This is a genomic window from Streptococcus mitis (assembly GCF_946190275.1).
GTDB lineage: Bacteria > Bacillota > Bacilli > Lactobacillales > Streptococcaceae > Streptococcus > Streptococcus mitis_DC.
Window position 1 is genome coordinate 1 of the sequence record NZ_CAMHZQ010000003.1, and the last position, 170,680, is coordinate 170,680.

Annotated in this window: 152 protein-coding genes, 19 tRNA genes, 11 pseudogenes, 1 riboswitch and 3 other annotated features; of the genes and pseudogenes, 44 read left to right on the forward strand and 138 right to left on the reverse strand. The window is 40.3% G+C overall.

The genetic code is table 11. The features are described 5' to 3' along the window. Positions 1-163: 163 nt before the first annotated feature. The 8 genes and pseudogenes from N8M20_RS02390 to N8M20_RS02425 form a co-directional block, all read right to left on the reverse strand. Entirely contained in the window at positions 164-1,213 is a 1,050-nt protein-coding gene (locus N8M20_RS02390) for a DUF389 domain-containing protein (RefSeq protein ID WP_000126416.1), read from the reverse strand. Next, positions 1,210-1,533, reverse strand: coding sequence for a potassium channel family protein (locus N8M20_RS02395; RefSeq protein WP_001253404.1), 324 nt, complete (start codon positions 1,531-1,533; stop codon positions 1,210-1,212). The genes N8M20_RS02390 and N8M20_RS02395 overlap by 4 nt, the downstream gene beginning before the upstream one ends. Positions 1,534-1,546: 13 nt before the next feature. Then, on the reverse strand, positions 1,547-1,888 hold the full coding sequence (locus tag N8M20_RS02400) for a hypothetical protein (RefSeq protein ID WP_000397556.1): 342 nt from the start codon (positions 1,886-1,888) through the stop codon (positions 1,547-1,549). After that, a pseudogene (locus N8M20_RS02405) lies at positions 1,813-2,046 on the reverse strand (TMEM175 family protein); the annotation flags it as partial. The gene N8M20_RS02400 and the pseudogene N8M20_RS02405, both read right to left, overlap by 76 nt. Continuing rightward, positions 2,045-2,455 (reverse strand): annotated as a pseudogene (locus tag N8M20_RS02410) (DUF389 domain-containing protein); the annotation flags it as partial. The pseudogenes N8M20_RS02410 and N8M20_RS02405, both read right to left, overlap by 2 nt. Positions 2,456-2,745: 290 nt before the next feature. Then, entirely contained in the window at positions 2,746-4,257 is a 1,512-nt protein-coding gene (locus tag N8M20_RS02415) for an ATP-binding cassette domain-containing protein (protein WP_033682171.1), read from the reverse strand. Between the two features lie 797 nt (positions 4,258-5,054). After that, positions 5,055-6,029: a HAMP domain-containing histidine kinase gene (locus N8M20_RS02420; protein WP_261078950.1), complete on the reverse strand. Its 975-nt coding sequence runs from the start codon at positions 6,027-6,029 to the stop codon at positions 5,055-5,057. Continuing rightward, positions 6,022-6,699 carry a response regulator transcription factor gene (locus N8M20_RS02425; RefSeq protein WP_061439697.1) on the reverse strand — a complete coding sequence of 226 codons (678 nt, stop codon included), beginning with the start codon at positions 6,697-6,699 and terminating at the stop codon, positions 6,022-6,024. Before N8M20_RS02425 ends, N8M20_RS02420 begins: the two co-directional genes overlap by 8 nt. 155 nt (positions 6,700-6,854) lie before the next feature. Here N8M20_RS02425 and N8M20_RS02430 point away from each other — a divergent pair, with 155 nt between their 5' ends. Beyond that, on the forward strand, positions 6,855-7,928 hold the full coding sequence (locus N8M20_RS02430) for a DUF2974 domain-containing protein (protein WP_261078952.1): 1,074 nt from the start codon (positions 6,855-6,857) through the stop codon (positions 7,926-7,928). Positions 7,929-7,984: 56 nt separating this feature from the next. On the opposite strand, the gene N8M20_RS02435 is transcribed toward N8M20_RS02430, so the two are convergent. Both N8M20_RS02435 and N8M20_RS02440 read right to left on the reverse strand, forming a co-directional pair. Next, complete coding sequence (locus N8M20_RS02435) at positions 7,985-8,422, reverse strand: Rrf2 family transcriptional regulator (RefSeq protein ID WP_261078953.1); 438 nt, start codon at positions 8,420-8,422, stop codon at positions 7,985-7,987. 75 nt (positions 8,423-8,497) lie between these two features. Then, positions 8,498-9,340, reverse strand: a complete 843-nt coding sequence (locus tag N8M20_RS02440; protein WP_261078954.1) for a metallophosphoesterase family protein — start codon at positions 9,338-9,340, stop codon at positions 8,498-8,500. A 111-nt stretch (positions 9,341-9,451) separates the two neighbouring features. Here N8M20_RS02440 and N8M20_RS02445 point away from each other — a divergent pair, with 111 nt between their 5' ends. The 4 genes and pseudogenes from N8M20_RS02445 (at position 9,452) to N8M20_RS02460 (ending at position 11,896) form a co-directional block, all read left to right on the forward strand. Further along, positions 9,452-10,102 (forward strand): metal-dependent transcriptional regulator, encoded by a 651-nt coding sequence (locus tag N8M20_RS02445; protein WP_261044923.1) that lies wholly within the window; start codon positions 9,452-9,454, stop codon positions 10,100-10,102. Positions 10,103-10,221: 119 nt separating this feature from the next. Further along, on the forward strand, positions 10,222-10,932 hold the full coding sequence (locus N8M20_RS02450) for a nicotinamide mononucleotide transporter family protein (protein WP_261078955.1): 711 nt from the start codon (positions 10,222-10,224) through the stop codon (positions 10,930-10,932). Positions 10,933-11,051: 119 nt separating this feature from the next. After that, positions 11,052-11,464 (forward strand): annotated as a pseudogene (locus N8M20_RS02455) (hypothetical protein). An 18-nt stretch (positions 11,465-11,482) separates the two neighbouring features. Next, on the forward strand, positions 11,483-11,896 hold the full coding sequence (locus tag N8M20_RS02460) for a hypothetical protein (protein WP_261078956.1): 414 nt from the start codon (positions 11,483-11,485) through the stop codon (positions 11,894-11,896). Between the two features lie 38 nt (positions 11,897-11,934). Here the strand turns inward: N8M20_RS02460 and dtd are convergent, their stop codons facing one another. Both dtd and N8M20_RS02470 read right to left on the reverse strand, forming a co-directional pair. Next, positions 11,935-12,378 carry a D-aminoacyl-tRNA deacylase gene (dtd, locus tag N8M20_RS02465; protein WP_000691419.1) on the reverse strand — a complete coding sequence of 148 codons (444 nt, stop codon included), beginning with the start codon at positions 12,376-12,378 and terminating at the stop codon, positions 11,935-11,937. A 29-nt stretch (positions 12,379-12,407) separates the two neighbouring features. Further along, entirely contained in the window at positions 12,408-14,630 is a 2,223-nt protein-coding gene (locus tag N8M20_RS02470; RefSeq protein WP_023945522.1) for a RelA/SpoT family protein, read from the reverse strand. A gap of 531 nt (positions 14,631-15,161) precedes the next feature. Here N8M20_RS02470 and N8M20_RS02475 point away from each other — a divergent pair. Further along, positions 15,162-15,389 carry a hypothetical protein gene (locus tag N8M20_RS02475; protein ID WP_314726171.1) on the forward strand — a complete coding sequence of 76 codons (228 nt, stop codon included), beginning with the start codon at positions 15,162-15,164 and terminating at the stop codon, positions 15,387-15,389. A 122-nt stretch (positions 15,390-15,511) separates the two neighbouring features. Then, positions 15,512-16,141, forward strand: a complete 630-nt coding sequence (locus N8M20_RS02480) for an MBL fold metallo-hydrolase (RefSeq protein WP_261078958.1) — start codon at positions 15,512-15,514, stop codon at positions 16,139-16,141. A 290-nt stretch (positions 16,142-16,431) separates the two neighbouring features. Here the strand turns inward: N8M20_RS02480 and N8M20_RS02485 are convergent, their stop codons facing one another. The 5 genes from N8M20_RS02485 to N8M20_RS02505 form a co-directional block, all read right to left on the reverse strand. After that, the gene (locus N8M20_RS02485; protein ID WP_261078960.1) at positions 16,432-19,362 is read right to left on the reverse strand and encodes an LPXTG cell wall anchor domain-containing protein; all 2,931 of its coding nucleotides are present in this window, start codon (positions 19,360-19,362) and stop codon (positions 16,432-16,434) included. A 409-nt stretch (positions 19,363-19,771) separates the two neighbouring features. Further along, the gene (locus tag N8M20_RS02490; protein WP_261078961.1) at positions 19,772-20,413 is read right to left on the reverse strand and encodes a recombinase family protein; all 642 of its coding nucleotides are present in this window, start codon (positions 20,411-20,413) and stop codon (positions 19,772-19,774) included. Between the two features lie 182 nt (positions 20,414-20,595). Beyond that, positions 20,596-22,488, reverse strand: a complete 1,893-nt coding sequence (gene pepO, locus N8M20_RS02495) for an endopeptidase PepO (RefSeq protein ID WP_261078962.1) — start codon at positions 22,486-22,488, stop codon at positions 20,596-20,598. A gap of 252 nt (positions 22,489-22,740) precedes the next feature. Next, a complete protein-coding gene (locus N8M20_RS02500; RefSeq protein ID WP_261078963.1) occupies positions 22,741-23,043 on the reverse strand; it encodes a bacteriocin immunity protein in 303 nt (100 codons plus the stop codon). After that, positions 23,040-23,261 carry a bacteriocin gene (locus tag N8M20_RS02505; RefSeq protein ID WP_119920040.1) on the reverse strand — a complete coding sequence of 74 codons (222 nt, stop codon included), beginning with the start codon at positions 23,259-23,261 and terminating at the stop codon, positions 23,040-23,042. The genes N8M20_RS02500 and N8M20_RS02505 overlap by 4 nt, the downstream gene beginning before the upstream one ends. Positions 23,262-23,860: 599 nt before the next feature. Here N8M20_RS02505 and N8M20_RS02510 point away from each other — a divergent pair. The 4 genes from N8M20_RS02510 to tpx all read left to right on the forward strand — a co-directional run bounded on the left by N8M20_RS02510 (position 23,861) and on the right by tpx (position 27,029). After that, complete coding sequence (locus N8M20_RS02510) at positions 23,861-24,583, forward strand: metal ABC transporter ATP-binding protein (protein ID WP_101782551.1); 723 nt, start codon at positions 23,861-23,863, stop codon at positions 24,581-24,583. Next, on the forward strand, positions 24,580-25,428 hold the full coding sequence (locus N8M20_RS02515; protein WP_049500957.1) for a metal ABC transporter permease: 849 nt from the start codon (positions 24,580-24,582) through the stop codon (positions 25,426-25,428). The genes N8M20_RS02510 and N8M20_RS02515 overlap by 4 nt, the downstream gene beginning before the upstream one ends. Before the next feature lie 31 nt (positions 25,429-25,459). Next, entirely contained in the window at positions 25,460-26,389 is a 930-nt protein-coding gene (psaA, locus tag N8M20_RS02520; RefSeq protein WP_000733076.1) for a metal ABC transporter substrate-binding lipoprotein/adhesin PsaA, read from the forward strand. Positions 26,390-26,537: 148 nt separating this feature from the next. Continuing rightward, positions 26,538-27,029, forward strand: coding sequence for a thiol peroxidase (tpx, locus tag N8M20_RS02525; RefSeq protein ID WP_261078964.1), 492 nt, complete (start codon positions 26,538-26,540; stop codon positions 27,027-27,029). A 95-nt stretch (positions 27,030-27,124) separates the two neighbouring features. On the opposite strand, the gene N8M20_RS02530 is transcribed toward tpx, so the two are convergent. The 19 genes from N8M20_RS02530 to pbp2b form a co-directional block, all read right to left on the reverse strand. Further along, entirely contained in the window at positions 27,125-29,833 is a 2,709-nt protein-coding gene (locus tag N8M20_RS02530; RefSeq protein ID WP_261078965.1) for an ABC transporter permease, read from the reverse strand. Between the two features lies 1 nt (position 29,834). Continuing rightward, on the reverse strand, positions 29,835-30,536 hold the full coding sequence (locus N8M20_RS02535) for an ABC transporter ATP-binding protein (RefSeq protein ID WP_049524524.1): 702 nt from the start codon (positions 30,534-30,536) through the stop codon (positions 29,835-29,837). Between the two features lie 281 nt (positions 30,537-30,817). Then, positions 30,818-33,229 (reverse strand): glycoside hydrolase family 95 protein, encoded by a 2,412-nt coding sequence (locus N8M20_RS02540; protein ID WP_261078966.1) that lies wholly within the window; start codon positions 33,227-33,229, stop codon positions 30,818-30,820. A gap of 52 nt (positions 33,230-33,281) precedes the next feature. Further along, positions 33,282-33,974 carry a phosphoglycerate mutase gene (locus N8M20_RS02545; RefSeq protein ID WP_000240129.1) on the reverse strand — a complete coding sequence of 231 codons (693 nt, stop codon included), beginning with the start codon at positions 33,972-33,974 and terminating at the stop codon, positions 33,282-33,284. A 130-nt stretch (positions 33,975-34,104) separates the two neighbouring features. Further along, the gene (locus tag N8M20_RS02550; protein WP_000836729.1) at positions 34,105-34,503 is read right to left on the reverse strand and encodes a hypothetical protein; all 399 of its coding nucleotides are present in this window, start codon (positions 34,501-34,503) and stop codon (positions 34,105-34,107) included. A gap of 89 nt (positions 34,504-34,592) precedes the next feature. Next, entirely contained in the window at positions 34,593-37,385 is a 2,793-nt protein-coding gene (gene ileS, locus N8M20_RS02555; RefSeq protein WP_261078967.1) for an isoleucine--tRNA ligase, read from the reverse strand. 45 nt (positions 37,386-37,430) lie between these two features. Next, positions 37,431-37,643: a binding site (T-box leader), on the reverse strand. Continuing rightward, on the reverse strand, positions 37,638-38,522 hold the full coding sequence (locus N8M20_RS02560) for a DivIVA domain-containing protein (RefSeq protein ID WP_314726169.1): 885 nt from the start codon (positions 38,520-38,522) through the stop codon (positions 37,638-37,640). Its footprint overlaps the feature before it by 6 nt. 8 nt (positions 38,523-38,530) lie before the next feature. Beyond that, positions 38,531-39,316 carry a YlmH family RNA-binding protein gene (locus N8M20_RS02565; protein ID WP_261078968.1) on the reverse strand — a complete coding sequence of 262 codons (786 nt, stop codon included), beginning with the start codon at positions 39,314-39,316 and terminating at the stop codon, positions 38,531-38,533. Beyond that, complete coding sequence (locus tag N8M20_RS02570; RefSeq protein WP_049540006.1) at positions 39,313-39,576, reverse strand: YggT family protein; 264 nt, start codon at positions 39,574-39,576, stop codon at positions 39,313-39,315. The genes N8M20_RS02565 and N8M20_RS02570 overlap by 4 nt, the downstream gene beginning before the upstream one ends. Next, on the reverse strand, positions 39,576-40,115 hold the full coding sequence (locus N8M20_RS02575; protein WP_049521885.1) for a cell division protein SepF: 540 nt from the start codon (positions 40,113-40,115) through the stop codon (positions 39,576-39,578). The genes N8M20_RS02570 and N8M20_RS02575 overlap by 1 nt, the downstream gene beginning before the upstream one ends. A gap of 9 nt (positions 40,116-40,124) precedes the next feature. After that, the gene (locus tag N8M20_RS02580; RefSeq protein WP_261078969.1) at positions 40,125-40,796 is read right to left on the reverse strand and encodes a YggS family pyridoxal phosphate-dependent enzyme; all 672 of its coding nucleotides are present in this window, start codon (positions 40,794-40,796) and stop codon (positions 40,125-40,127) included. A gap of 4 nt (positions 40,797-40,800) precedes the next feature. Beyond that, a complete protein-coding gene (gene ftsZ / locus N8M20_RS02585; protein WP_261078970.1) occupies positions 40,801-42,060 on the reverse strand; it encodes a cell division protein FtsZ in 1,260 nt (419 codons plus the stop codon). 16 nt (positions 42,061-42,076) lie between these two features. Then, positions 42,077-43,450, reverse strand: a complete 1,374-nt coding sequence (gene ftsA, locus N8M20_RS02590) for a cell division protein FtsA (protein ID WP_261078971.1) — start codon at positions 43,448-43,450, stop codon at positions 42,077-42,079. Positions 43,451-43,668: 218 nt separating this feature from the next. After that, positions 43,669-44,373 carry a YwaF family protein gene (locus N8M20_RS02595; protein WP_223340194.1) on the reverse strand — a complete coding sequence of 235 codons (705 nt, stop codon included), beginning with the start codon at positions 44,371-44,373 and terminating at the stop codon, positions 43,669-43,671. Between the two features lie 90 nt (positions 44,374-44,463). Then, positions 44,464-45,075, reverse strand: a complete 612-nt coding sequence (locus N8M20_RS02600; RefSeq protein ID WP_261078972.1) for an NUDIX hydrolase N-terminal domain-containing protein — start codon at positions 45,073-45,075, stop codon at positions 44,464-44,466. After that, positions 45,062-46,435 carry a UDP-N-acetylmuramoyl-tripeptide--D-alanyl-D-alanine ligase gene (locus N8M20_RS02605; protein WP_261078973.1) on the reverse strand — a complete coding sequence of 458 codons (1,374 nt, stop codon included), beginning with the start codon at positions 46,433-46,435 and terminating at the stop codon, positions 45,062-45,064. Before N8M20_RS02605 ends, N8M20_RS02600 begins: the two co-directional genes overlap by 14 nt. A gap of 84 nt (positions 46,436-46,519) precedes the next feature. Beyond that, complete coding sequence (locus N8M20_RS02610; protein ID WP_261078974.1) at positions 46,520-47,563, reverse strand: D-alanine--D-alanine ligase; 1,044 nt, start codon at positions 47,561-47,563, stop codon at positions 46,520-46,522. A 176-nt stretch (positions 47,564-47,739) separates the two neighbouring features. Then, on the reverse strand, positions 47,740-48,336 hold the full coding sequence (gene recR / locus N8M20_RS02615) for a recombination mediator RecR (RefSeq protein WP_000966754.1): 597 nt from the start codon (positions 48,334-48,336) through the stop codon (positions 47,740-47,742). A 10-nt stretch (positions 48,337-48,346) separates the two neighbouring features. Next, positions 48,347-50,404 (reverse strand): penicillin-binding protein 2B, encoded by a 2,058-nt coding sequence (pbp2b, locus tag N8M20_RS02620; protein ID WP_261078976.1) that lies wholly within the window; start codon positions 50,402-50,404, stop codon positions 48,347-48,349. Positions 50,405-50,597: 193 nt separating this feature from the next. Between pbp2b and N8M20_RS02625 the strand changes: the two genes are divergently transcribed. After that, positions 50,598-51,449 (forward strand): MurR/RpiR family transcriptional regulator, encoded by an 852-nt coding sequence (locus N8M20_RS02625; RefSeq protein WP_261078977.1) that lies wholly within the window; start codon positions 50,598-50,600, stop codon positions 51,447-51,449. Between the two features lie 61 nt (positions 51,450-51,510). Here the strand turns inward: N8M20_RS02625 and N8M20_RS02630 are convergent, their stop codons facing one another. The 11 genes and pseudogenes from N8M20_RS02630 to tnpA form a co-directional block, all read right to left on the reverse strand. Beyond that, positions 51,511-51,861 carry a type II toxin-antitoxin system RelE/ParE family toxin gene (locus N8M20_RS02630; RefSeq protein ID WP_000384863.1) on the reverse strand — a complete coding sequence of 117 codons (351 nt, stop codon included), beginning with the start codon at positions 51,859-51,861 and terminating at the stop codon, positions 51,511-51,513. Then, entirely contained in the window at positions 51,851-52,138 is a 288-nt protein-coding gene (relB, locus tag N8M20_RS02635) for a type II toxin-antitoxin system RelB/ParD family antitoxin (protein WP_261078978.1), read from the reverse strand. The genes N8M20_RS02630 and relB overlap by 11 nt, the downstream gene beginning before the upstream one ends. A gap of 190 nt (positions 52,139-52,328) precedes the next feature. Continuing rightward, on the reverse strand, positions 52,329-53,225 hold the full coding sequence (locus N8M20_RS02640) for an ROK family protein (RefSeq protein WP_261078979.1): 897 nt from the start codon (positions 53,223-53,225) through the stop codon (positions 52,329-52,331). Positions 53,226-53,242: 17 nt separating this feature from the next. Continuing rightward, a complete protein-coding gene (locus N8M20_RS02645; protein ID WP_261078980.1) occupies positions 53,243-54,160 on the reverse strand; it encodes a dihydrodipicolinate synthase family protein in 918 nt (305 codons plus the stop codon). A 170-nt stretch (positions 54,161-54,330) separates the two neighbouring features. Next, positions 54,331-54,975, reverse strand: coding sequence for a YesL family protein (locus N8M20_RS02650; protein WP_261078981.1), 645 nt, complete (start codon positions 54,973-54,975; stop codon positions 54,331-54,333). 19 nt (positions 54,976-54,994) lie between these two features. Beyond that, positions 54,995-55,447, reverse strand: a complete 453-nt coding sequence (locus N8M20_RS02655; protein ID WP_261078982.1) for a NanQ anomerase/TabA/YiaL family protein — start codon at positions 55,445-55,447, stop codon at positions 54,995-54,997. Positions 55,448-55,718: 271 nt separating this feature from the next. Beyond that, a complete protein-coding gene (locus tag N8M20_RS02660; protein WP_001192010.1) occupies positions 55,719-56,558 on the reverse strand; it encodes a carbohydrate ABC transporter permease in 840 nt (279 codons plus the stop codon). Between the two features lie 15 nt (positions 56,559-56,573). Continuing rightward, entirely contained in the window at positions 56,574-57,440 is an 867-nt protein-coding gene (locus tag N8M20_RS02665) for a carbohydrate ABC transporter permease (RefSeq protein ID WP_162489574.1), read from the reverse strand. Between the two features lie 221 nt (positions 57,441-57,661). Next, a complete protein-coding gene (locus tag N8M20_RS02670) occupies positions 57,662-58,990 on the reverse strand; it encodes an ABC transporter substrate-binding protein (RefSeq protein ID WP_261078983.1) in 1,329 nt (442 codons plus the stop codon). A 112-nt stretch (positions 58,991-59,102) separates the two neighbouring features. After that, complete coding sequence (locus N8M20_RS02675; RefSeq protein WP_001135679.1) at positions 59,103-59,801, reverse strand: N-acetylmannosamine-6-phosphate 2-epimerase; 699 nt, start codon at positions 59,799-59,801, stop codon at positions 59,103-59,105. 433 nt (positions 59,802-60,234) lie between these two features. Continuing rightward, positions 60,235-60,536 (reverse strand): annotated as a pseudogene (gene tnpA / locus N8M20_RS10630) (IS200/IS605 family transposase). 234 nt (positions 60,537-60,770) lie between these two features. On the opposite strand from tnpA, the pseudogene N8M20_RS02685 reads away from it, so the two are divergent. Next, positions 60,771-60,951: pseudogene (locus tag N8M20_RS02685) on the forward strand (IS30 family transposase); the annotation flags it as partial. Positions 60,952-61,001: 50 nt separating this feature from the next. On the opposite strand, the pseudogene N8M20_RS02690 reads toward N8M20_RS02685, so the two are convergent. The 3 genes and pseudogenes from N8M20_RS02690 to N8M20_RS02700 all read right to left on the reverse strand — a co-directional run. Continuing rightward, positions 61,002-63,452: pseudogene (locus tag N8M20_RS02690) on the reverse strand (sialidase domain-containing protein); the annotation flags it as partial. Between the two features lie 661 nt (positions 63,453-64,113). After that, positions 64,114-67,302 (reverse strand): SIALI-17 repeat-containing surface protein, encoded by a 3,189-nt coding sequence (locus N8M20_RS02695; protein ID WP_261078985.1) that lies wholly within the window; start codon positions 67,300-67,302, stop codon positions 64,114-64,116. A gap of 562 nt (positions 67,303-67,864) precedes the next feature. Next, positions 67,865-68,845, reverse strand: a complete 981-nt coding sequence (locus N8M20_RS02700; RefSeq protein ID WP_261078986.1) for an acetylxylan esterase — start codon at positions 68,843-68,845, stop codon at positions 67,865-67,867. 389 nt (positions 68,846-69,234) lie between these two features. On the opposite strand from N8M20_RS02700, the pseudogene N8M20_RS02705 reads away from it, so the two are divergent. After that, positions 69,235-69,786, forward strand: a pseudogene (locus N8M20_RS02705) (GNAT family N-acetyltransferase). Between the two features lie 141 nt (positions 69,787-69,927). Continuing rightward, the gene (locus tag N8M20_RS02710) at positions 69,928-70,842 is read left to right on the forward strand and encodes an Rpn family recombination-promoting nuclease/putative transposase (RefSeq protein ID WP_261078987.1); all 915 of its coding nucleotides are present in this window, start codon (positions 69,928-69,930) and stop codon (positions 70,840-70,842) included. A 667-nt stretch (positions 70,843-71,509) separates the two neighbouring features. Here the strand turns inward: N8M20_RS02710 and recG are convergent. From recG to nrdR, 14 genes and pseudogenes are all read right to left on the reverse strand, one after another. Further along, positions 71,510-73,525: an ATP-dependent DNA helicase RecG gene (recG, locus tag N8M20_RS02715; RefSeq protein WP_261078989.1), complete on the reverse strand. Its 2,016-nt coding sequence runs from the start codon at positions 73,523-73,525 to the stop codon at positions 71,510-71,512. A gap of 18 nt (positions 73,526-73,543) precedes the next feature. Further along, positions 73,544-74,647 carry an alanine racemase gene (gene alr / locus N8M20_RS02720; protein WP_261078990.1) on the reverse strand — a complete coding sequence of 368 codons (1,104 nt, stop codon included), beginning with the start codon at positions 74,645-74,647 and terminating at the stop codon, positions 73,544-73,546. Further along, positions 74,637-74,999 carry a holo-ACP synthase gene (acpS, locus tag N8M20_RS02725; RefSeq protein ID WP_261079046.1) on the reverse strand — a complete coding sequence of 121 codons (363 nt, stop codon included), beginning with the start codon at positions 74,997-74,999 and terminating at the stop codon, positions 74,637-74,639. The genes alr and acpS overlap by 11 nt, the downstream gene beginning before the upstream one ends. 45 nt (positions 75,000-75,044) lie before the next feature. Next, positions 75,045-76,076, reverse strand: a complete 1,032-nt coding sequence (locus N8M20_RS02730) for a 3-deoxy-7-phosphoheptulonate synthase (RefSeq protein ID WP_000864041.1) — start codon at positions 76,074-76,076, stop codon at positions 75,045-75,047. Between the two features lies 1 nt (position 76,077). Further along, positions 76,078-77,109 carry a 3-deoxy-7-phosphoheptulonate synthase gene (locus N8M20_RS02735; protein ID WP_084927199.1) on the reverse strand — a complete coding sequence of 344 codons (1,032 nt, stop codon included), beginning with the start codon at positions 77,107-77,109 and terminating at the stop codon, positions 76,078-76,080. Positions 77,110-77,189: 80 nt separating this feature from the next. Further along, a complete protein-coding gene (secA, locus tag N8M20_RS02740) occupies positions 77,190-79,703 on the reverse strand; it encodes a preprotein translocase subunit SecA (protein ID WP_261074172.1) in 2,514 nt (837 codons plus the stop codon). Between the two features lie 145 nt (positions 79,704-79,848). Further along, positions 79,849-80,139, reverse strand: a complete 291-nt coding sequence (locus N8M20_RS02745) for a SpeK protein (protein ID WP_020903246.1) — start codon at positions 80,137-80,139, stop codon at positions 79,849-79,851. A gap of 138 nt (positions 80,140-80,277) precedes the next feature. Beyond that, positions 80,278-80,625 (reverse strand): hypothetical protein, encoded by a 348-nt coding sequence (locus N8M20_RS02750; RefSeq protein WP_261078991.1) that lies wholly within the window; start codon positions 80,623-80,625, stop codon positions 80,278-80,280. A gap of 65 nt (positions 80,626-80,690) precedes the next feature. Continuing rightward, positions 80,691-81,026, reverse strand: a complete 336-nt coding sequence (locus N8M20_RS02755; protein ID WP_261078992.1) for a hypothetical protein — start codon at positions 81,024-81,026, stop codon at positions 80,691-80,693. Positions 81,027-81,110: 84 nt separating this feature from the next. Next, on the reverse strand, positions 81,111-82,421 hold the full coding sequence (gene der, locus N8M20_RS02760; RefSeq protein WP_001207696.1) for a ribosome biogenesis GTPase Der: 1,311 nt from the start codon (positions 82,419-82,421) through the stop codon (positions 81,111-81,113). 13 nt (positions 82,422-82,434) lie between these two features. Then, positions 82,435-83,148: pseudogene (locus tag N8M20_RS02765) on the reverse strand (NADPH-dependent oxidoreductase). Further along, complete coding sequence (gene dnaI / locus N8M20_RS02770) at positions 83,145-84,041, reverse strand: primosomal protein DnaI (RefSeq protein WP_261078993.1); 897 nt, start codon at positions 84,039-84,041, stop codon at positions 83,145-83,147. Before dnaI ends, N8M20_RS02765 begins: the two are co-directional and overlap by 4 nt. Then, the gene (locus N8M20_RS02775) at positions 84,042-85,211 is read right to left on the reverse strand and encodes a DnaD domain protein (RefSeq protein WP_261078994.1); all 1,170 of its coding nucleotides are present in this window, start codon (positions 85,209-85,211) and stop codon (positions 84,042-84,044) included. After that, positions 85,212-85,685, reverse strand: coding sequence for a transcriptional regulator NrdR (gene nrdR / locus N8M20_RS02780; protein ID WP_001203672.1), 474 nt, complete (start codon positions 85,683-85,685; stop codon positions 85,212-85,214). Between the two features lie 139 nt (positions 85,686-85,824). Between nrdR and N8M20_RS02785 the strand changes: the two genes are divergently transcribed. The 3 genes from N8M20_RS02785 to N8M20_RS02795 are packed head-to-tail and all read left to right on the forward strand — an operon-like array spanning position 85,825 to position 87,673. Next, entirely contained in the window at positions 85,825-86,190 is a 366-nt protein-coding gene (locus N8M20_RS02785) for a GntR family transcriptional regulator (protein ID WP_261078995.1), read from the forward strand. Positions 86,191-86,194: 4 nt separating this feature from the next. Then, positions 86,195-86,890 carry an ABC transporter ATP-binding protein gene (locus N8M20_RS02790; protein WP_000054197.1) on the forward strand — a complete coding sequence of 232 codons (696 nt, stop codon included), beginning with the start codon at positions 86,195-86,197 and terminating at the stop codon, positions 86,888-86,890. Positions 86,891-86,905: 15 nt separating this feature from the next. Then, entirely contained in the window at positions 86,906-87,673 is a 768-nt protein-coding gene (locus N8M20_RS02795) for a hypothetical protein (RefSeq protein ID WP_261044987.1), read from the forward strand. A gap of 80 nt (positions 87,674-87,753) precedes the next feature. Here N8M20_RS02795 and N8M20_RS02800 read toward each other — a convergent pair whose 3' ends face one another. Next, positions 87,754-88,617 carry a helix-turn-helix domain-containing protein gene (locus tag N8M20_RS02800; RefSeq protein WP_261078996.1) on the reverse strand — a complete coding sequence of 288 codons (864 nt, stop codon included), beginning with the start codon at positions 88,615-88,617 and terminating at the stop codon, positions 87,754-87,756. 437 nt (positions 88,618-89,054) lie between these two features. Between N8M20_RS02800 and N8M20_RS02805 the strand changes: the two genes are divergently transcribed. From N8M20_RS02805 to gggC, 3 genes are all read left to right on the forward strand, one after another. Beyond that, on the forward strand, positions 89,055-89,297 hold the full coding sequence (locus N8M20_RS02805; protein ID WP_261078997.1) for a hypothetical protein: 243 nt from the start codon (positions 89,055-89,057) through the stop codon (positions 89,295-89,297). A 12-nt stretch (positions 89,298-89,309) separates the two neighbouring features. Next, positions 89,310-90,392: an N-acetylmuramoyl-L-alanine amidase family protein gene (locus N8M20_RS02810; RefSeq protein WP_261078999.1), complete on the forward strand. Its 1,083-nt coding sequence runs from the start codon at positions 89,310-89,312 to the stop codon at positions 90,390-90,392. A 282-nt stretch (positions 90,393-90,674) separates the two neighbouring features. Continuing rightward, on the forward strand, positions 90,675-92,222 hold the full coding sequence (gggC, locus tag N8M20_RS02815) for a streptosactin export ABC transporter GggC (RefSeq protein WP_261079001.1): 1,548 nt from the start codon (positions 90,675-90,677) through the stop codon (positions 92,220-92,222). A 204-nt stretch (positions 92,223-92,426) separates the two neighbouring features. Here gggC and N8M20_RS02820 read toward each other — a convergent pair whose 3' ends face one another. Both N8M20_RS02820 and N8M20_RS02825 read right to left on the reverse strand, forming a co-directional pair. Continuing rightward, positions 92,427-93,122 carry an LrgB family protein gene (locus tag N8M20_RS02820; protein WP_001288952.1) on the reverse strand — a complete coding sequence of 232 codons (696 nt, stop codon included), beginning with the start codon at positions 93,120-93,122 and terminating at the stop codon, positions 92,427-92,429. Continuing rightward, positions 93,119-93,493 carry a CidA/LrgA family protein gene (locus N8M20_RS02825; protein ID WP_261079002.1) on the reverse strand — a complete coding sequence of 125 codons (375 nt, stop codon included), beginning with the start codon at positions 93,491-93,493 and terminating at the stop codon, positions 93,119-93,121. The genes N8M20_RS02820 and N8M20_RS02825 overlap by 4 nt, the downstream gene beginning before the upstream one ends. Positions 93,494-93,775: 282 nt before the next feature. Between N8M20_RS02825 and N8M20_RS02830 the strand changes: the two genes are divergently transcribed. The 7 genes from N8M20_RS02830 (at position 93,776) to queF (ending at position 97,324) form a co-directional block, all read left to right on the forward strand. Next, entirely contained in the window at positions 93,776-94,156 is a 381-nt protein-coding gene (locus tag N8M20_RS02830) for a MarR family winged helix-turn-helix transcriptional regulator (protein ID WP_261079003.1), read from the forward strand. A 99-nt stretch (positions 94,157-94,255) separates the two neighbouring features. Then, the gene (locus N8M20_RS02835) at positions 94,256-94,477 is read left to right on the forward strand and encodes a DUF4649 family protein (RefSeq protein WP_261079004.1); all 222 of its coding nucleotides are present in this window, start codon (positions 94,256-94,258) and stop codon (positions 94,475-94,477) included. 15 nt (positions 94,478-94,492) lie between these two features. After that, a complete protein-coding gene (trxA, locus tag N8M20_RS02840) occupies positions 94,493-94,807 on the forward strand; it encodes a thioredoxin (RefSeq protein WP_001029581.1) in 315 nt (104 codons plus the stop codon). Positions 94,808-95,008: 201 nt separating this feature from the next. Next, positions 95,009-95,662: a 7-cyano-7-deazaguanine synthase QueC gene (gene queC / locus N8M20_RS02845; protein WP_247952679.1), complete on the forward strand. Its 654-nt coding sequence runs from the start codon at positions 95,009-95,011 to the stop codon at positions 95,660-95,662. Beyond that, positions 95,662-96,105: a 6-carboxytetrahydropterin synthase QueD gene (queD, locus tag N8M20_RS02850; RefSeq protein WP_000464575.1), complete on the forward strand. Its 444-nt coding sequence runs from the start codon at positions 95,662-95,664 to the stop codon at positions 96,103-96,105. The genes queC and queD overlap by 1 nt, the downstream gene beginning before the upstream one ends. Next, positions 96,098-96,814, forward strand: a complete 717-nt coding sequence (gene queE, locus N8M20_RS02855; protein WP_261079005.1) for a 7-carboxy-7-deazaguanine synthase QueE — start codon at positions 96,098-96,100, stop codon at positions 96,812-96,814. Before queD ends, queE begins: the two co-directional genes overlap by 8 nt. An 18-nt stretch (positions 96,815-96,832) precedes the next feature. Beyond that, entirely contained in the window at positions 96,833-97,324 is a 492-nt protein-coding gene (gene queF / locus N8M20_RS02860) for a preQ(1) synthase (protein ID WP_261079006.1), read from the forward strand. A gap of 216 nt (positions 97,325-97,540) precedes the next feature. Here queF and N8M20_RS02865 read toward each other — a convergent pair whose 3' ends face one another. Beyond that, entirely contained in the window at positions 97,541-98,209 is a 669-nt protein-coding gene (locus tag N8M20_RS02865) for an MIP/aquaporin family protein (protein WP_261079007.1), read from the reverse strand. A 256-nt stretch (positions 98,210-98,465) separates the two neighbouring features. On the opposite strand from N8M20_RS02865, the gene N8M20_RS02870 reads away from it, so the two are divergent. Beyond that, entirely contained in the window at positions 98,466-99,230 is a 765-nt protein-coding gene (locus N8M20_RS02870) for a (S)-acetoin forming diacetyl reductase (protein WP_000048147.1), read from the forward strand. A gap of 107 nt (positions 99,231-99,337) precedes the next feature. On the opposite strand, the gene N8M20_RS02875 is transcribed toward N8M20_RS02870, so the two are convergent. Together N8M20_RS02875 and N8M20_RS02880 are read right to left on the reverse strand one after the other, a co-directional pair. Beyond that, the gene (locus N8M20_RS02875; protein ID WP_261079047.1) at positions 99,338-100,129 is read right to left on the reverse strand and encodes a DUF2785 domain-containing protein; all 792 of its coding nucleotides are present in this window, start codon (positions 100,127-100,129) and stop codon (positions 99,338-99,340) included. 11 nt (positions 100,130-100,140) lie between these two features. Beyond that, positions 100,141-100,473, reverse strand: coding sequence for a winged helix-turn-helix transcriptional regulator (locus N8M20_RS02880; protein ID WP_001133064.1), 333 nt, complete (start codon positions 100,471-100,473; stop codon positions 100,141-100,143). A 150-nt stretch (positions 100,474-100,623) separates the two neighbouring features. On the opposite strand from N8M20_RS02880, the gene N8M20_RS02885 reads away from it, so the two are divergent. Then, positions 100,624-101,013, forward strand: coding sequence for a nuclear transport factor 2 family protein (locus N8M20_RS02885; protein WP_049530023.1), 390 nt, complete (start codon positions 100,624-100,626; stop codon positions 101,011-101,013). Between the two features lie 168 nt (positions 101,014-101,181). On the opposite strand, the gene pepF is transcribed toward N8M20_RS02885, so the two are convergent. The 9 genes and pseudogenes from pepF to N8M20_RS02925 form a co-directional block, all read right to left on the reverse strand. After that, positions 101,182-102,978 carry an oligoendopeptidase F gene (gene pepF / locus N8M20_RS02890; RefSeq protein WP_261079008.1) on the reverse strand — a complete coding sequence of 599 codons (1,797 nt, stop codon included), beginning with the start codon at positions 102,976-102,978 and terminating at the stop codon, positions 101,182-101,184. A gap of 10 nt (positions 102,979-102,988) precedes the next feature. Beyond that, complete coding sequence (locus N8M20_RS02895; protein WP_261079009.1) at positions 102,989-103,732, reverse strand: 16S rRNA (uracil(1498)-N(3))-methyltransferase; 744 nt, start codon at positions 103,730-103,732, stop codon at positions 102,989-102,991. A 1-nt stretch (position 103,733) separates the two neighbouring features. Beyond that, complete coding sequence (gene prmA / locus N8M20_RS02900; protein WP_120718574.1) at positions 103,734-104,684, reverse strand: 50S ribosomal protein L11 methyltransferase; 951 nt, start codon at positions 104,682-104,684, stop codon at positions 103,734-103,736. A gap of 14 nt (positions 104,685-104,698) precedes the next feature. Further along, a complete protein-coding gene (locus tag N8M20_RS02905; RefSeq protein WP_261079010.1) occupies positions 104,699-105,718 on the reverse strand; it encodes a bacteriophage abortive infection AbiH family protein in 1,020 nt (339 codons plus the stop codon). A 50-nt stretch (positions 105,719-105,768) separates the two neighbouring features. Continuing rightward, positions 105,769-107,952: a S8 family peptidase gene (locus N8M20_RS02910; protein ID WP_261067931.1), complete on the reverse strand. Its 2,184-nt coding sequence runs from the start codon at positions 107,950-107,952 to the stop codon at positions 105,769-105,771. A 61-nt stretch (positions 107,953-108,013) separates the two neighbouring features. Continuing rightward, entirely contained in the window at positions 108,014-109,048 is a 1,035-nt protein-coding gene (locus tag N8M20_RS02915) for an ATP-binding protein (protein ID WP_261067916.1), read from the reverse strand. A 116-nt stretch (positions 109,049-109,164) separates the two neighbouring features. Next, positions 109,165-109,314, reverse strand: a pseudogene (locus tag N8M20_RS10545) (NUDIX hydrolase); the annotation flags it as partial. Between the two features lie 114 nt (positions 109,315-109,428). Next, entirely contained in the window at positions 109,429-111,744 is a 2,316-nt protein-coding gene (locus N8M20_RS02920; RefSeq protein ID WP_261079011.1) for a P-loop NTPase fold protein, read from the reverse strand. A 45-nt stretch (positions 111,745-111,789) separates the two neighbouring features. Then, a complete protein-coding gene (locus tag N8M20_RS02925) occupies positions 111,790-112,260 on the reverse strand; it encodes a DUF3013 family protein (RefSeq protein WP_049531867.1) in 471 nt (156 codons plus the stop codon). Positions 112,261-112,375: 115 nt separating this feature from the next. On the opposite strand from N8M20_RS02925, the gene N8M20_RS02930 reads away from it, so the two are divergent. From N8M20_RS02930 to N8M20_RS02945, 4 genes are all read left to right on the forward strand, one after another. Next, entirely contained in the window at positions 112,376-113,647 is a 1,272-nt protein-coding gene (locus tag N8M20_RS02930; protein WP_261079012.1) for a replication-associated recombination protein A, read from the forward strand. Positions 113,648-113,911: 264 nt separating this feature from the next. Then, positions 113,912-113,984: transfer RNA gene (locus tag N8M20_RS02935), tRNA-Lys, on the forward strand. A gap of 354 nt (positions 113,985-114,338) precedes the next feature. Then, a complete protein-coding gene (locus N8M20_RS02940; protein ID WP_261079013.1) occupies positions 114,339-114,854 on the forward strand; it encodes a DUF308 domain-containing protein in 516 nt (171 codons plus the stop codon). A 62-nt stretch (positions 114,855-114,916) separates the two neighbouring features. Further along, positions 114,917-114,989: transfer RNA gene (locus N8M20_RS02945), tRNA-Lys, on the forward strand. Between the two features lie 140 nt (positions 114,990-115,129). Here N8M20_RS02945 and N8M20_RS02950 read toward each other — a convergent pair. Both N8M20_RS02950 and N8M20_RS02955 read right to left on the reverse strand, forming a co-directional pair. Further along, a complete protein-coding gene (locus N8M20_RS02950) occupies positions 115,130-116,218 on the reverse strand; it encodes an AI-2E family transporter (RefSeq protein ID WP_004256071.1) in 1,089 nt (362 codons plus the stop codon). 9 nt (positions 116,219-116,227) lie between these two features. Beyond that, a complete protein-coding gene (locus N8M20_RS02955; protein WP_261079014.1) occupies positions 116,228-117,517 on the reverse strand; it encodes a DUF308 domain-containing protein in 1,290 nt (429 codons plus the stop codon). 817 nt (positions 117,518-118,334) lie between these two features. On the opposite strand from N8M20_RS02955, the gene N8M20_RS02960 reads away from it, so the two are divergent. Next, entirely contained in the window at positions 118,335-119,480 is a 1,146-nt protein-coding gene (locus N8M20_RS02960; protein ID WP_261079015.1) for a low temperature requirement protein A, read from the forward strand. A 48-nt stretch (positions 119,481-119,528) separates the two neighbouring features. Here the strand turns inward: N8M20_RS02960 and N8M20_RS02965 are convergent, their stop codons facing one another. Beyond that, a complete protein-coding gene (locus tag N8M20_RS02965) occupies positions 119,529-119,984 on the reverse strand; it encodes a GNAT family N-acetyltransferase (RefSeq protein WP_261079016.1) in 456 nt (151 codons plus the stop codon). Positions 119,985-120,053: 69 nt separating this feature from the next. On the opposite strand from N8M20_RS02965, the gene N8M20_RS02970 reads away from it, so the two are divergent. Further along, positions 120,054-120,713: a prepilin peptidase gene (locus tag N8M20_RS02970; protein WP_261079017.1), complete on the forward strand. Its 660-nt coding sequence runs from the start codon at positions 120,054-120,056 to the stop codon at positions 120,711-120,713. On the opposite strand, the gene trpA is transcribed toward N8M20_RS02970, so the two are convergent. The 17 genes from trpA to N8M20_RS03055 form a co-directional block, all read right to left on the reverse strand. Further along, complete coding sequence (trpA, locus tag N8M20_RS02975; RefSeq protein ID WP_261079018.1) at positions 120,685-121,461, reverse strand: tryptophan synthase subunit alpha; 777 nt, start codon at positions 121,459-121,461, stop codon at positions 120,685-120,687. The two genes, N8M20_RS02970 and trpA, sit on opposite strands and share 29 nt — an antisense overlap. After that, positions 121,454-122,677: a tryptophan synthase subunit beta gene (gene trpB / locus N8M20_RS02980; RefSeq protein ID WP_261079019.1), complete on the reverse strand. Its 1,224-nt coding sequence runs from the start codon at positions 122,675-122,677 to the stop codon at positions 121,454-121,456. Before trpB (N8M20_RS02980) ends, trpA begins: the two co-directional genes overlap by 8 nt. After that, on the reverse strand, positions 122,655-123,254 hold the full coding sequence (locus N8M20_RS02985) for a phosphoribosylanthranilate isomerase (RefSeq protein WP_261079020.1): 600 nt from the start codon (positions 123,252-123,254) through the stop codon (positions 122,655-122,657). Before N8M20_RS02985 ends, trpB (N8M20_RS02980) begins: the two co-directional genes overlap by 23 nt. Continuing rightward, positions 123,241-124,008, reverse strand: coding sequence for an indole-3-glycerol phosphate synthase TrpC (gene trpC / locus N8M20_RS02990; RefSeq protein WP_261079021.1), 768 nt, complete (start codon positions 124,006-124,008; stop codon positions 123,241-123,243). Before trpC ends, N8M20_RS02985 begins: the two co-directional genes overlap by 14 nt. Then, a complete protein-coding gene (gene trpD / locus N8M20_RS02995) occupies positions 124,005-125,009 on the reverse strand; it encodes an anthranilate phosphoribosyltransferase (RefSeq protein WP_261079022.1) in 1,005 nt (334 codons plus the stop codon). The genes trpC and trpD overlap by 4 nt, the downstream gene beginning before the upstream one ends. A gap of 10 nt (positions 125,010-125,019) precedes the next feature. Further along, positions 125,020-125,586: an aminodeoxychorismate/anthranilate synthase component II gene (locus N8M20_RS03000; RefSeq protein ID WP_000601909.1), complete on the reverse strand. Its 567-nt coding sequence runs from the start codon at positions 125,584-125,586 to the stop codon at positions 125,020-125,022. Beyond that, complete coding sequence (gene trpE, locus N8M20_RS03005; protein WP_261079023.1) at positions 125,583-126,944, reverse strand: anthranilate synthase component I; 1,362 nt, start codon at positions 126,942-126,944, stop codon at positions 125,583-125,585. Before trpE ends, N8M20_RS03000 begins: the two co-directional genes overlap by 4 nt. Before the next feature lie 342 nt (positions 126,945-127,286). Beyond that, positions 127,287-127,512, reverse strand: a binding site (T-box leader). Further along, on the reverse strand, positions 127,509-128,687 hold the full coding sequence (gene trpB / locus N8M20_RS03010) for a tryptophan synthase subunit beta (RefSeq protein WP_261079024.1): 1,179 nt from the start codon (positions 128,685-128,687) through the stop codon (positions 127,509-127,511). Its footprint overlaps the feature before it by 4 nt. Before the next feature lie 161 nt (positions 128,688-128,848). Then, positions 128,849-129,073: a binding site (T-box leader), on the reverse strand. A 40-nt stretch (positions 129,074-129,113) separates the two neighbouring features. Then, positions 129,114-130,343, reverse strand: a complete 1,230-nt coding sequence (locus N8M20_RS03015; RefSeq protein WP_261079025.1) for a DegT/DnrJ/EryC1/StrS family aminotransferase — start codon at positions 130,341-130,343, stop codon at positions 129,114-129,116. A 148-nt stretch (positions 130,344-130,491) separates the two neighbouring features. After that, complete coding sequence (locus N8M20_RS03020; protein WP_261068466.1) at positions 130,492-131,184, reverse strand: sugar transferase; 693 nt, start codon at positions 131,182-131,184, stop codon at positions 130,492-130,494. A 130-nt stretch (positions 131,185-131,314) separates the two neighbouring features. Then, entirely contained in the window at positions 131,315-133,057 is a 1,743-nt protein-coding gene (locus N8M20_RS03025) for an ABC transporter ATP-binding protein (RefSeq protein ID WP_261079026.1), read from the reverse strand. After that, positions 133,047-134,792, reverse strand: a complete 1,746-nt coding sequence (locus N8M20_RS03030; RefSeq protein ID WP_261079027.1) for an ABC transporter ATP-binding protein — start codon at positions 134,790-134,792, stop codon at positions 133,047-133,049. Before N8M20_RS03030 ends, N8M20_RS03025 begins: the two co-directional genes overlap by 11 nt. A gap of 54 nt (positions 134,793-134,846) precedes the next feature. Beyond that, positions 134,847-135,482, reverse strand: coding sequence for a DUF421 domain-containing protein (locus N8M20_RS03035; protein ID WP_000174458.1), 636 nt, complete (start codon positions 135,480-135,482; stop codon positions 134,847-134,849). Further along, positions 135,479-135,934, reverse strand: coding sequence for a DUF3290 family protein (locus N8M20_RS03040; protein ID WP_000675343.1), 456 nt, complete (start codon positions 135,932-135,934; stop codon positions 135,479-135,481). The genes N8M20_RS03035 and N8M20_RS03040 overlap by 4 nt, the downstream gene beginning before the upstream one ends. A gap of 126 nt (positions 135,935-136,060) precedes the next feature. Further along, positions 136,061-136,702, reverse strand: a complete 642-nt coding sequence (locus tag N8M20_RS03045; protein ID WP_261079028.1) for an SdpI family protein — start codon at positions 136,700-136,702, stop codon at positions 136,061-136,063. Then, positions 136,683-136,970 carry an autorepressor SdpR family transcription factor gene (locus tag N8M20_RS03050; RefSeq protein WP_000006509.1) on the reverse strand — a complete coding sequence of 96 codons (288 nt, stop codon included), beginning with the start codon at positions 136,968-136,970 and terminating at the stop codon, positions 136,683-136,685. Before N8M20_RS03050 ends, N8M20_RS03045 begins: the two co-directional genes overlap by 20 nt. Then, entirely contained in the window at positions 136,954-137,853 is a 900-nt protein-coding gene (locus N8M20_RS03055; RefSeq protein ID WP_261079029.1) for a CPBP family intramembrane glutamic endopeptidase, read from the reverse strand. Before N8M20_RS03055 ends, N8M20_RS03050 begins: the two co-directional genes overlap by 17 nt. 220 nt (positions 137,854-138,073) lie before the next feature. Here N8M20_RS03055 and N8M20_RS03060 point away from each other — a divergent pair, with 220 nt between their 5' ends. The 4 genes from N8M20_RS03060 (at position 138,074) to N8M20_RS03075 (ending at position 141,700) form a co-directional block, all read left to right on the forward strand. Continuing rightward, positions 138,074-138,901, forward strand: a complete 828-nt coding sequence (locus tag N8M20_RS03060) for an exodeoxyribonuclease III (protein ID WP_261079030.1) — start codon at positions 138,074-138,076, stop codon at positions 138,899-138,901. 11 nt (positions 138,902-138,912) lie between these two features. Then, a complete protein-coding gene (locus tag N8M20_RS03065) occupies positions 138,913-139,299 on the forward strand; it encodes a bleomycin resistance protein (RefSeq protein WP_000386226.1) in 387 nt (128 codons plus the stop codon). Between the two features lie 339 nt (positions 139,300-139,638). Further along, positions 139,639-139,734: riboswitch (purine riboswitch) on the forward strand. Positions 139,735-139,856: 122 nt separating this feature from the next. Continuing rightward, positions 139,857-140,438, forward strand: coding sequence for a xanthine phosphoribosyltransferase (locus tag N8M20_RS03070; RefSeq protein WP_000770411.1), 582 nt, complete (start codon positions 139,857-139,859; stop codon positions 140,436-140,438). Continuing rightward, complete coding sequence (locus tag N8M20_RS03075) at positions 140,438-141,700, forward strand: nucleobase:cation symporter-2 family protein (RefSeq protein ID WP_261079031.1); 1,263 nt, start codon at positions 140,438-140,440, stop codon at positions 141,698-141,700. The genes N8M20_RS03070 and N8M20_RS03075 overlap by 1 nt, the downstream gene beginning before the upstream one ends. A gap of 359 nt (positions 141,701-142,059) precedes the next feature. Here N8M20_RS03075 and N8M20_RS03080 read toward each other — a convergent pair whose 3' ends face one another. The 6 genes from N8M20_RS03080 to N8M20_RS03105 all read right to left on the reverse strand — a co-directional run bounded on the left by N8M20_RS03080 (position 142,060) and on the right by N8M20_RS03105 (position 148,885). After that, a complete protein-coding gene (locus N8M20_RS03080; protein WP_261030516.1) occupies positions 142,060-142,719 on the reverse strand; it encodes an ABC transporter ATP-binding protein in 660 nt (219 codons plus the stop codon). 4 nt (positions 142,720-142,723) lie between these two features. Further along, positions 142,724-144,922 carry an ABC transporter permease gene (locus N8M20_RS03085; RefSeq protein ID WP_261030517.1) on the reverse strand — a complete coding sequence of 733 codons (2,199 nt, stop codon included), beginning with the start codon at positions 144,920-144,922 and terminating at the stop codon, positions 142,724-142,726. Positions 144,923-144,928: 6 nt separating this feature from the next. Continuing rightward, positions 144,929-145,225: a hypothetical protein gene (locus tag N8M20_RS03090; RefSeq protein ID WP_261079032.1), complete on the reverse strand. Its 297-nt coding sequence runs from the start codon at positions 145,223-145,225 to the stop codon at positions 144,929-144,931. Between the two features lie 507 nt (positions 145,226-145,732). Then, positions 145,733-146,137 carry a PaaI family thioesterase gene (locus N8M20_RS03095; protein WP_000651223.1) on the reverse strand — a complete coding sequence of 135 codons (405 nt, stop codon included), beginning with the start codon at positions 146,135-146,137 and terminating at the stop codon, positions 145,733-145,735. A 69-nt stretch (positions 146,138-146,206) separates the two neighbouring features. Beyond that, positions 146,207-147,688, reverse strand: a complete 1,482-nt coding sequence (locus tag N8M20_RS03100; RefSeq protein WP_261079033.1) for a UDP-glucose--hexose-1-phosphate uridylyltransferase — start codon at positions 147,686-147,688, stop codon at positions 146,207-146,209. An 18-nt stretch (positions 147,689-147,706) separates the two neighbouring features. Then, a complete protein-coding gene (locus N8M20_RS03105; protein WP_261079034.1) occupies positions 147,707-148,885 on the reverse strand; it encodes a galactokinase in 1,179 nt (392 codons plus the stop codon). A 163-nt stretch (positions 148,886-149,048) separates the two neighbouring features. Between N8M20_RS03105 and galR the strand changes: the two genes are divergently transcribed. Beyond that, a complete protein-coding gene (gene galR, locus N8M20_RS03110; protein WP_261079035.1) occupies positions 149,049-150,053 on the forward strand; it encodes a DNA-binding transcriptional regulator GalR in 1,005 nt (334 codons plus the stop codon). 140 nt (positions 150,054-150,193) lie between these two features. Here the strand turns inward: galR and N8M20_RS03115 are convergent, their stop codons facing one another. Continuing rightward, complete coding sequence (locus tag N8M20_RS03115; RefSeq protein WP_261079036.1) at positions 150,194-151,084, reverse strand: cation diffusion facilitator family transporter; 891 nt, start codon at positions 151,082-151,084, stop codon at positions 150,194-150,196. Between the two features lie 132 nt (positions 151,085-151,216). Between N8M20_RS03115 and N8M20_RS03120 the strand changes: the two genes are divergently transcribed. Then, positions 151,217-151,753: a TetR/AcrR family transcriptional regulator gene (locus N8M20_RS03120; RefSeq protein WP_261010404.1), complete on the forward strand. Its 537-nt coding sequence runs from the start codon at positions 151,217-151,219 to the stop codon at positions 151,751-151,753. An 18-nt stretch (positions 151,754-151,771) separates the two neighbouring features. Here the strand turns inward: N8M20_RS03120 and pnuC are convergent. The 15 genes and pseudogenes from pnuC to N8M20_RS03195 form a co-directional block, all read right to left on the reverse strand. Beyond that, a pseudogene (gene pnuC, locus N8M20_RS03125) lies at positions 151,772-152,008 on the reverse strand (nicotinamide riboside transporter PnuC); the annotation flags it as partial. A 320-nt stretch (positions 152,009-152,328) separates the two neighbouring features. Continuing rightward, positions 152,329-153,129: an energy-coupling factor ABC transporter ATP-binding protein gene (locus N8M20_RS03130; RefSeq protein ID WP_000103848.1), complete on the reverse strand. Its 801-nt coding sequence runs from the start codon at positions 153,127-153,129 to the stop codon at positions 152,329-152,331. Then, positions 153,116-153,952, reverse strand: a complete 837-nt coding sequence (locus N8M20_RS03135) for an ABC transporter ATP-binding protein (protein WP_000343048.1) — start codon at positions 153,950-153,952, stop codon at positions 153,116-153,118. Before N8M20_RS03135 ends, N8M20_RS03130 begins: the two co-directional genes overlap by 14 nt. Beyond that, entirely contained in the window at positions 153,928-154,719 is a 792-nt protein-coding gene (locus N8M20_RS03140) for an energy-coupling factor transporter transmembrane component T (RefSeq protein ID WP_261079049.1), read from the reverse strand. Before N8M20_RS03140 ends, N8M20_RS03135 begins: the two co-directional genes overlap by 25 nt. After that, a complete protein-coding gene (locus N8M20_RS03145; protein WP_044020306.1) occupies positions 154,719-155,321 on the reverse strand; it encodes a hypothetical protein in 603 nt (200 codons plus the stop codon). Before N8M20_RS03145 ends, N8M20_RS03140 begins: the two co-directional genes overlap by 1 nt. Positions 155,322-155,659: 338 nt before the next feature. Continuing rightward, the gene (locus N8M20_RS03150; protein WP_261079037.1) at positions 155,660-157,180 is read right to left on the reverse strand and encodes an ABC transporter permease/substrate-binding protein; all 1,521 of its coding nucleotides are present in this window, start codon (positions 157,178-157,180) and stop codon (positions 155,660-155,662) included. Then, the gene (locus N8M20_RS03155) at positions 157,173-157,901 is read right to left on the reverse strand and encodes an ATP-binding cassette domain-containing protein (RefSeq protein ID WP_061087643.1); all 729 of its coding nucleotides are present in this window, start codon (positions 157,899-157,901) and stop codon (positions 157,173-157,175) included. Before N8M20_RS03155 ends, N8M20_RS03150 begins: the two co-directional genes overlap by 8 nt. 14 nt (positions 157,902-157,915) lie before the next feature. After that, positions 157,916-158,107, reverse strand: a pseudogene (locus N8M20_RS03160) (nuclear transport factor 2 family protein); the annotation flags it as partial. A gap of 34 nt (positions 158,108-158,141) precedes the next feature. Then, positions 158,142-158,585: a MarR family winged helix-turn-helix transcriptional regulator gene (locus tag N8M20_RS03165; protein ID WP_261079038.1), complete on the reverse strand. Its 444-nt coding sequence runs from the start codon at positions 158,583-158,585 to the stop codon at positions 158,142-158,144. 145 nt (positions 158,586-158,730) lie between these two features. Further along, the gene (locus N8M20_RS03170) at positions 158,731-159,924 is read right to left on the reverse strand and encodes an O-antigen ligase family protein (RefSeq protein ID WP_261079039.1); all 1,194 of its coding nucleotides are present in this window, start codon (positions 159,922-159,924) and stop codon (positions 158,731-158,733) included. A 137-nt stretch (positions 159,925-160,061) separates the two neighbouring features. Further along, the gene (gene gtfA / locus N8M20_RS03175) at positions 160,062-161,504 is read right to left on the reverse strand and encodes a sucrose phosphorylase (RefSeq protein ID WP_261079040.1); all 1,443 of its coding nucleotides are present in this window, start codon (positions 161,502-161,504) and stop codon (positions 160,062-160,064) included. Positions 161,505-161,824: 320 nt separating this feature from the next. Then, entirely contained in the window at positions 161,825-162,658 is an 834-nt protein-coding gene (locus tag N8M20_RS03180) for a carbohydrate ABC transporter permease (protein WP_000711264.1), read from the reverse strand. A gap of 16 nt (positions 162,659-162,674) precedes the next feature. Continuing rightward, on the reverse strand, positions 162,675-163,547 hold the full coding sequence (locus tag N8M20_RS03185; protein WP_261063372.1) for a carbohydrate ABC transporter permease: 873 nt from the start codon (positions 163,545-163,547) through the stop codon (positions 162,675-162,677). An 18-nt stretch (positions 163,548-163,565) separates the two neighbouring features. Next, entirely contained in the window at positions 163,566-164,816 is a 1,251-nt protein-coding gene (locus tag N8M20_RS03190) for an extracellular solute-binding protein (RefSeq protein WP_261079041.1), read from the reverse strand. A gap of 34 nt (positions 164,817-164,850) precedes the next feature. Next, positions 164,851-167,013 (reverse strand): alpha-galactosidase, encoded by a 2,163-nt coding sequence (locus N8M20_RS03195; protein ID WP_261079042.1) that lies wholly within the window; start codon positions 167,011-167,013, stop codon positions 164,851-164,853. Positions 167,014-167,120: 107 nt separating this feature from the next. Here N8M20_RS03195 and N8M20_RS03200 point away from each other — a divergent pair, with 107 nt between their 5' ends. Together N8M20_RS03200 and birA are read left to right on the forward strand one after the other, a co-directional pair. Then, a complete protein-coding gene (locus tag N8M20_RS03200; protein ID WP_261079043.1) occupies positions 167,121-167,981 on the forward strand; it encodes an AraC family transcriptional regulator in 861 nt (286 codons plus the stop codon). Next, positions 167,978-168,913 (forward strand): bifunctional biotin--[acetyl-CoA-carboxylase] ligase/biotin operon repressor BirA, encoded by a 936-nt coding sequence (gene birA / locus N8M20_RS03205; protein ID WP_261079044.1) that lies wholly within the window; start codon positions 167,978-167,980, stop codon positions 168,911-168,913. Before N8M20_RS03200 ends, birA begins: the two co-directional genes overlap by 4 nt. Positions 168,914-169,098: 185 nt before the next feature. Here the strand turns inward: birA and N8M20_RS03210 are convergent. From N8M20_RS03210 to N8M20_RS03290, 17 genes are all read right to left on the reverse strand, one after another. Beyond that, positions 169,099-169,186: transfer RNA gene (locus tag N8M20_RS03210), tRNA-Ser, on the reverse strand. Positions 169,187-169,192: 6 nt separating this feature from the next. Next, positions 169,193-169,266: transfer RNA gene (locus N8M20_RS03215), tRNA-Ile, on the reverse strand. 34 nt (positions 169,267-169,300) lie between these two features. Next, a tRNA-Gly gene (locus N8M20_RS03220) sits at positions 169,301-169,371 on the reverse strand. Positions 169,372-169,391: 20 nt separating this feature from the next. Further along, a tRNA-Phe gene (locus N8M20_RS03225) sits at positions 169,392-169,464 on the reverse strand. Between the two features lie 3 nt (positions 169,465-169,467). Continuing rightward, positions 169,468-169,541: transfer RNA gene (locus N8M20_RS03230), tRNA-Met, on the reverse strand. Between the two features lie 9 nt (positions 169,542-169,550). After that, positions 169,551-169,640 (reverse strand) — tRNA-Ser (locus N8M20_RS03235). A gap of 12 nt (positions 169,641-169,652) precedes the next feature. After that, a tRNA-Ile gene (locus tag N8M20_RS03240) sits at positions 169,653-169,726 on the reverse strand. A 13-nt stretch (positions 169,727-169,739) separates the two neighbouring features. After that, a tRNA-Met gene (locus N8M20_RS03245) sits at positions 169,740-169,813 on the reverse strand. 5 nt (positions 169,814-169,818) lie between these two features. After that, positions 169,819-169,892, reverse strand: a tRNA-Pro gene (locus N8M20_RS03250). Between the two features lie 15 nt (positions 169,893-169,907). Further along, positions 169,908-169,981 (reverse strand) — tRNA-Arg (locus N8M20_RS03255). Between the two features lie 9 nt (positions 169,982-169,990). After that, positions 169,991-170,076, reverse strand: a tRNA-Leu gene (locus N8M20_RS03260). A gap of 7 nt (positions 170,077-170,083) precedes the next feature. Then, positions 170,084-170,155, reverse strand: a tRNA-Gly gene (locus N8M20_RS03265). Between the two features lie 22 nt (positions 170,156-170,177). Further along, positions 170,178-170,250, reverse strand: a tRNA-Thr gene (locus N8M20_RS03270). An 18-nt stretch (positions 170,251-170,268) separates the two neighbouring features. After that, positions 170,269-170,350 (reverse strand) — tRNA-Leu (locus N8M20_RS03275). Positions 170,351-170,355: 5 nt separating this feature from the next. Then, positions 170,356-170,428, reverse strand: a tRNA-Lys gene (locus N8M20_RS03280). Positions 170,429-170,452: 24 nt separating this feature from the next. After that, positions 170,453-170,525, reverse strand: a tRNA-Asp gene (locus N8M20_RS03285). Between the two features lie 2 nt (positions 170,526-170,527). Next, positions 170,528-170,600, reverse strand: a tRNA-Val gene (locus N8M20_RS03290). Positions 170,601-170,680 lie beyond the last annotated feature (80 nt).

Sequence of the window (170,680 nt, forward strand, 5' to 3'; positions counted from 1 at the left end):
ATCAAAAAAGAAAGGACGAAATTTGTCCTTTCTAGATATTAGCTTTTCTTCAACCCACTACAGTTGACAAAGAGCCTTTATATTTTATTTAATCTGAGCTAGTAGTGATTGGTCAAAGCACCACACAAGATTTACTTTCATAAGTTAGATAAAGTCAGTATCCTCAATCCTTGTCTGCTTCATTTTCTTTTACGAGATCGTTTTGTGAATCTTTTTCAGAGAGTTTTTGATCAATATACTTGTCAATGTTTTCATAAAATTCCTTGGTCGCTTCACTATCTAATGTTGGCGAGTTCTGAACTTGATTCACTTTCAATTGAACAGATTGAATACCGTAAGAGGCTTGTTTTTGGTGGAGTGTTTCTAATTCTTCTTCTGAAATCGGATCTCCAACAACCGTCAAGACCAATTCATTGTTACTTGACTTGTAGACTTGATTAATAACCGTATAATTGGCGAACTCTTTTCCTACAAACTGTTTGATCCCTTCTTTGCGCGCTTGTTCTATTGTCAGAGTAACTGCCGAATAGCTAGCTGGAAGAATCAACAATACAATCAAAGAAATCAAGCCAATTCTCATTTTAATGCTCAGCTCTTTAAATGAAGTTAAAGGAGATTTTCTCATCAAAATTCTTGTTCCAACAATGTTGGCTAGCATGATAAAGACACAGTTGATCAAGAAAAGATAGAGAGCCCCCAATAAAAATCGTACATTCCCATTAGCTAAACCATAGCCAGCAGTACAGATAGGCGGCATCAAAGCTGTAGCAATGGCTACTCCTGGCACGATATTGTTTGCTTCTTTTTTCCTTGAACCGATCACACCAGCAATCCCACCAGCAATAGCAATGAGAACATCCCAAATGGTTGGAGAGGTTCGTGCGATCAACTCGCTACTTGCATAAGACAAGGGAGAAATCCAGAAATACAGAGTCGAGACAAGCAAACTGACCAACACTTGAGTCAATAAAACCTCTAGAGATTGCTTGATTAAACGCGTATCAAAAATAGCTAAACCGAATCCCAGTCCAACAATCGGTGTCATGAGAGGTGAAATTAACATGGCTCCAATAATAACAGCTGTTGAATTCATATTTAGACCGATAGAGGCAATAAAAATTGCACACATCAAAATCGCTGTATCTCTCAATCGAACATGAAGGTCATCGTATAATTTCTCACGGTATTCCCGTGTTGAATAATTGGCAGTCATTTGTCCTCTCCTCTTTCCTTATTTAAATCGGTATAATAATTAATAATAACAGCTGATAAACAGCCAAAAAATATGAGCCCATAAATCGTCAAGAAGACACTGGTAATCCTTCCAATCAAGGTCACAGCTAGGAGATCCCCGTAGCCGACAGTCGTCGAAGTCACAAAAGCATACCAAAGACCGTCTCCGTAATTTGTGATAGCAGGTTCAACTAGGAAAAGCACGCCTCCTGACCCAAAAACAAAGGTCACAAAACTCAGAGCAAACCGAGTAAAACCCGTAACCTGTATAATATGCCATAACATTTTTAAACGTCTCATTTGTTCTCCTTATTCATACTAGCTCCTGACCGAGCCGTTTTTTCCAATAATCAAAGTGAAGATAGGACATGATCTCCATCAGAGAAAGATAGACAAACTGATAGATCTGATTTAAGCTGATTATCAACTGATATTGTTTGAAAAATGACTGGAAGAAAGACCAGATATGACTGTCTTGAATCAGTCCCTTCTTAACATCAGACAGGATATTAGCTAAAGCTCCCAAGGACTGAAACGGTAAATCCTTGACATTTATATAGATCCGGTCCACCACATCATTCAGACTGGTATCTTGGATGGCATGAAATTCTCCAAAGAGAACTCCTGCCGCTCCAAGAGTAGAAACAAATTCCACCAAATAATTTCTGAGGAAATTTTCTCAACCTTTTCCCATAATGTGTTTAGTGCCATCCATAACGATCCCAACCAGAAAAAGGAAAGAAAACAAGCAAAGAAATTTTGCCGTAAATCCCAAAAAGCTTCAAGACTTGGTGTTGTTGGTTTTTCTAACTCTTTTCCTTGAACCGATCACACCAGCAATCCCACCAGCAATAGCAATGAGAACATCCCAAATGGTTGGAGAGGTTCGTGCGATCAACTCGCTACTTGCATAAGACAAGGGAGAAATCCAGAAATACAGAGTCGAGACAAGCAAACTGACCAACACTTGAGTCAATAAAACCTCTAGAGATTGCTTGATTAAACGCGTATCAAAAATAGCTAAACCGAATCCCAGTCCAACAATCGGTGTCATGAGAGGTGAAATTAACATGGCTCCAATAATAACAGCTGTTGAATTCATATTTAGACCGATAGAGGCAATAAAAATTGCACACATCAAAATCGCTGTATCTCTCAATCGAACATGAAGGTCATCGTATAATTTCTCACGGTATTCCCGTGTTGAATAATTTCCGTTCATTGGTTACTCCTTTTATTTTATATAATCTTGTTTCTGCATGGATGATGGTAGAGAGACTTCTGTCCAATCTTACATATTTTTCTTCTCACCTGTTATTCTTTTGAAAATTATCTTTTAAGTATCCGTCAGTCCATCCTTTATATTATATCAAAAATTTTACAGTTTTTCTCTGACGAAATCTATCAATTGAATAGATAGATGAAGCAAGAAATTTTTGTTTCCTTATCCGAAGAAGGAAAAACGGTATCTCCTGAACCTTGATACTATGCGTTTTATTCTTTATAATTTAGCTATTTCAAAATTACAAGTTCTCCATTCTTAATTTCCCAAACTTGGTCAAACTTACTTAATAATTCGTTTTGGCGATGTAAAGTAACAATGACGGCACTTGGTAGTTCCAGAACTCTTTCCAATTCCATTTTAAACTGATTAGTATCCAAGGCAGAGAAAGGTTCGTCTAGGATAAGCAATGGATTTTTACGATTTTTCTCACGATTTAAATACATTCGTTGTTGCTGACCACCTGACAGGGATTGTGGTGGAATTTTTTCAAAATCTTCTTCTCTGAATTTTTCATTGAAACTATTGAATAGTGTTACATTATTTTCATAACTCGAAATAAATGTATGTTCTTGTTGCAGAATCATACCGAATCTTCCCCAAAGATGGTCCAAAACAAGCCCATCTAGCACAATTTGTCCTTCAAAATCTTCATCTGTTCCATTTAAAATGTTGAGAAGACTACTTTTTCCAGAACCATTCTTACCAATAAGCGCAATTTTATCCCCTTTTTGAATCGTAGCGGAAGTAATTATCAATTTTGATTCTCCCAGTTGTTTGGAAATGTTTTTCAAAGTAATCGTATCAAAAGAATGTTGAGGTGCTTGAACTGAAACGGGTCTCCCAACAATGTTTTGAAAACTCTTGATTACAGGCTTTACGGACTCTAACATTTGTAAATCATAAAGGATTTCCTGTATTGGTTCAGAAAAAGCATTAATATATCCGAAACTCGCCACCACCTCAGGAATACCGAGTTGCTGGTGAGATAGAGAGTAGGCTAAATAAATAAACAGAACAAGACTAATGAATTCAAAAGAAACACCTGTCAATAAGATGCCTGTAATTTTTGTCAAACCATACTTAAAATACTTATCCTGCAAATTCTTTAGAGATCTCTTTTGTTGATTCAAAAAATGCGACATAGTTAGTTTATTTACCAAATGATGTCCCATGAGCAAATCCTCCAAAGTTCGATAGTAATCTCCTTGTTTTTTCAAGTAAACCTGTCTACGATTAGCGGTCAACTTCCCAACGATTTTAGGAATTTGAATACTAATTCCAGTGGAAAAGATTAAAATCAGTGATACAATAGGATTAATTGTTCTGCTAATAATGAAAGCGTAAATGATGATACGTAAAATTTGTTTGATAAAACTCATCAATGGAGGAAGGTAATCCTTTTCCAACGAATCTAGGTCATTAGATTGAAAGGAAATATACTCTGCTACTGTTTTCTGCTTGAAATCGTGGTGACTGAGTCCCAGAAGTGAACGAAACCACTCATTTTTCAAAGTAGTCGAAAAGATAATCCCCTGCTTCCAATCAAGTATCATTTGGATATAGTTACAACTCAAATAGCCTGCCACTGACATAGAGTAACCATATAGAGCTACTTGATAATCCCCTTTGATTAATGCCTGCGTGAAATACGGTAACAAAGCTGTGCAGATATTCGATACTACACCAAAAAGAAAATTAAAGAAGAGATACCATCTAATAGTTTTAAGATATGGTAGCATATACGATACTCCTTGCTAATGCGTTTTTTTACATATCTCAGAACAATCTCTACTATTCCTTATTTCAGATAGTGCGATACTCAGACATTGAGTGCAATAATTGTAAATCACACAAGTTCTGCAGTTTTTACTATCATTCAAAATATAATTTGCTATTTTGTAAAATATAGGTCTATCCCATGTTTCTTTGATAGATGTAAAATGAATATTTCCAACACTTCTATTGAAAGTAAGCTTTTCAGTTTTTCTAACGATTTAGGCTATTTCGTGACACACCCACAATCCGTGAAAATTCTGGTTATATCAGATTATGTGATTTTCGTAAGAATTTTATATTGTCTCCAATCATGGTAGTCTCCTTTTACTTGATAAAACTATTATAACATTTAGAAATTAAAAACTGGTTCAAAATCAATAGGATGTGTGTATTCGATACATTCAATAAATTCTTGGAAACAGTTCTACACCAGTTACACAAATCTATATACACCTATCTCATTCAAAATAAAAAGAAAGCTGCAGTTCTTTTAATCCTGTATCAACGATTCATTCTGAAATCGAATAGGAGACATTTCCCAAGTCTACAATTCACTTCATCTCAAATTAATTTTTGTAATTCACCCTTAGTTTATAGATTTTATACTCAACAAAAGTATAAAGCATACAAAACTTCACTTTGAACCAGTATTTATACTATATTCCGTATTAAAAATTCTATTATTGGTTTTGTAAAAAACAGTCTTCAAATATCCTGAAATATAGCAAAAAGAGATTGGGTAAAAACTCATTCTCTCTTCTCACTCAAGGACTAAGTTCACTTGAGCAAACTGAATCCGCACTGTCGTTCCTTTTCCGACCTCAGACTCGATGCGAATCTGGTGACCCAGTTCTTCAGAAATTTTCTTAGATAGGTAAAGTCCAAGTCCAGATGACTGCTGGGTTAGGCGTCCATTATATCCTGAAAAGCCACGTTCAAAGACTCGGAGGACATCACTGTTTTTTATCCCGATTCCTGTATCCTTGATACAGAGTTCCTGGCCTTCCATATAAATCTCCAGACCACCTTCCTTGGTATACTTGAGACTATTTGAGATAATTTGTTCAATGACCACTAGTAGCCACTTCTTATCCGTCACGATTTCTTTATCAAGGTCATGTAGATTGACATTTAGGCCTTTTTGAATAAAGAAAAGAGCATATTTACGAATTATTTCCTTGACCAAGTCCTCAATTTGAACCTGCTTTAAGACCAAATCATCATGGAAACTTTCTAAACGCAGGTACTGTAAAACTAGATTGGTATAGGAATCAATCTTGAAAATTTCCTGTTCTAATTGCTGCTTTAATTGGCGGTCAGCTACTTCTGCAACTAAGAGTTGACTGGCTGCAATGGGGGTCTTTATCTGATGGACCCACAAGGTATAGTAATCCAACAAATCCGTCAGTTTTCTTTCTGAATCTGACCTCTGCTGATAGAGTTCCATCTCACGAGCTTCTAATTTTTCTGCTAAAGCTATTTCCAAAGGAGATTTGGCTTCCCTCTCCCCATAGAGAATTTCCTGACGATATACCTGCATTTCTACCAATATGTCCCAAGCAAAAAATAAAATGGTTACAAAGCAACACAAGAGGAAAAAATAGAGAAAGTAAATTCCTAAACTGGCAAATAAAAACTGAAAGAGTAATACCAGAAACGTCAAAGAAAGTAGATAGACAAACAGACGACTACGGGAACGCAGATAGGCTAGAAAAAATTGTTTCCAATCAAGCATGCTTCAATCCGTACCCTATTCCTTTCTTGGTTTCGATAAATCCTACCAAGCCATGGTCTTCCAATTTTTTACGCAAACGAGCTACATTGACAGAGAGGGTATTATCATCAATGAAAAAGTCACTGTTCCAAAGTTCCCGCATCAGGTCATCACGCGCTACGATGTTGCCTGCATGCTCAAATAAAACACGTAAAATCTGGAATTCGTTCTTGGTCAAATTCAAGACTTGCCCTTGATAATGTAAATCCATGGATTTGGTATTGAGGATCACACCGGCATATTCTAATAAACTCTCGTCTCGCCCAAACTCATAGGAACGACGCAGCAAGCCCTGAACCTTGGCTAGAAGAACCTGCTGATCAAAAGGCTTGGTCACAAAGTCATCCGCCCCCATATTGATTGCCATGACGATATCCATAGCCTGGTCTCTGGAAGACAGAAACATGATAGGTACCTTGGAAATCTTGCGAATCTCCTGGCACCAGTGATAGCCATTAAACAAGGGCAAGCCAATATCCATAAGGACCAAATGAGGTTCCGACTGGACAAAAAGACTCAAAACTTCCATAAAGTCTTCTACCAGGACCACTTCAAATCCCCATTCAGAGAGCATTTTCCCGACTTGTTGACGAATGACCTGATCATCTTCTACTAATAAAATCTTATGCATGCACTCCTCCTTTTCTATTATTATAACAGATTTTTCCATGCTGGAAGGTCCGAAACTGAATTTGAAGCAGCTTGTTTTTAGCCAGTACAAACAGGCAACCCTACTAGCTAATTTGAGGGAAATTTGATAAGATAAATAAAAAGAAAGGAGCTCTTATGGCCAATATTTTTGATTATCTGAAAGATGTCGCACACGATTCCTTTTACGACCTTCCTTTGAATGAGTTAGACATTCTAGCCTTAACAGAAATCACCTACCTCTCCTTTGATAATTTGGTCTCCGCAAGTCCTCAGCGACTTTTAGACCTGGCACCTCAGGTCCCAAGAGAATCTAACATGTTGACCAGCAAAAATCGCCTCCAGCTATTAGATGAACTAGCTCAACACAAGCGCTTCAAAAATTGCAAACTCTCCCATTTTATCAACGACATTGATCCTGAACTGCAAAAGCAATTTGCGGCTATGACCTACCGCCTCACTCTCGATACCTATCTGATTGTCTTTCGTGGGACAGATGACAGTATCATTGGCTGGAAGGAAGATTTCCACCTGACCTATATGAAGGAAATTCCTGCTCAAAAGCATGCCCTTCGCTATTTAAAGAACTTTTTTGCCCAACATCCTAAGCAAAAGGTCATTCTGGCTGGGCATTCCAAGGGAGGAAATCTAGCCATCTATGCTGCTAGTCAAATTGAGCAAAGCTTACAAAATCAAATCACAGCAGTTTATACCTTTGATGCGCCTGGCCTCCACAAAGAACTGACACAAACTGAGGGCTATCAAGGGATAATGGATAGAACCAAGGTCTTCATCCCTCAAGGCTCCATTATCGGTATGATGATGGAAATCCCTAACCAGCAAATCATCGTGCACAGTACTGCCTTGGGTGGTATCGCCCAGCACGATACCTTTAGTTGGCAGATTGAGGACAAGCACTTCGTCCAACTGGATAAAATCAACAGTGATAGTCAACAAGTAGACAAAACCTTCAAGGAGTGGGTGGCTACAGTCCCTGACGAGGAACTTCAGCTCTACTTCGACCTCTTCTTTGGCACTATTCTTGATGCTGGTATTAGCTCCATTAATGACCTGTCGTCCTTAAAGGCTATCGAACACATTCATCATCTCTTTGTCCAAGCGCAATCCCTCACTCCAGAAGAAAGGGAAACTATGGGTCGCCTTACCCAGTTATTGATTGATACCCGTTACCAAGCCTGGAAGAATAGATAAAAAGCTTATGATAAGGTTTTTGCCTTTTCATAAGCTTTTTTGTTTTAAAGAAGAATTCAATCCTTCATCTGACTCTCTGCATCAGCCACGACCTGTTCTAAACTGGTCTGACCAAGCTCAGCCTCCATAGCCAGCTGGATTCTCTCCAATTTTTGATCCAAAACATCATGAATATGAGCTCCGACTGGACAGTTTGGATTTGGATTGTCATGGAAGCTGAAGAGTTGACCTGTCTTACCAAGACATTCGACCGCCTGATAAACATCTAAAAGACTAATATCCTTGAGATCCTTAACAATCTCTGTCCCACCTGTTCCACGCGCTACTGAAATCATCTCTGCCTTCTTCAACTGAGACAAGGTCTTTCTGATAATGACAGGATTGACCCCGACACTAGCAGCCAGAAAATCACTGGTCACCTTGCTTTCCTTCCCCTTGAGGGCAATGATTATCAGCATATGAGTCGCAATGGTAAATCTACTTGGAATTTGCATCCTCTTCTCCTTTTTACGAGGCTACCCCGCCTCTACTCTTCTTTTTCTTTTATTATACCCTTTTTAGTTGTAATGTCAATCGTTACCACTTTTCAACCAAGCATCTAATTCCCTATCATAGCCCTCTTTCTGGGCCAATTCTCTCAGAAATTCCTGATGATGAGTATGGTGAATACCATTGACCAGACTTTCATAGTAAACCTCAAAATAAGGAAGTTTGAGGTCTTTAGCCAGTTGCAATTCAGCTGCCACATCGTAATCCACTCGTCGGAAGTCCATATCTACCAAGCCCTTATCATCAAACTCCAAAATCATATACTGGGCGCGCAAGTCCTTCCGTAACTGAGCATCTAGAAAGAAAGGCTGGCCAATCGAACCCGGATTGACAATCAATTGCCCACCAGTCCCGTAACGAAGCAACTGCTGGTGAATATGACCATAAACAGCAATATCACAAGGCGGATTGGTCACCAAGCGGTCAAAATCCTCTTGCGCTCCAGTATGAATCAACTCTCTCCCCCAGTTCTTATCAGGAAGATGGTGGCTAATTCCTACCGTCAAATCCCCAAACTGACGATGAAGCTGGAGTGGTTGATTGTGGAGCAGTTCAATTTCTTCTAGGGAAATTTCCTCTAAAACATACTGGCACTGGCGCAAGAGATAGCGTTGGCTGGGGCGAGTACTATCCAATTCCTTACGGACACCATGCCAAAGACTGTCTTCCCAGTTCCCCAGAACTCTATCTGTAATCGGTAGTTGGTCCAACAAGTCCAGGATCCTTCTACGCCCTGTCCCTGGCATGAGAATGTCTCCCAAAAGCCAGTATTCGTCCACTCCTCGCTGCCGAGCATCTGCCAAAACAGCCTCCAAGGCGGTGGTATTTCCATGAATATCTGAAAGAAGAGCTATTTTCGTCATATCCATCTCCTCGTTTTTTCTCTTGCAATAAGTATAACATAAAAAGTCACAGCTAGAGAAATCTAGCTTTTTTTGATATACTAGATAAAGATATTATACAAGAGGAAACGAATGACCCCGAATAAAGAAGATTATCTAAAGTGTATTTATGAAATTGGCATAGACCTACATAAAATTACCAACAAGGAAATTGCGGCCCGCATGCAAGTCTCTCCCCCTGCCGTAACTGAAATGATTAAACGGATGAAAAGTGAAAATCTCATCCTCAAGGACAAGGAATGTGGCTATCTACTGACTGATCTCGGACTCAAACTGGTCTCTGAGCTCTACCGTAAACATCGCTTGATTGAAGTTTTTCTAGTTCATCATTTAGACTATACGAGTGACCAGATTCACGAGGAAGCTGAGGTCCTGGAGCATACTGTCTCTGACCTGTTCGTGGAAAGACTGGATAAATTGCTAGGTTCCCCTAAAACCTGTCCCCACGGAGGAACCATTCCTGCCAAGGGAGAGCTCCTAGTTGAAATCAATAACCTACCACTAGCTGACATCAAGGAAGCTGGCTCCTATCGCCTGACTCGGGTGCACGATAGTTTTGACATTCTCAGTTATCTGGACAAGCACTCACTTCACATCGGTGATTCGCTCCAAGTCAAGCAGTTTGATGGCTTCAGCAACACCTTCACTATCCTTAGTAAAGACGAGGACTTACAAGTAAGTATGGACATTGCAAAACAACTCTATGTCGAGAAAATCAACTAATTTCTCAAGTCCCCCACTAACCCTGAAAGTTTAATTTTCAGGGTTTTATTTCTATCATTTGATTTTGCTTTCATTTTATTATAAAATCGATGTAAAAAACAAGAAAGATACCTTAACCTATGAAAAAATCACTAAAAATTTTTGCGACATCTAAATGGTTTGACCTCTTCGGAGTTGCTTTGGTCGTTGGAATTGCGATCGCATCTGGCTATCTTAACTCCCGTCTCGACAAATTCGTAGACTGGGGACCATGGACAGCTCTTGTTCCCTTTGGATTCATTTCCGTAACCAACGTTGGGATTTCCATGTTGTCCACTCGTTTCACGGGAAAATTAAGCAAATGGGGAAATTACTTTGGTATTATTAATACCATTTTGTCCGGTGCTATTGATTATATCCTTGGAAATAAGGCGGCCATCATTACCTATCCCGTCACCTTCCTCATTTATACCTTTGCGATTAAGAAATGGGAAGCTTCGCAAGAAGGCAGACCCAACCAAATGAGCCAAAAACAACTAAAATTGGCGGCCATCATCATTTCAATCATCGCCTTCCTCTTTGCCTTTGCGACCAACTATATCGGCTATGGAGGAAAGATGAATCTCCTCGCCTACGTAACAACTATTGCCTTCGCACTGTCCCTCATTGCCAATGCTTTGAACGCATTGAAACTGACAACTCAGTGGGGCTTTTGGTTGATTTACAATTTCGTCCAGCTGACAAAGGCTGGCATTCAAGGAAACTTTGCCAATATCGGTAAATACATCTTTTATATCCTCAATGCAATCGGAGCTTTATTTGTCTGGAATGATGAAGAAGTAAAACAATAAGAGGCAAATCAAATAAAGAAATCTAACAGAATCTCCTTACTAAAATTTTTTATCATTTTACTTGTAACTCCCATTCTTTTGGAGTAGAATGAAGCTAGATAAAAGAGGGAGGTCTTGTCATGAAAAAACTCTATAGAATCCATTTTACAGCAATTGCAGTTATCGATTTGCTACTATTCGCATTTTTCAGCAAAAGACCCGATACATCTTGGGGTGGCTCTTGCTATCTGGTTTTATTTTCCTCCTTACTCAAGGACTCCTGTTATTTCGCTTGGTTGTCCGACTCAAACATCAATTCGCTGAAATTTATCCTCAAATCAATAAAAAGATTCGCTTCTACTATTTAGGGGTTTTCTCCATTGATTTTCTATTTTTTGTGCTCTTAGCCTTCGTTAGTTCTCAGCGATTTTCCGCTCTTATGCCATTCATCACTGCTTGTCATTCTACTTTATATTATATGACGGCTGACTACCTAAGAGAAAACTATCCAGACTTTTACGACAAACATATCCCTTTATGGGAGTGCCTCTAAGGAAAAGGAGGTTTTATCATGAAAAAAATCATCTACATCAAAACCATTCAACTTCTTGTCATTGATGGAATCATGCTGGCATTCTTGACATTTAAAGAGGGGCTTACTTGGGATTGGATTTTGATTTACAGTGGTTGGCTCATTTTCTTTCATCCTGTGCTATTGACCTATCTGTCCAACCAGCTTTGTGACTACTTTAGTCAACTCTATTCCCAGATTAGACCTAGATTCTGGCGTTTTTCCTTGCAGATTCTCCTATGGGATAGCCTGATCATTCTCTCCTTGATATGTTTGAGTGGTGTGCCACTTTTCCTTCAGGGAACTCTCCTCATCCTAGGACACATCATCCCTTCCTATCGCATAAGCCAAAGCCTGAAAAGAGACTTCCCCAAGGCCTATCAGGAACCGATTTCATTTTGGAGTATTTTATAATAGATAAGAAAAACCAAGCCGGCTGGGCTTGGTCTTTCTTATCTATTTTTAGTATCTAGGATTATGGTAACAGGTCCGTCATTGACCAGCTCAACCTGCATATCTGCTCCAAAAATACCTGTCTGAACGGGCACTTCTTGCGCTAATTTTTGATTGAAAGCATCATAGAAGTCTGATGCCATATCTGGTTTGGCTGCGCCTGTGAAGGCTGGACGATTGCCTTTCTTAGTATCCGCAAAGAGGGTAAACTGAGAAATAGAGAGAATTTCCCCCTCAATATCTTTGACAGACAGGTTCATCTTGCCTTCTGCGTCTGAAAAAATCCGCATATTGACAAGCTTTCTCACGGCATAGTCCAAATCTTCCTCTTGGTCCTCTGGTCCAACACCAACCAGCAATAAGAGTCCCTGATTGATTTTTCCCTGAACCTGACCTTCGATACTCACTTGGGCTTTTTTAACCCGTTGGATAATGATTTTCATAATAGCCTTTCTAGTAAGAGCTAGGACAATTAGCCATTGGTCCGTTTAACAGAGTAAACTTCTGGCACACTCTTAATCTTGTCCACAACCGTGGTTAGCGTCGAGAGGTTGGCAATTCCAAAGGATACATGGATATTGGCAAATTTCATATCCTTGGTTGGTTGGGCGTTGACTGTTGAGATATTCTTGGTTGTGTTTGAAAGAACTTGCAGTACATCGTTCAATAGTCCTGTACGGTTGAGACCATAGATATCGATATGAGCCATATACTCCTTATTTGAGTTTGAGTACTGGTCTTCCCATTCCACATCAAGGAGACGTTGCTCGTAGTTTTCTTGGGCACGCAGGTTCATACAGTCCACACGGTGAATAGCCACACCACGTCCCTTGGTAATGTAGCCAACAATATCGTCACCCGGAACAGGATTACAACACTTGGCAATCCGCACTAGGAGGCCTGAGGCTCCTTCAATGACCACACCACCCTCATGCTTAACCTTGAGGGTTTCTTTGTTCTCAACCTTGATCTCGCCACCTTTGACAAGTTCTTCTGCCTCCGCCTTGGCCTTGGCACGTTCTTCTTCACGGCGTTCCTTTTCAGTCAGACGGTTAAAGACGGTAATCGCACCGATTTCGCCAAAACCAATGGCCGCAAAGAGGGATTCTTCTGTCTTGTAGCTGGTCTTTTGCAGGACTTGGTCCATATGACGCTTGTCCATGAATTTATTGGCCACATAGCCATTTTCTTGGAACTGAGCCATCAACATTTCACGACCCTTGTTAACGGATAATTCCTTGTCTTGGTTTTTAAAGAACTGGCGAATCTTGTTGCGCGCCTTGCTGGTCTTGACCATGTTGAGCCAGTCACGACTTGGCCCAAAGGAGTTCGGGTTGGTAACAATTTCAACCTGATCTCCTGTCTTGAGCTTGGTTGTCAAAGGAACCATACGGCCATTGACCTTGGCACCAGTCGCTTTTTCCCCAACTTTGGTATGGATTTCATAGGCAAAGTCAATCGGTCCTGAATCTTTTGGAAGGGAACGGACAGCTCCATCTGGGGTAAAGACGTAAATCTCCTCAGCCAGATAGTTTTCCTTAACTGAATCTACAAATTCCTTGGCATCATCAGCCTGGTCTTGGAGCTCCATCATCTCCTTGATCCAGTTCATCCCAATAGCTGATTCCTTGCTGTTAACCTGCCCCTTAACGCCTTTCTTATAAGCCCAGTGAGCCGCAACCCCGTACTCAGCCACCTCGTGCATGGCTTTAGTTCGAATCTGGAACTCAATAGGTCCTTTTGGCCCATAAACAGTCGTATGGATAGACTGGTAACCATTAGCCTTGCGGTTGGCAATATAGTCTTTGAAACGACCAGGCATCGGTTTCCAAAGTTCATGCACATAACCCAACATGGCGTAAACATCACTTTGGGTGTCTAAAATACAACGAATAGCAATCAGGTCATAGATTTCCTCAAACCGTTTTCTCTTATCCTGCATTTTGCGGAAAATAGAGTAAATATGCTTGGGACGACCATAAATCTTCCCTCTCAAGTGATGATCCGTCGTATATTCCTCTAATTTTGTGACCACCTCATCCACCAAGGCTTCACGCTCTCTGCGTTTTTCCTTCATCATATGGGTAATCTTGTAAAACTCCGTTGGGTTGAGATAACGGAAAGATAGGTCTTCCAATTCCCATTTAACGCTAGAAATCCCCAAACGGTGGGCAAGTGGGGCATAAATTTCCATGGTTTCTTTAGAAATACGCTCCTGCTTGTCTTTTCGAAGGTGTTTCAGGGTCCGCATATTGTGCAAGCGATCAGACAGTTTGACCAAGATAACACGGATGTCCTCAGACATGGCCATGAGCATCTTGCGGTGGTTTTCAGCCAACTGCTCTTCGTGAGACTTATACTTGACCTTACCGAGCTTGGTAACTCCATCGACAATCACGCGCACATCAGGACCAAACTCTCTTTCTAAATCGTCCAAGGTCGCATCTGTATCCTCCACCACATCATGCAAGAAACCACAGGCAACCGTTACGGCATCCAGCTTGAGCTTGGCTAAAATACCTGCCACTTGGATAGGGTGAATAATGTAAGGTTCGCCAGATTTTCGATACTGGCCACTGTGGCATTCAACGGCGTAAACCAAGGCCTTATGGACAAAATGAACATCCTCTTCCGTTAAATATTCTTTGGTTAAGGCGACAACTTCTTCGCCTGTTAAATTCACTTCTTTTGGCATCTCTACTCTCCAATTCTTCCTACCATTTTATCACTTTTTTAAGAATATGAAAACTAGATTGGAACAGAATAAGAAAAAAATAATCCAGAATTGCTTGATAATTCTGAATTATTAGTCTATAATATATTACGAAGTTAGATTTTAAACTTAGGTGATAGAAGGAGAGATAGAAGAACGGAAACCATATTGTAACCGAAAGACTTTCTGACTTCCCCAATTCCATTGAAGATACGAAAGATAAACGGTGGAACTCGTGTCACATACACTGGTACCTTGACTGGATTTTGGAATTAATACTCAATAAAAATCAAAGAGCAAACTAGGAAACTAGTCGCAGGTTGCTCAAAGCACCGCTTTGAGGTTGTAGATAAGACTGACAAAGTCAGTCACATATATACGGCAAGGCGACGTTGACGCGGTTTGAAGAGATTTTCGAAGAGTATAAAAATCCTCAAGATACTTTCTTTTATCCTTTAGTTTATAAGGAGAACACCTATGAAAAAAACTGCTATTTCTATCTTTGCTCTCCTAGTGTTAGGAGTTTGCTGCCTGTTCCTATTCAGCCAACAAAGCTATAAAAAAACAGTCGTTCAATACTATGCTAACGACCAGAACCTGCCCAATAGGATAACTTATAGTGAATATAGCGATAAACGAGAAGCCAACTACGGTGGCACTCTAAACATCACATCTATCAAACAAGCTAATGACGGAGTTTATGCAACCTATGAAGGGCAATTGACACCTCTCCAATATTGATAAATTGATAACCAGCCTGTCTTCATCCAGTCATGCTGGTTTTTAAGTTCATTCTAAATCCTTACTATTCTCCCTAACTGTGCTATACTTAATTTAGTACATTCTTTGAGATTGGAGCTAATATGAAAATCCATAAAACCGTGAATCCTGTTGCCTATGAAAACACCTATTACCTAGAAGGCGAAAATCACCTCATCGTTGTCGATCCTGGTAGCCATTGGGAAGCCATTCGTCAGACAATAGAGAAAATCAACAAACCAATCTACGCTATTCTATTGACCCACGCCCATTATGACCATATCATGAGTCTGGACTTGGTGCGCGAGACTTTTGGCAATCCTCCTGTCTATATCGCAGAGAGCGAAGCATCTTGGCTCTACACTCCTGTCGATAATCTCTCTGGCCTCCCTCGTCACGATGATATGGCAGATGTGGTCGCAAAACCTGCAGAACACACCTTTGTCTTTCATGAAGAATACCAATTAGAGGAATTTCGTTTTACCGTTCTACCGACCCCAGGCCACTCTATCGGTGGCGTTTCTATCGTCTTCCCACAAGCTCACCTAGTCTTGACAGGTGATGCTCTGTTCCGAGAAACCATCGGACGGACCGACCTTCCAACTGGTAGTATGGAGCAACTCCTTCACAGTATCCAGACCCAACTTTTCACCCTACCAAACTACGATGTCTACCCAGGACATGGTCCAGCTACTACTATTGCTCACGAAAAGACCTTCAATCCTTTTTTCTAACAAGAAGATGATAATCGAAATTTAAGTAAACTATAGCAGTTTGACGTTAGAATACTACAACACAGATTCTAATTCATTTTTATAAATTACTTTCAATTTTCCAATTGATTTGTTCAGATTTTATTTCATCTCACTATATTTATACTATTTTAAAATTATAAAAAACGCATAATATCAAGTGTAGAAAGTTTGATATTATGCGTTTTATCATGAAAAGATTTTCTAAATCATCTCCTCAAATTGATTTTTTCACAGTCTAAAATAATTGATATATAAACTATGAATTGGAGTTATTCTGACTCCTTACGAAAGCTAAATAATCCAGCAGTTAGAGTTAACATTCCAAATAGGGTAGCGAGAATTGAGTGATTTTCTCCAGTATTTGGCAAAGTCTTAGCTACTTGTTTCGAAATAGTTTCAGTCTTAGTTGCTAACGGCTCAGCTTGAGTTTTTGTACTACTTGCGTCATTTCCTTTTTGTTCTGTAGTTGTTGGAGTATTATTACTATTTACAACTGGAACAGGAGTTGTAGTACCTCCGTTATCACGGCTTGCGGCAACTTTGAAAGTCATAGCATAGATACTAAAGTGATTGGTTTCAAAAGTAACCTTATCTGTATCTTGTTTGAACTTCAATGCCTGTAAAGTACCATCTGGAGCAACATAGTAAACATTTTCAACTGGCTTATCAGCAGAAAGACTTACTAGAACCATGCCATTTGGCTGGATAGCTTTACCATTCGCGTCATATAGATGAATGTCAAATGCCTTGTAGTCTTTTGATTCAAGTGAAGTCGGCTTGGTTTCTTCTACCTTGATATAGCTGACATTTTTGAGTGTTGCTTCTGAACCATGCACTTGAACGCTTCCAGCTTTGTTCGAAAGAACACGAGTATTGTTTGGGGTGGCTGGATTAAGCGTAGGCGTTACGGGAGTTGTCGGTGTTATTGGAGCAACTGGTGTAACTGGATTTACAGGTTTCTCGCTTGGCTTCTCTGCTGGTTTCGCTGGCTTAGCAGGTTGTGATTGATCAGCTGGAACAGGAGGAACACTTGGTTGCTTGTCTGGCTTAGGTTGTTCACTTGGCTTTTCTGCTGGTTTCGCTGGTTTAGTAGGCTGTGGTTGATCAGCTGGAACAGGAGGAACACTTGGTTGCTTGTCTGGTTTAGGCTGTTCACTTGGCTTCTCAGCTGGTTGCACTGGTTTAGTAGGCTGTGGTTGATCAGCTGGAATAGTAGGAACACTTGGTTGCTTGTCTGGCTTAGGCTGTTCACTTGGCTTAACTTCTGGTTTTACTTGCTCAGCTGGTTTTTCAGCAGGGTTCTTAAATAAGAAAACGTAAGTATCGTAGGTTTCACCATATAGATTGTATGAGTGAGTTTTAGTTTTCTCATCATAGCGATTTGTTTCTTCACTTGGGAATCCTAGATAATAGAGTTCTTCCAGTTTTCTATCCTTAGTTAATGTGTAAACCTGAATATCTTCTTTCTTCTCTTTTGATTTGATAGTTAAAGAGATGCCACCACCTTGGAGAGTTCGATTTGTTCCGTAAGTTGGTTTTCCATTTTTATTAGGAACTTCATAGAAGATTGTATAAGCTTCGTAGTTCATTCCTTCCAACTCTGGAACTTTTACTCGAACAAGAGCAGGTTTAAACCTACTGTCCATATCTCCAAATCCGCTACCTTTAAATTTTATCTCTTTACCGTTTTCGAACATCGGATTATTGAAATTCGAATTAAAAGTATTTACTTTTATATGAGATCCTGCATGAAGCAAGTCTGGTTCAGCTGTCCACCAACCGTAAGATGTTTTTTCTACATTTTCAGCAGGAAGTGGAGCAGCAAGGTCGTTTGTTGTTAGAGTAGGGCGACCTGTTCCGTTATTGAACCAACGTTTTGGCTGGTCAGTTCGATAAGGAATCTTTGGTAATCCAGCATTTTCAGCTGGTTCCACTGGTTTAGTAGGTTGTGGTTGCTCTGCTGGTTTAACTTCTGGTTTTGCTGGGTTAGTTGGTTTTTCAGAAGCACTTGGATTCTCTGCTGGTTTCTCTGGCTTAGCAGGTTGTGGTTGCTCTACTGGTTTAAGCTCTGGTTGAGGGTTTTCTGCTGGTTTTGGAGTTGGAACGGGTGTTTCAGCTGGTTTATTTTCAACCGGCTTCTTCTCAACTGGTTTCGAAATTTCAGCAGGTTTTTCCGTTTCCGCTGGTTGTGGAGCTTTCGGTGTTGGTTTTTCTTCTACTGGTTTATTTTTAGTGTAAATAAAATAGTATCGAAAAAGATTATCTCCTTTACCATTTTTGTAGCCAGAACCACGCAAAGCATAGGCTGCATCATAGCTAACTCTGACAACTTTTGGATCTGGATCGATATCTGGATGATCTGTGGTTGCTTTTACGACGTGGCTAAAAGTGTAGTCGGAAAATTTTTTTGCTGTTAGTATTCCATCTGCATCATCTTTATCGGTATCGAACCGTAATGATCTAACTGTTGCGTGTTCTGGACTATCAATCCTGGATTCAGTAGTGTATCCATATTTTTGGACACGATCAGCATCCAAGAAATCTGCTTGGACTTCGTATTCTCGATAAGTCCAGTCTGCTAAAGTAGGAAAGCCTTGCCCATTTGTTCCGGGAATTGGCGTGTTTAGAAGTTTATCAGCATCTATTCCAGAAAGAGCGTAAAGCTTTTGATTTGCTTCAGATACAATCTTGTCGTTCTCTTCCTTAGTCATAGACATGACTGCGCCAGCTTTGTATGCCAAATCTTCCGCCACCATCTTCTTCATCTCTTCAGAATCTGTTATAGGTTGTTCTGGTTCAGGCGTTATGATTGGCAGTCCTGGCTCGGGTAGCTGATTGGTTGGATCGACGTTGTATTTTTTCTCGATCTCAGCATTTTTCTTGTCCTCTGCGATGGCTTCATCTGTTCCGTTTGCAAGAATGTTGCCCTCGGTCGAAGGTTTTTCAACAGGCACGGGCTCTTCTACCGGCTTTTCAGCAGGTTTCGAAACTTCTTTGTCTAGCTTTGGTTTTGGTTTAGCGATTGGGTCAAGCATACTGAAATCAACCCAGCTACCATTGGGTTTTGGTGCAGGTGTTGGTCTCGCGGCAGCATTTGGCTGTGGCGCAACGTTTTCCTCGGCATGCACCAAAGTTGGCACTACAGCACTAAGAGTGACAGTAGAGAAGGTAACAATACCTAGTTTAGTGAGTTTATTCATAATTTTTCCTCCTCAGGAATATAAAATTGCCTTTTTAGGCTTATAAAATGACAAAATCAACTTCCTTTCAAGACCACAAAAGCAAAATTTTGAGCCAACTCATTCTCTAAACATTTAATGTTCTTGATAGAAGCCTTAAATGAACCTTCATCCATTAACTGAACAATACAGCTATCATACTATTACATATCTTAATAATTTTTAAATTTTTTGTTGCCAAAAATTAGCTACCTCCTTTAGAGATAGGGAACTAAGTGTATCGCGTAACGACCGTTAAACGATACACAAAAAATACCAGTCTAATACAGGTTAAAAACACTGTTAAACTCGCATTTTTTAAAATATTCATACTATTGTTTTGACTGTTTTATCAAACGGTCGTTAATCGAAACAAATTTACGGCTTCATTCTACCATTTTTCCCTGTTTTTAGCAATGATTTTCCGTTTTTTTTGACGATTGTTCGCCACTTTATTACGTTCTAACACTTTATATAGGGTTGATGTAGAAATTTGTTCAGTTTTTGCAATATTACGTATGCTTATATTTGAATGTAGATATTTGTTAAGTATTCGCTCCTCCTTTTCTTTTGAAATCCGTTTTGCTCCTAATCTAACACCATTTTCCTTAGCTTTTCGAAGTCCCTCTTTTGTGCGAAACCTCAGATTTTCCAGCTCATTTTCTGCCACAAAGCCTAAAATAATGCAAAGTAACCTGCCAATAAGAGAACCTGTTTCTAGTTTTTCATGCAAACTGACTAGGTGGATATTAGATTCATTAAATAGTTCAATAAGTTCTAGTAGCTTAAACATAGATCGAGTCAATCTATCTAACTTATAGATAGTGAAAGTGACCTGCTTGCCATCTTTCGAAAAGTCAGAGGCCAGTTTTAAGGCTTTTGTGAGTTCAGGACGAGTGTTATTTGCACCAGATTCCTTTTCTATAAAAAGTTTATCGCAATGTTTGAGAGCTTCGATTTGCACTTTCAATCCTAGGTCTTGCTTATGAGTAGATACACGGGCGTAGCCTATGTTGATAGTCTTTTGAGACATAAAAATCCTCCTGTTATCTTGATACAGAGGGATATTTTACTATGAATTTTAGAATAAGAAAAGATCTCAATTTGATAATCCCTATGAACTACACCCCAAAAGCTAGATTGTTCTATCTAACTTTTTAGGGTGTACATAGATAGGGAAGGTATAATTATAGGAATTTTACTTGCTTCTTTACCTTACCAAATAATCACGCGCTCTTCTGGTGAACGCCACATACCGTCTCCTTCTTTGACATCATAGGTTGTAAAGAAATCATCGAAGTTTGGTACTTGTACATTGACACGGAGTTTGGCTGGTGCGTGTACATCGACACTAGCCAAAAGTTTCATAAATTCTGGACGACCTTTCATACGCCAGATGCGACCGAAGTTGTAGAAGAATTCTTCTGCTGAGAAGTCTGGTTCTCTCTTGGCTGCTTCAAGCGCTGCAGCGATTCCTCCCAAGTCAGCAACGTTTTCTGATACAGTCAATTTACCGTTAATAGTTGCACCATAAGAATCCTGTCCATCAAACTGGTCAATAACTTTTTGTGTTTTCTCCTTGAAGGCAGCATAGTCACTCTCTGTCCACCAATCCTTGAGGCTACCATTTTCATCAAAGGAAGCTCCGTTGGTATCAAAGGCGTGAGAAATTTCATGGGCAATAACTGCCCCAATCCCACCGTAGTTAGCAGAAGATGACTGATGCAAATCATAGAAAGGTGCCTGTAAAATGGCCGCTGGAAAGACAATCAGGTTCTTCTGTGGATTATAGTAAGCATTGACCATATGAGCAGGCATGCCCCATTCCTTATAGTCTACAGGCTGGTTCCACTTGCTCCAACTGTGTTTGATTTCCACACGCGCAAAGGCTAAAGCATTGTCAAAAAGACTAACCGTTTCATCCACTACCTTGTCCTTATAGCGTTCAGGCAATTCTTCTGGATAACCGATATAAGGCTTGATGACATTGAGTTTGACAATGGCCTTGTCACGAGTTTCAGGAGTCAACCAGTCATTTTTAGCCAAGCGTTCCTTATAAACATCAATCATGGTTGCCACTTTTTTCTCCACGTCCGCCTTGGCTTCTGGAGAGAATTTTTCATGGGCATACCAGAGACCCAAGGCTTGTTTGAAAGGACCCTGTGCTAGCTGGTAGGCTGCCTTGACCTTGTCTTTGGCCTCTGGAACTCCAGAAAGCGAACGACTGTAAGCACCTGACAAGACACGGATTTCTTCTGTTAAATAGCTGGTTGAAAGATTAACAACACTTAAAATTAAGGTTGCCTTGAGGAGAGGCCAGGCCTCTTCACTATAGAATTGGTCTGCTGCTTGCCAGAAGCGTTCCTCGTCTACGATAACCTTGTCTGGTACTTGTCCAAGAACGACTTGGAAGAAGTCATCAAAAGGTAGGGAAGGTGCGAATTTCTTGAAATCTTCATAAGAATATGGATGGTAGAGTTTAGCATATTCTGAACTTTCTTCATTAGAAAGCACCACTGCCGCAATTCGGCGGTCCAATTCTAGTCTTTTCTCTAGCAAGTCTTCAATTTCTTCATCAGAGAAATCATAAGCCTTGAGAAGATTTACGCTGCTTTCTTTCCAAAGAGTCAAAAGCTCTTCACGCTGAGGATGGTCTTCAGCATAGTAGGTCGTATCTGGAAGGATCGTGCTTGGAGCGCTAGCCCATAGAACATTGATTCTAGCATCCATAAAGTCTGGCGATACACCAAAAGGAAGGAAGTTTGGTTTTCCTGCAAGCTCAAACTCTGCTAGTCTAGCTGTAAAATCCGCAAAAGTCTCCAATTCTTGGAATTCTTTAAGGAGTGGTAAGACAGGTGTGATACCGTCAGCTTCTCTTTTGTCAAAATCACGAACTAGGCGGTGGTATTTGACAAAGTTTGCCAAGATAGCATCCTCAGGCACCTCTTCACCTGCCAACCACTTGTCTGTTGTCGCCAGCATCAGGTCTTCAATTTCCTGATCTAAATCAACAAAACCTCCCGTTTGAGACTTATCTGCTGGGATTTCAGCTGTTTTCTGCCATTCTCCATTGATTGCATCATAAAAATCATCTTGATAACGTGTCATCTTGTTCTCGCTTTCATTTGTACTTGTTTTTAGCTTAACAAAAATTAACTGGGAATGCAATTAAAAATGAACTGATATAGTAAGTTGAAACTAGAATAGTACCCGGGGATGCTAAAACATTTCTAGACATTAATTTGATTTCCCTAATCAAGTTGTCCATAGCTTATTTCAATCTACTGTATCATATTTTTAGGAAAATTTATAGTCTTATCAGCAAAAACACCAGAGTATCCCCTCTGATGTTCGATAGTTTTAACGAAAGCCTTGTAGGGTTTGAGCAAGCATCTGCAAGAAAGCCAGCTTCCCTCTCTCTTTGCTAGGTGCTTTGGCAATCTGTAAACCAAAATCAATCACGGACTTAGGGGCTTGATAATGATGTGTCATGAGGTAAAAGGACAACCCTTGACTCAATTTGGCCATGACTGATTGATATTTTTCATTCTTGTTTAAATCTTGTATAGAAAGACGAAATAGGTCACTCAACTCCCTATTTTCATTTATTTCTTTTTGATGAAGAAGATGCTCTACCCTTTCTCGAAATTCAATTTGCATCATGGAATTATTACACCAAATCCTGGTCTAGGTGCCCATGGACCATAATTAATCCATCCATTGACTATTACACTTCCTGTGTACCCCCAAAATTCTCCAGGATTGATACTACATTTTGCTCTACCGTTAACGTCTACACAATACACTCCTGGGGCTAAATCTCCACCAGAACCTGTAATGGACTCTAAATATTTATCTGAAAGAATTTCAAATTGCTTCATTATAATAATACCTCTAAATTTCTATATAGATTATTCGAGTATCGACAACTCGTAACAGTTGGAATCGATCTCTTAGAATTATTTTACTATCAATTCTTGGTTTTTGTCAAGAAATTAATGCATATCATCCTGGTTTTTTGATTTGAATGCGGTAAAACCCTCTAAAATCCGAACATAGATTTTCAAAAAATTAAAATAATAACTGAAAAACAATAGAAAGTATAGTGGATTGAAATAAAATGTGAACAAATCGATTGGCTGCTTTCAATGAATTTCTAAAAATGAATTAGAAGTCATATTATACTATTCTAACTTCAATCCACTATAGTTTGTAAATGATTCTGAGAATCTTATGAGTCCAAGCAATAATAGGCTTCATCTTGCTTCATCTTTGAGAAATTCAATTGTAAAAAGAAGAAAAAACTGGATCCGTAGAATGTGCTGCGATTAATCCCGACATAGTCACAGCCTGTTTGATATATCGATTCCCTTGCGTGATGTGTAAAGATTTTTTAATTCCTTATTTTAATTTTTTTAAAAATTAACTTGACTTAATTTTTTTTTTAATGTATATTAAGAGGCAGGAGGAATACAAGTTTATGATACGTATCGAAAACCTCAGTGTCTCCTACAAAGAAACGTTGGCACTTAAGGATATTTCACTAGTGCTCCACGGACCAACAATTACCGGTATCATTGGCCCAAACGGCGCTGGGAAATCAACACTAGTAAAAGGGATGCTGGGAATTATCCCACATCAAGGTCAGGCATTTCTCGATGACAAGGAAGTTAAAAAATCCTTACACCGAATCGCCTATGTCGAACAAAAAATCAATATCGACTACAACTTTCCCATCAAGGTCAAGGAATGTGTCTCGTTAGGACTCTTTCCCTCTATCCCTCTCTTTCGAAGTTTAAAGGCTAAACATTGGAAGAAAGTGCAAGAAGCCCTTGAAATCGTCGGTCTAGCTGACTATGCTGAACGGCAAATCAGTCAACTGTCTGGAGGTCAATTCCAGCGGGTCTTGATTGCCAGATGTTTGGTACAGGAAGCCGACTATATCCTCTTGGATGAACCCTTTGTTGGGATTGACTCTGTCAGTGAGGAAATCATCATGAATACGCTGAGAGATCTGAAAAAAGCTGGGAAGACGGTTCTCATCGTCCACCACGACCTCAGCAAGGTTCCCCACTACTTCGATCAAGTCTTGCTTGTCAATCGAGAAGTGATTGCCTTTGGTCCAACCAAAGAAACCTTTACCGAAGCCAATCTCAAAGAAGCTTACGGTAATCGACTCTTTTTCAATGGAGGTGACCTATGATTGCAGAATTTATCGATGGATTACAAAAATTCCATTTCTTACAAAATGCCTTGATAACAGCCATTGTCGTCGGGGTCGTAGCTGGAGCTGTAGGATGTTTCATCATTCTACGCGGGATGTCACTCATGGGAGATGCCATTTCACATGCTGTCTTGCCAGGTGTAGCCCTCTCCTTCATCTTGGGCGTTGACTTCTTTATCGGAGCCATTGTCTTTGGATTGCTAGCTGCCATCATCATTACCTACATCAAGGGGAACTCGATTATCAAAAGCGATACCGCCATCGGCATTACCTTTTCTTCTTTCTTAGCCCTCGGTATCATCTTGATTAGTGTCGCTAAAAGTTCAACTGACCTTTTCCATATCCTTTTTGGTAATATCCTAGCCGTCCAAGATACGGATATGTTTATTACTATGGGTGTTGGGGCAGTCATTCTCTTGTTAATCTGGATTTTCTTCAAGCAACTCTTGATAACTTCCTTTGATGAACTCTTGGCTAAAGCCATGGGAATGCCTGTCAATTTCTATCACTACCTTCTCATGGTACTCTTGACTCTCGTGTCTGTGACAGCCATGCAAAGTGTCGGAACTATCCTGATTGTAGCCATGCTGATTACCCCAGCTGCAACTGCTTATCTTTATGCTAATAGCCTGAAAAGCATGATTTTCCTTTCCTCAACCTTTGGAGCGATAGCTTCAGTTTTGGGGCTCTTTATCGGCTATAGCTTTAACGTTGCGGCAGGTTCTAGTATCGTGCTCACAGCTGCTAGTTTCTTTCTCATTAGCTTCTTTATCGCTCCAAAACAACGATATTTGAAACTGAAAAATAAACATTTGTTAAAATAAGGGGCAAAACCCCAATAAATTGGAGGATCTAATGAAAAAATTAGGTACATTACTCGTTCTCTTTCTTTCCGTCATTGCTCTTGTAGCATGTGCTAGTGGAAAAAAAGATGCAGCTTCTGGTCAAAAACTAAAAGTTGTTGCTACAAACTCAATCATCGCTGATATTACTAAAAATATTGCTGGTGACAAGATTGATCTTCACAGTATCGTTCCTGTTGGCCAAGACCCACACGAATACGAACCACTCCCTGAAGACGTTAAGAAAACTTCTCAAGCTGATTTGATTTTCTATAACGGGATCAACCTTGAAACAGGTGGCAATGCTTGGTTTACAAAATTGGTAGAAAATGCCAAGAAAACTGAAAACAAAGATTACTTTGCAGTCAGCGAAGGCGTTGATGTTATCTACCTTGAAGGTCAAAACGAAAAAGGCAAAGAAGACCCACACGCTTGGCTTAACCTTGAAAATGGTATGATCTTTGCTAAAAATATCGCAAAACAATTGAGCGCTAAAGACCCTAGCAACAAGGAATTCTACGAAAAAAATCTTAAAGAATATACTGATAAGCTAGACAAACTTGACAAGGAAGCTAAGGAGAAATTTAACAACATCCCTGCTGAGAAAAAACTCATTGTAACCAGCGAAGGATGCTTCAAATACTTCTCTAAAGCCTACGGTGTCCCAAGTGCCTACATCTGGGAAATCAACACTGAAGAAGAAGGAACACCTGACCAAATCAAGACCTTGGTTGAAAAACTTCGCCAAACAAAAACTCCTTCACTCTTTGTAGAATCAAGTGTGGATGACCGTCCAATGAAGACTGTTTCACAAGACACAAACATCCCAATCTACGCACAAATCTTTACTGACTCTATCGCAGAACAAGGTAAAGAAGGCGATAGCTACTACAACATGATGAAATACAACCTTGACAAGATTGCTGAAGGATTGGCAAAATAATACTCTTTGATTTTCGAAGAGTATAAGCCTCTGAAAAACGTCATTCTCACACGAGCTGGCGTTTTTTCTATGCCCACATTTTCAGTCAAATCATTGGAAAATTCTAACTGTTTCAGCTAAAATGGAAGAAAAAAGATTGGAGTATCTTATGGTAACTTTTCTCGGAAATCCTGTGAGCTTTACAGGTAAACAACTACAAGTCGGCGACAAGGCACTTGATTTTTCACTCACTGCAACAGATCTTTCTAAAAAAACTCTAGCAGATTTTGATGGGAAGAAAAAAGTCTTGAGTGTCGTTCCTTCAATCGATACAGGCATCTGCTCAACTCAAACGCGTCGTTTTAATGAAGAACTGGCTGGACTGGATAATACAGTTGTCTTGACTGTTTCCATGGACCTCCCTTTTGCCCAAAAACGTTGGTGTGGTGCTGAAGGTATTGAAAATGCCATTATGCTCTCAGACTATTTCGACCATTCCTTTGGACGTGATTACGCCCTCTTAATCAATGAGTGGCACCTATTGGCACGCGCAGTCTTTGTCCTCGACACTGACAATACGATTCGCTACGTTGAATACGTGGACAATATCAATTCTGAACCAAACTTCGAAGCCGCAATTGAAGCTGCTAAAGCCCTATAGAAAAAATCCTCTGTCACAAAGAGTTCCCTACTCTTTGAAACGGAGGATTTTTGTTTACAAGTAAATATAAATTAAATCAGATAAAAACAACTGCCTTACTCTACAGATTTCAAGGCTTCAAGCATATCAACCTTTCTCAGATGATGATTGACAAAGAAACCAAGCAAGGTCAAAATGATGCTTACTGCTGCCACTGGAATTACATAGACTTCCCAGCCTACCTGCGGATAAAAGAGAATGGTCGCAGGCGAAATCATTTGAATCAAAAATTGGTGTAAATAGAAACCAGATACCAAACCAAGTACGATTCCCACAAGGGACAGCACAATCGTCTCACGGTAAATGTAGAGAGTGACTTCATTGTTATGAAAACCGAGAACCTTGATAGTGGAGAGTTCACGGATTCTCTCAGCTACGTTGATATTGGTCAGATTGTAAAGGATAACAATAGCCAACAGAACCGATACGATGACCAAGATGGTCATGGTCTGATTGAGTGAACTTGCGACCGAGTCAAAGAGTCGAATGGCTGAAGCATTTTGGACAACGCTGGACACCGCAGATTGATTCATGAGTAAACCTGCCTGTCTTTCGATACTAGTAGCACTGGTATCCCTTAACGAGACCAAATAAGTGTTGGCTTGGGGTAGCTGTCCGTAAATTTGCTCATAGCTAACCTGACTCATATAAATAAAGTGACCAACGTAGTTCTCAGCAATAGCAGCGACCTTTAGCTTCTTACCTTCAATTTCTAGAGTCTGTCCAACCTTGACACCTGCCAGCTGGGCAAGTTTAGCTGTAATAACGACGCCATCTTTTAATGTCAGCTCCTGCTGATGATGTTGCAGATGAATAAAGGGAGTCAAATCTTCCTTCTCTGTCATCATAAGGGTAATGGTCTGAAGACCATCCTTACCTTTGAAATCCTTGTCTAGCATCTTAGAATAAATTTTCTGGTAGGCTTGAATATCCTGCCCTTTCAACACTTTTTCCAACTCTGCCTTGTCTTGATTGGTCGCACTAGGATTTTCAGAAACAATCATCTGATACTGTTGGATTTGTTGAAACTGTCTAGACGGAACTCCTGCTACAGAGGATTGGATTCCCAAACCTGCAAAAAGCAGAGCGACTGAACCTGCCACACCAAAGATTGTCATCAACATCCGCTGCTTATAACGGAAGATATTGCGGGCTGTTACTTTATGAGTAAAACTGAGACGGCGCCAGATAAAAATGATGCGCTCTAGTAAGATTTTAGCTCCTTTAACAGGAGGTTTAGGCAGTAAAAGCTGGGCTGCTTCATCATGAAGTTCTCTACGAGCTACCAAGTAGGCTGGTAACACACTCGCCAACCAACTCAAGACAAGAGCCAGTAAGCTATAGGTCCAATAGAACTGAATCTGGGTTTCTCCCACCACCATGCCTTTTGTAATGACACTTGAAATCACACTGGCTAGTAAATAATGGCCAAGTATACTACCTAGAGCCGTTCCGACAGTTCCAGCTACTAGACCGTAAAGGAGAAACTTGGCGATAATATCCTTACTGCGATAGCCCAAGGCCTTAAAAATCCCTGCATGAGTTCGCTCTTCATCCACAAAACGAGTCATAGTTGTAAAGGTCACCATAGCTGCTACGGCATAAAGAACCACAGGAAAGATATTGCCCACTGCTCGAATACTGGCTGAAGCATTGCTATACATGAGATAGCCCTGACCACCTGACATGTTCTGACGATTATAGACTTGATACTTGGGCTCAGCTAAATCATCCAAGACTTGCTGATGTTTTTCTAATTTTTCCTTTTCTTGGGCTAGATTTTGTTCGGCCTGCTTTAGTTTATCTTCTTCCTTGTCCAATTCCTGTTTGGCTTGGGTAAGTTGAGCACTGGCCTGCTCTCTCTGGGCTTGAGGGAGCAAGGCTAGTTGACTTTCTTGAATCTGTATACGAGCTTGAGCAGCTACTAAACGACGCTTGCCTTCCTGCAAATTAGTCTCAGCCTTGTCAAGGGTTTCTTGGCCTTTGTCTAGAGACTCTTGTCCTTCTTTTTTCAAGAGTTGCAGACGTGCCTTGCCATTATCTGACAAAGCTTGTTCAAGGTCTTCCTGATGTTGCTTGGATTTTTCTTCATAAGCTTCTGAAAAAGCATTTAAGTCTGCTAAATCTTGATATTTCAAACGAGCTATATTGTAGACTTTCTGATCAAACTGACTAGGTAAAATCACCCCATAGGCTGTCAGAGTCCCACTTCCACTTCCTGCGTAGCCCATATCTCGCTGGGAGAGGATTTCAGCTGAATCCACAAAACCAGTAATGGTATAAGTATGGTCTTTTAAAGAGGAATGACCCTCCTTTTTTTCTTTAAAACTAATCTCCTGTCCCACGCTGTATTGGCCTTGCAAATGGGTGGCCAAAGCGATTTCCATGTCTGACTGAGGAAGTCGTCCCTCTCTTAGCTGAAAGGTTGAAATTCGCTCTGGTTTGGAATATAGTCGAATAGCATCCTGCCCATTATCCATGGTCACATCTGTCAAATAGCCAAACTCGACCTCTGCGCCCTCTATCTGTTCTAGTTCTTCTTGATCTGTTTGATCCAAACCATAGTTAGACATAACTGCCAAATCCAAGGTTTGAGCAGTTGTTAAATAAGCATTAGCTGTCGCCTCCATGTTGGGGCTAGTCACTTTGAGGCCTACTAGGGCTAGAGACCCCAACATCATCAAGGTTAAGATGGATAAAAAACGCCCCTTGGAGCCTGTGAAGGACTGAATTAAGTCCTTCCAATAGGTTTTTCGCTTGATCATGCTAGTACTCCAAACTGTCGATATCCTGAGGATGCTGGTTGATCACCACATCCTTGACACTGGCATCGTGCATATGAATCACGCGATCAGCAATGGGCGCCAAAGCTCCATTGTGAGTCACGATAATCACCGTCGCTCCCTTTTGACGAGACATATCTTGGAGGATTTTCAAAACCTGCTTGCCCGTCTGATAATCCAAGGCTCCAGTCGGTTCATCACAAAGGAGGATCTTAGGATTTTTGGCTACTGCGCGTGCAATGGAGACTCGCTGTTGCTCCCCTCCAGAAAGCTGGGCTGGAAAGTTATTGAGACGATGAGCCAGACCTACATCTGTCAAGACCTGCTCAGGATTCAAGGCATCTGTCACGATTTCTGAAGCCAACTCCACATTTTCCTTAGCGGTTAGATTGGAAACTAGGTTATAAAACTGAAAAACAAAGCCTACATCATTGCGGCGGTAATTGGTCCTCTGGTGGGAACTATAGTCTGCAATATTAACACCATCTATCCAGATTTCCCCCTCATCATTGGTATCCATTCCCCCAAGAAGGTTAAGAACCGTTGACTTGCCTGCACCAGATGCACCTAGAATAATAACCAATTCACCCTTTTCAATCTCAAAATTCACATCGCGATTGGCCACAATCTCCGTGTCCCCAACCTGATAACGCTTGTAACAGTGTTTCATCTCAATATAAGCCATCAGACCCACCCTCTCTTAAACAAATTACTTCATATTACCATTATAACGCTTTTTCAACTAGTTGGAAACTGCTTACATTCTCAAATCCTTATTAAAAGGCAGTTTCAAATTACTGCCTTCTAATACTCAATGAAAATCAAAGAGCAAACTAGGAAGCTAGCCGCAGGTTGCTCAAAGCACCGCTTTGAGGTTGTAGATAAGACTGACAAAGTCAGTCACATATATACGGTAAGGCGACGCTGACGTGGTTTGAAGAGATTTTAGAAGAGTATAACATCTTCTTAAAAATAAAATTGAACAAGATCGCCTTCTGCTGTTGCCACCGAAATACAATCTTTCCCCATGCATTTCGCTTTTATTTTTTCTTGATTCATTTTAATCACACTCTTCTCAATATCTGGATAAGAAACTCGCAAATCTCCTCCACTCCTTGATAAAATGGTCAACTGTAAAAGTTTTTTATCCTCCCACCTCATGCTCACTTCAAAATGTCCACGTGCCATTAAGCCTGAAACAGAACCTGTTGACCAAGCATCAGGTAGGGCAGCTAGAGGCTCCAGATGGGCTGTGTGAGACTGGAGCAACATTTCCGCCATACCACTAGTAGCACCAAAATTACCATCTATCTGAAAAGGAGGATGGGTGCACCAAAGATTGGGCAAAGTGGATGTCTTTAACTGCTCTGCTAATAATTTATGGGCTCGATTGCCATCTCCCAAACGCGCCCAGAGATTGATCTTATTAGCCTTGGACCAACCTGTGCCCCCATCTCCACGATCATTGAGACTAGCACGCGCGGCTTCAAGATACTCCTGCCCCTTATAGCTAAAGAGATTGCCAGGATAAAGTCCCACTAGATGGGAAGCGTGCCGATGCTGGGCCTCCACTTTTTCATTTTGAAAATGTTGCTCTTCCTCCTCATACCACTCCCTGATTCGACCAGATTGAGTGATTTGAAGAGGATTTAGTAAATCAAATTTTTCCTTGACTTCAGTCAACAAGTCCTCATCCAGACCCAATTCCTGAGCAGCCTGAATAAAATCATGGAATAATTGCCAAACCAGAGATTGGTCATAGGTATTGCCAATCGAAATCGGACCATGTTCTGGCGAGTAAGACGGAGAAGATACCCAACGCTGCGTCTGCTGATCCTTATGTAAAAAATCATTCCAAAAACGCACCGTTTCCCTCAACATGGGATAAATTTTCTCCCTGAGATAGTCTTGATCCCTATAAAATGAATAGGCTTCATAAACAGTTTGCATCATCCACGCATTGGCAGCTGGTGACCAACCCCAATAGTAATCCCAACCAGGTGCCGTCCAGCCAAAAGGAGTCGCTTGAGTATGAACCAACCAACCATTCTCCTCCCCTTCCTGAGAGACGATTCCTGCATACCTTACAGCCGCTAGGCGACCATAGACACGCAAATCATCGATATAGTTGATGACCGGAAAGGCTGTCTCTAATAGGTTAGTCACATAGGCTGGCCAATAATTCATCTGCAAGTTGATATTCAGGTGATAGTCCGAATTCCAAGGAGGATTGTCGACCGCATTCCAGACCCCTTGCAAGTTAGCTGGTAGAGCATCTGGACAATCTCTGGAAGAACTAATCAATAAATACCGTCCATACTGGAAGAACAACTCCTCCAAAGCCTGCCCTTCTTGCGGCTTATAATTTTTTAGCAAATCATCCGTAGGGGATGATTCAAAATCAGCTCCCAAATCCAATTGAACACGCTGGAATAAGGCTTGGTAGTCCTCAATATGCCTTGATTTCAATTGGGCATAGCCCTTTTCTTTAGCTGTGTCCACCAAGTCTATCACCTGTTGCTCTAAATCTAGTTTCTTGCGATAATTACTAGCAGGATTTTGGGCAAAATCTGTCTTAGCTGCCAAGAAGAGATTGGCATAACTGGCTCCTAATATCTGAATCTTATCTGACCAGACTCTAATGTCTCCATCCGTTTGCCAAGCTAGACAGGCAGCAAACTGGAGGTCATTGTCCTTAACTCTTCCCCTCATCAAGATATAAGTATCAGTGACATCCAGCTGGCATTCCTTGTAATCAGATTTTTCCTGCTCATACTTTCCATCAGAAGCCAAATCATTTGTCAAGGTCAGTTCTATAGTAAAATCTAGAGTTTCCGCCCCTTCCTTAGTGAAATGCTGAACCAAGAGATCATCTGGAAAACTCGCAAAGGCTTCACGTTCAAATCTCGTTCCCTTATAGGCATAAGAAGTCGTCGCAAGCGCCTTACTGATATTAAGCTGTCTCTGGTAATCCGTCACCTGAGACAAAGTCTTGCCTTGCTGGCTGAACTCAATGAAAATATCTCCAAAGGACAGATAGGTCCCATATTGACTCGTTTGGGGCCCGACCAGGTGCTCTTCAGCCAGTTCCTTAGCCCGATTGTAATCTCTCTTCTCCAAAGCCTGGCGAATCTCAGCTAAAAAACCATACTGATCCTGAAGATTTCCACCCTGATAATCTGAACTATCAGGAAGTGGACCACCAGACCAGAGACTTTTTTCATTGAATTGAATCCGTTCAGCCCCTATAAGGCCAAATACTTTAGCCCCTAAAGAACCATTGCCTATCGGTAAGGCCTCTTCTTCCCAACCCTTGTAAGTGGTTGAAGCTGGTTGCTTGTAGGTCAGTACATAATCTTGTTTTTTATTCCTTATCATACTTCCATACTAACATAAAAAGCCTAGAAATCAATCCTAGGCTTACAATTTTTTATTTTCCAAGGTAGTATTCAGAAACTACGTTCAATTTTTCGTCGAATTCGAATACCAATGGTGGGAAGTTAGGGATTTCCACGTCCATGATTTCGTCATCTGACAAACCTTTGATGTGTTTTACAAGGGCACGGATTGAGTTACCGTGAGCTCCTACGAATACGTTTTTGCCATCTTTAAGAGCTGGAGCGATTTTATCTTCCCAGAATGGAAGGGCACGTTCCAAAGTCACTTTCAAGTTTTCAGCATCTGGGATAACTGAGTCGTCAAGTGAAGCATAACGACGGTCTGTGTGAGCTGAGTGCTCATCATCACGGTCCATGTTTGGAGGCAATACATCGTATGAACGACGCCAGATGTGAACTTGCTCATCACCAAATTGTTCAGCAGCTTCAGCTTTGTTTTTACCAGTCAAACCACCGTAGTGACGTTCGTTCAAGCGCCATGATTTTTCAACTGGAACCCACAATTGGTCAGAAGCTTCAAGAGCCAAGTTCGTTGTTTTGATAGCACGTTTCAATACTGAAGTGTAAGCTTGGTCAAATTCGATACCAGCTTCTTTGATCAATTTACCAGCGTCAATCGCTTGTTGTGTACCTTTTTCAGACAAATCAACATCAGCCCAACCAGTGAAAAGGTTAGCTTTGTTCCATTCAGACTCACCGTGGCGAGCAAAAACCAATTTTACCATTAGATGGATTCTCCTTTAAATTTTCCGAGGTTTCCCCTCGTTTATCTATTCTATTTTACACAATTTTTCACAAAAAAGCTAGTCAAAACCAAAAAGGAAAGGACTGTTTGACAATCCTTTTCCTTATTTTTTATCCTTCAACTTTAAATTTTTTGAGACTTCCTAAAAATAGTGAACCACCGATAATTGCTAGGATTCCTCCTACCCAACCAAGGGCTGGAATCAAGCCAACTGCTCCACCTACGATTAATAGGACAGAAGGAGCCGAACCAACACGACTTTCTCCCTTATAGTATACAATCGCAACAATTCCTAAAACTAAAATAGCAATTTTTAAAACAGTTGGAAGTAAAACTCCTGCAACTCCTGCAACTGTTGTAGATGCAGTTAATTCAGGACTCTGTGTAGCTGTTGCTGTAGCAGCTGTACTCACAACTGCTGCTAGTAAAAGAAATGGGGCAATAAGCAAGTATATTCCACCTACTAAACCAACAATACCACTATAAAGTGCTAAAGCTTTTGACTTCATAATAAATCTCCTTTAATATTTTATACTAAATATTATACCATAACTAGTTAAAATACTCAATTCATGAATATTCTCCAGACTACTCGAAACTATTTCTCTTCAAATCCTTCTGCGACTGCGTCTGCAAAGTTTTCTTCTACGATGCTTGCACAGTGGTCACAGATAACTGCGTGGTAGCTACGTTCTGCTGTTGTTGGGTCGATACGACGGCAACGGTCACATACTTCACCTGCAGCACGTTCAACTGTAAAGGCTACGTCTTCAAAGCTTACAGCAGCTTCTGGAGCTGGTCCTTCTGCGATGGTCAATTCAGACACGATTAAAAGTTGAGCTACATTGCTGTTTACTGCTTCGAGTAGAGTTTTCACAACTTCGTTTGGATAAACTGTCAAGTGTGCTTCAAGTGATTTACCGATTACTTTGGCATTACGAGCTTCTTCCAAGGCTTTTTGAGCTTGTCCACGGAAGTCCATGAAGGCTGCCCATGTATCCAAGATTTCTTCTTGATTAGCAAAAGTTTCCGCTTCTGGTAATTCTGACAATTGAACAAAGTCTTCGGCTTCAAACTCTAGATATGACCAGATTTCCTCTGCTGTGTGAGGAAGGATTGGTGTCAAGAGTTTGGTGATTTTAACAAGAATGTCATAGAAGACAGTCTGCATTTGACGGCGTTCCAATGATTTGGCACCTTCAATGTAAACAACGTCTTTGGCAAAATCAAGGTAGAAGGCTGACAAGTCAACGTTGATAAAGTTCACCAAGGCCTTGTAGATTGTCAAGAATTCAAAGTTTGCATAAGCATCACGAATGGTCTTGACAAGCTGGTTAAAGCGAATAGTCATGTACTTATCAACTGAACGAAGCTCATCGTAAGCTACTGTATCTTGAGCTGGGTTAAAGTCAGATGTGTTAGCAATCAAGAAACGAAGAGTGTTACGAATCTTACGGTAAGTTTCAGAGACTTGGCTCAAGATATCCATAGAGATACGCACGTCGTTGCTTGAGTCAACACTTGTTACCCAAAGACGCAAGATTTCAGCACCGAATTGTTTTTCAACATCGCTTGGCGCAATGGTATTTCCAAGAGATTTAGACATCTTCTCACCTTTACCATCAAGGGTAAAACCTTGTGACAAGATTTGTTTGTAAGGTGCTACGCCATGGTTGGCAACAGATGTAATGAGTGATGAGTTGAACCAACCACGGTATTGGTCAGAACCTTCTAGGTAAAGGTCAGCTGGATAAGTCAGATTTGGACGATTTACCAAAACACCATTCCATGATGAACCTGAGTCAAACCAAACGTCCATGATATCTGTTTCTTTTTTGAACTCACCATTTGGTGAACCTGGATGAGTAAATCCTTCTGGCAAGAGGTCCTTAGCATCACGTTCCCACCAAATACTTGAACCATGGCCTTCAAAGAGTTGAGCCACGTGTTCAATAGTTTCAGCTGTCATGATCGCTGTACCATCTTCAGCGTAGAAGATAGGAAGTGGAACACCCCAAGCACGTTGACGAGAGATAACCCAGTCGCCACGGTCACGAATCATATTGTAAAGACGGACTTTACCCCATTCTGAGTGGAATTTCACTTTTTCAATTTCGTCCAAGATTTCTTGGCGGAATTTAGAAACTGAGGCAAACCATTGTGGTACTGCACGCCAGATGATTGGTTTCTTAGTACGCCAGTCAAATGGATATGAGTGAGAGATTTCTTCTTGGGCAAGAAGGAGGTTACCAAGTTTTTCAATAACAGTTGGAACTACCTTTTCATAGAATTGACCTTCAAACTCAGCACCAGCATTCTTCATCATGATACCACGTTCGTCAACAGTGACTGCGACTTCAAGACCATTAGCAATACCGACATTGTAGTCATCCTCACCAAAACCAGGGGCTGTATGGACAATACCTGTACCAGAGTCAGTTGTAACGTGGTCACCAAGAATAACCAATTCATCTACAGCTGTATCCCATGGGTGTTCTGTTACGATATGATTCAATTCTTGACCACGGTAAGTTGCCAACACTTGAACGTCAGCCCAACCAAATTTCTCAGACAAGCTAGTCAATAATTCTGCAGCAACCACAAACTTACGAGCTTCACCAGCAGGTTGAACCAAAACGTAATCAATATCTGCACCAACAGTCAAACCACGAGAAGCTGTGATGGTGAATGGAGTAGTTGTCCAGACAACGATATAAGTATCTGTATCTAGAACACCTTTGCCATCTTTTACCTTATTGGCATAGTAAAGGGAAGTTGAAAGCAAGTCATGGTATTCAATCTCTGCTTCAGCAAGGGCTGACTCAGATGACCAAGACCAGTAAACTGGCTTGGCACCACGGTAGATATAACCTTTATTAGCCATCTCACCGAAGACACGGATTTGAGCTGCTTCATAGTCAGGAGTCAAAGTCACATATGGATTTTCCCAGTCACCAGAAACACCCAAACGTTTAAAGTCTTCACGTTGTTTATCTACTTGAGAAAGAGCGTATTCACGGCAAAGTTTCAAGTACTCAACCAAGTCCATTTCTTTACGTTTGACACCTTGTTTTGCCAAAACTTGCTCGATTGGCAGACCATGAGTGTCCCAACCCGGGATAAATGGTGCGTAAAAACCTGACATTGATTTTGAACGAACAATGATATCTTTTGAAATCTTGTTCATAGCGTGTCCAACGTGAATATTTCCGTTCGCGTATGGAGGGCCATCATGCAAGGTGAAATGAGGTTTTCCTTGGTTCAATTCTTGACGACGTTGATAAAGTTTTGCATCCTCCCATTCCTTTTGCCAAACTGGCTCTTTGGTCGGAAGGCCTGCACGCATTGGGAAAGCTGTTTTCCCAAGATTAAGGGTATCTTTGAGTTTCATGGTATCTCCTTTATAAATAATAACAAATTAAAAACCACGACTGCCAAAAAGGACGAAAATCGTGGTACCACCTTTATTCGGAAAAAGATTTAGTCTTTCTCCCTCTTATCCCGTAACGTGGGGAACGTCAAATCTTACTCCATTCAGACTTGAGTTTTTGAGAGGATAATCTTATCGTTAGGGATTACAGGACTCACACCATCTCCTGCTCGCTGGAAATATAAGGATAAGATATTGTTCTCATATCATTTCTTATAAAATTGTAACGGATTCTTGCGGTGCTTCAAATCCTGGTGCTGAATCAAACGTTTCTGTAGCTGGTGTTGGAGCCGAAGGATGTACTGGAGCTACTTCTGGTTCTTCGTACATTGGACCAACTGGATGAGCAGGCTCTTCTTCAATTTGAGGACTCACTACAGGAATTGGAGCTTCCACTTCCTGTTTAGTCTGAGCTTCAAATTCAGCCAATTCTTTATTGGCTGCTTCAATACGAGCCTGTAACTCTGCCATTTCTGCTTGAGAGAACTGACGTGTCATATCAATTGGTTCTTCTTCTGGATGTTGCTGCAATACAGACTCACCCAAGACCTCGCTAACCACTTCTTTAAAGGCTTCATCACTGGTTTGAAGATAAGTAGCTGTTGGACGGAGAATATCTTCCCAATCTGAAGATTCAACAATAGCCAACTGACTCTCAATTGTAGATTTGAGACGTTGGTGGAAGACACGACTCTTATTCTTCAATTCTTCTGTTTCAACAGCGACTTTCTTAGCATTATCAGTTGCTTGACGAAGAATCTCGTTTGCCTTATATTTAGCTTCTTCCAACAAGCGTTGGGCATCCTGCTCTGCTTGGTGAATGATATTGTTTGAACGTTCATGTGCCGCCTGTTTCACTCGCTCAGCTGTATCCTGGGCAATCAATACAGACTGGCTCAATGAATCTTTCATTTCGTCAAAGTAAGACAAACGCTCTTCTAAACTCTTAATACGCAAATCTTTATCATGATTCGCACGAACAAGATCTTCGTAATCACGAACCACAATATCTAAAAATTCATCGACTTCTTCTGGATCAAAACCTCTAAAACGTGTGCTAAAGGTTTTATCTTTGATTTCTAATGATGTAATTGGCATTCTATTCCTCACTTACTTAATAATAACTGGACGGTTATTTTTTTCTTCTCTTTTTTTGTTTGTCCCTTATCTTGAAGCAATCTCAAGCGCCCAAATTTTCTTACACTAATCAAGTCTCCAACTTGAACAATATAATCTGATTTGTCTACCACATGATAATTTACTTGGACAAGTTTCTTTTCAATCAACTGGTTTGCTTGATTCCTAGATAGTTTTAAAACATTTGATAAAAGAACATCTAATCTAAAACTAGACACACATAAATCCAGCTCTCGATACTGTTCTAGCTTATCTATTTTCTCGGTGAAAGGACGTTCCTCCAGCGAAACGGGTATACGGCCAATTTTCTTTAATCCATCTTGAAAGAGAAGAAGAAATTGCTGATTAATCATAATCTGCGCCCGTTCTTCATCTACTAGGATATCTCCAAAAAGTTTCCGTTCAATCCCTAATTGATTGATGACTGTCCCTAAAATCTTAGCATGCGTTAAGTGTTCAAATTTATTGGAATACACAATTTCTTGGAGAGATATTTCAAAATCTGAAAACTCTGGCTGGAAATAATCTGGGTATAATAAAACTCGAACATACTCACTCGAGACGAATTCCCCACTACTGCTACAAGCAAGACCATAGGTTTTGGCCAAAATCTTTAATAGCTTCTCCTGATGATGATTGATAAAAGGAGTTAAAAAAGGAGCATAGCTATCTTCTACCTTCTTTATCCATTCCATTCCCTTGTCAAGAAATGGACGATCTTCTATGGAGAAATGCTGGTAAATCCCTTTATTCATCCTATCATCGCCAGAAAACGGACTAGGTTTTCTCCTAAAAATCGAATCAAAACAATCGCAACCCAAACAGATAAATCAAGACCTGCTATCTGTAAAGGCAGGCGTTGCAAAGGAGCAAGCACTGGTTTTACCAATGCTACAATCCAACGACCCAAACTTGATTCGTAGGCGCCTGGAAGCCAAGACATGACAGCAAAGGCTACCAAAATCAGGGAGTAAATATCCACTGCATTATAAATCAGACGAATTAAAAAAATCATTATCGTACTCTATTTCGCTTCATATCAAAGCCAAACTCACCATTTTGTTCTTCATCTGGTAAACGAATATCTTCTACATTCACAATAACATTCACTGGTGTTAACAGATACATAGTAGATGCTACCTTTTTCAGATTTCCAGCTAAAACATGACAAGCTCCATCCAAATAGTCCAAACAACGACGGGCCTGTACCTCTGTCATATACTGAAAATCAATTAAAATACTTTCGTTTCCTGCCAATAAATCAACAATTTCTGTTGCATCTTCATATTTTCTAGGATAACGAACATCTATAATTACCTTATCAGTTGAACGCTGGCTCTGATTTGCCAATTCCTGTTGTCGTGCATGCAGTCTGGTAATATTGCTATCTTTTGCACCAGCAGACTGTGAAGGTTGATTCATTGGGAGAGCCGGTTCCTGTGAAGAATTTACTGGAGTAAACACGGGTTCATTTCCTTTTTCATAAGGAACCGTTGAATCCTCATCCTCCGTAAAATAATCTATAAATCTATCGAATCTATCTTTTAAAGACATGGTTCTCTCCTACTTAAAAAATGCTGTACCTATACGAACAAAGGTGGAACCGAATTGAATCGCTTCTTTATAATCACGACTCATTCCCATACTTAACTCGGTCATAGGCATATTTGGAATTTGTTTTTCTTGAATTTCTCTTTGCAAATCTTGGGTCGCCTTGAAAATTTCTTTCAACTGCTCACTGCTAGCCTCAAAAGGTGCCATCGTCATTAAACCAACATATTCAATCTTATCTAGTTTGGCTAACTCTGGCAAGACTTCCAATAATTCTTCTCTCGAAAAGCCGTGTTTACTTTCTTCTTTAGAAATATTTACTTGAAGGAAACACTTGATGACTCGGTCACTTCTTTTTTGGATTTCCTCTGCTAGCTTTACTGAATCCAATGCATGGAAATAATCAACGTATTGAATGACATCTTTCACCTTACGTCTTTGTAAGGTACCAATCAAATGCCAAGTCACATCTCGATCTTTTAAAGCTTCATATTTCTCCAGAAACTTATCGACACGATTTTCACCAATATGATGAACACCTAGCGGAAGCAAGGCTTCCGCTGTCGGTACATCTACATACTTGGTAACTGCAATAACAGAGACTGAACCACTCTCCCGATGAGCACTCAGACTCGCCTCTGCGACTTCTCGAAAAACAAGTTCTGTATTTTCTTTTACATTCATTTACTTAACGATTTTTGAAAAATGGAGGTGTATCCAATTCATCTTCATCTTGTGATGTTGGGGCTTCAAAGCGTTCAACTGGAGAAACGACTGAATCTGTTGTACGAACAATCGATTCACGGCGAAGATCCCAATCACCAAAAGCAGATGCTTGAGTTGGTTCCAAACGACGTGGATTTTGTTTTGGCAATTCAGCTGTTTCTGCCATATCAAAATGACGATCAAAGCCATGTGAATGAGCTGGTTTCACTGTCTCACGGTAGTTAGTAGCAGGTCTAGCTTGCGGAGCCACAACCTTTTCTACGCGGTCTTGACGAACACCCGTTGCGACAACTGTTACACGAATTTCATCACGCATACTTTCATCAATTGAAGTACCGAGCCAGATGTTCACTCCTTGTCCTGCTGCTTGATTCACAATTTGTGAAGCCTCTTCTGCCTCAATCAAGGTTAAGTCGGGACCACCAGTTACGTTGACAATCACATCTTCTGCTCCATCAATTGTTGTTTCAAGAAGTGGAGAGTAAATTGCCTTACGCGCTGCTTCAACAACACGTTCTTCTCCACTACCGATACCAATCCCCATAAGAGCATTCCCTTTATTTGCCATTACTGTTTTCACATCGGCAAAGTCAAGGTTAATCAATCCTGGATTGGTAATCAAATCAGTAATCCCCTGAACACCTTGACGAAGAACGTTATCCGCTTCGCTAAGAGCCTCCAAAAGCGGTGTCTTCTTATCAACAATTTCAAGCAAGTTGTTGTTTGAAATAATCAATAGAGTATCTACATGCTCACGTAGTTGATTGATTCCTTCTACAGCAAATTGTCCACGTTTGCTTCCTTCAAAACCAAACGGACGTGTTACAACACCAACTGTAAGAGCACCTAAATCTTTAGCGATACGAGCAATAACAGGAGCAGCTCCAGTTCCAGAGCCTCCTCCCATACCAGCAGTGATGAAGACCATATCTGCGCCACTGATAGCTTCAGTCAGTGTTTCTTCGCTTTCTTCAGCAGCTTTACGACCAACCTCAGGTTGACCTCCTGCACCCAAACCACGAGTCAATTTAGGTCCCAACTGAATAACAGTCTCAGCTTTTGTACTACTCAATGCTTGTACATCTGTGTTTGCTGCGATAAATTCTACGCCTGTAACACCTTCGTCGACCATACGGTTGATGGCATTGCCACCGCCTCCACCGACACCAATTACTTTAATCACTGCACCTTGAGCAGCAGCTGTATCAAATGAAAATGTCATAATTTATTTTTCCTCTTTATTCGTCAAACATGCTTCCGATCAAGCCACGGAAACGATCTGCTAATTTCGGTTTATTTTGTGAAGCTTGTTGGAAATCCGCCATTGGTTCTGTAGGCTCCACCGGCTCTACTTCTGGAGTAGGAGCTGGTTGAACAGGCGTTGATTGTACAAACTGAGCTGTTTTCTGAATCATTCCCCCAAAACTAATTGGTTGATGAATCAGAGCAACTTCACCCTTGACTGCTCTTTGAGCCAAAAGATTGACTTCTGTCAATTGTCCAGCGAATTCCGATAGACTAATCACATGCGCAAAGGCTGGATTGCGAATACCAACTTGGTTTGGAACATAGAGTTTGACACGAACGCCAAAGACTTCTTGAGCCAATTCTACCATACCCGGTAAAATTGCATTCCCACCGATCAAAACAATTCCACCAGGAAGATCCAATAAATGTCTTCTCTCCAAGTCTTGTTTGATTTGTTCAAAAATATGCTTGATTCGTGCAGAAATAATCTCTGACAAGTAATTTTCTGTTACTTCAACAGGTTCTACTTCCCCAATAACCTCTACTTGGAAGGTTTCTTTACTTGCGAGAGGAGGGTAAGCCTCTCCATAGTTTAATTTCAATCCTTCAGCCAACTTCTGAGAAGTTTTCAAGACTTTAGAGATATCCTTAGTTACATAATCTCCGCCTTCTTGGAGAATATTGGTGAACTGAAGTTCTTGGTTACGGATTGTAGCAACAGTCGTCTGTCCTGCCCCCATATCAATCACTGTAGCACCAAATTCACGTTCACCTTCGTTCAAAACTGATTGAACCATTGCTAGTGGTGAAATGATAACATTTTCAACCTGGACACCTGCACGTTCAACTGTCTTACGCAAATTGTGCAAGATAGTACGAGGTCCTGTATAAAGCAAGCCACGCATTTCAAGGCGAACCCCCATCATGCCACGTGGGTCACGAATCCCTTGGAAACCATCCACAATAAATTCTTCAGGAATAAAGGTAATGACTTCACGGTCAGGTGTCATACTCTTTGTCAAAGCTGATTTGACAACATTTTCAACATCTTGATCCGTAATTTCCTTGGTATCAGATGTTACTGGAATCATCCCTTGGGTTGGTTCTACCTGCAGAAGATTGCCAGGCAAGCCGACATTCACTGATTTAATCGAAATGCCTGCCTTTTCTTCTGCTTGGGAAATAGCTGATTTGATAGCAGTTGCTGCTGCATCAATATCAACAATAATTCCATCTTTTACACCTTTACTTTTGGCATTACTCACGCCAATTACATTTAATTCACCATTTCTCTGCTCGGCTACAAGCACCTTAACAGAGCTTGTTCCAATATCTAGACCTGTAAAAAAGCCTTCTCTAGCCATCACATCGCATCCTCTCTATCTTCCAAGTTTCTCACTTCGTAATATTCCATAGCTAGACATGGGCATAGCTATTCACAGAATATTATAACACAAAAAATCTGATTGTGCTTAGTTTTTTCCTAAATTTACTAGCCAATTTTTTTGTTTTTCTGTTCAGAAATTCATTCACTGTAAACTTTATCAACAATTTATCTATTGACAAAAAAGAAAGCTCATTTCTAAGCTTTCTTTGCAATCATTTTTTCTGCTTCTTGTTCTAAAAATAGTTCCAAAATTTTCTTTGTCAACGTAATCGCTGCTGATAAGGCCAGGGAAACGATTAAATAATTGGCTACTAAGCCGTGATCTCCAACCAATGGCGGTTTTGTCAAAAATCCATAATCACCACCTGTTACCAAATTGACCACAAAAATCAAGGCATTTAGTGCAAAGGTCATGAGAAAAATTCCCTTCACATCCAGCAATCGCGCATTATACTGTCTCAATAGATAAACTAGAGAGTTCCCCAAGAGTGCTAAGTGCCCAAAGATAAAGGACAAAATGGCAATATGTGGGAAAGGATAGGGATCTGGCACTGGATAAACAAAGGCAGCTAATGTCCCAAATGTTCCTAGTAATGCAAAATACTGCCTATATTTAGACTGACCAGGAAGCAAGAGCACCACAAACATAGCCATACGGCAATGGTAAAAGGGTAAACTTTCTGACAGTGGCATATGATTGACCCCATACCAACCATAAAGAAGGATTAACTGAACTGCCTGTAAAATCTGGAAAAATCGTTGGTAAACCTTCTTTTCACGATAACGATAGGCTGTATAGAAGGTCAAGGCCAAGAGTGTAAATATACTGACATACCAAAAAAGATCAAACTTAGGTGGTTCTGTTGCTTGGGTCGTAAAGAAAATATCCCATAAATTCATCTAGTCTTCCTCATGATTCAAAATTTTCCTGCATTTTATTATACCATGCTATTTGTCAAAAATGAATTTAGAAATACGATAATCATCTTCTTAATCAAGATATTGCTCCCTCTGACCTTGATAAACCTGCCAAAGAATCTCTATTTGCTCCTTGGTAATGCGTTTTTCAGATAAGTTCGGCAGTTGGTCAATGGCAAAAAATTGAAGGTCTGCAATTTCTTGATTTTCTTGGAATTGTCCATCGAGAAACTTACATTCAAAAACAAACTTTGCATATTGTTTACTCTGTAGTTGGAAACGATTGGTATCAAAAACAGCTAGTAGTCGTTCAACTTTGGCTTTAAAACCGGTTTCTTCTTCAATTTCCTTGAGAATATTTTCTGTTGAAGAATAACCAACCTCACCAAAGCCACCTGGCAAAGCCCAATCATTCTCTCCTTGTCCCCTAACCAGACAAATCTTTTCGTCCTCAACAATCCAAGCACGGACGTCCATTAACGGAGTTGCATAAGCGGAAGTTGGCTTCAAAACTTCTGCCACTTCTTCGGCATCAAGGTCTGATGCCTGATTCAACATTTCAGATAACAGACTTCGCAAGTCTTCATAGCGCTCACGGTCAAAAGGATCCTTTGTAAAGGTTAGTCCAGTATCTGTAAGAGCAATCATTCTTTGCAGATACTTAACAAAATCACTTGTCTTCATTTTCTAAACTTTCTACCAACTTGGCTAGGTTCATAGAGTTAGAGCCCTTGAGCAAGATTTGATCATTAGCTCCTAGACTTTCCTTGACCTGCTTAACTAGGTCTTCAAATTGATCTTGGTTTTCTGTTTTCTTGAAGTAGTAAACGTGGCCGATTGGGAACATTTGACTGGCAAGTTGGGCCAATTCAGCAATGTCTTCTCCATAGAAAATAACGGTATCCAGCACATCTGGCGAAAGACTCAAAATCATCTGGTTATGAAGTTGAACTGACTGGTCACCAAGTTCCTTCATGTCTGCCAAGACAGCGATTTTCTTGCCACCTTTGTTGGCTGGAATGGCAGAGAAAGTCTCTAAAATCAGCTTCATAGCAGTTGGATTGGCATTGTAAACATCTGATAGGATATCTGCTCCATTGGCTGCTCTCTTCCATTCGGTACGGTTACGCGTCAATTCAAGATTTTGGAAGGCCTTATGAATTTGTTCCTCAGTCACTCCTTCTTGCAAGGCAACATAGGATGCAATCATAGCATTAGTGGCATTGTACTTACCAGTCACTGGCAAATCAAGGACTTGTTCCAAGAAATTAGCCTTAAATGTCAGACTATCCTTGCGCTCAACCAAGTCTGTGATTTCCAACTCTGCCCCTTGCCCAAAACGAACCACCTTTTTATCAGTTGGCAAGTAGTCCTCTACAATCGAGTCAGCTGGCGCTAAAAGCAAGGAACCAGGTGCCATCCCGTCTGCAATTTGCATTTTTCCTTTAGCAATCTCAGAACGGTCTTTGAAAAAGGCCAAATGGGCTTCTCCAACCAAGGTTACGATGGCTGTCTTTGGATGAGCCAATTCAGACAAGAGATGAATATCGCCCAAGTGATCCTGCCCCATCTCCAAGACCAACTTTTCTGTTCCTTCAGGCATATGGAGAACTGTGTAAGGAAGACCAATCTCATTATTGTAGTTGCCTTGTGTTTTGTAAGTTTTGTAGGTTGTTGATAGCAAGTGCGCCAACATATCCTTGGTCGTCGTCTTACCATTTGAACCTGTGACAGCAAAGACATCAACAGCTGTTTTCTCAAGATAGTAGGCTGCTAGGGTTTGAAAGGCAGTCAAGACATCATCTACTAGAATGTAAGGGTGATTTGCGACCTCTTTCTCAGACAGGGTTGCTGCTGCACCATTTTCAAAGGCTGTTTCGATAAAGCCATGACCATCACGCGCACCTTTAAGTGGCACAAATAAATCTCCAGTCCCAATCAAACGACTATCAAACTCAGCCTTTTCTAAGTGGGTGTCCTCAAAGATGCTAATATCATTTTTAGCTCCAACAGCTTGGGCAACTTCGTGAATTGTAAGTTTCATTTCTACTCCTTTAAAAAGGGTTGAAGTCCGAGAACTCTGATCACCTGGCAGTGATGGTTCTGACTTCTACCCTCTCTTTCATTTTTATAGCAAATGCGCTTCGCGCTTGTCAAAACTTTGCTTAGCAAGGTCAACCAAATGCTCGATTAGGTCTGGGTAGCTGATTCCCATATTATCCCAAAGTAGTGGATACATAGACCACTGGGTGAAACCTGGCATGGTATTAAGCTCGTTTAGGAAAATCTCGCCCTTATCTGTATAGAAGAAATCGCAACGAGAAAGACCGAGACCACCAATCGCACGGAAGGCTGTTTCTGCATTTTGACGCATGACAGATATCACATCATCACTGATCTTTGCTGGAATATCCATGGTAATCTTGTTATCGATATACTTGGCATCGTAGTCATAAAAGGCAACATCTTTGACAACTTCTCCTGGCAGCGTGCTTTTGACATCGTAGTTACCCAAGAGGCCAACCTCGATTTCACGTGCATTCACCCCTTGTTCAACCAAGACACGGCTGTCATATTGGAAGGCAAGTTTCAAGGCTTGACGGAGTTCTTCTTGATTTTCAGACTTAGAAATACCGACACTTGAACCCATGTTTGATGGTTTTGTGAAGACTGGATAAGTCAATTTTTCTTCCACTTCAGCGATTTTAGCCGTCACATCATCACCTTCAACGATGGCCACATAAGGAACTTGGGCAATACCAGCAGATTCCAAAACACGTTTAGTCGTGATTTTATCCATGGCAAGACTGGATGACAAGATGTTGCAGCCGACATAAGGCATTTTCAAAACTTCAAGAAATCCTTGAACAGAGCCATCTTCTCCCATTGGACCATGAAGAACTGGAAAGACCACTGCACCTTCTTCATAGATGGCACTTGGCGCTATTTTCTTGTCCCAGTCAATAGTCGCATTGGTCATGAGACGATCTTCTTGACCTGGAGTCTGGCTAAATTCTTGCGTTTTGATAAAGTCACCTGACTGGCTGATGAAGAAAGTCTTGACTGTGAAACGGTCATAATTGACCGCACGCATAACACTTTCCGCTGAAAGGACAGAGACTTCGCGTTCTGCACTCCGTCCACCATATAAAAGAATAATCGTTTGTTTCATATTATTTGTCCTAATTCTACTAGAATACTCGCTCTTTAGTATATCATATTTGCTTGTTTTTTTAAAACTTGAACCTGACACTACTCAGCACACTATACAAAAAGAGGCCGATATGAACGATTTTCAGCCTCTTTAACTTTTTTATAAATGAATGGAGTTCGTAAATTTGTCTACACTTACAACTCTGTCCGATTTTCAATAGCCCGTAAGAGGGTGACTTCGTCCGCATACTCGATATCTGCTCCCACAGCGAGCCCTCGTGCCAAGCGCGTAACCTTGATCCCAGCTGGCTTGAGTAAGCGGGAAAGATACATGGAAGTCGCTTCCCCATCTGCTGTAGCATTTGTTGCTACGATTACCTCTGAAACTTCACTATCCATAAGACGAGTCATAAGGCTCTTGAGATTGATATCATCTGGACTAATGCCATTCATAGGAGAAATGAGGCCATGCAGGACATGATAGAGTCCATGGTATTCTTGGATATTTTCCATGGCTGCCACATCCCGACTATCCTCTAGCACCAAAATCGTTGTCTGGTCACGAGTTGGATCGGTACAGATAGAACAAGGATCGTCGTCTGTCAAACGTCCACAAATAGAACAGTAGGTCAATTCTCTCTTAGCAGAAAGGAGATTTTTTGCAAATTCATTGACATCATCATCAGACATCCCAATCGTATAAAAGGCCAGACGCGTGGCCGTCTTAATCCCGATACCTGGTAACTTAGAATAACTGTCAATCAGCTTAGCAATAGGTGTTGGATAAAGCATAATTTCCTTTCTAGTTCATCGGATGGTATTTTTGATACAGATTGATAATGTCACGCGCAATGGAAGGTCCTACACCATTTGTTAGATTGGTATTATGAGGAAAGACCACTGCAACAGCGATTTGAGGATTATCAGATGGGGCATAGGCCACCGCATTGGTATTGGTTGCTTGCTGACCATCTGCCACATAGCTTTCGGCTGTACCCGTTTTTCCGCTAATGGATACCAAGGCACCATTTGAAAAGGCACGTCCAGTTGTCAATCCACTAGTCCCATGAGCAACCTGATAAAAACCTTGATGCAAGACACTCATATCGGAGTCGGATATATTGACCTTATTCATCTCTGTCGGTTGCAGTTGCTGAATCAAGTCGCCTAGTCCTCCCTTATCATTATTACCATAAATGCCTTCAACAATACGAGGAGCCACACGAACACCATCATTTGCAATAGTTGCTACATACTGAGCCAACTGCATCGGCGTATAGTTATCAAACTGCCCAAAGGCATTGGTAATGAAATTGGCAAAGTTATAGTCTTTGGGAATAAATCCAGTAGATTCATCTGGTAGGTCAATCCCAGTCGCAGACCCCAAGCCATATTCACCAAAGGTTGAACGCAATTTACCCATAGCAGACTCTAGATTGCTGGTGCCGACAAACATATTGGGTTGATAGGTTTGCCCCATAAGACCTAAGGCTGTTTGGACCATATAAGGATTGGATGAATACTCCAGAGCTTGAACCGCCGTAATCGGCATTGGCCCAGAAAAGGCAGTATACCAAGAATTAATTGGAGCTGAACCTTGGAAGACAATGGACTGGTCTGTCAAGGTCTGATTTCCCGACAAGACTCCATTTTCCCAACCTGAGCTGATGGTCGCCGCCTTGACAACCGAACCTGGAACAAAGACATTGGTTACCGTTCCCAAGGAATCAGGCGTCAACTCTCCCGTTTTCAAGTCATGTTTGATCCCTGACATGGACAAAACAGCACCTGTTTTTGGGTTAAGGGCGACTGCATAGACACCTTCAGAATACTTGGCTCCACCATTCCCCAACTCTGAATTAAAATAACTTTTCAGCAAAGCATCCACGCTATCTTGGAAGGCCAAATCAATGGTCAGTTTAATATTATTCCCTTTGGTACCATCTTCGATATTTTCGACACTTTCCATATTACCGTACTTATCTAGATGAATTTCCTTCACCGAGCGTTTGCCTTGCAAGGTTTCCTCGTATTGCTTTTCTAGATAAGAAGTCCCCACACGGTCATTTAGAGAATAACCTTTTTTAAGATAGGCATCTGCTTCTTCCGCTGGGAGACCAGCTTTTTCACTGGATACACTACCTACTATAGAAGACAGGGAAGTCTCTAGAACTTTTCGATCCCAAGAAGTTGAAATACTGACACCAGGTAATTGTTTCGAAGCAGAGGCAATCAGAGCAATCTGGGTATCTGTAAGAGCATCTGTCACAATGGTTCCCGTCGCAAAGTTTCCAACAGCATTTAACTGACTAAAAAGATAGATTTCTTTCTTTTTATCCTCTGTATAGTTTAGTTGACTCGTTTGGACACTATCAACCGCATTGTTATACAGTTCTGATTCGGATAGGCGATTGCCATCTGAATCCAAGCGTTTCTCACTTGGGAGAGCCTCCACTGTTTTTTTATAGATTTCAGGATCAGCCAAATAGTAATCTGCCAACTGGCGTTCTGTCAAATTTGGCGAACTGATGCTCACATATCCCAGCAACTGACTAGCGATTTCTTTCAGATCTTTAGCCGTCATTTTATTACTACGCGTAAAGGAAACAACCTGCTTTAACGTATTTTCTACCAAAGGTTTTCCACTAGCATCATAGATTTCCCCACGGGCAGAACTGGTTGTGACCTTGGTCTGACTAGCTGAGGCTAGCTTTTTTTCGTAAAAATCCTTGTTCAAAACCTGCATATACAACAAACGACCAATAATGGTCATAAAGAGTAAAATGACGATTGAAAACAATAAATTAAGCCGAATCGGAATCGAATGGCTGTTAAATTTTCTCATACAAATCAGTCTCATTTCTAACTTAAAATCTTACTCTTAATTGTACCACAATTTGAGCAGAAAATTATGGAAAAGAAAGAAGCTTTTTTTCGTTTTTACAGTAAGATACGTTTTTATTTATTCATCCCTATATTATATGTTATAATGAATGTAAAAGTTCAAAAATCTAGCCTTTTTCCAATACGACTCATTTAAAGGAGCCTTCCCTATGGACAAACCAGATATCGCAACTGTCATTGATTCACATTTTGAAGAAATGACAGACCTAGAGCAAGAAATCGCTCGCTATTTTTTGCAAGCTGAAACGATTACAGATGATTTATCTTCTCAACAAGTCACCCAAAAATTACATATTTCTCAAGCTGCTTTGACCCGCTTTGCTAAAAAGTGTGGCTTTACTGGCTACCGAGAATTTATTTTCCAATACCAACATCAGACAGAAAATCAGGCCAACCAAGTCTCCAAGCACAGTCCACTGACCAAACGAGTCCTCAGAAGCTATAGCAATATGAGGGAACAAACACAAGACTTGATTGACGAAGTCCAACTAGAACGAATTGCCCAACTAATCGAAGATGCTGAGCGTGTCTACTTCTTCGGAACAGGCAGTTCTGGCCTTGTCGCCCGTGAAATGAAATTGCGCTTCATGCGTCTGGGTGTGGTCTGCGAGGCTTTGACCGATCAAGACGGCTTTGCTTGGACAACCAGCATTATGGACGAAAATTGTCTCGTACTTGGTTTCTCACTTTCTGGTACAACTCCCTCTATTTTAGACAGTTTATTAGACGCTAAGGAGATGGGGGCAAAGACTGTACTCTTTTCAAGTGTTCCCAATAAAGATAGCCAGGCCTACACAGAGACCGTTCTTGTAGCCACCCACAGCCAACCTTCCTATATCCAACGAATATCCGCTCAACTTCCTATGCTCTTCTTTATCGATTTGATTTATGCCTATTTTTTGGAAATCAATCGTGAAAACAAGGAAAAAATCTTTAATAGCTACTGGGAAAATAAGAAACTCAACGGCTATCGTAGACAAAAACGCGTCAGAAAATCCTAGTTTGGCTGAGTCAAACTAGGATTTTTATTCATCACCAAACATACCTCTTCAAGATTATGAATTAGTCATATCTTGACTTAGTCTTGAATAATTTCATGTAATCACTTTTTGAAGGGAGTAAATAAGCAAGCCTTACGGTATCCTCAACAATTGTATATAATACGATGTAATCCTTACTCAAGGTCAATCCTCGCGTTTGGTAGTGAGGATCTAATTTTTTACCAAATTTTTCATCAGCATCAAATCCAGCTTGAGGGAAAATTTCTAGACGATTAATATCTTTTCTGATACTCGCCACTTTTCGTCTCGCAGCCTCTACAGAACCGATTTCCTCTGCTATATACTGATATATTTTATCCAGACTATCAATCACTCTAGGAGAATACAAAATCCTATATTTTTTATAATCCATAGCGTGTCACAACATCCTCATCTGTCAAGTAATTTCCAGCCTCAATCTTGGCATAACTTTCTTGAACTTCTGCTTGTAATTGTCTAAACAAATACTCCTTCTCTAATTCCTCTTCACTCAGTAAATCTACTTCATTTGTTACGGCAACATTCTTTAAAAATAATCTGAGTGCCGATGAAAGAGAGAGATTTTGTTCTTTTAACACTTCCATGGCATCATTTACTAATTCTCTATTAGCTTGGAAGGTCACAACTTTACTTGAATTCGCTATAGACATTTTATATAACTCCTTTATATATTTTCTTTATTATCTCACAATTATAAAGAAAGTCAAGGGAACTTGATTAGAAAATCCTAGTTTGGTTGGGCCAAACTAGGATTGTTTTGTATTGATACTCTTCGAAAATCAAATTCAAACCACGTCAGCTTCGCCTTGCCGTACTCAAGTACTGCCTACGGCTAGCTTCCTAGTTTGCTCTTTGATTTTCATTGAGTATAAAATGATAATAAGCACCCAACATACCTGCTGTATTTTGATGATGGGCGAATTCTAATCGTGTTTTCTCAGCTAGGCTTGGCACCAAGGCATCTTTCAAGGCTTTACGGATCTTGGGTTTGAGGATTGCCTCTTGCCCCATGATACCGCCACCGAGAATGACTACTTCTGGATTGGCAACATAGCAAATATTAGCCAGACCTTTCCCAAGGTAATCTACCATCCGATCAATACCAGCCATACAAATCTTGTTGCCTTCAGTGGCTTCCTTAAAGATACGTCGGCCGTTCCACTGGTCAACTGGATCGCCATGAGCTGCTGCTACATACTCCACCAAGGCTGTCGTAGAGGCAAGATCTTGGAACGCTCCATCCTGCATATGCATATAACCTACTTCACAGGCTGAATTGCTAAAGCCATGGAAGACTTTTCCATCCATAATCAAGCAACCTCCGATACCTGTTCCAATAGTCAAGCAAAGAGTGACACTCGCTCCCTTGCCTGAACCAGATACCGCCTCAGCCAGACCTGCACAATTGACGTCATTTTCAATCTCGCAAGGGATTTCAAAGCTAGTCTCGATTTCCTTTTTGAACTGGGTGCCTGCATAGTTAGGGATTTGAGGACCAGCATAGAAAATCTCACCCTTATCCGGATCCACCATTCCTGCAGAAGAAATGGCAACACCTGCTACTGGGCCTTTTTCTAGATAGCTGGCAACGATATCTTTTGTTTTTTGTAAGATATGAGGCCCACCCTTATGCGCCTCAGTTGGCATTTCATGGGATTCAACAAGTTGGCCTTCTTGGTCGATCAAACCATATTTGATGTTGGTTCCACCGATATCAATTGCAACGTAGTGTGTCATAAATACCTCCTTATGGATTAGAGGAAGCGCTCCTTGGTTTCACGAATCAATTGAGCAGCTGCTTCTACAACTGGACGATCTTCTTCAGTCACTGGTGTCAATGGTGAACGAACAGAACCAATATTTAAGCCTTCATTGATCTTCAAGACTTCTTTAATGACACCATACATATTTCCATGTGCAGAAGTGAGTTTGCCAATGATTGCATTTATAGCATATTGTAATTCACGCGCTGTTTCCAAGTCCTTGTCCGCAATCAACTGATTGAGTTTCAAGAAGAGTTCTGGCATAGCTCCATAAGTACCACCGATACCAGCTTTAGCACCCATGAGGCGTCCACCTAGGAATTGTTCATCTGGACCGTTAAAGACGATATGGTCTTCGCCACCAAGGCTCACAAAGGTTTGGATATCTTGAACTGGCATAGAAGAGTTCTTAACACCGATAACACATGGATTCTTCAACATTTCTGTGTAAAGGCTTGGAGTCAAAGCAACCCCTGCTAATTGAGGAATGTTGTAGATCACGTAGTCTGTATTTGGAGCTGCAGAACTGATATCATTCCAGTATTTAGCAACGGAGTATTCTGGCAAGCGGAAGTAAATTGGTGGAATCGTTGCAATGGCATCTACACCCAAACTTTCTGCATGGCGAGCAAGTTCCATACTATCTTTAGTATTGTTGCAAGCAACATGGGCAATAATGGTCAGTTTACCTTTGGCAACTGCCATGACTTCTTCCAAGATTAACTTGCGGTCTTCAACACTTTGGTAGATACATTCACCAGAAGAACCATTGACATAAAGACCTTGAACACCTTTATCAATGAAGTATTTAACCAAGGCACGTGTACGCTCTGGACTTACTTCTCCTTGATCATCATAACATGCGTAGAAGGCTGGAATGACACCTTCGTATTTTTTTAAATCTGACATAGATTTTCTCCTAAGATTTCTTTTTCTGCTAACAGCAGGATTTATTCTTTACGTGTTTAGTATACACCTTGTGAAAAACGCTTTCAACACCTTGTGTACACTTAGATTTTAGTTTCGATATGAATTTTGAAATGTTTATGGCTTGAAAGTAGTTTCAGAAACAAGCTAAACTATTGATATTTTGCGAAAATTTTCTCCATCAATCCAGTCTGGATAAAAACTAATAAGCCAAACCCAAAGAGTAGGAAGGCTGAGCCACCTAAAAGTAAACTGAAAGCGGACAGATAAAGAACCATCACAATGAGAAAGAGAATAGCTAACATGAGGAAGAACCAAGGAAAGTTAAAACTTGCCAAGATAAGTCCTTTTTGCAGCACTTCTTTCCAAGTTAAATCATAGCGTGCAGCTATGGGATAGCTAGCCAACATCACGATAGTGAGGAAGATAAGAACGCCTAGACAAATAGCTTTCACCATTTGGAAAGGCATAGCTGTCTGACCCCAGAAGAGATAGAGATCTAGAAGGCTTAATGAAACAATGCCTAACTCCAGCAAACCTAACTGAAGACCTAGCTTCAGATTTTGCTTGAAAGCTCTTAGATAGATTTTAAAGACAGGCACACGTCTGCTCTTCTTAATCTCAAACATAGTCTCGTAGAGGCTAATTTTAGCCACTCCAATCGTCACGATGGGCAAACAAGAGACGACAAAAAGAAGATTGGCTGTCACGATATCCAAGACCTTCTCACTAAAACGCATGAGAAAGTTATCTGTATTAAATGCTGCCTTGATAAGGCTTACTCCTTTTTGTGCCATGTTTGCTCCTCCTGATTTTTTAATCAATCAAAATTTTAAAGAGATATTTGCGAACCTTCTCTTCCATACCTGCATAGCCATTTGGCTGGTGAGGTTCTCCTGGGAAGAAAATCGCAAAATTGTGATAACCCAACAAGAGTGGGTAATGTTCATGACAATGAACAAAGCCAATGTCACTCGCTTCTTCGAATGCTACTGCTTCATCTTTGATACGTGAACCGTAGCTCGAATATTCATGTCCTTCTACCAGCAAATGCAAATCTGCATAGTTCTTATGATGCTCAAATTTATCATTTTCAGCTTGATTGAGGACATTTTCCTGAACAACTAGAAAGACTTTATCTCCGTCAATCTCATACTTACCTAGTTCAAATGAATCTTTTCGATGCTGGTAGAGATAATCGATAGCCTTGTCTAGATTGGGATGAATCCCTTTGTAAAAGGTGATGTTTTTCAAATCGTCAAAAATCATACTCTTTCCTTCGTTTCTGATAGTTAACTAAAATCATTCTTAAGTTTATAAGTGTCTAACAAAATCTCCAAGGTAAGAAAATACCCAACATTTTGTAGACACTTATAATCTCTATATTCTCTAAATCTATAAAATATATTTCTGTATCTTGATAGATTGATTTTCCTATACTCAATGAAAATTGAAGAACAAACTAGGAAGCTAACCGCAGACAATACTTAAGTATGGCAAGGTGACGCTGACGTAGTTTGAATTCGATTTTCGCAGAGTATTAACCTTTGACAGCTCCCATAGTAATCCCCTGTGTGAAGGATTTTTGGAAGACAAGGAAGACTGTTACGATTGGCACAGCTGCAAGAGCAGCACCCGCCATAATCAAACCATAGTTGGTTGCCATTTCAGCCTGCATGGTCGCAACCCCGAGTGAGATAGTCAAGTTTTGACGTGAAGTCAACATAACCAACTGCATGAAGTAGTCGTTCCAGGTATTGATGAAGGTAAAGATTGCAAGGGCTGCAAATCCTGGTTTCACAATCGGGAAGGCTACGCTCCAGAAAGTACGAATCTCACCACAACCGTCAATTTTAGCTGATTCAAGCAACTCTGTAGGGATATTTTCACTGAATTGTTTCATGAGGAAGACACCAAACGGCCATCCAATCAAAGGCAAGATAACTGCCCAAAGAGTGTCATGGATTCCCATGAAGTTAACGATACGTACCAATGGTACAAGGACAACTTGTTTTGGAAGTGCCATGGCAGCTATAAAGATGGCAAAGAGAATACGCTGACCATAGAAACGTTTTTTAGCCAATACATAACCTGCTAGAGAAGATGTTGCACAGACTAGGAACATGGTTACCAATGAAATAAATACTGAGTTCCACATCCATTGCATAGCAGGGTTTTGCACCATGAGTTGTTGGAAGTTTTCCATGGTTGGCATTTTAGGGAACCACTGAGGAGGAATAACGATTGTATCAGGTTGTGATTTGAATGCCCCTGTCAAAATCCAGTAGAATGGAAAGATGAACAGCACAGTCAACAAGAGCAAAATGATTGTTGAAATAACAGTAAAAGCTGTTAATGGTTTTTTTTCTGTAGATTGCATAGCTGTCTCCTTTCTTTAGTATTCTACGTCGTTTCCAAGTACTTTAAATTGAACAAAGCTTACGATTGCAATCATGACTGCCAAGAAGACACCAATTGTGTTGGCATAGCCATATTCTGTCAATTGGAAGGCTTTTTCGTAAAGGTAGTACATAAGTGTACTTGTTGAGTAGTTTGGACCACCAGATGTCAAAAGCTGAATCAAGGCGAAACATTGGAATGAGTTGATTGTTGTGATGATTGCGATGTAAAGGGTTGTTGGAAGAAGGCTTGGCCATTTAATCTTCCAGAAAACTTGAAATTCAGTTGCACCGTCGACACGCGCCGCTTCAACCAGTGAATTGTCAATATTCCCCATAGCAGCGATATAAAGGATAATCGGCTGACCAACTGAAGTTGTCAAAAGGATAATCATAATCGCCATCAAAGCCCAGTGTTTGTCTCCCAGCCAAGAAATGTTCTGGCTGATGATATGACTTGACTTGAGGACAAAGTTTAGAATCCCTGATAGTGGGTCATAGATCCATTTCCATACAACTGTTACGGCAACACTACCTGTTACAACAGGAAGGAAGAAGACGAAACGGTAGAATGATCTAGCGATAGCATTTTGGTGATAGGTTTGCGACGCCACAAAGAGCGAGAATAGAACAACAACTGGCACAGATCCAATAACCAGGATAACCGTGTTGATCAAAGACTTCATAAAGACAGGGTCTTTAAACATGCGGATATAGTTGTTTAAGCCTACAAACTCAAAGTTTGTCATAGAGTAATTAAAGAAACTTGTAATGAATCCCATCACCATAGGAGCCAATACAAAGATGACAAAGAAGAACAACACTGGTGCTAGGAAAGCATAGGAAATCACTGTTTCCCGCATACGAATTTTATTGACTTTCACAGTCGGCACCTCTCTTTCAAATAGAATAATTTTTTGACTTTCTTGAACTGTTTTAAAATCAAAATGAAATTTTTTAAGATTCGCTTATGTAAGAACTTCATTTTAATTTCGTGACAGTTCCTTACATTTCAAACAAAATCCTCCCTTTTCTTACATAGACTATGCACAGGGAAAAGGGAGGGATCAATCTGATTTAGTGCTTATTGTTTTGTAGCTTTTTTAATTGTTTCGTTAGCTTTTTCAGTGAAGGCTTTCAAAGCGTCCGCTGGTTTTTCGTCACCATTTGATACAGATTGCAACATTGGGAACCAAAGTGTTCTCATTTCAGCAAAACCATTGATAGTGTTGTAGTATGGTGAGTAGTATTTAGTCCAACCACTGATTGTTTCCATACGTTTGTCCTCATAAAGTTTGCCAAATGATGTACGAACTGGGAAGGCACCTGTACGAACAACGTCTTTTGGCCCCCATTCTTTGTCATCCGCAATAAATTGGATGAATTTCTTAGATGCTGCAACTTTCTTGTCGTCTTTGTTGTTGAATACTGCAAATCCGTTTACAAGGTATTCAAGAGCAGGTTTGCCTGAATCTGATGGGAATGGCACTTCTACCACTTCTACTTTACTTGCTTCCAAGAGTTTAGCTTGGATACCGTTTTGAGCTGGTGCCCAAAGGATTGTGTAAGATGTTTGACCGTTGGCAAAGTTTTGGATATCTGCTCCACCGTCAAATTGTGAACCGTTGTTCAACAAACCGTCTTTGATCCAGCTAGCTGCTTTTTCAAGACCTTTGACGAATTTAGGATCATCAGTTGTATATTTTGTTACATCTTTATCTGTTACAGAAGCTCCATAAAGGTTTGCAATGAAGGCACGTGTTCCTTGGTCTCCCCCTTGACCAGAACTGAACAATGAACCTGGTGTGTAGCCTTTGTCTTTAAGCGCTTTCAAAACTTTTTCAAAGTCATCAGTTGTCCAACCTTCTTTTACAAGGTTTGCAACTCCAGCCTCTTCCAACATTTTCTTGTTCATAGCCATATAGAATGGGGCTGAACTAATTGGATACATATAGGCTTTATCTCCAGCCTTACTTGCTTGTACGATATTTTCATTGTTGACATCTTTGACAAATTCATCTGTGAAAATATCATTTAATTCAGCTAATTTACCATTTTTACCATATTGGATGATCCGTCCTGGTGCGTCAAAGAGTACGTCTGGAGCTGTCCCTGCTTCGATAGCTGTTGTGATTTTTTCAGGACCAGACTTGAAGTCGATGGTTTCCAATTTCACTTTTACATCTGGATTTGCTTTTTCAAAAGCTTCGATGATTGATTTTTCATATGTTCCAACACCGTCACCAGTTTTTTCTTGAGTGAAGACTGGGAATGCCCACCAAGTGATTTCTGTTTTTCCGCTATCGCTACCAGATTTTCCAGCATCTTTACTTCCACCAGAATTACCACATGCAGCAAGGCCAAGAATCGCAGCACCCGCAAGTACTGTACAAGCTAGTTTTCTAAATTTCATTTGTATTCTCCTAATTGATAAGCGTATCCATATTGGATAATGAGTTCTTGCATTTGTATACGTTTTCATTTCATCCTACGCATCCACCACTCTCCTCTGTTTTAAGATTGTGTTATTTAAGACCAGCAACGAAGCGTTCTGTAATCTCTTTTGGTCTAGTAATAGCGCCACCTACAACGATGCCTCGCACTCCGTATCCCAGGATTTGTTTGGCTTGTTCTGGTGTATGAATTTTCCCTTCTGCAATGACATCTACACCGGCATCACAGAGTTTTTTGATTAATTCAAAATCAGGACCATCCACTTTTGGACTGTAAGATGTGTATCCTGATAAGGTTGTTCCGACAAAGTCAATTCCCGCTTCAACAGCGGCTAGTCCTTCTTCAAAAGTACTAGTATCAGCCATCAAGAGCTGGTTAGGATATTTCTCTTTAACCTGACGAATGAACTCTTGAATTTCCAAACCATCATAGCGTTCGCGTTTAGTACAGTCTAGAGCAATCACTTCAATATCTAGTTCTGCTAGTTCATCAACTTCTTTCATAGTAGCCGTGATGAAGGGTTCTTGTGGTGGATAATCTCGTTTAATTATCCCAATGATTGGAAGGTTGGTAACCTCCTTGATTTCCTTAATATCGCGAACACTGTTTGCTCGGATACCGACTGCTCCACCTTGCTCAGCCGCTTTGACCAGCAAGGGAATGACTCCTCCCGCTTCTGTATAAAGCGGTTCGTGAGGAAGGGCCTGACAAGAAACGATGATTCCATCTTTGATTTGTGCAATCAAGGCTTCTTTAGTAATCTGTGGCATCCTCTTTCCTCCTTTTCTTTGTTCTTATGAGTTGATTATATATCATTTATGAAGCGCTTTCAATACTTTGTAGTAGGATAGATTACAGTTTCAAAAGTATTTTATAGAACAGCTGTTTCTGAAAGTAGTTTCAGGTAATATAAATATCCGTATATACAACCAAATGAACTAAAACTAATCCTGACCACCCGTTTGTCCCAGGGCTATAAGCCCAAATTACCAGCCAGCGCCTAAAGACGCTGGCTTTCACGTTGTTCAAGCCTCATTGCTCTTGACTCGTCACTTGCCTCTTAAAGAGGCTTTAGTATTACTTACCACTATCCCTAAAGGGATCCTCATATTCTTTTACACTCAATTTATCTAGTGCTATATCATGCTTTACTCGTTTTCGAATTTTCATACTCGTGAAGAAATCATCCACTGGATAATTTCTTTAATCTTGGATATATTTCCTAATTGTGGCTTCATTAAGCCCTACTGTACTTACATAATAACCTTCCGCCCAGAAATGCCGATTCCCAAACTTGTACTTGAGATTGGCGTGTTTGTCAAACATCATGAGTGCACTTTTTCCTTTTAAATAACCCATGAAACTCGAAACACTTATCCTTGGTGGAATACTTACTAACATGTGTACATGGTCTGGCATTAAGTGACCCTCGATAATTTCAACTCCTTTATAACTACACAAGCGATGAAATATTTCGCTAAACTACTTCGATATTGATTATAGATGACTTTTCGTCTATACTTAGAGGTGAACACAATGTGATACTTACAGTGCCACTTTGTGTGCGATAAACTATGAGCCTTTTGTGCCATATTTTTCTCCTTTCGCGTTACAATTGGCTTGAACACCTTTATTGTATCGCGTTTGGAGTTTTTTGGGTATAACCTTCGACGCGCACCCCCATAGCGGGTGTTTTTTTGTCTCGCACCTAACGGAGCGAGACGGACTAATAGTCACATAATAAGAATCACAATAAGCTCATTCATAAATGGTTACCTAAAGAAACTAAGAAAACGACTCCTAAAGAAGTCGCATTCATCAAAAATTGGATTAACAACTATCATAAAAAATGCTTGAACTACAAATCTCCCAGAGAATTTTTTGTTGCTAACTAACTTGAAATTTAGCGTTTGTATTTGAACGACAAGCCTAACACAGAGATGTTTTCTTATGTCTATAATTAGCTTTTATTTACTCAAGAAGTTCCAATTAAATTTCTTATAAAAAATTGTATAGCGATTTTGACTATTCTCGCTATGTTCATATAAAATTCCGTATTCTCCGTCACCTAAGTCTTGTAATGAATTATATGCAAATTCCCCACCTTGAATTAGATTATGCTTCAGCCAAGTTAACTCGCCATTTTTCTCAACACGTGCCAAGTGAACTAGACCATCTTTTCGTTCGCGTCCTGGTCCAGCAGCATTGCTAAGAATAATATACTCTTTCCCATCATGCATAGTATGAATAGCTGACATTTGCACATAGGCATCTTTTACTTCTGGATAACGTTTTATTGTTTTCTCCCAAGTCACTCCACCATCTTTACTAGTAGCAACCTGAAGATCTCCAGTCAAGCCACGCATGAAGAGTTTGACATCACCATTATTTAATTGAAGAACAGTTGATTCTGTATTTTGAGCGCCACTATTATTCATATTAGACGAGTGGATAACACTATTTCCAACAGGTCGATTATCATTTGGGGCTTCTCCAGCATGCCAAGTTACCCCATGATCATCTGAATAAATTAGACGCGAAGACTGCGAACCACCTAAATGCGAAATACTGTTTGTTGTATAAGCTGGTACCAATATCCGTCCCTTATGCTTACCTGTACGTAATACAATACCTGTTCCAGGACCTGTTCCAAGGAATTTCATCCAATCTTGTCGAATCCCTGGTGTGATATCTTTCGGTGCAGACCATGTTTTACCATCATCATCACTATAAGACATCCATAAATAGCTAGTATTTGCAACTCTAAAAGGATTTTTCGTACTTTGTGCAAAGTAAACATTACCAATTAAATCCTTCCCTTTATACAAATCACCTTTGTCGCTATATCCTAGTTTTTTGGGATTTACTACAACATGATAATCTGTTTTTTGATTTTTAGAATTATAAACTTCACCATTTTCACGAATTGTATAATATCCTTTTTCGCCTGTTTTATATAAAATTTGATAAGTTTTATCCCCTATACGCTCGTATGCTTTTTCAGGTTTAGCAGGCATACCGAATACTGCTTTTCCTTCTGGGAACATATCATAAACCGAAAAAATTCGTTTGGTTGTTGGATCTTGAACTAATACCATATCAATATTTAATGGCGACGGAGCAGTTTTGTCTTTGGCATCTGGATTATCACGAAGATTAGAAATTGTTATTCTATCTCCCCACGTCTCTCCTCCGTCCTGACTTCGACGAACTACCATACCAATATCTCCCCAATCTGCGAATTGTAAACGTCTTTCATCCGCTCCGGCAATTAATGTGCCTTTATCTGTTTTTAGCAGTGCTGGAATTCGGTAAGTATTAATTCCATCCTTATTCAATCCACCATTTACACCACTTACAAAAACTTCCTTCTTCTCTGTAATTTTTGCACTTTCCGATGATTTCACTTCTAAATCCGCTACTTTAAATAACTGACTACGTGTTTTAACTTCTTCAGGCGTCAAGGCACGATCATATACAGTCAGATTACGAACCTGAAGATTGGATCCCCACATTGTTTGGTTCGCTCTCTTAGTAGCTCCAATCTGAACCTTATTGACATCTGGCATATCTTTAATAAAACGACCAGATTTCGTATTCGTTCTAGATAATACACCATTTACATATAGACGAACTTGTCCATTTGGTTGATCTACTTTCGGTCTTTCCACCGTGAAAGTAACTGAATTCCATTGTCCAGGTTTTACTTTAAGCGGTGCATCTGAATAACTTCCGTAGAAATGATTTCCATCAGCTCCTCGTGCTTCGACCATTGCAGTACCTTTATTAACAGACATACTGAAATATTCGTCTCTTTTCTTATCACTTGATACAGAAAAGAGATTATAGAATTGCGGAGCATTAGCATCTGGTTTAAACTCCATATGAATAGTCGCATTTTGAAGATGTTTCAACTTATCTAATGCTTCTGCCAAGTCAACTCTTTGCCCATTTCCAGCATTCGTAGCAAGGTCTTCTTTTTCAAATACAGTTTTAACATTCTTCAAATCTCTGGCAAAGTAATCACGTGGAGGAAGCACAACGTCATCTGCACTTCTAGTTTTTCCTGGAAGATTCTCTGTTTTTTCTCCTCTTCCTGCATTTGATTCTACTGGAAAATTTCTAGAATTTCCCCCTTGATTAATTGGCACTTCTTCTTTCAGACTTTCCTTTTTAATTTCACCTCCATTAACAATTGCTGAAGCTAATTTACTAGAATCTACTTCTATTATAGGTCCTGATACAGATGTTCTACTTTCTAAAGTAGTTTCAACCTTATTTGCATCAATATTAGTAGTGGTTTCTTGTGCTAATACTGGTGAAATACCAGACAAGACCGAGCCGATAACTATAGAAGCAACTCCGATAGTAAATTTTCTAATACCATATCGGTTTTTACGATTAATAAAACTCTGATTCATATAACTCCTCCGATGCTTTTGCTAAGCGATTTTTTAAAATTTTTGAATTAGTTAAAAAGTTAGCACTGGAAAGCAATTCAACTAATACGATTGCTTATTCTTGATTAATCTATGACTCTCTAAAAGTAATTATTTTATTTCCTAAAAATCTAGATTTTTCTTTATTATACAATAAAACAATATATTTTTCTATATTAATCTACAATAGATTCTATTTTCAGAAATATTTTTATACTTCTATATTCTTTAAAAGTACTTTCGACTTCTATAACAAAAAGAAAAATAATATATTCTCCAATGTCATTAAGTTAGGACTAAACTTTCTCCTTCAATAAAGGGTGTAAACGATAACCCCTGAGCCTTTTATTTCATATTTTTCTCTTTTCGCTTTACAATTAGCTTGAACACCTTTACTGTATCGCGCTTGGAATTTTTGAGTATAATCTTCGATGCGCGAGTCTGGTATAAAAAGATTTTGATTTTAGGAATTCTTTATTATGAATTTTAAAAATCGATAGATTAGACAAAAAAGCGAACAATACAGAATTCTGAGTATCAGATAACTCGTTTTGTTCGCTTTTTATATTTAAGGCTAGACTTTTGTCCCAGACTCGGTTTATTTTATATGAACATAAAAGTTCAAAGAACAACTGAAGACAAATTAACTGTCTTTTCGCTTATAAGAAATCATTACTCCAAGGATCGTTCCCACAAAACCAAATAAGATTGTTAGTAATGAAGAAGTCTCACCTGTATTTGGTAACATAGTTTGTTCATCGTTACCTACTGTCTTATCTAATTGATTAAATCCTGAGCTCTCATTTGTAGATAACAGTTTAGGGGATAGAGAAAGTTCCTCGTTCTTTTTAGCTTCTATAGGTTTTTTAAATGGTGGATTGTCGATAGAGAATCGGAAAGTCATCGCATAAATACTAGAATTGCTAATCTCAAAAATAATCTTTCCATCTTTTTGTTCGAATTCAATAGTGTGTAGTTTTCCTTCTGGATCTACAGCATAAACATTCTCAACAGACTGATCCATAGCAAAAGTAACTAGGACTTTTCCGTTAGGCTGAACAGTTCTAGCAGCTGTATCCTTTAATTGAATATCAAATGCTTTATAGTTTAATGAACTTAGATCACTAACTTGAACTTCTTGAATTTGAACACCTATCACATTTTCCAATACTTCTTCTGAAGCTTGAATTTGCACACTTCCTGCTTCATTTTTGAAAATACGTTGTGAACTAGCAATTCTTGTGATAACTTGTTTCATTGTTGCTTCATTCTTACTATCTCTATTGTTATCATGCATAGGACTTGCTACCACACTCACTTCGCCTGTTGAGTTCTGTTTTTCAACTATTGGGGCCGATTCTTCTGATATTGCTAATGAACCCTTATATTCTGGCATTTCTAGTATAGGAGATTCAGTGAAAGGAACTCCACCTGTATAGTCTGAAAGATGATGGACCTCAGCATCCGCACCATTAACCCCGCCTCTAAACTCTGGCTTAGCTACGGTAGGAACTGGAAAATCACCTAATGTGGATAGAATACCGCTATACTCTGGAACTTCTGTAGCAATAGATTCGCTTCCATTCACTCCACCTTTAAACTCTGGCTTAGCTACGGTAGGAGCTGCAAAGTCACCAGATGTACCTAAAATACCAGAATCTTCTTTTCCACTATCTTTTTTTGGATCTAATTTCCCAGCTAAATCCTTATCCGAATCCTTCTTAGAAGGTTCCACTTCTTTATCTTCCACATAGACAGGATCTTTTGGTTGACCCTCAATATAAGAACGAACCCATTCCAGCTGCTCTTTTGATAAAACCAAACCACCACTGCGACTTCCTACAACACCATTTTGGTGAACTCCAATTAAAGCACCTTTATCGTTATAAAGACCACCACCAGATGCTCCAGGTTTCGTACCTCCATAGCTAATTCCCTCTATTCCAGAACCGAAGTCTGTAGTTCCTACTACTTTGCTATCTAAAACTGGACTTAGCTTGTTATCTGGAAAACCATAGACCGAAACTGAATCTCCCTCTGCAACTTTCGAAGATTGTTTTACAACCTCTACAGGAGTTACTCCTTTTACTGCTTCTTTTAACCGAACCAAAGCTAAGTCATTTTTAAAGCCAAATACAGAGTCTTTCTTATTCCAATAAACAATATCATCATCTGAAAAATTCACAGACAACCCATTCGGTAAAGTTGCTTTATACACTGTATTGGTACGACCAGATTTAGTAACTACCTCAGAACCTTTAACTGTTAAGAAATTATGAGCGACTGTTAACACCAAATTGGGTGCAATTAAAGTACCTGACCCCGACCCATCTGGCGTTTGAATATGCGTTGTAGCATAGAAATTTTCTGAACCATTCGGAGCTTGTAACACCTCTTTACTAGGCACAGGTAAGTCCGATTTACCACTTAAATCAACTTTACCAACTTCCGTTCTTGCAAAATCCGAAGAAGAGGTAGATGGAGGAGTTACTGAATCTACTACCGCTCTTATAATTGTATTACCTAAAGCTAACTTACTGACATAGTCATCAGACCAACTTGTATCACTTGCTAGTTTGTTAATTGGCACTCCGTTATAGGATACCACTTTAGCTGTTGGGGAAGTTGCTATTAACTGTTTGAAATCTGGATTTTGTCTTAAATGAAAATTCAAACCACTTCCAACAGGACCTTCCTGAACAACCTTATCTGAAATCAAGCGAGTTCCTTTAGTATCTTCCACTCGAAGTAGAACACGACCTTTTTCTTCACCTTTTACTAAAGTAGCTCGACCTTTTTCATCAAAACTATACCAAGCACCGTCAATCTCAGACTCTACATCTTTTAAAGCTATATGATTTTCATCATAGTAGTAACGGTTTGCACCATCTATATACCAACCCTTTATACCATATTTATCAATCATAGAACGAATCCAAGCTCTGTGCTTGTCCGTAAAAATCGTACCACCCCCAATACGCTCACTCTCAGGGGCGCTTGAAGTATTGGTTCCGTGCTGGTGGATACCAACTACCTCTCCCTTATCATTAAACAAAGGAGCACCTGAAAAACCTCCTAAAGCTGAGGAATGATAAGTGACTGCACCACTCTCTTTATTGATACTGCTCACAGTTGTTGAGACTGAATAAGCCTTACCGTCTTTCAAGCGAGCTTTATTTTCTTTACTTAAATTTGGAGTAGAAAAATCATTGGGATATCCGACCATAGTGATTTTATCACCAGTAGAAACCTCTTTATGACTCAACTCTCTTGGAGAGTCCTCACCACCTGTCATAGCTTCTACAGGCTTTTTAGTTACCACTACTGCTAAGTCGTTGCTATAGTCTTTCCCAAAATCTTTTCCGTTATACAAGTGAATAGAGTCTTTTTCAAGAGCTTCTGATACCCCTGAAGTAGGTACTTTATTGCTTTTCTCCTTTTCCGAGTTCATTACAACATAACTACGAGCAGACTCCCCACCACGCAAGACCGCAGACTTATCCTCTTGGTTTTTATCATAGTAGTTATGAGCTACTGTTACCATCACATTCGGCGCTACAAAGACACCGCTACCTGATGCGGTTTGTTTTCCACTTGTTCCGCTATCATAAGTGGTATAAGTCATAGCAACACCTTCTGCAGATTTACTATGAACGTCCACATCGTGAATATCACTACCGCCTTGAATGACATCAGCAGAAACACCCCCGCCACCAATAATTGGTAACTCTGGTGCAGCTAAGCCAATCACTGCGGATAGTGTCAAACAACCAACCAAACCATAAGCTTTGGATTTACGAAATTTTCCTAAACCTTTTAAACACACAAACATACATTACCTCACTTTAACTTTCAAAATTAATTTATCCAAGTATATTCTAAAAAATAAAATATTACAGTTTCCATTAGCATAACATTCTCTACTTTGATTCTTACAATAAAAATAGCTATAGATTATTTTGTTCCTTTACAAATGCTAGTTAAGTACTGTATCTACAGGAATATCGTTTTTACAAGATATTATCCTAATGAGAAAACTATCTTATACATAAACTTATATATAAATGTTCATTTGTAGCGAAACTGTATATTTTCTTATAAATTATAACACATTTCACAGACGCTTTCCAATATCTTGAAAAAACTTATACCAAACTAGATAGCAAATGAATTGTTTTACACCAATGTCAAGAAAAAACTCATACTCAATGAAAATCAAAAAGCAAACTAGGAAGCTAGCCGCAGGTTGCTCAAGACACTGTTTTGAGCTTGCAGATAAAGCTGACGTAGTTTGAAGAGATTTTGGAAGAGTATGAATTTTAAAGTATATATGAACTAGAATATTTGCTGACTAGACTCTATACAAAAAGAGAGCTACTAGGCTCTCTCATTCATCACTTCACATACTTAAAAGGAATCTCACTGCCACAGAGCCAGTTGAAGACTTGGTCATTGACAAAAACATTCATGGCTTCATGGGCATACTCAGGCATGATACGATAGGCCTTATCGCAGGTCAGACGATTGTAAATCGCAAACTGGGTAATAGGGTAGCAAACATCGTCGTCCAAGCCCGTAATCATCTTGACCTCACCTTGAATGCGATGGGCAAGATTTTTCACATCGATATAGGCAAGGGTCGCCATGATTTCCTCCTCAGTTTCGTGGAAGGGATCGTGGAACTTGAAATATCGGAAAAGTTCGTCGTAGGCCTCGCTGGTATTGCCAATCTCAAGCACCCGTCTAAAATCTGACAAGAAGGGATAGATGGAAACTATTTTCTGAATCCGTGGATTGAGCGCTGCTGCAACCAAGGCTAGAGCACCACCTTGTGAGGCACCATAACTTGAAAGTCGATTCTCATCTACCTGAGGTAGGCTAGCAATAATTTCAACCAACTGGTAAATATCCAGATAAACATCCTTATAAAAGAGGTGATCCCGACCTTCCACAGCACCACGGATAATATGCCCTTTCACCGTATTTCCAAGAGGAGAACGCAAACCGTCCTGTGAATAACCTGACTGTCCCCGCACATCCATGGAAACAACACCGTAACCAGCTACGGTGAATGCCAGCATGTCAGCCCAGTCCCATCCACGTCCCATATAACCATGGAAATGGAAGATTATAGGAACTTTATCCTCACTTTTTGGAAGAACGACACGCGCATAGACCTTGCCTTCATTGGTCCCTTCAAAGGTTAACTCATAGCACTTGACTTGGGGAATATGGAAATCTCTTTCCTCCAAATGGTAGGCTGGAAGAGTTGAAACTTTTTTCACCTCCTCATCCCAGAAAGCATCAAAGTCTTCTGGAACCTCATCCCTGCCTTTATAAGTCTTGATTTCTTCTAACAAAGCTGGATTTTTCATAGCATACTCCTTTTATTTTGTAATCGCTACCACCACTGTAGCATATCTAAGAAAGCAATGCAAGAAAGAAGGGTAATACTCTTCGAAAATCTCTTCAAACCACGTCAACGTCGCCTTGTCGTACTCAAGTACAGCCTTCGGCTAGTTTCCTAGTTTGCTCTTTGATTTTCATTGAGTATAATATAGAAAGTGAATTTAGATTTTATTTCTTCAAACCTACTGACTGAAAGTCTAATAAATTGAATCTAGAATAGTACCAATCAACTTCTAAAGTATTTTTAGAAATTAATGTGAATGCCCCAGTTGATTTGTCTACAGCTTATCTCGATATACTATAGTTTCAATGGAGATTGAATAGAGAATCACACACCACAAAGCGAGGTAACATCATGAAAGCAATAGGTACGCAAATATTACAGACAAACCGTTTAATCTTGAGAAGATTTGTGGAGAGTGATGCGGAAGCCATGTTTCAAAATTGGGCTACGTCTGCTGAGAATATGACCTATGTTACTTGGAATCCCCATCCTGATGTTGAGGTCACTCGAAACTCGATTCGTAATTGGGTTGCTTCCTATGCCAATCCCAACTATTACAAATGAGCCATTTACCTCAAAGAAAACCCAGAGCAAGTGATAGGAGATATCAGCATCATTGAGATGAATGAGGATGATTCCAGTTGTGAAATTGGCTATGTTTTAGGAAAAAACTATTGGAGTCGTGGTCTTATGACAGAGGCCTTGAAAGCTATCTTAGACTTCTGTTTTACTCAAGCAGATTTTCAAAAAGTCAAAGCACGATATGCCAGTCTCAACCCAGCTTCAGGTCGTGTCATGGAGAAGGCTGGAATGTCCTATCTAAAGACTGTTGCAAATGGGGTAGAGAGAAAAGGCTATATTGCGAACCTTATTTATTATCAGATAAGCGGAGAAGACAGATAATCTTAAAATTTATTGCTTATCCGCTGTTCTTATTTTTTATTTACTATTTCATTTATCCTCTTTTTTCCGAATAAATAGATAGAACCATCGAATCTAGCAAAATTAGATTTTAAAATATGGTATAATAGAAGGAGGGAATGGATGATTCTCAGACATCCGGGCATCAGCCCAACCAATGATTTGGTTGCTAAGAAAATCTTTAGCAATCCAGAAATCACTTGTCAATTTATACGCGATATGTTGGACTTGCCAGCAAAAAATGTGACCATTTTGGAGGGAAGCAATATTCATGTCTTACCTTCCCTGCCCTACTCGGCTCAGGATTTTTACACTAGTATAGACGTTTTGGCAGAGTTGGACAATGGAACACAGGTTATTATCGAAATACAAGTACATCATCAGAATTTTTTCATCAATCGCTTGTGGGCTTATCTATGTAGTCAGGTCAATCAGAATCTTGAGAAAATTCGCCAACGTGAAGGTGACACCCACCAGAGTTACAAGCATATCGCTCCTGTTTACGCCATTGCAATTGTGGACAGCAACTACTTCCAAGATGACTTGGCTTTTCACAGCTTTAGTATGCGCGAGGACACGACAGGTGAGGTCTTAACTATCACAAACAATGGACAGGAACACCATCTAGTCAAGATGGCATTCTTGGAACTCAAAAAATACAGAGAAACCAGCAAAGATAAGGTTCGCAAACCGTGGTTGGAGTTTTTTGGGAATAAACCCTTTACTCAGGAACCCGAGCGAGCCATCAGCCAGGCAGACCAACTGCTGGACTACAAGAGCTGGTCCGAGGAGGACAGGAAGATGTTTAGTCAACTACGTATGCGAGAAGAACAAGCCTTGTTAGCGCAGGACTATGCCTTGGAACAAGCTAGGGCAGAAGGGATTGAACAGGGACTGGAGCGTGGAAAAGTTGAAGGAAGTTTGTCTATGCTACTAAATCTAGTCCGTCAAGGTCTTTTGCCTTCTGAAGTTGCCAGTCAACAGTTGGGTATGACTGTCTCTGAGTTTGAAGAACTATTGAAAGAGCATCATAAATAAGAACTAAAAAATATAGAGAAACCAGCAAAGATAATATTCGCAAGCCGTGGTTGGAGTTTTTGTAAATCATTTAATCAATGACAGATTTTTCCGTAATAGATGGAAGAATCTGTTTTTTTAGTTATGCTAGATGTGGGCTCTGAAATAGTAAGATATAGTGTATTGAAATAAGATATGAACAAAGAAATTAAGAAAGTCAAATTATAGTCAAATGAAATAAAAACTGAACAAATTGATTGCGGAATTTAAACTAATTTCTAACAATATTTTAGAAAACTCTGTGGACTATTCCAGATTCAATCTACTATAATTTCTAGAAATTTTTTAGAATCCGCAGTGTGCTATTTTAGATTCAATAAATTGTGCTTTTAGAAACAAAAAAAAAGAGCATTTTCGCCCTTTTTCTCCTGTTCAATCTTAATTTTTTGCTTCTTTCTTTTGGAAAGTGGTTTTGTAATTTACTTTAATCGTTACTGTCATGTGAGAGTCCTCGTTTCTTTTTGATGACTCTAGTATAAAGGCCAAACCTGAAAGCTAGCTTAAGATTTCCTTAGAGAAAGCTTATACTCAATGAAAATCAAAGAGCAAACTAGGAAACTAGCCGCAGGCTGTACTTGAGTACGGCAAGGCGAAGTTAACGTGGTTTGAATTTGATTTTCGAAGAGTATTAATCTAAATGTTCTTTCTTTTCCAAGTGAAGGGCAATCATGCGCCATTCTGGATCCTCTTGCCAGCCTTCAATAGAACTAATGTAGCTAGCAACCTTTCTGGCTTCTTCTAAAATCGGAAAATCTTCGATAATATCAGCCACTTGGAATTCTGGAAGGCCTGACTGTCTGGTTCCAAAAATCTCACCTGAACCACGCATTTTCAAATCTTCCTCCGCAAGGACAAATCCATTGGTCGTTTCTGTCATGATGCGCATGCGGTCTTTCCCAGAATCCGTCTTAGGATTGGCAACTAACACAGCATAGGACTGCTTGTCCCCCCGACCGACACGACCTCTGAGCTGGTGAAGTTGGCTAAGCCCGAAGCGATCGGCATCCATGATAATCATAACAGTCGCATTAGGAACATTGACCCCAACCTCAATAACCGTTGTCGAAACCAGAATATCCGTTTTTCGCTCTTTGAAATCCTGCATTATCTGGTCTTTTTCGTCACTCTTCATCTTACCATGTAGAAGAGCCACTTCTGCCTTACCTGCAAAATGAGCCGTCAACTCTTCTGATAAGGCAATGGCATTTTTCAAATCCAGAGCTTCTGATTCTTCAATCAAGGGAGAGATGACATAGGCTTGAGAACCTTTTTGGATTTCCCCCTCTAACCAAGTCAAGACCTGAGGTAATTGCTCATGCTTGATCCAACGTGTCACAATGGGTTTCCGACCCGCAGGCATCTGGTCGATAATGGAAACATCCATATCTCCAAAGGCTGTGATGGCCAAGGTTCGTGGGATGGGAGTCGCCGTCATCATGAGAACATCTGGGTTGTCCCCTTTTTCCCGTAAAATACGCCTTTGCCCCACACCAAAACGGTGCTGCTCATCGATGATAATCAAACCAAGGCGAGCATAATCCACCCCATCCTGAATCAGAGCGTGGGTTCCGATAATCAAATCAGCTTCACCCTTGGCAATAGTCTCCAAGACTTCTCTCTTTTCTGTCGACTTCAAGGAACCTATCAAGAGAGCCAGTTTCAAGTCTGGAAAAAGGTTCTGTAAACTCTCAAAATGTTGCTCTGCTAGAATCTCTGTTGGCACCATGAGGGCTGCCTGGTAGCCAGCTGTCACTGTCGCAAACATGGCTAAGCCAGCAACCACAGTTTTTCCACTCCCCACATCCCCTTGTAGGAGACGATTCATGTGGTAATCCGACTTCATGTCGGTCAAAATTTCCTGCAAACTCTTTTCCTGAGCTTGGGTCAGGGCAAAAGGCAGCCTTTCTTTGACTTCTGTCACTTTTTCCTGAGACCAATCCAGAACCAGACCGCTTCCCTGAACTCTATTTTCAGACTTAAGCATCTGCAATTGCATTTGGAAGTAAAAGAGTTCCTCAAACTTGATACGGCGAAGGGCCTGCTTGTATTCTGCCAGATTCTTAGGAAAATGCATAGCGCGAACGGCCTGACAACGGGACATGAGTTTGTATTTGTCCAGCAAAGACTGGGGAAGATTTTCCTCTATCAAGAGGTCCAGCCCCTGATCAAAGGCCGTTTTGATGACCTTGACCAGACTGGCCTGACTGATTCCCTGAGCCAGACGATAGACAGGTTGGAGGTCATCTTCCACCTGAGCTAGGACCTTCATCCCAGTCAGACTAGCCTTGGCGCGGTCCCATTTTCCAAAGACAGCAAGGGTTGCTCCCAACTCTATCTTGTCTGCTAGATAGGGTTGGTTAAAGAAATTCACCGCAAAAACAACTTCTCCCTGCTTAAGACTAAAGCGCAGGCGATTGCGCTTGAAACCATAATACTGAACACTGGCAGGAGTCACGACTTGACCAGATAGGACTGCCTTCTCCCCGTCCTCTAGTTCCAATACTTGCTTAGTTTTGAAATCTTCATAACGGAAAGGAAAGTAGAGCAAGAGATCTTGCAAATTTTCAATTCCTAGTTTGGCGTATTTTTCTGCTGACTTTGGTCCCACACCAGGTAAGACATGCAAGGATTGATGTAGATTCATGCTCCACTCCTTTCTTCTTTAATAATATTCTCTCGAAATGCGATCGCTGAGGAGACAAACCACTTCATAGTTAATAGTTCCACGGTAGGTCGCTACCTGAGTAGCTGTGATCTCCTTGCCCCCATTAGAACCAATGAGGGTGACTTTTGTTCCTAAGGGATAAGTCTTAGGCAGACGAATGGTGATTTGGTCCATAGAAACCCGCCCAACGATTGGGCAAGCTTGGCCATCTACCAAGACAGAAAAATTCTGCATGTCTCGTGTCCATCCATCCGCATAGCCGATTGGAACAGTCGCGATGACTTGCTCGCTATCTGCCTGATAGGTCGCTCCATAGCCCATGCAAGCTCCAGCTGAAACTGTCTTGACATGGACCAGAGCAGATTCCAAGGTCAAGGATGGTTTCAAGTCATAGGGCAAGTCCAAGACCTCTCCGCTAGGGTTAAGACCATACATAGCATCTCCCATACGAACCGCATTGAAAATAGTCTCTGCATGCCAAAGGGTCGTTGCAGAATTGCTAGCATGAACCAAGTCTGGAAGACCTTTCATACTAGCTAAAATAGTTTTAAACCGTTCTAACTGGGCATTAAAGTAGTCATCTGATTCCTCGTCTGCAGTAGCAAAGTGGGTAAAAATCCCTTCAACACAAGCACCGTGTTGTTGGAGCAAGTCTTGAGCCTGCTCAGCTTCACTAGCCTCTATAAAACCAATACGTCCCATCCCTGAGTCAATCTTAAGGTGGACTGTCAATCCAGTTAGGTCAGCTTCCTTATCTAAGAGTGCTTGAATCCACTCCAGTCCAGCCACAGTCAAGGTGATGTCGTATTCTTTAGCAAGAGAAACAGCTTCGATTTCAGAAACTCCTAAAATGAGGATTCGCTTGCTGAGTCCAGCTTGTCTGAGTTCAATGGCTTCATCAATATTCGAAACGCAAAAGCCATCAACATCATCTTGAATAGCCGTCGAAACTGCAATAGCCCCATGCCCATAGGCATTAGCCTTGACTACTGCAAATTTGAGCGTCCCTTCAGGGATATGAGCCCCCATTTGTTGAATATTTTGTCGAATAGCTCCCAGATGAATCAGAGCCTTGGTTGGTCTATGCGGACTAGCTTTCATGATTTTCCTCCAAAATGACACTGGCTGTCACAAACTGATCTGTATGGCTGATAGACAGCCAAATCTTTCCTGAAAATGGTGCCTGACTAAAATAAGGCGCCCCGCGTTCATTGTTCAAGACTTCCAAATCTTGAAAACCGAGCTTGCCAATACCAGTTCCCATGGCCTTGGAAAAGGCCTCCTTAGCCGACCAGCGACCAGCCAAATATTCGATTTGTCTGCGCCCTTTTAGACTGGTGAAGCGCTCCATTTCCTTAACGGTCAGCACGCGCTTGGCAAATCCTTCATGTCGTGTAACTGCGCTTTTTATAGAAGCCAATTCTTCAATGTCAATTCCGTGTCCAACTATCATTCTCATCAAAAGGAGTTGAGATTCCCCCAACTCCATCCTTTTCACTTATTTTGTCAAGGTAGCATAAATCTCTTCTACCAAGGCCTCTGTATTTTCCCAACCCAAGCAAGGATCTGTAATAGAGCAACCAAAGACCTCTGGTTGATTTTGACGACCATCTGCTAGGTAAGATTCAATCATAAAGCCTCGAACTGTCTTTTTGATTTTCTCGTTCCAATCACGATTTTGCAAGGTCTGGCGAACAATCCGAATTTGCTCCATATATTGCTTTCCTGAGTTATCATGGTTGGTATCAATGAGGATAAAGGGATTTTCAAGTCCCATGGCTTCATAGCGCTCAATGGCATTTAGCAAAGTTTCATAGTAAAAGTTAGGCTCATTTTTCCCATATTCATTAACTGCTCCACGAAGGATGACGTGGGCCAAGGGATTTCCTGAAGTCTCCACTTCTTGACCATGGAAGAGGAAGGTTTGTTTGTTCTGAGCGGCATAGATACCGTTAAACATGACTCCAAGATTTCCTGAGGTTGGATTTTTCATCCCCACTGGTGCATCAATCCCTGAGGCTACAAAGCGGTGCTCTTGGTCTTCCACAGAACGAGCTCCTACAGCATGGTAGCTGACCAAGTCATCCACCAAGACCAGATTTGACGGATAAAGCATCTCATCTGCCGTTGTCAAACCAGTCTCTGTAATCACGCGGTAGTGCAACTGGCGCACAGCCTGCAAGCCGTTAATCAAACTTGGAGCCTTAGAGGTATCTGGCTGATGTACCAAGCCTTTATAGCCGTCTCCGTTTGTACGAGGTTTAGCTGTATAAACACGCATAACCATGAAAATCTTGTCCGCTACCTTCTTTTGCAAGGCGGATAAACGGCGGGCATATTCCAAGACAGCCTCTTCATTATCAGAAGAGCAAGGACCAATCACCAAAAGGATCCGGTCATCTTCTCCTGAAATGATGTCTGCCAATTCTCTATCACGGCGCTCCTTTAGTCGCAAGGCTTCCGCAGACAATTGGGTTTCTGCCTTGATTGCTTCAATATCGATTTCTTGACCTTTTTCAATAAATGCCATCTTATTCTCCTAGCGTTTGGTAGATTTCTCTGACAAGGGCTTCCGTATTTTCCCAGCCAAGGCAAGGGTCTGTGATAGACTTGCCAAATACTTCCGGTTCGTTTTGACGGCCGTCTTCTAGATAAGACTCAATCATAAAGCCACGAACGTACTGCTTGATTTTTTCATTCCAATCACGATTAATTAAGGTCTGGCGGACAATTCGAATTTGGTCCATATGTTGCTTACCAGAATTGTCATGATTGGTATCGACGATGATAAAAGGATTTTCCAAGCCCATTTTCTCATACTGGGCAATGGTATCCATCAAATTATCATAGTAGTAGTTAGGAATATTCTTACCATACTCATTGATTGCTCCACGAAGAATGGCGTGCGAAAGCGGGTTCCCAGTTGTTTCCACTTCTTTTCCTAGGAAAAGGAAACTCTGTTTGTTTTGAGCAGCATAAATCCCATTAAACATGACATTGAGATTTCCAGAGGTTGGATTTTTAAAACCAGTCGCGAAATCTGCCCCGCTTGCCACAAAGCGGTGTTGCTGGTCTTCAACCGAACGAGCACCAACCGCCATGTAAGAAATCAAATCATCCACAAGCGGAAGATTTTCAGGATAAAGCATTTCATCAGCTGTTGTCATGCCTGTTTCTGTGATAACACGATAGTGAAGATGGCGAACAGCTTTGATTCCGTTGATAAGACTAGGCGCTTCTGTCGCATTAGGTTGGTGAATCAAGCCCTTGTAACCATCTCCGTTAGTACGAGGTTTGGCTGTATAAACACGCATGACCATAAAGATACGGTCTGCCACTTCTTCTTGCAAAGCTGCCAAACGCTTAGCGTACTCAAGGACAGCTTCTTCATTATCAGATGAGCATGGCCCGATTACCAAGAGAATCCGTTGGTCTTCTCCACGTATAATGGCTTCTAGTTCTTGATCACGCTGAGATTTTCTCTCCAAAGCTTGGCCTTCTAATTTTGATAAGGCACGAACTTCTTCAATATTAATTTTAGGACTTTTTGCTGTAAATACCATAACTCATCTCCTTATAAATCAAACGGATACCAAGTAAAAATTTACTTTTCACAAGGTATCCGCCTCTAAACTATCTCATTTTATTGTCTTTTACCGTGACAGTTTTTAAACTTCTTACCAGAACCACATGGGCAAAGTTCATTCCGTCCAATCTGACTCAAATCCAGATTTTCAGGCATATTTGCTTGGTGGGCAGCGATATTACGAGTCGCTGTTGTACTGATATGGTGTTCTGCTTGTGGTCTTTCTTGTTCATGAATTTGTGCTTTCATCATCAAACGTGTCACATCAAACTCAATCGAACCAATCATATCATTAAACATACGGAAACCTTCTGCCTGATACTCAACAACTGGGTTGTTCTGAGCATAACCACGAAGTCCAACCGCATTACGCAATTGATCGAGGGCATCGATATGATCTGTCCACTTGTTATCTACCACTCGTAGAATCAAAACTTTTTGGAATTCTTTAACTGCTTCTTCATCGCGTAGTTTTGAAACCTGACTATCGTAAACTTGCAAGGCACGTTGGAAGAGTTCTTCCTTAATAGCCTTATCAGACAAACCTGACAAGTCTTCGATTGAAATCGAATCTTCTGGAAGCAAGTTGTACTTAGCAAAGTTCAAAATTGCTTCTAGTTTTTCATCTTGTTTCGCACGCGCATGACCATCAACGACACGACCAATCGTGCGTTTGATCATAGCCTGAATTTCAGGTGCCAAGTCACGATCTGCAGTGATAACGTCGTAACGTTGAGCGTAGATAATCTCGCGTTGTTCACGCATGACATCATCGTATTGAAGGACTTGTTTACGGGTATCGTAGTTATTTCCTTCGACACGTTTTTGTGCTGCTTCCACCTGACGTGTCAACATACGAGACTCAATGGCCTCCTCAGACATGTTCAAGCGTTCAAAGATTCCCTTCAAGCGTTCAGAACCAAAACGTTTCATCAAATCATCTTCAAGAGATAGGTAGAATTGTGACTCACCTGGGTCTCCTTGACGACCTGAACGTCCACGAAGCTGGTTATCGATACGACGGCTTTCATGACGTTCTGTACCAATCACACAAAGTCCACCCAATTCGCGAACCCCTTCACCAAGCTTGATGTCGGTACCACGACCGGCCATGTTGGTTGCGATAGTAACAGCACCACGTTGACCAGCATTCATGATGATTTGGGCTTCTTTATAGTGGTTTTTGGCATTCAAGACTTCGTGAGGAACACCAGCTGCAACCAATTTCTTAGAAATGTAATCACTAGTTTCAACCGCTACTGTACCAACCAAGACAGGCTGACCTTTTTGGTAACGAGCCTTAACGTCTTCGACAACCGCCTTAAACTTAGCCTCGATACTTGCATAAAGAAGGTCTGAGTGGTCAATACGTTGAACAGGACGGTTGGTTGGGATTGGAATAACACGAATGTTGTAAATTTCACGGAATTCTTCTTCCTCAGTCTTACCTGTACCCGTCATACCAGACAATTTCTTGTACATACGGAAAAGGTTTTGGTAAGTGATTGAGGCAGATGTCTTGGTTTCATCCTGGATTGGCACACCTTCTTTAGCTTCAATAGCTTGGTGCAAGCCATCAGAATAACGACGACCTTCCATGGTACGACCTGTAAATTGGTCAACGATCAAGATTTCTTGCTCTTCGCTCACCACATAGTCAATATCGAGAAGCATGATGTAGTTGGCACGAAGGGCATTATCGATAAAGTGAGTCAAAGCTACGTTTTCGATATCATAGAGGTTTTCAAGCTTGAAGTAGCTTTCAGCCTTGTCAATCCCTGAATCAGACAAACCAATAGTTTTAGACTGCACATCGATGATGTAGTCGTCTTTGTCCAAAGATTTTACATAGTGGTCTGCCATGTGATAGAGCTGACTAGTTTCAACCGCATTAGCACCTGATACGATCAAAGGTGTACGGGCCTCGTCAATCAAGATAGAGTCAACCTCATCGACCAAGGCATAGTTAAGCGGGCGTTGTACCATGTTTTCAGCACGAACGACCATGTTATCACGAAGATAGTCAAATCCGATTTCTGAGTTAGTTGAGTAAGTAATATCACACTCATAGGCTTCTTTTTTCTCCATTGGAGATTTGGCAGCCAAGTTAATCCCTACTGACAAGCCAAGCCATGAGTACAATTCACCCATTTCAGTCGCGTCACGTTCTGACAGATATTCATTGACCGTAACTACGTGAACCCCTTTACCTGAAAGGGCATTGAGGTATACGGGCATAGTCGCAGTCAAGGTTTTTCCTTCCCCTGTACGCATCTCTGGCACGTCACCATGGTGAAGAACGATTCCCCCCATGACCTGAACCTTATATGGGAAGAGGCCTAGGACACGTTTGGCACCCTCACGGACAACCGCAAATGCTTCATAAAGCAATGAATCCAGTGATTCTCCATTTTGATAACGTTCTTTAAATTCAACTGTTTTTGCTTTTAGTTGGTCATCTGTCAAAGCAGCCATTTGGTCTTCGTATTTGAAAACCTTGTCAGCCATCTTTTCCAGACGACGGATTTCTCCTTTATCATTTTCGATAATTGTTTTTAAAATATTAGCCATGTTTTTCCTTACTTTAAATTCCGAATATTTTAGAATGTTCTTTTAATTTTAGCACAATTACTGATTATTTTCAAGGAAGAATCCCCATTTTGAAAAGGAAAAAGAGGCTAGTTTCCAAGCTAACCTCTCTGACTTTTATGATGATTTAATTGCCAACAAAAATCGGCAAAATCGCAAATAGGATAAATAGATTTATCCAAAGAGAAAAACAGCAGATCAATCCAAAAACAAAGAGACTGACTTTCTTGGACAGCAAGGCCATCAAAATAGACAGAATACCAAAAACTAGTAAAACTTTCTGCATGATTAAGAGATTGATAGATATTCCCAGAACTGGTTTATCCCAAGGAACAAAGAAGAAAGCCAGCCAGATCAACAGAACTAAACCAATATAGACCTTAGAATAGCGTGTAATAAATGATTTTAGATGTTCCATAAGCCACCTCCTACAAATAGAAAGTAATATAATAATCAATGAAAATCAAAGAGCAAACTAGGAAACTAGCCGCAGGCTGTACTTGAGTACGGCAAGGCGACGTTGACGTGGTTTGAAGAGATTTTCGAAGAGTATAAATCAATGCCTTCCACCGTTAGACTCCCCTAGTTCTCGTCTCAAGCGAAACATGTTTTTGAAAAAGATATAGGTTAACCAGTCACTGCCTAGAGATAAGACTATCAGAAGCAACCAAACACCCCAATCACTAGCATCTGATACATAATCTAGAACAAAAGTGAAAAATAAGAATGAAAAAATTGTCATATCCATGCTAAACAGAGCTAAAAGAGAAATATAAATCCAGTAAAAATAGTAGAAGATGGGGAAAATTTTACTGTTTCTGTCAGCATTGTCTATCCAATAGAAAAAATATAAACAAGGAAATAAGAGTATCAAATGAAACCAATTAAACGACAGTTTCATCATCGACACCTCCTCTTTAAAATTGTTTTCTTTAGTTTCGTTCTATTAAATGTTATTACCAATATAAATCAATGCTTGCCGCCTTTAGACTTCCCTAGCTCCCGTCTCAAGCGAAGCATTTTTTTGAAAAAGATATAGGTTAACCAAGAACTGGAAAAAGCAATAAGTAGTAATAATAGCCAAATGCCCCAAGACTTGATGTCTGCCACATTTCTCAAGACGATATTGAAAAACAGAACTGAAATAACTGTCCAAGCAAGGCTAAAAAGAGCATAGAGGGTGATGTAAATCCAGTAAAAATAGTAAAAAATCGGGAAAAATTTACTATCTCTATTAGCCTTTTCAATCCAGCTGAAAAAGTAAAACCAGGGTAATAAGATTAACAATTTAAACAAATGTTTCATCACCAGCCCCCTCTTTTTGATAGCGTTTTCTTTACCTTCATTCTATCAAAAAAATCTGGAAATGTCATTCCAGATTCTACTTTTTTATTTACGTTTTCTTGCGATGAGATGGATTGGTGTTCCCTCAAAAACAAAGGCCTTGCGGATTTGATTTTCCAAGAAGCGCAGGTAAGAAAAGTGCATAAGCTCTTCTTCGTTGACAAAGATAACAAAGGTTGGTGGTTTGGTTGCCACTTGGGTCGCATAGAAAATCTTAAGACGTTTTCCTTTGTCTGTCGGTGTTGGGTTGATGGCAATGGCATCCATGATGACATCGTTCAAGACAGCTGATGGAATACGTGTGTTTTGACTTTCACTGATTTGTTTGATCATCTCAGGAAGTTTGTGGAGACGTTGCTTGGTCAAAGCTGATACAAAGATAATCGGTGCGTAAGGCAGGTATTGGAACTGCTCACGGATATCTTCTTCCCAGTTTTTCATAGTGTGGTTGTCTTTTTCAAGTGTATCCCACTTGTTGACCACGATAATCATCCCTTTACCAGCTTCATGGGCAAATCCTGCGATACGCTTGTCGTATTCACGAATACCCTCTTCCGCATTGATGACCATCAAGACCACATCTGAACGATCAATAGCTCGCATAGCGCGCATGACAGAGTATTTCTCGGTATTTTCATAAACTTTACCAGACTTACGCATACCAGCCGTATCAATCATGGTAAACTCTTGACCATCTGTATCTGTAAAGTGGGTATCAATAGCGTCACGCGTTGTTCCAGCAACTGGACTGGCAATGACACGGTCTTCTCCCAAAATAGCGTTAATCAAGCTTGATTTTCCGACATTAGGACGACCAATCAGGCTAAACTTAATGACATCTGGGTTTTCTTCTTCATATTCATTTGGAAGATTTTCTACAATAGCGTCTAGCACATCCCCTGTACCGATACCATGGACAGATGAGATAGGCAGCGGTTCACCCAAACCGAGAGCATAGAAATCATAGATATCATTTCGCATCTCAGGGTTGTCCACCTTGTTAACCGCGAGGATAACTGGTTTGTGGGTCTTATAAAGTTTACGGGCTACGTATTCGTCTGCATCGGTAATCCCTTCCTTACCAGACACGACAAAGACGATAACATCTGCTTCTTCCATGGCAATTTCTGCCTGGTGCTTGATTTGTTCCATGAAAGGAGCATCGACATCATCGATCCCTCCTGTATCAATCATGCTAAAGGAACGATTGAGCCACTCACCCGTTGCATAGATACGGTCACGTGTCACTCCTTCGACATCTTCTACAATGGAGATTCGCTCACCAGCGATCCGATTAAATAGGGTTGATTTCCCAACATTGGGACGTCCTACAATGGCAATAGTTGGTAGGGCCATAATTTCTCACTTTCTACAATAACTTCTTCTGTTCAAGATTTTTTCTAGTTGAGCTTGGTTCAGCTTGACCAAACTGTTCTGCTAGGCGCTGACTCCAGCTTGTGGTTGCACGCGCTCCAGCATAGTCCGCCTGTACACGGTCATAAGCTTAGATTGCCTCAGTTGACTGTTCTTGGTATTCTTCCTCAAACACCACTTGATTCAATGGCAAGCGAGGTTTGACTTCATGTTCTTCATTTGGTATTCCTAGTGCCATCCCAAAGACAGGATAGGTGTAGTCAGGCAGGTTAAAGAGCTCTGCCACCTCTTCTGACTTGTAACGCACCAAGCCAATAATGACACCACCATAGCCCAAGCTTTCAGCTGCCAGCAGGGCATTTTGACCAGCAAGAGCCGCATCGACCGAACTAATCAAGAGACTTTCTACACCTTGAGGTTGGAAGTTATCCGTATGGAGTCGTGCTCCCTTTTCTGCACGGTTCAAATCTCCGACAAAGAGAAGGAAAACAGCAGACTGGCGAATAGCTTCTTGAGGCACCAATTCATACAAGGCATCTTTCTTTTCTTGACTGCGGACTACAATCACAGAGTAAGATTGGAAATTCTTCCAAGACGAGGCCATTTGGGCCGCTGTCAGGATTTCAGTCAAGTCTTCCTGAGGAAGGGCTTGCTCCTTAAATCTTCGAACAGACTTATGAGCTTTCATCAGTTTAATCGTTTCTGTCATCGACGGTTCACTCCTTCTAAACGAGTCTCCTCAGCCAAATAACGGATGCGTTCCATGACTCGTCTGGCTTCCCAGGTTTCGTCATTTCCATGTTTCCCTTTAGCGAAATGCTGCTCCAATTCTTCAAAGTTGAAGTTGGAGGTGAAAAAGGTCGGTAAATTTTCCTGCATCCGATATTGGAGAATGACTTGTAGGATTTCATCCCGCACCCAAGCTGTTGATTGCTCGGCACCAATATCATCCAAAATCAGGACTTCAGACAGCCTAAGCTCGTCCACCAAGGTCTTAACATTGCCATCACCGATAGCATTTTTGACATCAATGACAAAGCTAGGATAGTGGAGGAGAGTGGATGAAACACCACGTTTTTCTGATAAATCATGGGCTAAGGCAGCCACCATGAAGCTTTTACCCACACCAAAGTCTCCATATAAGTAAAGACCTTTTCGAATAGCTGGATATTGCTCCACAAAGGCTAATAGCTTTTCAAAAACTGGCAAGCGACCTAAATCATCCATGTCAACTTGAGCCAAACTAGCTTTCTTGAGACTGGCTGGCAGATTGATTAACTTGAGACGATTCTTAATAGCCGCTTCTTTTTCCGCTGCGATTAGTTCAGGAGTTTCTTCATAAGAAACATCCGCATAGCCGTGGTTCATGACCAAAATAGGCTTGTAACCTTTGGCAATATAATCTGTATCACCACGGAGAAACTTGTCACGCTCGGTGATGTACTGATTAAACTTGGAGATACTGCGATTTAATTCCTCTGGAGTCAAGGATTCTTGCTGGATAAAGGCCGCAACATCAGAGTCCTTCATGATTTTCTGGACCAAATCTTGATAATGAAAACGGCTAGGTTGACGTTTGAGTACGTCTCCGACACTTTCCATCTAATCTCCTCCTTTTTCTAATCGAGCTAATAGTTCTTGTTTCTTACGTTCTAGTTCCAGACGAGTTTCCTCGCTGGTTTCATTCTTATAATCTGGATTGCTCCACTTGGGTACATTGGACTTGGTAGGACTCGGTTTACTAGTCTTTTGAGCCTGGCTCTTCTGCCCTCGCTCACGGATCCGAAGAACTGCCTCTTCTGCCGAATGAATCTTTTGATAGGCATAGTCATTGGCTACCTTCATGGCATATTTTTCATTAATATTTGCCGAATCTACCTTATTAAAGGTTAACAAGAGAATGATATTGATGACTTCGTCCAGCAAGCCCAAGCCAGCCATCTGTTGCAAGAGTTCTCTTTCTGTTTGGGTAATGGTCCCCTTGCGTGTTTGCTTGATTTCTGCCAAGAACTGCAGGGCAGTTTTGCTTTTGGCTTCTTTGATAATGGTCGTTTCCTTAGGACTAAAGTCAGAGGAAACAGGTTTTTGAGCAATTTTTTCACGCATGCGTTTGGTTGAAATAACCTGGGAAACAGCTGTTGACTTGGCCAATTGATATGTTTCAAACCAAGTCCATTTCTTCTCCTCGGCAATGGCAAAGAGGTTTAAGACATCGGACTGCTCATCCGCAAAACGAAGCCCATCTCGAGCCATGAGCTGACGAAAATGGTCCAAGTCAAAATCGTTGGCCACTTTCTTCTTGAGACCAAGGTCTTCTTGACTTCCCAGCTCTGCCAAATCTGGAAAGACTTGATTGAGGGAGACAGGTATTTCGTCTCCATCAGCACTTTCAACTTTCAAATCCTCCACCGCTGCATCGCCAATTTTTTTCTCCAAAAGTCTACGATAAACAGGATGTTCCAAGAACTCCTGACTCGAAAGAGGAGCATGAATGGCTAGCTGATAGACATCCCCTTTTTGATAGAGGGTCAAGAGATTGAAAGCAGATAGTATTTTCAAGGATTTTATCAGTCTATCCATCCCGAAGTTGAGATGGTTGAGAATGCTTGAAAAGAGGTATTCCTTTCTACCATTATCCCAAAAACTGATCATATAAAGATAAAGGCTCAGTGCCTCCTGACCGATAATCGGGAGGTAGCACTGTACCAGAGATGAGGTATCTTGCGACACCCGATTATTCTTTAGATAAGAAAAACGGTCAATTGGCTTCATTTATCTTTCCTTTTTCTTTTTAGAGGACTGAGTGATTTGTTGGAGTAAGCTCTCTAGCTCACTGACATCCTTAAAACTACGATAGACACTGGCAAAACGTACATAGGTAATCTCATCCAACTCAGCCAACTCCTCCATGACGAGTGAACCAATGTCCTCACTTTGAATTTCATTTTCATTTCGACCACGGAGTTTCTGTTCGATACGATTGACTACCATGTTGATTTCATCACTTGACACAGGACGTTTCTGGGCTGAGCGGATAATCCCATTAAAGATTTTATCTCTGGAGAATTGTTCCCGCGTGCCATCTTTTTTAACAACCACTAAGGTTCTTTCTTCTACCCGTTCGTAGGTTGTAAAACGGTGCTGGCATTCGTCGCACTCACGTCTTCTACGAATAGTGTTCCCTTCTTCTGCTTGGCGACTATCGATAACACTTGACTTGGTAGCCCCACATTTTGGACAACGCATCCTTTCCCTCCTTATCGTTTTCTTTTCATTATACCATTTTTTAAGCGATTCCCAAAACAATTCTTCTTTTTGCTTGACAAGTTTTTTGTTTTGTTGTACTATTTAATTAAGACAAAAGGATAAAAGAAAGGAGACCAAGATGTCCTGGACATTTGACAACAAAAAACCCATCTATTTACATATTATGGAGAAAATCAAGCTTCAGATTGTTTCCCATACACTGGAACCCAATCAACAACTTCCAACCGTGCGAGAGCTGGCTAGCGAGGCGGGTGTCAATCCCAACACCATCCAAAGAGCCTTATCAGACCTTGAACGAGAAGGATTTGTCTACAGCAAGCGCACAACTGGACGATTTGTGACTGAAGATAAGGAGCTGATCGCCCAATCGCGCAAACAATTATCAGAAGAAGAATTGGAACACTTCGTTTCCTCCATGACCCATTTTGGCTATGAAAAAGAAGAACTACCAGGCGTAGTCGGCGATTATATTAAAGGAGTTTAAGCCTATGTCATTACTAGCATTTGAAAATGTATCCAAATCTTATGGAGCAACCCCAGCTCTTGAAAATGTTTCCCTTGACATCCCAGCTGGAAAAATTGTTGGTCTCCTTGGGCCAAACGGCTCAGGAAAAACAACCCTGATTAAACTAATCAATGGCCTCTTACAACCAGATCAAGGACGTGTCCTCATCAACGACATGGACCCAAGTCCAGCAACCAAGGCCATCGTAGCTTATTTGCCAGATACGACCTATCTCAATGAACAAATGAAGGTCAAAGAAGCCCTAACCTACTTCAAGACCTTCTATAAAGATTTCAATCTTGAACGCGCCCATCATCTGCTTGCAGACCTCGGCATTGATGAAAATAGTCGTCTCAAGAAATTATCAAAAGGGAATAAGGAAAAGGTACAACTGATTTTGGTTATGAGCCGTGATGCTCGTCTCTACGTTCTGGACGAACCCATTGGTGGAGTGGATCCAGCAGCCCGTGAGTATATCCTCAATACCATTATCAATAACTACTCACCAACTTCTACCGTTTTGATTTCTACCCACTTGATTTCTGATATCGAGCCAATCTTGGATGAAATTGTCTTCCTCAAAGACGGAAAAGTCGTCCGTCAAGGAAATGTAGATGATATTCGCTATGAGTCAGGTGAATCCATTGACCAACTCTTCCGTCAGGAATTTAAGGCCTAAGCAAAGGAGATTATTATGTTTTGGAATTTAGTTCGCTACGAATTTAAAAATGTTAACAAGTGGTATTTAGCCCTCTACGCAGCCGTGCTAGTCCTTTCTATCCTCATAGGAATGCAAGGCCACTACTATAATTATATATCTTTCAAAGATAGCAAACCTTTCCTATTTATCTTTCTAGCTCTCGTCTTTGGCGGCTTGATAATTACACTGGGGATTTCAACTCTTTTCTTGATTATCAAACGCTTCAAAGGAAGTGTCTATGACCGCCAAGGCTATCTGACTTTGACCCTTCCAGTATCCGAACACCATATCATCACAGCCAAACTAATCGGTGCCTTTATCTGGTCGTTGATTAGCACTGCTGTCCTAGCTCTAAGCGCTGTTATTATTGTGGCCATAACGGTTCCAGAATGGATTCCTCTTTCTTATGTGATTACATTTGTAGAAACACATCTCCCTCAGATCTTTCTTACAGGTATATCCTTCCTACTAAATACCATTTCAGGAATCCTCTGCATCTACCTGGCTATTTCCATTGGACAGCTTTTCAATGAATACCGTACAGCACTCGCTGTTGCAGCCTACATTGGTATCCAAATCGTCATTGGATTTATTGAACTTTCCTTCAATCTTAGTTCTAATTTCTATGTCAATTCACTTGTAGGACTTAATGACCATTTCTATATGGGAGCAGGTATAGCCATTGTTGAAGAACTCATATTCATAGCTATCTTTTACCTCGGAACCTACTATATTTTGAGAAACAAGGTTAATTTGCAATAATTTTAAAATCAAAAAGGATAACATCTCATCACAGAGAGACTATCCTTTTTGATTTTATCTCATTTTCTGTCTAACTTTATTTAAAAAACAAATCCTTTTAAATCTGATTTAAAGGTCCTGTTTAATTTCTCTATTGTGACACTATCATTATATTCCTTACATATTCTCATAGCTTTGGAACATTCTTTTTTGCCTAACTCTACTTGATTCGTTTTTATGAGATAAATACCTTTTAAAAAAAGCAAATAAGTCTTTTCAAAATAATATCCTTGTCTGGTCAGTAAATTTTCTAAATCATCTATAAAAAATTGAGCGCTATCTAACAAATTATTTTTTAATAATAATTCTAAATTAAATAAATATAAAGGAATTACTCTATGCGTTCCCATATCTGTTTTTAAAAAATGTCGTGTTTTCTTGATTACCGCTCTATATAGTAAGCTTATGGTTTTAGTGTTCATAAAAAACACCGAATTATAGAAAATTTTCAGTTCATACTCCATCCAATTATCTACAGAAAGCAAATACTTGATTAGCTCATTACATTTAGAAGTATTGTAAGGAAGGTTTGCAAGGCGATTAATCTGTTGTTCAGCAATCGATTTTATGTGACAATTGCATAAACTTTTTTCCTGCTTTTGTTTTAGTTCTATTTTCTTTATTAGTTCTTGTAACAAAATGATATCTGAAGAGTTTACAGCATGTTCTAATTCTTCAAAAAAGCATTCTTTTTTAGAATAATAGCAATGAACTAATTCTTCAAATTCCGAAAATGATATCCCCAGGCGATTTAACAACATGTAAAAATGATCAATAGATAATTTTGTAATCCCATTTTCGAAACGAGAAATAGTTGACTCACTAATCTTATCACAAGCCAAATCTTTAAGACGAAAATTTTTTGAAATACGAATATCCTTTAAAACTGCTCCAAAATTTTCCATAGTATTCCTCTTCCATTTCTGCAAAAAATAAAACCTGTTTTTTTATTTGTGATATGATTATGATTATACAAAAATAAAACAGAAAGGACAATATGATTATGAAAAATTTTTCTTATCATCGGTTGCTTCACTGAGCCTAGTGACAACACTACCAGTAAATATCCAGTTTCTGCTCAAGAATCTATTTCTCCCAAGGCTTATAGTCACTCTAATGGCAGTTGGATTCAATCAAAAGGTCGTTGGTGGTATAAAACAGGTGAAACATCAACGAGAGCAGTACCTATTGAAGATGTTAATACTATGTAAAAGGTTTTTAGTAACTAAAACTTTAGCGAAGTTGTTCATTTCCCTGATAAAACAAAAGCTGAGATTATTGCAAATATGCAAGAGCTTTTCAAATCTTCTATCAAAAACGATGTGAACCACCTCTACTTGTCATGGAGAAAAAAAACTGTACGATATCTATTAGTAGCGATAAAACGGTATTTACAGGTTGGGATCCACTTCAAAATAAAATTATTTCGCCTATGGCAGACACCAATACTAACGGAAAAATCACTTTAGAGGAACTGTATCAATACTCTTATCCTCTAGTACTTGAAGATGCATCAAAAATTCACGAAGAGCAACATGTATCAATTTATCCAGAAAACAGTCAATTTGTTTTATTTCAAAAATAAGGAGTTAAGAAAATGAAAGTATCAAAAAAAATCACATTATTTGGTTTGTCTTTAGCTGGTCTAGCCTTACTGGTTTTCCCTCATTCAGGAAAGGCCTTCGAGCTTGAAGAAGAGTGGGTTATTAAGGGTGATGTTTGGTATCAAGATGGCAAAATTCTCCGATTTAATAATGGCAATGAAGTAGATATCAAAGTATTGGATTTGCCAAAAACTGAGAAAATCGAGTGGACGGTTAGTCTCAATGGTCAAGATCAGACAGTCAATTTCCTAGGTCAAGAAAAGGACAAGTCTATGGTCGGTACAGAGGGGCGTTACCTGAATTTCTATGTTCCTTATGGCTATAGAGGAGATATCAAGGTAGAAGCCAAGAGCGGAAATGAAGTAAAGACCTGGTCCACTAAAGTAGTAGATGATGTATATCATGACGGTGGAAAGAGTGGTTACTTCCGTATTGACGAATCAAATGATCAACACACCTACCTTGATGCAAAATGGGACTATCAAACTAAGACCTACACTGCTACCTTACCAGAGACTCTCAATGGTCAAAAAGTATTTGCTTGGGAAGACGACTATGTAGAATTGAAACTTCAAAAACCAGGAGTTATCAGTCATTCCTACAGAGGGGGAGGAGCCTTCAAAATACTTTATCCGATTCTAAAAGCAGAAAGTTGGCTAAAAAAGAATTACAGTGAAAGCTGGTACTATCAAAAACAAGGGCAATTAGTTAAAAATGCTTGGGTTAAGGACAAGGGAACTTGGTACTTTATGAATGATAAAGGAGTCATGTTCAATCAAACTTGGCTCTATCAAGGTGGCAACTGGTATGCCTTTAAATCATCAGGAGCTATGATTGCTAGCGATTGGCTATATGATAATCACTCTTGGTATTACCTAAAAGATTCAGGTGCTATGGCGACAGGTTGGATCAAAGATAGTGGATCTTGGTATTATCTAAACAACTCAGGTGCTATGGCAACAGGCTGGGTAAAAGATAGCGGATCTTGGTATTACCTTGCTTCATCAGGTAAGATGCTTCACAATACCTACACACCAGATGGCTACTATGTAGATGCCAGTGGCGCTTGGAAATAATCTAAAGTACACATTTTATTCCATCAGCTATTAGTGTACCTGCTCAGACTAAATGTTATCAGAGCTACAAGAAAAATCTAGATAATAATAATAATACAAAAAGCGAATCGAAACAACGAATTTTGTTTTGTTCGCTTTTTGTTTCAATCTGTGTCATTACGATATTTTCATTTAATTGTATATCCCCCAAAAGTTTACATTTTTATATGAAGTATTTAATAAAAAGGAGTATAATGACTTTAAAACTAATTACATGTATATCGATAAGGAGGGCAACTCTTTATGCTGAGAAGATTTGTTACTAAGAAGCACCTTGTACTTTACTTCTTTTCTATTGCCATTACTTGGCTGGAAGCAATTATCACGCCAGCCCTTGTTCAGAATATTGTTGCTAGTTTTACCAATCAAGAACTAGGCCTTCTTTGGAAAGTATTAATTCTAGGAATCCTTGGTAATCTTATCCTCTTACTAGGTTTGGCTGGGAAACGCTATTACTATGCCCGTTTAATTACTGACTTCAAATATGGAATCAAGAGTGCTATTTTCAAGCGATTTTTAAACAGTTATGAGATTGATGAAAAGGATATTTTGTCTGACCTAGAAAACGACGTCAAGCAACTAGAAGAAAGCTATATCGAACCAACGGTCATCATCATTTCTTCTCTTGGCTTCACAACTGTGTCCATTCTCTATGCCCTATGGACCAATTTTTACCTGGGCTTGATTTTCATCCTCTTCTACTCCTTTCCTGTACTCTGCAGTGCTATCGGATCAAAGCGATTGGATTCACTTTCTGAAAAGCGGTCAACTATTAACCAGAGCTACTTATCAAGCTTGACAAATTTTATTGGTGGCAGCCAACAAATTCGCCATTATCAGGGACAAGACTTCTTTTTTACTCGCTACCAAAAGCAATTACAAACCAGTCTAGATGCCGAAATCAACTATGAAAAACAACGCACTTTAAACAGTCTCTTTATCAATAGCATCGATGCCTTTTGCTCCGTCACACCAATCGTCATCGGTGGCTTTATGACCTACTATAATTATTTAGATGCGGCGAGTTTTGTGGCCATCTATCTGGTTTCCCACAATATTGGCTATCAATTCCAAGAGTTGGCTTACTTTACCAACACCCGAAAAGCGAATCGAACTCTTCTCAATAAATACCAAAAACTTTTGAACCAGTCTGACTTCATCTCGCCTAGAAGCATAAAAAATATTTTCCCTATCCAGCTTAACACCATCTCCCTAGAAAAAGATGGGAATATCCTCCTGTCTCCGATTTCCATGCACATCAAGCAAGGAGAAAAAATCGCCATTATCGGGGAAAGTGGCTCTGGTAAAACAACCCTACTCAATATCATTCATGGAGAAGAGACACCGACAAGTGGACAGATTAGCTTTGCTGGTCAAAACCTGTCACGTAAAGAAATCACAAGCTTTAGTTCCTATATCCTCCAAGATAGCCATTACTTTGACACGCTATCTCTGGACGACAATATCCTTCTAGGACTGGATAAAAATAAAGAGACTTTAAATCATATCCTCAAAAAAACAGGATTAGAACATTTGAAAAATCGAATCCTTAGCAATGACAGTCTATCTGGTGGCGAGAAACAACGCCTCGAAATCGCTCGTACCCTCTACCACGATAGCCAGCTTATCTTAGCAGATGAGATTAAGGCCAATCTTGACTTGGAAAATAGCAGAAAAATTAGCGACTTGCTCTTCTCCCTACCTCAAACAGTCATTGAAATCATTCACCACTACACGGAAGAAGACTTAAAACACTATGACCAAGTCATTCACTTAAGCAAAGAAAAGTAGTACTCTATAACATACGATTAAAAAAAGCAAGGAACTCAAATTCCTTGCTTTTTATACTCAATGAAAATCAAAGAGCAAACTAGGCAACTAGTCGCAGGTTGCTCAAAGCACTGCTTTGAGGTTGTAAATAGAACTGACGAAGTCAGTAACCATACCTACGGCAAGGCGACGTTGACGCGGTTTGAATTTAATTTTCGAAGAGTATTAACTCAATATCAAACTGGCTACAATGGGGCTTACAAAGACATAGAGAATACCGGTAACACCGATAGCCAAGCCACCCATGGCTCCTGCTACAGAGCCGTATCGAAAGGCAGTTCCTGTTCCGACCGCGTGACCTGTTCCTCCGAGAGAAAGTCCGACTGCTACTGGGTCGTCAATTTTCAACCATTTCAAAAGGGTTGGGCCAATCACACTGGTTAAAATCCCAGTTGCCACTACGACAACCAAGGTCACAGTCGTCAAGCCCTGCAATTTTTCTGTGATTCCCACTGCCATGGCGGTTGTCACTGACTTGGGAAAGAGAGAAATGGCTAGGAAAAAGTCCATGCCAAAGATTTTAGCCACAAGGGCTGTGAAAGAGGTATTGACCACTACAGCTAACAAACTACCAAAGAGAATACTGCGAGCATGGTGCTTCATCAAGTGAAAACTCTTATAAAGCGGAATACCTAGAGCCACGGTCGATGGGACAATCAAATTATTCAGATAAACCCCACCTTGGTAGTAATCTTGGTAAGAAATCCCCGTCACCTTTAGAAAGATAATAATGAAAACAGCTGACAAAAGCAAGGGCGTTGTCAAAGGATGGGGAAAACGTCTATAAATCAGCATTCCCACTAAATAAGCTAAGATAGACAGGGCTAGCCCAAACAGGGGATTGGAAACAAATTCACTCATTTGGCATCTCCTTTCTCATAATCTCCCTCAAACCGTCGCTTGATGAACTGAACCACCAAGGCAATAAGGATAATATTGATAACAGCCGCAAAAAAAACAATCAAAACGATAGGCAAAAGATAGGGAGCAATCACATCAAACTTTTCCATAATTCCCACTGCTGGTGGCAAAAAGAGAATGGTCATATTGGCTAGCAAGAAATTCCCAACCATGTTGACATGTCTGGTTCTCAGCCACTTGAATTGTAGGGCTAGAAAGAGAATAATCAAACCGATAATACTGCCTGGGACGGGCAAATGAAAGAAACTGGAAATCCCCTCTCCGATTAGAGAAATCACAAAGAGAATCATTAATTGAACATATAATTTCATCCTAAACTCCACGAAATAGACTTCTTGCATACCAGTTTACTCTTTTTTCAGAAAATTTCAAGGAAATACACAAGAGTTGATGAAAGTTTGAGAAGAAAGGGGATACAGGCAATTACAGACTAGTGAAAACAGGCGTGATATAGGATAAAAGATTTTAGCGTCCTTCTTGCCAGCCTTCTTGAAAAGTAGTATAATTATTGCATGCGCAATCATCTTGTGATGTAGAAACTGTCCGTGGATGGACTTTCTTCTATTTATGACTCTAAAAAGAAAGGAGATACTATGACCTATTTGGAAAAATGGTTTGACTTCAATCGTCGGCAAAAAGAAATTGAAGGTCTCTTGGAAGAGACCATTGCCCAGCAGAGCGAACAAAGTCTGACCTTGAAAGAGTTTTACCTGCTCTACTATCTGGACTTGGCTCAAGAAAAGTCTCTACGCCAGATTGACCTGCCAGATAAACTTCATCTGAGTCCGAGCGCTGTTTCTCGGATGGTGGCTCGCTTGGAAGCTAAAAATTGCGGTCTACTCAGTCGCAGGTGTTGCGATCAAGATAGGCGCTCTAGCTTTATCTGCCTGACAAATGATGGGCAAAAGACACTAGCCTCGCTACAAAAGGCTGTCGAAGAAAGCTTGGAAACTGGTTTGGATTTCTTGATTTAAGATGATTTTAGAAAAAAGTTGCGTGCGCAATCATTTTTCTTGACATTCTCTTTTACAAGGAGTAAAATAAAGTCATCATTAAACAAAGGAGTTTTTAAAATGATTGAAATTACCTATCTAGATGCCAGCAAGAACGAAAAAACTGTGACTTTCGAGTCTTATGAAGATTTTGATCGTTCACAACAAGCTTGCCTTATCGGCGTCGCAGACTACTACCCTGTCCAAAAATTAACTTACAACGGTCATGATTTGGACTACCATGGGACTTACGGAGATGTCTTCTTCTATCTCATGAAACAAGATTTAAGCCAATATAACTAAAAAAGGAGAAATACAATGGCAAAAGCAATTACAGATGCAACATTCGAACAAGAAACAAAAGACGGTTTGGTCTTGGTAGACTTCTGGGCAACTTGGTGTGGTCCATGTCGTATGCAAGGTCCAATCTTGGACAAATTGTCTGAAGAACTTTCAGAAGATGTCTTGAAAATCGTTAAAATGGACGTTGATGAAAATCCAAATACAGCTCGTGCTTTTGGAATCATGTCTATCCCAACTCTTCTCTTCAAAAAAGACGGTCAAGTAGTCAAACAAGTTGCTGGTGTTCACACAGCAGAACAAATCAAGGCCATCGTTGCTGAATTGAGCTAATCAAACGAGAGACCAAGTGCTTTATTTGGTCTCTTTTTTCCTTCCCTTTGCCATTTTTCAAAAAATATGCTAGACTGTAGGTAGAATATTACGATGTTTGGGACATGCCATCGCTAAAAAAAACCTCTACTTGGTATTTTTTAGCTCCCTCATGGGAGCTTTTTGCGTGCTCTGAACATTTCGCATTTTGGAAGGAGTACTATGAAACGTCAATCAGCCTTGGTCGTCTTTAGTGGCGGTCAAGATTCTACAACCTGCCTCTTTTGGGCTAAAGAACACTATGAAACAGTCGAAGCTGTCACCTTTGCCTACGGTCAACGTCATCATCTCGAAATTCAAGTTGCCCAAGAAATCGCTAAGGAACAAGGCATTCGTCATCACATCCTAGATATGTCTCTACTGGGTCAAATCACTGAAAATGCCCTGACCTCTGATATGGAGATTGAGCAAAAAGAGGGAGAGGTTCCCAATACTTTTGTTGACGGTCGCAACCACCTCTTTCTGTCCTTTGCGGCAGTTCTTGCAAAACAACGAGGCATTAAAGATATCGTGACAGGTGTCTGCGAAACAGACTTCTCTGGCTACCCCGATTGTCGAGATGTCTTTGTCAAATCTCTTAATGTCACCCTCAACCTTGCTATGGATTACGACTTTGTTATCCAAACGCCTCTCATGTGGCTGGACAAGGCTGAAACTTGGGAATTAGCCGACCAACTCGGTGCCTTTGACTACGTTCGCGAAAAGACCTTGACCTGCTACAATGGGATTATCGGAAGCGGCTGTGGGGATTGCCCAGCCTGCCACCTACGTCAGCATGGTCTAGATGTTTATCTCTCACAGAAAGGAGAGGACTAATGTTTTTTGCACCCAAAGAAATCAAACAGGAAACTGGGGAATCTCTGGTCTACAATCCTCACAGAACCTTGGTATCAAAAGAATTTACCTTCGATGCTGCTCACCACCTCTTTCACTATGAAGGGAAATGCAAATCCCTGCACGGCCACACTTATCATCTGCAGATTGCTGTCAGTGGATTTTTAGATGAACGGGGCATGACCTACGATTTCGGAGACATCAAAGCGATCTACAAGAACTACTTAGAGCCTCACTTGGATCATCGCTATCTCAATGAAACCCTGCCTTATATGAACACGACTGCTGAAAATATGGTTTACTGGATTTTTCAAACCATGAGTCAAGAGTTGCCCGACGAGCGCGGTCTCCGTTTGGAATATGTTCGTCTCTATGAGACTCCGACTGCCTTTGCGGAATTTAGACGGGAGTGGTTAGATGACTAGGGAACGTGTCCTCAAACTACCAGTTCTGGAAATTTTTGGCCCTACCTTTCAAGGTGAAGGTCGTGCTATTGGGCAGAAAACCATGTTTGTCCGCACTGCTGGTTGCGACTACCACTGCGACTGGTGCGACTCTGCCTTTACTTGGGATGGCTCTGAAAAACCTACTCGCATGACTGCTGACGAGGTCATTGCTGCCTTGGATAAATTGGGGAGCTACGACTACGTTACCTTGTCTGGCGGAAATCCCGCTATCCTAGCAGCCAACATGGCTCAACTGGTCACTAAGCTCAAGGAACGCGGTGTCACTCTGGCTGTTGAGACTCAAGGCTCTCGCTGGCAAAATTGGTTAAAAGACATCGACCAGGTCACTCTCAGCCCCAAACCTCCTTCATCCAAAATGGAAGTCAACTTTGAGACCTTGGATTTTATCGTTTCCCAACTGGACCCAGACAAGGTCACCTTTAAAATCCCTGTCTTTGATGACGCAGATTTGGCATTTGCAAAAGGGATTCAAGAACGCTACCAACCTGATGTTCTCTTCTTATCAGCAGGAAATCCTGAGCCCAAGGCTACAGGAAATATTGTCCAAGACCAACTGGACCGTCTCAAAGAACTCTGGGAACGCATCGCTGCTGACGATAGTTGGGGCAATGTCCGCGTCCTTCCTCAACTGCATACCCTCCTCTACGATAATCAACGTGGTGTTTAAGATTAGAAAGAAAAAATCATGTCACAACAAGAAGAAATGAAAAACCTAAGCCTACTAGGCAACAAAGAAATCAACTACATTTTTGACTATCAACCCGAAGTCCTCGAATCCTTTGACAATCGTCATGTGGAAAATGACTATTTTATCAAATTTAACTGTCCTGAATTTACCTCACTGTGTCCAATCACTGCTCAGCCAGACTTTGCAACTATCTATATTTCCTACATCCCTGACAAGCTCTGTGTTGAGTCAAAATCCCTCAAACTATACCTCTTTAGCTACCGAAACCACGGAGATTTCCACGAAAACTGTATCAACACCATCGGGAAAGACTTGGTCAACTTGCTAGATCCTCGCTATTTAGAGGTCTGGGGAAAATTCACTCCGCGCGGCGGCATTTCAATCGACCCTTACTTCAACTATGGTAAACCTGGAACTAAGTATGAAGGCTTGGCAGAACAACGCCTCTTCCAACACGACCTTTATCCAGAGAAAATTGACAACCGTTAAACTCATACTCAATGAAAATCAAAAAGCAAACTAGAAAGCTAGCCGCAAGTTGCTCAAAGCACTGCTTTGAAGTTGTAGATAAGACTGACGAAGTCAGCTCAAAACACTGTTTTGAGGTTGCAGATAAAACTGACGTGGTTTGAAGAGATTTTCGAAGAGTATCATACGAAAAAGCCCTGTTCCTCGAGATGAGGAGCAAGGCTTTTTGAGTTTCAATTATTCTTCTGTTCCAAGGAAGTTTTTCGCAACGAGGGCTGCAAGAACTCCACCAACGATTGGCGCAAGGATGAAAATCCAAACTTGTTGAAGGGCTGCGCCACCTAGCAAAACAGCTGGTGCCAAGCTACGAGCTGGATTTACTGAAAGCCCAGTAATGTTCAATCCAACAAGAATCATAGCCATCAATGACAAACCGATTACCAAACCAGCAATCGCGCCATTTCCTTTACTTTCTGAAGTAACAGTCATGATAACCAAAACAAACAAGAAGGTTGCGATGACTTCAAACAAGAATCCACCAAAGATAGTGACACCGTTTGCCAAAGCATTTTCACCAAGACTAGCAGTTGACATCCCTGAGTTCGCCAAGAGGAAGAATACCGCAGCTGACGCAAGGAAAGCTCCAACTACTTGCCCAAGGATGTAGTTGACAAGGTCTTTTGATGACAAACGTTTGTTAACAAACATAGCAATCGAAACCGCTGGGTTCAAGTGAGCACCTGAAATAGTTCCGATTGAGTAGGCTGCAACCACGATGGCTAAACCAAAGGCAAAGGCGATTCCAAGGTGACCTAGGCCATCAAGACCATTTCCAAAAACAACAGCTCCTGTTCCGACGAACACAAGCATGAAAGTACCGATTAACTCAGCGACAAATTTTTTCATTTTCTTTCTCCTTTTTTAAAAACTAAATACCAGTCTATCAAAAGTAGGAAAGGGTTTCAAGAAAATTGTTTGGAAATTTTCGGGATAAAATTCTATAAAGACGGTAGTGTTTATTTGAAACATTTTTTTCAAAGGTGTATACTAATAGCGTAGTTTTGATAGGGTTTACAAAACCCATTATCGAAGCTTATTTGTAAACCTTTGCTGTTCTTTTATGAACGTTTGAATGGTATCGTGAATACCAAGGAGGAATCATATGTCTAAAGTTGCTATTGTCACAGGTGCAGGTCAAGGAATCGGTTTTGCAATCGCAAAACGATTGGTTCAAGATGGCTTTAAGGTAGGAGTCTTAGACTACAATCCCGAAACAGCTGAAAAGGCTGTTGCCGAATTATCAGCTGAAAATGCCTTTGCTGTCGTGGCCGATGTTTCGAAACAGGCCGAAGTTGCACAAGCATTTCAAAAGGTTGTTGACCATTTTGGTGATTTAAATGTTGTCGTAAATAACGCTGGTGTTGCTCCAACTACTCCTCTTGATACAATTACTGAGGAACAATTTACACGCACTTTCGGTATCAACGTTGGTGGTGTCATTTGGGGTTCACAAGCTGCACAAGCGCAATTTAAAGCACTTGGCCACGGAGGTAAAATTATCAACGCAACCTCTCAAGCCGGTGTAGTCGGTAACCCAAATCTAACTGTTTATGGTGGAACAAAATTTGCTGTTCGAGGAATTACGCAAACATTAGCACGTGATCTAGCAGACTCAGGCATCACTGTTAACGCCTACGCACCAGGTATTGTGAAAACACCAATGATGTACGACATCGCTCATGAAGTTGGTAAAAATGCAGGAAAAGATGACGAGTGGGGTATGCAGACATTTGCAAAAGATATTACTCTAAAACGTCTATCTGAACCAGAAGATGTAGCTGCTGCCGTCAGCTTCCTTGCAGGACCAGATTCAAACTACATTACAGGACAAACCATTATCGTAGATGGTGGTATGCAATTCCATTAAGATATAGGAAAAGAGGTTGGAAAATGATTCAACCTCTTTTATTAGTTTTCATTATTAGTTAGGAGGATACAATAGAAACTCTCTCAATAGGCAATATTAGCTTATCCCTAGTATTGAAAAGACTGGATAGCTTCTTTCAAGTCATCTTGTAAACTATTTCTCTGGTCAAGTTGGACATAGACTTCCAACAGACAGGACTTAAAGTTGGAAAATTTGTAAAAATCCTCCCTTTCTTCTATCGGAAAATCAACAGTTTTTATCCAAGAAGCTACTTTCTCTTGCTCCAACTTCCCTTGTAAAATAGGTTCATAGATCACTCTCGCTAAACGCCAATCCTCATCATCTGTAAAACGAATCGAAATTCTTTTAAATAGTTGACCAAGTATGTCAAATACTTCATGAACCCTGTTTTTAGGAAAGTCTGGATGACAAACTACCTCTGTCAGTAAATCGGCTCCATGTGCAAAAGAGTGAACCCAACCATACTGACTTGAAAAACCCGTTGTATCCTTTTCTTTTAAAAGATAGTACAAGCCTTGATTTAAAAGGACATTGCGAATTTCTGCTTTTAATCCCTGATAAAAAACCGATTGCTGGTTGGCATCCGCCGACAAGAGATTTGCATAAACAAGTGCCCTAAAAGAACGTTCAAGGGTTGACAGACCTACCTTATCAATCTCTTTATCTAGCCCTCCATCAGATAAAATTTCCTCAGCAATGAAATGAAATTGTTCCTGTGAAAACAACTCTTCCTGAATCCCCCTAGCAAAGCTTGTAAAAACAAGGTCATCGCGAATTTCTGGAGAAGGATCTCCCAAATGGTCAAGCAACCACTGGATTTCTTCATCATGATAACTTGGTTTTTCTTCTGCTATTTTTCTAAGTAACTTTTGATACATGGTCAATACTTCTACATTTCTAGCAACTTGATATAATCTAGACCCCATTTCTCGACAGCATCTAAAACAACTCTGAATTCCTGCCCCATTTCAGTTAAGCTGTACTCAACTCGTGGTGGAACTTCGGCATAGACCTTTCGTTGAACAATCTTATCCTTTTCTAATTGACGGAGATGACGGGTCAAAATAGTTTGAGTAATCCCAGGCAATAATCTCTGCAATTCTTTAAATCGTTTGGTACCCGTACTCAACTGATAAATGATTACCAGTGCCCATTTCCCCGTTAAAACCCTCTGCGTTGTTGCAAATGGACAAATACCGTACTCACTCACTTTATTTGGCATAAAATATCTTCTTTCTATTTTTTAAAAAAAATTTATCTTTTAGTATCAATAATAGTACTACTTTTGATACTAGCTATCGAAAAAGTGTCTACTTGTTTTTTTGTTTGTAACTGTTACAATTATATCATAAAAAAGAAATGGAGAATAGATATGTCAACAAACTTAGAAATTTTCAACGCTTATAACCAAGCTTTAATTGCCGGTGACTTTCCTGGTGTCTTTGAAACGATGGCAGACGATATTGTCTGGCATCAACCTGGTACTCATAGTATATCTGGTACAGTTGTTGGTAAGGACAAGCTAGGAACTCACCTAGCTACATTTGCTGAGAAAACTAATGGAACCTTTAAGGTGATAACAAATTGGGTTTCTGACAATAAGGATTTAATAGCAGCTAATGTTACTTTTCTTGGAACACGGGCTGATGGTACTGAACTCAATATGAACGGGATTGACCTCTTCCGTATTGAAGACGGAAAAATCAAAGAAGTTTGGCTCTTCTCTTCAGATCAAGCTGAAGAAGATAGCTTTTGGGGATAATTTAAGAGGCTAGGACAAAAAATTTTGATTTTAGGAATTCTTTATTATAAATTTTTAAAATCGATAGATTAGAAAAAAAGCGAACAAGACAGAATTCTGAGTGTCAGATAACTCGTTTTGTTCGCTTTTTATATTTAAGGTTAGACTTTTGTCCCAGACTCTTTTAATTTACTCTCCCAACTGGGCACTGTAGGCGATGATCTGATCAACTGTGTCAGACAAGAATTGGATGGTATCACGGAGTGGTTTATCTGTTGAAATATCAGCACCGATAATCATAGCTGACTCAAGTGGTGTCTTGCTACCACCTGATTTGAGGAGATTGAGCCAATCTTCAGCTCCAGTTTCTGAATGTTTCAGATGAAGGTAACCCGCAGTCGAGATGACTAGTCCTGCTGAGTAAGTGTAACTATACAAGCCCATGTAGTAGTGAGCTTGGCGCATCCAAGTCAAAGCTGCATCATCGTCGATTTCAATGGCATCTCCCCAGAAGTCTGTCAAGACTTCCTTCATAATGCTGTTAAGTTTGCTTGCCCCGAAGGTCTCCCCTTCTTCAATCAGTGTATACACCTTACGCTGGAAGGCTGCTTCCAAAAGGTGGGTGATAAAGTTATGGAAGTAGGTGTCTGTCAAACGGTGAGCAAGGGCGAAACGTTTTTGACGAGGGTCGTCAGACTGGTGCTCCAAGTAGTCACTGAGGAGCAATTCATTGAAAGTTGACGGCGCTTCAACATAGTAGGTCGACATGTGGGCGTTGAAGTAGCTCTGGTGATTATCTGAAAAGATGAATTGACCAGAATGCCCGATTTCATGAATCAAGGTATAGACATCACTCAAACGACCTGTCCAGCTCATGAGGACATAAGGGTGCACGCGATATGGATCCGCCGCATAACCTCCGGAATCCTTGCCACTATTAGCAGCAAAGTCCACCCAGCTCTCTTCTTGATAGCGAGCAACTTCCTGACAATATTCTTGCCCCAAAGGTTCTACTGACTTCATGACTAAATCATAGGCATCATCAATAGTCACTTCAGGATTAAGGGCGCTATCCAAGTCCAATTTCCAGTCTGCAAAAGTCATCTTTTCAAGACCATTAACCTTTGCAACATGCTTGAGGTATCTCTGAGCGACTGGCGCAAAATCCTTCATGATGAGGTTAATCTGGCGGTCAAACATGGCACGGTCCACTTCTTGTTCAGCTAGAAGATAGTCAAAAACAGAGTCGTAGCCCTTCATATCTGCCAATAGTTTTTCAGACTTAACCTGAGCTAGATAGGCTGCAGCAGCCGTATTTTGGTGCTTACGAAGTCCCTCTGAGAAGGAACGGAAGGATTTCTCACGAACCTCAGCATCCTCATGGTTTTGGTAGAAATTCTCATAGGTCACAAAGCTGTTTTTGTAGGTCTTGCCATGAGCTTCAAAGTCAGCCATTTCGAAATCCCCAGCTCGCATCTTAGTGTAAATATCCTGTGGACTGTAGAAAACTTCACCAAGATTGGTCAAGGCTTTTTCCACATCAGCCCCTAGATAGTGGGCTTTTTTGATTTTTGCCTGACGAATGGCTGCCGTCAAGTGAGGCAATTTACCCAAACGGTCCAAGACTTCCTCATCAGCTTCCACCAAGGCATCGTCAAAGAAGGTCAAGGCTACACTGGCATCTGTTTCAAATTCCATCCCAGCTTGAGCAATGTTGGCAAATTCGTCATTGCTATAATCTGTCGTCTGCGGCATAAAACCATAGTTGCCAATATGGCTCATCTGAATGTAGATTTGTTCCAATTCCGCAAAGGCCTTCTCGAAATCCTCAAAAGTATGAAGATTGCCCTTGTAATCACGACTAAATTGGTTGATGTCTTCACGAGCCTTCTCGATTGCACGCAAGAAATCCTCACGGTCTTGGTATAGGGCTGTTAAATCCCAAAGTTCCTTCTCTGGAAATTCTGAGCGGTATTTTTGTTCCATTTTCTTCCTCTTATTTCTCTAATTCTAATAAAACACTAAGGGCTGATAAAGCGTAAAGTGGTGCTGTTTCTGCTCGTAGAATACGAGGGCCAAGACCTGCCAAGATTGCTCCCTTAGTTTCAAAACTTTCGATTTCTGCAGGTGACAGGCCACCTTCTGGACCAAAGATAAAGAGCAGTTTGGCTCCTTTTTCAAGACCAGAGACCGCTTGTAAGAGCGCAGCGGCTTCACCTTCTTTGGCCGACTCTTCATAAGCCACTACGATGCGGTCAAACTGGTCAAGTTGGGCTAGAAAATCTGCTTTCTTCTCAAAAAGCTGAATACTTGGGACCAGATTACGCTTGCTTTGTTCTGCTGCTCCGAGGGCGATTTTTTCTAGTTTTTCAACCTTTTTGCCCAATTTCTTGCCATCCCACTTGGCAACTGACCAGTCGGCAGGGAAGCCCCAGATTTGGCTAGCACCCAGTTCCGTCACTTTTTGAATGATAAACTCCAGCTTGTCTCCCTTGGGAAAGCCGGATGCGATGGTCACTTGGATTGGTAGTTCCACATTGTCATCTAGTTCTTCTACCAATTCAAACTGACGGGCTTCCACATCCAGCACACGCGCCAAGCGCTTAATTCCATCATCAAAGACCAAAGTAACCTCATCATCTTCTTTCAAGCGCATAACCTGAAACATATGCTTGCTGGTTTCCTTGTCCTCGATGGTGACAGGAGAGATTGCACTCCCCTTGACAAAATACTGCTGCATGCTAGCCTCCAATCACACCAGAGATATCCTTGGTTTTCTTAAAGACACAGGCATTCCATTCCCCTTGAATCATGTGGGTTTCAAGGAAAAATCCAGCTGACTCAGCCGACTCGCGCACCATATCCCACTTGTCCTTGATAATCCCACTCATGATGAGATAGCCTTCATCCTTGACCAAGCGATAAGCATCCTGTGTCAAATGAATGAGGATATCCGCCAAGATATTAGCTACAATCACATCTGCCTCAATCTCAACACCCTTAAGCAAGTCTCCAGCAGCAACGTGGATATTTTCCATTCCAGGGTTAAGTTCAATATTTTCCTGAGCGACACGAACCGCTACATCATCCAGGTCATAGGCGAAAATTTCCTTGGCACCAAGAAGCGAGCTAGCAATGGAGAGGACCCCTGATCCTGTCCCCACATCCAGCACCGTTTCACCACCACGAAGGACCTGCTCCAAGGCAAAAAGGCTCATCTTAGTAGTTGGATGCGTCCCAGTTCCAAAGGCCATACCAGGATCCAGCTTGATAATCTTTTCTCCCGCAGTCGCCTCATAGTCTGTCCAAGACGGCACGATGGTCAAGTCATGAGTAATTCGAGCTGGTTCGTAGTATTTCTTCCAGTTGTCTGCCCAGTCTTCCTCAGCCAAGGCAGTCGTCCCCATCTTGACCTCACCCAAATCCATAAAATCTGTCAATTCTGCTAAGCGAGCCTGCAAATCTGCCTCAACCACTGCTACATCCACCGTGTCAGGATAGTAGGCTGTCACTACGATTTCTTCTTGCTGCTCCACCTCTGGGAAAATCTCGCCGAAGCGGTCAACATTTCCTACATAGTCCATGCTATCTTCAATTGCTACCCCTTGGGCACCTAACTCAATCAAGAGATTGGAAACTAACTCCTCTCCCTCACGCTTGACTGTAACTTTTAACTCTTGCCATGTTTCCATTTTATTTTTTTTAATTACCTCTCTATTAGATCAAAAATAGTTTTACCAATAACGACAATAAGGTTGTCTCTTAATTTTTTCTCTAACTCTAAGTCTATACCACTATTCTGTATAAATTTGTCTTCTACCATTTTATATAAACGCTTCACCCTAGTGGGATTCCCTGGATCAAAATGAGGTACATAATTGTAAATTATGACAGGAACAGAACCGCTGATTGATCGTTCAGCGATCTGACTCCAGATATACCTATCAGTCTCTCCCAAAGAAACCCCATAGAGAATAATGATATCAGAGTTTTTTATTATATCACCGTTTTTAACATCCATATTTTCTCTATAGCTCTTCAAAACCAAATTTTTTATTAAGGATTCTTTTTGTTCTTCATCAAAACTATTTGAAATCTGTGACTCATCGCTAACTCCTAAAACAGTACAAATATCTAGAGTCCCATGTGCATAAATTGGTGGCTGAATATGAAAATTATAATTATTAGCTCGTAATTGATTCCTAAATACTTTTGCTGACCCATTATATAATTTATCGATTACATTTGTATAATTAAGAGTTAATATATTCACAATGTCGCTTTGATATAGATTCTCATTATATTTTTTATCGATAACAGGCCGATTGATTGCAGGGAGAGATTTCTTCATATCATTTAGAGTAGCTGCAAAATCAATTACATTGCCTTTCTCCAGGTTTTTTTCTTGTTGCATGCGTAGATATTCTCTTAAATCATCAACTACTTCACTAAAATCATCTATAAATTTTTCCTTCATTTCTATATTTGAGGAGATGAGGTCGCTATCTTTTGTCAATTTACCAATTGACAATTCAAAATCTGACCAATTTTCATAATCATTTACTTTATCAGAAAATAGAGACTCATAAATGAAATTTGAATATTCTTCCTCGTTCTCTTTCCTACTTATGTAAACCTTATTTTGAAATTCATAGAAATCCTTATATCTTGTTTTCAAACCATATTGCAAATCCAAACCATTTCCAACTATATAAGTAATGTTCATATCTTACCCCTCTTGTACCCCTGATATCTCGAATAATGATAATATATATACTATTCAAATTCAATTTCTTCATTTAAACTATTAAAGAGATCTACTTGAGCTTCGACTTGTAATCTATTAACTAGCCAACCTCTTAATTCAGCTTGCTGAATAAAATCTTCAATACGATTAACTCCATTTAATTCTTTTAATGTAACTACTACACCAAAACGTACTCCCTGTCCATCACTGCTTTTCAACCGTTCGATTGTTTTAATACTCATTCCCCACTGAGGATTAGATGGATTTAAAATTGCTTTAGCTCTCTTTCGAGAAGTAAACGACTCTCCAATATGCTTGACATTATCCCATTTCCTAAATATATTTCTAGCAGCGTTTTCTCTCACATATCCCGGGGTATCTTCGGCATGCTGGTTGTCTTTATTTATCGATTCGATACCGTCTGACTTTAACCTACCAAAAGTAAGCTGCATCTCAGTATTTGTATAATCAACCCCTTGATTTCTTGAGCAGTTAGGGAAATAACACATTGTTGCCTTAGCTACATATGGATAACTCTCACTAGAAATAGGTACTGGAAAATCATAATTATAGGTATCATAAGCCCTAGAGATATCTGACACAATAAATTTAATTTCATCATCAGGTGTAGATAAAATATCATCCATTTTTATTGGAACAATACCATTTCCTATCAAAGATAAATCAGTGAATGTTTTCTTATCATTCCAGGGTATTGCTGCATCAATTAGCAAAGCCTTTGCTTCTTCTCGGCTAAGCCCCATAATATGAATGAGATAGGCCATTTTCCTTGCAATAAAAGGTGCCGCAAAACTTGTTCCAGCTACACGACCTAATCCTAGAGGTTCACAAACATTTATAAAGTCACCATTTCCTCCTCCATAATATGACACATCTGGTTTAACAAAGAATGATAAAACAATACCCTCTCGTGAATATGACACTGATTGATTATTAAAATCAACAGAATTTACTATTATAGAATTAAGTGAATCAGCAGGAGCACCTATTCTTTTACGTTTCCCATTTATTACTGAAGCATTTGTCCCAGCTATGATAAAAATTACATCATTCTCAAATTGAATTTCGTCTAATAAAGCTCCCTCTGCAGAGATAAAATTTTCTCTTATCTCATCATTGGACCCTAAAGAAAGATTCCAAACCTTAATATCAGAATTCTGAGAAACAATCTCTTTTATCTGTTTTATGATTGTAAATGAATTAAATCCACTTTGTAGTGACACACCAAAATGCCTTACTCTAAAATTTCCACAACCATCATCCAGATTAGGGTTCAAATTGGCTCCATCAACGATTAAAGAAGTCACAGCTGTCCCATGCTTGTAATCTTGGCTATCTTTTCTAATATCAGGTGAGACAAAATCATGATATTCTACCCACTCATTAAAGTAAACTCTTTTGTCAAATAAGGTATCAATAACGCCAACGACTGGTTCGTTCATTGGAGATGGAAGATTTATTTTTAAATCATTATTATCTAAAGAAAAATCATCTACAGATAACTTAGAAAAATCTTCCACAATCATGGAGACAAGATAGGGAGCTTTTGATAGTAGCAATTCAATATTTTTTTCATCAAGCAAGACCGTGGTCTGATTCATAATATTAGCTTCTGAAATATCAATATTTAATTTATTCAGTAATCTAAAAATGTCTGTATGGACATCATAAAATGTCACGATAGAATTTTGAATATCAGAAACAGTAGTGTGCTCAACCCCAAAATTCTCAATAAAGCAAGAATCTCTCAAATACTGTTGAAATTTGCTTTTTGAAATACCATACTCCGAAAAATTTATAGAAGCAAACGTTGATGAATCAGAGAACATCTCACTTGTTATCGCTCTATCAAAATGTTCCTCAAAAACTTCAATTATCTTACTTAAAACGGTTATTGTTTTATTAAGAGTATCTCTAGAAATATAATGAGTAACAATATGTTTTGTCTTCTCCTCATTGAATTTTGCTCCCACAATGGTATCATTAGGGAATGGATTCCCTCCTCCTACATTGAAATAGCCATTGATACGGTTACTTTTGGCAACAATTCGATCATAGTAAATACTGATCAAAATACCATCGATAATGTTATTTTTCTCCCAATATGTTTTCGTTTCTTCTAATGAAAAATGAAGATACTTCAAATGTTCCAATGTAATTATTGCTTTTTTGGGTATAGTTATTGGTCCCATACCATTATTTCTTGATTTTTGTGTAAAACTTTTTCCACGTAATGTCAATAATGTATTCATGTCAACCCTCGCTTAATTCTCGTGATACACTACTTTTAGAAACACCTGTTAAAATTTCAATTTCTCTAACTGTAAAACCTAATTCTGATAATTTAGAAATAGATAAATTTTTTCCTCTATGCAAACTTCTTAAGAGACGTTTTTGATAATCATGTGGATCTTGTGGATCACTAAATGCCAATGATGTTCGTATCATATTCCTTAAATCACCTGGATTTGGAATTGTATTAGAACTATATATAATTTTTTTAAATAATTTCAAATCTCTGGCTACATTCTTAAATTGCTTTAACAACTCATTTAAAATAATAGTAGCTACTTCTACTTTATCTTCATCAGTATAACGGTCAAAGTCAATTATGGCATCGAATCTTCTCGTAACTGCTTTATCAAGATTTTCAAAAAGATTTGTTGTTGCAATTAATACAATTTCTGGTGACAGCCTATCCAACTCCTTTAAAAAGGCAGAAGTCACTCGTCCCATCTCTCTTAAATCATTCTGATTAACCCTATCCAGTACTATGGAATCAATTTCATCAAATAGGATGATATAATTTTGTTTGAAAGGAAGATTATTGATTTCATTAAAAAGAGTTGCTAAGTTTTTGACTGTTTGCCCCAGCTTACTATCTACTAAGTGACTGAAATCTACTACAAGTAATTCCTTGCCAATAAGTCTAGCCACCTGCTTTACACTTTCAGTTTTCCCAGTACCTGGAGATCCCACAAATAAAAATTTATTTATTCCAATATGATGATTGACAGCGTTTATTATTCCTTTTAAATCATTCATAATTGAAAGAGGCAATGGGAGAGGACCAATATCTAGTTTAGCAGGAGTCAAATACTCACTAGGATTCTCTATTTGTGGCATGAATCTATCACTTTGGGACATTAACCCCATAATATATTGTGCTAATTGTGTATCACCATGTTTATTGAAGTTCCGAGCAATTGCTATGGATTGATTTCTAAATTCTGTCTCTCTGCCCTCGTAATGATACTTTATTAAATCAAGAACATCTGATTTTTTCATGATTCATTCCTCCTTACAAAAATAATACTATATTTTTGGGACAAAATCAACTGTTTTGGGACAAAATTAAAAGAATAACCTTGAAAGGATATTCTTTTAATGCAATACTATATCAGATTTTCCCTGACACTCTTTCCACCACCTGGCAGTTCCCACATATTGGGCCATGGGATATTTTCCTTGTCATCACGCAAAATGGTCAAAATTCTATCATCACAAAAGAGGGCAATTTTGCAACCTGTAAAATCAGAAATTTCTATTTCTATATCAGCTTCCTTTGTCTAATTCTTTTTCCAGCTCTGCTAACCAGTTTTCATAATAAGGAGATATAATGATATACAATAACATGACAATATAAATCAATGATTTAGTCAAGATGTTTACCTGTTGGCTCTATATTTCATATCACTAAGCCATCTGTTTATTTCTTTTTTACAGACATCAAAAATTTTATCTTCAAGGCCTTTATTATCTTTTTCGAAACACCCTTCCCACAAATTTTCATCTTCTACTTCATAAACTAGGATATTTTGATCACTCAATTCTTCTTTAAACTCTGTTAGATAATCCGGTTTGTGAGAATGTAAACCAATATAACCTAGATATGGATATAGTATAATCTCATCAAAATCAGTTACAGTTACAATAATACCATTTCGTAACGGCTTGTGAGTTAGGGCAGCACTCTCTGAATGATCGTAAGGATAGAATAAAATAACACCAACCACATTCTCTCTTTTTACGATAGCTCGTGCATCTTCAACACCTTGAGAAGGATCGTAAAATTCCTCTGCAAAACGACAGCTTATTCCATCGGATAAAACTTTCTTTCTTGGTTCAGATAGTTGCAACAAGATATTTCTGAAGTTTTTATCATCAATCCCCAATTCTTTTAGATAATCTGAAAATTCTATACTAAAGTTGTAAAAAATCTGAGTTTGAGAATCTATATGATTAATTTTAAAAAAAAATGTCTCGTCGGAAAGTATCGTTGGTTTTGAAGCTAGTTGTCGCAAAAATTTGCCAATATCATGTTGTTTAAATTTAAACTCCGTCAATGCTTTAGTATGTCTATACCTGCTTCGCTCATCTTCGAGAATAAAAAAGTAATTAAAAGATTGTGTCGTTAATTGATCTATTATTTTTCGCAGAATAAACTTAACTTTTAAAGAATGCAAATCATTATTTTTTAAAAAATTATTCTCAAACTGTTCATATTCTTCTTTAGATAACTCCCCGACAAAATCCAATAAATCAATTAATTCCCAATAAAATTTCAATATCATCGGCTTATAAAGTTGATTTGTATCTCTATAAAGAGTCGAATTCATAAACTTGTACAGTTCAAATCCCTTAGAAAAATAAGTTCTTCCCTCATATTTTCTACCATAATTTAACTCCCTATTATTCATTTTATTCACAAAATAGGAATCTAGAATATTAATAAAATTATAACTTAGGGGTAGACCTTTATTATTAATCCTGTGAATATAATCTAAAATACCTAAATCAGGAACAACAATGATATTAGGCTCAGAAATATAATCTGATTTTTCCAATAAAGATATTGCAGTGGATATATCTGTAATTAGCAATGTCGAAACATTACAATCAAAGAATAACCTTTTATTTTTATCAATCATATCAATAATCGTAGCTGTGTTACATTTATCTAATTCATCTATAGAAAAAGTAATATTAAAGTATTCAGACATGTTTTTTAAAAGTCGTAGTAGCTGACGCTCTTTTAATTCCTCAGTAACAATACTTTTTAACTCCCGAGACAACTCTTCATTATTACTTGAAGAAATTTTCCCTCTTAATTGTAATCCCGATTTTATTATTCCTATATCAGCATTTAAATCAATAGATGACTCGGCTGATATATCTGAAGTAGTTGATTCTAAATATCTTTTTGTATTTGTTATTTCTACATCAAAATATTGCAGTTGTTGTCGAGAAATAAACAAGAATTCCTCTAATTTTATCAACTCGACCGATTTTCTTCCAAAATACTCAACCTTTTGATACAGTTCGTCAAAGTTTTTTCGAAAATTTGAAATATCTACTATATTTTTTTGAAACAGAGGAAACTTACTGTTTTGGAGTTTATTCTGTTTATTTAAAAGATTAAACTGTTCAAATAAATTACTAGTTTGATTTGACAACTCGTTACATAAATTATAAATATTTGAAGTAATCTCGAATATTTCCTCAATTTTTTTCAGTCTTCTACGTATTGTTGAAAAATTTTTTCTTATTTGATTTTCTTCTAACCTATCGTACTTTTTTTCTTTTTCCTCAGCATTATACTCTAGAGTCAGATAATACCTGCCATCATTATAAACATAATCATCAATATCATGTTCAATATCGCTCATTCTTCTAGTAATAGCGTTAGGGATTTGCATCAAAATTTCTCTATGAAAATCTTTATTGCCACTAAAAAAAGATACATTTACTACAAGAATTTCTTTGTTATCTTTAGCACCTCTATGATTTTTAACAAATTCCAAAGAAATATTTTTCAGACTTGATTTTCCTGATCCTCTGTTACCACATAAGACAAAAAGCCCTTTCTCTTCTCTGTATATAGCCTGCAACTGCTCTACTATTTCTCGTTCTGTAGGCAATAATGAAAAATAGTCTCTAGCATCTCGGCTATAAGCACCAATATATTTTTTTCCCGCTATCAAGATTTACCTCCCTTTACATTTACTCAAATCAAGCTTGTCTTCTTCCTAGTATCTCGGATAAGGATAAAACTCTCCCTCTTCCAAGCCCACTTTTCCTTCTTCAAAGACTTCTTGGTTCCATTCCATGACAAATTCTTCTGCTTCTGGGTCTTCCAAAAAGTCCATAAGGGCATCTAGTCCAACCTCGGCAGTATCTTTAAGGAATAGCGCAAAATAAGCTAAAAATTCACGAGAAAATCCTTTTTTAGGTAGGTAAGGAATGACCGTCAAATAGTCTTCTGCATTGACTGTTGATTTGGCAGGATTGTAAAAAAGCACTGCTTCTTCAAAGAGGATATCGTCTGATGAAACCTCTCCGTCCTCGTCCACCATCTCCACACCTGCAGCATTTTGCGCTTCCAATAGAAAACTCACTTCAACCGCATGGTTACGCTTGTCCCAACTAATCTCAAAGTCAAAGGGAAAGTTCTTCTCCAACTCTTCCTCTAAAACATCTAAAAATCCGTATGTTGCCATTTGGTCCTCTTTCTATGCGACTCTTCAATCGCCCCGATTGCTCGGAAATATGCTAAAATAGATACTACCATCTTACCACATATACATCAGAAAATCCACGTTAGAAAGGACTGCTATGCCAGACAATCTCGCGCTTCGCATGCGCCCTAAAACCATCGACCAGGTCATCGGTCAGGAGCATCTGGTCGGACCTGGAAAAATCATCCGTCGCATGGTGGAAGCCAATCGCCTGTCCTCCATGATTCTCTACGGACCTCCTGGAATCGGCAAGACCAGTATTGCCTCTGCCATCGCTGGGACGACCAAGTATGCCTTTCGAACTTTCAATGCGACAGTTGATAGTAAAAAGCGACTTCAAGAAATCGCTGAAGAGGCTAAATTCTCTGGTGGATTGGTCCTACTACTGGACGAGATTCACCGACTAGATAAAACCAAGCAAGACTTTCTCCTACCACTCTTGGAAAGTGGTCTGGTCATCATGATTGGGGCGACGACTGAAAATCCTTTCTTTTCTGTCACTCCAGCCATTCGTAGCCGTGTTCAGATTTTTGAGTTAGAACCCTTGTCCAATCAAGATGTCAAAGGAGCGATTCAGATAGCTCTATCTGACCCTGAACGTGGCTTTGATTTCCCAGTTGAGCTAGATGAGGATACGCTGGATTTCATCGCAACCTCTACAAATGGAGACCTGCGTTCTGCCTTTAACTCGCTGGATCTGGCTGTTCTCTCTACTCCCGAAAATGACAAGGGCATCCGCCATATCACACTGGATATCATGGAAAACAGCCTGCAGAGGAGTTACATTACCATGGATAAGGATGGGGACGGTCACTACGATGTCCTCTCAGCCCTGCAAAAGTCTATCCGTGGCTCGGACGTTGATGCCAGTCTCCACTATGCTGCCCGCTTGATTGAGGCTGGGGATCTGCCAAGTCTCGCTCGTCGCTTGACCGTTATCGCCTATGAAGATATCGGTTTGGCCAACCCTGAAGCCCAGATTCATACCGTGACTGCTCTGGATGCTGCCCAGAAGATTGGGTTCCCAGAAGCCCGCATTCTCATTGCCAATGTCGTGATTGATTTGGCCCTTTCTCCAAAATCCAACTCAGCCTATGTAGCTATGGATAAGGCACTTGCTGACCTCAAAACATCAGGGCACTTGCCTATTCCGCGACACCTGCGTGATGGACACTACAGCGGAAGCAAGGAACTAGGGAATGCCCAAGACTATCTCTATCCACACAACTATCCTGGAAATTGGGTCAAGCAAGACTATCTACCAGAAAAAATTCGTAATCATCACTATTTCCAAGCAGAAGATACTGGTAAATATGAACGGGCTTTGGCTCAAAGAAAGGAAGCTATCGACCGTTTGCGAAAAATCTGAAATCCTTTTCAAAAAATTGCACTTTCCTCTTGATTTTTTTTGAAAAAGTGGTATTATATAAACATAGAAACGCTGTGGTGTACGACTTCACACTTAAGTGTTGACCGACTATTTTTTGTATTATTAGGGAAACAAAAGTCTTCTAACAGCATGTAGGCCGTCTCACACGGAAACAGCTTCAGTTAGAGCGAGTTGCCCACCTGCTTAATTGCGCGGGTTCAATACAAACCGTGAAGTTTCGGCACCAATACAGCTTTTTTCTTTGCCTCCTTAGCTCAGCTGGCAGAGCAGCGGACTCTTAATCCGTGGGTCACAGGTTCGATCCCTGTAGGGGGCATCTAAATACAACAGGAAAAAGCCTTGTAAATCAAGGCTTTTTTTGCTTGTCTATAACTGATTTACCCCATCATTTGTCCCACATTTTAAATCTATCTTTTCTTTTTGAATCAAATTACATCTTTACAAATAGTGTAAAGCCAGTTACTTTTGCTTTGATGCCATACAATATTTTCATGTAGAGAAGACAAATTTTATCTTCTCTTTTTATTTTCAAAATAATAAAAACTGATTTTCTTTTCATAAATCAGACTGAAACTTCCAAATTTTCCATTTTGTTTATTGATATTTCCTCTAAAAAGGTGTATAATATTTTTATTATCAAACTATACTATACTATATAGGGGGTATTGAAATGAAATTTTCTAATCGTTTATCGCTATTCCTTGCAGGAGTTGTTTTTGTCCTTTTAGGACTTTTCCTATTTACAAACCCAGTAGCTAATCTTGTTGCTTACAGCTGGTGGATTGCATTTGGTTTACTGGTTTCTTCTATAGCAGCTATTTTAGGCTATTTCTCTGTACCAAAAGAGCTTCGCTCACCAGCTCATCTTTTCCAAGGGATTGTTAATCTTCTCTTAGCTCTTTACCTCGTTGCCTATGGCTTTGTGACGCTGCCAGTTGTCATTCCAACTATTTTAGGAATTTGGTTAATTGTAGAAGCCATTATAGCTTTCTTTAAAGGCAATCGTCTGGGATTGATTTTCCCTATTATTGGCAACCATATCATGTGGATAGCGTTGCTTGCATTTTTACTAGGTCTAGTGATTTTGTTCAATCCAGTAGCTACAAGTGTCTTTGTCGTTTATGTCGTTGCCTTTGCATTTTTAATTATTGGTTTCACCTATATCCTTGATGCCTTTCGTAAATAATCTAGCTGCCATTTTGGGCATATTAAAATAGCTGGGAAGTTACATTCTCAGCTTTTTCTGTTGCCTCCTTAGCTCAGTTGGTAGAGCAGTAGACTCTTAAGCTATGGGGCGCAGGTTCGAGCCCTGCAGGGGGCACATCTAAATCAACAGAAATAAGCCTTGAAACCAAGGCTTTTTTTAACGTCTAATAGCTTTTTGTAGAAAAGTATTTAAAAATAAAAGAGAAGAGAATCTCTCACTCTCTTCTCAGTATATCTTATTAAATTTAGTTTTTCTTAATCTAGCTGATTTTCCTTTGCAACGACAAATTCCTTAACCAATCGATAGATAACAGCAAATATCGGTGTAAAGAATATCATCCCAAGTAAGCCAAAGAGATTGCCTCCAATACTAGCAGCCGCAAGCGTGAAAATAGCTGGCAAACCAATAGACTGACCTACAACTCTAGGATAAATAAGGTTTCCTTCAATCAGCTGTATAACTTGATATAGAAGAAGAGAAAGTAAGGCTTGAGTAGGACTCACTGTGAAGATAAAAATCGCTCCCACAACACAAGCAATCATAGGCCCTACATAAGGAATGAACGATAGCACTCCTGCAAAGATACCTGTCATTACTCCATAGGGTATCCCAAACACGCTGTAACCAACCGCTATCATAACTCCTATGATAACTGCTTCAATCAGCTGACTCATCAAAAATTGGTCATAAGTCTCTAGTGCTACTTGTCCAATGTAAGTCAACTTTATCACCACCTTCTCTGGAAGAAAAACTTTTAGAAGTCGACTCGTCATCGCTGCCAAATGTTCCTTACTGGATAAAAATAAAAAGGTGAAGACTATAATCAAAAAGGCATTCATCAAACTTGAAAAAATATTGCCGATATTACTAGTCAGACCTGATAAAAAACCTATCAAAGCTTGGCTAATAGAACTAGATTGTCCCTGTATGCCTGATACGATAGTTGACAACATGTCTTTGGTTACAAATTCCGAGCTGCCTAGCAATTTCCCAAGTTGAGTAAGGACTGTTGAAAGGACTGTTCCCAGCTGACTAATAGTCTGGGCTAGGGTTGGCAGCACCAAAACCAAAAGAGCAATCACGATTAAGATAAGAGCTAGGAAAACAAGTACCATGGCAATCGGACGACGCAACTCTGCCTTTACCTTCAATTTAACTAAGTACTGTTCAATTTTTTTCATAGGAACATTAAGCACAAAAGCAATAACAGCACCATAAATCAAGGTTGATATTACATCAAAGAGAGAGATTGCTCCTGATATAAAGCTCGATGCATTCAGAATTACAAGAGCAACCAGCCCTATAAAAAGTATTAACGGGGTGTATTTTTTTACTAAGTTCATAAATTCTCCTTAATAAACATGTTTAGATACGACTATACTATTTGGTTTTTCAAACTCTCGATTAAGGTAGGCTTGGTAAGTTCCTGGAGCGATAAATCCTTTGGGTGAGAGGATATCGGTGCCAGCCTGACCGACTATGGTATCAGCCAAGAGCACACAGTTTGTAGATAAGACAAAGTAGGATTTAAACTTAGATTTGATAAATTTATAAAGTTCCCCATCTGTCTCATGTCTGATTTTATAAGCGTAGGTGTAGTCTTCCTTACCATCACCTGTCATGATTTTATCTGCACTTGGCTCCCATGGAATCGTCAGTTGTTTCAATTCAGCCAACTTTTTCTGAACTGCTTTTTCCATTTCAGGCGTCAAATCTATTCCGTAACCAAAAAGTGTTTTTTGACTCTCACGTTTACATAGATCAATGTACTTATCGCGGTCACAGAAATATAAGACACCATCTCCTACCATGCCAAATAAGGTCTCAGATGACGGATCATAGTTGCCATAAGAAATAACACGGCCCTGATAGCAGATATCCACATGACCAATAGCTGAAAACAGGGAGGTCTCAGCTGTATGAACAAAAATTTCTAGCTCTGCTGTCTTACCAGACTTCACTATTCCAAGATGGATATCTTCTTCCTCATCAGCATTTTCCAGCATAAATTTGTTAATTTTTGCTAAAGTTCTTGCAGGGATGAGAGCGGCTAGGACAATAGGTAAGCTCATTCTTACACGACGTTTGAGATGGTTTTTCCCAATTTCCTCCTCAAACAAGAAACCATCACGGATATTGGACACACCATAAAGGAAAAAATAAGCCCCTAATACAAAGAGTTGAAAGACAGAATTTCCTGTAGAGGACAAAAGACTAGTCCCACCAAGAAAAACTAGTACGAGTCCATCTAGTAAGAGACGAAAACGAGGTCGAATTTTGTTTTTGCGGTAGAGAACATAGGTGACAAGGTTAATACTAGCATGAAAAATCTGATAAACTCCAATCACAAGAGCCAAAATATAAATCGGCACATCCGTCGCAAGATTGGAGCCAAGCAAATATCCCAGCACTAACAATTTAACCAGTGCAACTCCCAAGGTATCCGTTGACTGGCTTTTTTTGAAAACTCTTAATAGCAAATCTACGACCGTTGCTATCCAAGCTAAAAACAGAACCAGGCGAATAACTGTTACTGGCAACCAAGTCCCCGTGACCATCAAGATGAGACCTAGCAGAACAAACAAGAAACCCTGAGCAAGTAATTTCTTACCTGTCAGACCTAAAGATAGAATTTTCGCCATATAAAAACCTTTCAACAATAAAAATTAAACACTCCGATTAAACTGACTAGTAAATAGCCAACACTACAAACAGCCTGTGCCAGCAACATATGGTGACTAGAAATGACTGTAGTAATGTCACCATCTTGTCTTATGCACTTCTAAAATTTGTTATATTGATTAGAAACCAGAGCTTATAAAAACTAGCTAAACTCGAGAGATAGACACAATTGCGACGAAAAAATGTATAACCAATTCAACTTGTTAAGGTAAGAAAGCATTATTTCCAATCTATTAATTATTCATCTATTACCTATTATGACACAATATTCCCTATAGTTCAACTTTTTACTTGTTTTTATATTACACGGACTAAAAAGTTTTCAACAGTTGATTGCATTTGTTTTAATAAGTTTTAACCTTTCTTGGTTAGATAAAAAAAGAACCATACAGTTTAGAATCTGTATGGTTTTTGCCCCACTTTTGTCCCATTTTTAAATCATGACATTGAAAATACCTAAAAGTACCTTCCGAAAATCATCTATATTTCAATATTTTTGATTACTTTCAATATGAAAATTTCATACAAATTCATGTAGGGGGCATCTACATACAACAGGAAAAGCCTTGGAATCAAGGCTTTTTTGTGTAGTCTTAGCACTAAAAAACGATAGAAAAAACACCCCTTCTGAACTGCACCCCAAAAGTTAGACAGAAAAAACCTAACTTTTGTGGCGCAGTTCATTCGCGTCACATGAAGTTATTTAAGCATCTCCTTTTCTCTCATTACCATTTTCTGTTATAATAAATTGTACTTCTAAAATAGAAAGGTCTTAAGATGACAACTCTTATTAAACATAAACGTGTAGAATTTTCAGAACTTTTTTATGACTTAGTTTTTGTTTTTGCAATTTCAAAAGTAACTACTTTAATCGACCATCTTCATAACGGTATTTTGACTTGGAATTCTTTCCTTGATTTTTTCATTGCTACTTTGTTTCTCATCGATTCCTGGATGATTCAAACCGATTATACCAATCGCTATGGAAAGAACTCTTTATTTAACATAGTAATCATGTTTATCAAAATGGGAATTTTACTCTTTATAGCCAATATGATTGGACCTGATTGGCAACAATATTTTCATTATCTCTGTTGGGCTATTGGTACATTAACCCTTACCTTATTTTTTCAATATTTGGTTGAATTTTTTAGAAAATCAACCGATGATGCTAATCGGGAAAGTATCAAAGGTTTTCTATGGATAACAGGTCTAGGAAGTTTAGGATTCTATCTAGCAGCTCTTCTTCCTATTTACCTTAGAGTCTATATCTTATTTGCTAGTATTCTGCTAACATTTATTATGCCAAGTATCTTGCTTAATAAAGATAAGCATTACCAGGTAAATCTCCCCCATTTAATCGAGCGTATCTCCCTTCTTGTCATTATTATGTTTGGAGAGATGATTACGGAGCTAGCTAACTTCTTTACAATCGAGAATTTCTCGATTTATTCGGTTCTTTATTTCATTATTATGATTTCTCTGTTCTTGTTTTATTTTGGTCAATTCGACCATGCTATTGATGAAAAATCTAATCAAAAGGGACTATTTCTAATTTACAGTCACTATCCTATTTTCATTGGACTTCTTATGATGACCGTTTCGATGAGTTTTCTTCAGAATCCTGAAGCTAATCGTCTCTTTGCAACCAGCTTCTCTTATATCGGATTTGGCCTCTTTCAAGCTGCTGTCCTAGTAAATGGGCCCTATAACAAACACTATCTTCGCTATTCGAAAAGTTACTACTGTGTCCAAGCGACACTCTATCTGGCTGCCTTGATTCTCTCTTTAATCTTTGCTTCTAATCCTATAATAGTAGTGAGTATAACAACCATTTTAGCTCTAGCTATAGCCATTCATTTTATTTATTTTTATGTGACACAGAATAAAAAATATTCCAAATCTAACTGGGGGTTCTTTTAATGAGTTTATAACATAAAAAAGCTTTGGGAACCAAGGCTTTTTTGCTTTCTACCTAAACTTTTTCATAAGGTATTTTCGTACAGGTGCTTCAATGGTTTGAACAATTTCAAATCCTTCTTTTTTATAGAGGTTCTTGGCTGCTTGATTTGTCTCGAAGACATTTAGAGAAATACTATCTATGTCTCCATTTTCAAATGCCAAACTAACAAATTTCCTCACAGCCTGGCTACCTAAGCCTTGCCCCTGTTTCTGGGGATTGATAAAAAATCTCCCGATATGAAGATTACTGTCTTCTAGTCTGATTTTCTGGATAAGCCCCACAAACTCTGGTCCATCAAAGATAGAAAAGATTCCTTCCAAATCTTGCAAGACTTGAATTTCCAAGGGAAAAGGAATCATTGTTCCCATCCATTGTTCTTGAAAGGATTTGCCAAGGGAGTTGGACCATTGGCATATGAATTGAGCGTTTTCTGTGCTCACCTTTTCTTCAAAACGAATTGTCATATTTGCCTCACCATCTTATCTATGTTTCCCCATTATACTACTTTTCCTATTTTTTACGAATAGATAAGTATGATTGATTTTTATTTTTTTCTTGTCGGGAGCATTCTCGCTTCCTTTCTTGGTTTGGTCATTGACCGTTTTCCAGAGCAATCCATTATCAGTCCAGCCAGTCACTGCGATTCCTGTCAGACTCGCTTGCGTCCCTTAGATTTGATTCCGATTCTCTCGCAGGTCTTCAATCGCTTTCGCTGTCGCTACTGCAAGGCTCCTTATCCTGTCTGGTATGCCCTCTTTGAACTAGGCTTAGGACTCCTCTTTCTATCTTGGTCTTGGGGTTTTCTTTCCTTGGGGCAAGTCATCCTAATCACTGCTGGTTTGACCTTGGGCATCTACGACTTTCGCCATCAGGAATATCCCTTACTGGTCTGGATTGTCTTTCATCTACTCCTAATAGCCTGCTCTGACTGGAACCTGGTCATGGTCTTCTTCCTTGCCCTTGGAATTTTAGCTCATTTTATTGATATTCGCATGGGCGCAGGGGATTTTCTCTTTCTGGCTTCTTGTGCGCTCGTCTTTAGTGTGACAGAATTACTGATCTTGATTCAGTTTGCTTCTGCGACGGGGATCCTAGCCTTTCTCCTACAAAAGAAAAAGGAAAGACTTCCTTTTGTGCCTTTCCTCTTACTTGCTGCTTGTTTGATTATTTTTGGTAAGCTACTGCTTGTTTGATAAAGTCCTCAATCGGCTCTCCCTCGTGGAGAGCTTTTACAATTTTCGAACCAACGATAACACCATCTGATACCGCATTGAAGCGTTCAACATCGGCTTGACTAGATACACCAAAACCTGTCAAGACTGGGATATCGGCCACTTGATGAAGTTGTGCCAAGTGCTTGTCCAAATCTGCACGGTAATTACCAGATTTCCCTGTCACCCCATTGATAGCAACGGCATAGACAAAACCTTCTGCCCCTTCAATCAACTCTTTTTGACGCTCAAGCCCTGTTGTCAAACTAACTAGGGGAATCAAAGCAATGTCTGTATCTGCCAAAAAGGGCTCTACAAAGTTGGCATGCTCATGAGGAAGGTCTGGAATAATCAAGCCCTTAACCGCTGTATCTGCCAAATCTTTGACAAAGTTCTCAACACCGTACTGAAAGAGGGGGTTGAAGTAGGTCATGATGACCAGCGGAACCTCTGTTTGAATGATTTTCAAGGTTTCAACCAAAGCTTGTGTCGAAGTCCCTTGGGCTAAACTACGCAAGCCAGCTTCTTCGATAACAGGTCCATCTGCAACAGGGTCTGAAAAGGGAATGCCCACTTCAATGGCAGAGACACCCAAATCTTCTAAAAAGTGGATTGTTTCAGCAAGACCATCCAAACCTTTTTCGTGGTCTCCAGCCATGATATAGGGAACAAAAATTCCTTTTCCAGTTACTTTTATAGCATTTAATTTTTCTGTTAGTGTCTTAGGCATGAGCTTCTCCCTTCTTTGCTGCATCTGCTTCCAAGCGGTCCTTGACTTGAACCACATCCTTGTCCCCACGACCTGATAGGCAGACAATCATGGCTTTGTCTGGTCCAAGTTCTTTGGCCAATTTCACCGCAAAAGCGATAGCATGGCTAGATTCCAAGGCTGGGATAATCCCTTCCACACGAGACAAGAGTTGGAATCCTTCCAAGGCTTCCTCGTCTGTCACAGGGACATAGCTGGCACGTTTGATATCGTGGTAGTGAGAATGCTCTGGACCGATACCAGGATAGTCCAAACCTGCTGAGATAGAGAAGGCTTCAAGAATTTGACCATGGGCATCTTGGAGCACATCCATGAGGGAACCGTGAAGAACACCAGGACGACCCTTGGTCAAGGTAGCTGCGTGGTGCTCCGTATCCACACCAAGTCCCGCTGCTTCAGCCCCATACATAGCTACTGACTCATCTTCTACAAATGGATGGAAGAGCCCGATAGCATTCGACCCACCACCAACACAGGCTACTAGGGCATCTGGCAAATCTTGACCTGTCAAGTCACGGTACTGTTGTTTAGCTTCTCGACCAATGACACTTTGGAAGTCACGAACGATTTCTGGGAATGGATGAGGCCCCAAGGCAGAACCAAGGATATAGTGGGTATCATCGATATTAGCCACCCATGAACGAAGGGCTGCATTGACTGCATCCTTGAGCACGCGCGAACCGTCTGTCACTGCCTCAACTTTGGCTCCCAAAAGCTCCATACGGAAGACATTAAGGGCTTGGCGTTTAACATCTTCCTCACCCATGTAGATGGTACATTCCATGTTAAAGAGGGCTGCAGCAGTTGCAGTTGCCACACCGTGCTGACCAGCACCTGTTTCAGCGATAATTTTCTTTTTACCCATGCGTTTGGCAAGCAAAACTTGTCCCAAGGCATTGTTAATCTTGTGGGCCCCTGTATGGTTAAGGTCTTCACGTTTAAGATAAATCTTGGCTCCGCCAATATGCTGGGTCAAATTTTTTGCGTAGTAAAGGGGAGTTTCACGCCCTACATACTGGCGCAAGAGTTGGTTTAATTCCTCTTGGAAACTTGGGTCTGCCTGACTTTCACGATAGGCCTTCTCCAACTCCAAAACTGCTGTCATTAATGTTTCTGGGACGAAACGTCCGCCGAATTTTCCGTAAAATCCATCTTTATTTGGTTCTTGATATGCCATGCTTTACCCTCTCTATAAATCTTCTAATCTTTTCATGATCTTTTTGTCCATCTGTCTCCACTCCGCTCGATACATCTACTGCATAGGGAGTAAAGTGTTGAATTGCTTTTACTACATTGTCTTCATTAAGCCCACCTGCGATGAAAAATGGCTGAGCTAGTTCTGTCGTATCCAGTTGGCCCCAGTCAAATGTCTGACCACTCCCTGCCACAGGGGCATCAAAGAGTAGATAGTCTGCCTGAGAACTGGGCACATGCCCCTCTCCATCCACCTGCACCGCCTGAATGCTAGCACAAGGCAAATCCTCAAACAAATCATCTGCCACCTGACCGTGAACTTGAACTAAGTCCAAGCCAACTTTGTCAATGGCTTCTAGCAATTCTACCCGACTTGGTGAAACAAATACGCCAACCTTTTTTACGTCTGAAGGAATAAGCTTTGCCAGCTCAGTAGCCTGACCCAAGGTCACCTGTCTTTTACTAGGTGCAAAGACAAAACCGATATAGTCCGCTCCTGCTGAAACGGCTGTTTCCACCGCTTCCTCGGTCGATAATCCGCAAATTTTAACCTTTGTCAATTTGCAACTCCTTGATTCTCTGAGCAACATTTTCCGCCTGCATGAGAGCTGTCCCCACTAAAATGCCGTTAAAGTATGGTGCTAGTCGTTCCGCATCCTGTCCTGTGAAAATAGCCGATTCAGAAATATACAAACAATTGTCTTTGAAGTGTTTAGCCAAGTCTACACTGGTCTCCAAGTCGACTTCAAAGGTGGTCAAGTTGCGGTTATTAACTCCGATAATCTGAGCACCAAGTCTGTGAGCCACCTCTAATTCAGCTAGATTGTGGGTTTCCACCAAGACTTCCAGACCAAGCTCTGTCGCGTAGTCGTAAAGTTCCTTGAGGCGTTCTTCGGACAAGGCTGCCACAATGAGCAAGATGACTGTCGCACCTGCATTGCGAGCTAGGATGATTTGCTTTTCATCAATGATAAAGTCCTTATTGAGCGTCGGAATGTTTACCTGACTGGAAATCTCCCGCAGATAATCCAAATGGCCTTTAAAGAAAACCTCATCTGTCAGAACAGAAATCATCACTGCTCCATTTTCTTCATAAGTCTGGGCCTGTTGCACAATATCCACATCGAGGTTGATATCTCCCAGACTAGGGCTAGCCTTCTTGACTTCAGCGATTACCTGCAAGCGATCCTGATGATTCTTCAAAAATTCTGCCAAGCGATAGGTCTGGCGCAGGGGATGGATTTGCTCCAGCTTCATCTGCTCCACCTCACGCGCCTTCTGCTCCAAAATTCGTGCTAAAAATTCCTGACTCATTTTTGGTACTCCTGTAACAGTCTGAGTTTTTCAAGGGCCTTGCCACTAGCAATCACTTGACGGGCCAAGGCAACTCCTTCCTTGATACTATCTACCTTACCATTAGCATAGAAACCAAGACCTGCATTCAGAACTGTAGTTTCCAAGAATGGACTTGGTTCGTTCTTGAGAACACTGAGCAAAATTTCTGCATTTTCCTGAGCATTCCCTCCACGAATATCTTCGATAGCGTAGCGTTCCATCCCCAAATCCTCTGGAGTAAAGCTTGACAGGGTGATTTCGTCATTTTCAAGAAGTGCGATGTTAGTTGTTCCGTTCAAGCCAGCTTCATCCAGTCCTTCTGGTCCAGCTACTACAATAGCACGTTTGCGACCCATATTTTTCAAAACCTGAGCTGTACTTTCTAGAAGTTCTGGACGACTAATTCCAAGAAGCTGTGTTTCCAAAGCCATTGGGTGAATCAGGGGACCAGTCAAGTTCATAATCGTTGGAATTCCCAATTCCAAACGAGCTGGCATGATGTATTTCATAGCTGGGTGCATATTTTTGGCAAAGAGAAAGACGATTCCAGTTTTATCAAAGATCTTACCTAGTTCAGCTGGTTTGAGGTCTAGGTTGATGCCCAAGGCTTCGAGAACATCTGCAGAACCAGATTTTGAAGAAATCGAGCGGTTTCCGTGTTTGGCCATATGAACACCACCACCAGCCAAGACAAAGGCTGCAGTTGTCGAGATGTTAAAGCTGAAAGACTTGTCCCCACCTGTACCACAGTTGTCCATGGCATCATGAATTTCAGTTGGAATGTGTTGGGCATGGCCTCTCATAACTTGGGCAATGGCTGTGCGTTCTTCAGGTGTTTCTCCCTTCATCTTAAGGGCCAAGAGAAGAGAAGCAATCTGTGCTTCAGTTACACGCCCAGTTACGATACGCTCAATGACATCTGTCATTTCCACACCTGATAAATTTTCAAATTTTGCTAATTTTTCAATAATCTCTTTCATCCTAGTTTCCTCACTTTACAACCTTCTCAATAAAATTCCGAATAGAAGACAAGCCATCTGGCGTTCCGATACTCTCTGGATGGTATTGGAAGCCATAAATCGGTAGGTTTTTGTGTTGAATTCCCATAATAGCTTGGTCATCAGTCGAACGAGCTGTCACTTCAAAATCTTCGGGCATTTCTTCAATCAAAATACTGTGATAACGCATGACTGCACGGCCATCCTCGATACCTTGATACAAAACAGATGGCGCTTCAAAGCTGATATTGCTCTGTTTCCCATGCATGACTTTTGGAGCCAAACCTAACTTACCACCAAAGACTTCTGCAATGGCTTGATGGCCCAAACAAATTCCAAGAATCGGCTTTTTGCCGGCAAAGTCACGAATCATGTCTTCCATCTTACCAGCATCAACTGGCCAACCTGGGCCGGGCGAAAAGACCAGACCATCTGCTTTTTCAGCTTCTTCATACAGCTTGGGATCATCATTTCTCAAGACCTGAACTTCTGCAAAATTCCCAATGTACTGGGCCAAGTTATAGGTAAAAGAATCATAGTTGTCAATCAATAAAATCATGGTCTTAGTTCTCCAATTCTAGTCATAGATTTAGCCTTGTTAATGGTTTCTTGGTATTCGTTTTGGGCGATAGAGTCGTAGACAATCCCTGCCCCGGCCTGCACATAGGCTGTTTGATTTTTGAGAATCATGGTTCGGATGGCAATGGCGAAGTCCATATCACCCGTCGCAGACAAGTAGCCGATTGCTCCTGCGTATACGCCACGTTTTTCTGTTTCCAGTTCATAGATGCGTCTCATCGCTCGAATCTTTGGTGCTCCAGAAACAGTTCCAGCTGGAAGTGTTGCTTTCAAGGCATCCATGGCAGTGAGTTCTGGAAGCAAACGCCCCTTGACCACACTGGTCAAATGCATGACATAGCGGAAAAGCTCCACTTCCATATACTTAGTGACTTGGACACTGGCCGTTTCAGAGATGCGACCAATATCATTACGACCCAAGTCTACTAACATTCGATGCTCTGCTGTTTCCTTCTCATCAGAAAGTAGGTCTGTCGCCAAAGCCTTGTCCTCTTCATCCGTAGCACCTCTTGGTCGCGTCCCTGCAATCGGATTGGTTGTCACGATGCCAGTTTTGACAGAAACCAAACTTTCAGGACTTGCGCCGATGATTTGATAATCCCCAAAATCATAGAAATAAAGGTAATTAGAAGGATTAGTCACGCGGAGATTTCTGTAGAAGTCAAATGGATTTCCAGTAACTTCTGCTGAGAAGCGTTGACTAAGTACACATTGGAACATATCGCCATTACGAATCAAGTCACGAGCTGTTTCCACCATTTCCTCAAACTTCTGAGGAGCGATATGCGGTTTGAAGTCTAACGGAGATAGATTCAAGTCTTCAAATTCATTTGGAGCAGGGAGGCGTAATTCCTCAAGTACTTGGTTCAAGGCTTTTTCCAAGTCTTCTTGACTACGCTCACTATAGAGAACATCCTCGATGACATGGATTTTTTCCTTCTTGTGGTCAAAGACCATGTAACTCTCATAGACAAAGAAATGCATGTCTGGCGTCCCAATTGTATCCTCAGGAATTTGACCAATTTCTTCATAAAGAGAAATCATATCGTAACCCACAAAACCAATGGCTCCTCCACCAAAAGGTAGATCTGAATGGTGTTGGCTCTTATGAGTTATTTCATAAAGGAAATCCAAGGGATCACGATCAATCACTTGCCCATTTTGATAAAGAACTCCATTTTCAAACTTAATCTCAAAAACTGGATTATAGGCTAGGATAGAAAAACGAGCTGTTTCCTTATCTCTCGGAATACTCTCTAAGATAACCTTGTGTTGCCCCTTTAGGCGCATATAAGCCAAGATTGGTGATAAGACATCTCCATGAATGATTCGTTCCATTGTAATTTCCCTTTCGATTCTTTTCTTTATATACTTTTAGTCTTAATTTATTATCTTTTTTCTATTTCCCTTAAATAGTGCGGACGGGAGGTAAAATTATCCAGTGGATGATTTTAGAAATCCAGGAAATGAAAGACCTAATTTTTGAGCCTTAGGTCTCAAAAATTCCATTCTAGAGAAGCATCTTTGCTTCTCTAGAATACCACTATGGCGGGAAATATCTTTTAAAAGCTCACTTCGTTCGCAATTTTTTTAGCAGTCTATTTAATGATTAAAAATAATTTAAAACTGAATAGCTGAACCTATAATAAATATATAAAAATCCCCACGCAAAATAACTTGCGTGAGGACGAAATTCGCGGTGCCACCTCAATTATAGGATTTCTCCTATCTCTCATTCCTGTCTCAGATACCTCCTGTAACAGGCTGTGCGATAAAGGGCACTCCCTTGAGAATTATGTTTTCTTCTCTTATTTCAGATGGACCCAACCTTACAGCTTTCTCTGCTTGTTTCCAGCAACCACAAGCTCTCTGTGAGAGAAAGGACTATAATTTTTCCATCTTTTATTTTTTAGCTTCTAGGTAGTCTGCAATCGCAGCTACGTCCTTGTCCCCACGACCAGAGACATTGATGATGATAATCTCATCTTTACTTAGATTCGGTGCACGTTTAACTGCTTCTGCAATAGCGTGTGAACTTTCAATTGCTGGGATAATTCCTTCAGTCTTGCTGAGAAGGAGGAGAGCCTGAACAGCTTCTTCATCCGTCGCAGCCACATATTCCACGCGACCTGAGTCTTTGAAGTAAGCATGTTCTGGACCAACCCCTGGATAGTCCAAACCAGCTGAGATAGAGTAAACTGGAGCCAACTCTCCGTCTTCCTTAAAGACTGCATAGGTCTTCATTCCGTCGACAATTCCGATACTACCTTTTGTCATAGTAGCTGCGTGCTTGTCTGTATCAAGTCCATGACCAGCAGCTTCGACCCCAACCAATTTAACTTCTTCATCAGCCACATACTGAGAAAAAGCACCGATGGCATTGGAACCACCACCTACACAAGCAATAACGTAGTCTGGTAAACGGCCTTCTTTTTCTAAGATTTGACGGCGAGATTCTTCACTGATGACTTTCTGGAACTCATGTACAATCGTAGGATAAGGGTGAGGCCCCACAGCAGATCCCAGAACGTAGAAGGCTTCAAGATCATTCATCCATGCTCCAAAAGCTGCATCAACCGCATCCTTAAGAGTTCGTGTCCCCGTTTCAACTGCGTGAACAGTTGCTCCCATCATCTCCATACGGAAGACATTGAGACGTTGACGTTCCACATCTTCTGCCCCCATGTAGACATCACAGGCCATACCAAACTTAGCTGCAGCAGCTGCAGTCGCAACACCGTGCTGACCAGCTCCTGTTTCTGCGATTACTCGTTTTTTGCCCATGCGTTTAGCCAAAAGAATTTGTCCTAAAACGTTATTGAGCTTGTGAGAACCAAGGTGGTTAAGGTCTTCGCGCTTGAGATAAATCTTAGCACCACCTAAGTGATCTGTCAAACTTTCCGCAAAATAGAGCGGTGTTTCGCGACCTGAATAGTCCTTTAAGTAATGACGAAATTCTGCCAAAAACTCTGGATCATCTTTGTACTTTTCAAATGTCACTTCCAACTCATCCAACAAAGCCTGAATCGGCTCCGGTACAAAACTACCACCAAATTGTCCAAAATAACCTTTGGTTGTCATAAAAATTTCCTCTTTCTGTATTTATTCGGCTTTTTGTTTGCTTTTAGTAGTAGGCAAGGAGCTGCAGATAGAACTTAAGTTCATCAAAGCGACTTAACGCCCTAATAAAAGAAAAACAAAATGACCGAAAGAAAAAAGCCCACACACAGAATTAAATTCCATGTGAGGGCGTTGGTAACGCGGTGCCACCTCAATTATAAAGGGACTATCCCCTTTACATCTCTACCTTGTCTAACAACAAGTTGCACTGTAAGGTGTGCGCACCGAATTTTCATTGTTTCAAATTCATTTTTAAAATCAGCCCACTTTCACTACTTCCAACCACCTGTTCACAATCACCACAGGCTCCCTGAAGATCAAAAATAGTTACTTTTCTGATTTGTTGAACTTATTTTAATACTTTGTTTTTTCTTTGTCAAGACTTTTTTACAATTTTTTTGATGAAGCTAGTACTTTTTCAGAAACTGTTTTGAAAGTCTCAATGATATAGTCCACTTCTTCATCGCTTAGTTTAGTATGAAGAGGGAGCGTAATTTCATTTTCAAAGAAGGCATAGGCCTTGGGATAATCTGCCATATCAAAACCAAGATTCTTATAGGCTGTCAAGAGCGGAAGCGGTTTGTAGTGGACGTTACTTGCAATTCCTGCTTTGGCCAATTCTTGGATGATGAGGTTGCGCTCTTCTAAGCTCGCTCCTTCTACATGGGTGATGTAGAGGTGGCGTGAAGATTCGGCAGTTTCAGTCTTGTGTGCCAAAGGATGGATGCGAGAACCTGCAAAACCACGATCATAGCGGTCCACGATGTCCTTACGACGTTGCAACAAACTTGGATAGCGGTCCAATTGTACCAAACCAAGTGACGCCATGATATCGGTCATATTGCACTTGTAGGCTGGTGTGACGATATCGTATTCCCACGAGCCCAGTTGCATCTTAGCTAAAGCATCCTTAGTTTGTCCGTGAAGTGAAAGAATTTGGAATTCTTTGTACATTTTTTCATCATCAATCGCTGGATTGGCTTTCCAAGTCGCACTTCCTCCCTCAGCAGTTGTAAAATTCTTAACGGCATGGAATGAGAAGGATGTGAAGTCAGCGATAGAACCAGCCGGTTGACCCTTGTAAGTTGATCCCAAAGCGTGGGCACTATCAGAAACAATCACAATACGGTTAAAGGCCTTTTGCCACTTGCTTGAAGCGGTAAAGAGGTCACGTTTTTTCTCCACAACTTGGAACAAACGATCATAGTCGCAAACAATCCCTGCAAGTTCTACTGGGATAATCACCTTAGTTTTCTCAGTGATGGCTTGCTCCAGCAGATCATAGTCCATCTCAAACGTATCAGCTTGGATATCCACCATGACAGGGGTCGCCCCTACGTGAGTGATGACACTACATGAAGCTGTATAGGTCATGGCTGGAACGATGACTTCATCACCAGGTCCCACTTCCAAGACGCGCAAAATCAACTCAAGAGCCGCAGTTGCAGAATTGAGGCAGACAGTCTTAGGCGTCTGTGTATATTGAGACAAGCGACGCTCCAGTTCTTTTGTCTTAGGACCCGTTGTAATCCAGCCAGAACGAAGGGTATCCGCTACTTCAGCAATTTCTGCTTCCGTAATATCGGGTGGTGAAAATGGAATATTGTAATTTGGCATTGATTTGCTCCTTTTATCTGTACTCATACTCAATGAAAATCAAAGAGCAAACTAGGAAACTAGCCGCAGGCTGTACTTGAGTACGGCAAGGCGAAGCTGACGTGGTTTGAATTTGATTTTCGAAGAGTATCATTTTCTCATGACTACTTTATTTTAACACTTCAAACACGGTTTGAAACATGATTTTGATGTCTCCAAGGAAACTAAACTCTCGGAGATAGGCGAGGTTATAGCGCATCTTTTCAGGAAGGACGTGTTCAACATAGGCTTGGTCAACTGACAGGCCTTTTTCGGTCATTTGACTGATAATAGTGTCCTCATCCTTGTAGTTGATGCTGGCTGGAGAGGTAATCCCTGCTGGTAAAAGTAAGGTCGCCATCATTTCAGGGCTATACTGCTCTGTGTAGCGTGGCACTTCAGGTCGTGTACCGACAAAGGACATTTCGCCTTTAAGGACATTGACCAGCTGAGGCAGTTCGTCCAAACGGACACGGCGGATAAAATTGCCAACCTTGGTGATGCGGCTATCGTTAGCAGAAGTCACCAGACTTCCTTTTTTATCCGCATCCGTCACCATGGTACGGAACTTCCAAATCTTGAAAGGTCGATTGTACTGGGTCACGCGCTCTTGCTTATAAATCACTGGCCCCTTGCTATCCAACTTAATCCAAATGCTCAAGATGAGAAAGATGGGAGAGGTTAGAATCAGTAAGACAAAGGCTAGAACCCAGTCCAAACAACGCTTGAAAATCAGCGAACCCTTCCTTTTAGAGACAAGCTGGTAGTAAGACTCAACCTCGCTTGATTTCATTTCCACGGGCAAGTCTTCCCATTTCAGCATGCTGTTTCTCCTTTGTTTTTATTATACTATTTGTCAACATTTTTCATTATACCACAAAATGGAAAAGGCGGTGAAAGAAATCTGTAATTTGAAGGATTTCCTTCTTACACTCAATGAAAATCAACGAGTATTAGGCCATAGCCCCTGCCTGCAAGCTATACATCTTGTGATAGGTCCCTCCCAAGGCCAAGAGTTCCTCATGGGTTCCACTCTCGATAATGCGCCCCTTGTCCAAAACATAGATACAGTTGGCGTCTTGGATGGTCGAAAGACGGTGGGCGATGGCAATGGTTGTCCGCCCCTGTCTCATCTTAGCCAGAGAAGCTTGAACCAAACTTTCTGTTTCAGAGTCAATATTGGCTGTCGCTTCATCCAAAATCAGAATTTTAGGCTGACTGGCGACTGTTCTAGCAAAGGCAAGAAGCTGGCGCTGTCCAGTTGAAAAACTAGAACCACGCTCGGAAACAGGGGAATCGTAGCCTAAAGAAAGTTCTTGGATAAAGGAATCTGCATCCACGAAGGCTGCAGCAGCCTGAACCTGCTCATCACTGATATCTTGATACATGGCGATATTGGACTTGATAGTCCCGTGATAAAGGAAGGGTTCCTGCAAGACCAGACCAATGTTTTTTCTCAACTCTTCCTGACTGTAGTTCCTGATATCCACATCATCCAAGAGAACTCGCCCTGACTGGAATTCATAAAAGCGCATGAGGACATTGATAATCGAAGATTTCCCAGAACCTGTATGCCCCACAAAAGCAATGGTCTCACCCTTGTTAACGGAGAAGGAAATATCATCCAGAATCGGATGTTTTCCATCATAAGAGAAACATACATGTTCAAAACGAATATTGCCTTCTTGGATTTTGGCTTGCCCATCATTTTGAAGGGGCTCATAGGTCCTCTCATCAATCAAGGCAAAAACACGACCTGCAGAAACCATAGACGTTTGAAGAGTTGAAAAGTTTTGCGTCACCTCAATCAAGGGGTCAAAGAGACGATTGATATACTGGATAAAGGCATACATGGTTCCAGCTGTTATTCCTAGATAAAGTCCGCGATAGCCAAAGTAGGCCATCAAGACCGCATAACCTAAGAGTTTCAGCAAACTCATGGCAGGGCGCAAAAAGAGGGCATCCAAGGCTACAGAACGGTTGGCATAGACCAAGTGTTCTTGGTTGATTTCATCAAATTCTGCCTGCAGGCGCCTCTCTTGATTAAAGGCATGGATAATCCTGATTCCCTCGATGTTTTCAGCCAGCTTGCTATTGATATCTGACAAGAGACTTCTGGTTTTCTCAATAATTTTCACCGATTTTTTCCGATAGAGATTGACCAAAAGGAAAATCAAGGGGAGAAAGAGCAAGACTAAAGCAGTCAAACGAAAATCCAACACCAACATGGTATAAAGGGTTGTCAGAAAGATAAAAACTGCTGAGATAAAGCTGGATAAAATCCCCGAAAACATATCACTGATGGTTTCGGTATCATTGGTCAAACGAGAGACGATGGAGCCTGCTGGCGTCTTGTCAAAATAAGACATGCCCAGCTTCTCCATATTGGCAAAGGCATCCCGACGAATATCCCTAACAATACTGTAGGACACCCTCGCAAAAAGAAGATTGCCGACATACTGGACCAGAGTTTGTAGGATATAAAGGCCATAGTAGGCCAGCAAAACCGTCACAGCGAGTTGGTTAAGATTGCTGAGATACTGGTCAATAAAGTGGGAAGCCACAAGGGGAATGACACTTTTGATGACCGTCGTCGCTAGGAGAAAGCTGAGTGCCAAAAAGGTAAGGAGTCCATAAGGCTTGAGATAGGACATCAAGCGCTTCAATACAGTCCATTGTTCTTGTTTATTCTGCATCTTCTTCTCCTTTCATTTCCAGCTGCTGAGACTGGTAGGTTTGGGCATACCAGCCATCCAAAGCTAGCAAGTCTTCGTGCCTGCCTCGTTCGATAATTTGACCATTTTGCAGAACCAAGATTAGATCTGCATGGACAACTGCACTGAGGCGATGAGCCGTAATAATGGTTGTCTTGTCCTTTCGCGTCTCCTTGAGGTTGTCGATAATCGCATACTCTGTCTTGGCATCCACGGCCGACAAAGAATCATCCAAAATCAAGATATCAGGGTCTAAAATCATCGCCCGACTCATGGCTAGACGTTGCTTTTGACCACCAGAAAGACTGACTCCTTTTTCACCAATCAGCGTATCAAATCCCTGGGGCATGTCAATAATGTCTTGGTAAACTTGGGCTAGCTTAGTCGCTTCCTCGACCGCTGAAAGTGGTAAATCAGGATTCCCAAAGCGTATATTGTCTAAGATTGAAGTCGCAAAGAGGAACTGATCCTGAGGAACATAGCCCATAAGACTACGAAGGTCTGTCAGACGATAGTCACGAATATTATGACCGTTTAGGTAAATAGCACCCTTATCCACATCGTATTCACGCAAGAGAAGCTTGATCAAGGACGTTTTTCCAGAGCCTGTCTGACCAACCAATCCCAGAGTTTGCCCTTTTTCCAAACTAAAGTGAACATTTGTCAGTGTTTCCTCATTTTCAAAGGCAAAGTTGTCAATGGCGTACTCCAAGCGCCCATTTTCAATACCATCCTGAGGAATCTCTGGGTCCTTTACAGGAGATTCCTGAGACAAAAGTTCCTCAATCCGCTGGTAAGAAACCTTGCCTCGCTGAGTGATATTAAAGAGGAAACCAATGGCCATAAGAGGCCAGACCAACATATCCAAATAACTGATAAAAGTGACCAGATTTCCAACGGTGATTTGCCCTTCCTGAACCATCAAGGAGCCGACCAAGAGGGTTAACACATAGGAGGAACCAACAAATAAGAGAACCATAGGGTCAAAGAGACTATCGTATTTCATGGTTTGCAGGTTCTTTTGGAAGGTCAATTCATTGACTGCCTGAAAGGACTTAAGCTCGTCCGCCTGATACCCGAAAGACTTGGTCACTTTGATACCTGATACAGATTCCTGTACCTTGTTATTGAGTTCAGAAAAGGCAGCTTGCGATTCTCCGAAAGCCTTATGAGTCTTTCTCCCTAAACGACTGGTGGCATAAGCCATGAAAGGCAGGGGCAAAATGGCAACCAAGGTCATCTGCCATGAAATGCTAAAGAGCATGGTCATCAAGGTCACCAACGCCGTGATTGAGGCATCCACCGCAGACATGACCCCACCACCTGCTAGACGAGTCAAGGCATTGATATCATTGGTTGCGTGTGCCATCAGGTCCCCCGTCCGATAGGTTTGATAAAAGGCTGGAGACATTTTTGTGAAATGCTCAAACAAACGAGACCGCATAATCTGCCCCAAACGGTAGGAAGTTCCAAGGATATACATACGCCAAACATAGCGCAGATAGTACATCCCAAAGGCTGCAAGCAGCAAGTAAAATAGGTCAAGAAGGAGGTCCTGCTGGGTTAATTGCTCCGAAGTAATGGCATCAATGACCCGCCCCATAACCATAGGGGGAATGAGATTGAGGACGGAAACCAAGACCAGAGCCACAATCCCGACTAAATAACGGCGTTTTTCTAACTTGAAAAACCACCAAAGTTTTTGAATAATGGACATAACATCCCTTTCTGATTGCAAATAGAAACCTGAGGCCAAGACCCCAGGTTTTTCTTATTCATAGGTTACGACTGTGACCGCACCCTTGTCATACTCAGCGATAAAGATATTGGCTACATTGTCATGCCCTTGCTTGCTGAGATTGTCAAGCAACCACTCTTCGTTACGACCAATCGACTCCAAAACATCGACTTGTATCACACCGTCAGTCACAACTGGATACTTAGGATTTTCATCTCCCATTTGGACCACGATGAGTTGGCCATTTTGCTCCTGCACAGCGCGTTTGACCTGCTTCATCTGGAAAATCCCTTGGCTACGAAGCTTGAGGGCTACTTCCGCTGCAGACAAGCCAACTGAACGACAGGCTTCTGGGTCAATCTGACCATTTTTGATGAGGAGAGTTGGCTTACCATCAATCAAGCGTTTGACAAAATGAACATTGTTACTAAGCCACTTGAGGGTCAAGACCAAAATCGTCCACATCATCAAAATCACTGCGTACTGGAGAATGCTAATAGAACTATTGTAAATCACCCCACCGATAATACCACCGAGAACATAGTTCTGAATTTGGTCTGTCGCAGAGTTAGGCGCCAGATTTCCCTTTCCTGTCACATTGATAACAAAAACAAGCGAGAAAAGACCCAAGGCCAGTTTGATTAAAATTTCCATATAATTGAGTGTCATTTGTTTACCTCCACCAATTCAATAGCGTCTGTTTGATGCAATTCTAATTTCTCTAAAAGATACTTGTCTGGTTGGCTCCCGTTCATGGCACGATAGAAATTTGAACCTACCTTGATAAGTGCTCCATCAGTGGCTGCAGAAGTATTGACATAAACTTCTGATTTATCCACTCCCAAGTCTTTGGAAACAACCTCTATGAAATGAAGGGAGGTTTGAAATTGGTTGTTAGAGGCTTGATTGGTCTGGTATTTTGAGATTGTCACCAAAAGCATGGCCACCAAGGTCAAGGCCAAAATCATGACCAATTCCCGAAACTTAGTCCCCTTTTTATCTCGATAGGCTTTAAAAGCAAAAAATCCTGTGATAGCTAGGAGCACAATCCCAAAGCCAATCATCATTCCATTTTGTTGACTGATTTGGCTAAGCACATAGTCATATGAGTAAAATTTCATTTGTTTTCACTCCCTTTCATAAAATCATTCTTCATTATAAACGAAAGAGAGTGATTTTTCAAACCATACGTTGGGGAAATAGACTTATCAGACCAACTTCTCTAACTAATGACTCAAATACCTGTTTCAAGATTCTAATTTTGATAATTGATAAGAATAGACACTAGGAATTATCACTACAAAGAAAAGTGTCAAGAAGAATACCCAGTAAACATATATTTGAACAAAGGAATTTAGAAACAATAACAATCCTCCTAATACCCAAATTTTTCCAGCTAATCGATGTGTTTTTCTCCAGTTTTTATCATTCTCCAAGGTCCACGGTAGTCGAATACCGATTATATAATTTCGGTGTGTTTTTGGTAGATAATTTCCAATTACGATCATCACGACTCCCATAAAAATCTGAGCTAGTAGCCCACTTATCATGGAATAACCCAAAGATTCTCCGAAGATAGAAATCATTAGTAGACAAGATACAAAAGGAATAATCCAGTAAATCAAAAATTGTATTTTTGAACTGATATTGCTAGATTTAGGATCCTTAATCATTATAAATAGAAGCAACCAATGCATCAAAAGCATGAGAGTCGGTAATCCAAAGATAGCAGACATTTTATGATTGTAGCCATCCGCTTGACCCAGTAGATTAAAATGAGTGGGTATCTCCTCTGGTAATTGATTCCAGAAAACACAACCTACAAGGGAAGGTAGTAGGATAAGAATGCTCGTAAATAATACCAATTTCTTATTGATTTTTATCTTCATCAAAATGATCTCCTTTCAGATCTGCTAACCAAACCATTATATCCTCTAAAACCGATGTATTTAACTCATAATAAATAAAGTTTTTTTCTTTCATTTCATGAATCAAATCCGCTGCTTTCAAAATCGTGAGATGGTGTGAAATAGTTGCACCTGTCAACTCGAATTGACTGGCAATTTCTCCTGCAGATAATCTACCTGCTTTGAGTAAATTTAAAATCTCTCTCCTAACTGGATGAGATAAGGCTTTAAAACTATTTGCAAAACTCATAATGGCTCCTTTCCCTTTGTAATATTAGTAGGGCTAGGACTAAGCAAGGTAGAACTGATAGTATTCCTGTCGGTGATGGGCCTAAAATCAAGAGGTTTGAAACTTTTTCTCCTGGTAATTGAAATAGTAACCCAATACCGGCAGTTGCATTGATTGCCCCATGAAATAGGGCAGAAGCCCAGATAGAACCTGTCTTTTCCAACAACCAGCTCAACAATATTCCTAGGCTAAAACAAAATAGAAACATAGCAACAACTCCCAAAACGGGATAAGCAAAATAAGATAGTCCATAATTATAGCCTTGCAAATTGATTGGTAGATGCCAAATACTCCAAATGAGACCAAGCAAGACATGAGTCTGAACTATTGAAAAGCGTCCTCTTAGAGCTGGGTAAAGATAGCCACGCCAACCAATTTCCTCTCCCAATGCAAAAAAACTATTAAAAAAAGGAGCGTAGGTCAAACTAGCTAGGATTTGAATCAAGGCCAAGAAAGATAAGGGAATGGCTGATTGAGAGACACCTTTTTCTTGTAAGATGGCTTGAATAGATTCAAAACCAAGGCTGAAATTGCTAGGGAATACAAGAAAATAAAGTCCCGCTCCTAAAAAACTGATGACAGCTGGTAACCAGATAGCTAGTAAGTAAAAGCGCCAGTTCCTCTTGAGATTCACGACTAATTTAGATTTGATTCCACTAGGTTGATTCGTGATTTTCCCTAAGAGAAAGACTGCAAGTGCAGGCATCCACATGGCTACAATACTAGCAAGTTGACTCCATGGAGAATTTAGACCAACACCACTTAGCCATAGTGTCAACCATACTATCCAAGCAAGGCCATAAGCCAAGACCACAAAAAGAAGGATTGTTCTCTTATTTGACATATTTGTACACTTCACTTTCTATTTAGATGTTTTTCTAAATAACATTATACACCTTTCCATTCTAAACACAAGATCTATTTAGATTTTTTTCTAAATAGTTTAGGGGATTTTTATTTTCTCAGGATAAAGTCTAAAGAGTGATTTTTCAAACCATACGTTGGGGAAATAGACCTTTTTTTGGTATAATAAAATCTATAATCTGAATGAAAAAGGTAACTTTATGAAACTTATCTCATGGAATATTGATTCCCTAAACGCTGCCCTAACTAGTGACTCAGCTCGTGCCAAATTGTCCCAAGAAGTCCTACAAACCTTGGTCGCTGAAAATGCTGATATTATCGCTATACAAGAAACCAAGCTTTCTGCCAAAGGGCCTACAAAAAAACACTTGGAAATTTTAGAAGAACTCTTCCCAGGCTACGAAAACACGTGGCGCTCTTCTCAAGAGCCTGCCCGTAAAGGCTATGCTGGAACCATGTTCCTCTATAAGAAAGAACTCACACCCACTGTCACTTTCCCAGAAATCGGTGCTCCGTCTACCATGGACTTGGAAGGTCGTATCATCACGCTAGAATTTGATGATTTTTTCGTAACGCAAGTTTACACTCCAAACGCTGGCGATGGCCTCAAACGCTTGGAAGAACGCCAAGTCTGGGATGTTAAATATGCTGAGTACTTGGCTGAACTAGACAAAGAAAAACCAGTCCTTGCGACCGGTGACTACAATGTAGCCCACAATGAAATCGACCTTGCAAATCCTGCCAGCAACCGCCGTTCACCAGGATTTACCGACGAGGAACGTGCTGGATTTACCAACCTTTTGGCAACTGGATTTACCGACACCTTCCGCCATATTCATGGCGATGTTCCAGAACGCTACACTTGGTGGGCACAACGCAGCAAGACTTCTAAAATCAACAATACAGGCTGGAGAATCGACTACTGGCTGACAAGCAACCGCGTGGCTGACAAGGTGACCAAGTCTGATATGATTGACTCCGGTGCGCGCCAAGACCACACACCCATTTTCATGGAGATTGAACTCTAAGGAGAAAACGAATGGACTATCAAGCTGTCATTCCTGAATTTGTAGTATCTGACATCGAACAGTCGCGCCACTTCTACTGCGACTTGTTGGGATTCTCTGTCGAATACGAGCGCCCCGAGGAGAAATTTCTCTTCCTCTCGCTTGAAGACTGCCAGCTCATGTTAGAAGAAGGCAGCGCAGAAGAATTAGCCCAACTGACCTATCCTTTCGGGCGCGGTGTCAATATTTCCTTTGGCATCAAGGATGTCCCCCAGCTCTACCAAAATCTGCTGTCAGCTAACTATCCCATCCATCGTCAACTGACAAAAAGAGAATTTCGTGTTGGGGATCACTATATCTATCCTCACGAGTTTGCAGTCTTGGATCCAGATGGTTATTTTTTAAGATTTAGTGAATAGAATAATAAAGATTGGGAAAAAGTCTTTAAAGTTAGAAAAAGGCATATTGTCAGGTGTTGAAAAATCTTGATAATATGTCTTTTATGATGAAAAAATCTTCTAATACTCTTCGAAAATCAAATTCAAACCACGTCAGCGTCGCCTTACCGTACTCAAGTACAGCCTGCGGCTAGCTTCCTACTTTGTTCTTTGATTTTCATTGAGTACAAATGTTAGCTTACAATTGAAAATTTGTCTATTTTTCTTCATTTTGTTCGTTTTTTAAATCAAAACACTAACAAAATATTTGATTTCTAAAGTTTTTTGGTGTAAAATAAAAACATTGGTACAAGCCTATTTAAAATTGAATATCGTTTTACTTGTTTATGTCGTGAATTGGCACGACGTTTCTACAAGGTGCCGGAACACCTAACAATAAGTAAGTCAGCTTGAGGGGATGGTCTTTGGGCCATGCCTATTTTGGGGACTTACTTAAAGATTAAGTAGGTCCTTTTTCTATTTCTTGCTAGAAACTCTAAACAAGCAAATGAAGCATCTTTTAGACTTTAGGAGGTCTTATGAAATTATTAGAAGAGCGCATCCTCAAGGATGGGCATATCTTGGGTGATAACATCCTCAAGGTGGATTCCTTTTTAACCCACCAAGTTGACTTTAGCCTGATGCGAGAAATCGGTAAGGTTTTTGCGGAAAAATTTGCTTCTGCTGGTATTACCAAAGTCGTGACCATTGAAGCGTCGGGTATTGCCCCAGCCATTTTTACAGCTGAAGCCTTGAATGTACCGATGATTTTCGCCAAAAAAGCTAAAAACATCACCATGAATGAAGGCATCTTGACCGCCGAAGTTTACTCCTTTACCAAGCAGGTGACTAGCACCGTTTCCATCGCTGGAAAATTCCTCTCACCAGAGGACAAGGTCTTGATTATTGACGATTTCCTTGCTAATGGCCAAGCTGCCAAAGGCTTGATTCAAATCATCGAACAAGCTGGTGCCACAGTCGAAGCTATCGGTATTGTGATTGAAAAATCCTTCCAAGATGGCCGTGATTTGCTTGAAAAAGCAGGCTACCCTGTTCTATCACTCGCTCGTTTGGATCGGTTTGAAAATGGTCAAGTCGTATTTAAGGAGGCAGATCTCTAATGCAAACTCAAGAAAAACATTCACAAGCAGCCGTTCTTGGCTTGCAGCACTTACTAGCCATGTACTCAGGATCTATCCTGGTTCCCATCATGATTGCGACAGCCCTTGGCTATTCAACTGAGCAATTGACCTACCTGATTTCTACAGATATCTTCATGTGTGGGGTGGCAACTTTCCTCCAACTCCAACTCAACAAATACTTTGGTATTGGACTCCCAGTCGTTCTAGGAGTTGCTTTCCAGTCGGTCGCTCCCTTGATTATGATTGGGCAAAGCCATGGTAGTGGCGCTATGTTTGGTGCCCTTATCGCATCAGGGATTTACGTGGTTCTTGTTTCAGGCATTTTCTCAAAAGTAGCCAATCTCTTCCCATCTATCGTAACAGGATCTGTTATTACCACGATTGGTTTAACCTTGATTCCTGTCGCTATTGGAAATATGGGAAATAACGTTCCAGAGCCAACTGGTCAAAGTCTCTTGCTGGCCGCTATTACTGTTCTGATTATCCTCTTGATTAACATCTTTACCAAAGGATTTATCAAGTCTATCTCCATTTTGATTGGTCTAGTTGTTGGAACAGCCATTGCTGCTAGCATGGGTTTGGTGGACTTCTCTCCTGTTGCAGCAGCACCACTTGTCCATGTCCCAACTCCACTCTACTTTGGGATGCCAACCTTTGAAATCTCATCTATTGTCATGATGTGTATCATCGCAACGGTGTCTATGGTTGAGTCTACTGGTGTTTATCTGGCCTTGTCTGATATCACAAAAGATCCAATCGACAGCACTCGCCTTCGCAACGGTTACCGCGCAGAAGGTTTTGCCGTACTTCTCGGAGGAATCTTTAACACCTTCCCTTACACAGGATTTTCACAAAACGTTGGTTTGGTTAAATTATCAGGTATCAAGACTCGTCTGCCAATCTACTACGCAGCAGGTTTCCTGGTTCTACTTGGACTGCTACCTAAGTTTGGCGCCCTTGCCCAAATCATTCCAAGCCCTGTCCTCGGTGGTGCCATGCTGGTGATGTTTGGTTTTGTATCTATTCAAGGGATGCAAATCCTCGCTCGTGTTGACTTTGCTAACAATGAACACAACTTCCTTATCGCAGCAGTTTCAATCGCTGCAGGTGTCGGACTCAACAACAGTAATCTATTTGTCAGCATGCCGACAGCCTTCCAAATGTTCTTCTCAAACGGAATCGTCGTAGCCAGCCTACTTGCCATTGTACTCAATGCCGTGTTAAATCATAAAAAGAAATAAAAACATCTATCGTAATCCTAGTTTATTAGCTTTTATACTTTAGGAAAGTAGTTGTATAAAATGTAAAACTCTCCCAAGAAATGCCATATCTAAGGAGAGTTACTGTATTTTTATAACTGTTTTTTGGAATAATTTTGTAAAGTATGATACCTTTTTTGAAATGGATGAATAAGTAAAACTTCTACTTCTTGCTGGTTAATATACAAAGTCAATTTGAGTAAATCATTAACGAGATTTTCAATTACTAAAATATACTTCAAACGACTAGGATTATCTCTATCTGGTTTCACAATGCAATAATAATCAATTCTTTTTCATGAATATCTCCTAACAATGAGAAATCTATGTAGCAACACGTATCAGTTCAAATCTTTTAAGCCTTCTAAGTCAATAATTCTATCACATTGCTGAGCCTGATTCATATTATGCGTTACCAAAATAATCGTTTTCCCATACTCATCTCGTAGCAGTTTCAGTAATTCAAAGGCTGTTTGAGCCATTTGTGGATCCAAGGAGCCAGTTGGCTCATCTGCTAGAATCAACTCTCCCGGCTTTAGAATAGCACGAGCGATAGCAATTCGCTGCTGTTCTCCACCTGATAACTCATTAATACGACTCTCCAAGAAAGATTCCATGTGAACTTTTGCTAAAACTGTCTTTATTTTTTTATCTTTTTCTTTCTTAGTTAAATCAGTGTAATGAAGTGCTAGCATCAAATTATCACTAACACTTTCATTTGGAATCAGGGCATTAGATTGAAACAAGTAATTTAATACATTTCGACGGAGATGGGTTGCCTTTTTTGAGTTAACTTGTGGTAGAATCTCACCATCAATCATGATTGTTCCCTCATCAACAGTTTCTAATAAGCCAATAAGGTTGAGTAACGTAGATTTTCCTGAACCGGATGGACCAATCAACGCAACAAATTCTCTATCCGAAATCTCAAATGAAATATTCTCAATAACACGTTTTGCACCGTAATATTTCGATAACTGTCTGACTGAAATAGTTGGCATATTCTTACTCCTTAAATATATTTAAGATTTTCTGCTGTTCTTTCCGCAAAAGAAAACCATATAGAAGAACTAACTGCAAGCATAGAGATAAAGCGGCGGACACTATACCCAATTTTGTTTTCAATAAGAAACTAATTAGTACCTCTATAATAGCAGAAGCAATCACCAAAATCATAATTCCTTTATAACGTGCCCATAAACCAAATCCTAAAAAGTATTGCACTACTAACCGATCTTGATAAGCAATTCGATACATCAGTACCAAAGCAATCAGTATTGAAGTTAAACTAATCAATATGGCCAATATAACGCTAGCAAATAGATAAAAAGTATAACTCAACTCTTTCTGGCGTCCATCAATATATCGTCTAACTGGTGTAAATTGAATATCGTTATCCATAAGATCTGGAAAATGAGTCGTTATCTCTTCCTTCACACGAGTCAGAATATTCTGATTACGTATTTTGAGATAACCATTGAAACCCGAAACAACAAGATTTGCACTCTCTTTAAAATAAAGATTTTCAGGACTAGCTACAAAAATAATCGGCTCCTTACTAGTTACCCCTTCCTGTAAATTTGTGGACCAAAGGAAAATATCTTTAGTTGTGGAATAGTTTTTATAAATGAATTGACGATTTTGTGTAAATGGTGTCTCCACATCCCCATCATAGACTTTGACACTTTCTTCTAAATATGCTCGCATACGTTGCTGTTCCTCAGTTGTATAACTATCTGGAATCAGATACAATCTGCTACCACTTCGTATCTCATTTAATTCTTCTTCAGAAAACTGAAAACCTAGTTCAGTTAAATAATTATAAGAATAAACTAGATACCAAAATGGTTTACTAGGTAGATTCTGATAAGCAGTCACGTTCGCAAAAAAATCTTGTCCGTAGTATTGACTTTGAATTAAATAGACACCTTCATCATGGCCTATTTTTGTATAAAGATGATACATACTTAATTCTAATGTATTACTCGTACCTGCCAGTGTTCCCAAGTCATCGCCTTCAGAAAAAGAATCAATTACTTGCATATTCTCAACACTTTTCCACGCCCTAGCAATATGGACATTATCCATAAAACGGTACAAAGGACCATCTAGGCCATAACTGGTAGCAATTAAGATGCTGCTTAACGCAATATAGGAACTAATACCTAAAATAGTCAATAGTCTACTTGGAAAACGTTTGTGAATAGCAGACAAAGCAGTCACTGAATAAACTATCAAACTAGGAATAACGAGAATAGTAGCTAAGGCCAACATTGAAAATACTATATGGCCCATGATAGGTAGCAAAATATAGTATGAAACTTGGGACCAGCCTGTCAACCACCAAATGCCTACAGCTAATATAGGTGTGCTAAGAACCGATGGATAAATAATAGGTTTAAATAATGCTAACCAAAATTCATTTCGACTCCATCCCAGTAGGGTGAGACTACCAAATTTTTCATAGGCCTGAAGAACAATTACAAGCAATAATATTAACAGTGTTAACATTGTAAATAACAGCAAACCTATGAGTACAAAAGGAACTAGACCATAATCACGACGACTACCAAATTTTTCCTGTAGAAAATTTTCCTCTGATAAGCCTGTGGCACTCGCAAACTGTTTGATAAATTCACTTTTGTCCGTTTCTGATTCTAAACCATTTACATGATAGATTCCCGTTAAAGTATTGGTTTTTTGATAAACTTGCTCTAATCGATCAATAACAATCGGAATAGTAAATAAAGGCCTCGGTAGCTCATAAAGCGTATCATGAGACGCCTCAGCAATTCCTATCGTTTTCTTACTATCCACATGCTCTAGTAAGACTTTTAGCTGTGACTTAGTTAAAATATTTGAATGGTGATAGTTAAAATCAGAAAAATAATCAGAATTTCCCATGGCATCTATATAATGTTTTTGTATACCATCGCCTTTAGAATCTTGAATGATTCGATGAGTCCAAACGGCTAAATCACTCCTCTCATTTAAATAATGAAACGCTTTTTCTTGCTGAATTGGATTTAGCTTTTGAAGGTACAGCGTTAGAGTTCGATTATTCTGGTTGTACTGCTGCCATGTTTCTTGATAAGATACACCTGTAAAAAAAATTGCTGTCAGAGCAAATAATATACTCTGAACAGCAACCAAAAACAGGGCTAGGTATTTTAATTTTCCTAGAAAAATGTTTTTGTTAGTCATAGGCTATTACCCTCGACAATTCCAGTAACATTGTGCAGTGCCGCCTCCGATAAACGCAACTACAGAGGCCATTACTCCAGGATCTTTCCATCCAGAAGAAACACCATTCGCAGTTGCTCTATGCTCATAATCACTTGATTGAACATCTGAATAACTAAATACAGCTGCTGCACGACCATAGTCCCAATATACTGCACTACCTTTATAATATACAGTTGCTGCGGAAACCACTGAACTACCTATACCAAGTAGAGAGAATCCAATCAAAGCAGTAGATGCAATTTTTTTCAATGTTTTTTTCATGATTTTATCCCCAACTAATTTCTAAAAGATTTTCATCTTTGTCTAAAATTAAAAGTATAAACCAGTTACTTATCATATAAAACCTCTTAAACTTATATTATAATATCTGACGATAAAGTCTTGCTAAGAAATGCACTGTCCTTTACTATATAACAGAATAAAGAGGTATCCTAGGACAATTAAAAATCTCCGTTTTTATATCTGTTAGGTAAGTTGTAACTCATATCCTAGACTCCTTTCTTAATTAAACTATTAAAACCATTTTACTTAGCAACAAACACAAGTCCTGAATCAAAGCCCTGATTTTTAGCAGGAAAGTGACTTATTACCGAGACGGTTAATATCAAAGACAACAAACTTATAGCTAATAAGATTTATCTTTCCATAGCTTTTTCTACTTTTTATTTTATGCTTTAATAATAACATGATTTGAAAGCGTTGTCAATCTTTTTTATAGTAAAATGAACAAAAAAATAAGTGAGATAAATTTATCCCACTCACCTGTCTCTATATCCTTACCTGTCTGTCTTCTGACCGCTGGCCTGTGACAAACATGGTAAAAGTTGCCTTGCAGACATTTCTGCCTTCTTGATTGGTGATATCGACATCCACTACACAGGTTGTGCGACCTTGATGGACACATTCTCCTTTAATGGTCAGCACATCGTCGAGTTTTCCTGCTTTGAGGTAGTTGATAGAGGATTGGAGAGTCACTCCGTCTAGTCCTAGCGAAATGACCACCAAACCACTGATCTGATCACAAAGTGTAAAGAGATAGCCACCATGGGCATTGCCATAGTAGTTGAGCGACGAGTCCACTACTTTGGTCGTCACAACAACGTGACCATCTCTCATTTGTTCAATTTCGTAATTTTCAAAGGCAGATATAGCGTCAAAATGAAAATCTTTCATCGTTTCCTCCTGATATTTCAAACGACACTATGATACTACTTTTTATAGGACTGTGCAAGGAGAAAGCTCCTAGTCTGGTAAAATTCCTACCTGCTCCACAAAGCGCATAAAGGCTGCCTGTCCTTGTTCTGTCTGCTTGTAGACTCCTGCATCCTCAAGCACACGAGCAAAGATAGCACCCACAGAGTTCTTGACGATTTCAAGGGCTTTTTCTTTATCTGTTAGGTCTGGATATTGGGCTCTAAGTTGGTATGCCCATTCCTGATGATAATCGGCAACTGTATCAGCTTCTCCTACAAGATAGCTAGCGACTTGCTCCACTTCTGCTTTCAGACGTGGTGGCAAGATTGCCAAGCCCATGACCTCAATCAAGCCGATATTTTCCTTCTTGATATGTTGGACATCCTTGTGAGGATGATAGATGCCATCAGGATGTTCTGGTGATGTCTGATTGTCCCGCAAGACTAAATCCAACTCAAACTGTCCATCGCGTTTACGAGCAATTGGTGTGATAGTGTGATGCAGTGTCTCGTCTGTCTCTGCCAAAATCTGCACTGCAGAATCTGAATACTGACGCCATTCCTGCAAAATCTTGTCAGCTAAGTTGATCAAATCTTCTTTGGAATCCGAAGTCAAACGCAATACTGACATTGGCCACTTGACAATTCCAGCCTTGACCTGCTCAAAACCAGCAAATCGAAAGGTCTTTTGCGAGGGAGCCAATTCCATAGGAAATACGTGACGCCCTCCCTGATAGTGGTCATGGGTTAGGATAGAACCACCAACGATTGGCAGGTCGGCATTAGATCCAGCAAAATATCCTGGAAACTGCTCTACGATAGCCAACAAACGTTCAAAACTCTGACGACTAATGGCCATGGGACGATGCTGGCCATCTAAGAAAATACAGTGCTCATTAAAGTAAGCATAAGGAGAATACTGGAAACCCCACTCCTGACCAGCCATTTCAAAACGGATAATACGGTGATTGCTGCGAGTTGGATGGTTAACCCGACCATGGTATCCCTCATTCTCTAGACAAAGCTGACACTGAGGATAATTACTAGCTTGCACCAACTTGGCTGCCGCAATCTCTTTGGGATCCTTTTCAGGCTTAGAGAGATTGATGGTAATTTCAAGTTCTCCGTAGTCAGATGGAACACGATAAGCAATATTTTTAGCAATAGCCTTGAGTTTGATGTAGTCATTCTTCTGACTGAGTTGGTAATAATCCTCTATCGCTTGCTCAGGAGAGTGGGCATAGGTTGCCCAAAAGTCACGATTGACCTGACTCGGACAAGGAGTCACCAAATCCATCAGTTCAGCACCAAGGATTTCACGCGCAGTCTGACTATCCTCAATCGTCTCTAATCGAACCGCCTCCTCGACAAGCTGGTCCTTGAGGTCAATCAATTTATCCAGATTGGTCTCAACTTCCAAAACACCATCTCCCACTCGTGCCAAGACACGATTGGTCAGGTAGGTTCGATCCATTTCCTCAAAGGTACTTTCTGCAATGACATGTGTTACAAATTTATCTACTAAGGTCACTATAGAGCCTCCTTTTGACTAGTCAAGGACGCGAGTGCCACCTGCAACTTCAGCGATATAGAAGCTTGGAGCGTATCCAACTACTTCCTCGTAGTGTTTGCCAACAGCTTCCTTAAAGGCCTCAACAGTATCTTTTTGCACCAAGGCAATAGCACAGCCACCAAAACCTGCCCCTGTCATACGAGCACCGAGAACTCCTTCTTGTACCCAAGCTGTGTGAACGAGGGTGTCCAATTCCAAGCCAGTTACTTCATAGTCATGTTCTAGAGAAACGTGAGAAGCATTCATCAAACGACCAAATGTTTCCAAATCTCCTGCTTGGAGGGCTGCTTGAGCTTTGAGGGTACGTTGATTTTCAAGCACTGCATGACGAGCACGTTTCAAGCGATTTTCATCTTTAATCAGATAGCTGTATTGGTCAAAGGCCCACTCATCCAATTCACCCAAGGTCTGAATATCTAAGGCTGCTTGCAATTCTTCCACTGCTTTTTCACACTCAGCACGACGTTCATTGTATTTAGAGTCCGCCAATTCACGGCGTTTATTGGTGTTCATAATAACAACGACATTGTCCTTCAAATCAAGTGGCACCAAATCGTATTCTAAAGTATTAGTATCTAGGTAAATTGCACGTTGGTCCGCTCCCATACCGATAGCAAATTGGTCCATAATGCCAGAGTTGACTCCGATAAAGTTGTTTTCTGTTTGTTTTCCAATTTTAACCAAATCGAGACGCTCTAATTTTAAATCAAAGAGATGCTCTGCCACAACCCCTGTCAAAAGTTCCAAAGATGCTGAAGAAGACAAACCAGCACCATTTGGGATATTCCCATAAACATAAAAATCAAACCCTTTGTCAATCACATGCCCAGCTTCTTGCAAGAAATGAAGAACTCCTTTTGGATAATTGGTCCAGTTATGCTCTTTTTCAAACTTGAGGTCAGCGAGAGGCACTTCGATAATACCCTTGTCCTCAAAGTTAGCTGAGTAGAAACGCAAGACTTGGTCATCACGTTTGCGAGCAGCCCCATAAGTTCCCAAGGAAATAGCAGCTGGAAAAACGTGCCCACCGTTGTAATCTGTGTGTTCACCAATCAAATTAATACGACCTGGTGAAAAAAAAGTTTGGTCTGCTTCTTGACCAAAAACGGCAAGAAAGTCTTTGCGAAGAGCTTCAGCAGTAAGATGTTGTGTCATATGATTTCTCCTTTTACTGTCCGTTAAGTCATCTTAATGTGTAATCGTTTTCTTCTATTGTATCCAAGGGATTTTCCAAGGTCAATCCTTTTTACTAAACTTTTACTAAACTATCAGTAAAATACAGAAAAATATGATATACTAATCTAATCAAGGAGGATTTATGGCTACCTTAAAAGACATTGCACAGCTAGCCTCTGTCTCTATCGCGACTGTTTCCCGTGTCCTCAACCGCGACCAGAGCCTATCTGTTACAGAAGAAACCAGACACCGTATTTTAACCGTTGCTGAAGAGCTGGGCTACACCAAGCACCTCAAGACAGGCGAGTCCCACAAGCCCAAGCAAAAGATTGCCATTATACAATGGGTCAGCGAACAAGGGGAGCTGGACGACCTCTACTACTACCAGATTCGCCTAGGCATAGAAAAAAGAGCCCAAGAGTTGGACTATGATATCTTGCGCTATTTTAATGACCATCCTTTTACCCTGAGCGAGGAAGTGATTGGAATTCTCTGCATTGGAAAGTTTAGCCGAACTCAGATTTCTGCCTTTGAAGAATACCAAAAGCCTCTTGTCTTTCTAGACAGTGATACTCTTTCGCTAGGACATACCTGCATTATCACAGACTTTTACACTGCCATGAAACAGGTTGTCGATTATTTCCTCAGTCAAGGAATGGATCGTATCGGGATTCTAACAGGGCTTGAGGAAACAACCGACCAAGAAGAAATCATTGAGGATAAGCGGCTGGAAAATTTCAGAAACTACAGTCAAGCAAAGGGAATCTATCATGATGAACTAGTCTTTCAAGGAAGCTTTACTGCCCAGTCTGGCTATGACTTAATGAAAGAGGCCATTCAGAGTTTAGGAGACCAACTCCCACCAGCCTTTTTCGCAGCCAGCGATAGTTTAGCTATCGGTGCCCTCCGTGCCCTCCAAGAAGCTGGAATCAGCCTACCAGACCACGTCAGTCTTATTTCCTTTAACGACACCAGCCTGACCAAGCAAGTCTATCCTCCCCTCTCCAGCATCACCGTCTATACCGAAGAAATGGGCCGAGCAGGTATGGATATTCTTAACAAGGAAGTACTCCACGGTCGCAAAATCCCTAGCCTGACCATGTTGGGAACCAGACTGACTCTGAGAGAAAGTACAAGGAATGATTAAGATATTAAATAAGCTAGGCAAAAACTAAATTTCAAGATAAAATGAAGTAAATATCCTCACAAAAAAACGCATAGTATCATATTTTCAATGCCTGATACTATGCGCTTTTTACTTTTAAAGACTTTCCCCCAACCTCTTTTCTAATGTTGATGCCCATGAGGTTGCTCTAAGGCTGTTACCTTTCGCTTATGTTGCGCATGATTGCTTTGACTGGTGTCCACTTCGATGGTAATATTCTGAATTCCTCTTTCTTCTAAGAGCTGACGTACTTGATTCTTTGTTTCCGTCATCTGATCCCAATCTTCTAAACAGAGATGGGCAATGGCATTATTTTCCAGACCATCCATGGACCAAATGCTAAGTTGATTGACACTTTTGATATTGGTCAGAGCCTCCAAATCCTTCTCCAAATCATCTGTCTCTAGTCCTTCTGGCACAGCATCCAGGAAAATCTTGAGCGCGCTCCAAAAACGAGGAAGGGCTTTTGTTAGAATGAATATGGAAATGACAAGCGATAAGAGCGGATCAAGGATATACCAATCTGTAAATCGAAGGATAATCGCCACTAGAATGACAGCCAACCAACCAAGTGTATCTTCAAAAAAGTGCAGGCTGAGAATTGACTCGTTCTTTGTCTTTCCCTTACGAACTACTAGACTAGCTAGCACATTGATACTGACTGCAATGATTCCTAGCCAGAGGATACCTTCATCATTGACGGGCTGTGGATTAAAAAGTTTAGTTATATTTTCCAAAATCACTAGGATGGATCCTGTGATAAGAATCACAGCAGTCACTAGTGCTCCTAAAAGACTAAATCGCTTGTAACCCAAGGTGTACTGCCTATCTTCTTCTCTATTTGAGATTGTTTCTAAAAAGGCCGATATGCCAATAGCTATAGCATCTCCCAAGTCATGGACAGAATCAGCAAGAACAGCACTCGAACCAAAGATTCCTCCTGCGATAAACTCAACAATAGCATAGCTTAAATTTAAGAAAAAAGCTATCCAAATAGTATATTTTGCCTTCATCTTTCTCATTCCTTTGTTATAATAGATTTATGAACATCTTGTTCATTATCATTATCCGCTAAAACTCAAAGAAAGGATAGAAGCAAAACGTCAACTTTATTCAGTTCTGAACAATTTGCCTCAAGTGTCCACATGACGAACATTGACCGCCGTATCAGCAAAACAAAAAAAGCCATATATCAAGCTTTTCTACAACTCTTGAACGAGAAGGGCTACGAATCCACTACAGTTCAGGATATCATTGACCTCGCAGATGTGGGACGTTCCACCTTTTACTGTCACTATGAGAGCAAGGAACTACTTCTGGACGAACTTTGTCGCTACCTCTTCCATCACCTCTTTGAAAGAGAGCAATCCATTTCAACCGAGGACTACCTCGCCCACCTCTTTCTCCATTTTCAGAAAAACCAAGACCATATCACCAGTCTGCTATTTTCCAAAAATGACTACTTCCTCCGTCAACTCCAGAGAGAGTTAGAACACCATGTCTATTCCGTGATGGCTGATGATTTAAGAGAAGCTCACCCGAGTTTGCCTACTTCTTACCTCCAACACTTAGTCGTGTCCAACTTTATCGAGACATTGACCTGGTGGCTCAAAAAAGGACAAGACTTCACAGACCAGGAAGTTGTCCAATTTTATCTAGACCTTCTCATTCCTAAAAATTGAATATAGATTAGAGCTCAGTTACCTTATTTCTAGGCTACTGAGTTTTTTATCTTTGTTAGGTAAATCCGTATTCTGCTTAGCAGCCTTGCTCCATTGATACCAACCAACTAGACTGTTAATGAGATAAATTAGATATTTCCCTTGAATTTGCAGGCTTTCTCCCCACAAGAGATAGATTGAAAAGACATTGGTAGCTGCCCAGAATATCCACTGTTCACGGTAAACGGCTGTCATGAGGATTTGCCCTACCCCATTGAATGGGAACAGCGTAAGTTGGGAGACGAAGTTCGAATAGTGATGGGACAGTCTCCTAATTCAGAAAATAATACTGATGATCCTAATGGGCGCTAAAAATGCGAAGACCTATGAAGACATATTTTTTATTAGTCAAACAAAAAATCCGAAAGAAATGGTATATGATTATGACCATGAAACAAAGTAAAATCAAACCGAGTGATCTGAGGAAGCACCCGATGATCATGAAACGTTATTAAACACAAAAGTCACCCATGTGAGTTCTTGCCAGAAGCTGAAGTTAATCCTTCAACCTGGAAAACCCGCAGAGGTGACTTTTTCTATACATCTCGATTTTTCTGGCAATAATCATTAACCGATAAATATGTCTGTGAATCACCCAGCGACTCCGCTATGTCCATAATCCGCGGTGGTAGTAATCCCACTCGCTGGACAAGTTCGTGATTGCTGAACAATTCCCGTGGACTGCCGGCGAAGCCAAACTTCCCGTGTTCCATAACATACACCGACTCAAACTCGGCGGCGACCCAATCCATGTCATGGGTGATGGTCACAACTTGGTGGCCCGAATCAGCCAACTGATGGAAAATTGCGGTCAACTTGCGCCGGCTTTCCCAATCAAGCGACATCATCGGCTCATCAAATAAATAAATCGCTGGATCCACTGCCAAAACTGTGGCAACGCTCAACAGCTTGCGTTCCGACAATGACAGGTCATATGGACTTTCAGCTGTTTTATCATCCAAGCCAACTCTTTTTAGAGCCGCTAAAGCCCGCCTCGTAATCGTGTCGTGGTCATCCATGACCTGCGCGACATTCCACTCCACCTCTCGTTGAACGGTCGGGTTGAAAAGCTGATCGTCAGGATTCTGAAAAGTAATCCCAACCTTCAGTAACTTTTCGACTGGTTTAAGATCATTAAAATTTTCTCCATCGATCTTAATCACACCGGTTTGTGGTGTCAGCAAACCCGTCAACAATTTGAAGAGCGTTGATTTGCCGGCACCATTTTGGCCGACAATAGCCACCATCGGATCGGCGAAGTGTTTGTCTTCAACATCCAAGCTAAAGGACCGTTCCGGATAAGTGAACGTCAGGTGGCTTAGTTCAATTGTGGACATAACGAACCTCCTTCAGATCAGCGTAATTCACCGGATACCGGCCATCAGCCAAGTGCCAATCCATTTTTTGAGCAAGTTGCTGGATTGTAGGGGCTGGAATCTGCCAGTCAGCTGCCAAATGATTAAACACCTCACCCGGCCTGCCCTGGGCTACCATTTGACCCTCGTGCAGCACCCACACAACGTCGGCGACTTCGCACAAATCGTCAATTTCACTGGTGACAATGAAGACAGTCGTCTCTTTAACTTGGGCCAGCCATTGGAAAAATTGCCGGCGGCCAAGGGGATCCATTTCACTGGTCGGATCATCCATAATCAAAACAGCCGGATTAGCCACAATCGCCGTGGCAATTGCCAACCGCTGGATCTGACCACCGGAAAGGCTCTCGGGACGCAAATTCAGCTGTTCAATCAGCCCCATTTGCGTGGCAACTTCTTCAACCCGTTTTTGAATCAGTCCTTCAGCCATTCCCTGATTAATCAAGTCAAAGGCGATTTCATCGGCAACCGTGTCTGCCAACCCGCTTAGTTGGCCAGCTGGATTTTGCAGTACAACTCCATTCATGGCATTATAAACGGGCCAATTGTCGGACACTCGCTGGCCAAACATGTGCCAATCGCCCTCAATCTCAGCAGACACAATTTTGGGAATGACCCCTGCCAGCACACGGCACAAAGTCGATTTGCCGGAGTGGCTATTCCCGATAATCCCAACCACCTGGCCGGTATGAACCTCCGCGTTAATCTGACGCAGTTGTGGTTGCTCAGTACCCGGATAACGGGTGGTCAAATTTTCAATTACAATCCGTTTATCTTCGTCCATATCTTCCACCCAATCAATAAAATTGCCAATCCAGTCAGACCAATGTGCAGCGTCCGCGACAGGCGATACACGCGCTGGGAGGTTCTGACAGTCCGGTTGAGATTATCAAAACCTCTCAGTTGGAGAGAAATCGACCGCGTCATCGATTGATCCAAGGTCTTAATCACCAATGGAATTAGAACCGGCAGGACTGACTTTAATTTCTGAATCAACGTTTTTTGCGGATTGGTTCCGCGAACTTTTTGTGCCTGCTGGATTTTCCGCATATTGCGCATCATTTCCGGCAAAATATAACACACCGACATCAGAACGTAGACGGTTTTATAAGACAATCCGGACAGTTCCAAATAGGCTGCGTTTTCTGAAATACTCGTGGTCACCATAAAAAAGCCACTGGTCAAAATAATCACCAATACTCGACAACCCAGAGTGGTGGCGTAAATCAGGCCTTCTTTGTAGAACGACACCCCAAGCACAGAAAACAGCACAGTTTGATTCCGACTGTAAAATAACCCTTGGATGATCAGCATGGTGCAAATCAGAAACAGGCTGAATCCCAGCGCCTTAAAGGTGGTAGAACTCAATTTGGAAAATAACAATAGCAGTGTTGCGACAAGAATTAATCCGACCTGAAGCAATAAATTCATACTGGCAAAGCTCAACAACGTCATGTCCAAGATGAACAAGAGCTTAGTAATCGGATCGATCACCTGGTACCACTTGAGCTTGACCCGTGGCGCTCCAGAAATCAATGTTTTATCAGTCATCATTTATCATCGCTAAAGAAGTGCACCATCCGCTTCGGCAGCTGACGATAGATGAATAATGCCAGATAGGCCACGCAGACTTTATCCAAAATATCCAAGACAAACTCATCGGTAAATGAGGCCAGCCACACTGGTGCATGATTGGCGACCATTACCGCAAACAATGAGTCACCCCAAGCGATACCGGTCTGACCACCCCAAAAGATGACGTTGAGTGGCGTTGAAATGACAGCTGAAACGATGGCAATAATAATAGCAGAAACAAATACTCGTCGCGCTGACGAGAACCACCCATTGGCGTGCAAAACTCCGACAGCAATCCCAATTCCGATGCTGGTAATCGCATACACGGTTGAAATTGGCGATAAGGTCAGCCCATAGATCACGTTGTTGATGAAACCACTAATGGCACCGGCAACTGGCCCAGCCAACATGCTGGTAAGAAAGGTTCCCAAAGACCCCAGCCAAACGGGCAACTTTAACCCCTCCGCCAAGGCTTTGGCAACATAGTTAATCCCCACGGCAGCGGGAATCAAAGTCATGGTGGCAGCACTTAACTTAAATTTCCACATACTGGTACGATGAATCGGTTCTGTTTTCATAATCTTCTCCTTTTGTTTTTAAAGAGCCGTGTCTGGATAGACTTTCGGACGCAACGCTCTATTATATATCTACTGAACTGTCTATACACAAGATTTCCATCCTTAGTCGACATGAGCTGGAAATCCTTATTTGTTAAGTAGTTCACAACACATTATACACCTATTTTGTGAATAGTCAAGTGTATTTACAGTAAAATTTTAGAAAATCCTAAAAATTTGCTCTTATTTTCCATTTAAAAATGAAAATCATTAATTCTGACACCAAAAAAGCCCAGACGAAATTGTCTGAGCGTTCTTCTATATAGTCGTTTAAGTAAGTTGAACTTACGATTCTCAAGCTATTTCTTCAACAAACCTTGTTCTTGTAGAAACTCCTTGGCTACTTGTTCTGCTGACTTGCCTTCAACACCGACTTGGTAGTTGAGCTGGCTCATCTGGCTTTCAGTAATTTTACCAGCCAATTTATTGAGAACTGTTTCCAACTCTGGATGTTTCTTGAGAAGAGCTTCTTTCATCAGTGGAGCTCCTTGATAAGGTGGGAAGAGTTGCTTGTCATCTTCCAAAACCTGTAAATCGTAACGCGCCAACTCTGCATCGGTTGAATAGGCGTCCGTGATTTGAATATCGCCTGACTGAATAGCCTGATAGCGAAGGGCTGGCTCCATGGTCGCCACATTAAGCTTGAGACCGTACATTGATTGCAAGCCCTTATTGCCATCTTCACGGTCATTAAACTCAAGTGTAAAGCCTGCCTTCAACTGCCCTTCCACTTTTTTCAAGTCCGAAATGGTCTTCAAGCCATATTCTTGAGCAATCTTTTTCGGAACAGCCACAGCGTAGGTATTTTGATAAGACATAGGTTTGAGATAGGCTAGACGATCCTGTTTGGCAATACCATCACGCGCTACCTGATAAACCTGCTCTGGCTCATGACTCACCTTGGGTGATGGTTGAAGCAAACTTTCAGTCACCGTACCAGTAAATTCAGGATAGATATCAATATCGCCTTTTTTCAGAGCTTCATAGAGAAAGCTTGTTTTCCCAAAATTCGGTTTAACAGTAGCAGTCATGCTGGTATTTTCTTCAATCAGCAACTTATACATATTGGCCAAAATTTCTGGTTCTGGACCCAATTTACCAGCAATAACCAAGTTTTCTTTCTCTTTTTGAGCTAAGAGGGCTGGACTATAAGATAGACCAAGTAATATGGTAACCAAGGCAAAACCAGAAAAAATCGTCCGCAATTTTGCTTTTTCCATCACTTTTAGTAAGAAGTTAAAGGCAATAGCAAGCACTGCAGAAGAAAGTGCCCCAATCAAAATCAGACTGGCATTATTACGGTCAATTCCCAAAAGGATAAAGGAACCCAGTCCCCCTGCCCCAATCAAGGCAGCCAAGGTTGCCGTACCGATAATCAAGACAGCTGCCGTCCGAATCCCAGACATCATAACAGGCATGGCAAGTGGAATTTCAAACTTCTTGAGACGTTCCCATCTGGTCATCCCAAAGGCAATCCCAGCCTCTTGCAGACTCGGATCAATTCCCTTCAGCCCAGTGATGGTATTTTGCAAAATCGGAAAAATCGCATAAATCACTAGAGCTGTCAAAGCTGGCAAGGTTCCAATTCCCATCAAAGGAATAAAGAGCCCCAACAAGGCCAGTGACGGGATAGTCTGGAAAATCCCAGCAATCTGCAAGACCCAATCCGCCAGCTTCTCATGATAGCGAAGATAAACAGCCAAGGGAATCGCGATAAAGATAGCTAGTAACAAGGTTAAAAGTGACAACTGCAAATGTTGAGATAGAGCTGTCAACCAATCACTAAAACGATCCTGAAAAGTTGCAATTAAATTAGTCATGAACACTACCTCCAAACAAGTCTGCTACAAATTCTGTGGCAGGAGCTTTTAAAATAGTCTCGGGATTCGCTACCTGGCGAATTTCCCCATCCTGTAAAACAGCAATACGGTCCGCCAACTTCAAGGCCTCATCCGTATCATGGGTCACAAAAATCGTTGTCATCCCAAACTCTTTATGCAATTCTTTAGTCAGAACCTGCAACTGTTTTCTCGAAATAGCATCCAAGGCTGAAAAAGGCTCATCCATGAGGAGAATCTTAGGCTGACCAATCATAGCACGAACAATACCGATCCGTTGCTGTTCTCCACCAGATAATTCACTAGGCAAACGATGCCCATACTCAGCTACTGGCAAGCCAACCTTAGCCAAAAGCTCTTCTGTTTTCTGAGCAATTTCTTCCTTAGTCCATCCTTTCATCTCAGGAATCAGTGCAATATTTTCCGCGACCGTTAGATTTGGAAAGAGAGCAATGGCTTGTAAAACATAACCAGTAGAAAGACGAAGTTCACGCTCATCATAATCTTTAATGCGCTTGCCATCCATATAAATATTTCCATCAGTTGGTTCCAAAAGACGATTAATCATCTTGATCATGGTCGTCTTACCTGAGCCAGATGGACCAACTAAAACCATAAACTCTCCATTCTCAATTCGTAAATTGACATCTCTCAAAACATCTTTTTCTGTGTAACGTAAAGCTACATTTTTGTATTCAATCATTCTGTATCCTCAATTTAAAACTTCCATCGATTGGTCAAGTCTTCTACCTTAGGCATGACTTCCTTATTGTCCCAATGCTCCACAATTTTCCCGTTTTCTAGACGGAAGATATCGTACTGGGCATAGGCAACTCAACCAATCCGATTCTGACCATAGCTAACCACATAGTTTCCTTGTCCTAAGAGTTGGAAAACAAAGTCAAAAGTGGCCTTTACTTATAAACAGCTAATTTGCTCCATTTTAAACCTCATTTTCCTCCTCTTTCAGATTAGCCAAAATTCTTTCTTGAAAGGCTTCAAACTGACGAATTTCTTCCTCTGAAAATCCTTTGTAAAAGATCCTATCCAATTTCTGACTGACACGATGCCCCACTTCTTTCTGAGACTGCCCCAACTCTGTTAAAACTAAATACTTCTTACGCTTATCCTCTCCACATGGACTAACGGTTACAAGATTTTGTTCCTCTAGCTTTTTAATCATCGTCGTCAGCGTATTATTAGCAAGTCCAGTCGCCAAAGCAATATCTGTCGCAGTTGCGCAGCCAGTTTCACTATTCCATAAAACCGCTAAAATCTTTCCCTGTTCACTCCGATAAAGAGCTTCAGGATCCCGACTAAGTAACTTTTGAAAAATCCGCCCATTCAACAAACGAATATGATGGGCTACCAAATGACTATCTTTCATGACACCTCCTTTTATTTCTACATCGAAACGAATAAAGTAATTATAACACTCGCCATTCCATCTGTCAACTATTTCGATTTGGAAATAATTTTTCCCAGTAAAAAATTCTCCTACCCAAGGTAGAAGAATTTTAATCTTATAAAACTTAATCCGTCATGTCCGATACCAAGGTTCGATGCTCCAATGGAACACTGCACATAACTAGCAAGAAAATGAAACCTGACTGAATCCAGAAGAGGGCCAAGTCAAAGATTCCGTGTACAGCAACCACTGTAAGGAAAGACAGATAAAGACCGATAATCGGGCGTTTCCCCGACTCCTGACTCATATCCATCATCAAGCGAACAGGAGCAACAGAAGACAAAACTAGTAAAATAGTCCCCACAATTCCATAACTCAGAATCGTATCAATATAAAGACTATGAGCATGTTCATGATAAGGAGCATTTATCCGAGGATACGAGTGCATGTAGGTCAATGGCCCCTCACCCCAAAAAGGATTTTGCTTAAACAAGGCCATCCCAGCATCCCAGATAGAAATGCGTTCTTCCATAGAAGAGTCTAAAGTCCCCATCCGAACTCCCAAATCACTAGAAAAGAGGAAACTCAAGCCAATCGCAAAGACCCCAATACTAAGCCAAAAGGCCTTCCAGTTTTTAATGGTCGTAAAGAGATAAATAATGGCTCCAGCGATAATAGCAGGAAAGGCAGTTCGATTTTGCGTAAAGTTCAAACCAAAGAGATTCACAAAGCCTGCAATCACACAAAATACTTTCAACCAATTCAACTTGGTCGTTGTAAACAGATAGAAAGCAATCATGATACAGAAACAACAAATAATTCCATAATAATTAGGATTAAAGAAGGTCACTTCTGCACGATTCTGATGCCAAACCTGCATATTGGGTGAAAGAAAAGCATAGTTAAATTTCTTCACAATTTGGAAATGTTCTAAACTCGCAAAAGCAGCTGACAAGACGCTACCAAACAAGACGAGCTGCAAAATCAATCGAAAGAATTTATGTGATAAAATCGACTGATAGTGCAAAAAGAAAATAGTAAATAGAAAAATTCCTACTGAAGCCACAACTCCCATCCAATTTTGTGCAAAAACGGATATAACAGTACTATAGCCCAGAAAAAGAAGCAGCATCGGATGCTCCCTCATTTTCTGAAGAATACTTTTCATGTCTCCTGTAAAAATTAAACTGATAATATATAAACAGAATACAACTACAAAAAGATAAAAGGGTAAAAAGATACTCAGGATAATTCCCAATAAAATCAGCTCTTTACTAGACAACCCTTTCAGCTTTTCAATAAAGCCTATTGATTTCAAAATGAATCCTTTCTCTCCAAATCAGTTGATTCAGATAATAGTAAGCTACCCTTTATTGTACCACTTTTTTAGCAATTTGAAAACAAAGGAAACGTTTTCTAAAATAAAAACCCTATTTTATCAACCATATCAAGGCTTCAAAATGTTACTTCAATTCCGTTCTCAATTACCCGATAAGTCTGATTTTGCAAATCAATTTCTGCTACTGCTGTTACGGACTTATCTTTATTTTGACGTTTGATTACAATGCTGTGGGCTGTTGATGTTTCAACGTCAATAGTTCCTTCTAAATCAAATGCTTCTGAACGATTACGGAAAGAAAATAGATTGAGAAGGGCCTTCACCACAGGACGTTGGACTTCTTCTGCTATTTCCTCATTGCTATAGTAATGACGATTAATATTTCGACCTTCTTTAGTTTCTTCTAATAATTTCAAGTCATTCTTGCCTGCTAATAGCCCCACATAGTAAACTTGAGGAATACCTGGAGCAAAAGCTTGAATTAATCGTGCAAGGAAATACTTGACATCATCGTCTCCAAGCGCTGAATAGTAGGTTGAATTGATTTGGTAGATATCTAAATTGTTATACTCGGCACTGGAGTACTTACGTTTGACATTAGCTCCAACCTTATAGAGCTCATTTGAAGCATAGTCGATTTCCTCATCAGTCAAGATATCCTTGACATCTACTACTCCAATCCCATCATGGGTGTCTAGCGTCGTAAACTGCTTCATTGGGCTCATCTTTAACCACTTGGCCAAACGCTCTGTTCTGGAACTGTAAAGAGTATAAAGTGTCACCATTGGAAGAGCAAAATCATAAACATAGTAATCATGGTCTGCTATTTTAAACTGAATCGAATAGTGTTCATGAATCTCAGGTAAAAGCTCTGTCCCATACTCAGCAGCGATATCTCGAACTTTGTCCAATAAATCCCAAATATCTGGTTCTACAAAGAAATCATTAGTATCCAATTTCTTCACTGCATAAGCAAAGGCATCTAGACGAATCAAATCACATCCATTACTTGCCAAGTGCTGAATGGTCTTACGGATAAATTCCATCGTTACTTCTTTGCTCACATCAAGATCAATCTGCTCCTCACCAAAGGTATTCCACAAATGTTCCACTGAACCATCTTCAAACACAATCTCTTGCTTTGGTGCACGATCCTTACGCTTGTAAATTAAATCTACATCAGACTGTGTCGGACGGTTTTCTGGCCAAAACTTATCCCAGTTTAAAAAGAGATCTTTAAATTCACTGGCTTCATGTTTTTCTTGATAGTCCTTATAATACTTGGATTGACGAGAAATATGATTAATCATAAAGTCAAACATAAGATAATATTTCTCACCTAAACGCTTAATATCCTCCCAATCACCAAAAGCTGAGTCCACTTCGTCGTAGTCAACAGGCGCAAATCCACGATCACCTGTTGATGGGAAAAATGGTAGAAGGTGAACTCCTCCAATAGCATCTCCAAAATGCTCTTCCAAATTCTCATATAAGTCTTTAAGATTATTTCCCAGACTATCTGAATAGGTAATCAACATGGTTTTATTCTGAATTGGCATCATTACTCTCCTTTTTTTAATTGAAGCCAAGTCTCATATGACTTGGCTTCGTAAATCAAATTCATATCATACTCTTCTAAAATCTCTTCAAACCACGTCAGCTTTATCTGCAACCTCAAAGCTGTGCTTTGAGCAACCTGCGGCTAGCTTCCTAGTTTGCTCTTTGATTTTCATTGAGTATTAAATCTCTGTTTATCATCAAACTCGTACTAAATATAGACTTCAATAAACTAAGTACTACTTTCTTGTTTTCTACATAGAATTATCAACAAGCTGAACCCTTCCTCTGTGTCAAAGACTATAGATTCCATGAGTTCTTCTTACTTCACTGCTCCGTTGCTCATGCCTGAAATAATATGTTTTTGGAAGATGAGGTAGACGACAGTAATTGTTACAATTCCCACAATATAGGATGCAAAACTTGGCCCATAGTCATTAAAATACTGACCTTGGTAGTTGTACTGGAAGAGAGGCAAAGTCCACAGCTTGGAATCCTTATTCAAAATTAACAATGGCAACATAAAGTCATTCCAGAACCATAATGCATTGATAATCAAGGTTGTAGCATGCATGGGCTTCAGCATTGGAAAGATAATTCGACGGTAAGTTGTAAATCGATCAGCCCCATCAATTTCTGCAGCTTCATCTAAACTATCTGGTACACTGATTTTAATATAACCAACGTACAAGAAGAGAGTCTGTGGAATTGCATAAGTTAGATAAAGTAGTACCAACCCCCACATATTTGCCAGACCGAGTTTGCTCATCATAACTGTGATAGGAATCATAATCACCTGAAATGGAACAAATATCCCTAAGATCAAGAGCGAATACATAATTGCAAAGGCTTTTTTCTTGGACATATTTCGAGCAATGGAATAGGCTGCAGCTGGTATAAAGAAGGCTACTACAATCAATGATAACACCGTAATAACAGCTGAATTCCAGAAATAGCCTCCAATCCCATCCGAAACTAATCGTTCATAATTACTTAACGTAAAAGGATTGGGCAAACCAAAGAAATGATTCATGATATCCTTGGTTGTCTTGAAGGAACTAAAAACCGTTACCAACAAAGGAACAAGTATGAGAATACCACCTACTATCAAGAGGACATACTTCCAAAACTGATTCAATTTTTCTTCTTTTTTCATGTGTAAGACTCCCCTATTAGATTTCAAATTTCTTTGATAGTTTGATTTGGATAAGAGAAACAATTCCAATAATTAAGAATAAAATCAAGGCAATTGCATTCGCATATCCATATTGATTACTCTTGAAGGCATAGTTATAGACTAAAAGACCAAGAGACGTTGTAGCATTATTTGGACCACCACTCGTCAAGGCAAAAATTTGGTCAAAGGCAGTCAAACCGGACTTAAGAGCTAGGATAAAAACCATAGAAATCGTTGGCAACAAATATGGTAATTCAATTTTCCAAAAAGTTTGTTTGCTTGTTGCACCATCAATTGATGCCGCCTCCAAAATATCACTTGGAATACTCTGAAGACCAGCAAGAAAGAGAATAATTGGCATTGCTACTCCTTGCCATAGAAGAACAAAAATAGTTGCCACTACCGCTCCGATTGGTGTTCCTAATAGACTTTCTTGTAAAAAACTAATCCCTAAAATTTTTCCAATCGTTGGAAGACCATAGTTAAAGAATTGTTTAAAAATCAAGGAAACTGTCAATCCAGACAAAACCGCTGGGAAAAAGAACCATGCTCTAAAGAAGGTCTGCCCTTTCATCTTAGAATTTAAGGCTCGAGCCACAACCATCCCAATTGTAATCTCTCCAATAATCAATGCCAGGGTTAAAACCAAGGTAAAAGCAATGGCTGTGAAGAATTTTCCATCAATCATCAGCAATTTGTAGTTATTCAGACCAACAAATTTATAATTATAGGTCAATCCAGTCCAGTTAGTCAAACTATAGAAAGCACCTTGTACCATCGGAAAGTAAAAGAAGATAGCTTGTAATGCAAGTGGGATGAGCAAAAAAGTCCAACCCCAGTATTTATTTAAAAATTTTCGAATAGCCATATCATCTTAACTCCTATTCTAGTCCAAATCTGCCTTCATTGGATTAAAGAAAGCATTGAGATTGTTTGCCATATTTTTCAGATTTTTATCCATCAAGTAACCTGCACTTAGATTAAAAAAATCTTCTTCAGAATTCCAGTGTTGGCCCAACCAAACATAATGTTTATCCGTAAATGCTAGTTTAGAAATCTCTGCAAGTGCTGAATCTTCTTTTTCCTGTACACCTTTTACAGCAACTGGTGATCCATCCACATCATAATATGCTTGCATAGCTTTTGAACTAGTCATATAGCTGATAAATTCTTCGGTTTCTTTAGGATGTTTGGTAGTAGCTGAAGTTGATAATGCCATGTCCCCTGCACCAACAGTGGCTTCTTTTCCTACTTCTTCTCCTGGGAAGGCAAACATCCCCACATCAAATTTTGGATCCTGTTGATTAATTGCCGCTAATGCCCATGATCCTTGTGGCATCATCAAGGCTTTTTCATTCGAAAACGCTACCACCGCATCGTTATAAGAGGCACCACGCCATCCATCTTGAGCATTATCCGCCAACAAATCTAGTCGTTCTGCATCTGCTTTTAAAATAGCATCATCTACAGAAATAGCATTTGGTTTTGAAAAGCGAAGATAGTTATTAGCTGCATCTCCACTGCCTGTAATGGTAATGAGAGAAAGTTGATGATAACCGTTTAATGTCCATCCTTCATTGCCTGCAACTGCAAACGGAGAATTCCCACTATCTTTTATCTTTTTAACAATCTCTTGAAACTCTTTAAAAGTCTTCGGTTCCTCAAGTCCTAATTCTTTAAACTTTGTTTTATTGTAATAGATTCCATAAAGGTTAGCAGTTAAAGGCACACTATAAATCTTGTGATTGATTGCATACTTTTCTGCGTAGTCATTCTTAATGTTCTCAAGATAAGATTTCCCTGTCATATCTGTAAAGTAACCTGCTTTTGCCCACTCCTGAAAATCCATATTTTGAGGATAGATATTAACAATATCTGGAACATCTCCTGATAAAATCCGAGTCTTCAGAACAATTCCAGCTGCCGGAACAGTCGTCAGTTTTACATCAATAGTAGGATGATCCTTTTCAAAATTATCTACAATTTTTTGCAAAGTATCCGCCATTTCGGTCTTCTGGTTAAAAAATTCAATCGTTACCTTTCCATCAGTCGATTGATTATTCTGACCACAAGCTGCTAGTCCTAGTAAACTAGCCCCAGCGACTAAAAGAAAACCTGCTTTCTTATACCATTTCATTGGAAAGCCTCCTTTATAAATTTATACACCTTTATTATAGTCTTCTAAAAATATACTGTCTACTCAAAAAATCTCCTTGGGATAAAATAACAGTTAAACCCGCATACATTAGTTCTGCACCTGAGTAAACTTCGCCATTTTCCTGTAATTCATATAGTCCCTCTTCATCCAAATCTTTTAACTTTAAAGTTGTTTCCATGGTCTCTACAACTGATAAAACGCGAACGTAGGTTACAATCGTTTGATTTTTGTAATTAAATTGTACAGCTGCTTCATTGGATGCAGTATCAGGATTAATTAGTCTATACTGTTGTCCTAACTGAACTACTGGTCGTAATTCTTTATACAAGTTCACCTGATTAGCAATCGTAGCTTTCTCTTCATCTGATAAACTTGTCAAATCAAGCTCATAGCCCAAATTTCCCATCATTGCTACATGACCACGTGTTTCTAATGGTGTCGTTCGACCCATCTGATGATTCGGTACTGCTGACACATGAGCCCCCATAGAAATGGTTGGATAGAGATAGGATGAACCGTATTGAATTGGTAAACGTGCAATAGCATCAGTATTATCACTAGCCCAGACTTGTGGGAAATAGCGCATCATACCAAGATCATTTCGTCCACCACCACCAGAGCAGGACTCAAAGAGAATATGGCTGTGCTTTTCTGTCAGATAAGAAACGAGTTCGTAAAGCCCCAACATGTACTGATGAGATTGCATCTGTGTTTCTAGATAAGTAAAGCCATTTCCTAGGTTAGTCATATTACGATTCATATCCCATTTAATGTAATCAATCTCATGATAAGATAGGAGTTCATCTAATACATTTTTCAAGTATTCTACTACCTGAGGATTGGCAAGATTAAGTACTAATTGATTCCGAGAATAAGTATGCTCATAGCCAGGAACCTGAATAGCCCAGTCAGGATGTTTACGATACAAATCACTATCTACAGAAATCATCTCAGGTTCTAACCAAAGCCCAAACTGCAAACCTCTTTCATGGATAGCTGAAATCAGACTTTCTAAACTTCCACCCAGTTTTTCCTCATTAACACTCCAGTCACCTAAAGCACGATTATCATCAAAGCGATTGCCAAACCAACCATCATCTAATACAAAAAGTTCAATGCCAACTTTCTTAGCTTCATCAGCTAGCTCTAACAGTTTTTCTCTCTGAAAATCAAAGTAAGTAGCTTCCCAGTTATTAATTAGAATTGGGCGTTCTTTTGTAGAAAATTTACTTGGCATAATGTGCTTCAGTACAAAATTCTGACTTTCATGACTAATACTAGTTAATCCCTTGTCTGAATAGGTCATTAAAGCTACCGGTGTTTCAAAGTATTCCTCAGGGTCTAACTTCCAAGAAAAGTTTTCCGGATTAATCCCAATAGCCAGCCGAACTTCATTCAATTGATTCTTTTGAACAAAAGCTTCAAAGTTTCCACTATACATTAGTTGAATAGCAAACACATTCCCTGCATCCTCTGTGATTCCTTGATCACATAGTAGAAGAGCTGGTGTTTGAGCATGCCCAGAAGCTCCACGGTTCGAACTAATCGAAAAGATTCCTTGTTCTACCTGTTGACGTCTGACAGTCTTTTCACGAGCATAAGCTCCCTGAAGAGTTACGATTTCGTAAGCTGCAGCAGGGAAATCAGCCATAAAAGAAAAATCTTTATGGATGACAACTTCCTTATTACTATTATTCTCTAATTTACTGTAGCTAGCAATTGTCGAATCATTATTAAAAGCAGTATAATACAAAGTCAGACTAAGTTGAGCCTTAGAATCTTCTAACATTAAGACAAGAGTCTCTGTATCGTCCATGCTATGTGGAGAAGGTAAGCCCTGTGGTCCATTTTGACCTTTTAAAATCTTTGCTTCTACAAATCGAAAGTCTGTTACTTCAGTTGCATCATGCTGAACCTGTAAAGTTGGTTTTCTAAAGTCACCCAAACCATGTTGTCCAAAAATTTGACGTTGTGTATCTAAGCTAAAGGTTCGATTAGTAGCTGTTGGATTTCCTGAAAAGGCATGATCTCGTTCATAAACACTATTGGAACCTTTATAGTTCTTAATAGTCTTTCCTAAATGTTTCAAAAGTAAGTAGCCATTTCGATTTTCAATAATCAAACTTAGATTTTTACTCTCAACATAAAATAGATTATTCTCTATCCTAACTCCCATTTACTTCACCTCATCACTTTATTGACTCTATTTTATCATCTGAAATCGCTTTCTAAAATAGAAAAATGTCTCAAGAATATGGTAAAATGTTAGGTAGGAGGTAGCACATGTTAGTTTTTTCAGAATACCAGACTGGAACAATCGACCTTTCCCTAAGCTTTTATGGATATGAGGAATGCACACCAAATTACTCTTTTGGTCCAGCCATTCGTGATACATACGTTCTACATTACATTAGTAAAGGACAAGGAAAATTTCATTACAAGGGTAAAATTGTTGATTTAAAAGAAGGAGATTTCTTTCTATTAAAACCAGATGAACTAACCTTTTATCAAGCAGATAGTAAAGAACCTTGGGCCTACTACTGGTTAGGAATCACTGGAGGGAAGGCTCCTGACTATTTTGCTCTTTCTCAAATTTCTGATCAATCCTATCTCATCCAATCTGAAACTTGTCATACCCAGACTACTGCAAAACTCATCTCAGACATTGTCCGCTTCGCTCAGATTACCAAATCAAATGAATTAGCTCAACTCCATATCATGGGACAACTCCATGAACTGATGTTTCATCTGGGAACTATTGCTCCCAACCAGAAGAAAAAGAATATTTCATCGACCCACCAACTCTATCTTGAATGCAAAAGATTAATTGATAGCCACTATCCTCAATCACTTACAATTCAAGATTTAGCAAAAGAACTATCCGTTCACAGAAGCTACTTATCAAGCGTATTCAAAGAATTTAACACCTTATCCCCAAAAGAATACCTACTATACGTTCGAATGTATCGAGCTAAACAACTCCTCGAAAATACCCAAGAGTCAATCAAGGTAATAGCATACTCGGTAGGCTTTTCAGATCCACTACATTTTTCTAAAGCTTATAAACAATACTTTAATCAGACTCCAAGTCAAACAAGAAAAGAATATTCTCAACACCAACTAGTGAGAAAGGAAACACTATGAAATCCTACCAAGCCGTCTACCAAATTCTAGCTAAAGAAATCGATTATATCAGCGGAGAAAAAATTGCAGAAGAACTATCACTAACTCGAACATCAATTTGGAAAGCCATCAAGCGTTTAGAACAAGAATGCATTGAAATTGATAGTATCAAAAACAAAGGCTATAAACTGGTGAATGGAGACCTTATTCTTCCAGAACTTATAGAACAAAATCTTCCAATTAAAATCAGTTTTAAACACGAAACAAGATCAACACAACTCGATGCAAAAGAAGCAATTGATTTAGGGAATGAAGCAAACACCCTCTATCTAGCTTCCTATCAAACAGCAGGGCGTGGGCGTTTTCAACGCTCCTTCTACTCTCCTCAAGGTGGAATTTATATGACCCTCCATCTTAAACCAAATCTTCCATATGACCAATTACCATCCTACACACTACTTGTAGCAGGAGCTGTCCACAAAGCCATTAAGAACCTAACTTTAATAGATGTCGACATAAAATGGGTCAATGATATCTACCTAAATAATCATAAAATTGGAGGAATTCTCACTGAAGCAATGACCTCTGTAGAAACAGGCTTAGTCACAGATATCATTATTGGAATAGGAATCAACTTTGCTATCAAAGACTTCCCTCAAGAATTAAAAGAAAAAGCTGGTAGTTTATTTAAAGTACCAGCACCTATAACAAGAAATGAATTAATCATAGAGATCTGGCGTGCTTTCTTCGAAACACCTGCAGAAGAGCTATTATACCTATATAAAAAACAATCATTCGTTCTTGGAAAAGAAGTTGCTTTCACACTGGATAAAAAAGACTACAAGGGACTTGCTAAAGATATCTCTGAAAATGGAAAACTTTTAGTACAATGTGATAACGGAAAAGAAATCTGGCTCAATAGCGGAGAAATTTCACTCAAGAGTTGGAAGTAGTAATAAACAAGCACAACCATAAAAACGACAATATATAAAGATTTTAGCTTTTCTGCAGCCCACTATAGTTGACAAAGAGCGCAAAAAAACTTCAGATAAGTAATCCAATTAAGTTTTACAAATCTGAAGTTTTTATTCTACTATTCTTAAAAATACAAAAAAAGAGTTATAAACTCTCAATAAAACGGAGAATAAGGGATTCGAACCCTTGCGCCAGTTACCCGACCTAACGATTTAGCAAACCGTCCTCTTCAGCCTCTTGAGTAATTCTCCAATTAATGGGCACGAGTGGACTCGAACCACCGACCTCACGCTTATCAGGCGTGCGCTCTAACCACCTGAGCTACGCGCCCAAGTTAAAAACTTGGTACAAAGAACAAAGTTCAAAGCGGGTGACGAGAATCGAACTCGCGACAACAGCTTGGAAGGCTGTAGTTTTACCACTAAACTACACCCGCATACATACTATAAGTAAAAATGGCGCGAGACGGAATCGAACCGCCGACACATGGAGCTTCAATCCATTGCTCTACCAACTGAGCTACCGAGCCTTATTGCGGGAGCAGGATTTGAACCTACGACCTTCGGGTTATGAGCCCGACGAGCTACCGAGCTGCTCCATCCCGCGTTAATGAAAAGGAGGATGTGGGATTCGAACCCACGCACGCTTTTACACGCCTGACGGTTTTCAAGACCGTTCCCTTCAACCGGACTTGGGTAATCCTCCATACTATTCAAATGGACCTTGTAGGACTTGAACCTACGACCACTCGGTTATGAGCCGAGAGCTCTAACCAGCTGAGCTAAAGGTCCAACAAGATCATTATAGCGGCGAAGGGGATCGAACCCCCGACCTCCCGGGTATGAACCGGACGCTCTAGCCAGCTGAGCTACACCGCCATGAATCGGGAAGACAGGATTCGAACCTGCGACACCTTGGTCCCAAACCAAGTACTCTACCAAGCTGAGCTACTTCCCGAGTTAAATAGAAAAATGCACCCTAGAGGAGTCGAACCTCTAACCGCCTGATTCGTAGTCAGGTACTCTATCCAGTTGAGCTAAGGGTGCTCTATATTATGCCGAGGACCGGAATCGAACCGGTACGATCGTTACCAATCGCAGGATTTTAAGTCCTGTGCGTCTGCCAGTTCCGCCACCCCGGCCTCTCTAAGCGAACGACGGGATTCGAACCCGCGACCCCCACCTTGGCAAGGTGGTGTTCTACCACTGAACTACGTTCGCACTGTTTTCTTCTATCTAAAAATGCCGGCTACATGACTTGAACACGCGACCCTCTGATTACAAATCAGATGCTCTACCAACTGAGCTAAGCCGGCTCATTTATTATATCTTAATGCGGGTTAAGGGACTTGAACCCCCACGCCGTTAAGCGCCAGATCCTAAATCTGGTGCGTCTGCCAATTCCGCCAAACCCGCAGATATGACCCGTACTGGGCTCGAACCAGTGACCCATTGATTAAAAGTCAATTGCTCTACCAACTGAGCTAACGAGTCTAAAATAACTTACGTTATTTCAAACGGTCCCGACGGGAATCGAACCCGCGATCTTCGCCGTGACAGGGCGACGTGATAACCGCTACACTACGGGACCTTTGGGAGTTAACGGGATCGAACCGCTGACCCTCTGCTTGTAAGGCAGATGCTCTCCCAGCTGAGCTAAACTCCCTAGAGCTAAGCGACTTCCATATCTCACAGGGGGCAACCCCCAACTACTTCCGGCGTTCTAGGGCTTAACTTCTGTGTTCG

Bases quoted from the DNA above. Each gene is read 5' to 3' on its own strand.
- N8M20_RS02390 (WP_000126416.1), bottom strand. From the start codon at position 1,213: ATGACTGCCAATTATTCAACACGGGAATACCGTGAGAAATTATACGAT.
- N8M20_RS02395 (WP_001253404.1), bottom strand. From the start codon at position 1,533: ATGAGACGTTTAAAAATGTTATGGCATATTATACAGGTTACGGGTTTT.
- N8M20_RS02415 (WP_033682171.1), bottom strand. From the start codon at position 4,257: ATGCTACCATATCTTAAAACTATTAGATGGTATCTCTTCTTTAATTTT.
- N8M20_RS02420 (WP_261078950.1), bottom strand. From the start codon at position 6,029: ATGCTTGATTGGAAACAATTTTTTCTAGCCTATCTGCGTTCCCGTAGT.
- N8M20_RS02425 (WP_061439697.1), bottom strand. From the start codon at position 6,699: ATGCATAAGATTTTATTAGTAGAAGATGATCAGGTCATTCGTCAACAA.
- N8M20_RS02430 (WP_261078952.1), top strand. From the start codon at position 6,855: ATGGCCAATATTTTTGATTATCTGAAAGATGTCGCACACGATTCCTTT.
- N8M20_RS02435 (WP_261078953.1), bottom strand. From the start codon at position 8,422: ATGCAAATTCCAAGTAGATTTACCATTGCGACTCATATGCTGATAATC.
- N8M20_RS02440 (WP_261078954.1), bottom strand. From the start codon at position 9,340: ATGACGAAAATAGCTCTTCTTTCAGATATTCATGGAAATACCACCGCC.
- N8M20_RS02445 (WP_261044923.1), top strand. From the start codon at position 9,452: ATGACCCCGAATAAAGAAGATTATCTAAAGTGTATTTATGAAATTGGC.
- N8M20_RS02450 (WP_261078955.1), top strand. From the start codon at position 10,222: ATGAAAAAATCACTAAAAATTTTTGCGACATCTAAATGGTTTGACCTC.
- N8M20_RS02460 (WP_261078956.1), top strand. From the start codon at position 11,483: ATGAAAAAAATCATCTACATCAAAACCATTCAACTTCTTGTCATTGAT.
- dtd (WP_000691419.1), bottom strand. From the start codon at position 12,378: ATGAAAATCATTATCCAACGGGTTAAAAAAGCCCAAGTGAGTATCGAA.
- N8M20_RS02470 (WP_023945522.1), bottom strand. From the start codon at position 14,630: ATGCCAAAAGAAGTGAATTTAACAGGCGAAGAAGTTGTCGCCTTAACC.
- N8M20_RS02480 (WP_261078958.1), top strand. From the start codon at position 15,512: ATGAAAATCCATAAAACCGTGAATCCTGTTGCCTATGAAAACACCTAT.
- N8M20_RS02485 (WP_261078960.1), bottom strand. From the start codon at position 19,362: ATGAATAAACTCACTAAACTAGGTATTGTTACCTTCTCTACTGTCACT.
- N8M20_RS02490 (WP_261078961.1), bottom strand. From the start codon at position 20,413: ATGTCTCAAAAGACTATCAACATAGGCTACGCCCGTGTATCTACTCAT.
- pepO (WP_261078962.1), bottom strand. From the start codon at position 22,488: ATGACACGTTATCAAGATGATTTTTATGATGCAATCAATGGAGAATGG.
- N8M20_RS02500 (WP_261078963.1), bottom strand. From the start codon at position 23,043: ATGATGCAAATTGAATTTCGAGAAAGGGTAGAGCATCTTCTTCATCAA.
- N8M20_RS02505 (WP_119920040.1), bottom strand. From the start codon at position 23,261: ATGAAGCAATTTGAAATTCTTTCAGATAAATATTTAGAGTCCATTACA.
- N8M20_RS02510 (WP_101782551.1), top strand. From the start codon at position 23,861: ATGATACGTATCGAAAACCTCAGTGTCTCCTACAAAGAAACGTTGGCA.
- N8M20_RS02515 (WP_049500957.1), top strand. From the start codon at position 24,580: ATGATTGCAGAATTTATCGATGGATTACAAAAATTCCATTTCTTACAA.
- psaA (WP_000733076.1), top strand. From the start codon at position 25,460: ATGAAAAAATTAGGTACATTACTCGTTCTCTTTCTTTCCGTCATTGCT.
- tpx (WP_261078964.1), top strand. From the start codon at position 26,538: ATGGTAACTTTTCTCGGAAATCCTGTGAGCTTTACAGGTAAACAACTA.
- N8M20_RS02530 (WP_261078965.1), bottom strand. From the start codon at position 29,833: ATGATCAAGCGAAAAACCTATTGGAAGGACTTAATTCAGTCCTTCACA.
- N8M20_RS02535 (WP_049524524.1), bottom strand. From the start codon at position 30,536: ATGGCTTATATTGAGATGAAACACTGTTACAAGCGTTATCAGGTTGGG.
- N8M20_RS02540 (WP_261078966.1), bottom strand. From the start codon at position 33,229: ATGATAAGGAATAAAAAACAAGATTATGTACTGACCTACAAGCAACCA.
- N8M20_RS02545 (WP_000240129.1), bottom strand. From the start codon at position 33,974: ATGGTAAAATTGGTTTTTGCTCGCCACGGTGAGTCTGAATGGAACAAA.
- N8M20_RS02550 (WP_000836729.1), bottom strand. From the start codon at position 34,503: ATGAAGTCAAAAGCTTTAGCACTTTATAGTGGTATTGTTGGTTTAGTA.
- ileS (WP_261078967.1), bottom strand. From the start codon at position 37,385: ATGAAACTCAAAGATACCCTTAATCTTGGGAAAACAGCTTTCCCAATG.
- N8M20_RS02560 (WP_314726169.1), bottom strand. From the start codon at position 38,522: ATGCCAATTACATCATTAGAAATCAAAGATAAAACCTTTAGCACACGT.
- N8M20_RS02565 (WP_261078968.1), bottom strand. From the start codon at position 39,316: ATGAATAAAGGGATTTACCAGCATTTCTCCATAGAAGATCGTCCATTT.
- N8M20_RS02570 (WP_049540006.1), bottom strand. From the start codon at position 39,576: ATGATTTTTTTAATTCGTCTGATTTATAATGCAGTGGATATTTACTCC.
- N8M20_RS02575 (WP_049521885.1), bottom strand. From the start codon at position 40,115: ATGTCTTTAAAAGATAGATTCGATAGATTTATAGATTATTTTACGGAG.
- N8M20_RS02580 (WP_261078969.1), bottom strand. From the start codon at position 40,796: ATGAATGTAAAAGAAAATACAGAACTTGTTTTTCGAGAAGTCGCAGAG.
- ftsZ (WP_261078970.1), bottom strand. From the start codon at position 42,060: ATGACATTTTCATTTGATACAGCTGCTGCTCAAGGTGCAGTGATTAAA.
- ftsA (WP_261078971.1), bottom strand. From the start codon at position 43,450: ATGGCTAGAGAAGGCTTTTTTACAGGTCTAGATATTGGAACAAGCTCT.
- N8M20_RS02595 (WP_223340194.1), bottom strand. From the start codon at position 44,373: ATGAATTTATGGGATATTTTCTTTACGACCCAAGCAACAGAACCACCT.
- N8M20_RS02600 (WP_261078972.1), bottom strand. From the start codon at position 45,075: ATGAAGACAAGTGATTTTGTTAAGTATCTGCAAAGAATGATTGCTCTT.
- N8M20_RS02605 (WP_261078973.1), bottom strand. From the start codon at position 46,435: ATGAAACTTACAATTCACGAAGTTGCCCAAGCTGTTGGAGCTAAAAAT.
- N8M20_RS02610 (WP_261078974.1), bottom strand. From the start codon at position 47,563: ATGAAACAAACGATTATTCTTTTATATGGTGGACGGAGTGCAGAACGC.
- recR (WP_000966754.1), bottom strand. From the start codon at position 48,336: ATGCTTTATCCAACACCTATTGCTAAGCTGATTGACAGTTATTCTAAG.
- pbp2b (WP_261078976.1), bottom strand. From the start codon at position 50,404: ATGAGACTGATTTGTATGAGAAAATTTAACAGCCATTCGATTCCGATT.
- N8M20_RS02625 (WP_261078977.1), top strand. From the start codon at position 50,598: ATGGACAAACCAGATATCGCAACTGTCATTGATTCACATTTTGAAGAA.
- N8M20_RS02630 (WP_000384863.1), bottom strand. From the start codon at position 51,861: ATGGATTATAAAAAATATAGGATTTTGTATTCTCCTAGAGTGATTGAT.
- relB (WP_261078978.1), bottom strand. From the start codon at position 52,138: ATGTCTATAGCGAATTCAAGTAAAGTTGTGACCTTCCAAGCTAATAGA.
- N8M20_RS02640 (WP_261078979.1), bottom strand. From the start codon at position 53,225: ATGACACACTACGTTGCAATTGATATCGGTGGAACCAACATCAAATAT.
- N8M20_RS02645 (WP_261078980.1), bottom strand. From the start codon at position 54,160: ATGTCAGATTTAAAAAAATACGAAGGTGTCATTCCAGCCTTCTACGCA.
- N8M20_RS02650 (WP_261078981.1), bottom strand. From the start codon at position 54,975: ATGGCACAAAAAGGAGTAAGCCTTATCAAGGCAGCATTTAATACAGAT.
- N8M20_RS02655 (WP_261078982.1), bottom strand. From the start codon at position 55,447: ATGATTTTTGACGATTTGAAAAACATCACCTTTTACAAAGGGATTCAT.
- N8M20_RS02660 (WP_001192010.1), bottom strand. From the start codon at position 56,558: ATGCAATCTACAGAAAAAAAACCATTAACAGCTTTTACTGTTATTTCA.
- N8M20_RS02665 (WP_162489574.1), bottom strand. From the start codon at position 57,440: ATGCGGGAAACAGTGATTTCCTATGCTTTCCTAGCACCAGTGTTGTTC.
- N8M20_RS02670 (WP_261078983.1), bottom strand. From the start codon at position 58,990: ATGAAATTTAGAAAACTAGCTTGTACAGTACTTGCGGGTGCTGCGATT.
- N8M20_RS02675 (WP_001135679.1), bottom strand. From the start codon at position 59,801: ATGCCACAGATTACTAAAGAAGCCTTGATTGCACAAATCAAAGATGGA.
- N8M20_RS02695 (WP_261078985.1), bottom strand. From the start codon at position 67,302: ATGTTTGTGTGTTTAAAAGGTTTAGGAAAATTTCGTAAATCCAAAGCT.
- N8M20_RS02700 (WP_261078986.1), bottom strand. From the start codon at position 68,845: ATGAAAAATCCAGCTTTGTTAGAAGAAATCAAGACTTATAAAGGCAGG.
- N8M20_RS02710 (WP_261078987.1), top strand. From the start codon at position 69,928: ATGATTCTCAGACATCCGGGCATCAGCCCAACCAATGATTTGGTTGCT.
- recG (WP_261078989.1), bottom strand. From the start codon at position 73,525: ATGAATCTACATCAATCCTTGCATGTCTTACCTGGTGTGGGACCAAAG.
- alr (WP_261078990.1), bottom strand. From the start codon at position 74,647: ATGAAAGCTAGTCCGCATAGACCAACCAAGGCTCTGATTCATCTGGGA.
- acpS (WP_261079046.1), bottom strand. From the start codon at position 74,999: ATGATAGTTGGACACGGAATTGACATTGAAGAATTGGCTTCTATAAAA.
- N8M20_RS02730 (WP_000864041.1), bottom strand. From the start codon at position 76,076: ATGGCATTTATTGAAAAAGGTCAAGAAATCGATATTGAAGCAATCAAG.
- N8M20_RS02735 (WP_084927199.1), bottom strand. From the start codon at position 77,109: ATGGTATTTACAGCAAAAAGTCCTAAAATTAATATTGAAGAAGTTCGT.
- secA (WP_261074172.1), bottom strand. From the start codon at position 79,703: ATGGCTAATATTTTAAAAACAATTATCGAAAATGATAAAGGAGAAATC.
- N8M20_RS02745 (WP_020903246.1), bottom strand. From the start codon at position 80,139: ATGGAACATCTAAAATCATTTATTACACGCTATTCTAAGGTCTATATT.
- N8M20_RS02750 (WP_261078991.1), bottom strand. From the start codon at position 80,625: ATGATGAAACTGTCGTTTAATTGGTTTCATTTGATACTCTTATTTCCT.
- N8M20_RS02755 (WP_261078992.1), bottom strand. From the start codon at position 81,026: ATGAAACATTTGTTTAAATTGTTAATCTTATTACCCTGGTTTTACTTT.
- der (WP_001207696.1), bottom strand. From the start codon at position 82,421: ATGGCCCTACCAACTATTGCCATTGTAGGACGTCCCAATGTTGGGAAA.
- dnaI (WP_261078993.1), bottom strand. From the start codon at position 84,041: ATGGAAAGTGTCGGAGACGTACTCAAACGTCAACCTAGCCGTTTTCAT.
- N8M20_RS02775 (WP_261078994.1), bottom strand. From the start codon at position 85,211: ATGAAGCCAATTGACCGTTTTTCTTATCTAAAGAATAATCGGGTGTCG.
- nrdR (WP_001203672.1), bottom strand. From the start codon at position 85,685: ATGCGTTGTCCAAAATGTGGGGCTACCAAGTCAAGTGTTATCGATAGT.
- N8M20_RS02785 (WP_261078995.1), top strand. From the start codon at position 85,825: ATGTCCTGGACATTTGACAACAAAAAACCCATCTATTTACATATTATG.
- N8M20_RS02790 (WP_000054197.1), top strand. From the start codon at position 86,195: ATGTCATTACTAGCATTTGAAAATGTATCCAAATCTTATGGAGCAACC.
- N8M20_RS02795 (WP_261044987.1), top strand. From the start codon at position 86,906: ATGTTTTGGAATTTAGTTCGCTACGAATTTAAAAATGTTAACAAGTGG.
- N8M20_RS02800 (WP_261078996.1), bottom strand. From the start codon at position 88,617: ATGGAAAATTTTGGAGCAGTTTTAAAGGATATTCGTATTTCAAAAAAT.
- N8M20_RS02805 (WP_261078997.1), top strand. From the start codon at position 89,055: ATGGAGAAAAAAAACTGTACGATATCTATTAGTAGCGATAAAACGGTA.
- N8M20_RS02810 (WP_261078999.1), top strand. From the start codon at position 89,310: ATGAAAGTATCAAAAAAAATCACATTATTTGGTTTGTCTTTAGCTGGT.
- gggC (WP_261079001.1), top strand. From the start codon at position 90,675: ATGCTGAGAAGATTTGTTACTAAGAAGCACCTTGTACTTTACTTCTTT.
- N8M20_RS02820 (WP_001288952.1), bottom strand. From the start codon at position 93,122: ATGAGTGAATTTGTTTCCAATCCCCTGTTTGGGCTAGCCCTGTCTATC.
- N8M20_RS02825 (WP_261079002.1), bottom strand. From the start codon at position 93,493: ATGAAATTATATGTTCAATTAATGATTCTCTTTGTGATTTCTCTAATC.
- N8M20_RS02830 (WP_261079003.1), top strand. From the start codon at position 93,776: ATGACCTATTTGGAAAAATGGTTTGACTTCAATCGTCGGCAAAAAGAA.
- N8M20_RS02835 (WP_261079004.1), top strand. From the start codon at position 94,256: ATGATTGAAATTACCTATCTAGATGCCAGCAAGAACGAAAAAACTGTG.
- trxA (WP_001029581.1), top strand. From the start codon at position 94,493: ATGGCAAAAGCAATTACAGATGCAACATTCGAACAAGAAACAAAAGAC.
- queC (WP_247952679.1), top strand. From the start codon at position 95,009: ATGAAACGTCAATCAGCCTTGGTCGTCTTTAGTGGCGGTCAAGATTCT.
- queD (WP_000464575.1), top strand. From the start codon at position 95,662: ATGTTTTTTGCACCCAAAGAAATCAAACAGGAAACTGGGGAATCTCTG.
- queE (WP_261079005.1), top strand. From the start codon at position 96,098: ATGACTAGGGAACGTGTCCTCAAACTACCAGTTCTGGAAATTTTTGGC.
- queF (WP_261079006.1), top strand. From the start codon at position 96,833: ATGTCACAACAAGAAGAAATGAAAAACCTAAGCCTACTAGGCAACAAA.
- N8M20_RS02865 (WP_261079007.1), bottom strand. From the start codon at position 98,209: ATGAAAAAATTTGTCGCTGAGTTAATCGGTACTTTCATGCTTGTGTTC.
- N8M20_RS02870 (WP_000048147.1), top strand. From the start codon at position 98,466: ATGTCTAAAGTTGCTATTGTCACAGGTGCAGGTCAAGGAATCGGTTTT.
- N8M20_RS02875 (WP_261079047.1), bottom strand. From the start codon at position 100,129: ATGTATCAAAAGTTACTTAGAAAAATAGCAGAAGAAAAACCAAGTTAT.
- N8M20_RS02880 (WP_001133064.1), bottom strand. From the start codon at position 100,473: ATGCCAAATAAAGTGAGTGAGTACGGTATTTGTCCATTTGCAACAACG.
- N8M20_RS02885 (WP_049530023.1), top strand. From the start codon at position 100,624: ATGTCAACAAACTTAGAAATTTTCAACGCTTATAACCAAGCTTTAATT.
- pepF (WP_261079008.1), bottom strand. From the start codon at position 102,978: ATGGAACAAAAATACCGCTCAGAATTTCCAGAGAAGGAACTTTGGGAT.
- N8M20_RS02895 (WP_261079009.1), bottom strand. From the start codon at position 103,732: ATGCAGCAGTATTTTGTCAAGGGGAGTGCAATCTCTCCTGTCACCATC.
- prmA (WP_120718574.1), bottom strand. From the start codon at position 104,684: ATGGAAACATGGCAAGAGTTAAAAGTTACAGTCAAGCGTGAGGGAGAG.
- N8M20_RS02905 (WP_261079010.1), bottom strand. From the start codon at position 105,718: ATGAACATTACTTATATAGTTGGAAATGGTTTGGATTTGCAATATGGT.
- N8M20_RS02910 (WP_261067931.1), bottom strand. From the start codon at position 107,952: ATGGGACCAATAACTATACCCAAAAAAGCAATAATTACATTGGAACAT.
- N8M20_RS02915 (WP_261067916.1), bottom strand. From the start codon at position 109,048: ATGAAAAAATCAGATGTTCTTGATTTAATAAAGTATCATTACGAGGGC.
- N8M20_RS02925 (WP_049531867.1), bottom strand. From the start codon at position 112,260: ATGGCAACATACGGATTTTTAGATGTTTTAGAGGAAGAGTTGGAGAAG.
- N8M20_RS02930 (WP_261079012.1), top strand. From the start codon at position 112,376: ATGCCAGACAATCTCGCGCTTCGCATGCGCCCTAAAACCATCGACCAG.
- N8M20_RS02940 (WP_261079013.1), top strand. From the start codon at position 114,339: ATGAAATTTTCTAATCGTTTATCGCTATTCCTTGCAGGAGTTGTTTTT.
- N8M20_RS02950 (WP_004256071.1), bottom strand. From the start codon at position 116,218: ATGAACTTAGTAAAAAAATACACCCCGTTAATACTTTTTATAGGGCTG.
- N8M20_RS02955 (WP_261079014.1), bottom strand. From the start codon at position 117,517: ATGGCGAAAATTCTATCTTTAGGTCTGACAGGTAAGAAATTACTTGCT.
- N8M20_RS02960 (WP_261079015.1), top strand. From the start codon at position 118,335: ATGACAACTCTTATTAAACATAAACGTGTAGAATTTTCAGAACTTTTT.
- N8M20_RS02965 (WP_261079016.1), bottom strand. From the start codon at position 119,984: ATGACAATTCGTTTTGAAGAAAAGGTGAGCACAGAAAACGCTCAATTC.
- N8M20_RS02970 (WP_261079017.1), top strand. From the start codon at position 120,054: ATGATTGATTTTTATTTTTTTCTTGTCGGGAGCATTCTCGCTTCCTTT.
- trpA (WP_261079018.1), bottom strand. From the start codon at position 121,461: ATGCCTAAGACACTAACAGAAAAATTAAATGCTATAAAAGTAACTGGA.
- trpB (WP_261079019.1), bottom strand. From the start codon at position 122,677: ATGGCATATCAAGAACCAAATAAAGATGGATTTTACGGAAAATTCGGC.
- trpC (WP_261079021.1), bottom strand. From the start codon at position 124,008: ATGAGTCAGGAATTTTTAGCACGAATTTTGGAGCAGAAGGCGCGTGAG.
- trpD (WP_261079022.1), bottom strand. From the start codon at position 125,009: ATGAAAGAGATTATTGAAAAATTAGCAAAATTTGAAAATTTATCAGGT.
- N8M20_RS03000 (WP_000601909.1), bottom strand. From the start codon at position 125,586: ATGATTTTATTGATTGACAACTATGATTCTTTTACCTATAACTTGGCC.
- trpE (WP_261079023.1), bottom strand. From the start codon at position 126,944: ATGGAACGAATCATTCATGGAGATGTCTTATCACCAATCTTGGCTTAT.
- trpB (WP_261079024.1), bottom strand. From the start codon at position 128,687: ATGACAACCAAAGGTTATTTTGGACAATTTGGTGGTAGTTTTGTACCG.
- N8M20_RS03015 (WP_261079025.1), bottom strand. From the start codon at position 130,343: ATGCCAAATTACAATATTCCATTTTCACCACCCGATATTACGGAAGCA.
- N8M20_RS03020 (WP_261068466.1), bottom strand. From the start codon at position 131,184: ATGCTGAAATGGGAAGACTTGCCCGTGGAAATGAAATCAAGCGAGGTT.
- N8M20_RS03025 (WP_261079026.1), bottom strand. From the start codon at position 133,057: ATGCAGAATAAACAAGAACAATGGACTGTATTGAAGCGCTTGATGTCC.
- N8M20_RS03030 (WP_261079027.1), bottom strand. From the start codon at position 134,792: ATGTCCATTATTCAAAAACTTTGGTGGTTTTTCAAGTTAGAAAAACGC.
- N8M20_RS03035 (WP_000174458.1), bottom strand. From the start codon at position 135,482: ATGACACTCAATTATATGGAAATTTTAATCAAACTGGCCTTGGGTCTT.
- N8M20_RS03040 (WP_000675343.1), bottom strand. From the start codon at position 135,934: ATGAAATTTTACTCATATGACTATGTGCTTAGCCAAATCAGTCAACAA.
- N8M20_RS03045 (WP_261079028.1), bottom strand. From the start codon at position 136,702: ATGAAGATAAAAATCAATAAGAAATTGGTATTATTTACGAGCATTCTT.
- N8M20_RS03050 (WP_000006509.1), bottom strand. From the start codon at position 136,970: ATGAGTTTTGCAAATAGTTTTAAAGCCTTATCTCATCCAGTTAGGAGA.
- N8M20_RS03055 (WP_261079029.1), bottom strand. From the start codon at position 137,853: ATGTCAAATAAGAGAACAATCCTTCTTTTTGTGGTCTTGGCTTATGGC.
- N8M20_RS03060 (WP_261079030.1), top strand. From the start codon at position 138,074: ATGAAACTTATCTCATGGAATATTGATTCCCTAAACGCTGCCCTAACT.
- N8M20_RS03065 (WP_000386226.1), top strand. From the start codon at position 138,913: ATGGACTATCAAGCTGTCATTCCTGAATTTGTAGTATCTGACATCGAA.
- N8M20_RS03070 (WP_000770411.1), top strand. From the start codon at position 139,857: ATGAAATTATTAGAAGAGCGCATCCTCAAGGATGGGCATATCTTGGGT.
- N8M20_RS03075 (WP_261079031.1), top strand. From the start codon at position 140,438: ATGCAAACTCAAGAAAAACATTCACAAGCAGCCGTTCTTGGCTTGCAG.
- N8M20_RS03080 (WP_261030516.1), bottom strand. From the start codon at position 142,719: ATGCCAACTATTTCAGTCAGACAGTTATCGAAATATTACGGTGCAAAA.
- N8M20_RS03085 (WP_261030517.1), bottom strand. From the start codon at position 144,922: ATGACTAACAAAAACATTTTTCTAGGAAAATTAAAATACCTAGCCCTG.
- N8M20_RS03090 (WP_261079032.1), bottom strand. From the start codon at position 145,225: ATGAAAAAAACATTGAAAAAAATTGCATCTACTGCTTTGATTGGATTC.
- N8M20_RS03095 (WP_000651223.1), bottom strand. From the start codon at position 146,137: ATGAAAGATTTTCATTTTGACGCTATATCTGCCTTTGAAAATTACGAA.
- N8M20_RS03105 (WP_261079034.1), bottom strand. From the start codon at position 148,885: ATGACACAACATCTTACTGCTGAAGCTCTTCGCAAAGACTTTCTTGCC.
- galR (WP_261079035.1), top strand. From the start codon at position 149,049: ATGGCTACCTTAAAAGACATTGCACAGCTAGCCTCTGTCTCTATCGCG.
- N8M20_RS03115 (WP_261079036.1), bottom strand. From the start codon at position 151,084: ATGAAGGCAAAATATACTATTTGGATAGCTTTTTTCTTAAATTTAAGC.
- N8M20_RS03120 (WP_261010404.1), top strand. From the start codon at position 151,217: ATGACGAACATTGACCGCCGTATCAGCAAAACAAAAAAAGCCATATAT.
- N8M20_RS03130 (WP_000103848.1), bottom strand. From the start codon at position 153,129: ATGTCCACAATTGAACTAAGCCACCTGACGTTCACTTATCCGGAACGG.
- N8M20_RS03135 (WP_000343048.1), bottom strand. From the start codon at position 153,952: ATGGACGAAGATAAACGGATTGTAATTGAAAATTTGACCACCCGTTAT.
- N8M20_RS03140 (WP_261079049.1), bottom strand. From the start codon at position 154,719: ATGACTGATAAAACATTGATTTCTGGAGCGCCACGGGTCAAGCTCAAG.
- N8M20_RS03145 (WP_044020306.1), bottom strand. From the start codon at position 155,321: ATGAAAACAGAACCGATTCATCGTACCAGTATGTGGAAATTTAAGTTA.
- N8M20_RS03150 (WP_261079037.1), bottom strand. From the start codon at position 157,180: ATGACTAATTTAATTGCAACTTTTCAGGATCGTTTTAGTGATTGGTTG.
- N8M20_RS03155 (WP_061087643.1), bottom strand. From the start codon at position 157,901: ATGATTGAATACAAAAATGTAGCTTTACGTTACACAGAAAAAGATGTT.
- N8M20_RS03165 (WP_261079038.1), bottom strand. From the start codon at position 158,585: ATGAAAGATAGTCATTTGGTAGCCCATCATATTCGTTTGTTGAATGGG.
- gtfA (WP_261079040.1), bottom strand. From the start codon at position 161,504: ATGCCAATTCAGAATAAAACCATGTTGATTACCTATTCAGATAGTCTG.
- N8M20_RS03180 (WP_000711264.1), bottom strand. From the start codon at position 162,658: ATGAAAAAAGAAGAAAAATTGAATCAGTTTTGGAAGTATGTCCTCTTG.
- N8M20_RS03185 (WP_261063372.1), bottom strand. From the start codon at position 163,547: ATGGCTATTCGAAAATTTTTAAATAAATACTGGGGTTGGACTTTTTTG.
- N8M20_RS03190 (WP_261079041.1), bottom strand. From the start codon at position 164,816: ATGAAATGGTATAAGAAAGCAGGTTTTCTTTTAGTCGCTGGGGCTAGT.
- N8M20_RS03195 (WP_261079042.1), bottom strand. From the start codon at position 167,013: ATGGGAGTTAGGATAGAGAATAATCTATTTTATGTTGAGAGTAAAAAT.
- N8M20_RS03200 (WP_261079043.1), top strand. From the start codon at position 167,121: ATGTTAGTTTTTTCAGAATACCAGACTGGAACAATCGACCTTTCCCTA.
- birA (WP_261079044.1), top strand. From the start codon at position 167,978: ATGAAATCCTACCAAGCCGTCTACCAAATTCTAGCTAAAGAAATCGAT.